Source organism: Saccharopolyspora sp. NPDC002578 (assembly GCF_053592695.1).
The window spans coordinates 56,102-282,409 of record NZ_JBSFWJ010000001.1 but is presented as its reverse complement, the minus strand read 5'-3'; the positions used below and the strand labels follow the sequence as shown (position 1 = coordinate 282,409).

The 226,308-nt window shown below is 72.1% G+C and carries 205 protein-coding genes and 1 tRNA gene (2 of these 206 only partly in view); 120 read left to right on the top strand and 86 right to left on the bottom strand.

Going from position 1 to position 226,308, the window contains the following annotated elements:
• The 3 genes from ACWD38_RS01285 to ACWD38_RS01275 form a co-directional block, all read right to left on the bottom strand.
• Window positions 1-70, bottom strand: partial view of a glycosyltransferase 87 family protein gene (locus ACWD38_RS01285; protein ID WP_450123071.1) — the start only. It extends 1,187 nt beyond the left edge of the window; 70 of the gene's 1,257 nt are visible here — the first part of the coding sequence; the start codon lies at window positions 68-70; its stop codon lies beyond the left edge, outside the window.
• 564 nt (window positions 71-634) lie between these two features.
• On the bottom strand, window positions 635-5,191 hold the full coding sequence (locus ACWD38_RS01280; RefSeq protein ID WP_450123070.1) for an HAD-IC family P-type ATPase: 4,557 nt from the start codon (window positions 5,189-5,191) through the stop codon (window positions 635-637).
• A gap of 148 nt (window positions 5,192-5,339) precedes the next feature.
• A complete protein-coding gene (locus tag ACWD38_RS01275) occupies window positions 5,340-5,582 on the bottom strand; it encodes a hypothetical protein (RefSeq protein ID WP_343071400.1) in 243 nt (80 codons plus the stop codon).
• Here ACWD38_RS01275 and ACWD38_RS01270 point away from each other — a divergent pair.
• Window positions 5,563-6,060: a hypothetical protein gene (locus ACWD38_RS01270; protein WP_184479364.1), complete on the top strand. Its 498-nt coding sequence runs from the start codon at window positions 5,563-5,565 to the stop codon at window positions 6,058-6,060. The two genes, ACWD38_RS01275 and ACWD38_RS01270, sit on opposite strands and share 20 nt — an antisense overlap.
• A gap of 62 nt (window positions 6,061-6,122) precedes the next feature.
• On the opposite strand, the gene ACWD38_RS01265 is transcribed toward ACWD38_RS01270, so the two are convergent.
• Genes ACWD38_RS01265 through ACWD38_RS01235 form a run of 7 tightly spaced genes read right to left on the bottom strand, consistent with a single transcriptional unit; the run spans window position 6,123 to window position 15,757 of the window.
• Window positions 6,123-6,845: a sirohydrochlorin chelatase gene (locus ACWD38_RS01265; RefSeq protein ID WP_450123069.1), complete on the bottom strand. Its 723-nt coding sequence runs from the start codon at window positions 6,843-6,845 to the stop codon at window positions 6,123-6,125.
• Window positions 6,842-7,981, bottom strand: a complete 1,140-nt coding sequence (locus tag ACWD38_RS01260) for a uroporphyrinogen-III synthase (RefSeq protein ID WP_184479362.1) — start codon at window positions 7,979-7,981, stop codon at window positions 6,842-6,844. The genes ACWD38_RS01265 and ACWD38_RS01260 overlap by 4 nt, the downstream gene beginning before the upstream one ends.
• The gene (gene nirD / locus ACWD38_RS01255) at window positions 7,978-8,304 is read right to left on the bottom strand and encodes a nitrite reductase small subunit NirD (protein ID WP_450123068.1); all 327 of its coding nucleotides are present in this window, start codon (window positions 8,302-8,304) and stop codon (window positions 7,978-7,980) included. Before nirD ends, ACWD38_RS01260 begins: the two co-directional genes overlap by 4 nt.
• Window positions 8,301-10,826, bottom strand: a complete 2,526-nt coding sequence (gene nirB / locus ACWD38_RS01250) for a nitrite reductase large subunit NirB (RefSeq protein WP_450123067.1) — start codon at window positions 10,824-10,826, stop codon at window positions 8,301-8,303. The genes nirD and nirB overlap by 4 nt, the downstream gene beginning before the upstream one ends.
• Complete coding sequence (locus tag ACWD38_RS01245; RefSeq protein WP_450123066.1) at window positions 10,823-12,235, bottom strand: FAD-dependent oxidoreductase; 1,413 nt, start codon at window positions 12,233-12,235, stop codon at window positions 10,823-10,825. The genes nirB and ACWD38_RS01245 overlap by 4 nt, the downstream gene beginning before the upstream one ends.
• Window positions 12,232-14,361, bottom strand: coding sequence for a molybdopterin oxidoreductase family protein (locus ACWD38_RS01240; protein ID WP_450123065.1), 2,130 nt, complete (start codon window positions 14,359-14,361; stop codon window positions 12,232-12,234). Before ACWD38_RS01240 ends, ACWD38_RS01245 begins: the two co-directional genes overlap by 4 nt.
• A complete protein-coding gene (locus ACWD38_RS01235; protein ID WP_184479357.1) occupies window positions 14,354-15,757 on the bottom strand; it encodes an MFS transporter in 1,404 nt (467 codons plus the stop codon). The genes ACWD38_RS01240 and ACWD38_RS01235 overlap by 8 nt, the downstream gene beginning before the upstream one ends.
• 154 nt (window positions 15,758-15,911) lie before the next feature.
• Between ACWD38_RS01235 and ACWD38_RS01230 the strand changes: the two genes are divergently transcribed.
• The 8 genes from ACWD38_RS01230 to ACWD38_RS01195 all read left to right on the top strand — a co-directional run bounded on the left by ACWD38_RS01230 (window position 15,912) and on the right by ACWD38_RS01195 (window position 23,829).
• Complete coding sequence (locus ACWD38_RS01230) at window positions 15,912-16,742, top strand: SIR2 family NAD-dependent protein deacylase (protein WP_450123064.1); 831 nt, start codon at window positions 15,912-15,914, stop codon at window positions 16,740-16,742.
• A 234-nt stretch (window positions 16,743-16,976) separates the two neighbouring features.
• Window positions 16,977-18,284 carry an NlpC/P60 family protein gene (locus ACWD38_RS01225; RefSeq protein ID WP_343071397.1) on the top strand — a complete coding sequence of 436 codons (1,308 nt, stop codon included), beginning with the start codon at window positions 16,977-16,979 and terminating at the stop codon, window positions 18,282-18,284.
• A gap of 121 nt (window positions 18,285-18,405) precedes the next feature.
• Window positions 18,406-18,954 carry a molybdenum cofactor guanylyltransferase gene (gene mobA, locus ACWD38_RS01220; RefSeq protein ID WP_450123095.1) on the top strand — a complete coding sequence of 183 codons (549 nt, stop codon included), beginning with the start codon at window positions 18,406-18,408 and terminating at the stop codon, window positions 18,952-18,954.
• 372 nt (window positions 18,955-19,326) lie between these two features.
• A complete protein-coding gene (locus ACWD38_RS01215; RefSeq protein WP_184479355.1) occupies window positions 19,327-20,418 on the top strand; it encodes an AAA family ATPase in 1,092 nt (363 codons plus the stop codon).
• Window positions 20,419-20,469: 51 nt separating this feature from the next.
• Window positions 20,470-21,423 (top strand): DUF58 domain-containing protein, encoded by a 954-nt coding sequence (locus ACWD38_RS01210; protein WP_450123063.1) that lies wholly within the window; start codon window positions 20,470-20,472, stop codon window positions 21,421-21,423.
• A gap of 2 nt (window positions 21,424-21,425) precedes the next feature.
• Entirely contained in the window at window positions 21,426-22,406 is a 981-nt protein-coding gene (locus tag ACWD38_RS01205) for a VWA domain-containing protein (RefSeq protein WP_221316470.1), read from the top strand.
• 30 nt (window positions 22,407-22,436) lie between these two features.
• Window positions 22,437-23,027: a methyltransferase domain-containing protein gene (locus ACWD38_RS01200; RefSeq protein ID WP_184479353.1), complete on the top strand. Its 591-nt coding sequence runs from the start codon at window positions 22,437-22,439 to the stop codon at window positions 23,025-23,027.
• A 79-nt stretch (window positions 23,028-23,106) separates the two neighbouring features.
• A complete protein-coding gene (locus ACWD38_RS01195) occupies window positions 23,107-23,829 on the top strand; it encodes an MgtC/SapB family protein (protein WP_184479352.1) in 723 nt (240 codons plus the stop codon).
• A 3-nt stretch (window positions 23,830-23,832) separates the two neighbouring features.
• Here ACWD38_RS01195 and ACWD38_RS01190 read toward each other — a convergent pair whose 3' ends face one another.
• Together ACWD38_RS01190 and ACWD38_RS01185 are read right to left on the bottom strand one after the other, a co-directional pair.
• The gene (locus ACWD38_RS01190; protein WP_450123062.1) at window positions 23,833-25,011 is read right to left on the bottom strand and encodes an FAD-dependent monooxygenase; all 1,179 of its coding nucleotides are present in this window, start codon (window positions 25,009-25,011) and stop codon (window positions 23,833-23,835) included.
• Complete coding sequence (locus ACWD38_RS01185; protein WP_450123061.1) at window positions 25,008-26,405, bottom strand: MFS transporter; 1,398 nt, start codon at window positions 26,403-26,405, stop codon at window positions 25,008-25,010. The genes ACWD38_RS01190 and ACWD38_RS01185 overlap by 4 nt, the downstream gene beginning before the upstream one ends.
• 172 nt (window positions 26,406-26,577) lie before the next feature.
• Here ACWD38_RS01185 and ACWD38_RS01180 point away from each other — a divergent pair, with 172 nt between their 5' ends.
• Together ACWD38_RS01180 and ACWD38_RS01175 are read left to right on the top strand one after the other, a co-directional pair.
• A complete protein-coding gene (locus ACWD38_RS01180) occupies window positions 26,578-27,210 on the top strand; it encodes a TetR/AcrR family transcriptional regulator (protein WP_450123060.1) in 633 nt (210 codons plus the stop codon).
• Window positions 27,211-27,308: 98 nt separating this feature from the next.
• Entirely contained in the window at window positions 27,309-27,701 is a 393-nt protein-coding gene (locus ACWD38_RS01175) for a VOC family protein (protein WP_184479348.1), read from the top strand.
• 58 nt (window positions 27,702-27,759) lie between these two features.
• Here ACWD38_RS01175 and ACWD38_RS01170 read toward each other — a convergent pair whose 3' ends face one another.
• Window positions 27,760-30,648 carry an FAD-binding and (Fe-S)-binding domain-containing protein gene (locus ACWD38_RS01170; RefSeq protein ID WP_450123059.1) on the bottom strand — a complete coding sequence of 963 codons (2,889 nt, stop codon included), beginning with the start codon at window positions 30,646-30,648 and terminating at the stop codon, window positions 27,760-27,762.
• 273 nt (window positions 30,649-30,921) lie between these two features.
• Here ACWD38_RS01170 and fabG point away from each other — a divergent pair, with 273 nt between their 5' ends.
• From fabG to ACWD38_RS01155, 3 genes are all read left to right on the top strand, one after another.
• Window positions 30,922-31,626 (top strand): 3-oxoacyl-ACP reductase FabG, encoded by a 705-nt coding sequence (gene fabG / locus ACWD38_RS01165; protein ID WP_450123058.1) that lies wholly within the window; start codon window positions 30,922-30,924, stop codon window positions 31,624-31,626.
• Between the two features lie 73 nt (window positions 31,627-31,699).
• Window positions 31,700-32,467, top strand: a complete 768-nt coding sequence (gene fabI / locus ACWD38_RS01160) for an enoyl-ACP reductase FabI (RefSeq protein WP_184479345.1) — start codon at window positions 31,700-31,702, stop codon at window positions 32,465-32,467.
• Window positions 32,468-32,544: 77 nt separating this feature from the next.
• Window positions 32,545-33,573: a ferrochelatase gene (locus ACWD38_RS01155; protein WP_184479344.1), complete on the top strand. Its 1,029-nt coding sequence runs from the start codon at window positions 32,545-32,547 to the stop codon at window positions 33,571-33,573.
• A gap of 85 nt (window positions 33,574-33,658) precedes the next feature.
• On the opposite strand, the gene ACWD38_RS01150 is transcribed toward ACWD38_RS01155, so the two are convergent.
• Both ACWD38_RS01150 and ACWD38_RS01145 read right to left on the bottom strand, forming a co-directional pair.
• Window positions 33,659-34,141 carry a GNAT family N-acetyltransferase gene (locus ACWD38_RS01150; protein ID WP_450123057.1) on the bottom strand — a complete coding sequence of 161 codons (483 nt, stop codon included), beginning with the start codon at window positions 34,139-34,141 and terminating at the stop codon, window positions 33,659-33,661.
• A 229-nt stretch (window positions 34,142-34,370) separates the two neighbouring features.
• Window positions 34,371-34,988 carry a TetR/AcrR family transcriptional regulator gene (locus ACWD38_RS01145; RefSeq protein ID WP_450123056.1) on the bottom strand — a complete coding sequence of 206 codons (618 nt, stop codon included), beginning with the start codon at window positions 34,986-34,988 and terminating at the stop codon, window positions 34,371-34,373.
• 141 nt (window positions 34,989-35,129) lie between these two features.
• On the opposite strand from ACWD38_RS01145, the gene ACWD38_RS01140 reads away from it, so the two are divergent.
• Window positions 35,130-35,954: an oxygenase MpaB family protein gene (locus ACWD38_RS01140; RefSeq protein ID WP_450123055.1), complete on the top strand. Its 825-nt coding sequence runs from the start codon at window positions 35,130-35,132 to the stop codon at window positions 35,952-35,954.
• Between the two features lie 13 nt (window positions 35,955-35,967).
• On the opposite strand, the gene ACWD38_RS01135 is transcribed toward ACWD38_RS01140, so the two are convergent.
• Window positions 35,968-36,741 (bottom strand): hypothetical protein, encoded by a 774-nt coding sequence (locus tag ACWD38_RS01135; RefSeq protein ID WP_450123094.1) that lies wholly within the window; start codon window positions 36,739-36,741, stop codon window positions 35,968-35,970.
• 148 nt (window positions 36,742-36,889) lie between these two features.
• Here ACWD38_RS01135 and ACWD38_RS01130 point away from each other — a divergent pair, with 148 nt between their 5' ends.
• The 3 genes from ACWD38_RS01130 to ACWD38_RS01120 all read left to right on the top strand — a co-directional run bounded on the left by ACWD38_RS01130 (window position 36,890) and on the right by ACWD38_RS01120 (window position 39,476).
• Complete coding sequence (locus tag ACWD38_RS01130) at window positions 36,890-37,696, top strand: DUF3097 domain-containing protein (protein ID WP_450123054.1); 807 nt, start codon at window positions 36,890-36,892, stop codon at window positions 37,694-37,696.
• 117 nt (window positions 37,697-37,813) lie between these two features.
• On the top strand, window positions 37,814-38,242 hold the full coding sequence (locus tag ACWD38_RS01125; protein WP_184479339.1) for an NfeD family protein: 429 nt from the start codon (window positions 37,814-37,816) through the stop codon (window positions 38,240-38,242).
• Window positions 38,243-38,255: 13 nt separating this feature from the next.
• A complete protein-coding gene (locus tag ACWD38_RS01120) occupies window positions 38,256-39,476 on the top strand; it encodes an SPFH domain-containing protein (protein ID WP_450123053.1) in 1,221 nt (406 codons plus the stop codon).
• Window positions 39,477-39,635: 159 nt separating this feature from the next.
• Here ACWD38_RS01120 and ACWD38_RS01115 read toward each other — a convergent pair whose 3' ends face one another.
• A complete protein-coding gene (locus ACWD38_RS01115; protein WP_184479337.1) occupies window positions 39,636-40,349 on the bottom strand; it encodes an FCD domain-containing protein in 714 nt (237 codons plus the stop codon).
• 67 nt (window positions 40,350-40,416) lie between these two features.
• Between ACWD38_RS01115 and ACWD38_RS01110 the strand changes: the two genes are divergently transcribed.
• Together ACWD38_RS01110 and ACWD38_RS01105 are read left to right on the top strand one after the other, a co-directional pair.
• A complete protein-coding gene (locus ACWD38_RS01110; protein ID WP_450123052.1) occupies window positions 40,417-41,679 on the top strand; it encodes an MFS transporter in 1,263 nt (420 codons plus the stop codon).
• 64 nt (window positions 41,680-41,743) lie between these two features.
• Window positions 41,744-43,183 carry an aldehyde dehydrogenase family protein gene (locus ACWD38_RS01105; protein ID WP_184479336.1) on the top strand — a complete coding sequence of 480 codons (1,440 nt, stop codon included), beginning with the start codon at window positions 41,744-41,746 and terminating at the stop codon, window positions 43,181-43,183.
• 10 nt (window positions 43,184-43,193) lie between these two features.
• Here ACWD38_RS01105 and ACWD38_RS01100 read toward each other — a convergent pair whose 3' ends face one another.
• Both ACWD38_RS01100 and ACWD38_RS01095 read right to left on the bottom strand, forming a co-directional pair.
• The gene (locus ACWD38_RS01100; protein ID WP_184479335.1) at window positions 43,194-44,537 is read right to left on the bottom strand and encodes an MFS transporter; all 1,344 of its coding nucleotides are present in this window, start codon (window positions 44,535-44,537) and stop codon (window positions 43,194-43,196) included.
• 132 nt (window positions 44,538-44,669) lie between these two features.
• Window positions 44,670-45,569, bottom strand: a complete 900-nt coding sequence (locus ACWD38_RS01095; RefSeq protein WP_184479334.1) for a LysR family transcriptional regulator — start codon at window positions 45,567-45,569, stop codon at window positions 44,670-44,672.
• 114 nt (window positions 45,570-45,683) lie between these two features.
• Here ACWD38_RS01095 and ACWD38_RS01090 point away from each other — a divergent pair, with 114 nt between their 5' ends.
• Window positions 45,684-46,700, top strand: a complete 1,017-nt coding sequence (locus ACWD38_RS01090; RefSeq protein WP_450123051.1) for a YeiH family protein — start codon at window positions 45,684-45,686, stop codon at window positions 46,698-46,700.
• Window positions 46,701-47,012: 312 nt separating this feature from the next.
• Here ACWD38_RS01090 and ACWD38_RS01085 read toward each other — a convergent pair whose 3' ends face one another.
• Both ACWD38_RS01085 and ACWD38_RS01080 read right to left on the bottom strand, forming a co-directional pair.
• Window positions 47,013-48,449: an amidase gene (locus tag ACWD38_RS01085; protein WP_184479333.1), complete on the bottom strand. Its 1,437-nt coding sequence runs from the start codon at window positions 48,447-48,449 to the stop codon at window positions 47,013-47,015.
• Entirely contained in the window at window positions 48,446-49,429 is a 984-nt protein-coding gene (locus ACWD38_RS01080; protein WP_184479332.1) for a D-2-hydroxyacid dehydrogenase, read from the bottom strand. The genes ACWD38_RS01085 and ACWD38_RS01080 overlap by 4 nt, the downstream gene beginning before the upstream one ends.
• Before the next feature lie 278 nt (window positions 49,430-49,707).
• Between ACWD38_RS01080 and ACWD38_RS01075 the strand changes: the two genes are divergently transcribed.
• From ACWD38_RS01075 to ACWD38_RS01060, 4 genes are all read left to right on the top strand, one after another.
• Window positions 49,708-50,202 (top strand): DUF3830 family protein, encoded by a 495-nt coding sequence (locus ACWD38_RS01075; RefSeq protein ID WP_450123050.1) that lies wholly within the window; start codon window positions 49,708-49,710, stop codon window positions 50,200-50,202.
• 14 nt (window positions 50,203-50,216) lie between these two features.
• Window positions 50,217-50,978 carry a maleate cis-trans isomerase family protein gene (locus ACWD38_RS01070; RefSeq protein ID WP_184485248.1) on the top strand — a complete coding sequence of 254 codons (762 nt, stop codon included), beginning with the start codon at window positions 50,217-50,219 and terminating at the stop codon, window positions 50,976-50,978.
• A gap of 180 nt (window positions 50,979-51,158) precedes the next feature.
• Window positions 51,159-51,917: a maleate cis-trans isomerase family protein gene (locus tag ACWD38_RS01065; RefSeq protein WP_343071394.1), complete on the top strand. Its 759-nt coding sequence runs from the start codon at window positions 51,159-51,161 to the stop codon at window positions 51,915-51,917.
• A 15-nt stretch (window positions 51,918-51,932) separates the two neighbouring features.
• On the top strand, window positions 51,933-52,655 hold the full coding sequence (locus ACWD38_RS01060) for a GntR family transcriptional regulator (protein ID WP_450123049.1): 723 nt from the start codon (window positions 51,933-51,935) through the stop codon (window positions 52,653-52,655).
• 92 nt (window positions 52,656-52,747) lie between these two features.
• On the opposite strand, the gene ACWD38_RS01055 is transcribed toward ACWD38_RS01060, so the two are convergent.
• The 3 genes from ACWD38_RS01055 to ACWD38_RS01045 all read right to left on the bottom strand — a co-directional run bounded on the left by ACWD38_RS01055 (window position 52,748) and on the right by ACWD38_RS01045 (window position 56,512).
• Window positions 52,748-53,896 (bottom strand): glycerol dehydrogenase, encoded by a 1,149-nt coding sequence (locus tag ACWD38_RS01055; protein ID WP_184479328.1) that lies wholly within the window; start codon window positions 53,894-53,896, stop codon window positions 52,748-52,750.
• Between the two features lie 253 nt (window positions 53,897-54,149).
• Window positions 54,150-54,905, bottom strand: coding sequence for a DUF3632 domain-containing protein (locus tag ACWD38_RS01050; protein ID WP_184479327.1), 756 nt, complete (start codon window positions 54,903-54,905; stop codon window positions 54,150-54,152).
• Window positions 54,906-55,018: 113 nt separating this feature from the next.
• Window positions 55,019-56,512 (bottom strand): NAD-dependent succinate-semialdehyde dehydrogenase, encoded by a 1,494-nt coding sequence (locus tag ACWD38_RS01045; protein WP_184479326.1) that lies wholly within the window; start codon window positions 56,510-56,512, stop codon window positions 55,019-55,021.
• A gap of 114 nt (window positions 56,513-56,626) precedes the next feature.
• Here ACWD38_RS01045 and ACWD38_RS01040 point away from each other — a divergent pair, with 114 nt between their 5' ends.
• Window positions 56,627-57,883: an aspartate aminotransferase family protein gene (locus ACWD38_RS01040; RefSeq protein ID WP_184479325.1), complete on the top strand. Its 1,257-nt coding sequence runs from the start codon at window positions 56,627-56,629 to the stop codon at window positions 57,881-57,883.
• A 253-nt stretch (window positions 57,884-58,136) separates the two neighbouring features.
• The gene (locus ACWD38_RS01035; RefSeq protein ID WP_184479324.1) at window positions 58,137-59,252 is read left to right on the top strand and encodes an LCP family protein; all 1,116 of its coding nucleotides are present in this window, start codon (window positions 58,137-58,139) and stop codon (window positions 59,250-59,252) included.
• A 77-nt stretch (window positions 59,253-59,329) separates the two neighbouring features.
• Here the strand turns inward: ACWD38_RS01035 and ACWD38_RS01030 are convergent, their stop codons facing one another.
• Entirely contained in the window at window positions 59,330-60,178 is an 849-nt protein-coding gene (locus ACWD38_RS01030) for a lysozyme (protein WP_343071392.1), read from the bottom strand.
• Between the two features lie 200 nt (window positions 60,179-60,378).
• Here ACWD38_RS01030 and ACWD38_RS01025 point away from each other — a divergent pair, with 200 nt between their 5' ends.
• The 3 genes from ACWD38_RS01025 to ACWD38_RS01015 all read left to right on the top strand — a co-directional run bounded on the left by ACWD38_RS01025 (window position 60,379) and on the right by ACWD38_RS01015 (window position 63,657).
• Window positions 60,379-62,151 (top strand): ABC-ATPase domain-containing protein, encoded by a 1,773-nt coding sequence (locus ACWD38_RS01025; RefSeq protein ID WP_450123048.1) that lies wholly within the window; start codon window positions 60,379-60,381, stop codon window positions 62,149-62,151.
• 79 nt (window positions 62,152-62,230) lie between these two features.
• Window positions 62,231-62,896 (top strand): phosphoribosyltransferase, encoded by a 666-nt coding sequence (locus ACWD38_RS01020; protein WP_450123047.1) that lies wholly within the window; start codon window positions 62,231-62,233, stop codon window positions 62,894-62,896.
• A gap of 368 nt (window positions 62,897-63,264) precedes the next feature.
• The gene (locus ACWD38_RS01015) at window positions 63,265-63,657 is read left to right on the top strand and encodes a hypothetical protein (RefSeq protein ID WP_184479321.1); all 393 of its coding nucleotides are present in this window, start codon (window positions 63,265-63,267) and stop codon (window positions 63,655-63,657) included.
• A 10-nt stretch (window positions 63,658-63,667) separates the two neighbouring features.
• Here ACWD38_RS01015 and ACWD38_RS01010 read toward each other — a convergent pair whose 3' ends face one another.
• Entirely contained in the window at window positions 63,668-63,850 is a 183-nt protein-coding gene (locus ACWD38_RS01010) for a hypothetical protein (protein WP_184479320.1), read from the bottom strand.
• 133 nt (window positions 63,851-63,983) lie between these two features.
• On the opposite strand from ACWD38_RS01010, the gene ACWD38_RS01005 reads away from it, so the two are divergent.
• The 4 genes from ACWD38_RS01005 (at window position 63,984) to ACWD38_RS00990 (ending at window position 70,623) form a co-directional block, all read left to right on the top strand.
• Window positions 63,984-65,408, top strand: coding sequence for an MFS transporter (locus tag ACWD38_RS01005; protein ID WP_450123046.1), 1,425 nt, complete (start codon window positions 63,984-63,986; stop codon window positions 65,406-65,408).
• Between the two features lie 57 nt (window positions 65,409-65,465).
• Window positions 65,466-67,847 (top strand): AAA family ATPase, encoded by a 2,382-nt coding sequence (locus tag ACWD38_RS01000; protein ID WP_184479319.1) that lies wholly within the window; start codon window positions 65,466-65,468, stop codon window positions 67,845-67,847.
• Window positions 67,848-67,943: 96 nt separating this feature from the next.
• Window positions 67,944-69,887, top strand: coding sequence for an aconitate hydratase (locus tag ACWD38_RS00995; RefSeq protein WP_450123045.1), 1,944 nt, complete (start codon window positions 67,944-67,946; stop codon window positions 69,885-69,887).
• 241 nt (window positions 69,888-70,128) lie between these two features.
• Window positions 70,129-70,623 carry an STAS domain-containing protein gene (locus ACWD38_RS00990; protein WP_343071390.1) on the top strand — a complete coding sequence of 165 codons (495 nt, stop codon included), beginning with the start codon at window positions 70,129-70,131 and terminating at the stop codon, window positions 70,621-70,623.
• A gap of 12 nt (window positions 70,624-70,635) precedes the next feature.
• Here ACWD38_RS00990 and ACWD38_RS00985 read toward each other — a convergent pair whose 3' ends face one another.
• Complete coding sequence (locus tag ACWD38_RS00985; protein ID WP_450123044.1) at window positions 70,636-71,136, bottom strand: GNAT family N-acetyltransferase; 501 nt, start codon at window positions 71,134-71,136, stop codon at window positions 70,636-70,638.
• 122 nt (window positions 71,137-71,258) lie between these two features.
• Here ACWD38_RS00985 and ACWD38_RS00980 point away from each other — a divergent pair, with 122 nt between their 5' ends.
• Window positions 71,259-72,017: a GntR family transcriptional regulator gene (locus tag ACWD38_RS00980; protein WP_343071388.1), complete on the top strand. Its 759-nt coding sequence runs from the start codon at window positions 71,259-71,261 to the stop codon at window positions 72,015-72,017.
• Window positions 72,014-72,562 carry a gamma carbonic anhydrase family protein gene (locus ACWD38_RS00975; protein WP_343071387.1) on the top strand — a complete coding sequence of 183 codons (549 nt, stop codon included), beginning with the start codon at window positions 72,014-72,016 and terminating at the stop codon, window positions 72,560-72,562. Before ACWD38_RS00980 ends, ACWD38_RS00975 begins: the two co-directional genes overlap by 4 nt.
• A gap of 603 nt (window positions 72,563-73,165) precedes the next feature.
• Here the strand turns inward: ACWD38_RS00975 and ACWD38_RS00970 are convergent.
• Window positions 73,166-73,426, bottom strand: coding sequence for a Prokaryotic metallothionein (locus ACWD38_RS00970; RefSeq protein WP_246456792.1), 261 nt, complete (start codon window positions 73,424-73,426; stop codon window positions 73,166-73,168).
• 214 nt (window positions 73,427-73,640) lie between these two features.
• On the opposite strand from ACWD38_RS00970, the gene ACWD38_RS00965 reads away from it, so the two are divergent.
• Window positions 73,641-76,640 (top strand): alpha-mannosidase, encoded by a 3,000-nt coding sequence (locus tag ACWD38_RS00965; RefSeq protein ID WP_450123043.1) that lies wholly within the window; start codon window positions 73,641-73,643, stop codon window positions 76,638-76,640.
• Window positions 76,641-77,123: 483 nt separating this feature from the next.
• Here the strand turns inward: ACWD38_RS00965 and ACWD38_RS00960 are convergent, their stop codons facing one another.
• On the bottom strand, window positions 77,124-78,239 hold the full coding sequence (locus tag ACWD38_RS00960) for a peptidoglycan recognition protein family protein (protein ID WP_184479314.1): 1,116 nt from the start codon (window positions 78,237-78,239) through the stop codon (window positions 77,124-77,126).
• 197 nt (window positions 78,240-78,436) lie between these two features.
• On the opposite strand from ACWD38_RS00960, the gene ACWD38_RS00955 reads away from it, so the two are divergent.
• Window positions 78,437-79,252 (top strand): NAD-dependent epimerase/dehydratase family protein, encoded by an 816-nt coding sequence (locus ACWD38_RS00955; protein ID WP_184479313.1) that lies wholly within the window; start codon window positions 78,437-78,439, stop codon window positions 79,250-79,252.
• A gap of 109 nt (window positions 79,253-79,361) precedes the next feature.
• A complete protein-coding gene (locus ACWD38_RS00950; protein WP_184479312.1) occupies window positions 79,362-79,670 on the top strand; it encodes a DUF6221 family protein in 309 nt (102 codons plus the stop codon).
• Between the two features lie 11 nt (window positions 79,671-79,681).
• Here ACWD38_RS00950 and ACWD38_RS00945 read toward each other — a convergent pair whose 3' ends face one another.
• Both ACWD38_RS00945 and ACWD38_RS00940 read right to left on the bottom strand, forming a co-directional pair.
• Window positions 79,682-79,942: a DUF3040 domain-containing protein gene (locus ACWD38_RS00945; protein ID WP_184479311.1), complete on the bottom strand. Its 261-nt coding sequence runs from the start codon at window positions 79,940-79,942 to the stop codon at window positions 79,682-79,684.
• A 951-nt stretch (window positions 79,943-80,893) separates the two neighbouring features.
• A complete protein-coding gene (locus ACWD38_RS00940) occupies window positions 80,894-81,769 on the bottom strand; it encodes an NmrA family NAD(P)-binding protein (RefSeq protein ID WP_450123042.1) in 876 nt (291 codons plus the stop codon).
• Window positions 81,770-81,826: 57 nt separating this feature from the next.
• Between ACWD38_RS00940 and ACWD38_RS00935 the strand changes: the two genes are divergently transcribed.
• The 3 genes from ACWD38_RS00935 (at window position 81,827) to ACWD38_RS00925 (ending at window position 85,599) form a co-directional block, all read left to right on the top strand.
• Window positions 81,827-82,123, top strand: a complete 297-nt coding sequence (locus tag ACWD38_RS00935; protein WP_343071386.1) for an ArsR/SmtB family transcription factor — start codon at window positions 81,827-81,829, stop codon at window positions 82,121-82,123.
• A 213-nt stretch (window positions 82,124-82,336) separates the two neighbouring features.
• Window positions 82,337-83,992, top strand: a complete 1,656-nt coding sequence (locus tag ACWD38_RS00930; RefSeq protein ID WP_221315814.1) for an alpha-amylase family glycosyl hydrolase — start codon at window positions 82,337-82,339, stop codon at window positions 83,990-83,992.
• A gap of 233 nt (window positions 83,993-84,225) precedes the next feature.
• A complete protein-coding gene (locus ACWD38_RS00925; protein WP_450123041.1) occupies window positions 84,226-85,599 on the top strand; it encodes an MFS transporter in 1,374 nt (457 codons plus the stop codon).
• Between the two features lie 118 nt (window positions 85,600-85,717).
• On the opposite strand, the gene ACWD38_RS00920 is transcribed toward ACWD38_RS00925, so the two are convergent.
• A complete protein-coding gene (locus ACWD38_RS00920) occupies window positions 85,718-86,737 on the bottom strand; it encodes a LacI family DNA-binding transcriptional regulator (RefSeq protein WP_184479306.1) in 1,020 nt (339 codons plus the stop codon).
• Window positions 86,738-86,883: 146 nt separating this feature from the next.
• Between ACWD38_RS00920 and ACWD38_RS00915 the strand changes: the two genes are divergently transcribed.
• From ACWD38_RS00915 to ACWD38_RS00895, 5 genes are read left to right on the top strand one after another with little or no spacing between them, the layout of a single operon-like run.
• Complete coding sequence (locus ACWD38_RS00915; protein ID WP_184479305.1) at window positions 86,884-88,023, top strand: cupin domain-containing protein; 1,140 nt, start codon at window positions 86,884-86,886, stop codon at window positions 88,021-88,023.
• The gene (locus ACWD38_RS00910) at window positions 88,016-88,735 is read left to right on the top strand and encodes an alpha/beta fold hydrolase (protein WP_450123040.1); all 720 of its coding nucleotides are present in this window, start codon (window positions 88,016-88,018) and stop codon (window positions 88,733-88,735) included. Before ACWD38_RS00915 ends, ACWD38_RS00910 begins: the two co-directional genes overlap by 8 nt.
• A 20-nt stretch (window positions 88,736-88,755) precedes the next feature.
• Entirely contained in the window at window positions 88,756-90,054 is a 1,299-nt protein-coding gene (gene hisD / locus ACWD38_RS00905; RefSeq protein WP_450123093.1) for a histidinol dehydrogenase, read from the top strand.
• The gene (locus ACWD38_RS00900; RefSeq protein ID WP_184479302.1) at window positions 90,041-90,808 is read left to right on the top strand and encodes an SDR family NAD(P)-dependent oxidoreductase; all 768 of its coding nucleotides are present in this window, start codon (window positions 90,041-90,043) and stop codon (window positions 90,806-90,808) included. The genes hisD (ACWD38_RS00905) and ACWD38_RS00900 overlap by 14 nt, the downstream gene beginning before the upstream one ends.
• Entirely contained in the window at window positions 90,805-91,542 is a 738-nt protein-coding gene (locus ACWD38_RS00895) for an HpcH/HpaI aldolase family protein (RefSeq protein ID WP_450123039.1), read from the top strand. The genes ACWD38_RS00900 and ACWD38_RS00895 overlap by 4 nt, the downstream gene beginning before the upstream one ends.
• Window positions 91,543-91,611: 69 nt before the next feature.
• Here ACWD38_RS00895 and ACWD38_RS00890 read toward each other — a convergent pair whose 3' ends face one another.
• From ACWD38_RS00890 to hisD (ACWD38_RS00880), 3 genes are read right to left on the bottom strand one after another with little or no spacing between them, the layout of a single operon-like run.
• Window positions 91,612-92,406 (bottom strand): nitrilase-related carbon-nitrogen hydrolase, encoded by a 795-nt coding sequence (locus tag ACWD38_RS00890; protein ID WP_450123038.1) that lies wholly within the window; start codon window positions 92,404-92,406, stop codon window positions 91,612-91,614.
• Window positions 92,407-92,428: 22 nt separating this feature from the next.
• Entirely contained in the window at window positions 92,429-93,628 is a 1,200-nt protein-coding gene (locus ACWD38_RS00885) for an ester cyclase (RefSeq protein ID WP_184479299.1), read from the bottom strand.
• Complete coding sequence (gene hisD / locus ACWD38_RS00880) at window positions 93,625-94,959, bottom strand: histidinol dehydrogenase (protein ID WP_184479298.1); 1,335 nt, start codon at window positions 94,957-94,959, stop codon at window positions 93,625-93,627. Before hisD (ACWD38_RS00880) ends, ACWD38_RS00885 begins: the two co-directional genes overlap by 4 nt.
• Before the next feature lie 72 nt (window positions 94,960-95,031).
• Here hisD (ACWD38_RS00880) and ACWD38_RS00875 point away from each other — a divergent pair, with 72 nt between their 5' ends.
• The gene (locus ACWD38_RS00875; protein ID WP_184479297.1) at window positions 95,032-95,937 is read left to right on the top strand and encodes a LysR substrate-binding domain-containing protein; all 906 of its coding nucleotides are present in this window, start codon (window positions 95,032-95,034) and stop codon (window positions 95,935-95,937) included.
• Between the two features lie 69 nt (window positions 95,938-96,006).
• On the opposite strand, the gene ACWD38_RS00870 is transcribed toward ACWD38_RS00875, so the two are convergent.
• The gene (locus ACWD38_RS00870; RefSeq protein ID WP_221315813.1) at window positions 96,007-97,422 is read right to left on the bottom strand and encodes an amino acid permease; all 1,416 of its coding nucleotides are present in this window, start codon (window positions 97,420-97,422) and stop codon (window positions 96,007-96,009) included.
• Window positions 97,423-97,689: 267 nt separating this feature from the next.
• Here ACWD38_RS00870 and ACWD38_RS00865 point away from each other — a divergent pair, with 267 nt between their 5' ends.
• Both ACWD38_RS00865 and ACWD38_RS00860 read left to right on the top strand, forming a co-directional pair.
• Window positions 97,690-98,340 carry a class I SAM-dependent methyltransferase gene (locus ACWD38_RS00865; protein ID WP_450123037.1) on the top strand — a complete coding sequence of 217 codons (651 nt, stop codon included), beginning with the start codon at window positions 97,690-97,692 and terminating at the stop codon, window positions 98,338-98,340.
• A 37-nt stretch (window positions 98,341-98,377) separates the two neighbouring features.
• Window positions 98,378-98,776, top strand: a complete 399-nt coding sequence (locus ACWD38_RS00860; RefSeq protein WP_450123036.1) for a YunG family protein — start codon at window positions 98,378-98,380, stop codon at window positions 98,774-98,776.
• 12 nt (window positions 98,777-98,788) lie between these two features.
• Here ACWD38_RS00860 and ACWD38_RS00855 read toward each other — a convergent pair whose 3' ends face one another.
• The gene (locus ACWD38_RS00855) at window positions 98,789-99,505 is read right to left on the bottom strand and encodes a 3-keto-5-aminohexanoate cleavage protein (RefSeq protein ID WP_450123035.1); all 717 of its coding nucleotides are present in this window, start codon (window positions 99,503-99,505) and stop codon (window positions 98,789-98,791) included.
• Between the two features lie 300 nt (window positions 99,506-99,805).
• Here ACWD38_RS00855 and ACWD38_RS00850 point away from each other — a divergent pair, with 300 nt between their 5' ends.
• The 3 genes from ACWD38_RS00850 to ACWD38_RS00840 all read left to right on the top strand — a co-directional run bounded on the left by ACWD38_RS00850 (window position 99,806) and on the right by ACWD38_RS00840 (window position 102,782).
• The gene (locus tag ACWD38_RS00850) at window positions 99,806-100,087 is read left to right on the top strand and encodes a hypothetical protein (protein WP_450123034.1); all 282 of its coding nucleotides are present in this window, start codon (window positions 99,806-99,808) and stop codon (window positions 100,085-100,087) included.
• 359 nt (window positions 100,088-100,446) lie between these two features.
• Entirely contained in the window at window positions 100,447-101,661 is a 1,215-nt protein-coding gene (locus ACWD38_RS00845; RefSeq protein WP_450123033.1) for an erythromycin esterase family protein, read from the top strand.
• 134 nt (window positions 101,662-101,795) lie between these two features.
• Window positions 101,796-102,782: a malate dehydrogenase gene (locus ACWD38_RS00840; protein WP_450123032.1), complete on the top strand. Its 987-nt coding sequence runs from the start codon at window positions 101,796-101,798 to the stop codon at window positions 102,780-102,782.
• A gap of 189 nt (window positions 102,783-102,971) precedes the next feature.
• Here the strand turns inward: ACWD38_RS00840 and ACWD38_RS00835 are convergent, their stop codons facing one another.
• The gene (locus tag ACWD38_RS00835; RefSeq protein WP_184485234.1) at window positions 102,972-103,544 is read right to left on the bottom strand and encodes a TetR family transcriptional regulator; all 573 of its coding nucleotides are present in this window, start codon (window positions 103,542-103,544) and stop codon (window positions 102,972-102,974) included.
• An 81-nt stretch (window positions 103,545-103,625) separates the two neighbouring features.
• On the opposite strand from ACWD38_RS00835, the gene ACWD38_RS00830 reads away from it, so the two are divergent.
• The gene (locus ACWD38_RS00830; RefSeq protein ID WP_450123031.1) at window positions 103,626-104,576 is read left to right on the top strand and encodes an NADP-dependent oxidoreductase; all 951 of its coding nucleotides are present in this window, start codon (window positions 103,626-103,628) and stop codon (window positions 104,574-104,576) included.
• Between the two features lie 15 nt (window positions 104,577-104,591).
• Here the strand turns inward: ACWD38_RS00830 and ACWD38_RS00825 are convergent, their stop codons facing one another.
• A complete protein-coding gene (locus tag ACWD38_RS00825; RefSeq protein WP_450123030.1) occupies window positions 104,592-105,584 on the bottom strand; it encodes a hypothetical protein in 993 nt (330 codons plus the stop codon).
• 156 nt (window positions 105,585-105,740) lie between these two features.
• Here ACWD38_RS00825 and ACWD38_RS00820 point away from each other — a divergent pair, with 156 nt between their 5' ends.
• The 6 genes from ACWD38_RS00820 (at window position 105,741) to ACWD38_RS00795 (ending at window position 110,210) form a co-directional block, all read left to right on the top strand.
• Window positions 105,741-106,604 (top strand): helix-turn-helix domain-containing protein, encoded by an 864-nt coding sequence (locus ACWD38_RS00820; RefSeq protein ID WP_450123029.1) that lies wholly within the window; start codon window positions 105,741-105,743, stop codon window positions 106,602-106,604.
• Window positions 106,605-106,652: 48 nt separating this feature from the next.
• On the top strand, window positions 106,653-107,543 hold the full coding sequence (locus tag ACWD38_RS00815; protein ID WP_184479287.1) for an NmrA family NAD(P)-binding protein: 891 nt from the start codon (window positions 106,653-106,655) through the stop codon (window positions 107,541-107,543).
• Window positions 107,544-107,642: 99 nt separating this feature from the next.
• Window positions 107,643-108,665 carry an NAD(P)/FAD-dependent oxidoreductase gene (locus ACWD38_RS00810; RefSeq protein WP_450123028.1) on the top strand — a complete coding sequence of 341 codons (1,023 nt, stop codon included), beginning with the start codon at window positions 107,643-107,645 and terminating at the stop codon, window positions 108,663-108,665.
• A 20-nt stretch (window positions 108,666-108,685) separates the two neighbouring features.
• The gene (locus ACWD38_RS00805; protein ID WP_450123027.1) at window positions 108,686-109,315 is read left to right on the top strand and encodes an SAM-dependent methyltransferase; all 630 of its coding nucleotides are present in this window, start codon (window positions 108,686-108,688) and stop codon (window positions 109,313-109,315) included.
• 161 nt (window positions 109,316-109,476) lie between these two features.
• Entirely contained in the window at window positions 109,477-109,935 is a 459-nt protein-coding gene (locus tag ACWD38_RS00800; RefSeq protein ID WP_184479284.1) for a hypothetical protein, read from the top strand.
• Between the two features lie 5 nt (window positions 109,936-109,940).
• Window positions 109,941-110,210: a DUF3817 domain-containing protein gene (locus ACWD38_RS00795; RefSeq protein WP_184485232.1), complete on the top strand. Its 270-nt coding sequence runs from the start codon at window positions 109,941-109,943 to the stop codon at window positions 110,208-110,210.
• Window positions 110,211-110,421: 211 nt separating this feature from the next.
• Here the strand turns inward: ACWD38_RS00795 and ACWD38_RS00790 are convergent, their stop codons facing one another.
• Window positions 110,422-110,631 (bottom strand): DUF397 domain-containing protein, encoded by a 210-nt coding sequence (locus tag ACWD38_RS00790; RefSeq protein WP_184479283.1) that lies wholly within the window; start codon window positions 110,629-110,631, stop codon window positions 110,422-110,424.
• On the bottom strand, window positions 110,613-111,488 hold the full coding sequence (locus tag ACWD38_RS00785) for a helix-turn-helix domain-containing protein (protein ID WP_450123026.1): 876 nt from the start codon (window positions 111,486-111,488) through the stop codon (window positions 110,613-110,615). Before ACWD38_RS00785 ends, ACWD38_RS00790 begins: the two co-directional genes overlap by 19 nt.
• 108 nt (window positions 111,489-111,596) lie before the next feature.
• Between ACWD38_RS00785 and ACWD38_RS00780 the strand changes: the two genes are divergently transcribed.
• The 3 genes from ACWD38_RS00780 (at window position 111,597) to ACWD38_RS00770 (ending at window position 114,160) form a co-directional block, all read left to right on the top strand.
• Window positions 111,597-111,749 carry a hypothetical protein gene (locus tag ACWD38_RS00780; RefSeq protein ID WP_450123025.1) on the top strand — a complete coding sequence of 51 codons (153 nt, stop codon included), beginning with the start codon at window positions 111,597-111,599 and terminating at the stop codon, window positions 111,747-111,749.
• Between the two features lie 40 nt (window positions 111,750-111,789).
• Window positions 111,790-112,344 (top strand): tetratricopeptide repeat protein, encoded by a 555-nt coding sequence (locus tag ACWD38_RS00775; protein ID WP_450123024.1) that lies wholly within the window; start codon window positions 111,790-111,792, stop codon window positions 112,342-112,344.
• A gap of 277 nt (window positions 112,345-112,621) precedes the next feature.
• The gene (locus ACWD38_RS00770) at window positions 112,622-114,160 is read left to right on the top strand and encodes an AMP-binding protein (RefSeq protein ID WP_450123023.1); all 1,539 of its coding nucleotides are present in this window, start codon (window positions 112,622-112,624) and stop codon (window positions 114,158-114,160) included.
• 49 nt (window positions 114,161-114,209) lie between these two features.
• Here ACWD38_RS00770 and ACWD38_RS00765 read toward each other — a convergent pair whose 3' ends face one another.
• Together ACWD38_RS00765 and ACWD38_RS00760 are read right to left on the bottom strand one after the other, a co-directional pair.
• Window positions 114,210-114,392, bottom strand: a complete 183-nt coding sequence (locus ACWD38_RS00765; protein ID WP_184485230.1) for a DUF397 domain-containing protein — start codon at window positions 114,390-114,392, stop codon at window positions 114,210-114,212.
• On the bottom strand, window positions 114,343-115,248 hold the full coding sequence (locus tag ACWD38_RS00760) for a helix-turn-helix domain-containing protein (RefSeq protein WP_450123022.1): 906 nt from the start codon (window positions 115,246-115,248) through the stop codon (window positions 114,343-114,345). The genes ACWD38_RS00765 and ACWD38_RS00760 overlap by 50 nt, the downstream gene beginning before the upstream one ends.
• 474 nt (window positions 115,249-115,722) lie before the next feature.
• Here ACWD38_RS00760 and ACWD38_RS00755 point away from each other — a divergent pair, with 474 nt between their 5' ends.
• On the top strand, window positions 115,723-119,634 hold the full coding sequence (locus tag ACWD38_RS00755; protein ID WP_450123021.1) for an nSTAND1 domain-containing NTPase: 3,912 nt from the start codon (window positions 115,723-115,725) through the stop codon (window positions 119,632-119,634).
• 10 nt (window positions 119,635-119,644) lie between these two features.
• On the opposite strand, the gene ACWD38_RS00750 is transcribed toward ACWD38_RS00755, so the two are convergent.
• Window positions 119,645-120,844, bottom strand: coding sequence for an amidohydrolase family protein (locus tag ACWD38_RS00750; RefSeq protein WP_450123020.1), 1,200 nt, complete (start codon window positions 120,842-120,844; stop codon window positions 119,645-119,647).
• Window positions 120,845-121,100: 256 nt separating this feature from the next.
• On the opposite strand from ACWD38_RS00750, the gene ACWD38_RS00745 reads away from it, so the two are divergent.
• A complete protein-coding gene (locus ACWD38_RS00745; protein WP_450123019.1) occupies window positions 121,101-124,184 on the top strand; it encodes a UvrD-helicase domain-containing protein in 3,084 nt (1,027 codons plus the stop codon).
• Window positions 124,185-124,187: 3 nt separating this feature from the next.
• Here ACWD38_RS00745 and ACWD38_RS00740 read toward each other — a convergent pair whose 3' ends face one another.
• The 4 genes from ACWD38_RS00740 to ACWD38_RS00725 all read right to left on the bottom strand — a co-directional run bounded on the left by ACWD38_RS00740 (window position 124,188) and on the right by ACWD38_RS00725 (window position 128,656).
• A complete protein-coding gene (locus tag ACWD38_RS00740) occupies window positions 124,188-125,864 on the bottom strand; it encodes a hypothetical protein (protein WP_184479275.1) in 1,677 nt (558 codons plus the stop codon).
• Window positions 125,865-125,995: 131 nt separating this feature from the next.
• Window positions 125,996-127,138 (bottom strand): acyl-CoA dehydrogenase family protein, encoded by a 1,143-nt coding sequence (locus ACWD38_RS00735; RefSeq protein ID WP_246458101.1) that lies wholly within the window; start codon window positions 127,136-127,138, stop codon window positions 125,996-125,998.
• Window positions 127,139-127,226: 88 nt separating this feature from the next.
• A complete protein-coding gene (locus ACWD38_RS00730) occupies window positions 127,227-127,556 on the bottom strand; it encodes a hypothetical protein (RefSeq protein ID WP_450123018.1) in 330 nt (109 codons plus the stop codon).
• A gap of 107 nt (window positions 127,557-127,663) precedes the next feature.
• Window positions 127,664-128,656, bottom strand: a complete 993-nt coding sequence (locus ACWD38_RS00725) for a helix-turn-helix transcriptional regulator (protein WP_450123017.1) — start codon at window positions 128,654-128,656, stop codon at window positions 127,664-127,666.
• Between the two features lie 91 nt (window positions 128,657-128,747).
• Here ACWD38_RS00725 and ACWD38_RS00720 point away from each other — a divergent pair, with 91 nt between their 5' ends.
• The gene (locus ACWD38_RS00720; protein WP_450123016.1) at window positions 128,748-129,146 is read left to right on the top strand and encodes a VOC family protein; all 399 of its coding nucleotides are present in this window, start codon (window positions 128,748-128,750) and stop codon (window positions 129,144-129,146) included.
• 12 nt (window positions 129,147-129,158) lie between these two features.
• On the opposite strand, the gene ACWD38_RS00715 is transcribed toward ACWD38_RS00720, so the two are convergent.
• Entirely contained in the window at window positions 129,159-130,202 is a 1,044-nt protein-coding gene (locus tag ACWD38_RS00715) for an alcohol dehydrogenase catalytic domain-containing protein (RefSeq protein ID WP_450123015.1), read from the bottom strand.
• Between the two features lie 326 nt (window positions 130,203-130,528).
• Here ACWD38_RS00715 and ACWD38_RS00710 point away from each other — a divergent pair, with 326 nt between their 5' ends.
• Window positions 130,529-131,107 carry a pyridoxamine 5'-phosphate oxidase family protein gene (locus ACWD38_RS00710; protein ID WP_184479269.1) on the top strand — a complete coding sequence of 193 codons (579 nt, stop codon included), beginning with the start codon at window positions 130,529-130,531 and terminating at the stop codon, window positions 131,105-131,107.
• Between the two features lie 24 nt (window positions 131,108-131,131).
• Here the strand turns inward: ACWD38_RS00710 and rox are convergent, their stop codons facing one another.
• A complete protein-coding gene (rox, locus tag ACWD38_RS00705) occupies window positions 131,132-132,556 on the bottom strand; it encodes a rifampin monooxygenase (RefSeq protein WP_450123014.1) in 1,425 nt (474 codons plus the stop codon).
• Window positions 132,557-132,983: 427 nt separating this feature from the next.
• Between rox and ACWD38_RS00700 the strand changes: the two genes are divergently transcribed.
• Complete coding sequence (locus ACWD38_RS00700) at window positions 132,984-133,748, top strand: sulfite exporter TauE/SafE family protein (protein WP_450123013.1); 765 nt, start codon at window positions 132,984-132,986, stop codon at window positions 133,746-133,748.
• A 55-nt stretch (window positions 133,749-133,803) separates the two neighbouring features.
• Here ACWD38_RS00700 and ACWD38_RS00695 read toward each other — a convergent pair whose 3' ends face one another.
• Both ACWD38_RS00695 and ACWD38_RS00690 read right to left on the bottom strand, forming a co-directional pair.
• Window positions 133,804-134,985, bottom strand: a complete 1,182-nt coding sequence (locus ACWD38_RS00695) for a tyrosine-type recombinase/integrase (protein ID WP_450123012.1) — start codon at window positions 134,983-134,985, stop codon at window positions 133,804-133,806.
• A gap of 47 nt (window positions 134,986-135,032) precedes the next feature.
• Window positions 135,033-135,623 carry a TetR/AcrR family transcriptional regulator gene (locus tag ACWD38_RS00690; RefSeq protein ID WP_184479265.1) on the bottom strand — a complete coding sequence of 197 codons (591 nt, stop codon included), beginning with the start codon at window positions 135,621-135,623 and terminating at the stop codon, window positions 135,033-135,035.
• 144 nt (window positions 135,624-135,767) lie between these two features.
• Between ACWD38_RS00690 and ACWD38_RS00685 the strand changes: the two genes are divergently transcribed.
• From ACWD38_RS00685 to ACWD38_RS00675, 3 genes are all read left to right on the top strand, one after another.
• Window positions 135,768-136,616 (top strand): NmrA family NAD(P)-binding protein, encoded by an 849-nt coding sequence (locus ACWD38_RS00685; protein ID WP_184479264.1) that lies wholly within the window; start codon window positions 135,768-135,770, stop codon window positions 136,614-136,616.
• 39 nt (window positions 136,617-136,655) lie between these two features.
• On the top strand, window positions 136,656-137,912 hold the full coding sequence (locus tag ACWD38_RS00680; RefSeq protein ID WP_450123011.1) for an epoxide hydrolase family protein: 1,257 nt from the start codon (window positions 136,656-136,658) through the stop codon (window positions 137,910-137,912).
• A gap of 446 nt (window positions 137,913-138,358) precedes the next feature.
• Window positions 138,359-139,576, top strand: a complete 1,218-nt coding sequence (locus ACWD38_RS00675; protein WP_450123010.1) for a hypothetical protein — start codon at window positions 138,359-138,361, stop codon at window positions 139,574-139,576.
• 4 nt (window positions 139,577-139,580) lie between these two features.
• On the opposite strand, the gene ACWD38_RS00670 is transcribed toward ACWD38_RS00675, so the two are convergent.
• On the bottom strand, window positions 139,581-140,462 hold the full coding sequence (locus tag ACWD38_RS00670; RefSeq protein ID WP_450123009.1) for a helix-turn-helix transcriptional regulator: 882 nt from the start codon (window positions 140,460-140,462) through the stop codon (window positions 139,581-139,583).
• A 131-nt stretch (window positions 140,463-140,593) separates the two neighbouring features.
• On the opposite strand from ACWD38_RS00670, the gene ACWD38_RS00665 reads away from it, so the two are divergent.
• The 4 genes from ACWD38_RS00665 (at window position 140,594) to ACWD38_RS00650 (ending at window position 146,163) form a co-directional block, all read left to right on the top strand.
• Window positions 140,594-142,063 (top strand): aldehyde dehydrogenase family protein, encoded by a 1,470-nt coding sequence (locus tag ACWD38_RS00665; protein ID WP_450123008.1) that lies wholly within the window; start codon window positions 140,594-140,596, stop codon window positions 142,061-142,063.
• Window positions 142,064-142,295: 232 nt separating this feature from the next.
• Entirely contained in the window at window positions 142,296-143,744 is a 1,449-nt protein-coding gene (locus ACWD38_RS00660) for an amidase (RefSeq protein WP_450123007.1), read from the top strand.
• A 70-nt stretch (window positions 143,745-143,814) separates the two neighbouring features.
• Window positions 143,815-144,789 (top strand): phosphotransferase, encoded by a 975-nt coding sequence (locus ACWD38_RS00655; RefSeq protein WP_450123006.1) that lies wholly within the window; start codon window positions 143,815-143,817, stop codon window positions 144,787-144,789.
• 177 nt (window positions 144,790-144,966) lie between these two features.
• Entirely contained in the window at window positions 144,967-146,163 is a 1,197-nt protein-coding gene (locus ACWD38_RS00650) for an amidohydrolase family protein (RefSeq protein ID WP_450123005.1), read from the top strand.
• 9 nt (window positions 146,164-146,172) lie between these two features.
• Here the strand turns inward: ACWD38_RS00650 and ACWD38_RS00645 are convergent, their stop codons facing one another.
• From ACWD38_RS00645 to ACWD38_RS00635, 3 genes are all read right to left on the bottom strand, one after another.
• Entirely contained in the window at window positions 146,173-146,697 is a 525-nt protein-coding gene (locus tag ACWD38_RS00645) for a DnaJ family domain-containing protein (protein WP_450123004.1), read from the bottom strand.
• Window positions 146,698-146,826: 129 nt separating this feature from the next.
• The gene (locus tag ACWD38_RS00640; RefSeq protein WP_184479256.1) at window positions 146,827-147,579 is read right to left on the bottom strand and encodes an SDR family oxidoreductase; all 753 of its coding nucleotides are present in this window, start codon (window positions 147,577-147,579) and stop codon (window positions 146,827-146,829) included.
• Window positions 147,576-148,001: a VOC family protein gene (locus tag ACWD38_RS00635; RefSeq protein WP_184479255.1), complete on the bottom strand. Its 426-nt coding sequence runs from the start codon at window positions 147,999-148,001 to the stop codon at window positions 147,576-147,578. Before ACWD38_RS00635 ends, ACWD38_RS00640 begins: the two co-directional genes overlap by 4 nt.
• Window positions 148,002-148,066: 65 nt before the next feature.
• Here ACWD38_RS00635 and ACWD38_RS00630 point away from each other — a divergent pair, with 65 nt between their 5' ends.
• On the top strand, window positions 148,067-148,747 hold the full coding sequence (locus ACWD38_RS00630) for a GntR family transcriptional regulator (RefSeq protein ID WP_184479254.1): 681 nt from the start codon (window positions 148,067-148,069) through the stop codon (window positions 148,745-148,747).
• 17 nt (window positions 148,748-148,764) lie between these two features.
• Here ACWD38_RS00630 and ACWD38_RS00625 read toward each other — a convergent pair whose 3' ends face one another.
• Window positions 148,765-149,346 (bottom strand): isochorismatase family protein, encoded by a 582-nt coding sequence (locus tag ACWD38_RS00625; protein ID WP_184479253.1) that lies wholly within the window; start codon window positions 149,344-149,346, stop codon window positions 148,765-148,767.
• A gap of 135 nt (window positions 149,347-149,481) precedes the next feature.
• Entirely contained in the window at window positions 149,482-149,955 is a 474-nt protein-coding gene (locus tag ACWD38_RS00620; RefSeq protein WP_221315811.1) for a GNAT family N-acetyltransferase, read from the bottom strand.
• 134 nt (window positions 149,956-150,089) lie between these two features.
• Here ACWD38_RS00620 and ACWD38_RS00615 point away from each other — a divergent pair, with 134 nt between their 5' ends.
• On the top strand, window positions 150,090-150,413 hold the full coding sequence (locus ACWD38_RS00615; RefSeq protein ID WP_184479252.1) for a GNAT family N-acetyltransferase: 324 nt from the start codon (window positions 150,090-150,092) through the stop codon (window positions 150,411-150,413).
• 7 nt (window positions 150,414-150,420) lie between these two features.
• Here ACWD38_RS00615 and ACWD38_RS00610 read toward each other — a convergent pair whose 3' ends face one another.
• Window positions 150,421-151,248, bottom strand: coding sequence for a helix-turn-helix transcriptional regulator (locus ACWD38_RS00610; RefSeq protein WP_184479251.1), 828 nt, complete (start codon window positions 151,246-151,248; stop codon window positions 150,421-150,423).
• A 132-nt stretch (window positions 151,249-151,380) separates the two neighbouring features.
• On the opposite strand from ACWD38_RS00610, the gene ACWD38_RS00605 reads away from it, so the two are divergent.
• Entirely contained in the window at window positions 151,381-151,644 is a 264-nt protein-coding gene (locus ACWD38_RS00605; protein WP_184479250.1) for an Atu4866 domain-containing protein, read from the top strand.
• On the top strand, window positions 151,641-152,375 hold the full coding sequence (locus tag ACWD38_RS00600; RefSeq protein ID WP_450123003.1) for an SDR family oxidoreductase: 735 nt from the start codon (window positions 151,641-151,643) through the stop codon (window positions 152,373-152,375). Before ACWD38_RS00605 ends, ACWD38_RS00600 begins: the two co-directional genes overlap by 4 nt.
• Before the next feature lie 46 nt (window positions 152,376-152,421).
• On the opposite strand, the gene ACWD38_RS00595 is transcribed toward ACWD38_RS00600, so the two are convergent.
• A complete protein-coding gene (locus ACWD38_RS00595; RefSeq protein WP_184479248.1) occupies window positions 152,422-153,855 on the bottom strand; it encodes a carboxylesterase family protein in 1,434 nt (477 codons plus the stop codon).
• 131 nt (window positions 153,856-153,986) lie between these two features.
• Between ACWD38_RS00595 and ACWD38_RS00590 the strand changes: the two genes are divergently transcribed.
• The 8 genes from ACWD38_RS00590 (at window position 153,987) to ACWD38_RS00555 (ending at window position 161,857) form a co-directional block, all read left to right on the top strand.
• Window positions 153,987-154,769, top strand: a complete 783-nt coding sequence (locus ACWD38_RS00590; protein ID WP_184479247.1) for an exonuclease domain-containing protein — start codon at window positions 153,987-153,989, stop codon at window positions 154,767-154,769.
• Window positions 154,770-154,986: 217 nt separating this feature from the next.
• Entirely contained in the window at window positions 154,987-156,777 is a 1,791-nt protein-coding gene (locus tag ACWD38_RS00585) for a glycosyl hydrolase family 28-related protein (protein WP_221315810.1), read from the top strand.
• Window positions 156,778-157,291: 514 nt separating this feature from the next.
• Window positions 157,292-157,762 (top strand): hypothetical protein, encoded by a 471-nt coding sequence (locus tag ACWD38_RS00580; protein WP_450123002.1) that lies wholly within the window; start codon window positions 157,292-157,294, stop codon window positions 157,760-157,762.
• Window positions 157,763-157,945: 183 nt separating this feature from the next.
• Window positions 157,946-158,734 carry a putative protein N(5)-glutamine methyltransferase gene (locus ACWD38_RS00575; RefSeq protein ID WP_343071380.1) on the top strand — a complete coding sequence of 263 codons (789 nt, stop codon included), beginning with the start codon at window positions 157,946-157,948 and terminating at the stop codon, window positions 158,732-158,734.
• A 118-nt stretch (window positions 158,735-158,852) separates the two neighbouring features.
• Window positions 158,853-159,917 carry a s-methyl-5-thioribose-1-phosphate isomerase gene (locus ACWD38_RS00570; RefSeq protein ID WP_450123001.1) on the top strand — a complete coding sequence of 355 codons (1,065 nt, stop codon included), beginning with the start codon at window positions 158,853-158,855 and terminating at the stop codon, window positions 159,915-159,917.
• Window positions 159,914-160,633 (top strand): acireductone synthase, encoded by a 720-nt coding sequence (mtnC, locus tag ACWD38_RS00565; RefSeq protein ID WP_450123000.1) that lies wholly within the window; start codon window positions 159,914-159,916, stop codon window positions 160,631-160,633. The genes ACWD38_RS00570 and mtnC overlap by 4 nt, the downstream gene beginning before the upstream one ends.
• Complete coding sequence (gene mtnB, locus ACWD38_RS00560; RefSeq protein WP_184479242.1) at window positions 160,630-161,268, top strand: methylthioribulose 1-phosphate dehydratase; 639 nt, start codon at window positions 160,630-160,632, stop codon at window positions 161,266-161,268. Before mtnC ends, mtnB begins: the two co-directional genes overlap by 4 nt.
• Before the next feature lie 13 nt (window positions 161,269-161,281).
• The gene (locus ACWD38_RS00555; protein ID WP_184479241.1) at window positions 161,282-161,857 is read left to right on the top strand and encodes a 1,2-dihydroxy-3-keto-5-methylthiopentene dioxygenase; all 576 of its coding nucleotides are present in this window, start codon (window positions 161,282-161,284) and stop codon (window positions 161,855-161,857) included.
• A 309-nt stretch (window positions 161,858-162,166) separates the two neighbouring features.
• On the opposite strand, the gene ACWD38_RS00550 is transcribed toward ACWD38_RS00555, so the two are convergent.
• Window positions 162,167-163,345 (bottom strand): macrolide family glycosyltransferase, encoded by a 1,179-nt coding sequence (locus ACWD38_RS00550; RefSeq protein WP_184479240.1) that lies wholly within the window; start codon window positions 163,343-163,345, stop codon window positions 162,167-162,169.
• Between the two features lie 226 nt (window positions 163,346-163,571).
• On the opposite strand from ACWD38_RS00550, the gene ACWD38_RS00545 reads away from it, so the two are divergent.
• The 4 genes from ACWD38_RS00545 to ACWD38_RS00530 all read left to right on the top strand — a co-directional run bounded on the left by ACWD38_RS00545 (window position 163,572) and on the right by ACWD38_RS00530 (window position 166,184).
• Window positions 163,572-164,420, top strand: coding sequence for an alpha/beta fold hydrolase (locus ACWD38_RS00545; RefSeq protein ID WP_184479239.1), 849 nt, complete (start codon window positions 163,572-163,574; stop codon window positions 164,418-164,420).
• An 80-nt stretch (window positions 164,421-164,500) separates the two neighbouring features.
• A complete protein-coding gene (locus tag ACWD38_RS00540) occupies window positions 164,501-165,076 on the top strand; it encodes a TetR/AcrR family transcriptional regulator (RefSeq protein WP_184479238.1) in 576 nt (191 codons plus the stop codon).
• The gene (locus tag ACWD38_RS00535; protein WP_184479237.1) at window positions 165,069-165,887 is read left to right on the top strand and encodes a CPBP family glutamic-type intramembrane protease; all 819 of its coding nucleotides are present in this window, start codon (window positions 165,069-165,071) and stop codon (window positions 165,885-165,887) included. Before ACWD38_RS00540 ends, ACWD38_RS00535 begins: the two co-directional genes overlap by 8 nt.
• 39 nt (window positions 165,888-165,926) lie before the next feature.
• Window positions 165,927-166,184 (top strand): helix-turn-helix domain-containing protein, encoded by a 258-nt coding sequence (locus ACWD38_RS00530; protein WP_184479236.1) that lies wholly within the window; start codon window positions 165,927-165,929, stop codon window positions 166,182-166,184.
• Window positions 166,185-166,459: 275 nt separating this feature from the next.
• On the opposite strand, the gene ACWD38_RS00525 is transcribed toward ACWD38_RS00530, so the two are convergent.
• The 4 genes from ACWD38_RS00525 to ACWD38_RS00510 all read right to left on the bottom strand — a co-directional run bounded on the left by ACWD38_RS00525 (window position 166,460) and on the right by ACWD38_RS00510 (window position 169,995).
• Window positions 166,460-167,650, bottom strand: coding sequence for an RtcB family protein (locus ACWD38_RS00525; RefSeq protein ID WP_343071379.1), 1,191 nt, complete (start codon window positions 167,648-167,650; stop codon window positions 166,460-166,462).
• Between the two features lie 238 nt (window positions 167,651-167,888).
• The gene (locus tag ACWD38_RS00520; protein WP_184479235.1) at window positions 167,889-168,332 is read right to left on the bottom strand and encodes a DUF6314 family protein; all 444 of its coding nucleotides are present in this window, start codon (window positions 168,330-168,332) and stop codon (window positions 167,889-167,891) included.
• Window positions 168,329-169,027, bottom strand: a complete 699-nt coding sequence (locus ACWD38_RS00515) for an MSMEG_4193 family putative phosphomutase (RefSeq protein ID WP_184479234.1) — start codon at window positions 169,025-169,027, stop codon at window positions 168,329-168,331. Before ACWD38_RS00515 ends, ACWD38_RS00520 begins: the two co-directional genes overlap by 4 nt.
• Before the next feature lie 122 nt (window positions 169,028-169,149).
• Window positions 169,150-169,995: an undecaprenyl-diphosphate phosphatase gene (locus ACWD38_RS00510; RefSeq protein ID WP_343071378.1), complete on the bottom strand. Its 846-nt coding sequence runs from the start codon at window positions 169,993-169,995 to the stop codon at window positions 169,150-169,152.
• Between the two features lie 356 nt (window positions 169,996-170,351).
• Here ACWD38_RS00510 and ACWD38_RS00505 point away from each other — a divergent pair, with 356 nt between their 5' ends.
• The 6 genes from ACWD38_RS00505 to ACWD38_RS00480 all read left to right on the top strand — a co-directional run bounded on the left by ACWD38_RS00505 (window position 170,352) and on the right by ACWD38_RS00480 (window position 176,134).
• Window positions 170,352-171,320 (top strand): YncE family protein, encoded by a 969-nt coding sequence (locus ACWD38_RS00505; RefSeq protein ID WP_450122999.1) that lies wholly within the window; start codon window positions 170,352-170,354, stop codon window positions 171,318-171,320.
• Entirely contained in the window at window positions 171,317-171,589 is a 273-nt protein-coding gene (locus ACWD38_RS00500; RefSeq protein WP_246456790.1) for a DUF5703 family protein, read from the top strand. Before ACWD38_RS00505 ends, ACWD38_RS00500 begins: the two co-directional genes overlap by 4 nt.
• Before the next feature lie 58 nt (window positions 171,590-171,647).
• Window positions 171,648-173,240, top strand: coding sequence for an N-acyl-D-amino-acid deacylase family protein (locus ACWD38_RS00495; protein WP_343071377.1), 1,593 nt, complete (start codon window positions 171,648-171,650; stop codon window positions 173,238-173,240).
• Window positions 173,241-173,547: 307 nt separating this feature from the next.
• On the top strand, window positions 173,548-174,162 hold the full coding sequence (locus tag ACWD38_RS00490; RefSeq protein WP_450123092.1) for an acyl-CoA-like ligand-binding transcription factor: 615 nt from the start codon (window positions 173,548-173,550) through the stop codon (window positions 174,160-174,162).
• Window positions 174,163-174,231: 69 nt separating this feature from the next.
• On the top strand, window positions 174,232-175,740 hold the full coding sequence (locus ACWD38_RS00485; RefSeq protein ID WP_450122998.1) for an FAD-dependent monooxygenase: 1,509 nt from the start codon (window positions 174,232-174,234) through the stop codon (window positions 175,738-175,740).
• Between the two features lie 232 nt (window positions 175,741-175,972).
• Window positions 175,973-176,134, top strand: coding sequence for a hypothetical protein (locus ACWD38_RS00480; protein ID WP_184479231.1), 162 nt, complete (start codon window positions 175,973-175,975; stop codon window positions 176,132-176,134).
• Between the two features lie 154 nt (window positions 176,135-176,288).
• Here ACWD38_RS00480 and ACWD38_RS00475 read toward each other — a convergent pair whose 3' ends face one another.
• Complete coding sequence (locus ACWD38_RS00475; RefSeq protein WP_184479230.1) at window positions 176,289-177,014, bottom strand: TetR family transcriptional regulator; 726 nt, start codon at window positions 177,012-177,014, stop codon at window positions 176,289-176,291.
• Between the two features lie 146 nt (window positions 177,015-177,160).
• Here ACWD38_RS00475 and ACWD38_RS00470 point away from each other — a divergent pair, with 146 nt between their 5' ends.
• Window positions 177,161-178,318, top strand: coding sequence for an acyl-CoA dehydrogenase family protein (locus tag ACWD38_RS00470; RefSeq protein ID WP_184479229.1), 1,158 nt, complete (start codon window positions 177,161-177,163; stop codon window positions 178,316-178,318).
• A 164-nt stretch (window positions 178,319-178,482) separates the two neighbouring features.
• Complete coding sequence (locus ACWD38_RS00465; RefSeq protein WP_184479228.1) at window positions 178,483-178,917, top strand: DoxX family protein; 435 nt, start codon at window positions 178,483-178,485, stop codon at window positions 178,915-178,917.
• A gap of 7 nt (window positions 178,918-178,924) precedes the next feature.
• On the opposite strand, the gene ACWD38_RS00460 is transcribed toward ACWD38_RS00465, so the two are convergent.
• Window positions 178,925-179,401 carry a YkvA family protein gene (locus ACWD38_RS00460; protein ID WP_184479227.1) on the bottom strand — a complete coding sequence of 159 codons (477 nt, stop codon included), beginning with the start codon at window positions 179,399-179,401 and terminating at the stop codon, window positions 178,925-178,927.
• A gap of 157 nt (window positions 179,402-179,558) precedes the next feature.
• Here ACWD38_RS00460 and murJ point away from each other — a divergent pair, with 157 nt between their 5' ends.
• Window positions 179,559-181,178 (top strand): murein biosynthesis integral membrane protein MurJ, encoded by a 1,620-nt coding sequence (murJ, locus tag ACWD38_RS00455; RefSeq protein ID WP_184479226.1) that lies wholly within the window; start codon window positions 179,559-179,561, stop codon window positions 181,176-181,178.
• Here murJ and ACWD38_RS00450 read toward each other — a convergent pair whose 3' ends face one another.
• The 9 genes from ACWD38_RS00450 to ACWD38_RS00410 all read right to left on the bottom strand — a co-directional run bounded on the left by ACWD38_RS00450 (window position 181,179) and on the right by ACWD38_RS00410 (window position 194,378).
• Window positions 181,179-181,904 (bottom strand): type 1 glutamine amidotransferase, encoded by a 726-nt coding sequence (locus ACWD38_RS00450; RefSeq protein WP_184479225.1) that lies wholly within the window; start codon window positions 181,902-181,904, stop codon window positions 181,179-181,181. It lies immediately after the preceding gene.
• A complete protein-coding gene (locus tag ACWD38_RS00445; protein ID WP_184479224.1) occupies window positions 181,901-183,322 on the bottom strand; it encodes a MurT ligase domain-containing protein in 1,422 nt (473 codons plus the stop codon). The genes ACWD38_RS00450 and ACWD38_RS00445 overlap by 4 nt, the downstream gene beginning before the upstream one ends.
• 56 nt (window positions 183,323-183,378) lie before the next feature.
• Window positions 183,379-183,573, bottom strand: coding sequence for an MYXO-CTERM sorting domain-containing protein (locus ACWD38_RS00440; RefSeq protein WP_184479223.1), 195 nt, complete (start codon window positions 183,571-183,573; stop codon window positions 183,379-183,381).
• A 533-nt stretch (window positions 183,574-184,106) separates the two neighbouring features.
• On the bottom strand, window positions 184,107-186,464 hold the full coding sequence (locus ACWD38_RS00435; protein WP_450122997.1) for an FtsX-like permease family protein: 2,358 nt from the start codon (window positions 186,462-186,464) through the stop codon (window positions 184,107-184,109).
• Window positions 186,461-187,162 (bottom strand): ABC transporter ATP-binding protein, encoded by a 702-nt coding sequence (locus tag ACWD38_RS00430; protein ID WP_184479221.1) that lies wholly within the window; start codon window positions 187,160-187,162, stop codon window positions 186,461-186,463. The genes ACWD38_RS00435 and ACWD38_RS00430 overlap by 4 nt, the downstream gene beginning before the upstream one ends.
• 295 nt (window positions 187,163-187,457) lie before the next feature.
• Window positions 187,458-188,393 carry an NrfD/PsrC family molybdoenzyme membrane anchor subunit gene (gene nrfD, locus ACWD38_RS00425; protein ID WP_450122996.1) on the bottom strand — a complete coding sequence of 312 codons (936 nt, stop codon included), beginning with the start codon at window positions 188,391-188,393 and terminating at the stop codon, window positions 187,458-187,460.
• On the bottom strand, window positions 188,393-189,289 hold the full coding sequence (locus ACWD38_RS00420) for a 4Fe-4S dicluster domain-containing protein (protein WP_343071375.1): 897 nt from the start codon (window positions 189,287-189,289) through the stop codon (window positions 188,393-188,395). The genes nrfD and ACWD38_RS00420 overlap by 1 nt, the downstream gene beginning before the upstream one ends.
• A 14-nt stretch (window positions 189,290-189,303) precedes the next feature.
• Entirely contained in the window at window positions 189,304-192,606 is a 3,303-nt protein-coding gene (gene fdh, locus ACWD38_RS00415) for a formate dehydrogenase (protein ID WP_450122995.1), read from the bottom strand.
• Window positions 192,607-192,701: 95 nt separating this feature from the next.
• Entirely contained in the window at window positions 192,702-194,378 is a 1,677-nt protein-coding gene (locus tag ACWD38_RS00410) for an MFS transporter (protein ID WP_450122994.1), read from the bottom strand.
• A gap of 121 nt (window positions 194,379-194,499) precedes the next feature.
• On the opposite strand from ACWD38_RS00410, the gene ACWD38_RS00405 reads away from it, so the two are divergent.
• Window positions 194,500-195,159, top strand: coding sequence for a TetR family transcriptional regulator (locus tag ACWD38_RS00405; protein WP_184479215.1), 660 nt, complete (start codon window positions 194,500-194,502; stop codon window positions 195,157-195,159).
• A 46-nt stretch (window positions 195,160-195,205) separates the two neighbouring features.
• Here ACWD38_RS00405 and ACWD38_RS00400 read toward each other — a convergent pair whose 3' ends face one another.
• Entirely contained in the window at window positions 195,206-195,616 is a 411-nt protein-coding gene (locus ACWD38_RS00400) for a DUF2000 family protein (protein WP_450122993.1), read from the bottom strand.
• Window positions 195,617-195,699: 83 nt separating this feature from the next.
• Between ACWD38_RS00400 and ACWD38_RS00395 the strand changes: the two genes are divergently transcribed.
• Window positions 195,700-196,548, top strand: a complete 849-nt coding sequence (locus tag ACWD38_RS00395) for an AraC family ligand binding domain-containing protein (protein ID WP_450122992.1) — start codon at window positions 195,700-195,702, stop codon at window positions 196,546-196,548.
• Window positions 196,549-196,561: 13 nt separating this feature from the next.
• Here ACWD38_RS00395 and selD read toward each other — a convergent pair whose 3' ends face one another.
• Both selD and ACWD38_RS00385 read right to left on the bottom strand, forming a co-directional pair.
• On the bottom strand, window positions 196,562-197,584 hold the full coding sequence (gene selD, locus ACWD38_RS00390; RefSeq protein ID WP_184479213.1) for a selenide, water dikinase SelD: 1,023 nt from the start codon (window positions 197,582-197,584) through the stop codon (window positions 196,562-196,564).
• Between the two features lie 67 nt (window positions 197,585-197,651).
• Window positions 197,652-198,833 (bottom strand): acyl-CoA dehydrogenase family protein, encoded by a 1,182-nt coding sequence (locus ACWD38_RS00385; RefSeq protein WP_450122991.1) that lies wholly within the window; start codon window positions 198,831-198,833, stop codon window positions 197,652-197,654.
• Window positions 198,834-198,943: 110 nt separating this feature from the next.
• Here ACWD38_RS00385 and ACWD38_RS00380 point away from each other — a divergent pair, with 110 nt between their 5' ends.
• The 8 genes from ACWD38_RS00380 (at window position 198,944) to ACWD38_RS00345 (ending at window position 208,191) form a co-directional block, all read left to right on the top strand.
• Window positions 198,944-199,579 (top strand): TetR/AcrR family transcriptional regulator, encoded by a 636-nt coding sequence (locus tag ACWD38_RS00380; protein ID WP_450122990.1) that lies wholly within the window; start codon window positions 198,944-198,946, stop codon window positions 199,577-199,579.
• Window positions 199,580-199,642: 63 nt separating this feature from the next.
• Window positions 199,643-199,738, top strand: a tRNA-Sec gene (locus ACWD38_RS00375).
• Window positions 199,739-199,798: 60 nt separating this feature from the next.
• A complete protein-coding gene (locus ACWD38_RS00370) occupies window positions 199,799-200,194 on the top strand; it encodes a DUF5313 family protein (protein ID WP_184479210.1) in 396 nt (131 codons plus the stop codon).
• Window positions 200,195-200,253: 59 nt separating this feature from the next.
• Window positions 200,254-201,540 (top strand): L-seryl-tRNA(Sec) selenium transferase, encoded by a 1,287-nt coding sequence (selA, locus tag ACWD38_RS00365; protein WP_184479209.1) that lies wholly within the window; start codon window positions 200,254-200,256, stop codon window positions 201,538-201,540.
• Entirely contained in the window at window positions 201,540-203,315 is a 1,776-nt protein-coding gene (gene selB / locus ACWD38_RS00360) for a selenocysteine-specific translation elongation factor (RefSeq protein ID WP_450122989.1), read from the top strand. The genes selA and selB overlap by 1 nt, the downstream gene beginning before the upstream one ends.
• 348 nt (window positions 203,316-203,663) lie before the next feature.
• Window positions 203,664-204,602 carry a non-homologous end joining protein Ku gene (gene ku / locus ACWD38_RS00355; protein ID WP_184479207.1) on the top strand — a complete coding sequence of 313 codons (939 nt, stop codon included), beginning with the start codon at window positions 203,664-203,666 and terminating at the stop codon, window positions 204,600-204,602.
• Window positions 204,603-204,612: 10 nt separating this feature from the next.
• Entirely contained in the window at window positions 204,613-205,518 is a 906-nt protein-coding gene (gene ligD / locus ACWD38_RS00350) for a non-homologous end-joining DNA ligase (protein WP_450122988.1), read from the top strand.
• A gap of 150 nt (window positions 205,519-205,668) precedes the next feature.
• On the top strand, window positions 205,669-208,191 hold the full coding sequence (locus tag ACWD38_RS00345) for an ATP-dependent Clp protease ATP-binding subunit (protein WP_184479206.1): 2,523 nt from the start codon (window positions 205,669-205,671) through the stop codon (window positions 208,189-208,191).
• A 368-nt stretch (window positions 208,192-208,559) separates the two neighbouring features.
• Here the strand turns inward: ACWD38_RS00345 and ACWD38_RS00340 are convergent, their stop codons facing one another.
• A complete protein-coding gene (locus ACWD38_RS00340; RefSeq protein ID WP_184485211.1) occupies window positions 208,560-209,024 on the bottom strand; it encodes a PPOX class F420-dependent oxidoreductase in 465 nt (154 codons plus the stop codon).
• A gap of 363 nt (window positions 209,025-209,387) precedes the next feature.
• Here ACWD38_RS00340 and ACWD38_RS00335 point away from each other — a divergent pair, with 363 nt between their 5' ends.
• From ACWD38_RS00335 to ACWD38_RS00305, 7 genes are all read left to right on the top strand, one after another.
• Complete coding sequence (locus ACWD38_RS00335; RefSeq protein ID WP_246456786.1) at window positions 209,388-210,032, top strand: hypothetical protein; 645 nt, start codon at window positions 209,388-209,390, stop codon at window positions 210,030-210,032.
• 109 nt (window positions 210,033-210,141) lie between these two features.
• On the top strand, window positions 210,142-211,758 hold the full coding sequence (locus ACWD38_RS00330; protein WP_184479205.1) for a molybdopterin-dependent oxidoreductase: 1,617 nt from the start codon (window positions 210,142-210,144) through the stop codon (window positions 211,756-211,758).
• 247 nt (window positions 211,759-212,005) lie between these two features.
• The gene (locus ACWD38_RS00325) at window positions 212,006-213,049 is read left to right on the top strand and encodes an NAD-dependent epimerase/dehydratase family protein (RefSeq protein WP_184479204.1); all 1,044 of its coding nucleotides are present in this window, start codon (window positions 212,006-212,008) and stop codon (window positions 213,047-213,049) included.
• 215 nt (window positions 213,050-213,264) lie between these two features.
• Entirely contained in the window at window positions 213,265-213,924 is a 660-nt protein-coding gene (locus ACWD38_RS00320) for a fasciclin domain-containing protein (protein ID WP_184479203.1), read from the top strand.
• Between the two features lie 119 nt (window positions 213,925-214,043).
• The gene (locus ACWD38_RS00315; protein ID WP_343071372.1) at window positions 214,044-215,042 is read left to right on the top strand and encodes a phytoene/squalene synthase family protein; all 999 of its coding nucleotides are present in this window, start codon (window positions 214,044-214,046) and stop codon (window positions 215,040-215,042) included.
• Window positions 215,039-215,743, top strand: coding sequence for a class I SAM-dependent methyltransferase (locus ACWD38_RS00310; protein ID WP_184479202.1), 705 nt, complete (start codon window positions 215,039-215,041; stop codon window positions 215,741-215,743). The genes ACWD38_RS00315 and ACWD38_RS00310 overlap by 4 nt, the downstream gene beginning before the upstream one ends.
• Window positions 215,736-217,253, top strand: a complete 1,518-nt coding sequence (locus ACWD38_RS00305) for an FAD-dependent oxidoreductase (RefSeq protein WP_450122987.1) — start codon at window positions 215,736-215,738, stop codon at window positions 217,251-217,253. Before ACWD38_RS00310 ends, ACWD38_RS00305 begins: the two co-directional genes overlap by 8 nt.
• A 145-nt stretch (window positions 217,254-217,398) precedes the next feature.
• Here ACWD38_RS00305 and ACWD38_RS00300 read toward each other — a convergent pair whose 3' ends face one another.
• Entirely contained in the window at window positions 217,399-218,397 is a 999-nt protein-coding gene (locus ACWD38_RS00300) for a DUF5914 domain-containing protein (RefSeq protein WP_184479200.1), read from the bottom strand.
• Window positions 218,398-218,585: 188 nt separating this feature from the next.
• On the opposite strand from ACWD38_RS00300, the gene ACWD38_RS00295 reads away from it, so the two are divergent.
• A complete protein-coding gene (locus tag ACWD38_RS00295) occupies window positions 218,586-218,918 on the top strand; it encodes a plasmid stabilization protein (protein ID WP_184479199.1) in 333 nt (110 codons plus the stop codon).
• 75 nt (window positions 218,919-218,993) lie between these two features.
• On the opposite strand, the gene ACWD38_RS00290 is transcribed toward ACWD38_RS00295, so the two are convergent.
• Both ACWD38_RS00290 and ACWD38_RS00285 read right to left on the bottom strand, forming a co-directional pair.
• Window positions 218,994-219,434, bottom strand: a complete 441-nt coding sequence (locus ACWD38_RS00290) for a hypothetical protein (RefSeq protein ID WP_450122986.1) — start codon at window positions 219,432-219,434, stop codon at window positions 218,994-218,996.
• Window positions 219,435-219,643: 209 nt separating this feature from the next.
• Window positions 219,644-220,813 carry a S8 family serine peptidase gene (locus ACWD38_RS00285; protein ID WP_184479197.1) on the bottom strand — a complete coding sequence of 390 codons (1,170 nt, stop codon included), beginning with the start codon at window positions 220,811-220,813 and terminating at the stop codon, window positions 219,644-219,646.
• 363 nt (window positions 220,814-221,176) lie between these two features.
• Here ACWD38_RS00285 and ACWD38_RS00280 point away from each other — a divergent pair, with 363 nt between their 5' ends.
• Window positions 221,177-221,602 carry a universal stress protein gene (locus ACWD38_RS00280; RefSeq protein WP_184479196.1) on the top strand — a complete coding sequence of 142 codons (426 nt, stop codon included), beginning with the start codon at window positions 221,177-221,179 and terminating at the stop codon, window positions 221,600-221,602.
• 54 nt (window positions 221,603-221,656) lie between these two features.
• Window positions 221,657-222,649, top strand: coding sequence for an NAD-dependent epimerase/dehydratase family protein (locus ACWD38_RS00275; RefSeq protein ID WP_184479195.1), 993 nt, complete (start codon window positions 221,657-221,659; stop codon window positions 222,647-222,649).
• Between the two features lie 363 nt (window positions 222,650-223,012).
• On the opposite strand, the gene ACWD38_RS00270 is transcribed toward ACWD38_RS00275, so the two are convergent.
• From ACWD38_RS00270 to ACWD38_RS00260, 3 genes are all read right to left on the bottom strand, one after another.
• Window positions 223,013-224,149, bottom strand: a complete 1,137-nt coding sequence (locus ACWD38_RS00270; protein WP_450122985.1) for a threonine synthase — start codon at window positions 224,147-224,149, stop codon at window positions 223,013-223,015.
• 119 nt (window positions 224,150-224,268) lie between these two features.
• The gene (locus ACWD38_RS00265) at window positions 224,269-225,786 is read right to left on the bottom strand and encodes an arylsulfotransferase family protein (protein ID WP_246456784.1); all 1,518 of its coding nucleotides are present in this window, start codon (window positions 225,784-225,786) and stop codon (window positions 224,269-224,271) included.
• Window positions 225,787-226,031: 245 nt separating this feature from the next.
• On the bottom strand, window positions 226,032-226,308 hold the 3' end of the coding sequence (locus ACWD38_RS00260; RefSeq protein WP_184479193.1) for a sulfotransferase family protein. The gene runs 386 nt beyond the window's last position; the window shows 277 of its 663 coding nt (coding positions 387-663); the start codon falls outside the window, past its right edge — the gene reads right to left on this strand; the stop codon is at window positions 226,032-226,034.

Sequence of the window (226,308 nt, the reverse complement as noted above, 5' to 3'; positions counted from 1 at the left end):
GTGCGCGAACTGCTTCGACGCGGTCGTCGACTCGGGTGGAGTCGTGCTCGCGCGACCCGTTCTCGGTCATCGGCGTCCTAGGTGACGACTCGCCTCGATTGCTCGCGGCCGGGCGATTTCCGGCCTTCGAATTGAATAGCGAACAACGATGCGACTGTCAACCGACCCCGCGGAACGCGTCATTCGGATAGGGGTTCGCGGTGTGGAACGTTTTGGAATGAATCGATAGGAATGTTCATTCCGGATATGTTTTCAGTGCGATGAGAATGTGCGCGGGCTCTTATTTGAGATCCCGCGACTCCTCGGTCGCCGCGGGTCGGCTGGGATCGCCGGTGCCCGGCTCCGGCGGGCGTCGGGTCAGGCCGTGCGGAGCATGCGCTGGTAGGCGGTCTTGGCGGCGTGCACGATGAGCCCCTCGAGGAGTGCCACGGCCACGCTGGTCAGCAGGGTCGTCAGGAAGTTCATGGTGGGTGCGCTTTCTGCCGGTCTCGGATCCCGCTCGTACGCCCCGACGGTCCCGGTCCGGAGTGAGGACCGGATGGGCTCCGGGTGACGAGCAGGTGAAGCGGCGGGGAAAATCCGCCGTTTCACCTGGTGGAGGGACCGTGGAGGTGGGGTGAGCTTGCCCGGCCGCTCATCCGGGAGTGGTGACCAGCGGCCGCGAGCCGGCCGGAGCGCGACGTGCGGCGGAACCGTTCCGATGCGCCGCCGGAGCGGGCAGCACCGAGCCCTCCACGACGTCCTCGTTCGAACCCTCCGTGACCTCCGCCGGGGCGGCGACGGCCGGGGCCTCCGTCGTCCCGGCGGGCAGCGCGCGGGCCTCCGCGGGCTGCTTCGTCGCAGGTGGGCGCTGCCACAGCACCACGGCTGTGGTGGATGCGATCGCGGATCCGGCCGCGAGACACCACTGGTGTGGTAGTAGCGGACTGCTGCCGAAGAAGTGGCTGACGCCGGGAACCTGCACGACCCCGAACAGCACCACGAGGGACACCGCGCCGGAGGCCAGCACCAGCGGTGTGCGACCGCGCACCGCGAGCGTCTGGGCGAGCTGCGCGGACACCAGCGCGACCAGTCCGGTGGTGCGGGCCTGGCCGGGCGTGGACACCGGGCGGGCCAGCGCCCAGGCGAGCCCCGCAGCCCCGGCCGTGGCGGCGGCGCGCAGGTACACGTCGTGGGTCAGGGCCGTGCCCAGCGACGCGTCCGGACCTTCGGACAGCAGCCGCTCCGGAGTGGCGTGCGGGGGCGGGCGCACCGCGATGGCGATCGCGGGCAGCACGTCGGTCAGCATGTTCACCACCAGCAGCTGCCGGGCGTTGAGCCCGGCGCCACCGCCGAAGAAGCCCGATCCCACCGCGTACCCGATCTCGCCGAGGTTGCCGCCGAGCAGCATGGACAGCGCGTCGTGCACCGAAGCCCACATCCCGCGGCCCTCGACGATGCCGTCGGTGATGGTCTCGATCCGGTCGTCGGCGACGACGAGGTCTGCGGACTCGCGGGCTGCTGAGGTGGCTCGGGAGCCGAGCGCGATGCCGACGTGGGCGAGCTTGATCGCGGGCACGTCGTTGGCGCCGTCGCCGGTCATCGCCACGGTGCGCCCGTCGGCGCGCAGCAGCCGCACGATGCGCGCCTTCTGCGCCGGGCTGACCCGCGCGAACACGGAGATCGCGGGTAGTTCCGCGGCCAGCTCCTCGTCGTCGAGCTCGTCGAGTTCGGCGCCGTGCATGACCCGCCTGCCGCCTAGCATGCCGAGCTCGGCGGCGATGGCCTCGGCGGTGCTCGGGTGATCGCCGGTGATCATGATGACGTCGACCCCGGCGCGCCGCAGCCGCGAGACGGCCTCCGCCGCCGTGGGGTGCACCGGGTCGGCGAGTCCGAGCAGCCCGACGAAGTCGAGTCCGTCCACATCGGAATCGTCCAGTTCGGATCCGGTTTCGTCCGGTGTGGACTTCTCGGCTACCGCGAGCAGCCGGTAGCCGAGCAGGGCGAGGCGTTCGATCTCCTGCTCCACCTCGGTCCGCGCGGCGGCGTCGAACTTCCGGTGGCCCTCGGCGCCGCGCCACCGGACGCAGCGTTCGAGCACCACCTCCGGTGCTCCCTTGACGTGCAGCGCGACGCCGTCGTCGCCGCGGGTGCGGGTGGCGTGGAAGCTGCGGGAGGGCTCGAACGGCAGGTCCGCGAGGACCTCGCGCCCGTTCGGGTCGATGCCGGCCGCCAGCGCTCCTTCGAGCACGGCGCGGTCGGTGAGGTGTGGCAGCGGCTGGTCGTCGTCGGCCTGCGGGTTGGCCCGCACCGCGGCCTCGATGACGGCGCGTTCGGCGGTGTCCAGCCGATCCGGTGTGCTGCTGTGCCTGCCGTCGGAGACCTGGCCGAGGGTGATCCGGCCTTGGGTGAGGGTCCCGGTCTTGTCGAAGCACAACGCGTCGACGCGGCCCAGCGCTTCGATGGTGGCGGGACTGCGCACCAGCACGCCGCGCCGGGACAGCCTGCGCGCGGCGGCGAGTTCCGCCAGCGTCGCCACGAACGGCAGGCCTTCCGGTACGGCGGCCACGGCCAGTCCGACGGCCCGCCCGACGGTGTGCGCGAGCGGGGTGCCGCGCAGCAGGTCGACGGCCATGAGCACGCCACCGGCGCCGATGGACAGCGGCAGGATCTGCCGGGTCAGTTCCGCGAGCCGTGCTTCGACTCCCCCCGCGCCGCCGGTGGCGCGACCGTCGTCCTGGGTGGTGCGGCCGATCTCGGTGGCGGTACCGGTGGCCACCACGACGGCCGTGGCCGTTCCGGTGGCGACCGTGGTGCCCTGGTAGACCATGCCGGTGCGGTCGCCGAGCGCGGCGGCGGTGGTCGCCTCGGGCGTCTTGACCACGAGGTTCGATTCGCCGGTGAGGCTGGACTCGTCGACTTCCAGGTACTCCGCCTCCAGCACCCGGCAGTCGGCGGGCACGCCGTCTCCGGAGCGCAGTTCGACGACGTCGCCGGGCACCAGCCGGTCGGCGGGCACGGTGATCGTCTCGCCGCCCCGGCGGACCTGCGCGGGCAGTTGCCCGGCGTCGAGCAGCCGGGCGAGTTCGCGATCGGTCGCGACCCGCTGCACCCCGTCGACCAGGGCGCTGATCCCGAGCACGCCGGTGATCAGCACGGCGTCGACCACCGAGCCGAGCCCGGCGGAGACCACGGCGCCCGCGACCAGCACCGGTGTCATCGGGTTGACCAGGCCTTCGAGCGTGGCGCCCGCCACGCCGGATTCCCGGCCGCCCGCCTGCGGCTGGGAGCGCTGCCAGCGCTGCGCGACCGCGCCGGTGAGGCCGTCGACGGAGCTGTCCAGCAGGCCCAGCACGGCTCTGCCCGGCAGCGCGTGCCACGGCGTGCGCTGCCGCGGCGCTGGCGGTGGGCGGTTGCCGGCCTGCATCCCGGCCAAGGTGCCGGTGCCGATCGCGAACAGGCTCGCCGCGTGCCCCGGCATGCTCGCGCGAGCAGGTGCGCCCAGCGAGGGGCCGAGCGCGCCGAACAGGACGCCCAGGCAGGTGCCGCCGACCGACAGCGCGGCGGCGTGCTTGCTGGCGGTGCGCGCTTCGGCGGCGGAGAACAGGACCGCGTACGCCTCGGTCCGGTTCGGGCACAGCAGGTCCGCGCCCCACGGCGTGGGCTTGTCGGCCTCGGTGAGTCCGATGCCGACGTCGGCGGCGGCCAGCGCGGAATGCCCGCGCGGCGAGACCAGCGCGACCACCCGGCCGTCCTCCTGCAACCGCCGCACCGAGCCGGCCAGCCGGGTGCCGCCGTGCACGACGTCGTCCACGGCGAGCCTGCGGTCGAGGCGGCTGCCGACCCCGGCGAGCACCACGGTCCCGGCGGCGCGGGCGGCGTCGACGAGCGCTTCGGCGAGCGGGTCGAGTTCGTCGGCGACGGCCACGACCGCGGTGGGTTCGTCGTGCCTGCGCAGCAGGAGCAGCGTCGCGCCCTGGTCGCGGTGCGCGCGCATCGCCTCGTGCAGGTGCGCGGGCACGTCGGTGCCGTTGCGGTCGAGCGGGGCGCAGGACCACTTGCCGCTGCGCTGGTGCGCCTTGGGGCGTTCGGAGGCGACGAGTTCGGCGGCGTGCGCGAACAACCGGGCGCCGTCCGCGTCGGGGTCCCACGGCAGCACCTCGTCGACGATCCGCCGTCCCGTCAGCAACGCGGGGGCGTCGAGCACGACGGCGTCGACCCGGTCCAGGCGCCGCAGCGACTTCGGTTCGAGCACGACGGTGCCGCGCGCGGACAGCGCGGTGGTCAGCTGCGCGGCGAACGCCTCCCGCCCGCTCTTCGCGGGGCGGGGGATCGCGGCGAGCATGGTCGCCAGCGCCCGCCGCTGGTCGCGGGTGGCGGCGAGGACGGTGCCGTACCCGCCGAGGGCGAACGTGCCGGAGAGGTTCGCGACCTGTTCGACCGGTCCGTCGGGCAGCGCGCTCGGGCGTGGCGGGGCGTCGAACGCGGTGGATTCGTGCGAGCCGGAGTGGGTCGCGCCTTCCCAGCGGGTCCACGCCTGGCGCCGGGCGATGACTTCGCGCGCGGAGCAGAACCGGGACGACAGGTCGGTGAACACGGCCAGCGGGTTCTGCGACAGGCCTTGGGTGACGGCGCCGCCCACGCCGAGCGCGGCGTCGGTGCCGGAGCGCCCGAGGGTGCGTTCGGCTCCGGCGCGCAGCCACGGCACCGAGTCGGCCAGCGAGATCGCGGCGGGCACCAGCGGTGAACCGGGCTGGAACGGGAGCAGCGCGGCGACTGCGGTGTAGCCCAGGCCGAGCACGCTGAGCCCGAACGCTCCGACGTCGCGCAGCAGCGCGTCGGCGTTGCCCGGGTGCGCGGCACCGGCGGGTGCGCGGCCGAGGTCGCGCAGCCCGTGGTCGGTTTCGACGTCGTCGACCACCGCGTCCAGCGCCGCGCGCCCGGTGACGTCGGGATCGTGGTGCACCGTGACCCGCCCCAGCACCGCGTTCACCTCGACCTCGCGGACGCCGTCCACTTCGGACATGCGGGTGCGCAGGTCGCGCACGGCGTCGGCCGACTCGGGCAGGTGCAGGCCGCGCACTTCGAGGTGGGTGCGGCCGTCCCCGGAGTAGGTCCGCCGGGTCAGCGGTGCGGACCCGAAGGTGCGCACGGCGTCGAGGACGGGCACGGCCACCTGCGAGGCTCGCGACAGCACGGTGCCGAGCGGCATGGGTTCCCTCTCTGAGCGCGGGGCGGTGGGGCTTCGGGCGGGCTCGACCGCGGCCGGTGGCCGGGGAGCGCTTCGCGCGAGTCCGCCCCGGCGTCCACGGGCGCCGCGAGGTGCGGGGCCGGTGTGCCGGGGCGGGTGGCGGTGGTGGCTATTCGCCGTGGTCGCCGCGGCCGACGACGGCGGTGCCCACGCCGATGGCCAGGGCGACGGGCCATTCGAGCAGGCTCAGGGCGACCCCGGCGGCGAGGCCGCCGTAGAACAGGGCTTGGCCGGGCTCGGGCAGCTGCGCGCGGACCGTCTCCGCCGCGGAGGTGAACTCCTTCTTGCCCGGAAGGGCGGGCAGGTGAACGTCCGGCCGGTGGAACTGGGCGGTGACGAACGGCAGGTGCACGGTGGCCTGCTGCGCGTTCGACGTGCTCGTCGACTGCCTGGTCGAGGTGCCGGAGCTGCTGGAGCCTCTGCTGCTGCGGGTCGTGCCGCTGCTCTGCCGGGTGGCGCTGGTCTGGCGGGTGCCGGTGCTCTGGCGGGCGGTGCTGCTCTGCCGGGTGCCGGTGCTCTGGCGACTGCCGCTGCCGCGGCCCGAGCTGCTGGTGCTGCGCCCGCTGGTGCTCTGCTTGCCGGTGCTGCGGGTGGAGCCGCCGGTCTGCGCGCTGGTGGTGCGCGTGGAGCCGCTCGTGCTCTGCTTGGCGGTGGTCCTGGAACCGGAGGTGCTGGTGCGGGAACCGGACCGGGAGGAGGAACCGCGCCCTTGGGCGCTGCTGCCGGACGTGCGCCTGCCGGAACCTGATTTCGTTCCGGAACTGGTTGCGCTGGTCATGAGTTCCTCCCCGGTTGCGACGCACGGAAACGTCCACCGTAAGCGACGGTGAACAAGGTATGAATCGAACGAAACCGAAGAACCCACGAACGAGTCAGGACCGCTGATCGGCATTCACCTGGAGTGAGATTTCCTTGCCGCAGCAGCGGAAATCCACGCGGTGGACGAGTCCGCGAGGGCCTGGCGGTAGCGGCGCACGACCAGGTCGACGACCCGCGGGTGCGCTCCGATCGGTTCGGCGACGGCCTCGACGGGGAGCCCGGACAGCTTCCGGTGGAACAGGCCCGGAGCCAGCAGGTACGGCGCGATGATCCGATCCGCCGTCGGCGGGGCCGCGCACACCCGTTCGGTCAGCGGCGTCGCGGTGCTGACGTAGCTCGGCCGCAGCGCTCTCCCGCACCGCCGCCCCAGCAGGCTGGCCGCGGCGCGCACGTCCGCCAGCGCGCGCGGATCCGACGATCCGGCCGCCGCGAACACCACCTCTGTCCCCGGATGCCACCCGGCCGCGGCGAGCCGGTCCAGCATGGCCGCCGCGAGTTCCGGCGCGGGACCGATCGGCGCGGTGGTCGTGACGTCGCCGGTGCGCCCGGCGGCGGCGAGCTGCGCGGGCAGGTCGGTGCGCACGTGGTACCCGGCGGCCAGGAAAGCGGGCACCGCGACCACCGGACCGCCGAGCCCGCGCAGCGCGTCGGCGACGGTGGGGCCGATGACGTCGACGTAGGCGACGCGCACCGCGACGGCGGCCCGGTCGGCGACGGCGGCGGCGATCCGGTCGAGCACGCGCGGGCCCGCGGGATCGCGGGTGCCGTGCGCGACCAGCAGCAGCGGCGCGGTCATTCCGGCACCGGTTCCAGCGGCAGCCGGTAGCCGCGCTTGATCACCGTCTGCACCAGCTCGGGTGCGCCGAGCGCGGAGCGCAGCCGGGCGACGGCCTGTTCCACGGCGTGCTCGTCCACCGCCCGCCCGCAGGTGAGGGCATCGGCGAGTGCCGCGCGGGGCACGACTCGGCCCGGCCGGGCCAGCAGCAGCCGCAGCAGGGATTTCGCGTTCGGCGATAGCGGTCGCAGCTCGCCGTCCACGGCGGCGGCGTGCCCGCGCAGCTGCAGGGTGCGCCCGGCGATGGGCAGCGCCGGGTAGCGGGCGGGCAACGTCTCGCACAGCGCCCGCACCAGCGCGCCGAGCCGGAACCGCTGCGGCAGCACCGCAGGTATCCCGAGTTCGGCCAGCGGTGCCCGGGTCACCGGCCCGACGCAGGCCGACAGCACGGGGCCGCGCAGCGCGGCGATCAGGTCGTCGCGGCGGCCCCGTTCGGTGGCGTGGTCGAGCAGCCCGGCGGCGGCCGGGGCGCTGGTGAACGTGACGGCGTCGATCTCGTGGGCGCACACCGCGTCGACCAGGTGCGCCAACGGCCCGACGTCGGCGGGCGGAACCCACCGGTACACCGGGATCTCGATGACCTCCGCGCCCGCGCGGCGCAACGCCGCCACGAAGTCCGGCAGCGGCTGCCCGTGCAGCTGCACCGCGACCCGGACTCCCTCCAGCGGCGCGGTGAGCAAGTGTTCGAGCAGTTCAGCGGAGGACTCCGAGTCCGGCGACCACGCGTCGGCGAGCCCGGCCGCCCGCACCGCGCCGCGTGCTTTGGGACCGCGCGCCAGCAGCCGGGCGGAGCTCAGCGCGTGGAGCAGCGCCCCGCCGAGACCCCAGCCGTCGGCGGCCTCCACCCAGCCCCGGAAGCCGATGCCGGTGGTCGCGACCACCACCGACGGCGGATCGGCGATGCACTGCTCGGTCGCGGCGTGCAGCCGCGCGTCGTCGGCGACCGCGACGATGCGCAGCGCCGGACCGCGCAGCACCCGGGCGCCGCGTCGTTCCAGCAGCGAGCTCAGCTCGTCGGCGCGGCGGGCGGCGGTGACGCCGACGGTGAATCCGGCCAGCGGGGCGTCCCGCGCGGGAAGGGACGGGTGCGTCGTCACGGAACGGCGATCTCCACCATCTCGTCGTGGCGCCGCACCGGGAACGTCGGCAGCCGGGCGGACGGGTCGTCCAGGCATTCGCCGGTGCGCAGCGAGAAGACCTGCTTGAGCATCGGCGAGGCCACGGTCGGTTCCCCGGCGCGGTCGCCGACGATGCCGCGGCTCATCACGCCCGCCCCGCAGAACGGGTCGACGTTGCCGACGGCGTAGAGCCCGTCGTCGTGGGTGCGGAACAGCGCGACGGGCTCGGCCGCCAGCAGCGCGGGCACGCCGCAAGCGGGTGCCAGCGCCTCCCAAGGGCAGATCGGGTGCCAGGTGGTCATGCGAGTACCTCCTCGGAGTCGGGCCGGATCGACGGCATCGGCAGCACGACGGGGCCGGGCCGGGGCTGGCCCCGTTCGGCGACGAAGCTGATCGTCGGATCGGGCGCGTCGGGCGCGTTGACGAAGGACACGAAGCGGGACAGCTTCACCGGATCGGCCAGCACACCGGCCCACTCGTCGGCGTAACCGGCGACGTGCTCGCGCATCGCGGCCTCCAGTTCGGCGGCGATGCCCAGGGAGTCGTCGACGACGACTTCGCGCACGTGCTCCAGCCCGCCGTCGAGGGATTCGATCCACGCCGCGGTGCGCTGCAACCGGTCGGCGGTGCGCACGTAGAACATCAGGAACCGGTCGACGAGCCGGATGAGCTGCTCGTCGTCGAGGTCGGCCGCGAGCAGCTCGGCGTGGCGCGGGGTGAAGCCACCGTTGCCGCCGACGTAGAGGTTCCAGCCGCGGTCGGTGGCGATGACGCCGAAGTCCTTGGAACGCGCCTCGGCGCACTCCCGCGCGCACCCCGACACTCCGGACTTGAGCTTGTGCGGTGCCCGCAGGCCCCGGTAGCGCAGTTCGAGCCGGATGGCCATCGCCACGGAGTCCTGCACGCCGTAGCGGCACCAGTCGGTGCCCACGCAGGACTTCACGGTGCGCAGCGCTTTGCCGTAGGCGTGCCCGGATTCGAACCCGGCGTCGACCAGCCGCCGCCAGATCAGCGGCAGCTGCTCCACGCGGGCGCCGAACAGGTCGATGCGCTGCCCGCCGGTGATCTTCGTGTAGAGCTCGAAGTCGCGGGCGACCTCACCGAGCACGATGAGCTTGTCCGGGGTGATCTCCCCGCCCGGCACTCGCGGCACCACCGAGTACGTCCCGTTGCGCTGCATGTTGGCCAGGAACCGGTCGTTGGTGTCCTGCAGCCCGGCCTGCTCCCCGTCGAGGATGTGGCCGCGCCCGAGGCTGGCGAGGATCGAGGCGACGGCGGGTTTGCAGAGGTCGCAGCCCAGTCCCCGCCCGTGCTTCCCGATCAGCTCGGAGAAGGTGCCGATCCCCGTCACCCGGATGATCTCGAACAGCTCCGACCGGGACTGCTCGAAGTGCTCGCACAGCGCACGGGAAGGGGCGACGCCGCACTCGCCGAGCAGCGTCTTGAGCATCGGCACGCAGGACCCGCAGCTGGTCCCGGCCCGGGTGCAGGCCTTGACCCCGGCCACGTCGGACAGCGCGGCACCGGTGATCGCACCGGTGATGTCCGCTTTGGACACGTTGTTGCAGGAGCACACGACGGCGTCGGCGGGCAGCGCGCCCGCGTCCGGCCCGGCCCCGGCGGGCAGCAGCAGCCGCTCGGGCGGCGCGGGCAGTTCCCGCCCGACCAGCGGTCGCAGCGTCGCGTACGCGCTCGCGTCGCCGACGAGCACGCCACCGAGCAGCACCCGCGCGTCGTCGCTGAGCACCAGCTTCGCGTAGGTGCCCGCCGCGTTGTTGGCGTGAACGACGTCCAGCGCGCCGTCGGCGGTGCCGTGCGCGTCGCCGAAGCTGGCCACGTCGACCCCGAGCAGCTTCAGCTTGGTCGACATGTCGGGCTCCGGGAAGGCGGCACCGTCGAGGTCCAGCAGTTGCCGCACCACGACCTCGGCCATCGCGTAGCCGGGCGCGACCAGCCCGTAGCAGCGGCCGTCGACCGCGGCGCACTCGCCGACCGCCCAGATGTGCTCGTCGGAGGTGCGGCACCGGTCGTCGACGAGCACGCCACCGCGCTCGGCGCGTGCCAGCCCGGCCGGTTCGGCGAGCTCGTCGCGCGGACGGACCCCGGCGGAGAACACCACCAGCTCCGCCTCGACGGTGCTGCCGTCGCCGAGCTCCACCCCGGCGACCCGCCCGTCCGGCCCGGCGATGATCGAGTTCGTAGCCGTCTCGCAGTGCAGCGCGAGCCCGAGATCACCGACCAGCCCGGCCAGCACCTGACCGCCGCCGTCGTCGACCTGCAACGGCATCAGCCGCGGCGCCATCTCCACCACGTGCGGGCGCATTCCCAGCAGCCGCAAGGCGTTCGCCGCCTCCAACCCGAGCAGCCCGCCGCCGATCACCACGCCGGCGGCACCGTCGACGGCCGCGTCGCGGATGCCGTCGAGGTCGTCGAGCGTGCGGTAGACGTGGCAGCCGTCGAGGTCGTGACCGGGCACCGGCGGCACGAACGGCCGGGAGCCCGTCGCCAGCACCAGCGCGTCGTAACCCAGCTCGGTGCCGTCGGTGGTGAGCACGGTCCGCGCGGCGCGGTCGATGCGCGCGGCGCCGCAGCCCAGCCGCAGCCGCACCAGCGGATCGGCCAGGAAATCCGAGCCCGCCAGCCCGAGGTCCTCGGCGCTCTTGCCGTCCAAGTAGGACGACAAGGCGACGCGGTCGTAGGCGGCGCGGGACTCCTCGGCGAAGATCTCCACCCGCCAGGTGCCCGCGTCGTCGCGGGCGCGCAGCTGCTCGACGAGGCGGTGGCCGACCATGCCGTGGCCGATCACCACAAGGGTGCGGGTCATGCGGCGCCCTCCTGTTCGGTGTCAGTGCCGTCCCCGGTGGTCAACGCGCCGCACAGGCCGCGCACCTCGTCGGCGCAGCCGCCGCAGCCGGTGGTGGCGCGGGTCGCCCGCGCCAGCCCGCCGAGGTCGCGGGCACCGCGGTGCCAGGCGCGCACCAGGGACTTCTTGGTGACGTTGTTGCAGCGGCAGACGACGGCGTCGTCCGGCAGGTCCGCGGGTGCGGCGGCTGCGGGGGAGTGCCCGAGCAGCAGCCCGAGCCGGTCCGCGGGCAGCGGCAGGTTCCGATCGTGCAGCTGGGCGATGGTCGCGGTGGCCTGCGGAAAGCCGATCAGCACGGCACCGCCGACCCGCTCGTCGCGGACCGCGAGCTTCGCGTACCGCCCGCGCGCCGGGTCCGACACCACCACCAGCTCCACGCCGGGTTCGGCGCCGTCGAGCAAGGCAGCCGATCCCATCGCGGACAGCTCGATGCCGCGCGCCTTGAGCCGGGTGACCGTGCCGACGCCCCGGTAGTGCGCGGTGCCGCCGGTGAGCCGCCGGGCCAGCACCTCCGCCTGCTCCCACGCGGGAGCGATCAGCCCCGGAACCCGCCCGTCGTGCTCGGCGCAATCGCCGATCGCGTGGACGTGCGGGTCGGAGGTGGTGAGGTGGTCGTCGACGAGGACGCCCCGCCCGACCGCGAGTCCCGCGTCGGCTGCGAGCCCCGCCTCCGGGGTCACGCCGGTGCACAGCACGAGCACGTCCGCGGCGAGCGCCTCCCCGTCGTCGAGGACGAGCTTGCCCGGCCGGTACCGCGCGGCGCGCCGCCCGAACCTGGTGCGCAGCCCCGCGCCGCGCAGGTGCTCGCCCAGCAGCGCGCCGCCGGCGGCGTCGAGCTGCCGGTCCATCGGGTGCGCCTGCGGATGCACGAGCGCCACGTCCAGGCCGCGGGTGTGCAGCGCGCGCGCCGACTCCACGCCGAGCACCCCGCCCCCGAGCACCACCGCGTCCCGCGCGCCGTCCGGGATGCGGGCGCAGTCGTCGAGCGTGCGCAGCGGCGTGACCCCCGGGGACAGCGCGCCGTCGGCGTCGAGCACGCCGGGAACGCCGGGCGCGGTGGCCCGCGCGCCGGTGGCGAGCACGAGCTCGTCGTAGCGGTGCACCACACCGCCGTCGGTGCGCACCAGCCGCCGGGCGCGGTCGACGGCCGTGGCCGTGACGCCCAGCCGGACTTCGGCCCGCGACTCGGGCAGCGTCACGGCCGCCGCGGACAGCGTGCCGTCGAGCACCGAGGCCAGCAGCACCCGGTTGTAGGCGGGGCGGTCCTCGCCGCCCAGCACGGTGATCGGCCCATCGTGGCCGTGCACCCGGAGCCGTTCCACGAGCCGGTGCGCCGCCGGTCCGTTGCCGATGATCAGCACGTGGCTCATGCGGACACCTCCGCGACGCCGCCCGCGACGCCGCCCGCGACGAGACCCGCGGGGTCCGCCGGGAGCGGCTCGATGCGAGCGGCGGCCACCTTGAACTCCGGCATCCGGCTGCGCGGATCGAGGGCCGGGCTGGTGATCAGGTTCGCGCTGCCGTCGCCGGGGAAGTGGAACGGCAGGAACACGGTGTCGGTGCGCATCGACGGCACCAGCCGCACCCGCGCCACGGTGCCGCCGCGCGCCGAGCTCACCAGGGCCGGTGCACCGTCGGTGAGACCCGCGCGGTGCGCGGTGTCCGGGTGCACCTCGACGAACGCCTCGGGTTCGGCCTCGGCCAGTTCGCGCACCCGGCGGGTCTGCGCGCCCGACTGGTAGTGGGCCAGCACCCGGCCGGTCGTGGCGTGCAGCGGGAACTCCGCGCTCACCGACTCGGCCGGTTGGCGGTGCTCGACCGCCGCGAACCGGGCGCGGCCGTCGGGGTGGGCGAAACCGTCCAGGAACAGCCGCGGCGTGCCCGGGTGGTCGTCGCCGTCCACGGCGGGGCACGGCCAGTGCAGCGCCTCCCCGGCGTCGAGGCGGTCGTAGCCGATGCCCGAGTAGTCGGCTTTGCCGCCCGCCGAAGCGCGCCGCAACTCCTCGAAGACCTCGCGGGGTGAGGTGGGGTAGCGGTGACCGGGTTCGCCGAGGCGCCGCGCCAAGCCGTGCAGCACCTCCAGGTCGCTGCGCGCGTGTCCGGGCGGAATGCGCAACCGGCGGCGGCGCAGCACGCGCCCTTCGAGGTTGGTCATGGTGCCGTCCTCCTCGGCCCACTGCGTCACCGGCAGCACCACGTCCGCCGCCCGCGCGGTCTCCGAGGGCACGAAGTCCGCCACCACCAGCAGGTCCAGCGCGGCCAGCCGCTCGCCGACGTGCCCGGCGTGCGGAGCCGAGACCACCGGGTTCGAACCGAACACCAGCAGCCCGCGCGGACCGCCGGGGGTGCCCAGCGCGTCCAGCAGTTCGTAGGCGCTGCGACCCGGACCGGGCAGGCTCTCCGGCGCGACGCCCCACACCTGCGCGACGTGCTCCCGCGCCGCGTCGTCGGTGATGGACCGGTAGCCCGGCAGCTGATCGGCCTTCTGCCCGTGCTCGCGACCGCCCTGGCCGTTGCCCTGACCGGTCAGGCAGCCGTAGCCGCCGCCGTCGCGACCGGGCAGTCCCAGCGCCAGCGCGAGGTTGATGAACCCCGCGACCGTGTCCACGCCCGTCGAGTGCTGCTCGGCGCCGCGTCCCGTGAGCACGTACGCCCGCTCGGCCCGCGCGAGCATCCGCACCGCCGCCCGCTGCGACCCCGCGGGCACACCGGTGATCCGCTCCACCCGCTCCGGCCACCAGCTCATCGCCCGCTGCCAGGCCGCGTCGAACCCGGCGGTGCGGTCCCGGAGGTAATCGGTGTCGGCCCACCCGTCGACCACCGCGATGTGCAGCAGGCCCAGCACCAGCGCCAGGTCCGTGCCCGGCGCCGGTTGCAGGTGCAGCGCCGCGCGCTCGGCGGTGGCGCTGCGCCGAGGATCGATCACGATCAGGTCCGGCCGGGCGAGGTGCTGCATCAGCGGCGGCATCGTCTCCGCCACGTTCGCGCCCGCCAGCAGCACCACGTCGGCCGTGCCGAGGTCGGTCACCGGGAACGGCAGGCCCCGATCCAGCCCGAAGGCCGCGGTCGCGGCCGCCGCGGCCGAGGACATGCAGAATCGGCCGTTGTAGTCGATCTGGCTCGTGCCGAGCGCGACCCGCGCGAACTTGCCCAGCAGGTAGGCCTTCTCGTTGGTCAGGCCACCGCCGCCGAACACGCCCACCGCGTCCGGGCCGTGCCGGTCCTGGATGCGGCGGACCCCGTCGGCGACGGTGCGCAGCGCGGTGTCCCAGTCCACGGCCACCAGCTCCCCGTCGCGGCGCACCAGCGGAGTCAGCAGCCGGTCGGGGGTGTCCAGGACCGATGGCGCCGTCCAGCCCTTCTGGCACAGCCCGCCCCGGTTCACCGGGAAGTCCGTCGGCGCCACCACCACGCCCGCGCGTTCCCTGGTCAGCCGGGTGCCGCACTGCAGCGCGCAGTAGGGGCAGTGGGTGGCGACGGTGCGCGGCTCAGGCACCGGGCACCCCTTCCGCCACCGCGGGCCGCGGCGCGGCGACGGGCTCCGCGGGCTCCCGGCGCAGGTACACCGCCCAGGTCACGACCACGCACACCAGGTAGCAGGCGAGGAACGTCGCCAGCGCCGCGTCACCGCTGGCGGCCGCGCCGCCGAACGATGCCCGGAACGCGAGGTTGATGAACACCCCGCCCAGCGCGCCGATCGCCCCGGCCACGCCCATCAGCGCCCCGGAGAGCCTGCGGGCCTGCGCGAACGCGCTCACCGCGTCCCGCCCACTGGTGATCTCGCGCTCCGCCTGCTTCGCGAAGATCGCCGGGATCATCTTGTACACCGAGCCGTTGCCGACGCCGGTCAGCACGAACAGGGCGATGAACGCCGCCAGGTACAGCGGGAACGAGTTCATCGCCGAAGCCGCCAGCAGCAGCCCCGTGCCCGCGGCCATGCCGAGGAAGTTCCAGAACGTCACCCGCGCACCGCCCCAGCGGTCCGCCATCCGGCCGCCGATCGGGCGGGCCAGCGACCCCAGCAGCGGCCCGATGAACGTGCAGCTCGCCGCCTGCAGCGGGGTGAAGTCGAACTCGTGCTGCAGCACCAGCCCGAACGCGAACCCGTAGCCGATGAACGAACCGAACGTGCCGATGTAGAGCAGCGAGATCCACCACGCGTGCCTGCTGCGCGCCACTTCCAGCTGCGCGCCGGGAGCGGTGACCACGGCGTCGATGTTGTCCATCCGCAGTGCCGCCAGCAGCGTCGCCACCACGATCAGCGGCAGGTACGCCCCGGCGACCAGGGCGGGTTGGGTCCCGCCGACCGTGGCGATCACCAGCAATCCGACGACCTGCACGACCGCGACACCGATGTTGCCGCCGCCCGCGTTGAGCCCCAGCGCCCAGCCCTGCCTGCGCTGCGGGAAGAAGCTCGTGATGTTGGTCATCGAGGAGGCGAAGTTGCCGCCGCCCAGCCCGGTCAACGCGCCCAGCACCAGGAACACGCCCAGCGGAGTGCCCGGCTGCTGGATGAAGTAGCAGGTCAGCCCGGTCGGGATCAGCAGTACCGACGTCGAGAAGATCGTCCAGTTCCGGCCGCCGAACCGGGTCACCGCGTAGCTGTAGGGCAGTCGCAGCAGCGCCCCGACCAGCGTCGGGACGGTGGTGAGCAGGAACTTGTCGGCCGCGTCGAAGTCCAGGCCGATGGCCGGCGACATGAACAGCACCATGACCGACCAGATGCTCCACACCGAGAACCCGATGTGCTCGGACAGGATCGACAGCCACAGGTTGCGGCGTGCGACGCGTTCGCCGGTGCGTTCCCAGAAGCCCTCGTCTTCCGGGTTCCAGCCGTCGATCCAGCGGCCTGGTCTGGTGTGCGGGGTGGCGGTCACCTCGGCTCCTCTCATCGTGCTGGGCCGAAGCTAGGAGCCGGGTGTTTCACCGCTCGTCCGTGCGCGTTACCGCCGTGCAAAGGTGCCTTCACACGAGCCGTCGCCGCCCTTGTGAGCTGCGGCGACGCCCGGATTCCCGGTGATCTGGGCCACGTGGCACCGTGGTGGGGTGACAGCACCCGGTAGTGATCCCGCCTCCGCGCACGCCCACGCCCGCGAGTTGTTCGCCACCGCCCGGCGGATCACGGCGCTGACCGGGGCCGGGGTCTCGACCGCCTCCGGCATCCCGGACTTCCGCGGCCCGGACGGCGTGTGGACGCGCGATCCGCGGGCGCAGCGGCTCAGCGACATCGACTCCTACGTCGCCGACCCGGAGGTGCGCAGGCTGGCGTGGCAGGCCCGCGCGGAGCACCCGGCCTGGGCGGCGGAGCCGAACGCGGCGCACCGCGCGTTCGCCGACCTCGCCGAGCAGGGCAGGTTGACCTCGTTGCTGACGCAGAACATCGACGGGCTGCACCAGCGCGGCGGGGTCGGCGCCGGCCTGGTGCTGGAACTGCACGGATCGGTGTTCGGCGTGGTCTGCCTGGACTGCGGCGCCACCGGTTCGATGCGGGCGGCGCTGGCCCGCGTCGCCGACGGCGAGGACGATCCGCCGTGCCGGTCCTGCGGCGGCATCCTCAAGTCCAGCACCGTCTCGTTCGGCCAGTCCCTCGACCCCGGCGTGATCCGCGCGTCGCAGCGGGCCGCGCTGGACTGCGACCTGTTCCTGGCCGCCGGGACCTCGCTGACGGTGCATCCCGCGGCGGGCCTGGCGGAGCTCGCGGTGCGCGCGGGAGCGCGGCTGGTCATCTGCAACGCCGAACCCACTCCGTACGACGAGCTCGCCGCCGCGGTGCTGCGCGATCCCCTGGTGGAGATCCTGCCGGAACTCGCCGCGGTCCCCGTGTCGGATTCCGCGGAACCCCTGCGCACCTGGGGTGACCCGAGCACCTGGAGCTGAGCCTCCCGCACACCCACCACGTCGACCCGCGGTCCGGCCGATCATCGGGTTGATCGATCCAGCGTGCCCGGAATAGCCGTTTCCTGTCGCGATGCACGATCTGTGACGCGTGTGGTTCGTGCGACGAATTGCGAGCCGTGTGGCGCGGGTGCACAGTTGTGCCCGTCCTATGCGCTGAATGGCGCAATACCTGCAAGGCCGAACGGCCTAGTTCGGTGGCTGGAGGTGGCGGTCGTGCGGCGACCTCGACGACTCACCGGCGGCCTGGTGCTCGCCTCCGCGATCGCCCTCGCGCTCCCGGTGGCCGCCGGCAGCGCGCCGGAACCGCCGGCGCGACCTGGCGACGGCGAGATCCAAACACAGCGCGACCGGGTCGGCGACCGGGCGGACCGCGTCGGAGAGCTGACCCAGCGCCTGGCCGAGTCCGAGACCCGGCTCACCGAGCTGGGCGCGCAGGTGGAACTCGCCATGGAGGACGCCAACAAGGCGCGCGTCGATCTCGCCCGCGCCGAACGTGCCCGCTCCCGGGCCGAGCAGCTCGCCGCCGGGGCGAACGGCCAAGCGGGGGCCGCCGCGAACGAGGTCGAGCGCCAGCGCGCCCGGCTCGACGAGTTCGCCGCGGGCAGCTACCGCCAGGGCAGCAAGCTCGGTTCGCTCACCGCCTACGTCGGAGCGAGCGGCCCGGACGACCTGCTCGACCGCGCCGAACTGCTCGACACGGTCGGGCGCAGCCAGCTCGACGTGCTCGACGACCTGGAACGCGCGCACATCGACCGGGTCAACAAGGACTCGCTGGCCCGCAAGGCGTTGCGCGACGCCGCGGAGTCGCGCGCCGCGGCGGCAGCGGCCCAGGAGCGCGCCGAAGCCGCCGAGAACGCCGCGGTCGCCGCGAGGGCCGCGCAGGCCGGTCGGGCCGCGGGCATCGAGGCCGAGCGGGACGGGGTGCAGGCCGAGCTCAGCGACGCGCGCGCCGCCGTGCAGGGCCTGGAGTCCCAGCGCGACCGGTACGAGGAGTGGCTCGAAGCCAGCCAGGCCGCGCAAGCCGCGCAGGACCAGGCGGCCGCCTCGGAATCGGTCGGCCAGGGCAGCGTGGTGCCGGACGACGACCCCGGCCCGGTCACGGGATCTACCGAGGCCGTGATCCAGCGGGCGCTGTCCCAGCTGGGCATGCCCTATGCCTGGGGCGGCGGCGACGCCGACGGCCCGACGCGCGGCATCCGCGACGGGGGAGTGGCCGACTCCCACGGCGACTACCGCAAGATCGGCTTCGACTGCTCGGGCCTCATGATCTACGCGTTCGCCGCGGCGGGTGTGGAGCTCGACCACTACAGCGGCTACCAGTACCAATCGGGCACGCAGGTCCCGCTGTCGTCCATGCAGCGCGGCGACATGCTCTTCTGGCGCTCGGGCGGGCGCGTGCACCACGTGGCCCTCTACCTGGGGGGCGGGCAGATGGTGGAGGCGCCGTACTCGGGTTCGCAGGTGCGGGTGGCTCCCGTCCGCTACTCGGGCATCGCGCCCTACGCGGTCCGGGTGCTCTGAGCGGGGTTCGCGCGGAAGGCGGCCGTGCCGGTGGTTCGTCCACCCGGCACGGCCGTCGTTCGTTCGGCGGGGCGGGCCGCTGGCACCGGCTCGCCGGAGATGCGGTAGGCATCGGCGGGTGATGGAGGACTTCGCCGCGGTGGTGCTGGCGGGCGGCCGTGCGCGGCGGCTCGGGGGAGTGGACAAGCTCGCGCTGTCCACCGGCGGCCGCACGTTGCTGGACCACACGCTCGCCGCGGTGCGCGGCGCCGACCCCCTCGTCGTCGTGGGCCCGGAGCGCGCGGTGTCGGTCCCGGTCCGGTGGGCGCGGGAGGATCCGCCCGGTTCCGGTCCGCTCGCCGGGCTGCGCGCGGGGCTGGGGGAGGTTCCGTTCGACCACGGCTCGGTGGCGGTGCTCGCGGCCGACCATCCCGGGCTCGTCCCGGAGACCGTCGCGCGGTTGCGCGCCGCGGTCGAGGGGGCCGGTGCGGTGCTGGTCGACCAGGACGGGATGCCGCAGTGGCTGCTCGGCGTCTGGCGGGTGCAGGCGCTGCGCGCGGCGATGCCCGCCGACGTGCGGGATCGGCCGGTGCGCGCGCTGTTCGAGTCGCTGGCGCCGGTGCGGATCCCCGCGGTGGGGGCGGAGGCCGCCGACGTCGACACCCCGCAGGACCTGCACCGCCTGAACTGAAACCCCGATTTCGATCACCGGAGGAAGCCGCGCGCCCTCATCGGTTCGTACGCTTGAAAACTTCAGTGTCGACTGAAATTAACCCTCCCGGGGTCGGGTCCGCGCGAGTAGGCGTCCCCAAAACCCGCTTCGACACCAGGAGTGCTTCACAAGGGTCATACCGCCGGTGCGGTTGACTTCGAACCTGGCCGGGTGCCCCCTCGCGCAGCCGAGGCGCAGCCGTGCCAAGATCGCCTGCGGACCGCGCTCGACGCGCGAGTGCCCACGTCGGCCGGGGTCCGGCTGAGGCGGGGACCGGCGCGTGATCGAACACGCGGGGCGGCGCGCGACGGACGTCGACGCGACCAGGGAAGCCGAACGAGAGGTGCCGAAGTGACCGAGGCCGGCGAGGGCGGGGCGACGCCCGCGGAGCAGGTGAGCACACCGGCTCGGGACGCGCAGTTGCTCGAACGCACCGTGTTCGAGGTCAAGCGGGTCATCGTCGGGCAGGACCGGCTCGTCGAACGAGTCCTGGTCGGCCTGCTGGCGAAGGGCCACGTGCTGCTCGAAGGCGTCCCCGGCGTGGCCAAGACGCTCGCGGTGGAGACCTTCGCGAAGGTCGTCGGCGGCTCGTTCTCCCGGTTGCAGTTCACCCCCGACCTGGTGCCCGCCGACATCCTCGGCACCCGCATCTACCGGCAGGGCAGCGAGCGCTTCGACGTGGAGCTCGGTCCGGTGCTGGCGAACTTCGTGCTCGCCGACGAGATCAACCGCGCGCCCGCGAAGGTGCAGTCGGCGCTGCTGGAGGTCATGGCCGAGCGCCACGTCTCCATCGGCGGCGAGAGCTTCCCGATGCCGAACCCGTTCCTGGTGCTGGCCACCCAGAACCCCATCGAGAACGAAGGCGTGTACCCGCTGCCGGAAGCGCAGCGGGACCGCTTCCTGTTCAAGCTCCAGGTCGAGTACCCCTCGGCTGAGGAGGAGCGGGAGATCGTCTACCGGATGGGCGTGGCCAGTCCGGAGCCGACGCCGGTGCTCAACGCGGACGAGCTGACCCGGCTGCAGGGGGTCGCCTCGCAGGTGTTCGTGCACCACGCGCTCGTGGACTACGTGGTGCGGCTGGTGCTGGCCACGCGGACGCCGAACGACCACGGGCTGTCCGACATCGCGGGCTGGGTGTCCTACGGCGCTTCGCCGCGGGCGAGCCTGGGAGTCGTGGCGGCCTCGCGGGCGCTCGCGCTGGTGCGCGGCCGGGACTACGTGCTGCCGCAGGACGTCGTGGACGTGGTGCCGGACGTGCTGCGCCACCGCCTGGTGCTGTCCTACGACGCGCTCGCCGACGGCATCCCGGTGGACCACATCGTCAACCGGGTGCTGCAGACGGTGCCGCTGCCGCAGGTCTCGGCGCGTCCGCAGGCGGCCCAGCCGCAGGCGCAGCCCGGCGGGTACGGGCAGGCTCCGGTCGGCCCGGCGCAGCAGTACTGATCAGTGCGCGCGGCGATGATGCCCGACCCGACCCACGAGGAGCGATCAGCCGTGTCGGAGAGTTCCGGCCACGACGGCGCGGACCGCCCGTCCTGGGCCCCGCCGGAGCTGGAGGGGCCGCGGCTGCAGGCCGCACTGCGCTCCTTGGAGCTGACGGTGCGCGGCAGGCTCGACGGGCTGCTGCAGGGCAACCACCTGGGCCTGGTGCCCGGTCCCGGCACCGAGCCGGGGGAGGCGCGGGTCTACCAGCCCGGCGATGACGTGCGGCGGATGGACTGGGCGGTGACCGCGCGCATGTCGGAGCCGCACATCCGCCAGACGGTGGCGGACCGGGAGCTGGAGACGTGGGTGGCGCTCGACCTCTCGCCCAGCCTGGACTTCGGTTCCGCGGCCTGCGACAAGCGGGAGCTGGCGGTGGCCGCGCTGGCGGCGGTGACGCACTTGACCAGCGGTGGTGGCAATCGGATCGGGGCCGTCGTGGACAACGGCACGGGCCCGGTGCGGTTGCCCGCGCGGGGCGGCCTCGGGCATTCGCGCGCGTTGCTGCGCAAGGTCGCGGAGGTCCCGCGGGCCGCGGAGGGCACCCGGGGTGATCTGCCGGGCTTGCTGGAGTCGTTGCGCAGGCCGCCGCGTCGGCGGGGCCTGGCGGTGGTGATCTCCGACTTCCTCGGCGACTTGGATTGGCAGCGCGCGCTGCGCGGTCTCGGCGCCCGGCATTCGCTGCTGGCGGTCGAGGTGCTGGATCCGCGGGATCTGGAGTTGCCGGACGTGGGCACGGTGGTGCTCTCCGATCCGGAGACGGGTGAACAACGGGAAGTGCGCACGACACCGGTGCTGCGCAAGGAGTTCGCGGCGGCGGCTGCCGCGCACCGCGAGGAGGTCTCGGCGGCGCTGCGGCGCGCCGGGTGCGCGCACTTGGTGCTGCGAACGGATTCGGACTGGATCGCCGACGTGGTGCGGTTCGTGGTGGCCCGCAAACGGGGATGGTCCGGGGGAACGGCGTGATGTTGAGTTTGTCGGGTTTCACCACGCCGTGGTGGTTCTTGCTGCTGCTGGTGGTCGCGGCGCTGGTCGCCGGCTACGTGTGGGCGCAGAAGCGGGCGCGCAAGGAGACGTTGCGGTTCAGCAACCTCGCGGTGCTGGATCGGGTGGCGCCGAAGCGCCAGGGCTGGCCGAAGCACGTGCCCGCCGCGTTGCTGGCGGTCGCGATGATCCTGCTGACGGTGGCGTTGTCCGGTCCGACGGCGGAGCAGCGGATTCCGCGCAACCGGGCCACGGTGATGCTCACGGTGGACGTGTCGTTGTCGATGATGGCCAAGGACGTCGAGCCCAGTCGCCTGGAGGCGGCGAAGGTCGCGGCGAAGGAGTTCGCCGACAAGTTGACTCCCGGCATCAACCTGGGGTTGGTGTCGTTCGCGGGCACGGCGACGGTGATGGTGATGCCGACGACCGACCGCGCCGGGGTGAAGCAGGCCATCGACAACCTGTCGCTGTCGGAGGCGACCGCGACCGGGGACGGCATCAACGCCTCGATGTCGGCGATCGACTCGTTCGGCAAGATGGTCGGCGGTCCCGGTGGCGCGCCGCCCGCGCGGATCGTGCTGATGGCCGACGGCGGGCAGACGATCCCGCGTGATCTCAACGCGCCGCGCGGTGCTTATACGAAGGCGGGCGAGGCGAAGAAGGCCGGGATCCCGATCACGACGATCTCGTTCGGCACCGACTACGGCACGATCGACATCGAGGGCCAGTCGCAGCCGGTGGAGGTCGACGACGAGGCGATGGAGGAGATCGCGGGGCTCTCCGGCGGTGAGTTCCACAAGGCGGCGAGCGCGGAGCAGCTGCGCCGGGTCTACGACACGCTGGGCGAGCAGATCGGCTACGAGATCAAGCACACAGACGCCAGCAGGCCGTGGTTGGTGCTGGGTACGCTCGCCGCGATCGTCGCCGCGGTGCTCTCGTTGCTGCTGGGGCGACGTCTGCCCTGAGCAAGTCCCCGCAGAGCACGGGAGTCGGACGTGAGCAGTGCGGCAGGCGCGGTGGAGTTCCTCCGCGAGTTCGTGAAGTCGCCGACGACGACGGCCGCGGTGGGCCCGAGTTCGCGGTACCTGGCGCGGGACATGGTCGCGCCGATCCCGGCGACGGGTGATCCGGTGGTGGTGGAGCTCGGTCCCGGTACGGGGGCGTTCACCGAGGCGATCCAGCGGCGGCTCGGTGGCCGCGGCAGGCATCTGGCGGTGGAGCTCAACCAGCGGTGGGCGGAGTCGCTGAGCGCGCGGTACCCCGAGGTGGAGACGGTGTGCGCGGACGCCCGCGCGTTGCCGCGGTTGCTGGCGGAGCGGGGTGTGCGGGCCGATGTGGTGGTCAGCGGGTTGCCGTGGGCGGCGCACGCGCCGCAGGACGGGGTGCCGCTGATCCGGTTGATCGCGGATTCGCTGACGGAGCAGGGCGCGTTCACGCAGTTCGCGTACACGTGGACGCGGTGGGCGGCGCCGGCTCGGCGTCAGCACGCGGATCTGCGGGCGGTGTTCGAGGAGACGGTGCTCAGCCGCACGGTGTGGCGGAACCTGCCGCCCGCGCTGGTGTACTTGGCGCGTCGGCCGCGCTGATCGCGTTGGGCCGATCCGGTGCCGTCGTTGATCGTTCTCGACGATGTCGGAGCGGGCGGGGCTGGGTTACGTTCGTGCGATGGCGGACGAAGTGGTCGCAGGTCTGGGTGAGCTGCCGCTGCTCGTGGAGCTGGGCAGCGCGTTGCTGCTGTCGAGCCTGGTGGGCTTGGAGCGGGAGGTGCGCGCGAAGAGCGCGGGTCTGCGCACGCACACCTTGGTCGGGGTGGGTGCGGCGTTGTTCATGCTGGTGTCGAAGTACGGCTTCGGCGACATGCTGGAGTTCGACCGGGTGTCGCTGGACCCGTCGCGGGTGGCCGCGCAGGTGGTGTCGGGGATCGGGTTCATCGGCGGTGGGTTGATCTTCGTGCGCCGCGATGTGGTGCGGGGTCTGACGACGGCGGCGACGGTGTGGATGGTCGCGGCGATCGGGATGGCCTGCGGGGGTGGGCTGGTGCTGTTGGCGTCGGCGACGACGCTGGTGCACTTCCTGGTCGCGGTGGGGTATCCGCGGTTGTTGCGGTTGCTGCGCGGGGTGTTGCGGGAGCCGCAGGTGGTGCGCGTCGGGTATCTGGACGGGCACGGGGTGCTGCGGGAGGTGTTGACGTTGTGCACGAGCCGCGGGTTGAAGGTGCTGGACCTGCAGGTGGAGCGCGAGGACACCGATGACGAGCAGCAGCGCACCGCCGTGGTGGCGGTGCGGCTGCAGGGCAAGCGGCCGGTGGGCGATCTGGTGGAGGAGATCAACACGTTCCCGGGGGTGCTGCACGCGGCGGTCGGTGATTCGGCGGAGGCCGGTATTTGAGGGTCATGTCCTGAGGGGCGGCAGGGTGAGGGCCGAGTGTGCGGGCCGTGCGGCCGGGGCGGGGGCGGTGCGGAGCTCGCGCAGCTTGGCGTTGCGCTGGTGCAGGGCGTGCGCGGTGGTGGGGAACAGCGCGCCGTCGCCGAGCTGGTCCTGGTTCGCGGTCACGAAGTCTCGGGTGGTGCGTTCGTAGGCGGCGTAGGCCGCGGTGTGGTCTTGGCCGGTGAGGTGGTCGGCTAGCACGTAGGCGCCGACGAGCGCGAGGCTGGTGCCTTGTCCGGTGCGGAACGAGGGGGCGTGCGCGGCGTCGCCGGCCAGCGCGACCCGGCCGCTGGTCCAGCGGGGCATGCGGATCTGGCCGACGGCGTCGAAGAACAGGTCGTCGGCGTCGCGCATCGCGGCGAGCAGGCGGGGGATCTCCCATCCGGCGTCGGCGAAGGCCGTGGTGACCAGGTGGTGCTGGGCTTCGGGGGTGCGGAACGCGGCGGACGGCGGTCCCGGGTGGGTGAAGTCGAGGAGGGCGTGGACGGTGTCGTCGCCTGCGGCGTAGAGGGCGGCCGCCCTGCCGGGGGAGTTCCACAGCACGGTTTCGCGGGCGAGCCCGAAGGTGTTGGGCAGGGTGAATCCGGCGAAGCAGTGGCCGAGGTAGCGGTGGAACGGTCGTTCGGGGCCGAACACGAGCTCGCGGGTGCGCGAGTGCAGCCCGTCCGCGCCGATCACGAGGTCGAAGGTGCGGGAGTCGCCGCCGCGGAAGGTGACGTCGACGCCGTGGTGGTGCTGGTGGAGGGTGTTGATGGAGTCGTGGAACCGGAACTCGACATCATCGCGGGCCGCCGCGTGCAGTGCCGTGGTGAGGTCGCCGCGCCGCATTTCCAGGTCCTGGTTCGCGCCGCCGGTGAGGGCGTGCGGGTGGAGCGCGGCGATCTCGTCGCCGTGTTCGTCGAGGAAGGTCAATCGGCGCAGGTCGATGTGCGCGTCGCGCAGGCGCGGCAGGATTCCGATTCGCTGGGCGACTTCGAGGGCGGTGCCGCGCACGTCGATGGGGTAGCCGCCGTGGCGTGGCGCGCTCGCCTTCTCGACGAGGGTGATGTCGAATTCGCGGCGGTCGAGCCGGCACGCGAGGGCTAGTCCGGCGACTCCGGCGCCGGAGATCAGGACGGTGCGCTTCGGTTCGGTGCGGGTCATTTCCGGGCTCCTCTGCGGAGGGTGCGGGCGACGAGCAGTGCCGTAGTCGTGACGATGCCGGCCAGGATGAAGCCGGCGATGAAGGCCGATTCGGCGGGGACGTCGGATCCGGGCGGGGTCGCGGCGGTGAGGAGCGCGCCGCTGAGCTGCGCGCCCACGGCGAAGCCGACCACGCGGGTGACCAGGACGAGGCTGGTGGCGATGCCGGTGTCGGCGTGGTCGACGGAGGTGGCGGTGCTGGTGACCATGGCGGTCACGCACAGGCCGTTGGCGAGCGCGATCATCGCTTTGCCGACGACGAGGTGCCACATCTCGGAGTGCGCGACGGCGAGGGAGATCAGGGCGGCGGCCATCAGGACGATTCCGGTGGTGACCACGGCGCGCGAGCCGAACCGCCGTGCTCCGAGTCCGCTGATCGGGCCGGCCAGTGCGGCGGTCACGGCACCGGGCAGCAGGATCAGGCCGATCTCGGTGGCATCGGCCCCGAAACCGTAGGCGTCGGCCGGGGCCGCGAGCAGCTGCGGGACGAGGTAGACCGCCACCGACGTGCCGACGCAGATCACGAACGTCAGCACGCACGACTTCCACACGGCGGGCCGGGCAAGCATTCGCAGGTCGACCATCGGTGTCACCGCGCGTCGTTCGACGGTGACCCAGCCGGCCGTGAAGGCGGCGAGGACCGTGATGAGGGCGCCGAGCACGAGCGGTCGGGTGGCGATGTCGGGTGCCAGTGCGAGCACGAGCATGAGCGTGATCAGCGTGCCGCTCAGCAGGGCGAACCCTGGTAGGTCGATCCCGGTGTCGGGTGACCTGCCTGGCGGGGCGTGCGGGATCAGCCGTGCCACGAGCAGGGTGGAGCCGATCACGGCGATCGTCGGTAGCGCGAACATCCAGTGCCGGGACAGCCCTTCGGCCACGGGGCCGGCCGCCAGCGTGCCGGCCATGCCGCCGCCGACGAACAGGCCGCTGACCACGCCGATGGCCACCTTCGACTCGCCTTCGGGGAGGTGGCGGCGCACCAGGATGAACGACAGGGGTAACGCGCCCACCATCGCGCCTTGCAGCACTTGGCCGAGCAGCAGGACGGGCAGGTTCGGTGCGACGGCGGAGACGAGGCCGCCCGCGCAGACCACCGCCATGAGCCGGATCAGGACGCGTTCGCCGCCGTAGCGGTCGCCCAGTTTGCCGGCGATCGGGGTGATGAGCGCGCCGGTGATCAGCAGCATGACGCTGAGCAGTGCTCCTTCGGCGGGGCTCATGGCGAGTTCGCGTTGCAGCAGCGGGAGCGTCGGTGTCACCACCGATTCCAAGGCGCCGGTGGCGATCGCCAGCAGGCCGAGGGCCGCGACGGCCGGTTTCCCGATGCGGATCGGGGGGTCGAGGGTCGTGGTCATGGAGGTCCTTTCCGTCGTCGCCGGTCCGAGCGGGCGGCGAGCGGAGTGCGGTGTGGGGTTCCGGAGGTGACCGGGGCGGCGCCGGGGCCGGGCTTCACCGGTGCTCGCGTGTCGGTCCCGTTGACCCGAAACTACACTACACCGTGCAGTGTAGTAACGTTAAGCTGTGCCCATGCCGACCACGAAGACACTGCGCGAGGGGTCCGCGCACAAGCGGGCGGCGATCCTCTCGGCGGCCCGGGAACTGTTCCTCGCCGACGGTTTCGACCGGTCCAGCGTCGACGCGGTCGCCGCTCGCGCGGAGGTGTCCAAGCGGACCGTTTACGACTACTTCGGCGACAAGCGGACGCTGCTGCACGCGGTCGTCGACGCCGTCGGCGCCTCGCTGATCACCACGATCCGGCGCACCCTCGACGACACCCTCATCGGGCTCACCGACGCGGCCGAGCTCGAAGACGCCCTGGTCGCGTTCTCGATGCGCATCTCCACCGACATGCTCGGCTCGGCGGAGCACGCGACGCTGCGGCGGCTGGTGCGGGCCGAATCCGGCAACCTGCCGCACCAGGGCTACAACTCCCTGGCCGACACCCCGGACGAGGCCGTCGCCGACCGGTTCGCCGCTCTCGCCGCGGCGGGGCTGCTCGACGTGCCCGACCCGCGGCTCGCGGCCGACCAGTTCATCGCGCTGACCTTCGGCGTCGCGCTGGACCGGCTCGGCTCCGCGAACGCCGCCGAGGACTCCCGCGTGCGGCCGCTCGTCGTCGAGGGCGTGCGGACCTTCCTCCGGGCCTACCGGGCCGGGTAGGGCCGTCGGCGCCGATCCGGCCGCCGTCGGAGGCCGGCCGGACAATGGCCGCGGGGCCGTCCCGTCGGCGGCGCCGACGCGGAGGGAGACGCACCGGCATGAGGATCAACCTGACGAGCGTGCTCGTCGACGACCAGGACACGGCACTGCGGTTCTACACCGACGTGCTGGGATTCGTGCTCAAGCACGACATCCCGATGGGCGGCGGGGCGCGGTGGCTGACCGTGGTGTCGCCGCAGGACCCGGGCGGCACCGAACTGGTCCTCGAACCCAGCGGGCACCCGGCGGCGAAACCCTTCAAGGACGCGCTGGTCGCCGACGGCATCCCGTACACGTCGTTCGCCGTCGACGACGTCGCGGCGGAGTACGAGCGGCTGCGGGCGCTGGGGGTGCGCTTCACCCAGGAACCCGTGGACATGGGGCCGGTGACCACGGCGGTGCTCGACGACACCTGCGGGAACCTGATCCAGATCGCCCACCAGACCGGCTGACCGTGATCACGGGGTGCGTGGTCCCTCCACATCGGAGGGGGCACGCACCCCGTCGGCGTCAGGAGTCGAGGGCGCGGCGCACGAGCGTGGCCAGGTGCACCGGCTCGGTCTCGGTGGCCTGGCGGATCTGCAGCCGGCAGCTGAAGCCGTCGGCGACGACCGCCGTGCCCGGATCGGCGGCGCGCACCGCGGGCAGCAGCGCCTGCTCGCCGCAGGCCATCGACACGTCGTAGTGGCCGCGTTCGAACCCGAAGTTGCCCGCGAGCCCGCAGCAGCCCGCGTCGAGCACGCGCGCATCGGTGCCGGTGGCCGCCAGCGCGGCTTCGTCGGCGTCGAAGCCGAGTTCGGCGTACTGGTGGCAGTGCCGCTGCACCAGGGCCTTCCCGCCGCCGGAGCGCTGCCAGCGCTCGCGAGTGGGTTCCACGTGCTCGGCGAAGGTCCTGGTCGCCGCCGCCAACGCCCGCACGTCCGGGTCGTCCGGAGCGAGCTCCAGCGCGTCGTTGCGCAGGAACGCGGTGCAGCTCGGTTCGAGCCCGATCACCGGCAGCCCCGCGTCGATCCGCGGTCGCAGCAGCCGCGCGGTGCGGCGCACGACGCGGCGCGCGGTGCCCAGCTGCCCCGTCGAGGCCCAGGTGAGCCCGCAGCACACCGGCTCGCGGGGGAGTTCGACGGTGTGCCCGAGGCGTTCCAGCGCGACGACCGCGTCGCGGCCGATGTGCGGGTCGAAGTGGTCGGTGAAGGTGTCCGGGAACAGCAGCGCCCGCTGCTCGCCGGGCGTGGCGGGGTGTTCACGCCGCGCCCACCAGGAACGCAGCGACCTTCCCGCGATCCGCGGCATCTCCCGTTCCGCGGCGATGCCGCCGAGGCGCTTGATCAGCGGCGCCGCCCGGCCGCCGAGCACGGCGTTGGCCAGCGCGGGAGCGAACCGCGCCAGCGCCAGCCACAGCGGCAGGAAACCCATCGAGTAGTGCGAAGCCGGCCGCACCCGGTGGCGGTAGTGGTGGTGCAGGAACTCCGCCTTGTAGGTCGCCATGTCGACACCGACGGGGCAGTCGGTCTTGCAGCCCTTGCAGGACAGGCACAGGTCGAGCGCCTCGCGCACCTCCGGTGAGCGCCAGCCGCCGCGCACGAGAGAACCGTTGAGCATCTCGAACAGCAGGTGCGCGCGGCCGCGGGTGGAGTGCTTCTCCTCCTTCGTGGCCCGGTAGCTGGGGCACATCACCCCACCTGTGGTGTTCAGGCACTTGCCCATGCCGACGCAGCGGCGGCTGGCCGGCGCGAGATCACCGTCGTCGGCGTGCAGCGCGAGCGTGGTGCGGGTCGGGATGCGCGGCGGCGCCACCAGCAGCCGCAGATCGGAGTCGAGCGGGCGCGGGCGCACGATCTGGCCGGGGTTGAGCAGGTCGTCGGGGTCGAAGGCGGCCTTGAACCGTTCGAACTCGCCGATCACCTCCGGCGGGTACATGCGGGCCAGCAGCTCCGAGCGGGCCTGCCCGTCGCCGTGCTCACCGGAGACCGAACCGCCGTGGGCGACGACCAGGTCCGCGGCGGCCTCCATGAACTCGCGGTAGCGGGCCGCGCCGCCCCCGGTGAGCAGGTCGAAGTCGACGCGCACGTGGATGCAGCCGTCGCCGTAGTGGCCGTAGGTGACGCCCTTGCGGCCGAACCGCGCCAGCAGCGCGTCGAACTCGCGCAGGTAGGCGCCGAGCCGCTCGGGGGGCACGGCCGCGTCCTCCCAGCCGGACCAGCGCTCCGAGCCGTCGGCCATCCGCGTCGAGTAACCGGAGCCCTCCTCGCGGATCTTCCACAGCGCGCCCATCCGCGCCGGGTCGGTGTGCACGACGGACTCGGCGCGCGAACCCATCGCCCGGCGGACCCGTTCGGCGGCGTTCTCGGCGTCGCGCACGTCGGTGCCGCCGACCTCCACCAGCAGCCAGCTGCGACCGCCCGGCAACAGCCGCAGCGCGGGCGAAGCGGGGTTGCGGCCGCGCACCACGTCGACCAGTTCGGAACTGAGCCCTTCGATCGCGAGCGCGTCCAGCCCCCGCAACCGGGTCACCTGGTCCGCTGCTGCGTAGCTGTCGTCGAACCCGAGCACGATCATCGCCCGGCACGCGGGCACGTCGACGAGCTCGACGGTGGCGCCCAGCAGCACCGCGCAGCTGCCCTCGGTGCCGGTCAACGCCCGCGCCAGGTGGAAGCCCTGCTCCGGCAGCAGCTGGTCGAGGTTGTAGCCGGAGACCCGCCGGGTGAGGTCGGGGAACGAGTCGCGCACCAGCTGCGCCGAGGAGTCGCGCAGCTCCCGCAGGTTCCGGTACAGCCGCCCGGTGCGGTCCCCGCGGGCGCACAGCGCGTCGAGCTCGGACTCGTGCGTGGCTCCCGCGGTGAGCCGGGTGCCGTCGGAGAGCAGCACGTCCAGCGAACGCACGTTGTCCACGGTCTTGCCCCACGCCACCGAATGCGTGCCGCAGGAGTTGTTGCCGATCATGCCGCCGAGGGTGCAGCGGCTGTGGGTGGAGGGGTCCGGTCCGAACGCGAGCCCGTGCGGTTTCGCCGCGGCCTGCAGCGCGTCGAGCACCACGCCCGGCTCCACTGTGGCCAGTCGGCGCTCGGGGTCCACGTCGAGGATCCGGTTGAAGTGCCGGGAGAAGTCGAGCACCAGGCCGGGACCGCAGGCGTTGCCCGCGATGCTGGTGCCCGCGCCGCGCCCGGTGATCGGCACGCCGTGCTCGCGGGCCACGGCCATCGTCGCGGCCACGTCGTCGGCGTGGCGCGGGAACACCACACCCAGCGGGACCTGCCGGTAGTTGGAGGCGTCGGTGGAGTACAGGGCGCGGGTGCCGGGGTCGAAGCGCGCCAGCCCGTCGAGCACGCCGCGCAGCGCGGCGGCGATCTCGGCGGGTTCGGGCAGGTTCGCGGTGGGCCGGTGGTGGGCGGCGGTCGTCATCGGGGGTGCTCCTGACCAGGATCGGCGCGATCGGTGGGACGGTCCGGGTACGTGCGTGCGGTTCGGATCACCGCTGACTGCACCGTAGGGCCTCGCGGCGCCCGACGGCGGTGTCCACTGTCGGCGCGGCACCACTCTGGAGGTCGTTTTCTGTGCGGAGTGGATGGGAGGGACGCGCGGGTGAACCGATAATGTCGCGGCTGTTCAGGTGAATCGGCTGCGCCGTCGAGGCGCGGGCGTTCACCACGCAGGGCATTCGGGAGGAGATCCACAGTGGGACGGTCCGTACTGGTGACCGGAGGTAACCGCGGCATCGGGCTGGCGATCGCGCGCGCGTTCCAGGCCGCGGGCGACGAGGTGGCGGTCACCCACCGCGGATCCGGCGCCCCGGACGGGCTGCGCGGCGTGCAGTGCGACGTCACCGACGCCGACCAGGTCTCGGCCGCCTTCGACGAGGTGGAGGCCGCGCAGGGCCGGGTCGAGGTGCTGGTGTCCAACGCCGGGATCACCGACGACGGGCTGCTGCTGCGCATGGGGGAGGAGCAGTTCGGCCGCGTCCTGGACGCGAACCTGGCGGGTTCCTACCGGGTCGCCAAGCGCGCGGCGAGCAGCATGCTGCGCCTCAAGCGCGGCCGGATGATCTTCGTGTCCTCGGTGGTGGGCCTGTCCGGCGGGGCCGGGCAGGCGAACTACGCGGCGAGCAAGGCGGGCCTGGTCGGCCTGTCGCGGTCCATCGCCCGCGAGCTCGGTTCGCGCAGCATCACCGCCAACGTGGTCGCGCCCGGGTTCGTCACCACCGACATGACCGACCAGCTCAGCGACGAGCGCAAGAAGGAGATCTTCGGGCAGATCCCGCTGGCGCGCTTCGCCGAGCCCGAGGAGGTCGCGGGCACCGTGGCGTGGCTCGCCTCGGACGCCGCGGCCTACGTGACCGGCGCCGTGATCCCCGTCGACGGCGGCCTCGGCATGGGCCACTGAGCTCCCGGCGCCGATCCAGTTTTCGTCCGGCCCGCCCGGTGGCGGGCCTCAGCAAGCACAGCGGAGGAAGTACGTGAGCGGATTGCTCGAAGGCAAGCGGATCCTGATCACCGGCGTGATCACCGACGCGTCGATCGCGTTCCACGCGGCCAAGATGGCCCAGGAGCAGGGCGCCGAGGTGGTGCTGACCGGGTTCGGCCGGATGAGCCTGGTGGAGCGCATCGCGGGCCGGTTGCCCAAGCCCGCGCCGGTGCTGGAGCTCGACGTGACCAGCGCCGAGCACCGCGACAGCCTCGCGGACCGGGTGCGCGAGCACGTCGACGGCCTCGACGGCGTTCTGCACTCGATCGGGTTCGCCCCGGCGTCCTGCCTGGGTGGGGATTTCCTGGAGGCGCCGTGGGAGGACGTGTCCACGGCGCTGGAGATCTCGGCGTACTCGTTCAAGTCCCTGAGCACCGCGACGCTGCCGCTGCTGTCGGAGGGTGCCTCGATCGTGGGAATGGACTTCGACGCCCGCGTCGCGTGGCCTGCCTACGACTGGATGGGCGTGGCGAAGGCGGCGCTGGAGTCGACCAACCGCTACCTGGCGCGTGAGCTGGGGCCGCGGGGGATCCGGGTCAACCTGGTCTCGGCGGGCCCGGTGCGCACGATGGCCGCGAAGTCCATCCCAGGGTTCTCCGGCCTGGAGGACACCTGGTCCGAGCGTGCGCCGCTGGGCTGGGACGTCAACGACCCGACGCCGGTGGCGAAGTCGATCTGCGGGGTGCTGTCGGACTGGCTGCCCAAGACGACCGGTTCCATGATCATGGTCGACGGCGGTTTCTCCGCGCTCGGCGCGTGAGACCGGTGGGGCGTGCGCCGATCGCGCACGCCCCACCCGCGTGAGCGGCCGATTCCGCTCGGGGCCATCATGGTCAGGTGAGTTTCGATGCGCTGCTGTTCTTGTCGTTCGGTGGACCGGAAGGCCCGGAAGAAGTCCGGCCGTTCCTGGAGAACGTCACCAGAGGCAGAGGCGTGCCACCGGAGCGGCTCGACGAGGTCGCCGAGCACTACCACCACTTCGGCGGGGTGTCGCCGATCAACCGCCTCAACCGCGAGATCATGGCCGGCCTGCAGGAGCAGCTGCGCGCCGAGGGCCGCGACCTGCCGGTGTACTGGGGCAACCGCAACTGGCACCCGATGATCGAGGACACCGTGGCGCGCATGGCCGAGGACGGCGTGCGCCGGGCGCTGGTGTTCCCCACCTCGGCGTGGGGCGGGTACTCGGGCTGCAAGCAGTACCACGAGGACATCGTGCGGGCCCGCGAAGCCGTGGGGGAGCAGGCCCCGGACCTGGTGAAGCTGCGCCAGTTCTTCGACCACCCGCTGTTCGTGTCCGCCAACGCCGACGCGGTGCGCCGCGCCTACGCGGACCTGGGCGACACCGAGGCCCGGCTGGTGTTCACCGCGCACTCCATCCCGCTGCGCGCCGACTCCGCGCAGGGCCCCGACGGTCGGCCCGAGTGGTACTCGCGGCAGATCGCCGAGTCCGCCCGGCTGGTCGCCGAGGAGGCGGGAGTGGAGACCTACGACGTGGTCTGGCAGTCCCGCTCCGGCCCGCCGCACGTGCCGTGGCTGGAACCGGACGTGGTCGACCACATCGAGGAGCTGCACGCCAAGGGCGTCGCCTCGGTCGTGGTGAGCCCGATCGGGTTCGTCTCCGACCACCTGGAAGTGGTGTGGGACCTGGACAACGAGGCCGCGGAGAAGGCCGCCGAGCTCGGCATGGGCTTCGCCCGCGCCGGTACCGCCGGGGACGACCCGCGGTTCGCGAAGATGATCGTTGAGTTGATCTCCGAGCACGTCGACGAGGTTCGCCCCCGCAAGCTGTCGCTGATGCCCGCCGCGGGCTGCGGTCGCAACGGCGAAGCCTGTTCCCCGGGCTGCTGCACCTCCGTCAACGGCTGAGCCCGGCTGGTTCTTCCGGGACGGGCGTTCTGAGCCCCGTCCCGGAAGAGTCCGGTGTCCCGCGCAGTCGCCGGGAGACGGGCGGTCAGAGTCGCCGGTAGTAGGCGGTGACCGGCAGCGGGACGCACCCGAGCCGCTCGTACAGCGACCTGGCCGGGGCATGGAAGGGATCTCCGCCCGTGCCGATCTCGACCACCTCCGCACCCAGCGCGCGCATTGCGTCGAAGGCGTGCTCGCACAGCGCGGTGCCCACGCCCTGCCTGCGGTGTTCGGCGGAGATGGCGAGCAGCGTGACCGTGCCGCTGCGGCGCGCCGGATCGACGCTCCACGCCACGTATCCCGTGACGGCGCCTCCGAGCTCGGCGACGGCGACGTAGGTGTGCCGCTGTGGCGCGTGGAGCTCGGCTACCTGCTTGCGGTAGTCCTCGCGCCAATCGCCGTGCTGGTTGGCGAAGACGACCTCGCCGACCAGCGGGCGGAAGACGTCCTCGTAGAACGGCCGAAACGTGTTGATGGTCAGTTCGGTGAGCGTGGCGAGATCATCGCGGGCGAACGCGCGGATGAGCATGATGGGGTGCCTTTCGAGCTGAGGGCCGATACCCGGTGCTGACGAGGGCATTGGGTGGGTTCGCCCACGGCCGGTGCGGACCGGCGGTGAGCGGCCCCTCAGCGGCGGGTGCGCAGGGCGGCGAAGCACTCCATGCCGCGGATCGTAGCCGGTTCCGCCGCGCGTCCGGATTCGTCGTTCGCGAACGGTCCGCCGGGTCACGGTCCGGGTTCGCCGAGGCCGGTGCGGGTCAGTGCGGGGAGATGTCGCCGACGGCGAGGAAGATGTTCGTGCAGTGCTCGACCAGGGCATCGCGGTCGACGGGCAGGGTGCCGTCGAGCCAGGCGGTGAGCGTCTGGGCGAGGCCGCCGACGGCGAACTGGCTGAGCACGTCGAGATCGGCGCTGTCGGGCAGGCCGTAGAAGTCCTTGGCCTGACCGCCGAGCAGCCCCACGAACAGCAACGTGGAGCGCCGCCTGCGTTCGGCGAGCGCGGCGCCCGCCTGCGCGGAGAACAGCAACCGGCCGCGCCGCGGATCGTCGCCGACGATGCCCACGAGGGTGCTCAGCCCGGCCCGAGCCTTCGCCCGCGCGTCGAACGGCGCCGCGGCGACCGCCTCCAGGGTGCGGTTCGCGAGGTCCTCGATGACGTGGTCGTAGACGGCGGCGGCCAGCGCTTCGCGGTCGGTGAAGCTCTCGTAGAAGTAGCGGGCCGCGAGCCCGGCCTGCTTGCACGCGCCGCGCACGGACAACGTCGCTTCGCCGGACCCCAGCAGGTCGAGGCCCGCTTCCAGGAACTGCGCCCGTCGCTCGGCCCTGCGGTCGTCGCCTTCGACACCGCCGTACACGCGCAGGGGGGACGGCTCCATGCGGCCATCTTGGCATCTCGCGGGGGAGCGCGGTCTTGACAGGTTCCGCGAAGATCGGTTCCATATCTGCTAACGGGCGTGAGCAGAGTTCGCCGGGCGGAGCCGCCCGAGCGAACGCCCGGTAGCGGAGGAGAGGGACCGATGACAGTTCCCACCGAATCGCGAGTGCGCGAAGACGAGCTGATCGTCGGCGCCGGCCTGCTGGCGGGCGGCGCGAACGTGATCATGCAGCTGGCCCGGCCCGGCGTCGGCTACGGAGTCGTCGAGAGCGAGGTCGACACCGGCAACATCTTCAAACACCCCATCAAGCGAACCCGGACCACGCTGACCTACCTCGCGGTCGCGTCGATGGGCACCGACGAGGAACGAGCCCTGTTCCGGCGCGCCACGAACCGCTCCCACGCGCGGGTGCGCTCCACCGAGTCCAGCCCGGTGTCCTACAACGCCTTCGACAAGAACCTGCAGCTGTGGGTCGCCGCGTGCCTCTACCGCGGCGTCGAGGACGTGTACACGATGCTCGTCGGCGGCCTCACCGACGCCGAGATCGACGAGCTCTACCAGCGCTCCGCCCCGCTCGGCACCACGCTGCAGGTCACCGACGACATGTGGCCCGCCGACCGCGCCGAGTTCGAGCGGTACTGGAACGACGCGCTGGAGCAGGTGCACGTCGACGACACGGTGCGCGAATACCTGCACCAGATCGCGGTGCTCGGATTCATGCCGCGCTACGTCAGCGCCCCGCTGGGCGGGTTCAACAAGTTCCTCACCACGGGATTCCTGCCGCAGCGGTTCCGCGACGAGATGCACCTGCCCTGGACCGGACGCGACCAGCGCCGCTTCGACCGGCTGATGCGGGCCATGGGTGCCGTCATCCGGCGGTTGCCGCCGGTGCTGCGCAAGTTCCCGTTCAACTACTACCTGTGGGACGTGCGCCGCCGCATCAAAGCGGGCAGTCCGCTGGTGTGAACCGAGGAGCGCCTCAGTGCTTGCTGGCGCTCTCGGCGAGCACCCGGACCATCTCCGCGATCGAGGCCCGGCGCGCGGCGCGGACCGAGTCGAACAGCGGGCGCAGCGCCTCCGTGCGAGCTCGGGTCGCCGAGGCCGACAGCGCTCCGCCGGGAGCGTCGTCTGTGGCCACCCACAGGATCGCCTCCACCTCGGAGGCGCGCTGCAGGATCCGCAGCGGGCGCTGCGGCACGTCCTCCGGCCACGGCGGCTTCGGGCGATCGGCGACGGTCGAGGCGATCTCGTCGCGCACGCCGGGGCGCCGCTTGGCGATGTCGAGGTCGATCAGCGTGCTGGCGGCCTCGCGCATCGCCGAGGACATGCCGTGCTCGGCCTCGCCGATCGGCAGGTGCTCGGCCGGGGGCAGCTCGCCGACGGGGAACACCGTCCAGCGCAGGATGCCCTCGGCGACCGTCTCCGGGACCAGGCCGAGCCCGGCCTCGGGCAGGATGACCGCCTCACCGCGCCGCAACGCCTGCTTCGAGAACGGACTCGCGGTACCGAGGCCCCGGACGTCGCCGGGGACCGGGAGGGCGAGTTCTCCGTCGGTGGCACCGGATTTGCGCAGCGCCGCCAACAGCAGCGCGGGACCGGCGGGGGTGTCCTGGGGGCCGGGGAGGTCCAGCCGGGCGGCGAGTTCGTCGTCGGCGGCGCGCACTTCCTGCGACTCGCCCCAGATCTGCAGAGCGTCGAGCACGTCGTCCGCGGCGGTCGCACCGTGCAACCAGGCGGACGCCCACACGACCATCGTTGCGCTTGGGCATGGCACGGTAAGGAAGAGTACGTATCCCGCACGCGGATTTCCGCCGGGGGGCGGTGCGGTGTGGGCCGCGTCGCGATCCTCCCCGCGGCGCGCCGCGAACCGCGCGGCTCACCCGGATGAGTAAGGTTCGCGCGTGCGTTCGGTCAACTACGGCAACGACATCCTGTCCTCCGGCCGCAAGCGCCGCGAGATCCCCGAGGTCCCGGCCGAGCCCGGCCTGGTGGTCGAGGATCCGGCGAGCGGCTTCTGCGGCGCGGTGCTGCGCGTGGAGAAGGGCAACGTGGTGCTCGAAGATCGCCACGGCGCGCGGCGGCTGTTCCCGATGCGCCCCGCGGCGTTCCTCTGCGAAGGGCGACCGGTCACCCTCGTGCCCGCGCCCGCCACCGCACCTGCCGCCACCCGCACGTCGGCCTCCGGATCGGTCCACGTCGACGGCCTGCGGGCGCGTGAGGCGCGGGGCAGCCGGATCTGGGTCGAAGGGCTGCACGACGCGGAGCTCGTCGAGCGGGTCTGGGGGCACGACCTGCGGGTCGAGGGCGTCGTGGTGGAACCGCTGCACGGCGTGGACGATCTGCCCGGACTGCTCGCCGAATTCGGCCCCCGCACGGGGCACCGCGTCGGCGTGCTCGTCGATCACCTGGTCGAGGGCAGCAAGGAGTCCCGGCTCGTCGAAGGCATCACCGATCCGCACGTGTGCGTCACCGGCCACCCCTTCGTCGACGTGTGGGAGGCGGTCAAACCCTCCTCGGTCGGCATCGAGGCGTGGCCGCGGGTCCCGCGCGGGCAGGACTGGAAGGAAGGCGCGTGCGCCGCGCTCGGCTGGGGCGAACCGGCCGACGGGTGGCGGCGCGTGCTGGGTTCGGTCAACGGGTTCCGCGACCTGGAGGCCCCGCTGATCGGCGCCGTGGAGCGGTTGATCGACTTCGTGACCGAGGGCTGATCCGGTCCGAGCGCGCCGCGCGGGCGGGCGAGCGGGTCCGTGCCCACCGGATATCCCGGGTTGATCACGTCGAGCGAATTCGCACACAAGGCCGGTGGGCTCTGCCACGATGGACCCATGGCCTCGCTCGTGTGGTTGATCGTCGGATTGCTCCTGGTGGCCGCCGAAGTGCTGTCCGGGGAATTCGTGCTCGTCATGCTGGGCGTCGCGGCGCTGGGAACGGCGGGCGCGGTCGCCCTCGGGGCGCCGGTCTGGTTGAGCGCACTGGTGTTCGCCGGGCTGGCCGGAGGGCTCGTGCTGGGGGCACGTCCCGCGCTGAAGCGTCGCTTCGAGGTCCGCAACGAGCTCAAGACCAATGTGGACGCGCTGCTGGGGAAGCGGGCGACCGTGGTGTCCACCGTGGACCACCGCGGTGGCCGGGTCCGCATCGACGGTGACGTGTGGTCGGCCCGCACGCTCGACGAGGCCGAAGTCTTGGAGACCGACACGACGGTGCTGGTGATGGAGATCTCCGGCGCCACCGCCATCGTGTCGGCGCAACCGTGAACTGGAGGGCGAAGTGGGTCCTGGATTGATCGTGCTGGTGGTCGTAGTACTGCTGGTGATCGTCGTGGTGGCCAAGTCGGTGCTGGTGGTGCCGCAGGCGCAAGCATCGGTGATCGAGCGGCTGGGCCGGTTCCGCACCGTCGCCGCTCCGGGCCTGAACTTCCTGATGCCGTTCCTGGACCGGGTGCGGGCGAAGATCGACCTGCGCGAGCAGGTGGTGTCCTTCCCGCCGCAGCCCGTGATCACCCAGGACAACCTGACGGTGTCCATCGACACCGTCGTGTACTTCCAGGTCACCGATTCGCGGTCGGCGGTCTACGAGATCTCGAACTACATCATCGGCGTGGAGCAGCTGACCACGACGACGCTGCGCAACGTCGTCGGCGGCATGAGCCTGGAGGAGACGCTGACCTCCCGCGACCAGATCAACACGCAGCTGCGCGGCGTGCTCGACCAGGAGACCGGGCGCTGGGGCATCCGGGTCGCGCGGGTCGAGCTCAAGGCCATCGATCCGCCACCGTCCATCAAGGACTCGATGGAGAAGCAGATGCGCGCCGACCGGGAGAAGCGCGCGATGATCCTCAACGCCGAGGGCGCGCGGGAATCGGCCATCAAGACCGCGGAAGGGCAGAAGCAGTCCCAGATCCTCGCCGCGGAGGGCGCCAAGCAGGCGTCGATCCTCGACGCCGAAGGTGAGCGCCAGTCCAGCATCCTGCGCGCCCAGGGCGAGCGGGCCAGCCGCTACCTGCAGGCGCAGGGGCAGGCGAAGGCGATCGAGAAGGTGTTCGCCGCGGTCAAGCGCGGCAAGCCCACCCCGGAGCTGCTGGCGTACCAGTACCTGCAGACCTTGCCGCAGATGGCGCAGGGGGACGCGAACAAGGTGTGGGTGGTGCCCAGCGACTTCAACAAGTCGCTGGAGGGTTTCGCCCGCATGCTCGGCGCGCCGGGGGAGGACGGCACGTTCCGCTACGAGCCGCCGAAGGAGGAGCCGCCCACCGACCGCCCGGAGGACGAGGAGGAGTCGGTGGCCGCGTGGTTCGACACCTCGTCGAACCCGGAGGTCGCCGAAGCGGTCCGGGCCGCGGAGGAGGTGGCGCGCAAGGAGGTCCCGAGCGCCACGTCCGGGCTCTCGGGCGGCCAGGCGCTGTCCGGCGGGCCGCAGGCGCCCCAAGCGATCAGCGGGGAGACGGGAGCTCTCGGGCAGCCGCCGGCGGGCGGCACGTCCCCGGCGTGAGGTAGTTCCGGGCCGAGGCCCGGCCGAGTGGGCGGCGTTCGCGCCGCCCACTCTTTTGCCCGGATGAGTTTATTAGCACGATTATTTCAGTGTCGAGTGAAATTAACGATCTAAAGATCAAGAAAACACCGAGCCGAGACGGTGAGCGCTCGTGAAGGTTCAGGCCGGGTCTTCGAGCATCGGGCCGCCGGCGACGCCGAGCGCGTGCAGCACGCCCAGCAGGTGACCGCGCAGCAGCGTCTTCGCCGTCGCGGCCTCGCCGTCGCGCAGCGCTGCCGCGACCTGGGTGTGCTGGTGGTTGATGTGCGGCTGCCAGTCCTGGGTGCGGGCTCCGGCGGTGATGCGCAGCTGGCGGTCGCGCAGGGCGGTGTAGAGGTCGTCGACGATGGGGTTCGCGGCGGCGGCGACTAGCCGGGCGTGGAAGTCGCGGTCGGTCTCGTGCATCTCCGAGGCGCTCAGGGCGCTGCTGTCGCAGGCGGGGTGCGCGGTGAGTTCCCGGCCCACGGTGGCCATCGCTTCGGGGCCTTCGGTGGCGAGCTTGTCGATCGCGAAGCTCTCCAGGGCGAGGCGGGCTTCGAGCACGGCGCGGGCTTCGGTGGGGGTGACCGGGACGACGAGGGCTCCGCGCTTGGGGTAGAGCCGCAGGAAGCCTTCGGTCTGCAGCCGGAGGAAGGCCTCGCGCACCGGGGTGCGGGACATGTTCAGCGCGGTGGCGACCTCGCCTTCGGACAGCAGGTGGCCGTCGGGGTAGGTGCCGTCGAGCAGTCCCGCTTTGACGTGCTGGTACGCCCGATCGGCGGCTGGCGGCCCGGTGCCCGCCGAGGCGGGTTCGGTGGCTGGTCCGGTCCGGGGTTCCGGTGTTGCGCTCGACACGCGCCCATAGTACTGATCCGCATCTTGTATCTATGGTGGATACAAGTCGAGGAAGGTGGGTGTTCCGGTGTCGGTCGGTGTTGCCGGAGATCGGTCAGCGGCGAGGTCGGTCGCGCCGCCGCGCGGTGCGTGGCTGGTGTGGGGCGTGGGCGCGGCGTGCTACTTCGTGGCGCTGTTCCACCGCGCGAGCCTCGGGGTCGCCGCACCCGACGCGCTGGTGCGGTTCTCCGCGGGCCCGGGGGTGCTGGCGCTGTTCTCGGCGTTGCAGCTGGGCGTCTACCTGGTGCTGCAGGTGCCGTCGGGTCTGCTGGCGGACCGGATGGGGCCGCGCCGGGTCATCACCGGAGGTGTGGTCGCGCTGGCGGTGGGCTCGGCGGTGTTCGCGGTGAGCGGGTCGATCCTGGGCGGGGTCGCCGGCCGGGTGCTCATCGGCATCGGCGACGCGTTCATGTTCACCAACGTGCTGCGGGTCGCGGCGCAGTGGTTCCCGGCGGAGCGCTACGGCCGGGTCGCGGCGTTGACGGGCCTGGTGGGTGGTCTCGGGCAGGTGTTGTCCACGGTCCCGTTGACGTCGGCGCTGCACGGGCTCGGGTGGACGTCGACGTTCCTCGGCGCGGCGGTGCTGACGGCGTTGCTGGCGGTGGTGGCCGGGGGCGTGATCCGGGATCGTCCGGCGGGTGCGGTCGCGGCGGCCACCGGTGACGTGGGGGAGCGGATCGGGCGCACGTTGCGGCTGGTGGTGGCGCAGCGCGGGACGAAGCACGCGTTCTGGGTGCACTTCGTGCTGCTGTCGCAGTTCTTGGCGATCACGACGTTGTGGGGTGCGCCGTGGCTGACGGGCGCGCAGGGCGTGCCCGGTGGTTCGGCGGGTGCGCTGCTGCTGGTGTCGGCGGTCGGGTTCATCGCGGGTTCGCTGGTGGCCAGCCAGTGGATCGCGGGCAGGCCGCGTCGGCGGGAGCGCTACACGTTGGCGATGTCGGTGCTGGTCGTGCTGGCGTGGGTGGTGATCGTGGCGTGGCCGGGTGTGCTGGGCGCGCCGCTGCTGGTGGTGGTGCTGGGCGTGCTCGGTTTCGGTGGTGGCGCGGCGATGCTGGCGTTCGACGGTGCGCGGGAGGCCAACGCGGTGCACCGGTCGGGGGCCGCTTCGGGTGTGGTGAACATGGGCGGGTTCCTGGCGGCCGTGCTGATCCAGGTGTTCGTGGGTGCGGTGCTGGAGGTCGTGTCGGGGTTGCCCGCGATGGCGGCGTACCGGTGGGCGTTCGTGCCGGTGGTGGTGCTGCTGGCGGTGGGTACCGCGGGGCAGTGGTGGTGCCGGTCGCGGCGCGGCTGAGCTGCGGGGCTGTGCGGCGCGGTTAGGGTCGGCGTGATCGGTTTCGTCGGTCGGAGGAGGTCGTGTGTCCACTGCGCTGGAGCTGCGGAACGTCGTGGGCGGGGTTCGTGCGGGGGCGGTGTCGGGGGAGGCGTTGCCGTTGGTCGATCCCAGCAGCGGGGAGGAGTACGGGAGTGCTCCGCTGACGCGGTGGACCGATGTCGATGAGGTGATGGGCGTCGCGGCGTCGGCGTTCGAGCGGTGGTCGGTGGCGACGCCGGGGCAGCGGCAGCGGTCGTTGTTGCGGTGGGCGGACCTGGTGGAGGAGTCCGCGGAGCGGTTCGTGGTGGCGGAGTGCCGGAACACGGGCAAGCCGTGGGCGGTGGTGCGGGAGGCGGAGTTGCCGCGGGCGGTGGATCTGCTGCGGTTCTACGCGGGTGCGGCGCGGTTGCAGGAGGCGGGCGCGGCGGGGGAGTACGAGCAGGGGTGCACGTCGTTCGCGCGTCGGGAGCCGATCGGGGTGTGCGCGCAGGTCGCGTCGTGGACGCATCCGTTGTTGCTGGCGGTGGCGCGGGTGGCGCCTGCGTTGGCGGCGGGCAACGCGGTGGTGTTCAAGCCGGCGGAGACGACTCCGGTCAGTGCGGTGCTGTTGGCGGAGTTGGCGGCGGAGGTGTTGCCGTCGGGGGTGTTGAACGTGGTGTGCGGTGATCGGGACAGCGGTCGGGCCATGGTGGCGCACGAGGTGCCGGGGATGTTCTCGATCACCGGGACGGTGCGGTCGGGCATGGAGGTGGCGGGTTCGGCGGCGGCGGATTTGAAGCGGGCGCATCTGCAGTTGGGTGGGAAGGCGCCTGCGGTGGTGTTCGACGATGCGGATGTGCGGCGGGCGGCGCGGGGGATCGCGGCGTCGGCGTTCGGTGGGGATGCGGGGCAGAGCTGCACGGCGGTGAGCCGGGTGTTGGCGGGTCCTGGGGTTTACGAGGAGTTGGTGGCGGCGTTGGCGGAGCAGGCGGGGGTGTTGCGTCCGGGGCCGCCGCAGGATCCGGATGCGGCGTTCGGTCCGCTCAACAGCGCGGGCCAGTTGGAGTTGGTGGCGGGGTACGTGGAGCGGTTGCCGGAGCATGCGCGGGTGGTGGCCGGTGGTCGTCGTCGGGGTGGGCGTGGGTTCTTCCACGAGGCGACGGTGGTGGCCGATGTGGAGCAGGGTGATGAGTTGGTGCAGCACGAGGTGCTGGGGCCGTTGGTGACGGTGCAGCGGTTCGGTTCGGAGGCCGAGGCGGTGGCGTTGGCCAACGGGGTGCGTTACGGGTTGGTGGCGAGCGTGTGGACGCGTGATCATGCGCGGGCGTTGCGGATGTCGCGGGCATTGCAGGCGGGCACGGTGTGGGTGAACGTGCATCGGCCGTTGGTGGCGGAGATGCCGCATTCGGGGTTCAAGCATTCGGCGTCGGCGCGGGATTTCGGGCGGTTCGGTTTGGAGGAGTACAGCCGGATCAAGCACGTGATGTCGGCGTGGGACGGGTGAGCGGGTGCGCTCAGGTGGTGGCGGCGGTGCGTTGGTCGTCGAGGCGGTCGAGGTCGTGGAGTGAGGTGCCTCGGGTTTCGCGGGCGCAGGCGACGGCGATGAGGGTGATGGCGGCGCCTGCGGCGAGGTAGGTGGAGATCGGGGTGGAGTTGCCGTAGGTGTCGAGCAGGGCGACGGCGATGATGGGGGCGAGGGAGCCGGCGACGATCGAGGTGACCTGGTAGCCGAGGGAGATGCCGGAGTAGCGCATCCGGGTGGGGAACATTTCGGCCATCATCGCGGGCTGTGCGGCGTACATGAGTGCGTGGAAGAGCAGGCCGATGGTGATCGCGGCGAGGATGGTCGGGTCGTGTCCGGTGTCCATCATGGGGAAGGCGAAGAAGCCCCAGGTGGCGGTGAGTGCGGCGCCGAGTGCGCTGACGGGGCGTCGTCCGATGCGGTCGGCGAGTGCGCCGACGAGGGGGATCGCGGCGAAGTGGATGAGGTGGGCGAGCAGCATCAGCCAGAGGATGCCGGTGGTGGTCTTGCCGACGACGACGCTGAGGTAGGTGATCGAGAAGGTCGCCAGCAGGTAGTACATGAGGTTTTCGCCGAAGCGCAGGCCCATGGCGGTGAGGACGCCGCGGGGGTAGCGGCGGAGTGCTTCGAACACGCCGTAGGTGGGGGCGTGGGTGCGGGCGGCTTCGGTTTGTGCGGCGGTGAAGATGGGGGCGTCGGTGATGCGGGTGCGCACGTAGTAGCCGATGAGGACGATGACGGCGGAGAGCCAGAAGGCGATGCGCCAGCCCCAGGCGAGGAAGGCTTGGTCGGTGAGGGTGGTGGTGAGGCCGAGCAGGACGAGGGTGGCGAGCAGGTTGCCCATGGGGACTCCTGCTTGGGGCCAGCTGGCCCAGAAGCCGCGTTTGTCGTCGGGGCTGTGTTCGGCGACGAGCAGGACGGCGCCGCCCCATTCTCCGCCGACGGCGATGCCTTGGATGAAGCGGAGGACGACGAGGGTGGCGGGGGCGAGGTAGCCGATGGTGTCGAAGGACGGGATGCAGCCCATGGCGAAGGTGGCGATGCCGACCATGATGAGGCTGACTTGCAGGAGTGTTTTGCGGCCGTACTTGTCGCCGAAGTGGCCGAACACGAGTCCGCCGAGGGGGCGTGCGGCGAAGCCGACGGCGTAGGTGACGAAGGCGGCGAGGATGGCGTCGAGTTCGTTGCCGCCTGCGGGGAAGAACAGTTTGCTGAACACGAGGGTGGCGGCGGTGCCGTAGAGGAAGAATTCGTACCACTCGACGACGGTGCCTGCCATGGAGGCGGCGACGACTCTTTGGAGCCCGGTTCGTTCGGGCACGGGTTGCGACGTCATGGGGGCTCCTCGGTTCACGGTCGACCCGCGCCGGTCGTTGATCGGCTCAGTCTGCGTGCGCCTCGTTGCAATGACAATGGCCGTTTTGCAACCGGCGCGTGCATCGAGTGGTGACGTGCGAGGGGGGCGGGTTCAGGCGGTGTCGCTGAGGGCGGTGGACAGGAGTGCTGCGGCGGGGCCGGTGAGGCGGTGTCCGGCGCGCCACACGGCGTGCAGGGGGCGGTGCAGGTCGAGTCCGGCGACGGGGATTTCGGTGACCTGCCCGGTGCGCAGGTCGGAGTCGACGGCGAGGGCGCTGAGCACGGCGGGGCCGGCTCCGGCGACGACGCTGTTGCGCACGGCGGTGGTGGAGTGCAGTTCGAGCAGTGGTTCGGCGGGTGCGGTGGTGGTGTTCGCGAGTGCGCGTTCGAGGGTTTCGCGGGTGCCGGAGCCGTGTTCGCGGACGATGAGGGGCGTGGCGGCGAGTTCGGCGGGGCCGAGGGGTGTGCGGCGTCGGGTCCAGGGGTGTGCGGGTGGGACGACGACGGTCATGCGGTCGAGGGTCAGGTAGCGCACGGACAGGCCGTCGGGGACGTCGGGTGTTTCGAGGAAGCCGAGGTCGGCGCGGTCGTGGCGGACGGCTTCGGTGACGGCGGCGGAGTTGGCGCTGTCGAGTTGGATGCGCAGTCCGGTGAAGGCGGTGCGCAGGGTGGTGAGCCAGCGCGGCGCGAGGTAGTCGGCGATGGTCATGCTGGCGGCGACGCGGAGTCGTTGCTGGTGGCGGGCGCGCAGGGCGTGGACGCCCGCGGTGAGGGCGTCGAGTTCGGTGAGGACGTGGCGGGCGTGGTCGAGGACGGTGTCGCCTGCGGGGGTGAGGGTGGCGCCGCGGCGGGTGCGTTCGACGAGGTGCAGGCCGAGTCCGCGTTCGAGGCTGCTGAGGCGTTTGCTGGCGGAGGGTTGGCTCATGCGCAGTTGGGCGGCGGCGGCGCCGATGCTGCCGAGTTCGCTGAGCAGCACTAGTAGCCGCAGGGACGTCGGGTCGGGGTCGGCCATGCAGCGACTGTAGCTCTGTGGCCTGCGGTGGGGGGCTGGTCATGCACTGCGGTTATGAGGACCTGCGTGGTTTCCGGCTACCGCAGTCGGTGGCCGGGCGGCGAGGGTCGGGTCATGCGGATGTCGATGAGCGCCGGGCCGGGTGTCGTGCGGGCCGTGCCGGGGCGGTTGCCCGGGATCGTGGTGACGGTCGGTGCGGTGGTCGTGGCGTCGGCGGTGGCATCGCTGGTGCCGGGTGTGGGGCTGGTGACGGCGGCGGTGGCGCTGGGTGTGGTGGTCGGCAACGTGCCGGGGTGTCCGGGTGCGGCGGCGCCGGGGTTGGCGTGGGTGTCGAGGGTGGTGTTGCGGGCGGGTGTGGTGCTGCTGGGGTTGCAGCTGGCGGTGGGGCAGGTGCTGGAGTTGGGGGCGGCGACGGTGGGCGTGGTGGTGGCCGCGGTGGTGGTGACGTTCGCGGGCACGGTGCTGCTGGGGCGTGCGCTGGGCGTGTCGCGGGGGTTGTCGCTGCTGGTGGCGACGGGGTTTTCGATCTGCGGGGCGTCGGCGATCGCGGCGGTGGAGGGCGTGGTGGACCGCGAGGACGAGGAGGTGGCCACGGGGGTGGCGTTGGTGACGGTGTTCGGGTCGTTGTCGATGGTGCTGCTGCCGCTGCTGGGCGGGATGTGGGGTGTGGGGCCGGAGCTGCTGGGCCGGGTCGCCGGGGGCAGCGTGCACGAGGTGGCGCAGGTGGTGGCGGCGGCGTCCCCGGCGGGTGCGGCGGCGGTGTCGGTGGCGGTGGTGGTCAAGCTCGGCCGGGTGGTGCTGCTGGCGCCGCTGGTCGCGGGCATCGGTCTGCTCCGCCGTCGCCGCGGTGGTGGTGGTGGTGAGGGTCGGCGGGTGCCGTTGTTGCCGTTGTTCGTGGTGGGGTTCTTGGCGGCGATGGCGGTGCGCAGCACCGGGCTGGTGCCGGGTTCGGTGCTGGAGGTGGCCCGGGAGGCCACGACGGTGCTGCTGGCGGCCGCGTTGTTCGCGCTGGGCACCTCGGTGCGGGTGCGCGGCTTGGTGCGAACGGGCCCGAGGGCGTTGTTGCTCGGCGTCGGGTCGACGGTGCTGATCACGTCGGTGACCGTCGCGGGCATGCTGACCGTGGCTTGAAGCGCGGCGGTGAACGCAGGGCTCCCTTCGCAGCGCGCTCCCGGTGCGAGCCGGACACCCGCGATGACCGGGATTCCGCTGCGCTGAGGTGATGTCCGGATCCGCTTGCGTACGGGCGCTCTGGCACCTTCAGGCCGAGCGAGTTCGCCGTCGATGGCGGCGGCAGCTGATGTTCTCGCCGCGTGTCGAGGAGCCCGGTGCCGATGCGGAGTCCGGGCCGGGGTTCTCACGCGACAGCGCCCGTGGCGTGGGGCCACGGGCGCTGTCGCGTTGCGGGAAGAACCAGCGGTTGTCCCACCGGTTCGGTTCGGTTCACCGCCGGGGGCGGCTCCAGGGGTGGGCTTGTTCGTAGGCGCGGGAGGCGCGCAGCACGCGCGCGTCGCTGTGGCGGGGTCCGACGATCTGCAGCCCGATGGGCAGTCCGTCGCTGGTGAATCCGCAGGGCACGCTCGCGGCGGGCTGCTGGGTCATGTTGAACGGGTAGGTGAACGGGGTCCAGCCGGTCCAGCGGGGGGAGGCGGCTGCGGCGGGTGCTTCGGCGCCGGCTTCGAACGGGGCGATGCCGACGGTGGGGGTCAGCAGCAGGTCGTAGGTGTCGTGGAAGGCGCCCATGCGCTGGCCCAGGGCCATGCGGGTGTTGGTGGCCTCGAGGTAGTCCTGGGCGGAGTAGGTGAGGCCTTCGTCGACGATCTCGCGCAGGCCGGGGTCGAGCAGTGCGAGTTGTGCGTCGGTGAGGTGGGCGACGGATTTGGCGGCGCCGGAGAACCACAGGACGTGGAAGTCGGCGACGGGGTCGCTGAATCCGGGGTCGGCGTGTTCGACGGTGGCGCCGAGTTCGGTGAACACTTGGGCGGCTCGGGCGACGGCGTCGGCGACTTCGGGGTCGACGGTGGCGAAGCCGAGGTCGGGGCTCAGGGCGATGCGCAGGCCTTGCACGCCGTCGTCGAGTCCGTCGAGGAAGGAGTGCGCGGGTGGTTCGAGCGCGGACCAGTCGCGGCTGTCGGGGCCGCTGAGCACGTCGAGCATGAGCGCGGTCTCGGTGACGGTGGTGGTCATCGGCCCGGCGTGGGCCATGGTGCCGAAGGGGCTGGCGGGGAAGTGCGGGACGCGGCCGTAGGTGGGTTTGATGGTGTAGATGCCGCAGAAGGCCGCGGGGATGCGCACGGATCCGCCGCCGTCGGTGCCGATGGCCAGGGGTGCCATGCCGAGGGCGACGGCGGCACCGGCGCCGCCGCTGGAGCCGCCGGGGGTGCGCTCGGGGTTCCAGGGGTTGCGGGTGATGCCGGTGAGGGTGTTGTCGGTGACGCCTTTCCAGGCGAGTTCGGGGGTGGTGGTCTTGCCGACGAACACGGCGTTGTGCTCGCGCAGCCGTGCCACGGCGGGGGCGTCGGCGGTCCAGGGTTGCGCGGGGTCGACGGTGCGGGAGCCGCGCAGGGTGGGCCAGTCGCGGGTGAGGAAGATGTCCTTGATGGAGGTGGGGACGCCGTCGAGGCGGCCGTCGGGTTCGCCGCGGGCCCAGCGGGCTTCGGAGGCGCGGGCCTGGTCGAGTGCGCGGTCGGCGTCGACGAGGCAGTAGGCGTTGACGGCGCCGTCGGCCTGGTCGATGCGGCGCAGGGTGGCTTCGGTGGCTTCGACGGGGGAGAGTTCGCCGTGGGCGAAGCCGTGGAGCATCTCGGTGGCGGTGAGGTCGGCCGCCGTGGTTTCGGCGGGCGCGGCCGGTGGGGTGTCGGCATGGGGGGTCGAGGTCATCGCTTGCGCTCCGTTCCGCTGACGTAGCCGCGTTGTTTGTCCACCACGTTGCGCAGTGCGCCGCCTTGGGCGTAGCCGCGCAGGTTGTCCAGGAACAGTTCGACGAGTTCGGTGGTCCAGCCGATGGTGTCGCCGGACATGTGCGCGGAGATCAGGACGTTCGGCATCTCCCACAGGGGGGAGGTTTCGGGGAGGGGTTCGGTGTCGAACACGTCGAGGGCGGCGCCGGCGAGGCGGCCTGCTTCGAGTGCTTCGACGAGGTCGGGTTGGACGACGAGTTCGCCGCGGCCGACGTTGATCAGGCGTGCGGTGGGTTTGAGCGCGGTGAGGGCCTCGGCGTCGATGAGCCCGTGGGTCTGGTCGGTCAGGGGTGCGGCGAGCACGACGTAGTCGTGGTCGCCGAGGACGCCGTGGAGGTCGTCGGAGGCGTGCACGGTGCCGAAGTCGGGGTCGTGGTCGCGGGCGACGCGTCCGGCGCCTTCGACGTGGAGTCCGGCGGCGGTGAGCTGGCCTGCGATGGCGCGTCCGATGGGGCCGGTGCCGACGACGAGGGCGCGTTTGCCCGCGATGCGTTCGGTTTCGCGGTGGCGCCATTGCCGCTGGTCTTGCAGGCGGACGCTGGTGTGGAGGTCTTTGGCGAAGGCGAGCACGGTGGCCAGGACGTATTCGGCCATGGGCCCGTCGAACACGCCGCGGGAGTTGGTGAGGGCGACGTCGGAGTCGAGCAGGGCGGGAAACAGCAGCCGGTCGACTCCGGCGCTGGCGGCGTGGACCCAGCGCAGGTCCTGGGCGTGGTGCCAGGCTTCGGCGACGGCGTCGGAGCGGAAGTCCCACACGAACAGCACGTCGGCGCCGGGCAGTGCGTCGGCGAGTCCGTCTTCGGTGGTGGCGCGGAGTTCGGCGACGCCTGCGATGCGGTCCATGGCGGGGGGCGGTTCGCCCCCGTGGAGGACGACGACGGTGGGGGTGTTGTCGGTCATGACCTGGCCTTCGGAGGTGGGCGGGTAGCGGTTCGCGCGTCGTCGCGGTGTCTCTCCGGGCCGTCGGCGGCCGGGGATTGACACGCTAGGAAGCGCTCGTAGGATTGTCAACAATCCGCAGGTATCTCGCGGTGGGGCCGGAGCCTGTCGGCGTGCCGGCCCGCGAGGCGGGTCTTCGGCCCTGGGCAGGGCACGGCGTGGCCACCGCTGGTGGCCGCGAGCCGAGACCGCGGAGACCGATCCACATCTGCTCGCCCTCTCATGGAACGGATTTCACGATGCCCAGGTACCTGTCGATCACGCTGGAGAAGCGTGGCGTGTCCTGCGTGGCGGAGTTGCTGGACAAGGACGCCCCCCGCACCTGCGAGGCCGTGTGGCAGTCGTTGCCGCAGGCCGGTCCGGTGCATCACGCGAAGTACGCGCGCAACGAGATCTACACCATGGTCCCCCGCTTCGCCGAGCGGGAACCGGGCCAGGAGAACCCGACGGTGACGCCGATCCCCGGTGACCTCGTGTACTTCTCCTTCGACAGCGGGATGCTCGACCGCGAGTTCAAGGAGGAGAAGGACATCGAGGCCCTGCCGGGCGTGATCGACCTGGCGATCTTCTACGGGCGCAACAACCTGCTGCTCAACGGCGACGTGGGCTGGGTGCCGGGCAACGTCTACGGGTCGATCGTGGACAACCTCGGCGCGTTCGCGGAGGCCTGCAACGACGTGTGGCGTTCCGGCAGCGTCGGTGAGCGGTTGCGCTACGAACGCCACTCCGGTTGACCGGGGGCCGTGGCATGGCGCCGGAGGACTTCCTGGGGGCGGTGTCGGGTCCCGCCCCGCAGCGCGGCGTGGGCGTGGTCGCGCCGTTCGACCTGGCGATGGACCGCGAGTTGTGGCGCTGGGCGCCGGAGAACGTGACGTTGTACGTGACGCGCACGGCGTTCGTGCCGGTGCCGATGACGGTGGAGATGGCGTCGTTGATCTCGGACGAGGCCGCGGTGCACAGCGCCACCCGCGACCTGCTGTCACCGGAGCCGGAGGTGGTGGCCTACGCGTGCGCGTCGGGCAGTTTCGTCGACGGCGCGGCCGGGGAGCGCAACCTGACCACGGTGATGCGGGAGGCCGGTGCTCCGGCGGCGGTGACGACCTCGGGTGCGCTGGTGGAGGCGCTGGGGGTGCTCGGGGTGCGGCGGGTGGCGATCGCGACGCCGTACGTGGAGAACGTGACCGAGCGGCTGGTGGGTTTCCTCGGTGAGCACGACGTCGAGGTGGTCACCAGCGTGGGCCTGGGCCTGCTCGGGCGCATCTGGAAGGTCGATTATCGCCAGGTCGTGGACATCGTGCGTTCGGCGGACCGCCCGGATGCGGAGGCGATGTTCATCAGCTGCACGAACCTGCCGACCTACGACATCATCGGCCCGTTGGAGCAGGAACTGGGCAAACCGGTGTTGACGGCGAACCAGGTCACGATGTGGGCGGCGCTGCGCACGATGGGGTTACCGGCGGTGGCCCCGCAGCAGCGCCTGGTGGGGGCGTTCGACGTTCCGGCCGCCTGAGCTGCGCGGTTCACATTCCGTGACCGTGTCGATCGAATTACGAAAGCATGTCCACCACTGCGGGCGGCACCGAACCGTGCGGTAACATTGTCGACAATTGACCGCCGGTCCGGTGTCGTTCGCCCCCGCAACCCCTGGTCCATGGCGGGTCGCGGGAACGAATCAAGGAGGGAGCTGCCGGTGTCGATCACCGCAGGGATTCTCTACCCCGGATACAGCGCCGAAGACGACTACCCGGCCCTGGAACGCCTGCTCGGCGGCGGGATCTCGTTGCCGCTGGTGCACACCTTGATGCGGGAGGACGCGCATCGAGTGGACGCGCTGCTCGACGTCGGTTCCGCCGAGGTCCTCGCCGAAGGGGCCCGTGAACTGCTGACCCGCGGGGTGCAGGCCGTGATCTGGGCGTGCACCAGCGGCAGCTTCGTCTTCGGCTGGGAAGGCGCCCGCGACCAGGTCGAGAAGTTGCAGGCCGTCACCGGTCTGGCCACGTCGAGCACGTCGTTCGCGTTCGTGCACGCCGCGGCGCGCCTCGGGTTGGACCGGGTGGCGGTGGCGGCGACCTATCCGGCCGACGTGGCCGACCGGTTCGCCGATTTCCTGGCACACGGCGGGATCGAGGTGACCAGGTTGTCCAGCCGCGGCATCGTCACCGCCGCGGAGGTCGGCACGTTGACCCGCGAGCAGGTGCTGGAGTTCGCAGCGGCCAACGACGATCCGACCGCGCAGGCACTGCTGATGCCCGACACCGCGCTGCACACCGCGGCGTGGCTCGACGAGCTGGAGCAGCGCCTGGGCAAACCGGTGCTGACCGCCAACCAGGTCAGCGCGTGGGAAGTGCTTCGGCTGGCCGGTGACCCGGGACCCCACGAGGGCCTGGGCACGTTGTTCCGGCAGGCCGGCCCGGACAGGGGTGAGCTCGGGGGAGCCGCTCCGCGCTGAGAACTCGATGAGGAGATGGTGTCGGTGCTCGGAGTCGACGAGCAGAACCAGCACGGCGAGTTAGAGCCGGTGCAGCGGAAATCGACCGCCGCGATCGTGGCCGACCAGCTGCGGTCGGCGATCATGTACGGGTCGCTGCCACCGGGCAGCCAGATGGGCGAGGCCGAACTGGCGTCGCGGCTCGGGGTGAGCCGCGGCCCGCTTCGGGAGGCGATGCAGCGGCTCGTGCAGGAAGGGCTGCTGCACAGCGAACCGCACCGCGGCCTGTTCGTGACGACGCTCGACGCCGACGACGTCACCGACATCTACCTGGCGCGCCTGGCGGTGGAACGCGCCGCGTGCGAACGCATCATCCGCCACCACCGGGTGGAGGCGGTCGCGGAGCTCACCGCCGCCCAGGCCCGCATCGTCTCGGCCGCGGGCCGCGGCGACGCGATCGAGCTCAGCGACGCCGACCAGGAGTTCCACGAAACCCTGGTGCGGGTCTCGGGCAGTCCGCGGCTGCAGCGGATGGCTCAGACGCTGCTGGTGGAGAAGCGGATGTGCCTGACCGCGCTGCAGGACAAGTACACCGCCGACCCGCAGACCCTCGTCGACGAGCACAGCGGCCTCGTCGACGCCATCGAGTCCGGTGACGAGGCGCTGCTGCTGGCCCGGCTGGAAGCGCACATGAACGACGCGCTGGAACGCCTCAACGCGTTCACGCCGCTGCTGTCGGAGGCCGACCCCGTCGCCTGACCCGACCCCGCGGCACCCGGGGCCTGGTGCGCTGTGATCATCGCGGGCCGTCATCGGCCGCGGTGTTCTCCGCGCACCAGGCGCCCGGTGAATCAGTGCGCGGGCGCGACCGGCTCGGGCAGTCCCGCTTCGGCGCGCACCGCGCGGCCGGTGACCTCCACGGCCTTGAGGGCGTCGACGACGTCGTCCACGGTCACCGGGAACGGCAGGTTGTGGATCGTCTCGGCCGGGGCCGTGGCGGCCTCGGCGACGGTGCGCAGCACCGAGTCCTGGACACCGCCCAACCCGGCCTCGGTCAACGTGGTGGGCAGGCCCACGCGGGTCGTGAACTCGATGAAGTCGTGGATCTCGCGCGCCGGGCGGCCCTCCAGGACCAGCTGGGTGATCGACCCGATGTTGACCTTCTGCCCGTGGGCGAGCCCGTGGGTGTGGTCCACGGCGGTGAGCCCGTCGTGCACGGCGTGCGCGGCGGCGAGCCCACCGGATTCGAAACCCAGCCCCGACAGCAGCGTGTTGGCCTCCACGACCGCCTCCACCGCGGGGGTCACGATGCCGTGCTCGACCGCGCGCACCGCGGGGATCGCCGATTCCCACAGGATGTCCCAGGACAGCTTCGCCAACGCCCGCCCCGCGCGGGTCGCCGCGCCCCCGGCCATCGTGGCGGCGTTGGACTGCTCCACCGCGCGGGCCTCGATCCAGGTGGCCAGCGCGTCCCCGACCCCGGCGACGAGGAAACGAGCCGGGGCACTCGCGGCCAGCAAGGTGTCGACCAGGACCAGTTGCGGGTTGCTGCTGTAGAACCGGTACGACTCGAACGCGCCCTGCTCGGTGTAGACCACCGACAGCGCCGAGCACGGCGCGTCGGTGGAGGCCACCGTCGGCACGCTGGCCACGGGCAGCCCGGTGTCGTCGGCGGCGGCTTTCGCGGTGTCGATGGGCGCGCCACCACCGACGCCGACGATGACGTCGCAGTCCCGTTCGCGCAGCACCCCGGCGACCCGGCGGCTCTCGGCGGCCGTGGGCATCCCGTTGAACCGCTCGAACACCACCGGCAGGCCCACGTCCTCGAACGAGCGGGTGATCGCGGATTCGGTCAGCCCGCGCACCACGTCATCGGCCAGCACCAGCGGCCGCCGCCCCAGCTTCACCACGTAGGAACCCAGCGAGTCGAGCGCGCCGCGGCCCTGCACGTAGCGGCCGGGCGAGATCATGGTGCGCAGCGCTGTGGATGTCTCGGTCATCGAACGTCCCTCCTGGCATGCCCTCGCCGCGCGAGGACGCCCGTCGAGTGGCGGGGTGCGGATCAGGCGCACCGCGTCGTGCGCCCCCGCGCCGATTCGATCGCGCGCGACCGTCTGCGGCAATCGCTGCTCCAGATGGTGATAACGCCCGTCCCGAATCGCCGGTGGACTACCCGCCCCGGCTCGCCGACAACCCCGGCTCACCGGCCTGATCGCAACGGTCAGAGGGCGAGGAACCGGTCAGCGGCCACGGTCAGGTGGTGGTCTCCAGCGGGGGCATGTGGCGCAGGGCCGTGCGCGCCTGCTCGGCGACCGCGCCGTCACCGCGGGCCAGTTCGGTGAGCCTGCCGCGCCAGAACGCCCACCGCGTCCGGCTGAACCCTCCTGCGTCGACGCCCGCGGCCCTGCCCAGCGGCCCCACCCGCGCCGGACCCCGGTCCGGTGGCGGGTCCGGTCGCAGGCTCAACTGGGCCAGCGTCGGCCCGCAGTGGCCGAGCCACGCCAGCACCGCGCCCAGATCCGCAGCGGGTGTGGTGTCCTCGAGGTGCTCGCGCAGCGTCCAGATCGCGTAGCGGGAGAAGTCGATGCCGGCCGCGGTCAGCCGCGCGGCGAAGGCGTTGAGGTTCACCTGCTGCTCGGAGCCCGTCTCGTCGAGGTCCCAGGTTTCGCGCAGCTGCGCGCCGAAGCACGGCAGGTCGGTCAACACCACCTGGTCACCCCAGATGACGCACCGGTCGCCGTCGTCGCGGGTCAGGGGTGCGCGGCGCCGGATCGCGTCGAGCAGGTCGAGAAGATCGCGCTGCGCGGCCCGCGAGCGGCGGGCCGCCTGCACCACCGGCCCCCACGCGGCCCACAACATTCCCTCGATCGCGGAGTCCTCGGCGCCCTCGACGACCAGCGCCGTACGGAAGGGCTCGATGAACAGCGACGCGGCCGACTCCGGCGCGGGCGCGCGCAGGTGGTCGTCGATGAGCGCCCGGTAGTGGCGCGAGGCGGTGTCGTGATCCATGGCGACCCGCACCGTAGCCGCGCCCGCACACGCCCGAGACCGGCCGGGGCCCGGACGGCGCAGTGCCCCGCGCTCGCAGGGACGCGCGGGGCACTGCCGGTGGGCTCAGCGGATCACAGGCCGCCGATGGCGATGTACTTGGTCTCCAGGAACTCGTCGATGCCGACCTTGCCGCCCTCCCGGCCCAGGCCGGAGGCCTTCACCCCGCCGAACGGGGCGGCCGGGTTGCTCACGACGCCCTGGTTGAGGCCGATCATGCCGCTCTCCAGCGCCTCGGACACGCGCAGCGCCCGGTGCAGGTCCTGGGTGTAGACGTAGGCCACCAGGCCGTACTCGGTGTTGTTGGCCTCGTCGATGGCGGTCTGCTCGTCGGTGAAGGTGCTGATGGGGGCGACGGGCCCGAAGATCTCCTCGCGGGTCATGCGGGATTCCAGTGGCACGTTCTTGAGGACCGTCGGCGGGTAGAAGTAGCCCTCGCCGCCGTGGACCGAGCCGCCGACGACGACTTCCGCGCCGCGGCCCACGGCGTCGTTGACGAGTTCGTCGACCTTGCCCAGCTGGGTGGCGTCGATCAGCGGCCCGACCTCGACGTCGTCGCGCACGCCGCGGCCGATGCGCAGCGACCCCATGCGGTCGGCGAGCTTGCGGGAGAACTCCTCGGCGACGTCTTCGTGCACGTAGAACCGGTTGGCCGCGGTGCAGGCCTCACCGATGTTGCGCATCTTCGCCTGCATCGCGCCGTCCACGGCCACGTCGAGGTCGGCGTCGGCGAACACCAGGAACGGGGCGTTGCCGCCGAGTTCCATCGACACGTTGAGGACCTGCTCGGCGGACTGCTCGATGAGTTTGCGGCCCACCGACGTGGAACCGGTGAACGACAGCTTGCGGGCCCGCCCGTCGCGGATCATCGGTTCCATCACCGAGCCCGCACCGACCGCGGTGACCACGTTGAGGACCCCGTCGGGCAGGCCCGCTTCCTGCAGGATCTCCGCCAGCGCCAGCATCGACAACGGCGTCTGGTGGGCGGGTTTGATCACCGACGTGCAGCCCGCGGCGATGGCCGGGCCGATCTTGCGGGTGCCCATCGCCATCGGGAAGTTCCACGGCGTGATCAGCAGCGTGGGGCCCACCGGCTGCTGGGTGACCAGGAACCGGCCGGAACCGCTGGGCGCCACGGCGTAGTCGCCGCCGATGCGCACGGCCTCTTCGGCGAACCAGCGGAAGAACTCCGAGGCGTAGGTGACCTCGCCGCGCGCCTCCGGCAGCGGCTTGCCCATCTCCAACGTCATCAGCAGCGCCAGGTCCTCGTGGCGCTGCTGGATCAGCTCGTAGGCGCGGCGCAGGATCTCCCCGCGTTCGCGCGGCGGGTGCTTGGCCCAGGACGCCTGGGCTTCGTGGGCGGCGGCGAGCGCGGCGAGCCCGTCGGAGGGGGTGGCGTCGGCGACCGAGCACAACGCGCGACCGGTGGAGGGGTCTTCGACCTCGTAGGTGCGGTCACCGGTGGCCGGTCGCCACTTGCCGCCGATGAGCAGCTGCTTGGGGGCTGCGTCGACGACGCGGGCCTCTTCGGACTCGGTGCCTGCGGGGGAGCTGCTCGTGGTGCTCATCGGTTCAGCGGGCCTTCCGTGTCGGCGGGTGGACAGGACGCAGTCGTGATGGTTGCATGTCACACGCGATTGTCAACAATCCTACATTCGGGACACGACAGCTTGGAGTCGAACATGGCTGAGCTCTCGCCGGTGTTGCAGCAGGCGACACCTGTGCTGGCCGCCCGCGGACAGGGCGTCTACCTCTACGACGAGGACGAACGCCGCTACCTCGACTTCACCGCCGGCATCGGGGTGACCAGCACCGGACACTGCCACCCGCGCGTGGTGGAAGCCGCGCAGCGCCAGGTGGGGACCCTGATCCACGGCCAGTACACGACAGTCATGCACCGGCCGCTACTCCAGCTCACCGAACGGCTCGGCGACGTCCTGCCCGCGGGCCTGGACCGCATGTTCTACGTCAACTCCGGCAGCGAAGCGGTGGAGGCGTCGGTGCGGCTGGCGCGCCAGGCCACCGGGCGCCAGACCATCGTCGCCTTCCAAGGCGGCTTCCACGGCCGCACCATGGGCGCCGGGGCCCTGACGACCTCGGGTGTGAAGGTGCGCGCCGGGATCGGGCCGATGATGCCGGGCGTGGCGTTCACCCCGTTCCCCGAGACCTACCGCCACGGCTGGTCGGAAGCCGAAGCGGTGCGCTTCGCGCTGGCCGAGCTGGACCAGCTGCTGCTGACGGTCACGTCCCCGAAGGACACCGCCGCGTTCATCGTCGAACCCGTGCTCGGCGAGGGCGGCTACATCCCCGCGCCCGCCGCGTTCCTGGAAGGGCTGCGCGAACGCGCCGACCGCCACGGCATCCTGCTCATCGCCGACGAGGTGCAGACCGGGGTGGGGCGCACCGGGAAGTTCTGGGGACACCAGCACTCCGCCATCACACCCGACATCCTCATCACCGCCAAGGGGCTCGCCAGCGGTTTCCCGATCTCCGGCATCGCCGCCTCCAGCGCGCTGATGAGCAAGGCCTGGCCCGGATCGCAGGGCGGCACCTACGGCGGCAACGCGGTGGCCGCCGCCGCGGCACTGGCCACCCTCGACGTGGTGCGCGACGAGAACCTCGTCGACAACGCCGCCGAGCAGGGCGCGCGGCTGCAGGAAGGGTTGCGCAAGGTCGCCGCCGAACACCCCGTGATCGGTGAAGTGCGCGGCCGGGGCCTCATGGTCGGCAACGAGTTCACCACCCCCGAAGGCACCCCGGACGGCGCGACCGCCGCCCGCGCGCACGCCGCCGCCGCCGAACGCGGCCTGCTGCTGTTGACCTGCGGCCCGGCGGGCAACGTGGTGCGGATGATCCCGCCGCTGATCGTCGACTCCCAGCAGGTCGACGACGCCGTGGGCCTGTGGTCGGAGGCGGTGGCCGCCGCCGTCGCGGGCTAGCGGACCGGCCGCGATCGGAGACCGCGAACGGGGTGCGGCGCACGCGCCGCACCCCGTTTTCGCTGTCCGGGTCCGCCACGTGCGGGATCTCCCTGCCGATGCGCCCCGGGCAGGGGCGGGTGACGGCGCCGGACGGGTGGTTTCCATACCGTTGCGGTAGCGGTGTGCCACCGGCGGGAGACCTTCTGGGATGCTGCACCGCACAGGTCGGCACGGAGCGTGCCGGTGAGTCGACTCCGCAGGTGTGAAGGTCATGAGTGATTGGTCGGCGAATCCGCCGAGGGGCCGACGGCCGCAGCAGGGCGGTTACGACTACTACGCCCGCGGCCGCAACGGCGGCGGCGCACCGCCGCAACCACCGCAGCCACCGCCCACGCGGCGAGCCTCGCCGCCCCCGCCGCCACCCAGGCGCAAGCGCCCGAACTGGGCCAAGCGCATCGGCATCGTGCTGCTGGTGCTGCTGCTGGTCGTCGTCGGCTTCGGCATCTACACCGACAGCCTCCTGCAGCGCACCCCCGCGCTGGAGTACGAGGGCCGCATCGCCGACACGCCCGGCACGAACTGGCTGCTGGTGGGCTCCGACAGCCGCGAAGGCCTCGACGAGTCCCAGCGCGAGGAACTGTCCGCCGGAGACGCCGCCGGGCGCCGCACCGACACCATGATGCTGGTGCACATCCCCACCGGTGGCGGGAAACCGGCGCTGATCAGCCTGCCCCGCGACTCCTACGTGCCGATCCCCGGCCACGGCCGGGACAAGCTCAACTCGGCGTTCGCCATCGGTGGACCGCAACTGCTGGCCGAGACCGTGGAAACGGTCACCGACGTACACATCGACCACTACGCCGAAATCGGCCTCGGCGGCTTCTCCTCGCTGGTCGACGCCGTAGGCGGCGTCGACATCTGCCTCGACGAGCCGATGGACGACGACATGGCCAACGCGCACCTGCCCGCCGGGTGCCAAGAGCTCGACGGGCCCCAGGCGCTGGGCTTCGTGCGCGCCCGCTACTCGGTGGCCGGTGGCGACCTCGGGCGCGCCGAGAACCAGCGCAAGCTGCTCGGGGCCCTGATGGACCGGGCGATGAGCCCGGCGACGCTGTTCAACCCGTTCCGGCTGGTGCCGCTGGCCAACGCGGCGGGCACCACGTTCCTGCTCAACGACTCCGACCACATCTGGCACCTGTTCTGGCTGGCCAAGGCGCTCGGTGACGTCAGCGGCGGCAACGGTGTCACCACCACCGTGCCCTTCGGTGACTTCGGTGAGACCGACAGCGGCCAGTCGGTCATCGTGTGGGACAAGCAGGACGCGGTGCGCATGTTCGACGCCATCGCCAACAGCGAACCCATCCCCGAAGACCTCGTCGGCCCCTGACCACGGGGGAAGGCCGGGAAGACGGCGAGAGGGGCGCGACGAGTACTCGTCGCGCCCCTCTTCTCGTGCGTGCCGGGTTACAGGACGAAACGCTCCAGCTGGGCGGGGTCGCCGTTGAAGGTGTTCTGGTCACCGGGGAACACCCCGGCGTTGGAGAACTGCCAGATCGCCTGGTACGCCCAGCCCGCCGGTAGCGGGCCCATGTCCGGGGCGAACCGCGCCAGCCACAGCGGGTTGTTCACCGCGAAGTCCGGATTCGCGCCGGTGCACTGGTCCCACCAGCGCGTCGTGGTGTAGATCGCGGGGAACCGGCCGGTGCGCGACAGGTAGGTGTTGCTGAAATCGGCGATCCACGCGGAGATCTGCTCCGGGGACTGGCCGTAGCACATCTCGCCGTAGGGGTTGGATTCGATGTCGAGGGCCCCCGGCAACGTGCGCCCGTCCGGGATCCAGCCGCCGCCGTGGTCGACGAAGTAGTGCGCCTGCTCGGCTCCGGTGGAGCTGTCGGGCAACCCGAAGTGGTAGGCGCCGCGGGTCATGCCCACCGCGTGCGAACCCTCGTACTGCTGCAGGAAGCTGTCGCTGGTGAACCCGATGCCCTCGGTGGCCTTGACGTAGGTGAACCGGGCCCCGTCGGCGTAGGCGCGCGGCCAGTCCACCGCCCCCTGGTGTCCGCTGACGTCCATCCCGGCCACCCCGGCGCCCCGCGTCCCGGCGCGGTCGGTGTCAGCGGTCGAGGAGCGCCCCACGCTGTAGCCCGCCCACGCCCCGTCGGGGTCGGCGCGGTCGAGCGAGGGCGGCGCGCCGGGCGAGGCGGCACCCGGCAGCGGGAACCCGGCCAGCAGCGCACCACCCAGCGCGGTCGCCACCGCGCGGCACAGCAGGGATCGGCGCCGGGATCGGAGCGGGGTGCGGGGAACGGTCACGGCGGTTCGCCTCCTAGGTGGGGGACGTCCGGGCGGCAGACGCCCACGCCGATCGATCACCAAGATCACGGAGCGTCGAAGATCGTGCGGGCAGCGACGATAACCGCTTGATCGCGTTCTCGCCGGGTCGCAGTGGCCGAACCGTGATCTGGCCACCCCCGATTGGATAATCACCGGCACGTCCGGTACGTCTCGGTGCCATGGCACAACGATCCAGCGGCCCCGGCGGCCCCCGGCGCGACGGGCACCCCCGCCACGAACACCGCACCACCACCGGCCGCGGCGGCGCCGGCCACACCGGTGCCCGCGACGCCGACGGACTGCGCGCAGCCCTGCGCGACCTGCACGGCGCCGGCTACGGCCGCTACAAATCCCTCACCGGCACCTGGTCGTTCGACGGGTTCGACCTGGAGGTCCAGCGCGTCCAGCCCGACCCGTACGCGCCCGCGAGCCGCTGCGAAGTGCGGGTGCACCCCGACACCGCCGCACTACCACCACAGCTGTGGTCCACGCCGGTGCGGGCGCGCGGGCTGGCCGGGTTCCTGGTGCGCGCCGCCGAGCACCGGCTGCGCGGCAGCGACCTGCGCGTCGACGCCGGGCGCCAGCAGGTCCTCGACCGCAGTTCCTGCCAGCTGCTGCCCGATGGTGGGGTGCGGTTGCGGCTGGGCATCGACCTGCCCGGCCGGGGCCGCAGCATCGACGGGCGCGCCGCCGAACGCGCCCTGTGCGACCGGCTGCCCGACATGGTCGAGGCCGCACTGCGCCACGACACCGCCGAACAGGAGCGGATGCGGGAGTTCGTGGAATCGGTGGAGGACACCGACGCGCTGCGGGAGGAACTGGCCGCCCGCGACCTGGTGGCGTTCGTCGCCGACGGGGCCGTGCTGCCCCGGGCCAGCGGAGTCGACGAACGCCCCCTGCCCGACGCGGTGCCGTTCTCCTCACCGGAGTCGATGCGGGTGCGCGTCACCCTGCCCAACCGGGGCGAGATCACCGGCATGGGCATCGGCGAGGGCATCACCCTCATCGTCGGCGGCGGCTTCCACGGCAAGTCCACGCTGCTGCGGGCCCTGGAGAACGGCGTCTACGACCACGTGCCCGGTGACGGACGCGAACTGGTCGTGGCCCGCGAGGACACCGTGAAGGTCCGCGCCGAGGACGGGCGCCGCGTGCACCGGGTCGACGTGAGCCCGTTCGTGAGCCACCTGCCCACCGGCGCGGACACCGCGGACTTCTCCACCGACAACGCCTCCGGCTCCACCTCGCAGGCCGCTTCCATCGTCGAATCCGTCGAGGCCGGCGCGGGAGTGCTGCTGGTCGACGAGGACACCGCCGCGACGAACCTGATGATCCGCGACGCCCGCATGCAGGCGCTGGTGGCGAAGGAATCCGAACCGCTGACCCCGTTCCTCGACCTGATCCGCCCCCTGTCGCGGTCCCGCGGGGTCTCCACGGTGCTGGTGATGGGCGGATCCGGGGACTACATGGACGTCGCCGACCGGGTGCTGATGATGGACTCCTACCAGGCCAAGGAGGTCACCGAGCGGGCGCGGGCGCTCGCGGCGACCCCCACCGGCCGCAACCGGGAAGCCGACGAGTTCCCCCCGGTGCGCAGGCGGGTGCCGGACCCGCGGTCGATCCCCACCGAACGCCCGAAGGTGCGGGCGCGGGGCACCGACGCGCTGACGCTGGGGGAGTCGACGGTGGAACTGCGCGCCGTTGAGCAGATCGTCGACCCGTCCCAGGTCACCGGGATCGGGTTGGCGCTGGTGACGTGCGCGCGTTCGGGCCTGCTCGACGGCACCCGCACCGTGGCCGAGGTCCTCGACGGCTACGGCGCCGAGGTCGCCGAACGCGGCGTCGCGGCCGTCGACGCCCGCTACGTGGGCGACTTCGCGGTGCCGCGCCGGTTCGAGCTGGCAGCGGCGCTCAACCGGCTGCGGCTGCTGCGGGTCTCGGCGTTCCGCGACTGAGCCACGTTTCCCGCTACGGCCACGGCGGGCACCTTCGGGGGTGGCAGCAGGTCACCTCGGGGTCGGAGGGAGGCGCGTGATGGCGGGCATCGGCGCGGCCGGTCGTTACCGGGACCGCCGCCACGCGGGCCAGGTCCTGGCCCGCCACCTCACCGGCCGCGACTGGCACCGCCCCCTGGTGCTGGGGTTGGCGCGCGGGGGCGTGCCGGTCGCCGCCGAGGTCGCCGCCGCGCTGGGCGCGCCGCTGCGGGTGGCGGTGGCCCGCAAGATCGGCGCCCCCGGCCGGGCGGAGCTCGCGTTGGGCGCGGTCACCGCCCACGGCCCGCCGACCTACGACCAGCGGCTGCTGCGAGCCTTCCACCTCGATGCGGCCGCGCTGGAGCAGGAGTGCGAGCGGGAACGCGCCGAGGCCCGCAGCAGGGAGGCCCGGTTCGGCCGGCCCCACGGCCCGAACCCGGCGGGACGCGACGTGCTGCTGGTCGACGACGGCCTGGCCACCGGTGCCACCGCGCGCGCGGCGATCCGGATGCTGCGCGAGTCCGAGCCGCGCTCGATCGTGCTGGCCGTGCCGGTCGGCGCCCCGGATGCGGTGGCCGCGCTCGAAGGAGAGGCCGACGAGGTGCTGTGCGTGCTGCGGCCGGTGGACTTCAGCGCGGTGGGGCAGTGGTACGGCGGTTTCCGGGAGACCACCGACGAGGAGATCCTGCGGTTGCTCGCGTACTCCGGCACCGGCGGGCAGGACTGACCCCACCCCGCGGTCCGCGCCGGCTGGTGCCTTCATGGGACACCTCGGTCCGCGCAGCTCGTTCTCGATCGGCGGTCTTGGCGGTGGTGAACCCGGTGAGCGGTGACGTCGAGCAGGCCGATCACCGGCTCCTCGACCGCGATCCCGGCGATGTCGTGGGCCGCACGGCAGCCACCGGAAAAGTCGGGTGCCGCGGCACTGGGGAAGCCGCTGCGGTTCCACCATTCGGACCTTCGATCACGACAAAACCACCTCGTGTTGCTCGATGCGCAACAGGCTGGGGAGGTTGTGCGGGAAACGGGTGGATTCGGGATCTTTCGACCCGAAGGTGTGGTCTCGACCGCCCGAGTGGGGTTGGCTGAACCCTTATGACCCTCCCCGGACATTCCCAACACCCGCCGGCCCCGACGCAGCGGCCCGCCGCTCGCCGCGGCGTCACGCGCACCGGGGACGACGACGGCCGCTACACCGCCGAGGTCGCCGCCCAGATCGGCGAAGCCGCCCACGTCCTCGGCGAACGCCTCCAAGACCCCGCGATGCCGCACAGCATCGAGGACCTCGAGCACGTCACCCGCGGATTCGCCACCACCGTCGAAGGCATGTCCGCCGGAGTCGCCGGCATCACCGAATGGCTGCGCGCCGCCGGTCACGCCGGAGCCCTGTCCGGGCACGCCAGCGTCATGTCCGAACGGCTCAGCCACATCAGCCGGGAACTCGCGCGGCTGGCCGACGCCGTCGACGCCGCCGAACACCCGGCCTGAACCGCGGCCCTCAAGCGTTCTCGTCGTCCTCCGGGGCCGGGGATTGCAGCACCGCGGGATCGTCGTCGGCGGGCGGTTCGGCGTCGAGCTCCTCCTGCGCCCGCGTGGGGTGGTTGCCCTGGAGCATGCCGCGCACGTCGGCTTCCAGCGCATCGTCCTGCGCCGGGCCGTGCTTGTCGCTGCCGCGTTGCATCGTGCTCACCGTCCTCGCGTCGGTTCCGCGCCCCGCGTACCCGCCGCGGGCGCGCCACAACCACCCGGCGACGCGGTGATCCGCACCCCGAACCTTTGAAGTTAGGCAAACTAAAGAACTAGGCTGGCGTGACGTGACCGCCCCACCCGCAGACACCCGCGACGGCGGACCGCGCCTGCCCCGGGGATTCGTGGCGACCATCGCCGCGGGCTCCGTGCTCCAAGCGCTCAACGCCTCCACCATGACCGTCGCGCTGATCGACATCCGGGACGCGTTCGACGCGGGCGCCGCCGCGTCCTGGCTGATCTCCGGGCTGTACCTGGCCACCGCCGTCGGCTCACCCACCGCGGGCAGGCTCGCCGACCGAGTCGGAGCCCGCCGCGTGTTCCTGGTGTCGCTGGCGCTGACCGCGCTGAGCTCACTGCTCGCGCCGCTGGCACCGGACCTGGGCTGGCTGATCGCGCTGCGCATCCTGCTCGGCCTGGGCACCTGCGCGGCGTTCCCCGCCGGAGTCGCGATGCTGCGCGCCGAATCAGACCGGCGCGGCATGGCGCTGCCCGCGGGAGCGCTGAGCCTGCTGGCCATCGCGGGGCAGGTCATGGTCGCGTTCGGCCCCGTGCTCGGCGGAGTGCTGGTGACCTGGCAGGGCTGGCAAGCGATCTTCCTCATCAACGTGCCGCTGGCCCTCGCGGTCGCCGCGCTCGCCTGGAAGCACCTGCCCGCCGACCCACCCCGCGAACGCACCTCCACCACCGCGGTGCTGCGCGCCCTCGACCTGCCCGGCGCGGCCCTGTTCACCGCGGCCGCCGCCGTGCTGATGCTGTTCCTGCTGTCGCTGGCGACCACCCCGAACTGGTGGCTCGCCGCCGCACTGGTCGTGCTCGTGGCCGCGTTCGCCGCGTTCGAAGCACGCGTGCCCGACCCGTTCGCCGACGTGCGCATGCTCGCCCGCAACCGGGCGCTCGCCGTCACCTACCTGCGCACCGCGTTGACCTACGTGGCGTTCTACGCCGTGTTCTACGGCTACCCGATGTGGCTGCAGAACGCCCGCGGCCTCAGCCCCGACGCCGCGGGCCTGGTGGTGCTGCCGATCGCGCTGCTGGCGATGGTGGCGGTCGCCGCGGCGGGCCCGGTGATGCGCCGATCCGGCCACCACCCGGTGCTCGTCGCCGGATCCGTGGCGCTGCTGGCCGGCGGACTCGGGCTCACCTGGCTGCACTCGGCCAGCCCCCTGGTGTGGCTGCTGCTGGTGGCCGCGGTGCTCGGCGTGCCCAACGGGTTCAACAACATCGGCAACCAGGCCGCGATGTACCGCCAAGCCGACGCCGCCGACGCCGGGATGGCCTCCGGGCTGTACCGGACCTCGCAGTATGTTGGTGCCAACATCGCGGCGGCCGTGATCGAACTCGGCTTCGCCGGCCCCGCCGCCGATGCCGGGCTGCACCGGCTCGGTACCGTCGTCGCCGTGATCAGCGCGGCACTGCTGGCCGGTGCGCTGCTGGAACAGGTGCTCGGTCACCGCCGCGGCGGACGGCGGTCCCCGACCGCGCACAGTTGATCACTAGGGTGGCGTGCGGCGGGCGCGGACGGCGCCCGCCGATGTGGAGGTGTACCGGTGGATCGGGGCAGTGCAGGCGATGCGTCGGCCGCATTCGATTCGCTGCTCAACAGCCTCGTCGAAGGCGGCGGTGAGCAGCGGCGCGCCGACGCGGGCCCCGGCGGGCTCGGCTTGGCGAACCTGCTCGACCCCGAAGCCCACGACGTGGTGTCCAAAGCGATCCGCGCCACCGTCGACTGGGGCAGCCGCGAACTCGACAGCACCCACCTGCTGTGGGCCGTCACCCAGGTCGAGTCGACCTCCCAGATGCTCTCGGACTCCGGGGTGCGCGTCACCGACCTCGCCGCCGGAGTGCGCACCGTGGCCGGCACCGTCGACGCCGTGTCCGGAGGCGCCCGCCGCGCCCCCGTCCTGTCGTCCTCAGCGCGCCGCGCCCTGCTCGGCGCCCACCAGCAGGCGCTGGGGGAGGGCGCCGAAGTCGTCGGGGCCCGCCACGTGCTGCTGGGCCTGGCCACCGACCCCGAATCCGTCGCCGGCCGCGCCCTGGCGCGCGCCATGGAAGGCGGCGGCGACCGGGCACGCGGCTCCCGCACGTCGAACTCCGCGCTCAGCACCACACCGCGCCTCGACGAGTTCGGCCTGGACATGACCGAACTGGCCCGCGCCGGCCGCCTCGACCCGGTCATCGGGCGCGACGAGGAGATCGACCAGGCCGTGGAGGTGCTGGGGCGGCGCTCCAAGAACAACCCGGTGTTCATCGGCGACCCCGGAGTGGGCAAGACCGCGCTCGTCGAAGGCCTCGCGCAGCGCATCGTCGACCGGGAAGTGCCGTGGCCGCTGGCCGGCAAACGCCTCGTGTCGCTGGACCTGGCGGGCATGGTCGCGGGCGCGAAGTTCCGCGGCGAGTTCGAGCAGCGCTTCCGCGACGTGCTCACCGAACTGCGCTCGCACCGCGACGAGGTCGTCGTGTTCATCGACGAAATGCACGCCATCGTCGGCGCGGGCGCCGGAGAGGGCTCCATGGACGCCGGCACCATGCTCAAACCGGCCCTGGCCCGCGGCGAACTGCACCTCATCGGCGCCACCACCGTCGAGGAGTACCGCAAGCACGTCGAGAAGGACCCGGCGCTGGAACGCCGGTTCCAGCCGATCAACGTGCCCGAACCGTCCGTGCCCGACACGGTGCGCGTGCTCGAAGGCGTCGCCGAGAAGTACCGCACCCACCACCGGGTGCGGATCTCCGCGGAAGCCCTCGACGCCGCCGCGCGCCTGTCCGACCGCTACCTCACCGACCGGTTCCTGCCCGACAAGGCCGTCGACCTGCTCGACCAGGCCTGCTCGCGGGTCCGGATGCGCCGCGGCGGAGCCTCCTGGGGACCCGAACCGCTCGTCGACGCCGCCGACGTCGCCGACGTGGTGGCCCGACGCACCGGCATCCCCGTCGACGAAGTGTCCGCGCAAGACCGGCGGCGACTGCTGGACCTGGAAAAACGACTCACCGAACGGGTCGTGGGCCAGGACGTCGCGGTGCGCTCGGTCGCCGAGGCGGTGCGCCGCGCCCGCGCAGGCCTGGCCGACCCGGAACGCCCCATCGGCAGCTTCCTGTTCCTCGGCCCCACCGGGGTCGGCAAAACCGAACTGGCCCGCGCCCTGTCGCGGGTGCTGTTCGGCGACGCCGAACGCATGGCCCGCTTCGACATGGGCGAATTCCAGGACAAGCACACCGTGTCCCGCCTCATCGGCGCCCCACCCGGCTACGTCGGCTACGGCGAAGCGGGACAGCTCACCGAACGGGTCCGCAGGCAGCCGTACTCGGTGGTGCTGCTCGACGAAGTCGAAAAGGCCCACCCCGACGTGTTCAACACGCTGCTGCAGGTCCTCGACGCCGGGCGGCTGACCGACTCCCAGGGCCGCGCGGTCGACTTCCGCAACACCGTGATCATCATGACCTCCAACATCGGCTCCGACCGCATCCTCGACTCCACCGCGCCCGCCGACGAACTCGCCACCCTGCTGCTGGAGGACCTGCGCGGCTTCTTCCGCCCCGAATTCCTCAACCGCATCGACGAGGTCACCGTCTTCCGCGCCCTCGGCGACCGGGAACTCGGCGAGATCACCGCGCTGCTGCTGGAACGCACCGCCGCGCAACTGCACGACAAAGGGGTGCGCCTGGAGGTGTCCACGGCCGCGGTGGAGTGGCTGACCGAACGCGGCGCCGGCGGCGAATACGGCGCGCGGCCGCTGCGGCGGGTGATCCAGCGGGAACTCGACACCCGCCTGGCGTCGCTGCTGCTCGACGGGTCCCTGACCGACGGCAGCGAAGTCCTCGTCGAAGTCCTCGGCGGCGAACTGTCCCTGCACGTCTCCGCCGCCCGCCACGGCGCCGCCGGAGGCCGCCACGCCGCCCCCGCGCACCGCCGCACCGGCGCCCCCGCCTGAGACCCGCCGAACCCGGTAGATCGTTTCGCCGCGCCACCGAGCGGGTAGTCCGCAGACCGACGGTGATCGACCACGGTCAGGGCAGGGGAGAGGCCGATGCCGCGGACACTGGCGCACAAGCTCATCGACGCGCACCTCGTCGACGGCGAGGCAACGCCCGGCGCGGAGATCGCGCTGCGCGTCGACCAGACCCTCACCCAGGACGCCACCGGCACCCTGGTCATGCAGGAACTGGAAGCGTTCGGCCTGGAACGGGCCCGCACCGAGCTCAGCGCCCAGTACGTCGACCACAACCTGCTGCAGGCCGACGAGAAGAACGCCGAAGACCACACCTACCTGCGCACCGCCTGCGCCCGCTACGGCCTGTGGTACTCCCGCCCCGGCAACGGCGTGTCCCACCCGACCCACATGCAGCGCTTCGGCGCCCCCGGCAAGACCCTCGCCGGATCCGACTCCCACACCTGCGCCGCCGGATCCCTCGGGATGCTCGCGATCGGCGTCGGCGGCCTGGAAGTGGCACTGGCCATCACCGGGCAGCCGCTGCGGCTGCGGATGCCGCGGATCTGGGGCGTGCGGCTCACCGGCGCACCACCACCGTGGGTGTCGGCCAAGGACGTCGTCCTGGAGATGCTGCGCCGCCACGGCGTGTCCGGCGCGACGGGCCGCATCATCGAATACCACGGGCCGGGCCTGGCGTCGCTGTCGGCGATGGACCGCCACGTCATCGCGAACATGGGCGCCGAACTGGGTGCGACGACCAGCGTGTTCCCCGCAGACGACGCCGTGCGGGACTTCCTGCGCGCCGAAGACCGCGACACCGACTTCACCGAGTGGGCCGCCGACGACGACGCCACCTACGACCTCACCGACGACCTCGACCTGTCCCGCCTCGAACCGCTGATCGCCCGCCCCTGCTCACCGGGCGACGTGGTCGCGGTGCGCGAGGTCGCCGGCACCGACGTCGGCCAAGTCGTCATCGGCTCCTCGGCGAACCCCGGACTGCGGGACTTCGCGATCGCCGCGGCCATGGTCCGCGGCCACCGCACCGCCGCCCAGGTCAGCTTCGACGTCAACCCCACCTCGCGGGAGATCCTCACCGACCTCGCCCGCATCGGCGCCGTCGGCGACCTGATCACCGCAGGTGCCCGCATGCACCAAGCGGGCTGCCTGGGCTGCATCGGCATGGGCCAAGCACCCGCGACCGGGCAGAACTCGCTGCGCACCTTCCCCCGCAACTTCCCAGGGCGCTCCGGCACCCCGCAGGACTCGGTGTGGCTGTGCTCCCCGGAGACCGCCACCGCCGCCGCGTTGACCGGCCGCATCACCGACCCCCGCGACCTCGCCGACCGGCTCGGCCTGACCCACGAGGTCGCGCTGCCCGAACGGGCCTCGGTCAACACCGGCATGCTCGTGGCCCCACCACCCCCAGACGAAGCCGTGCAGGTCCGGCCGGTGAAAGGCCCCAACATCTCCGCGCTACCGGAGTTCACCGCGCTGCCCGAGAACATCGAAGCACCGGTGCTGCTGATCACCGGCGACGACGTGTCCACCGACGAGATCTCCCCGGCGGGCGCCCACGCGCTGCCGCTGCGCTCGAACATCCCCGAACTGGCCCGGTTCACCTTCACCCGCCTCGACCCCGACTACCCCGACCGCGCCGAACGCACCGGTGCGCACCTCATCGTCGGCGGCGACAACTACGGGCAGGGCTCGTCGCGGGAACACGCCGCGATCACACCCCGCTACCTCGGCGTGCAGGTGGTGCTGGCGAAGTCGTTCGCCCGCATCCACTGGCAGAACCTGGTCAACTTCGGCATCCTGCCGCTGCGCTTCACCGACCCCGCCGATCACGACCGCATCACCACCGGCGACGTGCTGCGCATCGACGACGCCCGCGACGCCATCACCGGAGGCGGCGACATCACCGTCCGCAACACCACGCAAAGTGACACCTTCACCGCCACTCATCACCTGTCCGAGCGACAAGTGCAGGCGGTCCTCGCGGGCGGCCTCATCCCGCTGTTGGCGGCCTCCCCGTAAGTCTTCACACGATGGTGGCGACCCTTGTTTCGGTTGGACTAGCGCTCCTACGGTGGGAAAACGCGGTTGAGCACCAGGCCACGACAACACCGGCCGCCCTCGATCCGCGGCGTCGCGGGAGACCCCGCACCACCCGGTGTCACTCGGCGTGATCGCCGACGCCTCTCGACGCGCGCCGCGCACCGACGGCGACCGGCCACGGCCTGCGACCGCGAGCACCAGTCGATCAGGGGGAGGCAGTGTGATTCTCGCGAACACCGGCAACAGCGACCGCACGGCGCAACACCGGCGCCACCCGGCCGGCCCGCCACGGCACCGCACGATCGCACCGCCACGCGACGCGGGAGAACCCATCACCGGCACCCCCGCCCACACCAGGTCGCTGCGGCTGTCGGTGCAACGCCCCGACCCGGGCGTCGTCGTGGTCCGCGTCGGCGGCGAAATCGACCTGTCCTCCGCGCCCCGCCTGGCCGAACTCGTACGGCAACGCCTCACCGCCGCCACGCTGCGCGCCGTCGTGCTCGACCTCTCCGAAGTGACCTTCTTCGGCTCCGCCGGGCTCGAACTGCTCCTGCACGCCCAACGACGCGCCGAAGGCCGCCGCACACCCCTCTACGTCGTGTTCGGCACCGGAGCGGTGCACCGGCTGATCCGGCTCACCGGGCTCACCGACCGCTTCACCAGCCGCGACACCGCCACCGAAGCCGTCGCCGCCATCCGCCACCACCACGGCTGAGACACCCCGGCGCTACAGGTCGCGGCGCATCGCCACCCGCGCCGCACCCGCCACCACCTCGGCCTCCGCCTCCAGACGGGCCACGAGCCCCGGCGTGAGCTCAGCGGCCCCGAGTGCGCGGAAACCCAGCCGCGCGTAGTACGGGGCGTTCCACGCCACGTCGCGAAACGTCGTCAACGTCAACGCACCCGCCCCGCGCCCCGCCGCGCACCCCGCGGCGTGCTCCAGCAGCGCCGCCCCGATGCGGCGCCGCGCCCACCCCGGATGCACGCTCAACTGCGCCACGTGCACCGCACCGTCGAGATCCTCGGCGGCCGCGAACGCCACCGGGCCCACCGCCTCCACCGCCACCCACAAGCCCCCGGCGTCGCGGTAACCGTGCAACACCGGCACCGGCAGCGGCGGATCGTCGGCGACGTGATCCATCCCCACCTCGCGGAACCACACCCCCGAGGCGCGCTCGACCTCGGGCAGCAACGCCACCTCACCACCACGGGCATCCCGGATCCGCACGAGCACGAGCCTTCCCGACGCGCGGGAACCACGGCAACCGAATTCGCCGCCGCGGTGTGGCCTTCGTCGGCATGACGATCGAACCCGCACCGCCGAGCGCCTGCGCAGGGCAGACTGACCCCGTGACCGGATCAGTGGAACAGCGGCCCGTCGCGTCCCGAGCCCCCAGCATCACCGACCCGCCGAGCCTGGTGGAGCTCGCGGCCAGCACCGTGCGCCGCATGATCGTCAGCGGTGGCCTGCGCTGCGGGGAACGGATCATCGAAAACCGCCTCACCCAAGAACTCGGCATCAGCCGCCCACCGCTGCGCGAAGCGCTGCGCGTGCTGGAACGCGAAGGCCTGGTGCGCCAACTGCCCCGCAAAGGCGTCATCGTCACCCCGCTGACGCTGCACGACGTCTACGAGATCGTCACGCTGCGCCGCGAACTGGAACGCCTCGCCGTGCGCCTGGGAATGCCGGTCCGCGACCCGGCGCGGCTGCAGCGCTGCCGCACGGCACTCGCACTGCTGACCGAAGCCGCCGAAGACGGCGACGCCGCCCTGTTCGCCGAACGCACCCTGCGGCTGCGCCTGGCCGTGGTCGGACTCGCCGGAAACCGGCGCCTCGAAGACGGCTGCCGCTCCCTGGGACTGCAGCTGATGCTGGCGATGACCCTCAACCACCGCGCACCCGACCGGGCACTGCTGGAAACCGACCTCAGCAGGCAACGACGCCTGGTGGCGGTGATCGAAAGCGGCGATGCGGATACGGTGCTCGCGGAACTGGCCCGCTGCACCGATCCGAGCATGTTCGACGGCCTCGAATCGACCGTCGGCGGCCATTCCGAGGAGGCGGTGCAATGGCTGCGCCGGGAACGCGCGAATCGGGAGGATCAGTGAACGCCCCACACAACACCGCAGGTGAGGTCCGCACCGTCGTCATCGACGACCACCGGCCGAACCTGGACGAGGGAGCATGGGCCGCCCCGGGCGCCACGCTGATCGGCAGAGTGCACCTGCAGGCCGACGCGAACGTCTGGTACGGGTCGGTGCTGCGCGGCGACACCGAGCACATCACCGTCGGGCGCGGCAGCAACGTCCAGGACGGCTGCGTCATCCACGCCGACCCCGGATTCCCCGCGACCGTCGGGGCAGGGGTCACCGTCGGGCACCGGGCGGTGCTGCACGGCTGCACCGTCGGCGACGACAGCCTGATCGGCATGGGCGCGGTCGTGCTCAACGGCGCCGTGATCGGCGCGGGCTCCCTGGTCGCCGCGGGCGCCGTCGTGCTCGAAGGCACCGAGGTCCCACCGGGATCCATGGTCGCAGGCACACCCGGCAAGGTCCGCCGCGAACTGACCGACGACGAGCAGGCCGCGCTGCGCATCTCCGCGCAGACCTACGTCGCCAACGCCGCCCGCCACCGCGACGCCCTCAGCGGCTGACCCGGCAGGGGAGGGGAGACCCACCCCGAGGAGCCCGGAAAGCCCGGAAAAAGCGAAGTGCCGTGGTCCCACCCCTCGTGAGGAGTGGGACCACGGCACCGTTCAGCAAGCCTGCATGGGTCGCCAGGTCTCACTTGATGTGGCGTTGACCGTGCTCGCCGGTGAGACACCGCCGAAGCGGTGGTGACCCGGTCCGCGACCCGGTGTGGGCGCCACGTTCAGCCGTTGTCCCTAGGGCTGACGAACAGAGCGACGACTCAGCTCTGACCGCGACGGGCGGCTGAGCTCAAGGCATGCGAGTGGGGGTGTCGCATCACGGTGCGAGCCCGGCCCATCTCTCGTGCCATGTCACCCAGCCAACGAACCAGACCTGCCATTTCGGCGTCCCTTCACACGTAGTGGTCCAGCCGCCACCGCCCGTTCAGGGTTCGCGGACTGGTGTGCCCCCGGGTGAACGTGCGGTGCCATCCCCGTAGTCGTCACTGGTGAGCGCCGTGTTTCACCCATGAGGTCACGAACGCATAACGACCGATCCGGAAGGTGGGTTTACCCGCCCGAAGACCGGATGAAACGTTTCACCAACCGCACGCAGCACCCACACGATCACACCGGGTGACTGCCCACCGCATCGCGGATCTCCGAGACCATCGACATCCCCGACTCCCGCGCGCAATGCGCACAACAGAAGAACCGGCCACTGACCTCCACACCATGACCCAAGATGCGACACCCGCAGTGCTCGCACTGCGGAGCCAACCGCTGCGCCGCGCACTCGAACGAATCGAAGGTGTGCACGTTCCCGCCGGTCGTGTGCACCTCGAAACTCATCCAGTACTCGTTGCCGCACACTTCACAGGTCGCCATGACACGCCTCCGCACACACAGGGGAAATGACTTTCAACGAAGGCCCCAGCATGCGGCGACCCGCACCCCCCGGCAACCGCACCAGCCACCCATGACCTGCAGCGATACCCCGCCCTGCTCGGTTGGGGGCTGCCCGCCGCCACACCGCTGTGCCACGATGATCGACGCTTCCGAAGTGGTCTGCACCAACCGGTCGGCTTCCAGGGGAGAACACATGCACGACGATCGCGCCGTAGTGGAAAAACGACTCGACCGAGTCCTCACCGAACGCCTGCACCCCGCCGTGCACGCACGGACCCACCCCCTCGACATCGCCGCATGGCACGTCCCCGGAGAACCCGTCCCCGCCACCCACGCCCTCCACGCCACCTACAACCCAGTCCAACCCGGCCAACCCTGGGGACCACCCTGGGGCACCACCTGGTTCCGCATCTCCGGCACCATCCCCCACGACTGGGCAGGACACCCCCTCGAAGCCGTCATCGACCTCGGCTTCGACCTCGACCGCCCCGGATTCCACTGCGAAGGCCTCGTCCACACCGCCGACGGCACCCCCCTCAAAGGCCTCAACCCCCGCAACACCCACATCCCCGTCGACGCCGAACCAGGACAACAACTCCTCTGGTACGTCGAAGCCGCCGCCAACCCCCTGATCCTCGGCGACGACGGCTACCGGCCCACCGCACTCGGCGACCCACCCCCATGGCTCGACGGACGCCCCACCACCGGACAACCCCTCTACCAGCTCACCCGCGCCGACCTCGCCCTGCGCGACCTCCACACCTGGAACCTCGTCCACGACACGGAAGTCCTCGCCCAACTCATGCGCGAACTACCCACCGACTCACCACGCCGCCACGACATCCTCCGCGCCCTCGAACGCATGCTCGACCGACTCGACCTCCACGACGTGCACACCACCGCACCCGCCGCCCGCGCCGAACTCACCACCGCCCTCGCCGCACCCGCCCACACCAGCGCCCACCGCCTCAGCGCCGTCGGCCACGCCCACATCGACTCCGCCTGGCTGTGGCCACTGCGAGAAACCATCCGCAAAGTCGCCCGCACCGTCGCCAACGTCACCGCACTCATGGACGAACACCCCGACTTCCGGTTCGCCATGTCACAAGCCCAACAACTCGCCTGGCTCAAAGAACACCAACCAGAACTGTTCGACCGAGTCCGCCACCACGTCCGCACCGGCCAATTCATCCCCGTCGGCGGCATGTGGGTCGAATCCGACACCAACATGCCCGGCGCCGAAGCCATGGCCCGCCAATTCCTCCACGGCAAACGCTTCTACCTCGACGAATTCGGCATCGACACCCCAGAAGTGTGGCTACCCGACTCCTTCGGCTACAGCGGCGCACTCCCACAACTCGTCCGGCTCTCCGGATCCCGCTGGTTCCTCACCCAGAAGATCTCCTGGAACCAGACCAACAAATTCCCGCACCACACCTTCCAATGGGAAGGCATCGACGGCACCCGCGTGTTCACCCACTTCCCACCCATCGACACCTACAACTCCGAACTGTCCGGAGCCGAACTCGCCCACGCCTCCCGCAACTTCGCCGAACACGGCCACGCCACCCGATCCCTCGTCCCCTTCGGCTACGGCGACGGCGGCGGCGGACCCACCCGCGACATGCTCGCCCGCGCCCGGCGCCTCGCCGACCTCGAAGGATCACCCACCGTCCAGCTCGACTCACCCGCCGAATTCTTCGCCGCCGCCGAAACCGACCACCGCGACCCCGCCGTCTGGTCCGGCGAGCTCTACCTCGAATTCCACCGCGGCACCTACACCTCCCAAGCCCGCACCAAACAAGGCAACCGCCGCAGCGAACACCTCCTGCGCGAAGCCGAACTCTGGAGCACCACCGCCACCGTCGCCCTCGGCCGCGACTACCCCCACGAACAACTCGACGCGCTCTGGAAAACCGTCCTGCTCCACCAATTCCACGACATCCTGCCCGGATCCTCCATCGCCTGGGTCCACCGCGAAGCCGAACAGACCTACCAACGCGTCGCCGCCGAACTCCACGAACTCATCGACCAAGCCCAACGCGCCCTAGCCGGACCCGGCACCGACCCCATCACCTTCAACGCCACACCCCACACCCGCGACGACATCCCCGCCCTCGGCGCCGGCACCCCCACCCCCGCAGCAGCCACCACCGCCACCGAAAACCCCGACGGCACCCTCGTACTCGACAACGGACTCATCCGCGCCACCCTCGACCACCGCGGACTGCTCACCACCATCACCGACCTCACCACCGGCCGCGAAGCACTCCCACCCGGCCACCCCGCCAACCTCCTGCAACTGCACCCCGACCACCCCAACGCCTGGGATGCCTGGGACCTCGACGAGTTCTACCGCCACCACAGCCACGACCTCACCACCACCGACCACCTCACCCTCGACGGCACCACCGCCGTCATCCACCGCACCTTCGGCGACTCCACCATCGAACAACGGATCACCCTCCACGGCCGCAACATCGAATTCCACGCCGACATCGACTGGCACGAAACCGAAAAAATCCTCAAAGTCGCCTTCCCCCTCGACGTCCACGCCGACCGCTCCGCCGCCGAAACCCAATTCGGCCACGTCCACCGCGCCACCCACACCAACACCTCCTGGGACGCCGCCAAGTTCGAGATCTGCGCCCACCGCTGGCTGCACGTCGGCGAACACGGCTACGGCCACGCCCTCGTCAACGACTCCACCTACGGCCACGACGTCACCCGCGACACCCGCCCCGACGGAGCAACCACCACCACCGTCCGCCTCTCCCTGCTGCGCGCACCCCGATTCCCCGACCCCGACACCGACCACGGCCGCCACCACCTGCGCTACGCCCTGGTCGTCGGCGCCGACATCGGCGACGCCGTCCGCGAGGGCTACCGCATCAACCTGCCCCCACGCGAAATCCCCGGCTCCGCCCACATCACACCCCTGGTCACCCTCGACTCCGACGCCGTGATCATCGAATCCGTCAAACTCGCCGAAGACCGCTCCGGCGACGTCATCGTCCGCCTCTACGAATCCCGCGGCGGACGAGCCACCACCACCCTCACCCCCCACTTCGACACCACCGCCGCAACCCGCACCGACCTGCTCGAACGGCCGACGGGGGAGACCTGGCACGAACCCCGGCCACTGCGACTGCGCCCCTTCGAAATCGTCACCATCCGCTTCACCCGAACCTGACCCGAAACAGAGGAGTCCGCATTCGCCGCACCACGCGAATGCGGACTCCCGCATTTCCACCACCCGCACCCGACCCGGCCGACGGTTGCCCCGAACCAGCGAAATCAACCGAACGCCACCCGGAAAAGACCAACCACACCATTCCTCGACCGAACGGACCATTGCCGAAACCGACCCCGCGATGAAAGATTCCCCAGCACCGGAGACACCCGCCACCCACCGGACCAGGACACGACACCACGTCCCCCGGCCCGGTAACACCCCACGGCACAACCCCGCACAGCCGGGTGAAACACCGCCCGCTCCTCTGATCGCCGCCGCGCCCCGCAACACCGAAGTGCGCATGATTGCCGGTGCGCACCCGACCCGCCCCGGCGGGCCGACACCAGCGCACCGGTGCCGCCGGTCCCGCACCGACGGCGCGAAAGAAAAAACGGGGATCGTCCGAGCCGCCACATCGGCTCGGACGATCCCCGCCCCACATCACCCCAACAACCGCAACCACGTCTCGCGATCGCACACCCCGCTCACCCGCAACCCCCGAGACGCCTGGAACTCCCGCACCGACCCCGCAGTGCGCAACCCGAACCGATCCCGCTCACCGGAATGCGCACCCCGCGCCGTCAACAACACCTGCACCGCCCGCACCGCATCACCCGACGCATCCACCCCCAGCACCGGCACCAACCGCGCCCAATCCGACCCGCCGAACACATCCGGCTCAGCCACCCGCGACGCATAGCACGACGGCCCCGCGACACCCCGCTCACGCCGGAACCGCGCCACCGCATCCCCGGTCACCGCATCGAACACCCCGTTGACCACCACCTCACCCGCACCCCGCGCACGCAGCAACAACTGCAACGCCGACACCACCGGACCCGCCGCCCCCGGACGCAGCAACGGCCACACCACGGGCTGCACCACCGCACCGCCCGTCGCCGAACCCACCGCCGACCGCAGATCCGGCAACCGCGCGTAGAGCACATCACCAGGGCACGCCGTCGACATGAAATCCCGATGCCCGTAGATCGCGCCCGCCTCGATGCCGTACTGCGACACCATGTACGAGCACAACTCCACCAACGACTCCCACAACGCGCCCGGAACCGACGCATCCGTGTAGGTGCCCTCGTTCTCGATCCCCAGCGCCACGTCGTTCTGCTCACCCGCATGCGCACCCAGCACGTGCTGCGAACCGCCCTGCAACGCCGCGAGGCTCTTGTGCCTGCCCTCGGTCAGATGCCCGCCCCGGCTGTTGGTGAAGTTCTGCCCCGTGTCGATCCAGCCGTTGGAGTCCATGTGGAAGTCCTGGATCTGCCGGGACAACGCGAACGCGTGCGACTGCGACGTGTCGGAACTGTTCCCCGTCGCCGTGTGATGCACGATGATCTTGCTGGGCTTCGAATCGAGAACATCGATGCTCCCGTTGGCACTGCGGGCGTCCCACGCCCCCGTACCCGAGATCGACGGCGCCGCGAACCCGCGCGCGGAACGCGAACCCGCCGCGACCGCGGGCGCCCCCAGCGCCCCCGCAGCGGTCACGGCGAGCCCGGCGCTCAACAGCGCGCGGCGGGCCAGTTCAGGATGACGCGACATGAATTCCTCCCAGTGCGGTTCTCGATCGTGCTGGTGAACCTAAGAACCGCAGCGTGCCCGCAGCACCCACACGATGTGAATTCCTGGCTAAAACCCGCCATCAACCGTTGCTCACCCACCGTGATGTTGTGGGGTGATCTTCACACCCGCCGATGGGTACCGTCGGACGGTCACCCCAGAACCCGCGGAGGTAACCCGTGTTCGTGGCAGTCACCGGCGCGCAAGGCGTCGTCGGACGCGCGGTCGTCGCAGCCCTGGCCCACGCCGGGCACCGGACCCGCCCCATCGACCGCATCGCCACGACCGACCCCGACGTGGTCATCGCCGACGCCTGCGACTACCCGCGACTACGCGACGCCCTCGACGGCACCGACGCCCTCATCCACCTCGCGGGCATCCCCAACCCGCACGCCGCCGACGCACCCACCGTGCACAACACCAACGTCGTCGCCGGCTACAACGCGCTGCACGCCGCCGTCGAATGCGGCATCACCACCGTCGCGCTCGCATCCAGCATCAACGCCCTCGGCGGAGCCTTCAGCCGACGAGCCCGCTACGACCGATTCCCCGTCGACGAACAGCACCCCACCTACAACGAAGACCCCTACAGCCTCTCGAAGTGGATCGCCGAAGCCCAAGCCGACAGCGTCGCCCGCCGCCACCCCCGCATGACCATCGCCAGCCTGCGCCTGCACGGCGTCACCGAATCCCGCGACACCGCCCGCACCCGGCTCGGCCCCGCCGACTCCACCATGGCCATCAACCACCTGTGGGGATACGTGCGCGCCGACGAGGTCGGCCGCGCCTTCGAAGCCGTCCTGCACGCCACCTGGCAGGGACACGAGGCGATCAACATCGTCGCCCCCGACACCATCAGCGACCAGCCGTCGCTCGACCTCGCCCGGCACCACTGGCCCGACGTCGAACTGCGCGGCGACCTCCCCGGCAACCGCGGCTTCTACGACTGCGCCAAAGCCCGCCGACTGCTCGGATGGGCCCACACCGCAACATGAACGCCCCGCCTCACGTCACGCCGCACCGCCCACCGCGTCCCCCTCGGAGCGGGCCGATACCCGGCCCCGCACGGCGGGCGACGCCGCGCACCAGCGGTGGGGGACAGTGATGAACCGCTTCGCCGAGTTCCTGCGGCGCCAGATCGACATCGACCTGGAACTGCTGCGCTGGGCACGCGAGGACATGGAGGCGGGCACCACCGCCCGCTGCGGCGGCAGCGTGTTCCGCGGGTTCCGCGAATGCGAGCTCAAGACCCGCCTGCTGCGGCTGCACCAGCACTGCGGCGCAGGCAACGGCCCCTGCGACGAGCTCGGCCAGACCTACCCGCCGGAGGACGAGCGCGGCTGCACCACCCGCGCCCTGCTCGGCCTGCCCTACTCCGACCGGCCCGGCTACCGCGCGCGCTGGCGCCCCTGAACGGCGCGGGGTCAGGCGGTCAACAACCGCCAGCCGCCGCCCGCCAGCAGCAGCGTCGCCAGCAGGCCCGTGAGCAGGAACCCGGCGACCTCGCCGAGCAGCATGCACAGCACCGCGACCACCACCGCCACGATGCCCAGCACGACCCGCACGCCCGGCCGGGACCTCTCCGGCAGCTCCGCTTCCCGCAGGCGATGGGCGAAATCAGGGTCCTGCAAGCTCAGGCCCTTCTCGATCTCCGCGATACGGCGACGTTCGTGCCTGGGCAGCATCCCTCGACCTCCCTGCAGTGGACTGGTGAGGGAGTACCCGGAGCCACGAGATCGCTACACCCCCTGCGCGAGGAACGCCAACCCCCGAACAGGGGACACCGGCGAGAGCCGGGCGGAGGTCGGGGAGAGGGGAGCGGAGGCGGCGAAGAGCTGTCAGGGCGACCGTCGGGGCTGGGCAAGGCGGTCTGGGCGGGCGAGGAGTGCTGGCGATGGCGGCCTCGCCGGCTGCCGGAGATCGGGGAGCCCGGCGTGGTCGACCTGGGCGGCGAGCGCGGACACCTCTCAAAGTTGATCAATGCGGATTGGTGGATAACGTTGATTATCCACCAAATGGAGAAGGGGATGAGGGGCTCCCGCCCGGGGGACCTGTTCGCCGCTGCCGGTACTCCATCGCCACGGCGCCCGTTTCGCGCTTCGACGTTCGCGCCTCGGCATCGCGATCACGCCGTGGTGCCGGGCGGCTCACTTGGACGGCTCGTCGGCGCCGCCGGTCCTTGATCCACGACGTCCTTGTGGATCTTCAGCGGCGCCGGAACGCCTTGCCCGCCAGTGCTCCACAGCCCCTGCGAACGTAGAGAAACGTCACTGTGACGGAAACAGGAAGGGCAAGGGGACGCGCAGGTCAAGTGGGGTATCCGGGCCGGAGCGGCACGACGGTGCACTTGGGCGCTCACGGCGACGCTCACAGTCCGGCGCCATGGCGGTCCGGCCCGCACGACGTCCGCCGCGGCGCCCGCCGTCGCGGACGAACGGCACGCCGCAGCCGAGCCGGCGCCGGCGCCTCGACGGTCGCCCGAGCCCTGCCGGACGGCCGTCGTCGGAACGGTCGTCCGGTGCGGCCGACAGGCGGATTTCAGCCCCTCTCGCCCCGATGATCCCAGGTCGACGAAGTGCCGATAATCTACATTATGTCAAGTAATGGAGATCAGGCCGCGCTTCCCCTCCCCGCGCCTACACCTCGAAGTACGACTTCACCGGGGCCAGCAGCTGCTCGCGGTGCTCGGTGAGGAACGCCTCGATCGACCGCGGCGGCTTCCCGGTGAGGTCGGCGACCGCCGTGGTGACCTGAGCGAGCGCGCCGTCGGTGACGAGTCCCGCGAGCTCGACGAAGTGCCGCACGTACGACTCCGGCATCCCCCGGTCGATCATGATCGGCGCGAGCTCGTCGAGTCCGGGATGCACGAGCTCGATCTCGCGGTCCAGGGTCGTCGAGAGCGCGGCGGTCAGTTCCGGCGCGGTCAGCGCCGCGGGGCCGGTGAGGTCGTGCTCCCCTCCCCTGGGCGCCGCGCCGGTGAGCACCGCGAAGGTGCTGTCGGCGACGTCGCGGGCGTCGACGTGGGCGATCTTCCCTCCGAAGGGTTCGAAGAACCGGCCTTCGGGGGTGACGCTGGAGATCCCGCGCACGAGGTTCTGCATGACGGTGTTGGGCCGCAGCACGGTCGCGGCGAGCCCGGAGTTCGCGAGGTGGGCTTCGATCGTGGCGTGGGTGCCGAACGGCATGGGGCCGCCGGTCCGCGTGCCCACGGCGGAGATCTTCACGACGTGCTCGACCCCGGCGGCCGCGGCGGCGTCGATCGCGGCGCGCTGCTGGGCGATGACCGGCTCCTCCTCCGGGTAGGGCCCGGCGGTGTTGAGGAAGAGCTGGTCGACGCCGTCGAACGCCGCGGGCAGGGTCGCGGGGTCGTCGAGGTCGCCGAGGACGACGTCGGCTCCGGGGATGGTGACGCCTTCGCGGCGCACCAGGGCGCGGAACGGCACGTCGTGGTCGGCGAGCAGGCGGGCGAGGGCTCCGCCGATGGTTCCGGTGGCTCCCGTGAGCAAGAGCATCAACGGCCTACTTTCATCGATGAACGTCGAACATAGATGAACGCTACACTTCTCGGCGTGCGCCGACTCGACCACCCGAAACTCGACGACGTCCCGCTGGCCAAGGCCCTGTCCGCGCTGGGCGATCCCGTCCGGCTCGCGATCGTGCGCGGGCTCAGCGACGGCGAGGAGCACCAGGGAGCGCAGTTCGAGGTGCAGGTCTCGCAGTCGACGTTGAGCCACCACTTCACGACGCTGCGCGGCGCCGGCGTGGTGTTCATCCGGCCGGAAGGCACCCGCTGCTGGCATTCGCTGCGCCCGGAGTTCGAGCAGCGCTTCCCCGGGCTGCTGGCCGCCGTTCTCGCCCAGGACTGAGCCGGGCCGTTTCGAGTTCCGGACAAGCCCCTTCCGGGGTGGTCCGCGTGGGGAAGCATGGTCCTGCTCCCCCAGCGGCGTTGCTCCGCGCGGCGGAGCCGGTGCGGATCGGTGGGACGGACTTCGCGCCGCGTGTTCCGCTCCGGCCGCGGAATGCGTACATTGATCCACTCTGCATACGTAGTCAACTGCTGATCGGCGGGAGTGGGTCACATGGTGGTGTCCAGGCGATCGTTCATGCTCGGGACGGGTGCGGCGCTGACGGGGGTGGCGTTCGCGCCCTCCGTGCTCGGCGCGCCGGGAGCGTCCGCGGCCGGGGGCACGCCCTCGTGGCTGGCCGACTCGGTGCTCTACCAGCTCTACCCGCAGAGCTTCGCCGACACCGACGGCAACGGCATCGGCGACCTGCGCGGCATCATCGAGCACCTGGACCACCTGCAGTGGCTTGGTGTCGGCGCGATCTGGGTGAACCCGGTGTTCCCGTCGCCGCTGACCGATGCGGGCTACGACATCTCCGACTACACGGGCGTGCACCCGCGCTACGGCGACGAGCAGGACGTGGCGGAGCTGGTGGAGCAGGCGGGCCGGCGCGGCATGCGGGTGCTGTTCGACCTGGTCGCGGGCCACACCTCCGACCAGCACCCGTGGTTCTTGGATTCGTTGCAGAACGACCAGGACCACAACTACATCTGGGCGACGCCGGAGCAGCTGCCGGAGGACGGTTCGCTGCCGGAGGAGTTCGTGGCCTCCCCCGGTCCGCGCCAGGGCGCGTTCCGCAAGAACTACTACGACACCCAGCCGGCGATCAACTACGGCTACGCGCGGATGGATCCGGCGGAGCCGTGGCGCCAGGGCGTCGACGACGAGGGTCCGCGGCGCAACCGCGAGGCGATCTTCCAGGTGATGGACCACTGGCTGCGGCTGGGCATCTCGGGGTTCCGGTGCGATCTGGCGGCCACGCTGGTCAAGGACGACCCGGGCTGGGTGGAGACGAGCAGGTTGTGGGGCGAGCTGCGCGAGCGGGTCGCGCAGAGCCACCCGGAGGCGGTGCTCATCTCCGAGTGGGGCGACCCGGAGACGTCGGTTCCGGCCGGTTTCGACGCGGACTTCTACCTGCCGGTCAACGGTCCTGGTGATGGGGCGCCGTGGAAGTCGTTGTGGCACGAGAACCCGTTCTTCGGTGCTGAGGGCACCGGGACGGCGAAGATCTTCGTGGACGCCTTCACGACGGCGACGGAGAAGATCGGGCCGGGGCGCATCATGCTGCCGACGGCCAACCACGACAGCGCGAACCGGCTCAACGACGGGGTGCGCACGCCGGAGGAGCTGCCCGTCGCGTTCGCGTTCCTGCTGACCTGGCCGACGGTGCCTTCGCTGTACTACGGCGAGGAGATCGGGATGCGGATGATCGAGGACCTCCCGGAGGTCGAGGGCAGTGCGGGTCGTCAGCGCAACCGCACGCCGATGCAGTGGAACGACGGTCCGAACGCCGGGTTCTCCAGCGCTGCGGCCGAGGACCTCTACATCCCGATCGATCCGTCGGAGGATCGGCCGAACGTGCAGGCGCAGCGGGACGATCCTGGTTCGTTGCTGCACTTCGTGCGGCGGCTGCTGGCGTTGCGCAAGCAGCATCCGGAGCTCGGCACGCAGGCCGGTGTGGAGGTGTTCTCCGACGGTTATCCGCTGACGTACCTGCGCGGGGGTCGTTTCCTGGTCACCGCGAATCCGCGGCGGGAGGAGGCGGCGGTGACGGTGGCCGATGAGCGGCTGGCCGGGGCTCGTCCGGTCGAGGACAGCGGTGTGCGGGTGGAGGGTGAAGTGATCACGGTGCCGGGGTTCGGTTACGCGATCTTGGACTTGCAGGGCTGAGCGGTGCGTGGGCGGCCCGTGTCGCGGGTCGCCCACGGCTTGGTGGGTTTCGGGCCTTGCGCTGGTGCGCACGGTGGACGCAGGCTGCGCTTTTCTGCGTGCTCGGTGTCGTGGCGTGGTGGGTCGGTCGGTGGTCGGTGCTTCTTGACGCCCTTGGTGGCGGAAGCTAGCCTCCGACAACCTTCATACGTATGCATAAGCGTGCACTGGGGCCGCGACCACTGGAGATGCCCATGTCCATCGGAGTACCGGGATCACCCGCTCCTGCCGCTGCGGCGGAACCGGAGCAGACGACGAAGAAGAAGATCCGCCGGGCGGTCTACGCCGGCGGTGTCGGGAACTTCGTCGAGCAGTTCGACTACGGCCTCTACGGCTACATGGCGCCGATGCTGGCTTCGTCGTTCTTCCCGGGCGGCAACAGCGCGGCGGCGGTGATGAGCACGTATGCGGTGCTGGCCGTGGCGTGCGTGTTCCGCCCGTTGGGAGGCACGCTCGTCGGGCGGTGGGGTGACCGGGTGGGGCGCAAGAAGGCCTTGCTGTGGACCATCATCATGATGGGCGTGTCGACGGCCCTGATCGGTGCGCTGCCGACGTACCAGCAGGTCGGGTTCTTGGCTCCGCTGCTGCTCGTGGTGATCCGGACGTTCCAGGGGATGATCTCGGGTGGCGAGTACGTGGGTGCGGTCGCGTTCATCGTGGAGTGGGCGCGGCCGAACCAGCGCGCTTACTACACGTCGTACGCGTCGAACAGCTGCTTCCTGGGCATCTTGTGCGGTGCGGGTGTGGCGGCGTTGACGAGTGCGGTGTTCGACCCGGCGCAGTTGGAGTCGTGGGGTTGGCGGATTCCGTTCTTGGCGGTGCTGCCGCTGTCGGCGGTCGGGTTGTGGCTGCGCAGCCGGATCGAGGAGACCCCGGAGTTCATGCGGGAGACCGAGGGCGGCACGAAGATCGTGAAGGCGCCGGTGCGGGAGGCGCTGCGGGAGCAGTGGCGGCCGATCCTGGTGTTCTGCGGTGCGTCGATCATGTTGGCGATCTTGTCCTACACCTGGGTGACGTACTACCCGGAGTACCTGGTCAGCGAGCTCGGACTGACGAGGTCGCAGGCGTTGTTGTCGAACTTGATCTCGGTGGCGGTGCTGATGCCGCTGTTGCCGTTGGCGGGCAGGCTCTCGGACCGGATCGGGCGCAAGCCGATGCTGATCACCGGTGCCCTCGCGTGCATCGTGCTGGTGCCGGTGGCGTTCGCGATCGGTGAGCAGGGCGGTTTCGCGTCGGCGGTGTGGAGCCAGTTGGTCTACATCATTCCGGAGTTCTTCTTGACCGGGATCGTGACGACGTGTTCGGCGGAGCTGTTCGCGACGCGGACGCGGTTCAGCGCGAGCGCCATCGCGTACAACAGTTCTTTCTCGGTGTTCATGGGGGTGACGCCGTTCGTCGCGGCGTTGCTGGTGAGCACGTTCGGCACGATCTACGCGGTGTGGGCGTACTTGGCGGTGGCGGCGGTGCTGGCGCTGGTGGTGATCACGGTGTTCATGAAGGAGACCTACCGCAGCGATCTCGGTGCGGACAAGTTCGCCAAGGAGGAGCTGGTCGGGTCCGGCCGGTAGGCCGGGTGTGCGTTCGGCGGCTTCCTCGCCGCGGGGTCGTTCTCGGTTGTGGCTGTGCCCCAGGCGGGAGGGCCCTGGCGAGGGGGCCGCCGAGTGCTGTCCGGGGTGGGTGGTGCGGTCAGACCCGCCAGGCTCGGCGCAGGGTGGGTGGTGCGTGGGTGCCGCGGCGCACGAGTTCCGGGGTGAAGGCGACTTGGCGGGCGGATCGGTCGGTCTCGCCGGTGAGCCGCTCGACGAGCAGGCGGGCGGCGGCTCTGGCCATTTCGGGGAGGTCGTAGCGGATCGTGGTGAGCGAGAACGCTTCCCAGGAGGCCATCGGCAGGTCGTCGAAGCCGATCAGGGTGAGGTCGTCGGGGATGCGGAGTCCTTCGCGCAGCGCGGCGTTGTAGGCGCCGATGGCGACGACGTCGTTGCCGCAGAACACGGCGGTGAGGTCGGGGTCGGCGTCGAGGAGTTCGGTGAGTCCTCGGTAGCCGGTGTCGAAGTCGTAGGGTCCGCGGCGGATGCGGGCGGCGGGCAGGGTGATGCCGGCGTCGGCGAGTCCGCTGACGAAGCCGTGTTCGCGGTCGCGTCCGGAGCTGGTGTCGGTGGAGCCGCCTAGCAGGGCGACGGTGCGGTGTCCCAGTTCGGCGAGTTCGGCGGCGACGATGCGGCCGCCGCGTTCGTTGTCGACGACGGCGGAGTCGGCGCCGTCGCGTCCGTCGATGCGGTTGAGGAACACGAAGGGGACTTGTTTGCGCCGCAGGGCGTCGGGCAGTGCGGAGCCGGTGGTGGCGGTGGTGAGCACTGCGCCGTCGATGGAGTGGTCGAGCAGCCGTTCGGTGGCGAGGGCGTCGTCGGAGCGTTCGGTCAGCAGCATCATGCGGTAGCCGCGTTGTTCGAGTTCGTCGTGCAGCGGGCCGACGAGGTAGGGGTAGAACGGGTTGGCCAGGTCGCTGACCAGCACGCCGATTCGGCGCGTGGAGCGGGTGGAGAGGCTGCGGCCTGCTTCGCTGGGCACGTAGTTGAGCGCGTCGGCGGCGTTGCGGACGCGTTGTTGCGTCGCCTCGGACACTCGCGGGTCTCCGCGCAGGGCGCGCGAGACCGTGGCTTGCGATACCCCGGCGAACCTGGCGACATCATGACTCGTGATCGACATTCGACCTCCCGGTATACGGATTCTAGTCGGGTGCGCGCGGGATGATCTGGACGGTTCGGGGAGTGCTTTCACCTGCGGGGCTCATTGACCGGCAAGGGGCCCGATGCTGTAATGCATACGTAGTCATCGAATGCGGAGGTGCACGGATGCAGCAGGGACCGGTACGGGTCAACGAGGACGAGATCGCGCGCAGGACGATCCGGCGCAGCGATTTCGTGTCCTGCGACCAGGCGTTCATCGACTGCCGCACGCCGGGCTCGGAGCGCAAGGAGAACTACGCGATGATCGGGCCGGGGGTGTCGCAGAACTCCAAGCAGGTCATCAACCTCCGCGAGCCGCACGGCTACAACATCGGCGCGGCCGCGATGCCCAACGGTGTGGTGAACAACCTGCACCTGCACTTCACCGCCGAGGTGTTCCTGTGCTTCCGCGGCGAGTTCCTGCTGCGGTGGGGTTCAGACGGCAACGAGGGCGAACTGGTGCTGCGGGAGGGCGACATCGCCTCGATCCCGACGTGGATCTTCCGCGGGTTCACCAACATCGGCCCGGACGACGGGTGGCTGTTCACCTCGCTCGGCCACGACGACACCGGCGGCATCATCTGGGGCCCCACGGTGCTGCGCGACGCCGCCGGGTACGGGCTGCACCTGACCGAGGACGGGCGGCTCATCGACACGGTCGCCGGGGACGAGCCGCCGGAGGACGTGGAGCTGGTGCGCCCGATGGCGGAGCCGGACCTGGCGCGGTTGCGGTCGTTCTCCGCGGAGAAGATGCGGCGGCGCGTGGTGACCCAGGACGACCTGGAGTGGTGCTCGCAGCCGTTCCTGGACTCGGTGGTCACCGGGGGCGGCGCGGAGCTGGCGCTGGTCGTCGGGTTCGGCATGACCGAGGACCTCGACCAGGAGCCGCGGATCTTCAACCCGCACGGGCACAACATCGCGTGGCTGCGCGCCGAGCCGGGCGCGGGGATGCTCGGGCACCGCGTGGAGCAGACGCAGGTGCTCATGGTCAAGGACGGGCGCTGGGAGGTCACGCTCAACGACCACGAGCCGGTCACGGTGGAGCTCGGCGAGTGGGACATGCTCTCGGTGCCGCCGGGCGCGTGGCGCAGCATCCGCAACGTCGGTGAGGGCACCGGCAAGCTCGTGGTGATCAACTCCGGGGACGGGCGGGTGCGCGTCGACTGGGACGAGGAGGTCGTCAAGGCCGCCGCGGACGCCGGGTACTCGATCGATCACAACGGTTACGTGGCGCCGTACGCGCTGGTGCCGCGCGCTCGTGGCTGATCCGACGGTGGTGCTGGTGCCCGGCATGCTCTGCGACGCGGCGCTGTGGGCGCCGGTCGAGGGCGCGCTGGGGTTGCCGGTGGTGCACGCGCGGATCGACGCGCCGAGCATCACCGGCATGGCCGAGCAGGTGCTTGCGGCCGCGGACGGTCCGCTGCTGGTGGCCGGGTTGAGCTTGGGCGCGATCGTCGGGTTCGAGGTCGCGCGGCTGGCTCCGCATCGGGTGGCGGGTTTCGCGGCGTTGGCCACCAACGCCGCCGCTCCCCTGCCGGCGCAGCACCAGGGGTGGTCGCGGATGGCTCGGCGGACGCGGGCGGGTGATTTCGCCGGTGTCGTCGAGGAGGTCCTGCCGAGCATGTACTCGCGGCCGTCGGAGGCGGCGGCGCGGGAGTTCCGCGGGATGGCCGAGCGGATCGGTCCGCGGCGGTTCCTGGACCAGCTGGCCGCGCAGGGCACTCGGGTCGACGCGCGCGGGGCGCTGGGGTCGGTCCGGGTGCCGTCGTTGGTGGTGGGCGGTGTCGAGGACGCGTTGTGCCCGCCGGAGTTCCACCGCGACATCGCGGCGCGGTTGCCCGGTTGCGAGCTGGAGTTGGTGGCGGGTGCGGGGCACCTGCTGCCGTTGGAAGTTCCTGAGGTCATCGCCGGGTTGCTGGCCGGGTGGGTGCGCCGGTGCGCTCCCCCTGCGGCGGCTCGGGGTTCGGCCGCGAATTGAGGAGGACGACGTTGTCCGAAGTGATCAAGGGTGCGGTGGCGAAGCCGACCGCGACGGAGGATTCCGCGTTGCGCGATCGGGTTCGCGGGATCATCGATGACATCCGGGACCGCGGTGACGTGGCGGTGCGGGAGTACTCGGAGCGGTTCGACGGGTGGAGCCCGGAGTCGTTCCGGCTCTCGCCGGAGGAGATCGAGCGGATCGTGGCGACGGTGCCGCAGCAGGTGCTCGACGACATCCGGTTCGTGCAGGAGCAGGTGCGGGGTTTCGCCGCGCACCAGCGGGAGTCGTTGCGCGATGTCGAGGTGGAGACGTTGCCGGGGGTGCGGTTGGGGCATCGGCACGTTCCGGTCGGTGCGGTGGGTGCGTACGTGCCGGGTGGGCGGTATCCGCTGACGGCGTCGGCGCACATGACGATCGTGACGGCGAAGGTCGCGGGTGTGCCGCGGGTGGTGGCGGCGACGCCGCCGATCCGCGGTGAGGTGCCGGCGGCGACGGTGGCGGCGATGCACTTGGCGGGGGCGGATGAGATCCACCTGCTGGGTGGTGTGCAGGCGGTCGCGGCGATGGCGGTGGGCACGGAGTCGGTGGGTTCGGTGGATCTGCTGGCGGGGCCGGGCAACGCGTATGTCGCGGAGGCGAAGCGGCAGTTGTTCGGTGAGGTCGGGATCGACTTGTTCGCGGGTCCGACGGAGATCTTGGTGATCGCCGATGAGCACGCGGATCCGTTCGTGGTGGCGGTGGATCTGCTGTCGCAGGCCGAGCACGGGCCGGACTCCCCTGCGGTGCTGGTGACGACGTCGCGGTCGGTGGCGGAGGCGGTGATCGAGCACGTGGAGAAGTTGCTGCCGGGGATGCCGACGGTGGACTTCGCGGGTCCGGCGTGGCGTGATCACGGTGAGGTGGTGCTGGTGGAGTCGGTCGACGAGGCGTTCGAGGTGGCCGATTCGTACGCGAGTGAGCACGTGCAGGTGCTGACCGAGCAGCCGCGGTTGGCGTTGGAGCGGATGCGCGACTACGGGGCGTTGTTCTTGGGTGAGGGCACGTGCGTGTCCTACGGGGACAAGGTGATCGGGACGAATCACGTGCTGCCGACGAAGGGCGCGGCGCGCTACACCGGCGGGTTGTGGGTCGGGAAGTACTTGAAGACGGTGACGTACCAGGAGGTGACGGATCCGGTGGCGAGCGCACAGCTCGGTGCGGTGTGCGGTCGGGCGGCTCGGGTGGAGTTGTTCGAGGGGCATGCGCGGTCCGGTGATGTGCGGGCGGCGAAGTTCGGTGACGCGGCGTTGGAGTGGGCCGATCATGTCCGCGGCTGAGCTGGCGGGGCGCACGGCGTTGGTGACCGGGGGCGGTAACGGGCTCGGTCGGGCGATGTGCCGGGCGTTGTCGGCCGAGGGTGTGCGGGTGATCGCGGTGGGGCGTACGCGCGGGTCGTTGGAGGAGACGGTCGCGGGGTTGCCTGGTGCGGGGTTGGCGGTGACCTGTGATGTCGCTGATCCGGATTCGGTGGCGGAGTTGGCGGGGCGGTTGGCCGGTGAGGAGGTGTCGGTGTTGGTGAACAACGCCGGTGTCGCCGGGCCGGTGGCTCCGTTGACGGAGGTGGAGCCCGCGGAGTGGGATGCGGTGTTCGCGGCGAACGTGCGCGGCACTTTCCTGATGTGCCGGGCTTTTCTGCCTGCGATGACGGCGCGTGGTGCGGGTGATGTGGTGAACGTGGCGTCGGTGTCGGGTAAGCGGCCGTTGGCGCGTCGCACTCCGTACTGCGCGTCGAAGATGGCGGTGCTGGGGTTGACCACGACGTTGGCGGCGGAGGTGGGGCCGTTGGGGGTTGCGGTGAATTCGTTGTCGCCGGGTCCGGTGGAGGGGCCGCGGATGGAGCGGAATTTCCGGTTGGAGGCGGAGCGGACGGGGACGTCGGTGGCGGATGCGGAGGCGGCGTTCGTGTCGCGTGCGGCGTTGGGCCGGATGGTCACCGAGGACGAGGTGGGTGCGGCGTTGGTGGCGATGTTGCGGATGCCGGGGTTGTGCGCGGCCGATGTGGATCTGTCGGCGGGGATGGTGGCGCGATGAGGTTGAAGGCGAAGTTGCGTTCGGGTGCCCGGTTGCGCGGGGGGATCCTGCGGTTGCCAGCGGAGATGCTGGTGGAGTTGTCCGGGGTCGCGGAGCTGGATTACGTGCTGGTGGATTGCGAGCACGGTCCGGCTGATCTGGTGGTGTTGCAGCAGCACATCGCGTTGGCGCAGGCGCATGGCGTGCCGGTGCTGGTGCGGGTGGGGCGCGGGGATGCCAACCAGGTGCTGCGGGTGCTGGATCTGGGTGCGGAGGGCATCGTGGTGCCGCACGTGGAGTCGGCGTCGGAGGCGCGGGAGGTGGTGCGTTCGGCGCACTATCCGCCGCGTGGTGAGCGGGGTTTCGCGACTTACAGCAGGGCCGGTCGTTTCGGGGCGGTGTCGGCGGCGGAGCACCTGGATGCGGCGCGGGACGTGCTGGTGATCGCGATGGTGGAGACCGCGGCGGGTGTGGAGAACGCGGCGGAGATCGTGGCGGTGGACGGGGTGGATGCGGTGTGGGTCGGTCCGGCCGATCTCGCGGTGTCGCTGGGGGTGCCGCCGGGTGATGCGGCGGTGTCTCGGGCGAAGGAGCAGGTGCACTCGCGGGCGCGGGAGGCGGGTGCGGCGGTGATGAGCATCGTGTCGAGCGCGCGGGCGGGTGCGGTTGAGGACGCGGATTTTGTGGTCTACAACGTGGCGCACATCTTGTTGGACGTGTTCCGGTCGTTGCGGGCGGGTTCTGAGCCGGGTTGAGGTGGCATGGGAAACGGCCCATCGGATCGCGGGGAGCGTTCCGGTGGGCCGTTTTTCGTTGTGTGCGGGTCAGTAGAGCTCGGGCCGTCTGTCGGCGAACAGGTCGGCGTGGGGGGTGAGGCGTTTGTCGCGGGAGGCGTGCAGGTCGAGGTCGGTGCAGGCGGTGTCGGTGGTGTCGGTTTCGGCGCTGACGCGGCCTTGCTGGTCGATGATGGCGGTGCCTTCGGTCCAGTGGGTGCCGCGTTCGGTTCCGGTGCGGTCGCAGCAGGCGATGGCGAGGTGGTTGACGCGGGCGGCGGCCATGGCGATGACGACTTCGGGGGCGCGTTCGCCGGCGGGTCGTGGCAGCAGTGGCCAGTTGGTGGGTACGGCGAGCAGGTCGGCGCCGTGGAGGGCGAGTTTCCGGGTGAGTTCGGGGAATTCGAGGTCGTAGCAGATGAGCACGCCGATGCGGCCGTGTGAGGTCTTCAGCACGGGTGGTGGGGTGTCGCCTGGGGTGAACAGGAGTTTTTCCTCGTCCCACAGGTGGGTTTTGCGGTAGACGGCGATGAGTTCGCCGTGGTCGAGGACGGCGGCGCTGTTGTAGAGGTGTCCGTCGGGTCCGCGTTCGCAGAATCCGCCGACGACCACGGAGTGCGGGGCGGCGCGGCCCCATTCGGTCAGCAGTGGGTCGTCGGTGTCGATGGCGACCGAGCGGGCTTCGGCGGTCGAGTTGAGCCGGTAGCCGGAGGTGACGAGTTCGGGCAGGACGATGACGTCGGCGCCGCGCGCGGCGGCCCCGCGCACGGCCGTTGCCGACAACTCGCGGTTGTGCGGCAGGTCGGCCACGCGCGGGGCCAGTTGGGCGCAGTGCACCCGGGTCATGGTCGCTCCGGGTGTCGTGGGTTCATCCGAGTTGCGCCGGGGGTTCGTCGGCGAGCAGTTGGGCGAGGACGTCGAATTCGTTGAACAGCGACCATTCTTCGACGATGCGTCCGCCGGAGAAGTACAGCTGGGACATGCCCCACAGGTGGGCGCGGCGCCCGGTGGGGGTGCCGTAGAGGCCGTAGCCGCGGTGGGTGCCGGTGCCCGACCAGCGCACCGAGACGCTGTAGCCGTCGGTGTCGTTGCCCATCCAGTACACCTCGTCGACGGCGACGCCGAGGTCGGGGAAGGTGGCGAGCAGGGAGCGGGCCATCCCGCGCACGTCGGAGCGGTTGCGGCCGGTGCGGTTGGTGGTGCCGTGCCAGCGCACCGCGTCGGCGTAGACGCGGTCGAACATGCTCAGGTCGCGGCGGTTGTAGACGTTGTGGAACAGGGCGCGCACGGTCTGCTCCACGTCGAACGCGCCGGTGGGCAGCGGCATCGTTTCGGGTTTGCGGCCGCCGGTGAGGCGCAGTGGTTCGCTGAACTGGCGGGCGGTCAGCGGGGCGATGCCGCCTTCGTTGCCGTAGGTGCGGGCGGCGTCGACGACGTTGACGCCGAGCTGCTGGAGCTTGGCGGCGGTGTTGTAGAGGACCCACTCCTCGTAGATCTCGTTGTCGCGCACGACGCAATTGGCCATGACCCAGGTGTCGAGCTTGCGGCCGGTGGGGGGTCCCCAGCGCCAGGGGCCGGTGTGGTGGCCGATGTTGATGGCGCGGTGAGAGGTGACGAACCCCTGGTCCTGGTCGCCGGCCCAGATGACGTCGTCGGCGTAGTGGCGGCAGTCGGGGAAGGCGTTGATGGACTGCATGGTGCCGTCGACGAGTTGCTCGACGCCGTAGGAGTAGCCGTTGTCGCCGTGCAGGCGGCAGCCGGGGCTGTAGGTGTCGTAGATGTAGCCGACGTCCTGGTCTTCCCAGATGCGGTGGGTGATCCGCACGATGTAGTCGACGATGTCGGTGTAGGTGTCTTCGAAGCCGCGCATGGGTTGCCTGCGCTCCCCCGCCACGCGTGCCGGTTCGTCGGCGCCGTGGCCGGAGTCGACGCGGATGGCGTGGTCGGTGGGCATGGTGCGCGCGGGCGCGTGCATGGTGCCTTCGGGTGCGCCGCGGCCGGTGGCGCGGGGCGCGGCGGCCACCTGGGCGGCGGTGTCGGTGGTGTGCTCGTCGGACTTGCCGCTCATTTCTGGGCTTTTCCCTTCTGGTGGCGTGCGGTGCGGATCGTGGCGGTGGCGCGGTGGGCGGCCATCTGCTCGTAGTCGGAGATGACCTCGACGGCGTCGGCGAGCCGGGGTGTGGCGTGTTCGGCGACGCGCTGGTAGGTCAGCGGTTTGAGGAACCGCGACACCGACAGGCCTGCGCTGTGCTTGGCGCCGCCCGCGGTGGGCAGGACGTGGTTGGTGCCTGCCATGCCCTTGTCGGAGTAGGCGACGGTGGACCAGGGGCCGAGGAAGATGGAGCCGTAGTTGCGCAGCGCCCGGTGGTAGTGCTCGTCGTCGGCGGTGATGACTTCGAGGTGTTCGGGGGCGAGGTCGTCCATCAGGGCGATGGCGGTGTCGGTGTCGGCGGCCCAGGTGACCGAGCCGTGGTCGCGCCAGGCGGGCCCGGCGATCTCGGCGGTGGACAGTGTTTCGAGTTGGCGTTCGACTTCGGTGATCACGGCGTTGCCGAGGGTTTCGGAGGTGGTGATCAGCGCTGCCGGGGAGTTCACGCCGTGTTCGGCCTGGCCGAGCAGGTCGGCGGCGACGAGTTCCGGGTCGGCGGTGTCGTCGGCGAGCACGGCCACTTCGGAGGGCCCGGCGAGCAGGTCGATGCCGACGGTGCCGAACAGTTGGCGCTTGGCTTCGGCGACGAACGCGTTGCCGGCGCCGACGAGGACGTCGACGGGGCGTTCGCCGAGGAGCCCGAACGCCATCGCCGCGAGTGCTTGCACGCCGCCGAGGACGTAGACGTGGTCGGCGCCGGCGAGGTGCGCGGAGTAGAGCACGGCGGGGTCGGGGGTGCCGTCGCGGCCGGGTGGCAGGCAGGCCAGGACGGTGTCGACTCCGGCGACCTTGGGCACGCCGACGGTCATGAACGCGCCGGCGGTCAGGGGGAATCGTCCGGCGGGCAGGTAGGCGCCGACGCGTTGCACGGGCACGTAGCGGTGGCCGGTGATCAGGCCGGGGGCGAGTTCGGTTTCGAAGTCCTGCAGGTGGGCGCGTTGGGCGCGGGCGAAGGCGCTGGTGCGTTGGGCGCCGAGTTCGAGCGCTTCGCGGTGGGCCGGGGTGAGGCGGTCGCCGCTGTGGCGGATGGTGGCGGCGTCGAGTTCGACGGTGGGGTCGGTCCAGCCGTCGAGTTCGCGGGCGTAGCGCAGCACTGCGTCCATGCCGTCGCGTTCGATGGTGGTGAGCATGTCGGAGACCCGTTGCACCACGGCCGGTTCGCGTTGGGCGGCGGGGCCGTCGTGGGCGGGTGCTTTGAGGATGCGGTGGGAGCCGCCGAGTTCGCTGAGCAGGGAGGGGGCGAAGCGCATGGCGCGAACACTACGAACCGCCCTGGCACAGGACAAGATGAGAAGTTCCTGCACGTGCCATAGGGTTTTCCTGTGACGTTGAAGCAGTTGCGGGCGTTCGTGCTCGCCGCGCGGACCGGGTCGTTCACCACGGCCGCGGCCGCGATGGGCATCGCGCAGGCGTCGGTGTCGGAGTTGATCCGCAAGCTCGAGGACGAGCACGCGACCCGGTTGTTCACCCGGGGTGCGCGGCGGCTGGTGCTGACCGCGGCGGGTGAGGCGCTGCTGGGGCACGCGGAGCAGGCCGTGGCCGCCGCCGACGAGGGTGCGCAGGCGCTGCGGTCGGTGCGGTCGCTGCACGGGGGTGTGGCGACGTTCGGGTTGCTGCGCAACGCCGGGTACTACCTGCTGTCGGATCTGGCGCAGCGGTTCCACGACCGCTACCCGGACGTGCGGATCCGGTTGATCGGGTTGAACTCGGTGGAGGTCGCCGCGGCGGTCGCGGCGGGCACGGTGGAGGCGGGGCTGGTGGTGCTGCCCATCGACGACGAGGGGCTGGAGGTCACTCCGCTGCTGCGCGACGAGGTGTACTTCGCCACCGCCGATGCGGCCCGTGCCCGGGAGCCGTTGGGCATCGCGGATCTCGCGGCGAGCCGGTTGATCCTCTACGACGCGCACTACGGCTGGTCTGATCCGACGCGGCGCCAGTTCGCCGACCGCGCGCAGCTCGCCGGGCTCAAGTTGGAGCCGTGGATCGAGGTCGAGCACGTCGAGTCGGCGTTGTCGCTGGCGCAGCGCGGTGTCGGGGACACCGTGGTGGCGCGGGCGGTCGCGCAGAGCGCGGCGTGCCCGCCGAACCTGCACACCGTGGGGTTCCGGGAGCCGGTGCACGACACGATCGCCCTGGTGCGCAGGCAGTCCACGGCGCTCTCGCCCGCGACGCGGGAGTTGGCCCGCCTCGCCGAGCGCATGATCCTGCGCGGTGACGGCGACCGGTGAGTCCCGCCGAGGACGTGGCCGGTCCGAACGTCGCCGGGTCGGCAGCGCGGCACGGTCCCGGGTTCCGGGTCAGGCGGTGCGGTCCGCTGTGATGGCGGCCGGTTGCGGGGTGGGGCGCTGCCCGCGGCGCTGCAGCACCACGCCCCACACGACCAGCACGACCGCCAGGCCGATCGACAACCACAGCTCCAGGCGCTTGCCGGGCAGGATCGCCATCGCCAGCAGGATTCCCGAGATCCCGGCGATGGTGAGCACCGTCAGGTACGGGAACGCCCACATCGGCGATTCGAGGCGCGACTCGATGCCCCGCGCCCGCATCGCCCGTCGTGTCGCGAACTGGGTGACGGCGATGACGAGGTACATCATCAGCACGATGGCGCCGCTGGAGGCCAGCAGGTAGCCGAACAGTTCCGGCACCGCGTAGTTGACGACGACCGCGACCGCGCCGATCACCGTGGAGGCCAGCACCGCCGCGCGCGGGGTGCCGTTGGGTCCGGTGGTGCCCGCGAACCGCGGCGCGTCGCCGCGCCGGGCGAGGGAGAACAGCATGCGGGAACCGGTGTAGACCGCCGAGTTCAGGCAGCTGCACACGGCCACGAGCACGACCACGTCCATGATCAGCGCCGCGCCGGGGATGTTCATCGTCTCCAGCGCGGCCTGGTAGGAGCCGCCCGCTTCCAAGCCGGGCGCGTTCCACGGCACCAGCAGCACCACCACGAACACCGAGCCGATGTAGAACAGCGCCAGCCGCCACACCACGGCGTTGATGGCCTTGCGGATGTTGCGCTCGGGTTCGGCGGATTCGGCGGCGGCGATGGTGACGATTTCACTGCCCTGGAACGCGAACATCGCTGTGAGCAGGCCCGCGAGCACCGCGATGCCCCCGTTGGGCAGGAACCCGCCGTTGGCCCACAGGTTCGCCGGGCCGGAGACCTCCGAGCTCGGCAGCAACCCGAAGATCGCGGTCAGGCCCAGCACGATGAACCCGACGATCGCCAGCACCTTCAGCAGCGCGAACCAGTACTCGATCTCGCCGTAGTTGCGCACCGACATCAGGTTCGTGCCCGCCAGCACGGCGATCACGACGAACGCCGGGATCCACGTCGGGATCGCCAGCGACGCCCCGATGATGTCGCCGGCCGCGATCGCCTCGATCGGGATCACCAGCACGTAGAACCACCAGTACAACCAGCCGATGGAGAACCCCGCCCACCGGCCCAGCGCGCGGTCGGCGTAGGTGGAGAACGAACCGGTGTCGGGGTTGGCGATCGCCATCTCCCCCAGCATCTTCATCACCAGCACCACCAGGGTCGCGGCGATGAGGAAGGACACCAGCACTCCCGGGCCGGCTTCGGCGATCGCCGCCGAGGAGCCGACGAACAGGCCCGCACCGATCACACCTCCGATCGAGAGCATCGTGATCTGGCGGCCCTTGAGGCCGGTGGTGAGCGCACCACCGGTGGCGGGCGAGGTGTCGTGGGACATGCGGGCTCCTGCCGGGAACGCCCTGGTGGGCGTGGGACGTGGTGGCGATCAGGTGCGGGCCGGTGGCGGCGCGTGAGCGGCGGGCAGCCGGTTCGCCGGGTCCCACCGGCGCGGCGAGACGATGCGCATGACGGGGCACGGTAGGCGCAACACCGCCGCGGAACCAGAGGTGTTTCCCCGGACTTTCGCGCCCGCGGGCATCCGGGTGCTCCCGGCAGGCGCCGATCGGCGCAACGCGCGGCGCGGCACGAGCCCTACGATCCTGCGATGGGCAGCGACGACGACGCTCTGCTGGCCGAGCAGCTCGCCTACTACCGGGCCGCAGCCGCCGAATACGACCGCCCCTACCGCGAACGCGGGGACCTGCGCGCGCTGCTGGACGTGCTCGACGACCTCCCGGTCACCGGTGACGTGCTCGAAGCGGCGTGCGGAACGGGCCAGTGGACCGGGCGGCTGGCGGCGCGGGCGCGGTCGGTGACCGCCCTCGACGCGGCACCCGAACCGCTGGCTGTGGCGCGCGCCCGCTGCGCTTCGCCGAACGTGCGGTTCGTGCAGGCCGACCTGTTCGAGTGGTCGCCGCCGCGGCGCTACGACGTGGTCTTCTTCGGGTTCTGGCTCTCCCACGTGCCGCCGGCGCGGCTGGCTGGCTGGTGGGAGCGGGTCGCGTCGATGCTCGCGCCCGGCGGCGCGGCGATCTTCGTCGACGACGGGCCCGCGGAGGCCGCGTCCGAGGACGTCCTCGACGGGGACGTGCCCGTGGTGCGGCGGCGGCTGGCCGACGGCGGTGAGCACCGCGTGGTGAAGGTGTTCCACGACGCTGACGCCCTCACCGGCCTGCTCACCGGCTGGGGCTGGTCGGCTCGGGTGCGGCCGGTGTGCGGGAACTTCACCGCGGGCGTGGCACGACCCCCGCGGTGAGCCGCGCGGTGTCGGGGTGCGCTGCTAGGACGGTCGCATGGTGTGGACCTTGAGCGATGTCGAACGGGCGGTGCGGGCGGGCTGGGGCGCGGACACCTGCGCACCGGAGGACCTGCCGAAGTGGTCGACGCGCAACCCCGCCCGCGGCCAGTGCGGGGTGACCGCGCTGGTACTGCACGACCTGCTCGGCGGTGACCTGCTGCGCGGCGAAGTGCGGGTGGGCGGCGAACAGGTCGACTACCACTGGTGGAACCTGCTGGGCGGCGGCGTCGAAGTGGACCTGACCCGCGAGCAGTTCGCCGCCGACGAGATCGTCGGCGCGGGCGTGGTGATCGTGCGGGGACCGCTGTCGCGGATGCACGAGCAGTACGCGCTGCTGCGCGAAAGGGTGCTGGCCGGGTTGGAGGTTCCGGCCTCGCCGACCGCCGAGCCGTGAGCCGGCCGGGGTTCAGCGCTGCGCGATCAGCGCCAGTGCCGCCGTGACCAGTGCCGCGTTGTCCGGGGTGATGTCACCGTCGGGCAGCTGCAGCGTGTCCTGCAGGCCGATGCGCACTTCGTGGCCCTCCCGCACGGCCAACGCCAGCACCGGCCACGCTCCGGCGGCTTCGCCGTGGAGCAGCACCGGTGTGCTGGTGGGGCCGATCTGGTCGAGGTGCGCCCGCGCGGTCGTGGCGGCGCCGCGCGCGGTGGGGTCGGTGACCTCGGCGAGGATCCGCAGCACCTCCCCGCGCGCCGGGGAGTCCCGGAAGTGCGCGGGACCGTCGGTGCCCGAACGCAGACCCGCCTCCACCGCGATACCGCGTTCCAGCAGGGCGCGGGCGATGTCGTCGGCGCCCTGCTCGTGCCAGTTCACCGAAGCGCGGTCGGGCAGCACCGTCCACCCGCGGATCGCCGCGACCCGATCGCGGGGATCCGGGGCCGTCCACGCGCCGGTGGTGACCCCCACGGCCACGCCCGGCGCGGCCGCGCGCACCGCGAGCAAGGCCGCGGCCAGCACGTGCGGATCGACGCTGTCGGTGCCGTCGGGGTACTTCGGGTGCAGGTGCAGCTCGGTGGCCCCGGCCGCGACGCAGGACGCCGCCGCGGCGGCGAGCTGTTCGGGGTGCACGGGCAGGTGGTGGTGCTCGCGCGGAGATCGGGCGCCGTTGAGGCAGGCCTGCAGCATGCGCCGATTGTGTCGGGTTTCGGCGGGGTGGGGTATTCGGTGCGCTGGGTCGTTGCCGTGCTGGTGGCATGTCGTGATCAGTTCCCGGCGCGACCGGCCCCGCCGGGGCGGAGACCGCTGCCCGACAGCGGTGCGCGGGGGTGCGACCGCAGAGCTCGTCGTTGATCTTGCCGTTCCAGGTGAGCGTGATCGTTGTCCCCTCGCGCGGTTCACCCGCTGACCAGCGACCGGCACCGGGCGTCGAAGTTCCCCCACCCCCGTCGCGTAACCCGCCGGGCGCGCACTCGTTAGCGTGGTGGTGTGGTGATGTTGGGTCCGCGCGAGCGGATGGCGATCGACCGGCGACTGGCCGGCTGGGACGTGTCCTCGGCGCGCGGCCCGTGGACCCGGTGGTTCCTCGAATCGGTGCGCGACCGCCCCGGCGTGCGGGCCGCCGAACTGGCCGCGGAGCTCGACCGCCCGGTGTCCCGGCTGAAAGCGCAGGCGTGGTCGCTGGCGGAACTGGACCTGCTGGTGCGCGACGGACAGGCCTACCGGCTCTCCGAACGCGGCGCCGCCTACCTGGCGGGCCGCGACAAATGAGTTGCACCCCCACCGCCCGGCACGCTTGAGTACCGCCCATGACGACCTGAACGGATCTTCACCTCCGCCCCGGTGCCCGAGTCCCTGCCGGAAAGCCCGCCCAGGCCGCAGGACCCGTCCCCGCACCACCCGCGGAGGTGGCCGCAATTTCGCGAGAAATTGAACGCACCCCAGCACGCCCTCGCCCCCCCCGCGAACACCAGTTCACCTGCACTGATGCAGCCCTGCGGGGATCGGGGCGGCGGTGCGGGTGCCGCAATTTCTCGCGAAATTGCGCGGGGGTGAGCAAGGTTTGAACGGGTTCGTCCAGGGGTGTTCGTGGTCAGGTCGCCGTGCGCGGTGGCAGGAAGCTGGTGGGGATGGGTTCGACGGGTGATCGGTTCGCGTGGGAGTCGCTGGATCCGGCGGCGCCGCTCGACGACCTCGCACCGCTGCTGGACATCGTCGGTGACGCGCGCGTCGTCGCCGTCGGCGAGAGCAACCACGACGTGCGCGAGTTCGGCCTGCTGCGCCACCGCGTGACGCGGCTGCTGGTGGAACGCGCCGGGTTCGACGTGGTCGCGATCGAATCCGGATTCGCCGACGCCCGCGCACTCGACACGTGGGTGCACGGCGGTCCCGGAGCCGTGGCCGACGTCGCCACCCGCGGCCTCGGCTACCGCTTCGGTGAGGCCCGCGAAGTCCAAGACCTGCTGAGCTGGCTGCGTTCCCGCGGCGACGTCACCTTCGCCGGGCTCGACGTCCCCGGATCCGCGGGCAACGCCGACCATGCCTGGGCACTGGCCGAAGACGCCCTGCGGGAACTCGACCCGGACGCACTGGCACTGCTCGACGACGCGCGCCGAACCACGGCGCGCTACACCGCCGTGCACAGCGGCCTGGCCATGGGCCGCTACGCCGCCCTCGAACGCCCCGAACGCGACGCGGCCACCGCCGCCGTCACCGAACTGCTCACCCGAATCGACGACCTCGCCCCGATCCTGCCCGCCGCCGCCCGCTACCGGTACGCGGTGGCCGCCCACGCCGTGCGCGGCGCCTGGCGGCTCGACGCGTTCATGCGCGAACTGCTCGCCGTCGCCGCCGGCCACGGACGACTCGCCTCCCGCGACGCGCACATGGCCGACACGGTGCGGTGGCTGCAGACCCACCACGGCCCCCGCGCGCGGATCGTCGTGCTCGCCCACAACGGCCACATCCAACGCACCCCCGTCACCTTCGACGGCATGACCCACCCCCTGGTGCCGATGGGCGCGCACCTGGCCGCCGAACTCGGCGAGCACTACCGGCCGATCGCGATCACCGGCACCGCGGGCACCACCACCGGCATGACCATCGACGCCGACGCCCCCGGCGGCATGCGCCTGCACGAAGCGCCACTGCCCCCGGCCGCCGACGACAGCATCGAAGCGGCGCTCGCCGACACCGCACCCATCGGAGTCGACCTGCGCGCGACCACCGGCGGCCCGAACCTGATCCGCCACGCCGAGACGTTCGTGGCGACACCCGTGTCCGCCGCGTTCGACGCCCTCCTGCAGGTCCCGGCGACGCGCCCCAGCGACTTCGTGCTCACCTGAGCCGCATTCGCCCGGTGGGCTGAATCGGTTCGGGCTCGCACGCGTTGTGATCCGTTGCGGGCGCGCGTGCGGGCGCGCCGCTGCGGGATAGCATCGCGGTCGGTAACCGTCCGGCGAGCAGGAAAGACACTCCTATGACCAAAGCGCCCGTCACCGTCACCGTCACCGGTGGCGCTGGCCAGATCGGCTACGCGCTGCTGTTCCGGATCGCTTCCGGACAGCTAATCGGGGCCGACACCCCGATCAAGCTCCGCTTGCTGGAGATCCCGCAGGCCGTCAAGGCCGCGCAGGGCACCGCGATGGAGCTCGACGACTGCGCGTTCCCCCTGCTGAGCAGTGTTGACGTGTTCGACGACGCGCGCGCCGCGTTCGACGGCACCAACGTGGCGCTGCTGGTCGGTGCGCGGCCGCGCACGAAGGGCATGGAGCGCGGCGACCTGCTCGAGGCCAACGGCGGCATCTTCAAGCCCCAGGGCGAAGCGATCAACGCCGGTGCGGCCGACGACGTGAAGGTGCTGGTCGTCGGGAACCCGGCGAACACCAACGCGCTGATCGCCCAGTCCCACGCCCCCGACGTTCCCGCGGAGCGGTTCACCGCGATGACCCGCCTGGACCACAACCGGGCGCTGACGCAGCTGGCGCAGAAGCTGGGCGCCACGGTCACCGAGATCAAGAAGCTCACGATCTGGGGCAACCACTCCGCCACCCAGTACCCCGACCTCTTCCACGCCGAGGTCGACGGCAAGATCGCCGCCGAGCAGGTCGAGCGGTCCTGGCTGGCCGACGAGTTCATCCCCACCGTCGCCAAGCGCGGCGCGGCGATCATCGAGGCCCGCGGCGCCTCGTCGGCGGCCTCGGCCGCCAACGCCGCCATCGACCACGTCCACACCTGGGTCAACGGCACCCCCGAAGGGGACTGGACCTCCGCCGGTGTCGTCTCCGACGGCTCCTACGGCGTGCCCGAGGGCATCATCTCCTCGTTCCCGGTCACCGCCAAGGACGGCCGCTTCGAGATCGTCCAGGGCCTCGACATCGACGAGTTCTCCCGGCAGCGCATCGACGCTTCCGTCAACGAGCTCGTCGAAGAGCGCGACGCGGTGCGCGGCCTCGGCCTCGTCTGAGCAGTCGCACACGGCAGGGGCCTTACCGGGGATTCCGGTAGGGCCCCTGCCGTCGTTGCAAGGCCGTGCCCGCCCCCGTACTGGAACGGCGCACCACCCGGCCCGCGGTCATGATCACATTCGCCTAGGTGCCGGCCGCCTGAAACATCACCCGGGCGCGAAGAACCAGCCCCGCAGGCAAAAGCCGACTCAGCGGCCTGGCGGAACCGGCTGTGCGACCGCTTCGCGCAGCTCGGCGGCCGCCTCGTCCATGAGCTGAGCGAGGGTGGTGTCCGGCTCGGCCAGCCAGCGCGGCAGGGCACGCCGGTGGATCGCCAGCGCCACGTCGATGATGAAGCGTGCTCTACCGGGTTCGACGCCGCGGCGCTCGAGCGCCGGTGCCAGCGCGTCGGCGATGTCGGCGAGCTTGATCAGATCGCGCTCGGCCAGCGCCGGATTGGCGGCGATCACCCTTCCCCGGCGCAGCAGGAACTCGCGCGGCCGGAAGATCCCCTCGGCGGTTCCCAGCGCGGTCAGCAGCGCCTCGATCGCAGTGAGCCCCGGGTCGGCCGCCTCGACCTGGGCGACGAGGTGAGCCTCGAGTTCGTCACCGGCGAAGAGAACTTCCCGCTTGTCGGGGAAGTAGCGGTAGAAGGAACGCTCCTTCAGCCCGGCGGCGCCTGCGATCTGCGCGACCGAGGTGCGGTCGAACCCCTGCGTCTCGAACAGCTCCAGCGCCGCGCGTTCGAGCCGGCCCTGTGCGTCGGATTCCCATCGCGGCATGCCCACCAGAGTACGACAACAGAAGCTGTCGTCAGCTGCTACGGTCGATGACAACAGAGGCTGTCATCAGAGGAGAGCGTCGTGAAGGCTCTGCAGTTCGACCGTTTCGGTTCCCCGGACGTGATCGTGCTCCGCGACGTCCCGCAGCCGGAGCCCGGACCCGGCCAGATCCGGATCGCCGTGCGGGCGTGCGGGCTGACACCGGCCGACTGGCACGTCGTCGACGGTCTCCTCGCCGACCATCTGCCGCCGCTGCCGCGCGGACTCGGCCTCGAGGTCGCGGGCACCGTCGACGCGCTCGGCGACGACGTCACCGGCGTCCGGATCGGCGACCGCGTGTTCGGCCCGGCCACCTTCGACGGCCCGACGGCCGGCGCCGCCGAGTACGCGCTGATGCCGGCCTGGGCACGCATCCCCGAGAACGTCACCGCCGAGCAGGCCGCCGCGCTGCCGATGGCGGCCGAAACGGCGTGGCGCGCGCTCGACGACCTCGGCGTCCAACCGGGCGAGCTGCTGCTCGTCCACGGCGCGGGTACCACCGTGGGCGAGGCGGCGGTGCGCTTCGCGCTGCACCGGGGAGTCCGGGTGATCGCCACCGCCGGACCGACCCGGGCCGCCGCCCTGGAAGAGATCGGCGCCCAGGTCACCGCCTACGGCGAGGGCATGGCCGAACGCGTCAGCGCACTGACCCCAGGACCCGTGGACCGCGCCCTGGACACCGCGCCCACCGGGGGCCGGATCGACCGCGCCGACCAGCCCAGCCCCGCAGGCGGCTCACTACCGACCCTGATCGAACTGACCGGCGACCCCGACCGCGTCCTCACCGTCTCGGACTTCGCCGCCGCAGCCGAACTGGGCGTCCGGATCACCACCGACATCCGCTACGACCGGATGGACGAGTTCGCCCGGCTCGCCGGTGACGGCATCCTGGTCGTCCCCGTCGCCCGCACCTACGCGCTCGACCAGATCCAGCAAGCGGCCGAACTCAGCCGATCCCGCAGGCCCGGCGGCAAGCTCATCCTCGTCCTGTGATCACCCGCCGGCGGCTCAGAACTCCGGCAGCGCCGAGGTCTTCGCCGTGTGCAGGTTCGCGATGACGTTGCGGGTGCACGGGTCGGGGGCGCCGCCGCTGCACGCGGTGTCGGCGTACTCGTCGGCACCGGACTCGAACAGCAGGTACGTGGTGCCGTCGTGGTCGGTGATGCCTTCGGCGAGGCTCGGCGCCCGGAAGCACTTCGTCGACGCCTTGTCGATGTCGGTGGCGCCCTCGTCGACGACGTAGACGTTGCTGCGCTTGTCGCGCCCGTAGGAGGTGCTGTAGAAGAAGTGCCCGCCCGCGACCGACAGCCCCTGCGTCTTGGTCGGCACCTCGTACTTCGCACCGGTCGTGAGCGTCCCGTCGGCGGCCACCGCGTAGGCGTACATGCTGTCGCGGCCGGAGTCGTTGAACTTCCCGGAGTACAGGGTGTTGCCGTCGGCGGCGAGGAACGACGCGCCGTAGACCTCGCGGGCCTCGCCGGTCTGGGCGAGGACCTTCCCGTCATCGGCCTTCATCGCCCGCGCGACCTCGGCGGCCTTGTACTTGCGGATGGTGTGCCCGCCGTCGCCGGTCTGACGCCCCGACACGAACACCCAGCCCCGCGCCACCGCGATCCCGCCCACGTGCGATTCGGCGATGTTCACCGCACCGACCCGCTCACCGGTGGCGGGATCAACACCGTAGATCCGCGCGTGCTTCCCGTCCGGGCCGTACTCGGTGATCAGCAGCAGATCCTTGCCGCCGTCCCAGTCGTTCCAAGTGGTGAGCCCTTGCGGCACGTACGAGCCGAGGCCGGGAATGCCGGGGCCCCGCTGGAACTTCCCGTTGTAGACCTCACCGGCCGAAGCGCCGTCGTAGAACCCGGAATCACCGCCCGCACCGGTGTCGCAGCTGATCGCCGCCGGTGCGGCGAGCGCCCACGCAGGGACGAAGACGGTGCCGCTGAGCACGAGAGCGGCGCCGAAGGCGGTGGACAGGGTGGTGCGGACTGCGGACCTCATGACGTCTCCCCTTGACGGATGTCCTGCTCGCTACGCCACTACGACGCGACGGCGGCGCCACCGGTTCCGATCACCTCACAACCCGCCCGCGACCCCTGCCGCGCGTGGGTGCGCCGCTCCTACTCCGGAGTCCGAACAGCGCCCTACGGTGGATTCATGGGCTCACAGGAGACGAAAGCGCTGGAAGGCCCGCTGGGCGGGTTCCTGCGGGCACGGCGACGGCAAGTGCACCCGCACCAGCAGGACCTGGTGCCCGGCGGGCCTCGGCAAGTGGCGGGGCTGCGGCGGGACGAGGTCGCGATGCTGGCCGGGATCAGCACGGACTACTACGTGCGCCTGGAGCAGGGCCGCGAGCGGCACCCGTCGCGCGCCGTCCTGGACGGGCTGTCGACGGCCCTGCTGCTCGACCGCGCCGCGTCCCGATACCTGCGCGAACTCGCCGCGGACGACGGCACCGACGCGGACAACGGTGCCGATCCGGACAGGTTGGCGGCGGTGCGGCCGTTGCTCGCCGCGCTGACCGTCCCCGCGATCCTGGTGGACCGCCGGCTCGACGTGATCGCCGCCAACGCGCTGGGCGACGTGCTCCACGAAGGGCTGGAGCATCGGGACAACTACGCGCGGATGGTGTTCCTGTCACCGGGTGCGACGGAGTTCTTCGTCGACTGGCCCGATCTGGCCCGCTGCATGGTGGCGACGTTGCGCGCCGACGCCACCTCCGAGGCGAATTCGGGCCGATCGACGCGCCTGGTCGGCGAGCTCGCCGTGGCCAGCGACGTCTTCAGCACCGCCTGGGCGGACCACGACGTGTACGAGAAGGCCCTCGACCGCAAGCGGTTCCGGCATCCGCTGGCCGGAACGCTGGTGTTCGACCAGCACGTGCTGGAACTACCCGACAGCGACGGCCACCGGATCTGGGCCTACCACCCCGCCGACGCCGCCACCGACGCCGCGCTGCTGCGACTCGGATCGCTGGCCACCCTCACCGAACCCACCCCTCGCACCGCAGACCACCGCTGACGACGGAGATCACCGCAACCGGACACCACCACGGACACAGGACGAACCATGCACGTCATCACCGGCGCCACCGGCCGCACGAGCCGCGCCGCCGCATCGCACCTGCTCGACCACGGCCACCCCGTGCGCGCGGTCGGCCGCGATTCGCGCAGGCTCGCGCCCCTCGCTGAACGCGGCGCCCAGGTCCACCAGGCCGACCAAGGCGACCCGGCCGCGATGACCACCGCCCTTCGCGGCGCCGATGCCGCCTACTTGGTCATCCAACCCAACTACATTCCCGACCACCCCGACTTCGCCGCCTTCCAGGACCGGGCGGCGGCCGCGCTCACCGACGCCGTCGCACGATCCGGAGTGCCCCGCGTCGTGGCGCTGAGCAGCTGGGGCGCGCAGCATCCCGCCGGAACCGGCCCCGTCGCGGGCCTGCACCGCTTCGAGAACCGGCTCTCGGCCGTGGCCGGAGTGGACGTCACGTGGCTGCGCGCCGGGTACTACATGGAGAACCTCCTCGACCACCTCGATTCCGTGCGCACCGACCGCCGGATCGTCGCGCCGTTCGATCCCGACGCGCCGTTGCCGCTGATCACCACCTCCGATGTCGGCATCGCCGCGGCCGAGGAACTGACCCGGCCGCGAAGCGGCACCCGGATCCGGGAACTGCACGGCCCACGAGACGTCACCATGAACGAGGTCGCATCGGTGATCGCGACGGCCATCGAGCAACCCGTCACCTACGAACGCTGCACCGTGGAGGCGTTCCACGACCGCCTGCGGGAAGCGGGCGTGGCGGCCGGTGTCGCCGCGATGATGGCGGAGGTCCCGCACGCCGTGAACACCGGTCACCTGCGCACGATCCAGCCGCGCAACCCGGACACCACCACCCCCACGTCTCTGGAGACCTTCGTCGAGACCACGTTCGTGCCCGCCCTCACCGCCTCCTGACCCGCCCGCCGCGACGACCCAGAACTTGCCGTTCCGGCAAGAAAACTTGTCACTGTGTTGTGGTGCGCGGAGTATTCGGCGACAGAGGAGGAACCACACATGAGCGAGCAGACAACCAGCCCCGGCCGCTACGACGCGGTGATCATCGGAGGTGGCGCCGCCGGCACCGGCGCGGCCCTCACCCTCGCGCGAGCACGCCGCCGAGTGCTCGTCATCGACTCCGGCGCACCCCGCAACGCCCCCGCCGGGCACGTCCACAACTACCTCGGACGCGAAGGCACCCCGCCCCGCGAACTCGTCGCCGACGGCCGCGCCGAAGCCACCGGCTACGGCGCCGAATTCACCGACGCCACCGCCACCAGCACCACCCGCAGCGCCGACGGGACCATTCAGGTCACCCTCGACGACACCACCACCATCACCACGGCACGGCTGCTGATCACCACCGGCCTCGTCGACGACCTGCCCGACATCGACGGACTCGCCGCGCGGTGGGGCCGCGACGCGCTGCACTGCCCGTACTGCCACGGCTGGGAAGCCCGCGACCAGCGCATCATCGTGCTCGGCACCGGACCGCTCGCCACCCACCAAGCCCTGCTGTGGCGGCAGTGGAGCACCCGGATCACGCTGCTGCACACCACCGAACTCACCGCCGACGACCACGCCCGCCTCACCGCCCGCGGCATCACGGTCCGCCCCGGAACGGCCGAGCGCGTCGTGACCACCGACGACCACCTCAGCGGCATCGTCGTCGACGGCGAGACCCTGGCCTGCGACGCGGTGGTCACCGCCCCCCGCTTCACCGTCCGAGCCGACCCGTTCACCGCCCTCGGACTGAGCACCGAACCCGTCGAACGCGACGGCGTCGTGCTCGGCGACCGCATCCCCACCGACCACACCGGCGCCACCCGCGCGCCCGGCGTGTGGGCGGCGGGCAACGTCACCGACCCCATGGACACCGTCATCGGCTCCGCCGCCGCCGGAGTGCGCGCCGCCATGGCCATCAACGCCGACCTCGTCGAGGCCGACACCCGAACCGCCCTCACCACCGAACCCTTCGGCGCCGCCCAGGAACGCGACGTCAGCCGCCTCGTCCTCGCCGACCGCCGCCACGGCCTCTGACCCCCGAACTGGAGACGACCATGAACGACCGCATCGCCGAAGTGCAGCGCTGGAACGAGATGTACGCGGGCGACGAGCACCGCTGGAGCGGGCAGGCCAACACCGCCCTCGTCAGCGAAACCGCCGACCTGCCCCCGGGCCGAGTGCTCGACCTCGGCAGCGGCGAAGGCGGCGACGCCCTCTGGTTCGCCGCCCACGGCTGGCAGGTCACCGCCGTCGACCTCTCCGCCGTCGCCCTCGGACGCGCCCGGACCCGCAGCGCCGAAGCAGGCCTCGACGACCGCATCCAGTGGCGCGAACTCGACCTCGCAACCGACTTCCCCGACGGCGAGTACGACCTCGTCTCCGCGCAGTTCCTGCACTCCTGGGGCGACCTGCCCCGCGAGGAAGTCCTGCGCAAAGCCGCCGACGCCGTCGCCCCCGGCGGAACGCTGCTCGTCGAAAGCCACTGCGGCGTGCCCGCATGGGAGACCGACCCGCACCCCGACGTGCACTTCCCCACCCCGCAAGAAGTCCTCGACTCCCTGGGACTGCCCGACGGCGAGTGGGACGTGCAGGTGTGCGCCGAACACGAACGCACCCAAACCGGCCCCGACGGCACCGACACCACCCGCATCGACAGCACCGTGAAGGTCCGCCGCCTGCCCTGAGACGGCACCGTGTCGGCCGCGCACCCCGTGCCCGGCCGGCACGGGCACCGCGGCGAACCGCCCCTGGCCGGAATCCGGTGGTTCCTGGCGATCACGCCACTGCCGCGCGGGCACAGCGCTGGCTAGGTTTCTTCCCGTCCCCACCGGAAGAAAGAGCCCCCGTGACGAAGTTCCTGCTCAGCGTGCACGTGATCGCCGCGATCCTCGCCGTCGGCCCCGTCGCCGTCGCCGGCAGCGTGTTCCCCCGCTACCTGCGCCAAGCCACCACCGACCCCGGCGCGATCACCGTGCTGCGCGCCCTGCACCGGCTGTGCCGCGCCTACGCGCTGCTGGGCATCGCCGTGCCCGTGTTCGGCCTGGCGACCGCGCTGCAACTCGGCGCGCTCGGCGACGCGTGGCTGATCACCTCCATCGCGCTGACCGCCGCCGCTGCAGCCGTGCTCGCCGCCTCGATCCTGCCCGCGCAACGCCGCGCCCTCGACCTCACCAGCGACCCGGACCAGCTGGGCACCTCCCGGCTGCCCGCGAAACTGGGCATGAGCACCGGAATCTTCAACCTGCTGTGGGCCACCGTGACCGTACTCATGATCATCCGACCCGGTTCGACGACGGGAGCGTGACCACCATGCGCGGAGACCTCCGCCTGCTGCGCACCGCCGCCTACGTCGAAGCCGCGTCCCTGCTGGTGCTGCTGGCCAACCTCGCCACCGCGCACTGGCCCGCCGTGACCTCGGCGACCGGCCCCCTCCACGGCTGCGCCTACCTGATCACCATCGCCGCCACCTTCGCCGCCGGAGCCCCCACCCGAGCGAAGCTCGCCGCCTTCCTCCCCGCCATCGGCGGCCTGCTCGCCCTGCGCCTCCAGCACAAGCCGAGCACTGATCCAGCCAAGTGAGCCGACGGCGGCCGAACGACGTGAGGATTCCCCGCGACACGCCCTGCCTGCGTTGATCGCAGCGCTGCTCGACCGAACCGGACACGACAGCACCACCCGAGCGCCGCCGGAGCGAGTCAACGGACCGTTCGCCCAACGAGACTGGACGAACGGTCCGTTCACTTCATCCGATGCCCGTGATCGGGAGCGGCGTGCACGCCGCTCCCGGTGATCAGGTGCGGGTGTCCTCGTCGCGGATCCGGAGGTCTTGGAGGAACACCGCGAACGCGTGCGGGGCGAACCGCAACACCGTTCCGGTGGGGTCCTTCGAGTCGCGCACCGCCGCAAAGCTCGGTGTGCGGGCCACTTCGACGCAGTTCTCCTGCGTCCCGCTGTGGCTGCTCTTGTGCCAGGTCAGGTGCGTTAAATCGGTGGGCTCCACGTGCTGTCGGCCTCCGCGTCCATCGCTGTTGCCAGGCTGGCAATCACCTCACTCGATTGTGTCTGAGTGAGGGCCTGGGTCAACAGTTCCCGGACGGCCGTCTCGTACGTCGCGATCTCCACCGCATCCTCGATGAACAAGCTGCACGTCAAGTTCTCCAGGAACACCACGTCCGGCCCTTCCGGCTGCCGCAGCAACGAGAACGAACCGTTCACCCCCGCGTGCGCGCCCGAGTTCGCGACGACGTGGATCCGGATGCGCGGCCACTGCGCCAACTCCAGCAGGTGTTCGAGCTGGCGGCGCTGCACCTCGACCCCGCCGATCACCCGCCGCAGCGCCAACTCGTCGATGATCGCGGTCAGCGCGGGCGCATCGTCGCGGCGCAGCACCCGGTGCCGGTGCAGCCGCGTCACCATCCGCCGCTCCACCTCGTCGGGCGCGACCAAGCTCGATTCCGACATCAACGCGCGGGTGTACTCGCCGGTCTGCAACAGGCCCGGAACGAGCACGCCCTCGAAACCCACGATGCTCGTGGCCCGCGACTCCAAGGAGATCAGCGTGCGCTGGCGTTCCGGGAAATCCGGCCGATCCCGGTGCCACCACCCGTCCCCGCTAGACTCCCGCGCCAACGACACCGCCCTGCTGCGCGGCCCGCCCGTGATGCCGTAGATCGCCAGCAGCGCGGTGACCGTCTCCACCCGAGGCTGGCGGCGCCCGTGCTCGATCCTGCTGAGCTGACCAGGCGAGATGTCGATGCGAGCGGCCACTTCGGCCAGTGCCAGTCCCGCGTCGACGCGGAATTCCCGCAACCACGCGCCCAGTTCCTGCCCCCGCACGGTGATCTCCTGCGATGCCATGGTTCCTGCCTCCTCGATACCGGAAAGCGGCCATGATCAATGCGCAGGACCCGTCGCGCCCGCAACTCCAGCGGTGTCGCCCGCTCGACCACCCCAAAGCCGCAACCCGTGCCGACCCCGCAACGCGAAACCCCGTCATCCGCGGCAGCGGTGTTCGCCAACGAGGAGCCGGAACTCCAAGAGCTCGGCGACTTCCTGTTCGCACGAACCTCGCAGCCAGACTCGCCCGCGTTGCTGATCCGGCCGGAGCCGTTGCGGTGAACCGGACCTCGGCAAAGCGCGGCGGTGCCACACTCCCTTCGTGAACCCAGATGACATGTACGCGGCCGGACGCGAGCTGGAAGCGTCCGGAAGCGCGGGTGACTTACCTGCCGTGGAGCGGTGGTACCGCCAAGCGGCTGCGGGAGGGTCGGTCCCGGCGATGGCACGACTGGGACTTCTGCTGGAGGGCCGCATCCACGCCCAGTTGGACGGCCGGATGCAGTACAGCGGCGACTTCGCCGAGGCCGCCTCCTGGTACGAGAAAGCCGCGGACCGCGGCGACACGTGGGCGGCGTTCGCGCTGGGCCGCTTGTACGCGGACAAGCTCAACGACTGGGACGCCGCGGTGCCGTGGTTCGCCAAGGCGGCTGCCACGCGGCAGCCCGGCCACTGGCAGGCACGGGAACGGCTGCAAGAGGGGCCGTCCGGCGTCGAACGACGGCGGGCCGAAGCTCGTTTCCTGGACCAGTTGGGAGATCAGGTTCCTTCGCGAGCCGGGACCGGTGGCGGAAGCGGCGGGTGCATGGTCGTCGCGGTCCTCCTGCTCCTGCCGGAAATGGTCGCGCTGCTCGCCATGTCGGGGTATTTCGCCTGAAGTTCCCTCGTTCCGGGATGAGCGCCAACTTCCGTGCGAGCCCTTCCCCGCCGGGCTTCCCCTGGGCAACGGACACCACCGGTGCGACGGCACCACCGCGAAGGGCGAGTTCGCACGCCGGCTCTGCAGCGACCGGTGGGCCGTTCACTCGATGCCGCCACGAACCGAACATGGGACGAGAAGAGACAAAACGGTCCCTGCGCTGGGCTGGGGAATTATCGATCGGGGCTCATGATTGCATTCTCCGGTGATTTCTGATGCCACGACGGCCCCAGGTATGTACATCGAGCGGATCCTCTCCCAGTGGGAGCAGGACGAGGAGCGCGACGCGGTGGTGTGCGGGCCGGTGCGGCTCACCCGCGGGCAGGCCCGGCGGCAGCTGTTCCAGCTCGGGCACGCGCTGCGCGAGCAAGGGCTCGAACCGGGCGACGGCGTCGGGTTGTTCCTGCGCAACCGCGCGGAAACGGCGCTGCTGGTGCCGGCGGTGCACATGATCGGGTGCCGGGCGGTGATGCTGCCGCCGGAACCCGGACCTGGCGAGCTCGCCGCGCTCATCGACCAGTCCGGTGCGCGCGTCGTCGTCATCGACCCCGACTACGAGCAGCAGGCCCTGCACACCGTCGAGCGCTGCACCCAGGTCCCGTCGCTGCTGAGCCTGGGCGCCTCCGACGTCGGCGCCGACCTGCTGGCGCTCGCCGCGCGATGCCCGGAGCACCGGCCCGAACCCGCGCCCGAACCCGGCCCGGACGACGCGATCACCGTGTTCTACACCGGCGGCACGCTGGGCAGGCCGAAGCTCGCCGCCCACGGCCGGTTGCCGTACGACCTGATCATCGCCATGGCCGATGCGGGCCTCGCGGCGCAACCGTCGGGCGAGGACCGGGTCCTCGCGGTGACCCTGCTGACCCACACCAGCGGCCACCTGACCATGCTCCACGCCTTCGCCACCGGAACGCTGCTGGTGGTGCTGCCCGAATGGGACGTGGACGCCGCCGTCACCGCCCTGCGCGACGAGAAGATCACCGCCGCGATGCTGGTGCCGCCGATGCTGTACCAGCTGCTGGACCACCCGGACTGCGAGCGCGGCGCACTGCGTCAGATCACCCTCGCCGCGGCACCCGTCGCGCCGGAGCGGCTGCGGCAGGCCGTCGAGAAGTTCGGGCCGATCATCTCCCAGGGCTACGGGCAGACCGAATGCGCGGGCATCACCGTCCTGCCAGGACAGGAACTGCCCGAAGCCGGCGACGCCGACTCCCCGCTGTGGCGCAGCTGCGGACGCCCCTTCCCCGGCACGCAACTGGAGGTCCGCGGCCAGGACGGCGAACCGGTACCGCAAGGGGAGACCGGCGAGGTCTGCGTGCACAGCCCCGCGCGGATGCTGGGCTACTGGCAGGACCCGGAGCGCACCGCCGAAGCGGTCGACCCCGACGGATGGCTGCGCACCGGCGACATCGGCTACCTCGACGCCGACGGCTACCTGTACCTCGTCGACCGCGCCAAGGACGTCATCGTCACCGGCGAAGCCAGCGGCAACGTCTACAGCAAGGTGCTGGAAGACCTGCTGCACACGCTGCCCGGAGTGCGGCACGCGGCGGCCGTCGGCATCCCGGACGAAGCCGTGGGCGAACGAGTGCGGATCTTCCTCGTCGGAGAGGGCATCAACACCGACGCGGTCGCCGACGTGGTCACCGCGGAACTCGGGCCGAACTACGCGCCGAAGGACACGGTGCTGCTGCACTCCCTGCCGACGACCCGGATCGGGAAGGTCGACAAGAAGGCGTTGCGCGACCTCGCGGAACCCGCGCTGCTCGGCTGACGCCCGCTCATTCCCAGTGCCCCGCCGGACTCCGGTGGGGCACTGGGGCTCAGCCGAGGCCGGAGACGAAACGCCGGAACGCGGCGCGGGAAACGACGAGCGCCGGGCCGTGCGGATCTTTCGAGTCCCGCATCGCGACGTGCGCGGGCAAACCCGCGACTTCGACGCATTCCTCTACCGAGCTATGACGGCTCTTGCGCCAGGTGAGCGGTCCGAGATCGTCGGCTGTCATCATTTCCCGCCTCCGAGTGGATGTTCCGGGCGATGTCCTCGATCAAGTGAACCGAATCCTGCTGAGGCAATGCAAGGTCCAGCATCTTGCGCACCGCTTCGCCATAGGTCGCGACGTCCTGCTTGTCTTCGACGAACAAGCTCGACCCCAGGTGTTCGAGGAAGACGACGGTGTGGCCGCAGCGCTGCCGAATCAGCTGGAACGGGCCTGTCGTGCCGGAGTGGAGTCGATCGTTGCGGAGAACCCGGATCGAGACGTGATCACGCGTCGACCAGTAGACCAGCTGCTCCAGCTGCCGAACCAGTACACCCGGCGTGGCGACCCTGCGGTGCAGAACCAGCTCGTCGATGAGCGCGATCAGTGAGCAGTCACGACTCCCGAACACGGCAGCGTGACGCCGCATCCTGGTCGCCATCCGCTGCTCGACGGCGTCCGCCGAGAACATCGATGTCTCTTCCAACGTCGCGCGCATGTATTCGCTCGTCTGCAACAGCCCAGGAACGAGTAAGCCCGCGTAGTTGATGATGCGCTCAGCTTTCGACTCCAAGGACATCAACGTCCGCTGGCGTTCGGGGAAATCCGGTCGATCACGTTGCCACCAGCCGTGTTCGTCGGACTCGCGAGCGAGCGCGAGCGCGGTCCTGCGCCGCTGCCCGGTGACGCCGTAGGTCGCCAGCAGGGCCGTGACGACTTCCGCCGGTGCTCTGCGCTGGCCGTTCTCCAAGCGGCTGAGCTGGCTCGGGGACATGTCGATGCGGCGGGCCGCGGATTGCAGGTTGAACCCGGATTCCGCGCGCAGCACGCGCAGTTGCTCACCGAGCTCCTGGCCTCGGACGGTGAGAGCGTTCGCCGACACGGGCGCACCTCCTCGTTGGGGAAGCGGCCATGATCGACGTCCCCACTCGCCGCGATCCAGCATCAGCGACGGCGTTTCCCGCTCAACCACACCAAAGACCGACGCCGTGCCCCCTGCGCAACAACGGCCCGGTGCCCGCGTACGCCGCGCAACGCGGAGATCGCGGCTGACGATCGTTCTCGACGACGTGAAGAGGTGAACGGACCGTTCACCCAATCTCCTTGGACGAACGGTCCGTTCACTCCACCCGCGTGCGCCTCCCGCGCCGCTGACTCGTCGTTGGCGGAGGACGCGACGGGAGTGAACGGACCGTCTGCCCAATGGGTTTGGACGAACGGTCCGTTCACTCCCGATGGCTCCGAGTGCGGTCCTGACCGGCGTTGCCCCGGCGAAAAGTCCGGAACTCACCCCGGTGCCGCGGAGTTCGGGCTAGCTTTGATCACACCGGCAGGCGCGAGTTCGGGGGTTCGCGAGATGAACGGGTTGGCGGTCGATCCGCTGGACTCCGCGCTCGTCCGGCTGCGCGACGGGCGACGCGTGCTCGGCGCGGGGTTCCTCATCGCCCCCGGCATCGCCGCGACTTGCGCGCACGTGATCGGTGACGCGGCGCCGACCGCGGACTTCCCGTTGCTGGGCAGTCACGGGCACGGCGTCGAAGTGCTGGAACGCGACGACGAACGCGACGTGGCGATCCTGCGAGTCACAGCCCCACCGGCCGGGGCGCTGCCCGTGCCGGCGCGGGTCAGCGGCGAGGTCCGCGACCACCGGTTCCGCACCATCGGCTTCCCCACCGGGCACGACGACGGCATGTGGGTCACCGGACGGCTCGTCGGCGCTCAAGGCGCCGGACGCATCCAGATGGCGCAGGACACCGGACATTGGCACATCGAACCCGGCTTCAGCGGAGCGCCGGTGTGGGACGACGAGCTCGCCGGAGTCGTCGGCATGGTCGTGACGACCACCGCCCGCAACGCCGCCACCGCGCACCTCGTGCCCACCACGGCGCTCGGCGACGCGTGGACCACGCCGAGCCGCAACCCGTACCGGGGGCTGCGGTCGTTCCGGCAGGAAGACGCCGAGCTGTTCCGCGGGCGCGACGACGACATCGAGCGGTTGGCAGGGCTGGTGGCCGAACGGCGGCTCGTCGCGGTCGCCGGGCCCTCCGGCAGCGGCAAATCCTCCCTCGTGCGAGCCGGGCTGGTACCGAAGTTCAAGCAAGCGGGAACGCCCGTCGTCGAACTCGGCCCGCACGACGACCTCCCCGGCACCGACGGGCTGCTGGTCCTCGACCAGTTCGAAGAAGCCGTCGTCGCCGACCCGGCCGCCGCCCGGCAGCGCCTCGCCGACCTCGCGGCGGCACTGCGACGTCGCCCGTCGCTGCGAGCCGTGCTGACCCTGCGCTCCCGATCGCTCGACGAGCTGATCAGCAACGACACCGCCGACGACCTCAACCGCGCGGTGTGGTTCCTCGAACCGATGTCGCGGGACCAGCTGGCCGCCGCCGTCGAAGAACCCGCCGCCGCCATCGGCGGACTCGCCTTCGAAGCCGGACTCGTGCAGCGCATCCTCGACGACGCCGGTGACGGCACCCTGCCGCTGGTGTCGCTCGTGCTGGAACAGCTGTGGGAGCACCGCCACGGAGCCTGGCTCACCCACGACGCCTACGAACACCTCGGCCGCGTCCCCGGTGCACTCAGCCGCCACGCCGACAGCGCCCTGCCCGAACCCGACGAGCACGACACCCCACGCCAAGCCGAGCACAAGCGGCAACGCCGCACCAAGATCCGGCACCTGCTCGTCGGCCTCACCCGCCCCGACGGCGAAGGCGGCCACGCCCGCCGCAGCGGGCAGCTCGCGGAACTGGGCGAGGACCTGCAGGAGATCGCGCGTGAGCTGGCGGCGGAGCGGCTGCTGGTCATCGAGGACACACGCGTCAACCTCGCCCACCAAGCTCTCATCGACCATTGGCCGCAACTGCGCGCCTGGCTGGCCGAAGATGCCGATTTCCTGGTGTGGCAGGCGAAAGTCGACGATCTGGAACGTTCCGGTGTGCTGCTGCGCGGCGCGGCTCTCGACGAAGCGACCCGATGGCTCGGCCGGCGCGAACAGGACCTCTCGCAGCGATCGGCGTCCTTCATCCGGCGCAGCCTCACCGCAGAGAGCCGGAGTCGACGCCGGTGGATCACCATCACCGCGATCTCGACCACGCTCGCGCTGGTGTCGGCGGCGCTGACGGCCGTGGCGATCAGCAACTCCGCCGAACTCGACCGAACGCTGCGGGCCACGAACTCCGCTCTGATCGCGCAGCAAGCGAACCTCGCCACCGACGCCGACGCGGGTACCGCGCTCCAATTGGCGCTCGCCTCGTGGCGGGAGGACCCCGGCAGTTCGGACGCGCGCGGAGCGCTGCTGACCCAGCTGGCCACCTGGCGCGGCGCCGAGCGCGTGCTGCCACCGCAACTGGTCGATGAAGTCGACGGCATCGTGGCCAGCGCCGACGGGAACGTCCTCGCACTCATCAAACCGGGCAAGGGCGTCGTGGTGTGGTGGGGACTGCTCACACCCCACCCGACGAGCCGAACGATCGACGAGGACGTGGCGGGAGCGATCACGATCAGCCCGGACGGCAAATGGCTCGCGGCGGTGGGCGAGGAAGCGGGCTTGCGGGTATGGGACCTCGCCACCCCTGATTTCCGGCCGGTCCTGCTCGACCCCGGAACCGAGTACCGGCCGCCCGCGTTCAGCGCGAACGGTCGCTTCCTGACCGCGCTGCCCCTCTTCCGCGGGGTTCCGGTCAACACGCCGGTGCCGGTCTGGGACCTCATCGCCTCGCGCGAGCTGCGCAGCGGTGTCGTGTTCACCGGCGGTACCGACGGCCTGCACTCGATCACGGAGGCATACCCGTCGTCCGACGGGAAGGAGCTGGTGACCTTCGAGCACCGGGGAGCAGACGGCGACTTCCGCGTCACCCCGGTCGTGCGGAACCGCCAGACCGGCGCCGATGTCACCACGTTCCCACCCGTATCCGGCAACGAGAGCGCGCTGCTCGGCAACGGCACGCACCTCGGAACCTGCACTGCGGGTGAACTGACCGTGCTGGATTTCGCCACCGGTACCCCGCAACGACGGGTTCCGCTGCCGAGGTGCACGCTCGGGGTCGACCAGACCGGCGAGCACGTCGTCTCGCTGGGCGAACCCACTGCCGTGCACTGGCGAACCGGCCGGATCCTGCACTGGCCCGAGCTCGACGGTGATCGTTGGGACGGCCCCGGATCGGTGATCACCACTGCCCCTGACGGCACGGGACGAGTCGTGCGCCTGAAGAACGAATCCGTGCTCACCGCGACCGCGGCGACCGGTCCCGCACCCGCGCAATGGACGGAGTCGACGCAGCTGCACGCGCGAAGCCCCGACGGTCGGCGCTGGATCACCTTCGCCCCGTCGCAGGATGGGAACACCGCGGGCGGCGAACTCGTCCTGTCCGACGAGCACGGGGCACCGCTGGCCCGAGCTCCGTTGACGCCGGGCACCACCGAGCTAGTGTTCACCGGTTCAGGAGATCGCGTCGTCGCGATCGTCGGGGCGACCCTGCGTGCGTGGCGGACCGAGGGACTCGTGCCCGAACCCGGTCTCCCGCTGCCGCTACCCGCAGGACGCGTTGAAGCAGACGCCACGGCGAGCAGGGCCCCGCACCTGATCACCGCGCCAAACGGGCACGTGCTGGCCGGCGAATTCGGGATGGTCTCGACATGGGACATGGATGCCGCGCGGCAGACGGGACCACCGTTGCTGATCGACGATCCTGGGCACCCGACCCAGCCGATACCCTCCGGGCCCGCCATCGCGGTGCGGCCTGAACATCCCGATCAAATCCTGGTGCGCACCCGCGACGCGGTGGCGCTGTGGGACCTGCGCAGCGGTACGCGCGTGCAGCACTTCCCGGTGGAGTCCGCCGATCTCAGCCCGGCGCTGCCAGTGGTGTCCCCGGACGGTTCGCTAGTTGCGGTCGCCGACCAGGACTCAGCCGCCGTGCTGATCGACCTGCGCTCGGGTTCGATCCAGCCGCGGGTCACCGGGAACTTCACCAAGCTCGTCGCGCTCTCCGAGCAGTACCTGTTCGCTGAAGGCGATGACGGAGGCAGGGGCATCGAGATGTGGGATTGGCGCACCCGCCGCCAGATCGGCTCAATTCCCCTCATCACCTCGGCCGAACCCAGGCTCGTCGATGGTGAGCTGGTCGTGCGGGAACCTGGCCGTCGTCAGGCGATCCCGCTCGACCCGAATGCGTGGTTCCGCGAACTGTGCCGAATTTCCGATCGCGAGTTCACCGAGCAGGAAGCGGAGCTGCTGCCTCGCGGAGCGAGCAGGGACCGCCCCTGCTCGTGACCTGGGCGCGTCAGTTCGTTTCGGGAGTGACCGGCTCACCCCGGGCGACCACCAACCGCTGCCGGTGCAGGGCGTGGATGTCCGCGCTCGGGTCGCCGTCCACGACGAGCAGGTCGGCGTCGAAGCCCTCCGCGACGCGGCCGACGCGGCCGAGTCCGAGGGCTGCCGCCGCGCCGGTGGTGGCCATCTCCACGACGCGGCCCGGCTCCCAGCCCACGGCCTCCACGTAGTACGACAGGGCTCCGGCGTAGTTGTCGAACACGGACGTGGGCAGGCCGCCGTCGGTGCCGGGCAGGAACGTCACGCCGTGCTGGTCCATCCAGCGGACCCGGTCCAGCGCGGCCTGGAACCGCTGCTCGCCGACGAATTCGGCGAAGCCGCGCCAGTCCGGCGGGTAGGCGTGGCAGACGGCGATGCCGCGGGCTCCGATCTCGCGCGCGACGTCCTCGCGCAGGTCCGGGCCGGAGTTCTCGGCGCCCAGCCACGAGCAGTGCTCGATGGTGGAGACCCCGGCCGCGACGGCGTCGGCGATGGACTGGGCGCCGTGGGCGTGCGCGGCGACGGGAAGGCCGGCGGCGGTGGCTTCGGCGACCACGACGCGCAGTTCCTCAGCGCTGAACTGCTGCGCCCACGTCGGAGGGGAGTCCGGGGTCGTCTCCCCGCCGGAGGCCATGACCTTGATGACGTCGGCGCCGAGGTCGGCGTTGTGCCGCACCTGCGCGCGGATCGCGTCGATGCCGTCGACTTCGCCGCCGAAGAACCAGCAGTGCCCCTTCGGCGGGGTCAGGGGCGCGGCGGAACCGAGCAGGCGGGGGCCGGTGAGCTCGCCTCGGTTGATCGCGTCCCGCACCCGCAGCACCAGGCCGCGGCGATCTCCCAGGTCGCGCAGCGTCGTGACACCGGCGCGCAACGCCTGCTGGGAGCGGCCGGCGACGCCGAGCAGCAGTTCGGTGTCGTCGGCGTCGAAGTAGTGCTGCAGCATCGCGAAGCTCGCGTCCCACACCAGGTGCGCGTGACCGTTGATCAGGCCGGGCAGGATCGTCGCGCCGGGGAAGTCGCGGTGCTCGGCCCCGGCGGCGCCCGGGTGCCGGTCGATCTCGGCGCGCGGGCCGGTGGCGACGATCGTGGTCCCGTCGACGAGCACGGCGCCGCCGGGGATACGGTCGCCGTCAGGTCCGGTCAGGACGGTCTCGGCGGTCAGCAGCAGCACGGAAGGGCCTCCCAGTGATCGGGTGCGCCGACGCCCGCCGCGAGCACCGATTCGGGGTGGGTGCGCCGGAGCCGTGCAGGACTCCCTGCGGCGGCGCGTCGGGGTTCGAGCGCTCGCCGCCCCAGTGATCCGGCGAGCGCCGCCGAGGCTACTCGGCGCGGGCGGTGGCGCGGGGCGCATCGCCGGAACCCGCCGCGCACTCCGGAAATCCGCGCCCCATCTCCGCGCGGCGCCACCGGACTGGCAAGATCACCCGGTGCGCTTTTACGCCGATCTGCACATCCACTCGAAGTACTCCCGCGCGTGCAGCAAGGACTGCGACATCGAGCACCTCACCTGGTGGGCTCGGCGCAAGGGCATCTCCGTGGTGGGCACCGGGGACCTCACCCACCCCGCGTGGTTCGCGCACCTCACAGAAGTGCTGGAACCCGCCGAGCCGGGGCTGCTGCGGCTGCGGCCCGAGCGGGACCGGGAGATCACCGCGGCGATGCCCGCCAACTGCGGCGGCGACGTGCGGTTCATGCTGTCCTCGGAGATCTCCACGATCTACAAGCGCGGCGACTACACGCGCAAGATCCACCACCTGTGCTACATGCCGGACTTCGCCTCCGCCGAAGAGTTCTCCCGGCGCCTAGGAAAGATCGGCAACCTCGCCTCCGACGGGCGGCCCATCCTCGGCCTGGACTCCCGCGACCTGCTGGAGATCACCTTGGAGTGCGGCGGGTACCTGGTGCCCGCGCACGTGTGGACGCCGTGGTTCGCGGTGCTCGGCTCGAAAGCCGGGTTCAACTCCATCGACGACGCCTACCGGGACCTCGCCGACCACGTCTTCGCGCTGGAAACGGGCCTGTCCAGCGACCCGGAAATGAACTGGCGCGTGTCCGGGCTCGACCGCTACACGCTGGTCAGCCACTCCGACGCGCACTCCCCGCCGATGCTCGGGCGCGAGGCGACGGTGTTCGACACCGACCTCGACTACCACGCGATGAAGAGCGCGCTGGAAACCCGCGACGGATTCGCCGGCACCGTCGAGTTCTTCCCCGAAGAGGGCAAGTACCACCTCGACGGGCACCGCAAGTGCGGCGTGCGGCTGGAACCCGCCGACACCAAAGCACGCGGCGGGCGCTGCCCTGAATGCGCGAAACCGCTGACCGTCGGCGTGCAGCACCGCGTCGACGACCTCGCCGACCGCCCCGGCGGCGTCCGGCCGGACGGGGCCGCCGGGTTCCGCAACCTCATCCCGCTGCCGGAGATCGTCGGGGAGATCCACGGCGTCGGGCCCAAGAGCAAGAAGGTCTTCGGCGCCGTGTCCGATCTCGTGGCCGCCCACGGGCCGGAACTGGGCATCCTCGAGGACGTGCCGCTCGACGAGCTGGGGCGCAGCGACCCGCGCGTCGCCGAAGCCATCGGGCGGTTGCGCGCCGGTGAGGTCGTGCGCGACGCGGGCTTCGACGGGGAGTACGGCACCATCCGCGTGTTCCAGCCCGCCGAACTCGCGCGGCTGCGCAACGGCGACTCCTACAGCCTGTTCGACGACGACCTGTTCGCCCGGGCCGCCGAAGCACCCCGGCAGGCGGTCTCCGAACCGGAACCCCTCGCGGAACCGGCCGAAACCCCCGCCGCAGCACCGGAAACACCGGCGCACGGCGTGCTCGCCGGACTCGATCCCGATCAGCGCGCCGCCGCCGAAGTGCCCGGTGGGCCGCTGCTCATCGTCGCCGGGCCCGGCACCGGCAAGACCCGCACCGTCACCCACCGGCTCGCGCACCTCGTGCTCGAACGCGACGTGCCCGCCGCCGACTGCCTCGCGATCACCTTCACCCGCCGCGCCGCCGAAGAACTCACCGAACGCCTCCACGCGCTCATCGGCCCGGCCGCCGCCGGCATCACCGTCGGCACCTTCCACTCCTTCGGGCTGCAACTGCTGCGCGAACACCACGACGCCCTCGGGCTCAGCGCCGAGTTCACCGTCGCCGACACCGCGCGCAGGCTCGCCGTGCTCACCGAGATCACCGGCGACGACAAGACCGCCCGCCGGCTGCTGCCGAAACTCGCCGACGCCGACCCCGAGGCGGCCGACCGGTACCGGCGGCGGCTGCGGGAACTGGACCTCGTCGACTTCGACGACCTGCTCACCGAACCGGTGCGGCTGCTGGAGAACGACCCCGCGCTCGCCGAGCACTACCGGGATCGCTACCGGTGGATCACCGTCGACGAGTACCAGGACGTCGACGCCACCCAGTACCGGCTGCTGCGCGCCCTGGCGCCGCCGGAGGCGAACCTGACCGCCATCGGCGACCCCGACCAGGCGATCTACTCGTTCCGCGGCGCCGACGTCGGATTCTTCCTGCGCTTCGAGCAGGACTACCCGAGCGCGCCCGTGCACGCGCTGACGCGCAACTACCGCAGCGGACGCCACATCATCGACACCGCCGTGCGCGCCGTCGCCCCCAGCACCCTCGTGCCCGGCCGCGCCCTGCACGCCGCCGCCGACCGCGACCCGCACCGGGTGATCCGCCACGAAGCGCCCGACGAACGAGCCGAAGCCGCCTTCGTCGCCCGCGAGATCGACCGGCTGCTCGGCGGCTCGTCGTTCCACTCGCTCGACAGCGGACGCGTCGACGGCGACGGCCCCGGCGGCATCGGCTTCAACGACATCGCCGTGCTCTACCGCACCGACGCGCAATCCCGGCTGCTGCTCGACGAATTCGCCCGCGCGGGCCTGCCCGTGCAGAAGCGCTCCCACGACCCGCTCTCGGCGCGGCCGGGCGTGGACCTGCTGATCAGCGAACTCGCCCACGTCGCCGACCGCTCCGGCACCGTCCTCGACAAGCTGCGCGCCGCCGCGACGACCGTCGTGTTCACCGTCCCCGACGACGTCCAGCCCGACGTGCACCAGGCGCTGGAACTGCTCACGCCGCTGGCGTCGCGCTGCGGGCACGACCTGGAGCGGTTCCGCCGCGAAGTGCTGCTGGGCGCCGAAGTCGACACCCTCGACCCGCGTGCCGAGGCCGTCTCGCTGCTGACGCTGCACGCGTCGAAGGGCCTCGAATTCCCCGTGGTGTTCCTCGTCGGCTGCGAAGACGGCCTGCTGCCGTTGACCTGGCCCGGCTCCGAGGCCACCGCCGAGGAGATCGCCGAGGAGCGGCGGCTGTTCTTCGTCGGCGTCACCCGCGCCCAAGACCACCTGTGGCTCACCCACGCCACCCGCCGCACCCGCCACGGCCAGGTCCGCGACCGCAGTCCGTCGCCGTTCCTGACCGGCCTCGGCGACGCCGTCACCCGCCCCGACACCCCCGCCCCGCGCAAGGCCCGCGCAACCCAGCTCAGCCTGCTGTGAGGATCATGCTGTTCGCCGGGCCTCCACCGCTTCCCTGTCGTCGCGGGTGACGGTGTCGGTGATCCGCTTCGCCTTCACCTCACTGCACAACGTCGTGTAAAGCTCGAGAGCACTGCCCAAGGCGGTGGCGTAGGCCGGTGCGGCAGCGGCATGCTCGGTCTTCTCGCATTTCGCGAGCTCTGCTCGGAAAGACATGAGAATGTCCCTCAACTGCGCGGCCGTGCGACCGGAGCCGCCCAGCGACCGGGCGAACCGTGACGCGCGATCGTTCTTCATCGCGGCGATCGCGTTCTCGAGCGGATCCACTTGCGCGGCGAGTTTGGCGGTGGTGTAGCGCACCCGCTGCGCCAAGATCGCCGGATACCTCAACGACCCTCGCTGGGGTGCCTTCAAGTTGTAGTCCACCCCGAAATTCATGGCGATGTCGAGAACCTCGTGCAGCGTGTGCGCGGCCAGTCGCACGGTGTGGTCGTAATCGATGCGCCAGAACGCGAAGATGCCGAGCGCAACGGAGTTCCGCTCCTGCTTCGTGGCTCCAGCCAGCTCGCTCAAACTCAGCAACCGGGCGGTGGTGTAGGACTGCCCGGCCACGACCGGAATGCGGTGCTCGCGAGCCATGAGCGTCGAAGGGGCTTTCTCGGCGCGCACCGTGCCCGCGAATGTCCCCTTGTCCTCGCCTCGGCTCGCCGGGGTGCCGTCGGAGTGCATGCTCGTGGTGCTCGCTATGCGGTCTCCCGTGGGTTCGGCCAGCAGGCCGCGGCCCTCGGTGTCCGGTTCGCCACGGCCCTCGGGTGTCTCCCTGAAGTACTCGTAGATGTCGTGCAGGCACACCATCTTGTCCCGAACTGAGAACCGCTCGGGGTTCCGCAGCACGGAGCGGAAGTCGCCGCGGAAGCGCGTGTGATGGCGGGGTTCCTTCGCATCGAAGTGTCGCTGATAGGGACCGAAGTGTTGCTTCTCCCCACCTTGTCCCTCTCCCAACCCGGTGGTGAGCTGATCGAGGATTTTGTCGAGATCCCGCGGTCGCTCCTCGTCCTTCGCGGCAGAGGCGATCCAACCCTCGACCCTGCGCAGCACGCTGTCGACGTCGGCGGAGACTTGGGGATCAGTGACAATGGCGCGGGCGTAGCGCTTCTCCTCGCGGCGCCCCGGTTTCTGCAGGACCCAGCCGACCAGCGCTCGCCCCGCCTCCTCGTAGTCGCGGTAGGTCCGCCACTGGTTCTTCCTGCCGAACTTGTGGTTCTCGTCTGCGCCACCGCCTATCGCGGAGTCCTTCACCCACTTGTCCGCCTGGTCAGCGATCGCGGCTTCGTTCTTGGCGAACTCTTCTTGCAACGTCGAGTCCCCGGACTCTTGAACAGCCGTGCGAACCTCGGCCATCAAGTCCGCTGCGGTCTTCAACGGCAGGTTCCCGAGACGACGAGCGGGGTCATCGCTATGGACGTTGGTGTTCACCTTGACGTAGCGCTGCACGCAGCGGTCTTCCGGACTTCGCGAGGATCCTGCCGACGGCAGGTCGCCGCGGCGGCGCTGCTCCACCCACGAGGCCACGGCGGCGTTGCCGACCCGCCCGTGCCAGGCGAGCATCTGCTGGACGGTGGGACCGGCATCCGCCGCCGGCGCCTTCGCGGTGCGATCGGTCCGCTCTGAGGGGCCGGTCGTTCGGTGTCGTGCGTGCATGAGACCAACCCCTCCTCGAAGAACCGTCACTACCGGTGTATCGGGAGTGACGGGCGAAGTGGAGGTCCGGGAGGGCAGCGTCGAGGGCAGCACACCTACCCACCCGACTCAGCCTGCTGGGACGCGCGACCTCAGAGCAGTCCGGACGGCGCCGCATCCAAGCCGAGCAGCAGGATGCCGAAGTCGTCCTCGACGACGTGCGAGGTGAACTGCACGTGCCGCGACCCGACCGCGAAGTCCCGCCAGTACCGCTGCAACGGGTTCGCGGCGTCCAGCCCGCTGGAACCGTGCAGGTCCAGCAGATCCTCCAGCGCGCTGCGGCACTCGCGCACCGCGGTGATCAGATCCAGCCGCAACCGGGCCCGCTCCTCGGCGGGGAGGGCCTCGCCGGGCGGGGCGGCTTCGAGGGCTTCGGCGATGCCGAGCATCCGCCGGTGCGCGGTGTCGATGCCGTGCGCGGCGACGGCGAGGTTCCTGCGGGCACCGGGCGAATCGGCCATCGTCGCATGACCCGGGTTCGGCGAGGTGCGCTTGGCGACGACCTCGGTCACCACGTCCAGCGCGCCGCGCGCGGCGCCCCACAGCGGGGCGAACAGCCCGACCGCGATCGCCAGGTTCGACAGCGACGCCCCGATCCGGGCCAGATCCAGCAGGTGCGAATCGGGGATCCACACGTCCTCGCCGACCAGCGTGTGGCTGCCGGTGCCGCCCAGCCCCGCCATGTTCCAGTCCCGCTCGACGGTCAGATCGCGGGTGCGGGCGAACACCGCGCCGGGCCGCGCCGGGCGATCTCCCTCCGCCGGGAGCTGCACCGACAGCATCGCCCATTCGGCCAGTTCGCAGCCCGACGCGTACGGCCACCGGCCGGAGACGCGCAGCCCGCCGGGCTCGCGGACGGCGGTGCCGGTGCGGGCCGATGAGCACACCACGGCGTCGACGTCGCGGAACGCGTCCGCGTACGCCTCGTCGGTGGTGCCGATCTGCAGCAGGCTCTTCGCTTCGTAGGTCGTGGCCGCCACCCACGCCGTCGACGGGCAGCCCCGTCCGAGCTCTGCCAGGAACCTGACCCGCGTGGTGAGACCGGCTTCGAGGCCGCCGTCGGATCGGCGCACGCCCAGCGCGAACGCGCCGGCGGCCCGGGCGGCGGCCGCACTCGCCGCCGTGATCCGCCGGTCCCGCTCGGTGGCCGGGGCTTCGGCCGCTGCTCGCTCGGCCGCGGTGCGGGCTGCGTCGAGCAGCGAGGCGACCGAGCCGCCGATGATGTCCGTTGTCATGAGCACGCGAACATTCCAAGATCGACATCTATTCCCGGGATCCGGGAAAGCACGATCCGCGTCACCGCCGCGGACCGGACGGTCCACTTCAACCCGGCAGCTCCCCGCGTTCGACGCGGTACTGCTCGACGAGCACCTCGAACTCCGCCGGATCACCCCGCCGCAGCACCACCTCCCGCCCGGTCAACGCGCGGACCCGGTCGCCGATCCGCTCGGCGACCTCGGCCGACGCGATGATCGCGACGACCAGGCACACGGCGGCGCCCACGTCGCGGACGGTGAACGTCCACGGCACCTCGCACGGCCCCTGGTGCTCCGGTTCGGGGCACAGCAGCAGTGCGATCGGCTCCTGCCACGTCAACGCCTCCCGCGTCGACGCGCAGCCCCGCACCTGGACCTCGTACACGCCCGCCACCATCGGTCTCCTCACGATCTCGGTGCGCCCCACGCTAGGCATCCGCACCGCCGGGACCATCGGGGTTCCCACCGACCCGGCCCCCGGGCGGACCCGCGGGTGGTGCGCCGCTAGTCGTCGAGCTCCGCGTCCGCGCTGCGCGGGCGTCGCCGGGCCGAGCGCGCGAGCCGGTCGGCGAACGCCACGACGAGCTCGCGCAGCTCGTCCGGCCGTTCGACGGCGAACGGCAGGTCCAGCGCCGCGAGCACCCCGGGCACCCAGTCGAGCCGCTGCGCCCGCAGCTCCACGCGGGACCAGCCCGCCGACTCCTCCGCCACGACCGCGAGGCCGGCGGGGAGCCGCGCGCGGACCTGCTCGGCGGTCCCCTGGACCCGCAGCACCACCTCGTACCGGTAGGGGGCGGTGGCGATGCCCGTCAAAACCCGCTGCGCGGGGTCGACCTCCGCGGGCCGCTCGAACGAGCCCGGCAGGGTCCGCGCGTCGGCGATCCGATCCAGCCGGAAAGTCCGCTGCTCGCCGATCTCGGGGTCGGTCCCGGACACGTACCACCGGCCGGAGTGGGCGACCAGCCCGTGGGGATGCAGGGTGCGTTCGCTGCGGCGGCCGTCGGCGGCGGTGTAGCGGATCGCGACCGGCCGGTGGTGGGTGACGGCGTCGGCGATCGGCAGCAGCACCCCGGTCTCCGGGACGGCCCGCGCACCGGCCGCCGCGGTGAACGACAGGGACCCGAGCACGGCGTCGAGCCTGCGGCCGAGCCGTTCCGGCAGCACCCGCCGGATCTTCGCCGCCGCCGTCTCGCTCGCCGCGCCCGCGGCCGTCGTCAACCCGGCGCGGCGTCCCGCGACCAGGCCGAGCAGCACCGCGAGCGCCTCGTCATCGTCGAGCATCAACGGCGGCATCCGGTAACCGGCGGCCAGCCGATATCCGCCGTATCGACCGCGCACCGACTCGACGGGCACGTCGAGGTCGAGCAGGTGCTCGACGTAGCGCCGCACCGTGCGCTCGTCCACGCCGAGCCGGTCGGCGAGTTCGCCCACCGTGCGGGTCCCTCCCGACTGCAGGAGTTCCAGCAGGGCCAGCACGCGGGCGGTGGGGCGGGGCATGCCGGCAATTCTCCCGCGAATACCGGGCGGATCGTGCCCGGTATCGGTCGTAGCGTGCGCTCACCAGCACCGATCCGACAGGGAGCACCCCGTGGACTTCGTCTCGATCCGCATCATCACCGCCGACGTCAACCGGCTCGTCGACTTCTACGAGCGCGCCACCGCCGTGCGCGCGGACCGGGCCGGTGAGGACTTCGCCGAGCTCCGGACCGCCTCGGCCACCCTCGCGATCGCGAGCACCCGCACCGTCGCGCTGTTCGGCCCCGGCTCGGCCGACCCCGCGAGCAACCGCAGCGTCATCGTCGAGTTCCGCGTCGACGACGTCGACGAGGTGCACCGGAACCTGACCGGCGTCGTGGACGAGTTCGTCACCGAACCCACCACGATGCCGTGGGGCAACCGCTCGCTGCTGCTGCGCGACCCCGACGGCAACCTCGTCAACTTCTTCACGCCCGTCACCCCGGCGGCCATCGCGAAGTTCGCCCGCTGAGGCCCGGCCGGATCACGGCTCGACGAGGACCTTGAGGCTCGTGCGGCGGTCCATGTCCCGGTACCCGTCGGGGACGCCGTCGAGGCCGGTGGTGGCGTCGAAGACCTTCCCCGGTTCGATCGTGCCGTCGAGGATGGCGGGCATCAGCTCCTCGACGTAGGCGCGCACCGGGGCGGGGCCACCGGCCAACCGGATGTTGCGGCCGAACAGGCTGGCGAACCCGACGGGCGCTTCCTCGTACTGCGGGACGCCGACGCGGCTGATCACGCCGCCGGGGCGCACGACGCCGAGGGCCTGCTCGTAGGCGGGCATGTGCCCGACGGCTTCGAGCACCACGTGCGAGCCGTGCCCGCCGGTGAGCTCGCGGACCCGCTCGACGCCCTCGTCGCCGCGTTCGGCGACGACGTCGGTGGCGCCGAACTCGCGACCCAGGTCGGTGCGGTCGCGGTGGCGGCCCATGAGCACGATCTGCTCGGCGCCGAGGCGCTGCGCCGAGAGCACCGACAGCAGGCCCACGGCGCCGTCACCGATCACGGTCACCCGGCTGCCCCGGGTCACGCCGCCCATCTTCGCGGCGTGGTAGCCGGTGCCGTACACGTCGGCGAGGGTCAGCAGCGACGGCACGAGCGCCGAATCGGGCGCGACGGGCAGCTTCACCAAGGTGCCGTCGGCCAGCGGCACGCGCACCGCTTCGGACTGGCCGCCCTCCTCGGGCATGCCGTCCCAGAAGTTCGCCTCCGGGTGCGAGCAGGACGTGTGCAGGTTCTCGCGGCAGAACTCGCAGGTGTTGTCGGAGATCGCGAACGGCGCCACGACCAGGTCGCCCCGGGACAGCGTGGTGACCTCCGAGCCGACGTCCGCCACGACGCCGATCAGCTCGTGTCCCATCCGCACGGGACCGTCGGCCGCCTGCATCGAGTGGTACGGGTGCAGGTCGCTGCCGCAGATGCAGGAAGCGGTGACGCGCACCAGCGCGTCGGTCGGGTGCTTGAGCACGGAGTCCGGGACGTTCTCGACCCGGACGTCGCCGGCGCCGTACATGAGCGTTGCGCGCATCAGAAGTTCTCCACGGGTTGATTCGGATGCCCCCGGGCGCGGATGTCGAACGCCCGGTGCAGGTGGGCCGCCTCGGGCCTCACTGTCCTAGGAGGCAGGGGCCGCCGCCCGGTGGTGCCGGACGGCGAGGGCGACCGCGGGAACGAGGGTCGGCGCGGCGCGGGCAGCGGCCACGTTCACGACCGCCCGGAACGCCCCGGCCGCCGGTGTCGTCACGAACCGCGCTACCAGCAGCAGCGCGAAGCTCGCACCGACCGCGGCGCAGCGAGCCGAGAACTCCCCGCGAACGTGAGGAATTCTCTTGTTCCGCCGGTGATAATCGGTGGATGGGAACCACCTACGCGAGCCTCGACCAGCGATTGCGGACGTTCATCGCCGAGCAGCCGGTGTTCTTCGTGGCCACCGCGCCGCTGTCCGGCGACGGCCACGTCAACCTCTCCCCGAAGGGCCGTTCGGGCACGCTGCTGGTCCTCGACGAGCACACCGTGGCCTACCTCGACTTCGGCGGCAGCCACGCCGAGACCATCGCGCACCTGCGGGAGAACTCCCGCATCACGCTCATGTGGTGCGCGTTCACCGGACCGCCGAAGGTGCTGCGCGTGCACGGGCGCGGCACCCCCGTGTTCCGCGACGACCCCCGGTTCACCGAGCTGATCGAGCGGTTCGGCGACGCCGACGCGCCTGCGCTGCGGGCGATCATCGTCGTGGCCGCCGAGCGCATCAGCGACTCCTGCGGATTCGCCGTGCCGTTCATGGACTACCGCGAGGAACGCGACCTGCACGCCCGCCACTTCGCCCGCAAGAGCGACGAGGAGTTCGCGGCCTACTGCGAGAAGAAGGAGCACATCGCGACCAGCATCGACGACCTGCCGGGCCTGCCGCTGCCGTTGCCGCCCCGCGGCTGAACCGCGGCGCGCCGCGGCCTTCGCTCAGGCGGCGTCGCCGAACCACCGCGCGAGCTCACCGCGCAGCGAACCTTGATCGGCACCGGTCCACGCCACGTGCCCGTCGGGGCGCAGCAGCACCGCGGGCACGTCGAGCTCCTCGCTGACGTCGACGACGTGATCGACCCGATCGGCCCAGCCCCGCGCGCTGAGCCGCCCGGTCTGGTCGAGCAGCACTCCGCGCCCGGCGCGCATCAGCTCGTACAGTCGCCCCCGCTTGAGCTCGACGTCCCGCAGCCGCCGCCCGAGCAGTTCGTGGCCGTCGCCGAAGTCGTAGCGGACACCGATCGCGGTGATCTTCTCGATCAGGTACCGGTTGACCTCCTCGAACGTCATCAGTTCCGCCAACAGCCCCCGCACGGCGCGCGCACCCGGCTCGGCCGACAGCAGCTCCATCTGCGCGCGGGTGTTGTCCAGCACCGACGCCGCCACCGGATGCCGCTCCGCGTGGTAGGTGTCGAGCAGGCCCTCCGGTGCCCAGCCCGCGACCTCGGCGGCCAGCTTCCAGCCGAGGTTGAACGCGTCCTGCACCCCGAGGTTCAAGCCCTGCCCACCGGTCGGCGGGTGCACGTGCGCCGCGTCGCCCGCCAGGAACACGCGGCCCGACCGGTAGCGCTCCGCCAACCGGGTCGCGTCGCCGAAGCGCGACAGCGAACGCGGGGAGTGCGCGCCGAAGTCGGTCCCGGCGAACGCCCGCGTCCGCCGCTTGAGCTCGTCGAGCGTCGGCGGCAGCGCGCGGTCCTCGGACACTCCCTCGGCGGGCACGATGAACCGGTACCTGCCGTCCCCGAGCGGCATGGTGCCGAACCGCAGGTGCGTCTTGCGGACCTCGGCGATCACCGCCGCCATCTCCTCCGGCGACGCGGTCACCTCCACCTCGCCCAGCAGCGTCTCGTTCCTGGCGGGCTCGCCGGGGAAGCCGACGCCCAGCAGTCCGCGCACCGTGCTGCGCCCGCCGTCGCACCCCACCAGGAACCGCGACCGCAGCCTGGTGCCGTCGGCCAGTTCGGCGCTGACGCCGTGCTCGTCCTGCTCCAGCGCGACCAGTTCGGCGCCGCGCCGGATCCGCGCGCCGAGGCCGGTGGCGTGCTCGGTCAGCAGGCGTTCGGTGCTGCGCTGCGGGATGGCCAGTACGTAGGAGTGCGCGGTGTCGAGGTGCTGCGGCCACCTCTCGCTGATCCCCGCGAAGAAACCGCCCGCCACCACCTTGTTGCCGACGTCCAGGAACCGCTCCAGCAGACCGCGCTGATCCAGCACCTCGATGCTGCGCACGTGCAGGCCCAGCGCCCGGACCTGCTCGACCGGCGCCGCTTCCCGCTCCAGCACGGCCACGTCCACGCCGTGCAACCGCAACTCACCGGCCAGCATCAGACCGGTGGGCCCACCGCCCACCACGATCACGTCGTGCATGCGTCCCCCATCGACTTGCTCGTGCCACGCACCCGATTTCCGCAGGTGACGGCTTCAGCGGGAGAGTGTGCGGCACGACGGGGGTCTTGCCGCAAGCCCCCGGGTGCGCTATACGTTGAGAGTGGCAGGGAGACGACGAGCTCCTTGCCTTTTCTCATGCCCGCCGCCGTCATCCCTCCGGTGGCGCGGGGCCGCGAAGGGCAGATCAATTCGTCACCGTGACCGAATTCGATCATGGTTCTGCTCCCGCCGCGATCACGCTCAGGTCGTTCGATCCGGCCGCACCGGGCGGCGCTACTCCGGTGTGATCACGACCCGGTAGCTTGGGCCCGCGTTGCCCGAGCAGTGCCGGACCGCCCCGGCCGAGGGAGGAGACAGCCGTGCCGTTGACCCGCGTCGGCGCCATCGACCGAACCGCGACAGCGCCGTGACGGGCCTCGGCGTTCCCGTGCTGGTCCTGCTGGGACTGTTCGGGCTCATCGGAGGAATCGGCATCACCGCCGTCGGACCGGGCGGCGTGCTGCCCACGATCGGCCTGTTCGCGCTGACCGACCTCTCACCCGCGCAAGTCGCGGGCACGGCCATCGTCACCCACGTCGCGACCGGCGCCCTCGGCACGATCGCCTACACCCGGTCCGGTCAGCTGCGCGAACCCGAAACCCGCCGCACCGCGCTGATCCTGGCCGCCACCGCCGTGCTCGGCACGCCGATCGGGGTGCTGCTCAACACCCTCGTGTCGCAGCGCGCCTTCGGCATCGTGCTCGCCGTGCTCGTGACCCTGGTGGCCTGCCTGATGTGGTACCGCGAACGCGGCGAGCCGGAGGAGACGCGGGCGCACCCACCGGGGGCGCGCGTGGTGGTGCTCGGGCTGGCGGTGGCCGTCGTCTCCGGCATCGTCGGCATCGGCGGGCCGATGCTCACCGTGCCGCTGCTGGTGGCGCTGCGCGTGCCGGTGCTCGAAGCTCTCGCCGCCGCCCAAGCGCAGTCGGTCGTCATCGCCGGCGTCGGCACGCTGGGCTACCTCGCGCACGGCGCCATCGACTGGCCGCTGGCCGCGCTCGTCGGCATCCCCGAACTGGCCGGTGTGCTGCTGGGCTGGAAGATCGCCCACGCCCTGCCCACCCGCAGCCTCAAGTTCGCGCTGATCATCACCCTGTTCGCGCTGGCGCCCTACTTGGCGCTGCACGGCTGACCGGGCGCCGAGCCGGAAACGCCTCAGCGCGGCCCCGAACGATCGCCGCTGGAGGTCACCGGGCGGGCAGCCAACCGCGGTGCAGCGCGGGGGACAGCTCGTGGGCCGCCGACTGCTCCAGGCCGTCCGCGTCGTGCAGGTAGCCCTCGGTCGTCGACAGCGCGGCGTGGCCGAGGTCGTGCTGCACCTGGCGCGGTTCGGCGCCGCGGGTGATCGCGTGCGTGGCGTAGGAGTGCCGCGCCGAATGCGGGTGGATCGAGTCGCGCAGCGGACCCAGGTGAGCGGCGATGAGCGCGGCCTGCTCCCCCGCCAGCAGCTCCCGCAGCCACCGGGAACGCGGCGCGGGCGCGTCTGGTGCGGGCGCGAACGTCGCGCACAGCCGCCGCAGCACCGCCTGCACGTGGGAAACGTGCACCCGCCGCCCGGTCCCGGTGATCAGCAGCGGCCGGGGCGCGCGGTGGCCGACCTGGCCCGGCAACGCCGGAACCGCCGTCTCGCCGCGCACCGCCAGGTACGCCTCGACGGCGTCGGCGACGGGCGCGGCCAGCGCGACCCGGCGGTCCTTGGCGCCCTTGCCGTGCACCCGCAGCGCGGCGGAACCACCCGGTGTGGGCCGGTGGTAGTCGTCGAGGTTCACCCCGACCAGTTCCTCCGCGCGCACCCCGGTACCGATCAGCACCTCGACCATGGCGCGGTCGCGCAGCCCGTTGCGGCTCTCCCCGGCCAGCAGGTGCGCGGCCAGCAGCAGCGCCCGGCACGCCTCGAACGACCACATAGCCGTCTGCGACGGCGTCCCGCTCGCCCGGTTGAGGTGCTGGGCGGAGCGATCGACCAGCGCCGCCGGGTTGTGCGCGGCGAGACCTTCGCGCAGCAGGTACTTCTGGTAGAACGCCGAGACCGCCGAGAGCATCCGGGCCCGCGTCGCGTCCCGGTACCCGGCGCGCGCGAGCTCCTCCAGCCACCGCTCGACGTGCTCGACGCGCACGTCGGCGAACGAGGCGAAGTCGTTGCGCACGCACCAGTTGAGCCATTCCAGCCCGGTCGGTTCGGCGCGCCGCGACCGGCCCCGGCGACGTCCCGGTTCCGGCGCCCGGTAGCCGGGGACCCAGTCCAGCGGGATGCCGAGATCGGTGGCGTAGGCGACGCGGGTGTTCAGCGACGCGTAGATCCGCAGGAACTCCGCGAAGCGCTCCCGGCCGGACTTGCCGGCCTCCTCGAGCACCGCCACCTCGGTCATGAACTCCCGCTCCTCGTCTGAACCGCTCCCCGTCGCCGCGCACCCCGTCATCGGCCGGGCCGCCCGCGGATGCCGTCGAGCAGGTACCGGGTGCGGCGGTCGTAGTCGGGGCGGCGCGGCAGGGGCCCGTGCTTGAGGGCGAGCGCGTTGTCGTGGAACAGCGCCTGCAGGTCGTCGGCCGTGAACTCCGGCCGCAGCGCGCCGGAGTCCCGGCCCGCCGCGATCAGCTCGTCGTTGATCTCGCCTGCCGCCCGGCAGATCCCCATGAGGTGCTGCGAGTGCGGGAAGACCTGCAGCATGACGTCGTTGGCGGCGGGCTGGCGGTACTGCAGGTCGCGCAGCGCGGTGAAGTAGTGCTCGATCCGCTGCGCGACGTCGTCGATGCCGCGGGTGCGGTCGATGATCGCGTGCAGCTCGTCGGCGACGACCTCTTCGATGACGGCTTCGACGAGGCCGATCCGGCCGCCGAACCGGTTGAAGATCGTCGCCTTGCTCACGCCCGCGGCTTCGGCGACCTCTTCGAGCCGCACGGTCAGCCCCCGGCCGCGGAAGGCGTCGATCGCGGCGCGGCGGATCTGCTCGGAGTTGCGCCGGGCATCGGCGCGAAGCCGAGGCGGCGTGGGTGCTTCGCCTGCCATGTACCTGCGCCTCTCCTCTCCGCGATCGGCAATTTGACCCGCTGGGTCAGTTTACCTATCGTCACCGGCGGCACAAACCTGACCTGGCTGGTCAACTTGAGCTCCGCCGTGGCGGGTCCGGACACGCGAGAAGAGGTCACGAGCATGATCGTCGTCACCGGCGCCACCGGCACCCTCAACGGAGCGACCGTCGAACACCTCCTGCGGCGGGTCCCGGCCGACCAGATCGGCGTCAGCGCGCGCGACGTCACCAAGGCGCGGCACTTCGCCGACCGCGGCGTGCGCGTGCGACAGGGCTCCTACGACGACCCGGTCGCGCTGCGCGACTCCTTCGCCGGCGCCGAGCAGGTGCTCCTGGTCAGCTCCAGCGACCTGGCGGCCGACGTGGTCGGCCAGCACCGCACCGCGATCGACGCCGCGGTCGCCGCCGGTGCCCGGCGGATCCTCTACACCAGCCAGCGAGGGGCAGTCGGCAGCCCTTACCTGCCTGCCGCCGTCCACGCCGCCACCGAAGCGAGCCTCGCCGAGTCCGGAGTCGCCTGGACCGCGCTGCGCTGCGGCTTCTTCGGCGACTTCGGGGCGCTGCTCGGCCCCTGGCGGCAGACCGGCGTGATCGCCCAACCGGCCGACGGCCCCCTCCCGTGGACCGATCGCGGAGACCTGGGCGAGGCCGCGGCGGCCATCCTGGCGGGCGAGCGCACGTTCGACGGCCCGGTCGCGCTGTCGGCCCCGGCCGTCACCCTCGACGACTTCGCCGGGATCGCCTCCGAACTCACCGGGCGCACCGTCGAACGCGTCGTCGTCGACGACGAGCGGTGGACCGCGGAGCAGATCGCCGACGGCACTCCGGAGTTCGCAGCCCGGATGCAGCTCGCCCTGTTCCAAGCCGCCCGCGAAGGTCATTTCGCGGGAAGCGCTCCAGTGCTCGGCGAGTTGCTCGGTCGCGCGCCACGGACCGCCGCCGAACAACTCGCCGAGCACATCACGATCTGACGGGAACTCAGGGCGGTCGGCCGTGCCGCAGGAGAAGATGTGGAGATCAACTCGTCCTACTCCGCTGAGGACCACGCCATGACGCCGCATGCCACCGCGATCCACGTTCCCGACGACGTCCTCGACGACCTGCGCGCCCGCCTCGGCGCGACCCGGTCACCGCTGGACGAGGGCAACGAGGACTGGTCCTACGGCGTCCCGGCCGGCTACCTGCGGGACCTGGTGGAGTACTGGCGCGACGGCTACGACTGGCGAGCCGCCGAAGCCGCGATCAACGCCTACGAGCACTACGAGGCGACCGTCTCGGGCGTGCCCGTGCACTTCATGCGCAAACTCGGGCGCGGCCCCGCCCCGATCCCGCTGATCCTCACCCACGGCTGGCCGTGGACGTTCTGGCACTGGTCGAAGGTGATCGACCCGCTCGCCGACCCGGCCGCGTCCGGCGGTGACCCCGCCGACGCGTTCGACGTGATCGTGCCCTCGCTGCCCGGGTTCGGTTTCCCCGGCCCGCTGACCGGTTTCCCGGACGTCAACTTCTGGAAGGTCGCCGACCTCTGGCACGTGCTGATGACCGAGACCCTGGGCTACGAGCGCTACGCCGCCGGGGGCTGCGACATCGGCGGGATCATCTCCAGCCAGCTCGGCCACAAGTACGCCGACGAGCTCTACGGCATCCACATCGGTTCCGGGCTGCCGCTGGACTTCTTCACCGGACCCAGGGCCTGGGACTTCGCCCGCAACCGGCCGCTGTCCGACGACCAGCCCGTCGACGTCCGCGCCCGCCTCGTCGAACTGGACCGCCGGTCGGCGTCGCACCTGGCCGTGCACATGCTCGACGGCGCCACCCTCGCCCACGGACTCAGCGACTCCCCCGCCGGATTGCTCGCATGGCTGCTGGAGCGCTGGAACTCCTGGAGCGACAACGGCGGCGACGTCGAGTCCGTGTTCAGCAAGGACGACCTGCTCACCCACGCCACGATCTACTGGGTGAACAACTCCATCGCCACCTCGATGCGCTACTACGCCAACGCCAACCGCCACCCCTGGGCTCCCGCGCACGACCGCAGCCCGGTCGTGCAGGCACCGGTCGGCCTCACCTTCGTCACCTACGAGAACCCGCCCGGCATCCGCACCGCGGCCGAGCGGGTCCGGGCGTTCGAGAACAGCCCGCAGGCCGCCTGGTTCAACCACGTCAACGCCACCGCCCACGAGCGCGGCGGTCACTTCATCCCCTGGGAGAACCCCGAGGCCTGGGTGGAAGACCTGCGCCGCACCTTCCGCAGCCGCAGGCCTTGAGCGGTCTCGCAGCCTGATTCTTTTCGTCACCGTGACTTAAGTGTCCGGTGGGCATGATCGTTTCGCTGACGTGCCCAAGTTCGCCCGATGGCGCTCTCGGCGCCCGTACCCCTGCGGCTACCCGCTGCCTCTGGCTTGATCGCCATGTCGCGGCCGGGTGCCACGCCGGGGCGATTCACTTGCGCACCCCGATAGCCCCCGCTGCCCTTCCGCTCTCCGGATCAGCCGGGCGGCTGTCCGTTTTGCACTATTGCAAGCCCTCGACTCGACGGCTCGACCCTAAGATCCCACTATATCCATAATCCTGGTTATCCATATGGTGTCGATCGGAATCCCCAGGAGTTTGGTTTAGGTTTTAAAACTCTAACCTGGTGTTATGATTCGCAACTGAAGATCATGGTTTTGATGCTTTCCGCAGGTGAATCGGATGAGAGGGGCGCGCAAAGATGGAGCAGTCGCCGGACGTGGCGGAGGGAACCGGCGAGGGCGAGGAGGACCGCCCGGAAGCGCCGGTGCGGCGGGGAACGCGGGCGCAGCGGCGGGAGCGGACGCTGCGCGCGATGGCCGAAGGGCTCGACGCCCACTGCGCCTACTGCGGAGAACCGCTGCCCCCGGTGCCGTCCAAGGGCGGGCGGCCCACGCCCTACTGCCCCGCCGACTCCGACCGCTACGGCAACTGGGGCGCGAAGACGATCACGTGCGCGATGCTCGACGAGCAGCGCGAGATCTGGATGCAGGTCTACGGCCCGGACCAGCCGATGACGAAGGTCGACCTCGGTGGCCTCCGGGACCGGCTGGCCGACCTCAAGGGTGCGCTCGCGCCGGTGCACGACGAGATCGCCGGTCTCGAACAGCTCGCCACCGCCGAGCTGGCCCGAGCGCTCGACGCACGCCAGGAAGCCGAGACCGCGCGCACCGACGCGCAGGACACCGCTCGCGCGGCCGTCGCCGAACGCGACGAAGCGCTCTCGGCCGCGCAGCAGGCCGACGCGCGGGCCGAAGCGGCCACCGCCGAACGGGACGAGGCCGTGGAGCGCGCGACGCACGCCGGCCAGGAACGCGATCAGGCACTCGCGGATCGCGACGCCGCGCGCGACGAGACCACCCGCGCCGGGGCGGACCGGCAGGCCGCGCTGGAGCAGGCCACCACCGCCCAGCAGCACATCACCGAACTGCACAACGCCCTCGCCGGCGAGCGCGCCACGGCGCTCGACCGCGTCGACGTGCTGCGCCGGGAGCACGAGCAGGCCCAGCAGGAGTTGCGCCGGGAACTCGACGAGCACCACCAGCAGCGGCTGCGCGCGCAGGCCGACGAGTTCACCCAGCGGATGCAGGCGGACCGTTCGGCGGCCGAGGGACGCGTCGGGGAACTCACCGACCGGCTCACCGAGGCGACCCGCTCCTACGCCGACGCTCTAGCCCCGCTGCACGAGCAGATCCGAGTGCTCACCCACGACCTCGCAGACCAGCGCGCCACCGCTGCCGCGGCCCACGAGCGGTTCGGGCGGCTGCACGGCGAACTGGCCGATGTCCTCGTGTCCGACGCCGAGGACGTGGCCGACCGCGCCCGCTCCGTGCTGGAGCGCTACGCCCCGCAGCAGCCCACACCGGAAACCGGGCGTGCGCAGGAGACCCCGGCGGCTCCGCCTGGCGAGGAGCGGTGACCGCTCAGAGCCGCGTGCCCACCTGGCGGGCCGAGGCCGGTGCGGGTTCGGTGCTGAGCAGGCTGGCCAGCGCGCGGAGCCGCTCGTCATCGGCGGAACCGGGGACCGCGGTGTAGGCGATCAGCGTGGGGCCGGGACGGCCGGGCAGCGGGTAGGCGTCCCAGTCGAGAGTCATGGCCCCGGCCTGGGGGTGGTGGAAGACCTTGCGGCCGCGGGTCTTCTCCCGCACGTCGTGGCGGGCCCACAACTTCGGGAACCGCGGGCCGCGCACGCTCAGCTCACCGACCAGTTCCTGCAGGCGCGGGTGATCGGGGTCGGTGGCCGCGGCGGCGCGCAGCATCCCGATGTACTCGATCGCGCTGGCCTCCCAGTCGGGGCACACCTGCGGGGCGTCGGGGTTGAGGAAGATCGCGCGCAGCACGTTGCGTTCAGCGGCGGGCACCGCGTCCAAACCGCCGAAGAGGCTGCCTGCCAGCGCGTTCCACGCCAGCACGTCGAGGTGGCTGCTCAGCACGAGCGCCGGTCCGGTCATGGTGTGCAGCAATCGGCGGGTCGTGTCCGGGACGTGTTCGCGCGTGCGGCGTCGCGCCGCGGCGGGGCGCCGCACCGCTCGGCCGAGCATGTGCAGGTGCCGGGTCTCGTCCTCGGTCAGATCCAGGGCGCGGGCGAGCGCGTCGAGCACGTGATCGGACGGCCGGACGTCCCTGCCCTGCTCGATGCGCTGGTAGTAATCCGTGCTGACCCCGGCCAGCATCGCCAGTTCCTCGCGGCGCAGGCCGGTGACCTTGCGTCCGCTGCCGGGCTCCAAGCCGAGGTCCGCCGGGCGCACCCGGCCGCGGCGGGTGCGCAGGAACTCGGCGAGCTGATGTGCCCGTGTGCCGACCATGTCCCCATCTGCCGCAGCCGCGCCGGGCCGGGTGGGACTGCGATTCCCAGGGACTCGCGCAACGCCCCGGTTCCGGCCGGTCGCGGTGAAGCTCGAACCGACCAGAGATCGGCACCATCCTGGAGGTTCCCATGTCCACGTCCGCCACCCGCCCTCGTCCCGCGCTGCTCGACGAGGACCCGCTCGGTTTCCTCATCGACGGGCGTCGGCAGCGGCCCCGTTCACCGGAGACGTTCCCGACCGTGGACCCGGCCACCGAGCAGGTCCTCACCCGGCTCGGCGTCGCGGGCCCCGACGAAGTCGACGAGGCGGTGCGGTCGGGCCGCCGGGCGTTCGAGACCTGGTCGGCGGTGTCCCCGCAGCACCGGGCGGCGGTGCTGTCGCGCATCGCCGACGTGGTCGAGGCCCACCGCGAGGAGCTCGCGGTGCTGGATTCCCTGGACATGGGTGCGCCGCTGGCGCTCTCGCGCGGCATGGTCGAGCACGCGGTGGAGGTCTACCGGCACTACGCGGGCTGGCCGACGAAGCTGATCGGGCACACCACCCCGGCCGGTCCCGGCAGGCTGCACTACACGCTGCGCCAGCCGATCGGGGTGGTCGCGGCGATCATCGCTTGGAACGGCCCGGCGCTGCAGACGTCGTGGAAGCTGGCTCCGGCGCTGGCAGCGGGCAACACCGTGGTGCTCAAGCCCTCCGAGCACGGTTCGCTCTCGGCGCTGCGGCTGGCGCAGCTGCTCACCGACGTCGACCTGCCCGCCGGAGTGGTCAACGTGATCACCGGGCTCGGCGCGAGCACCGGGCAGGCGCTGATCGGCCACCCGGGCGTGGACAAGGTCTCGTTCACCGGTTCCGGCCCGGTGGGCAAGCAGGTGCTGCGCACCTCGGCCGACACGCTCAAGCGGGTCGGCCTGGAACTGGGCGGGAAGTCCCCGTTCATCGTGTTCCCGGACGCCGATCTGGACGCCGCCGCCACCGCGGCCGCAGCCGCGTTCTGCATGGGTACCGGCCAGGGGTGCGTGGCCGGCACCCGCATCCTCGTGCACCAGGACGTGCGCGCACGGTTCGGGGAGCTGCTGCGCGCGGCGATGGAGCGGTTCGTGCCGGGCGACCCGTTCGACCCGGCCACGACGCTGGGGCCGCTGGCCTTCCGCGCGCATTGGGAGCGGGTCACCGGCTACGTCGACCTCGCCCGCGCCGAGGGCGCCACCATCAGCACCGGCGGGCACCGCCTGCCGCGGCCGGGTCTGTTCGTCGCGCCGACGCTGCTGGAGGACGTGCGCACCGACATGCGCGTCGCGCAGGAGGAGATCTTCGGCCCGGTCGCGGCGCTGCTGAGCTTCACCGACACCGCGCAGGCCGTGCGGCTGGCCGACGACACCCGCTACGGGCTGGCCGCGTCGGTGTGGACGCGGGACGTGTCGCTCGCGCACCGGGTCAGCGCCGAGCTGCGCGCGGGCACGGTCTGGGTGAACACCTGGGGTGCGATGGCGCCCGGCACGGCCCCGTTCGGCGGTTTCAAGGAGTCCGGGATCGGCCGCGAACACGGTCCGGACGCGCTGCTGGCCTACACCGAGACCAAGACCGTCATGCTCGAACTCTGAGCGGAGCTGGGCGGGTCGGTGCCTTCAGCGGCGTCTCCGCCGGGGGCACCGGGTAGCGCGGGGAGACGCCGCGCCAGCGCGAATCCTCCTGGCCGGACACCGTCATCTGCACGAGGCGAGGCTCAGCCGAACACCTGCCCGCCCTGGTGGCACGCCTGCCTCCCGACCTGCGTTTTTCCTTGTGCAACGCGGGATTTCGTGCCCTTCGCGCAAGGCCGCTAGCTTCGGATCCGTGGAGTGGAACCAGCAGTCGGCCGAAGCGGTCCTGGCCGCGTTGCGCGCCGGTGAAGTGAGCTCGGCGGAGCTGACCGAGGAGGCCATCTCCCGCATCGAGCGGGACGACGAGGTGATCAACGCGATCTGCGTGCCGGACTTCGACGGGGCGCGCGCCGCCGCGCACCGGGCCGACCGGGCGCGCGCCCGCGGCGAGGACCGGCCCCTGCTCGGTGTTCCGATGACGGTCAAGGAGTCCTACGACGTCGCCGGAATGCCCACGACCTGGGGAATGCCGCCACACCGGGACCACGTGCCGGCCGAGGACGCGGTGCAGGTGTCGCGGATCAAGGCCGCCGGAGCGGTGGTGCTCGGCAAGACCAACGTGCCCCTGGGACTGCAGGACATCCAGACCTTCAACGAGATCTACGGCACCACTCGCAATCCGTGGGACCACGCCCGCACCCCGGGTGGGTCCTCCGGCGGATCGGCGGCGGCCTTGGCGTCGGGATTCGGCGCGCTGTCCCTCGGTTCCGACCTCGCCGGTTCGTTGCGCACCCCCGCGCACTTCTGCGGCGTCTACGCGCACAAGCCGACCGTCGGGCTGGCGGCGACCCGCGGCATGGTCGCGCCGACGGCACCGCCCTTGCCGGTCGACCTCGACCTGGCCGTCGTCGGCCCGATGGCGCGCACCGCCCGCGACCTGGAACTGCTGCTCGACGTCATGGCCGGGCCGGACCCGCTGACGCTCGGCAAGGCGCACCACGTGCGGCTGCCGCCCGCGCGCCACGAGCAGCTCGGCGACTTCCGGGTCCTCGTCCTCGACGAGCACCCGTTCATGCCGACCGGGGCGGCGGTGCGAGCGGGCGTGGAGCGGGTGGCCGACGCGCTGGCCGACGGTGGCTGCCGCGTCGAACGGCGCAGCGAGCTGCTTCCCGATCCGGCCGAAGCCGCGATCCTCTACACGCAGCTGCAGTTCTCGGGGTCCGTCGCGCACTTCCCCGTCGACGACTACGAGCGGCTGCGGTCCCGTGCCGCCGGGCTCAGCGCGGACGATCAGAACCTGGAGGCGGCTCGGCTGCGCGGGATGGTGCTGAGCCACCGCGACTGGCTCCAGGTCAACGACCGCCGCGAGCTGCACCGCCTCGGCTGGCGGCGGCTGTTCTGCGAGTTCGACGCCGTGGTGTGCCCGATCACGCCGACTCCCGCGTTCCCGCACGACCACGCCCCGGATGCGCTGGCGCGCCGCATCGACGTCGACGGCGTCGAGCACCCGTACTTCGACCAGCTCGTCTGGGCGGGGGTGGCCACGATGCCCGGCCTGCCCGCCACGGCCGTGCCGGCGGGCCGGTCTCCCGAGGGGCTGCCGGTGGGCGTGCAGCTGATCGGTCCGATGTTCGAGGACCGCACCCCGCTGCGGCTGGCCGACCTGCTGGAGCAGGTGATCGGCGGTTTCCAGGTGCCGTAGGGCTCGGCCGTCGACGATCGAGGTGAAAATGCGTCGCGGTGCGGGAGCCGCGGGTGCCACCATCACCGGCATGTCCGCTTTCATGACCTCCGATCGGCTCGCCGAGCGCACGGCACGGGCTCGCGCCGCCGCAGTGGCAGCGGGGCGCGACCTGGGATGGGACGTGAGTGCGGCGACCGTGCTGCACGACGTGTTCTCCGTGGTCGTGCACCTCGCGCCGTCCCCGGTGGTCGTGCGGGTCCCCACCGTGCTGCCGCGCCACGTGGACGCCGAGCAGCAGTCCGCGCAGCAGCGGGTCGAGCTGGACGTGGCGGCGTGGCTGGCCGAGCAGGGCGTCCCGGTGATCCCGCCGAGTCCACTGGTGGCGCGGGAACCGGTGCTGCGCGACGGGTTCTCGATGACGTTCTGGGAGTTCGTCGAGGTCGATCACGACGCCGAGCCCGATTACGCGCGCCGGTGCGGCTCGACCGCCGAGCTGCACGCGGCGTTGCGCGACTATCCGGGTGAGCTGCCGTTCCTGTCGGCGGCGGATCCGAGGATGGTCACCGACGCGCTGGCCGACCTCGCCGCCTACCCGGAGTTGATCACGGCGGTGGATCTCGACCGCGCTCGCCGCGAGTGGGAGGTCCTGGGGCCGGTGGTCGGCTCGCGGGCGGAGTTCGAGGCGGCGTTCCCCGGCGTGGAGTTGCAGGTGATCCACGGGGACGCTCCGGCGGTCAACATCGTGCCCACGTCGGGCGGTGAGCTGTTCTCCGATTTCGAACTGGCCACGCTCGGCCCGGTCGAGTGGGATCTGGCGTCGTTCGGCCCGGAGGGCGAAGCCGTCTACGAGAAGGAGGCGCGGCGACGTGGGTTGCGCGGGCTGGACGAGCGGGTGCTGCGGTTCGTCAACGCGGTGGGCATGCTGCGGGCCGTGTCGTGCCTGGCGCTCGCGCCGCAGTTGCCGATGCTCGCGGACGCGGTGGGTCCGGCCGTCGAGCACTGGCGCGCGACGCCCTTCGCCGGTGGCCTCGACGAGCTGCTGACCGGTTCACCCCGCGGTTGAGCGGTTCTCCGGTGTGAACGAATCCGGCCGGGCGAGCCACCCGTGATCGGTAAGGTCCGGTGATCAGCGGCCGATCGAATTGCGTCACCGCGATGTTCCTCTTCGCGGGCGCCCGGTGGATCTTGCCGGTGCCGGGGTGCTTCGCGGATCGGCCGCGACGGTGCTGGGAGGCGGAGCGTGCTGCGACTGATCACGGCGGACCGGGTGTTGCCCGGCCCCGAAGGCGAGTGCGTCGAGGACGGTGCGGTGCTCGTCGACGGCACCCGTGTCGTGGCGGTCGGGCCGTGCCGGGAAGTGCTGGCGCTGGCCCCGGAAGGGACGGGACGGCAGCACTTCGACGGCGCGACCGTGCTACCGGGGCTGGTCAACGCGCACGTGCACCTCGCGTTCGACGAGACCTCGGCCGATGCGGCGGCGCTGGTGGAAACCGTGCGCACGGCGTCGGACGAGTCGTTGCGCCACGCGATGGGGCGGCGCGCGCTGGCGGCCCTGCGCTCGGGCGTGACGACGCTGCGGGACTGCGGTGATCGCGGTGGGCTGGCCGCGCGGGTGCGCGACGACATCACCGCCGGTGCCGCGCGCGGCCCGCGCATCGTGGCGACCGGGCCGCCGCTGACGGTTCCCGGTGGGCACTGCTGGTTCCTCGGCGCGGCCGCCGGCTCCGACCGCGGCATCCGCGATCAGGTGCGGCGCAACGCGGAACTCGGCGTCGACATGATCAAGGTGATGGCCTCCGGCGGGCAGATCACGCCGCACTCCCCGCCGAGCTGGACCTCCCAATTCGACCGCGATCAGCTGCGGGTCCTGGTGGCGGAGGCGGAGCGGCTGGGGTTGCCGGTCGCCGCGCACGCCCACGGCACCGAGGCGATCCGGGACGCCGTGGCCGCGGGTGCGCGCACCATCGAGCACTGCTCCTGGATGACGGGTCAGCGCAGCGTGCGGCGTGATCCCGCGACCGCCGCCGAGATGGCCGCCCGGGGTGTGCGCGCGTGCGCGGCGTCGTCGCGGAACTGGCGCACGATCATCGAGAAGTTGCCGCCTGAGGTGGCCGAGCAGGTCTACGGGCGGCTCCCGTGGATGGCCGAGCGGGGCGTCGACCTCATCACCGGCACCGACGCGGGACTTCCCGGCAGCCCGTTCGACGACCTGGCCGGGGCTCTGGAGCTCTACGCGCACCTCGGGTTCGCGCCGGGTCGCATCCTGGAGATGGCGACGGTCTCCAGTGCCGCCGCGCTCGGCCTCGGCGAGGTCACGGGGCGGCTGGCGGCGGGCCGGGACGCCGATGTGCTGGTCGTGCACGGCGATCCGCGTGCCGATCTCGGCGCGCTCGCCGACGTGCGCCTGGTGCTGGCGCGAGGAGCCGTCGTCGACTGACCAGGGCGCTCAGGGGCGGGTGCGAGCCGGGAAGCGGGTGGTGCCGCGCAGGTAGCGGGTGAACCGCCGCCACCGCCCGTCGCGCTCGACCGGCCGGTTCTGGACGGGCGGGGTGGGCGTTCGGCCGGTGGCGGCGCGGTCGTCGCGCCAGCGGGCGACGAGGTCGTCGACGCGCACGGTCGCGATGGGCACTTGCGGCCCGGACGGGGTGCGCAGCCAGGCGACGATGCGGCGGTTGAGGTCGTCGGCGACGTCGCGGACGGCCTGTTCGGTGGGTAGTTCGCGCGCGGTCTCCGGCAGCCGCTCGATCTCCTTGCGCAGTTGCAGCGGAGTCGGTAGCAGCGCTTCGCGGGAGAGGCCTTCGCGTTCGACGTAGCCCTTGACCCACCACAGCTCGTCGTGCGGTTGCCCGGCGCCGGGCAGCGGTTTCCCGGTGCCTTCGAGGTCGTTGAAGTCGCCGCGTTCCTGCGCCACCCGGATCTGGCGGTCGATCCACGACTCGAAGGTCATGCCGAGCGGTTTGCGTTCGGTCATGGCTGGCTCCTGCCGACGCTGCGGGATTCCGTCGCGCTCGCCGCCCCGGCCGGGTTCGGCGGCCACGGCCGAGGATACCGGGCGCGCGGCCCGCGCCACGGCGCCGCGAGGCACCACGGCCGTGGTGAATCAGGTGCGCAGGTAGGACGCTCCGTTGACGTCGAGCACGGCGCCGGAGGACCAGGTCGCCTCCGGGGACGCGAGGTAGACCACGGCGGAGGCGACCTCCTCGGGTGCGGCGACGCGGCGGAACGGGCTCTGGGCGCGGATGTCCTCGCCTTGCCGCCCGGCGAGCCGGTCGGTGACGCGCTCGGTGTCGACGAACCCCGGTGCGACGGAAGCGACGCCGATACCGTGCGGGCCCAATGCGACCGCCAGGGATTGGCCGAGCGCGTGCAGGGCGGCCTTGCTCGCGGCGTAGGCCGGGTGGTCGGGTTCGCCGCGGAAGGCGCCGCGCGAGCCGACGTTGACGATGCGGCCTTCGGCGCCCCGCCCGATGAGGTGCGCGGCGACCTGGTGGCTCAGGTTCGCCGCGCCCAGCAGGTTCACCTCGACGGTGGAGCGCCACGCGTCCTGCCAGTCGGCGTAGGAGGTGGTGGCCGGCGGGTGCGGGGTCATCACGGCCGCGTTGTTGACCAGGACGTCGAGCGCGCCGAGCCCGGTGACGGCGTCGGCGACGAGCCGTTGGACCTGGCCGGGGTCGGCGATGTCGGCGCGCAGCAGCACGTGCCCGGTCCCGGGCAGCTCCCGCACGGTGCGGGCGGCGTCGTCGGGGCGGGAGGAGCAGTGCACGGCGACGCGGTCGCCTGCGGTGGCGAACGCGGTGGCGATGGCGCGGCCGATGCCGCGGGAGGCCCCGGTGACCAGGACGCCGCGGCTCACCGGGCGAACACCTGCGCTTCGTCGCGGAACGCCTTGAACTCCAGCGCGTTGCCCGCGGGGTCGAGCAGGAACATCGTCCACTGCTCGCCCGGTTGCCCGGCGAAGCGCAGGTAGGGCTCGATGACGAACTCGGTGCCCGCGGCGCGCAGCCGGTCGGCGAGCACGTGGAAGTCCTCGGTGGCCAGCAGCAGCCCGAAGTGCGGCACCGGTACGTCGTGGCCGTCGACGGGGTTGTGCCCGGTGGCGCCGCGGTGGCCGTCGACGACGTGGGTGACGAGCTGGTGCCCGTGGAAGTTCCAATCCACCCACGCGTCCGCGCTGCGTCCTCGGTCGAGGCCGAGGACGTCGCCGTAGAAGGCGCGGGCGCGGTCGAGGTCGTCGACCGGGATGGCGAGGTGGAAGGCGGGGCGGGTCGAGGTCATGGCGACTCCGTTCGCTGGACTCCCGCCACCTTGACCCGACCATGTCCTGATGTCAACATTCGAACATGGAATCGTCGTTGGGTTCGATCCGCACCGCGCAGCGCCGCGGCCTGGCCGACGAGGCCGCCGACCGCGTCCGGGAGGCGATCTTCGCCGGAGTGGTCGCGCCGGGCGACCCGCTGCGCGAGGTGGAGCTGGCGTCATCGCTGGACATCAGCCGGGGCGCGGTGCGCGAAGGGCTCGCGGTGCTGGCCCGGGAAGGGCTGGTGCGCAGCGGCTGGCACCGCGGCACCAAGGTCATCGAGGTCACCGCGGCCGACGCCGAGGAGGTCTACGCGTTGCGGGCCGCGCTGGAACGGCTCGCGGTGCGCTCGGCCTCGGGCCGCGCCACCGCCGACGACTGCGCCGAACTCGACGCCCAGGTCGACGTCATCGCCGCCGAACTCACCGCGGGCGCCGAGGTGGGACGCCTGCTGGCGCTGGACATCGACTTCCACGACCGGATCTACCGCTTGGCGGGCAATCAGCGGTTGCTGGCGGCGTGGCAGGCGATCCGGTCGCAGATCTACCTGTTCCAGCTCACCCGCGTGCGGCTCGGCGACGAGCAGTACCGCGAGATCGTCGTCGCCGAGCACCGCGAGCTGGTGCGGTTGCTGCGCGCCGGGCACGACTCGTTGGAGCAGGCCGCCGAGGACCACGTGCGCGACGCGGGCCGCAGCCTCATCGCCGCCCTCGCGCAGCGGTGATCCCCTACCCCGGCGCGTCAGCGGGTGTCGGCGAGCACGTCCAGGATCTGCGCGGTGGTGCCGCTCTCGCCGAGGCGCGGGAAGATCCGCTCGATGCTGTTGCGGTGCGCGTCGGCGTCGAGGTCGGTCATGGCGTCGGTGGCGAGGGTGACGTGGTAGCCGTGCTCGTGGGCGGCGCGGGCGGTGGATTCCACGCCGAGGCTGGTGGCGATGCCGCCGAGCACGACCTGGGTGATGCCGCGCCGCCGTAGCTGCACGTCGAGGTCGGTGCCGTGGAACGCGCCCCAGTTGCGCTTGGTCACGACGACGTCCTCGGGGTGCCCGGCGAGTTCGTCGACGATCACGTCCCACCCTTCGGGCGGCGTCCCGGAGCGTCCGGGGGCGTCGGTGCGGCCCGGTGCGGCGTCGGCACCGTCGGCGGCGAAGCTGACCCGCACGAGCACGACCAGGAGGCCGTGGCCGCGGAACGCCTCGGCCAGTTCCGCCGAGCGGGTCACGACCTCATCGGTGGAGCGGGGCGTGCCGGGCGCGCCGGTGATGCCGCTCTGCAGGTCGACGAGCACCAGCGCCGCGCGCGGATCGATCGTGCTGACGGGCATGGGGTTCCTCCAGGGATGTGATCGTCGTGCACCGGCCCGAACCTCGAGCACCCGCCGCGGTCGGCCGGTGGATCATCGGCGAGGCGCCGGCCGACCGCCAGCGGACTTCGCCATCGGAGACCGTATTCGTCGCGTTCAACCCCACCGCCCGCGGATGGCGTTCGACGCTTCGTTTCGCGGATGAACGTGCGCGGTGAGCTCGACGACGCCGTGCGCGCCCAGCCACTCCACCATCGCTCGCGCGCCCTCACGCCCGTAGCCGTCACCCTGGTGATCATGTCCGACGACCCGGGCGAGCTCCGCGGTGATCCCTCGGGGCGGCCGGGACAGGGTGGCCTGGACGGTGCCGAGCAGCCGCCCGTCCGATCGTCGCCGCAGCATCCGGTTCAACCAGCCCCGCGTGCCGTCCGAGGACGAGCCGACCGCTTGCCGCCGGTACCGGGCCGCCAGCTCGGCGGGCGTGCACGGCGTGCCCCCGATCCACTCGTGCGGCCGCACGTCGTCGAAGACCGGCGCGGCTTCGCGCGCGTGCTCCACCCGCAGCAGTTCGAGCCGGAGCCGCGCCGTCATGATCGACGTGGCGAGGAGCCACTCCGCTGCTCCGGGCACGGGCGGGTCGTAGCGCCGGGCGCCCCTACCCAGATCGTTGCGGCGCGCCTCGCTCCCGGCGAGAACTCCGGGCCTCGCCGTTCACCGGAGGCGGAGATCTTCCGGTGCGGGGCGGGTGCTGGTAGAAGGGCGGGATGAGCGATCAGTCCGCAGCGCGGGTCACCGACCGGCCCGACCGCAGCCGCTTCGAGATCACCGTCGACGGCGTGCTCGCCGGATTCGCCGAGTACCGGCGGAGCCCGGGGCGGGTGGTGATCACCCACACCGAGGTCGACGACGCCCACCAGGGCCAGGGCTGGGCGGGGCGGCTCACCGCCGGGGCGCTCGACGCGGTGCGCGCCGAGGGGGCGCTGGTCACGCCGCTGTGCGAGTACACCGCCGCCTACATCGGCAAGCACCCGCAGTACCAGGACCTCGTCGACGACGGCGACCGGCTCGTCCCGCCGAGGTCCTCCTGACCCGAGCTCACCGGTGCGGCTCGCGGGTCGGCGCGTGGAGGCTGGTGAGCAGCGCCAACGCCTGCGCGCTGGGGGTGCCGGGTTCCGCGTGGTAGAGGATCAGCTGCTGGCCGGGGGCGCTGCGCACGTCGAACGCCTGGTAGGTCAGCGTGAGCGGGCCGACGTCGGGGTGGTGCAGGTGCTTGGGGTCCCCGGTTTTGCCGCGCACCGAATGCGACCCCCACAGGGCGCGGAACCGTTCGCTGGCGGCGCTGAGCTCGGCGACCAGGTCCGGTAGCGCCGGGTCCGCGTAGCCCTCCGCGATCCGCAGGTTGGCCACGACGACTTGCGCGGTCCAGTCCCACCGCGCGTAGAAGCGGCGCCCGGCGGGATCGAGGAAGGTCATCCGCGCGAGGTTGTCGACGCGCTCGAACGGGGAGAACAGGGCATCGGCGAGCGCGTTGGTGGCCAGCACGTCCAGCGTCCGGTCCAGCACGAGCGCCGGGGTGTGCGGGGAGGCGTCCATGAGTTGCCGCAGCTGCGGGCTCACGGTCGTCGGTGCCGGGTCGGGAGTGCCCGCCGGGGCGGTTCCGGCGAGCCGGTGCAGGTGGTCGCGGGCGTCGGCGTCGAGGTCCAGCGCGCGGCACAGCGCGTCGCAGACCTGGGCCGACGGGTGGGTTTCGCGGCCCTGCTCCAGCCGCGCGTAGTAGTCGGCGTTGACCCCGGCGAGCACCGCGACCTCTTCGCGGCGCAGGCCGGTGACCTTGCGCCGCCCGGCGTGCAGCACGCCCGCGTCATCAGGGGACCGCTGTGCGCGGCGGGCCCGCAGGAAAGCGCCCAGCTCACCACTGCTCATGTCCCTCAGCCTAGGTCGGCGCCGCCAGCGCAGGGTGGGTGCGGCGCACCCCGTCACAGCGAGTCCTGCCGGGTGCGGCGCCGGTCGCCGAAGCTCGAACTCGACGCAGTCACAGCGATCGAGGACGAAACGATGAGCACAACGGCAGATCAGCCGAACGCCGACGTGGTGGGCACCTGGGTCACCGCCGACGGCCACATCCGGCAGGAATTGCGCGCCGACGGGCGTTACGACGAGGCGCGCGGGGCGCGGCGCAGCGCCTACACCGGCCGCTACACCGTGACCGGGAACCACCTCGACTACGTCGACGACACCGGGTTCACCGCCACCGGCGACCTCCGCGACGGCGTGCTCCACCACGAGCACCTCGTGCTGCACCGGGAGGAGCGGGCATGACGGGGGAACCGAAGGTCGTCGCGGTCACCGGCGCGAGCAGCGGCATCGGCGAGGCCACCGCGCGGCGCCTCGCCGCCGACGGGCACCACGTGTTCCTCGGGGCGCGGCGCACCGGCCGGCTCGAAGCGCTGACCGCGCAGATCACCGCTTCCGGCGGCACGGCGACGTTCCGGCGGCTCGACGTCACCGACGCCGCCGACGTGCGGGACTTCGCGGCCGCGGCGCGGGATCGCTACGGCAGGGTGGACGTGGTGGTCAACAACGCGGGAGTGATGCCGCTGTCGCCGTTGCACGAGCTCCGCGTCGACGAATGGGATCGGATGATCGACGTCAACCTGCGCGGCGTGCTGCACGGCATCGCCGCCGCGCTGCCGATCATGCGCGAGCAGGGCGGCGGGCAGTTCGTCAACGTCGCCTCGGTCGGCGCCTACGAGGTGGTGCCGACCTCCGCGGTCTACAGCGCCACGAAGTTCGCCGTGCGCGCGGTGTCCGAGGGGCTGCGCCAGGAGTCGTCCGGTGACATCAGGGTCACCGTCGTCTCCCCCGGTGTCACCGAATCCGAGCTCGCCGAGTCCCTCTCCGATCCGCGCGCCCGCGAGGACATGAAGGCCTACCGGGCGGTGGCGATCCCGGCGGAGGCGATCGCCGACGCCATCGCGTTCGCCGTGACCCGGCCCGCGGAGGTCGACGTCAACGAGATCGTGGTGCGCCCCGCGGCCAGCGCCCAGTAGCGGCTCCGCCCCTGGTGCCGGCCTCCGGCACCAGGGGCGAGCGCGCTCAGGCGGGTCCGGCGAGGAACACGTGGTCGTCGTGGTGATCCGGCCAGCCGGGATCGCCGGTGGCCGCGAACGACACCCACGCCCGGTGCAGCACGTCGGCGAGCTCCACGTCCGGCGCCTCGCCGAGCAGGCCGCGCGGGCCGGTGGCGACGTCGAGGTTGTGGAACACGAACGGCAGTTCCAGCCCGTGGCACGCGCCGAGGCGGCCGTCGAACCGGAGCGAGCGCCACGTGAACTCCGCGACGTGGGTGCGCCCACCCGCATCGCGGTGGCTCGCCGCGAATTCCCGCGCGGGCAGCCGGAACACCAGGTCGGTGAGCGCTTCGGTGAGGACCGTGCCCGCGGGCCGCTCCCCCAGCCCGTAAGGCTTGAGGGCCTCGGCCGGGTCCGGGTGGGACGCGGCGAGCGTGGCCACGGCCTGCTCGTCGGTGAGGGCGTCGACGGCGCCCGTCGGGGCCAGGTACAGCGACATCTCGTCGCGGCAGGTGCTCACCAGCAGGTCCACCCCGCTCGCACCGCCCGCGGCGATCGCCTCGCCGGGCGGGACCGGCAGCACGTCGTCGCCGTGCACGGGCAGGAAGGCGCTGAGCCCGAAGCTCGGGTCGTGGCCGTGCTCATCGCGCAGGTCGGGGCCTTGGCCGGGTGCCGACAGCGCCGTCTGGGCGGCCAGCAGCCGCTCGGGGGCGACGCCGCGGAACGCGTCGACGGTGGCGGGGATCGACAGCGCGGTCGCGAGCGCGTCGGTCAGGCGCCGGCCCGCCGCGGGGACGCGGGTCATGCCGGTGTGCCCGCTCTGCACGATCGCCCGGTCCACCAGGCCCGCCGACAGCGGGGACCCGAGCAGGTCGGCGATGCTCATCGCCCCGGAGGACTGGCCGAAGACGGTGACGTTGCCGGGGTCGCCGCCGAACGCGGCGGCGTTGTCCCGCACCCAGCGCAGCGCGGCGAGCTGGTCGCGCAGGCCCGCGTTGGTCACCCCGATGGGCGCGAACCCTTCCGCGCCGAGCCGGTAGTTGACGGTCACCAGCACCGCCCCGGAACGCGCGAAGGAGGTGCCGTCGTAGAGGGGCGCCGACCCGGTGCCGCTGACGAACGCGCCGCCGTGCACGAACACCAGCACCGGCAGCCCTCCACCGCCGGGGTCGGGGGTGCTGACGTCGACGGTCAGGTAGTCCTGCCCGCCGTCCCAGTCCGGTCCGCGCAGTACTGCGGTGTCGAGGTCGGGCAGGTCGGCACCGACCGCTTGCGGCGCGATCGGCCCCGGATTCGTGGCGTCGCGCACCCCGTCCCAGGCAGGTGCCGGGCGCGGTGCGGCGAAGCGCAGGTCCCCGACGGGCGCGGCCGCGTAGGGCACGGCGTCGAACCGCGCGATCCCGCCGCGGTGACGACCGCGGACCCGTCCGGACGTGGTGGTGGCGAGCGGGTCGGTCACGATGCGTATCTCCTTCGCGGTGCGCCGGGTGCACGATCGACTCTAGCCACGAGCGGCCCGGGAACCGCACCGATCGGGCGCCGCCTGGCGCGGCGGGTGGACGCGTCGGTGGATCTCGATACGGTTCGATCATGAGCAACTCCGCGTCGTCCTGGGCCGATGGGCCGCTGCTGGCCTTCGACCTGGAAACCACCGGCACCGACACCGAGACCGACCGCATCGTCACCGGCACCTTGATCTCGATCCAGCCGGGTGCGGCGCCGCAGGTGCGCACGTGGCTGGCCGATCCCGGAGTGGAGATCCCCGCCGAGGCCGCCGAGGTCCACGGGATCAGCACCGAGCACGCCCGCGAGCACGGCCGCGACGCCGCGGAGGTGACCGCCGAGATCACCGAGGCGCTCACCTCGGCGTGGAACGCGTCGGCCCCGCTGTGCGTGTTCAACGCGCCGTTCGACCTGTCGCTGCTGACCAGCGAGCTGCGGCGCCACCACGGCCGCGAACTGGCGCTGACCGGGCCGGTGGTGGATCCGCGGTGCCTGGACAAGCGCCTGGACCGCTACCGCAAGGGCAAGCGCACCTTGGGCGCGTTGTGCGAGCACTACCGGGTGCGCCTCGACGCCGCGCACGACTCGGCCGCCGACGCGCTGGCGTGCGCGCGGCTGGCGTGGCGGTTGGCCAAGACCTACCCGGCCGAGGTCGGCACCCGTCCGCTGGCGCTGCTGCACGAGGACCAGACGGGCTGGCACCGCGATCAGCAGCACGACTTCGCCGGATTCCTGGAACGCCAGGCCGGGCGCGCCGCCGACGACGCCGAGGCCGACGGGCTGCGGTCGCGGGCGGCGGAGGTGCGGTCGCGCGCCGAGCACTGGCCGGTTGCGATGGGCGCCGACGTCGTGCACCACGCGCCGGCGTGACCGTGCCGCCGAGTGGGTGCGGGCGGGTCGGCGGCACCTGCGGCGGACGGCGGCGGGCCGTGCGGGGGGTACTGCTGCGCGTGGAGCAGCCCGGCCTGTCGTGATCTTGCCATCGGGGTGGCGCGGGGCCGGTCCGGCCCTACCGTGTGAGCGCTTTCAGGCTGGTGAGCGGCATTTCGCCGCCCGGCCCCGCCCGCTCCGACGTGAAGGAAGTGCTGTGCGAAGCCCCGACTTGCCCTCCCCCGCTCGCGATCCGTTGTGGTGCCGCTGCACCGCGGTGGCCGCGGCGACGATCGTCGTCGCCGGCACCGTCGCGTTCACCGTTCCCGCGAAACCGTCCGCCGCGCCGCGACCGGCGCCGACCACCCCGGCCGCGGCGGCGCCGCGCGCGGGCGCGCAGACGCCGTTCGTGTCGATGGAGGCCGAGGACGCCGCCACCAACGGCACCGCGATCGGCCCCGACCTCACCCAGGGCAGCCTCGCCTCGGAGGCGTCGGGGCGGCGCGCGGTGACCTTGCACGGGCCCGGTCAATACGTGGAGTTCACCGTCGGCGCGGACGCGAACGCGGTCACGGTGTCGGGCAACGTGCCCGACGGGACGAGCGGTTCGGTGGCGGTGTCGGTCAACGGGCAGCGGCTGGAGCACGCGCTGGAGGTCACCAGCGAGTACTCCTACCTCGACACCCCCGGCATCGTCGGCTCCGAGACCCACCACCTGTTCGACCACGCGAGGCTGCTGCTGGGCCGGGACGTGCACGCCGGGGACGTGGTGCGGCTGGAACCGGAGTCGGTGTCGTCGTACACCGTCGACGTCGCCGACTTCGAGCAGGTCGCGCCCGCCCCGCCGGCACCGGAGGGCGCGGTGTCGGTGCTCGACGCCGGCGCCGATCCCACGGGTGCCGCGGATTCGGCGCAGGCGTTCACCGCCGCCATCGAGCAGGCCAAGGCCGCGGGCGGCGAGGTGTGGGTGCCGGAGGGCCGGTTCCGCGTCGACTCGCCGCTGCCGGTGGACCAGGTCGCGATCACCGGTGCCGGGCCGTGGCGGTCGGTGCTGCTGAGCTCGCACCTGATCGACCAGACCGAGGCGGTCGGCGGCGTCCGGCTGCGGGACTTCGCGGTGATCGGCGAGGTCACCGACCGCGTCGACGACGCGCCGGACAACTTCGTCACCGGCAGCCTCGGCGCCGGGTCGGAGGTCAGCGGGTTGTGGTTGCAGCACTTGAAGGTCGGGTTGTGGCTGACCGGCGTCAACGACGACCTGCTGGTCGAGGGCAACCGGATCCTGGACACCACCGCCGACGGGCTCAACCTCAACGGGTCGGCGAACCGGGTGCGGGTGCGCGGCAACTTCCTGCGCAACACCGGTGACGACGCGCTGGCGATGTGGTCGCTCAACGCGCCCAACAGCGGCAGCGAGTTCACCGGGAACACGGTGGTGGCGCCGAACCTGGCCAACGGCATCGCGCTCTACGGCGGCACCGACCTCGTGGTGCGCGAGAACCTGGTGGCCGACACCAACGCGCTGGGCAGCGGGATCGCGATCTCGAACCAGGCGTTCGGGGAACCGTTCTTCCCGCTGCGGGGCACGATCACCGTCGAGGGCAACGAGCTGGTGCGCACGGGTGCGATGAACCCGAACTGGCAGCACCCGATGGGGGCGTTGCGGGTGGACGCGTTCGACTCGCCGATCGACGCCGACGTGCGGATCACCGCCACCACGGCCGTCGACAGCCCGTACGGGGTGTTCGAGTTCGTCTCCGGCGGCGGACAGGGCCACGAGGTCCGCGGCGTCACCGTGGACGGCGCGCAGCTGCGCGGAGTGGGAACCGTGGTCGTGCAGGCCGAGACGGCGGGTTCGGCGGAGTTGCGCGACGTCGTCGCGGAGTCGGTGGGCGCGGCCGGTGTGTACAACTGCCCGGAGGCGGGCGCGTTCGACGTTCGCCTCGGCGCCGGCAACAGCGGCTGGGACGGCACCTGGCCGTGCGGCACGTGGCCGCCTCCCCGCTAGGTCCCGCTCCGGTTCGACACCGGTGGTCGCTCGGCGACCTCGCTCCCGGCGGGTCCGCGACGACGGGAGCGGTTGCTGTGCGTTGCGCGGGCGGGCTGCGGACCGGGGATGTGGGCGCGCACCGACACTGACCGTGAGCACGGATGCGCCGGAACCGCCCCCGGCGGCCCGTGTTCGTGCTCACGGTCGGCGACGAGCGGCGGGGTGTGGCGGGGAACGCATCCCGCCTTCGGCCCTAGCGGTCGGGTTGATCGTCGCAGTTGAGCGCGATGCCGCGCACTGGCGGTGACGGTGCGCGGTGACTCACCCACATTTCGCGCCCACTCGGGTGGTGCTTTACCGGTCCGTTACCGGTAGGGTCTGATCCGCTGGTGGGTCACCCACTGGTGGTACTGGCCGTTTGCTCCCCGCAGAGTCGATACGGATGACTGTTCAAGACGATCTAGTTCGCCCCTGGTTCCAGCCGGCGGTCTCGCCCGAGCAGCAGGACCGTTCGCGGCCTGACGCCGGGCCCGTGACCACTCGCTTCGTCGGAGAATTGCCCCTCGATGCGGCACCGGCACCGCCCGCTACCCCGCAAGGCCCCACGGCCCGGCCGGAGGACTTCCTGCCGCGTTCGGAGCCGTCGGTGCCGCGGCCGGATCGAGTCGAGGTGACCCAGCCCTACATCCCGGCGATCCGGGATGAGCGGCCGGAGTTCGCCAAGCGGCTCAACCCGGACCCGCCCACCGCGCGTGCCGCGACCCCCGAACCGGCGGCGCGGAGATCCCCGCAAGGAACGGCCGCCGACTTGACGCCGGTGGCCCAGCCCGCTGCACCGGCCGAGCCGGTGGTGCCGATCCCGGACGCGGCTCCCGCTCCGGCGGCGCCGCAGGCGCGGCCCGCGCAGCAGCCGGTGCGGCGGCGCAGCCTCGCCCGCCGCGTGGTGCGCCGCATCATCGGTCCGGATCTGCTGCGCAAGGATCCGCCGAAGAAGCGCCGCTGACGCTTCTGCCACGACGCGGCGGCCGAGTTCGTATCACGAGCTCGGCCGCCGCGTCGTCGCATGTCCGGCCCCTTTCGGGTGCCCTCCGACGGCGGGTGTGGCGGGCCGCGTCCGGTACGGTGTCGCCGCCCAGGTCGGGCCCGCCCGCGTGCGGTGTCCGCGGGCGGAGACGGGAAGGGTTCGGTGCCGTTGTCGCAGGTCGCCTCGTTCGATCAGGTCGTGGCCCGGTTGCGGGCCGCCGGGTGCGTGTTCGCCGAGGACGAGGCGCGGCTGCTGCTGGAGGCCGCCGCCACGGCCGGGGAACTGGCGGAGTCGGTGGCGCGCCGGGCCTCTGGGCTGCCGTTGGAGCAGGTGCTGGGCTGGGCGGAGTTCCGGGGTCTGCGCATCGCGGTGGAACCGGGGGTGTTCGTGCCGCGGCGGCGCACCGAGTTCTTGGCGCGGCGCGCGGTGATCGCGGCGCACGCGGCGGGTCCTGCGCCGGTCGTGGTCGATCTGTGCTGCGGCAGCGGCGCGGTGGGCGCGGCGGTGGCCGCGGACGTTCCGGGCGCGGTGGTGCACGCGGCCGACGTCGACGCGGCGGCGGTGCGGTGCGCGCGGCGGAACCTGCCCCCTGATCGGGTGTACGAGGGCGATCTCGATGCGGCGTTGCCGGAGTCGGTGCGCGGCCGGGTGGACGTCCTGGCCGTCAACGCCCCGTACGTGCCGACGGAGCGGATCGCGATGATGCCGCCGGAGGCCCGCGACCACGAGCCGCGGGTGGCGCTCGACGGTGGCGCCGACGGGCTGGCGGTGCACCGCCGCGTCGCGGCGGCCGCGCCGGGCCTGCTGGCGGCCGGGGGCGTGGTGTTGATCGAGACGAGCACCGAGCAGGCGCCGAGCACGGCCGCCGCGCTCGCCGAGCAGGGCTTGGACGCGCGGACCGTCACCGACCCGGACGTGGCGGCGACCGTGGTGATCGGCACCGCCGGGTGACGCCGCGGGAACACATGCGCATGTCCGAGTCCCGGAATCTGGAAGGCGTTGCGCCGCAGCGGGATCGGCTCAGTATCCTGGTCCGTCGCCCGTCCCTGAAAATCCACAAAGGACACTGATGGTGTTGATCACCGAACCCGCCGGTTCGCCGGTGCTGGCCGACAGCGTGCGGCTCTGCGACGACGGGGTGCACCTGCTGGACCGCAGGGTGTTCCCGTTCGAGCGGACCTGGGTGCACGCGCGCACGGTCGACGAGGTCGCCCGCGCCATCGAGGACATGGTCACCCAGTCCTGCGGCCCGTACTTCGCGGCGCTGTGGGGGATGGTGCTGGCCGCGCGCCAGGCCGCCGCCGACGAACCCCGGCAGGTGCGCGCGCGGCTGGCCGAGGCCGCCGAACGGCTCATCGCCACCCGCCCCACCAACGACCACCAGCGGATCGCGGTGTCCTGGGTGCTCGACGCGGTCGAAGCCGCGCGGGAACGCGGCGAGGACTCCCCCGAGCAGCTGGCCGCCGCCGCGCTGGCCGGGGCGCGCGCCGGGGACGCCGACTACCGGGGCCGCAGCAGGTCGATGGGCGTGGCCGCCGCGGCGCTGCTGCCCGACGAGGGCCGCGTCCTGACCCACTGCTGGGGCGACCTGTACCTGACCGAGACGGTCGCGGCCGCGTTGCGCGCGGGCAAGCGGCTGTCGTTCTTCTGCACCGAGACCCGCCCCTACCTGCAGGGCGCCCGGTTGACCGCGGAGACCCTCGCCGAGATGGGGGTGCCCACCACGCTGGTCACCGACGGCATGGGCGCCTCGCTGTTCAGCGGCGGCGAGGTCGATGCCCTTCTCACCGCCAGCGACCGGGTCACCCTCGACGGGCACGTGATCAACAAGGTGGGCACGTTGCAGCTGGCGGTGGCAGCGCATGCGTTCGGGGTGCCGTTCCACGCGTTGTGCCACGGCCCCGACCCGAAGGCGCCGACCGCGGCCGACGTGCCCATCGAGTACCGCGACGGCGACGACGTGCTGCACACGCTGGGGCGGCGCACCGCGAGCGAGCGGGTGCGCGGGCACTACCCGGCGTTCGACGTGACACCGCCGCGGTTCGTGACCACCGTGGTCACCGACCGCGGCCCGTTCGCCCCGGACGACCTGGCCGGGTACGCCACGGCCCAGCAGTGGGAGGAGAGCTCGTGACCGCACCGACACCGGCCCGCTGGGTCGTGATCGACATCGAGGGGACGGTGACCCCGACCAGCCAGGTCCACCGCGTCCTCTACGACTACGCCCGGCCGCGCCTGGGCCCATGGATCGACGCGCACCCCGACGACCCGCAGGTCGGCGCGGCCGTCGAAGCGGTGCGCGCGGAAGCCGGGCTGGACGCCGAAGCGGACACGGCCGCGATCGTCGCGGTCCTACACGGGTGGATGGACGCCGACCGCAAAGCCACCCCGCTGAAGACCTTGCAGGGCTTGATCTGGCAGCAGGGCTACGCCGACCGGGAACTGCGCACCGACCTGTTCGCCGACGTCGTGGGCGCGCTGCTGCAGTTCCGCGAGCAGGGCGCGGGCCTGGCGGTGTTCTCCTCGGGTTCGGTGGCCGCGCAGATCGCCTCGTTCTCGCACACCGCCGACGGGGACCTGCGCCACCTGTTCACCCACCACTTCGACACGGTCAACGCGGGCCCGAAGCGGGAAGCGGACTCCTACCGGGCGATGACCGAGGTCCTCGCCACCGCGCCGGGCGAGGTGCTGTTCGCCTCCGACGTGCCCGCCGAACTCGACGCCGCCGCCGAAGCGGGCTGGCGCACCGTGGGCCTGGCGCGGCCCGGTGAACCGTTCGCCGACGCCGATTTCGGCGCGCACCGCACGGTGAAGACCTTCGACGACATCAGCATCGAGGTCCCCGCATGAGCGAGACGATCACCGGGGCCGAGCTGGAGCGGGCCGGGGCGGCGCTGGCCGCGGAGTCGGCGCGGTTCGCGGGGCTGGGCTGGATGCGCGGCACCTCCGGCAACCTGTCGGTGGCGCTGCGGTCGGACCCGCTGCGGCTGGCGGTGACCGCCAGCGGACGCGACAAGGGCCTGCTGCGGGCCGAGGACGTGGTGGTCGTCGACGCCGACGGCGCCGCCGTCCCCGACCAGCCGCGGCCGGATCAGCGGCCCTCCGCGGAGGCCGGGTTGCACGCCCGCATCGCCCGCGTGGCCGGGGCGGGCGCGGTGGTGCACGTGCACGTGCTGGCCCCGGTGCTGGCCGCCGAGCGCTGGCCCGGCGGGGTGGTGCTGCGCGACCTGGAAATGCTCAAGGGCCTCGGCCGCGGCGCCCACGACGACGTGGTGACGGTGCCGGTCGTGGCCAACTCGCAGGACATGACGTGGCTGGGCGACCGCTTCGAGGACGGCTTCGACCCGGCGACACCGGCGTTGATCGTCGCCCGCCACGGCGTGTACGTGTGGGGCGACGACCTCGAACAGGCCCGGCACCGCGCCGAGTGCCTGGAGTGGCTGGTGTCGTTCACCCTCGCCGCGAACCAGGCCGGACACATCTGAACAGGAGAGGCACATGACGCTGCTGACCGTGTGGGACGACACCGATCCCGCCACCGCCACGGTGCGCACCGAGGACCCCGCCGAGATCGGCGACGTCCTCAAGGAGTTCGGGGTGCGCTTCGAACGCTGGGAACTGCGGGACCTGCCCGCGGAGCCGACCTCCGACCAGGTCCTCGACGCCTACCGGGCGGAGGTGGACCGGGTCATCGACAGCGAGGGCTACATCAAGGTCGACGCGATCGCGATGAGCCCGTCCGACGACCCGGAGTGGCCGGCGAAGGCGAAGGCCGCGCGGGAGAAGTTCCTGTCCGAGCACACCCACGACGACGACGAGGACCGGTTCTTCGCCCGCGGCGCCGGGGTGTTCTACCTGCACCTCGACGGCAAGGTTTACGCGGTGCTGTGCGAGGCGGGCGACCTGCTGAGCGTGCCCGCGAACACCACGCACTGGTTCGACATGGGCACCAGCCCCGACTTCGTGTCGATCCGCTTCTTCCACGACGACGACGGCTGGATCGGCGAGTTCCTCAACACCGACACCGCGGAGCGCTTCCCCGGTTTCGACGAGCTGATCGCCTCCCGCGGCTGATCCGCGACCGGCACCGCACGCCCTGCACCGACCGACGGTGCGGGGCGTCGCCGTGTCCGGGGGCTGGTGGCGCGTGCTCACTGCCTGCCCGTGATCTTGGCTTCTCGGATGAGCGGCGTTTGCTGTCGTTGTCTTGTCAGCGGCGAAGCGCTGAGCAGTGACCGGCTTGAGCAAGATGACCACCGGCGGGTTCTCAGCGGGTTCCTCGCGAGGACGGCTTTTTTCCTCGTGGCGGAGCCACTTGGAAAAAAGATCCCGCAGCGAGGAAACCGCTGAGGTTCCACGCAAGCCGAGATCAAAGACAAGCAGTCAGCGGCAGGCGCCTTCGATCGCGTCGGCCCCAGCGGCCGCGCCTCCGGAGGCGTCCACTTCGGCGCGCATCGCGGCGAGGTTCGCGCGGATCCGCTCGTCGGCGGCGACCGCGTCGACGGCGGCGCGCACCCCGTCCGCGGTGAGCTCGTCGTCGGGCAGGCGGCGGCCGAGACCGAGCGCTGCGACGTGGTCGGCGTTGACGGCCTGTTCGAGCATCTGCGGCACCCCGACCATCGGCACCCCGTAGGCCAGGGCCTCCGTGGTGGAGCCCATGCCGTTGTGGGTGACGAACGCCGAGGCGCGCCGCAGCACGCCGGGCTGCGGGAAACCTGCCCGCACGTCGAAGTTCGCGGGGATCTCGCCGAGGTCGGCGACATCGACGCTGCCGCCGATGGCCATCGCCACCTGCCATGCGCCGTCGCCGAACGCGTCGAGGAACGTGCGGTAGAGGTCGGGGCGGTTGTTGAACGCGGTGCCCAGGGAGATGAACAGCAGCGGCGCCCGCTCGTCGGCGGGGGTGTAGTCCTGCTCGGCGCGGCTGCCCAGGCAGGGGCCGATGAAGTGGAACCGGTCGTCGAAGGTCTCCGCGCCGATCTGGAAGGCCTTCGGCAGGAACACGACGCTGGTCGCGCCCGCGACCGGGCGCATCGGGAACTGGTCGCCGGGCAGCGCGAAGTCCTCGGCGATCTCCTCGAACAGGGCCGCGGCCTTCACCAGCACGGGGTCCTGCGGGTCGAAGCCCGCGGGCATCATCCGCTGCTGCAGGGACATGTCCTCGTTCGAGGCGAAGCTGGGCATCAGCGACACGAGGGGAACGCCGAGCTTGTCGGCGAGCATCCGCCCGGCGGGGGTGAGCATGTCGAAGCACACCACGTCGGGCCGGTCCTGCTCGAAGTGCTCCAACAGCACCGGCAGCGCGGCGCGGCATTCGCCGTGCAGGTATTCGAGCATCCCGGCCATCGTCTCGACGGTCATCTCCATGCCGGGGGTGACCGTCGGCATCGACATGGGCAGCTCGACGCCGCGGGCACCGGCCTGCTCGACGGTGCCGAGCATGCGTTCGCCGGTGGCGTAGCTGACCCGGTGCCCGCGCCGCGTCAGCTCTTCGACCAGCGGCAGCGTCGGATTGATGTGGCCGTGGCCCGGCGCGGTGACCACGGCGATGTGCTTGTTCACGGTTCCCCTTGCGATCGGCACTGGCCTTCTCGGCCCCTACCGGTCGAGTCTGCCCGCGCCCGCCGGACCGTGGTGGAGCGGGCCCGTGCGGTGATCCTCACACCGTGTGCTCCCACCACGGCGCGCACGGTAATCACCCGCGGGGCAGGTGGGGGCGAAAGCCTCCGGCCGAGCCCGGTCCCGCCCGGGAACCTGGGGGTGACACCGCGACGGGAAGGACGCACCGATGCCGACGTTGATCACCCACGATGGCACCGAGATCTTCTACAAGGACTGGGGCGCGGGCACGCCGGTGGTGTTCAGCCACGGCTGGCCGCTGCACGCCGACGTGTGGGACGAGCAGCTGATGCTCGTCGCCTCGCACGGGTTCCGCGGCATCGCCCACGACCGCCGGGGGCACGGCCGTTCCGCCCAGACCTGGGGCGGCAACGACATGAACACCTACGCCGAGGACCTCGCCGCGCTGCTCGACGCCCTGGACCTGCGCGACGCGATCCTGGTGGGGCATTCCACCGGTGGCGGCGAGGTGACCCGCTACCTCGGCAGGCACGGCACGGGACGGGTCGCCAAGGCGGTGCTGCTGAGCGCGGTGCCCCCGCTGATGCTGCGCACCTCCGCGAACCCGGACGGGCAGCCGATCGAGGTGTTCGACGAGATCCGCGCCGGGGTGGCCACCGACCGCTCCCAGTTCTACCGGGACCTCTCCGCGCCGTTCTACGGCGCGAACCGGGCGGGGGCGGCGGTCTCCGACGGGCTGCGCGACGCGTTCTGGCTGATGAGCATGCAGGCCGGGCTCAAGGCCGCGTTGGACTGCGTGGCGGCGTTCTCCGAGACCGACTTCACCGAGGACCTGCGCCGCATCGACGTGCCGACGTTGATCGTGCACGGCGACGACGATCAGATCGTGCCGATCGGTGCCGCCGCGATGCACTCGGCGCACCTGGTCCCGGACGCGACGCTCAAAGTGCACTCGGGCGCGCCGCACGGCCTGGTGGGCGCGCACCGCGACGAGTTCCACACCGACCTGCTGGAGTTCCTCACCACCCCCGCCGCCGAACGCATCGGAGCGCGGTAGCGGCGTCGCCCATGCTCCGAACGGGTTCCGGTACGCCTGGTTTCGCAACCTGAAGTATCGAAACTCGCTACGGTGCGGCCATGCCGCGAACCGCCGCGAAACCGCCCGGCCGTCCCCGCGACGGGGTCGAGCCCGTCGTGCGCACCGCGACCCTGCGCACGGTCCACGAACTCGGCTACGCCCGCGCCACCGTCGAACGCATCGCTCAGGCGGCGGGCATCGCGAAGACCACGATCTACCGCCGCTGGCCGACCAAGGGCGCACTGATCGTCGACTGCCTCGTCGACGCCTTCGGCCCGGCGCCGCTGACCGGCGACGACCGGCGCGGCGACATCTCCGCCGCCGTGCACTGGATCGCAGCCAAGATCAACGAACCGGGGGTGGGCGCGGCATTCGCGGGCGTGTTCACCGACGGCGTCAGCGATCCCGCCCTGCGCGAAGTCCTCGCCACCCGCCTGCAGGACCCCTACCGGCTGGCGCTGCAGGACGCGCTGGGAGAGCCGGAGCACCGGGTCCTGTTCCTCATCGACGTCGTCGTCGGCACGCTGCTGCACCGGATGGGCATGACCGGAGCCCCCATGGTCGACGCCGACGTCACCGCGCTCGTCGAAATGGTGTGCGCTCACTTCACCGACCACGCCCCGGCCGATGGCTGAGCACGACCGGACCGGCCGGGAGCGCCGCGGACCGAACGCGTTCTACGGTCTGGTGCTGCTCCTGTCACTGCCGCACTGGGCGCTGGGAGCCGTCATCGGAAGTCCCGGCGACCTGCCCCTCGGGCTTCCGGCCAGCGCGTCGATGTTCGTGACCCCCGCCCTGGCCGCGCTGCTGCTCGCCCGACGAGAACACCCCGGCGGTGCGCGCCGGCTGCTGGCCCGGTTGCGTCCGCGCCGGGCCGATCTCGGCTGGTACGCCTTCGCCGTCCTGCTGATCCCGCTGGTCATGCTCGCCGCGCACACCTCGGCCGGTGGCCGCCTCGCCGACCTCGCCGTGCCGTGGCGAGCGCTGCCCGTGCTGGTGGCGCTGTTCCTCATCGCCGCGATCTGCGAGGAACTGGGCTGGACGGGACATGCCTACGCCCGTTCGCGCCGGGGCGGCGGTCTCCGGGTCGCACTGCTGCTCGGCGCGTTCTGGGCGGGCTGGCACGTCATCCCGCTGATCCAGGCGGGTAGGGGCGCGACCTGGATCGCCGCCTGGGGTGTCGGCACCATCGCGCTGCGCGTGCTGCTGTGCTGGACCTACGACGCCGCCTCAGCCAGCGTGCCCACCGCCGTGCTCGGGCACGCGGCGCTCAACCTCGCCAGCACGGTGCTGCCGGAGTACGGCTCGCCGATCGTCGCGGCGACGATGTCGACCGGCTTTGTCGTGGCCGCCGCCGCGACGGCGCTGCCGGGGTGGCGCCGAGGCACCCCGGCGCTGTCGCACCAGGGCACCGGCCGGTTCGGCCGGACACGCTGGATGCGATAACTATACCGGGATAGTTGTACCGGACGTATGATCCCGGGCATGGTGCGCGTACCGCTGAGCCCGGACGAACGAACCCGCGGTGAGAACCTCGGCCGACTCCTGCGCTCCGCACGCGGCGACCGCAGCATCATCGACGTCGCCACCGGCGCCGGAATCTCCGCCGAAACCCTCCGCAAGATCGAAACCGGACGCATCCCCACCCCCGCGTTCTTCACCGTCGCCGCCGTCGCCGCCGAAGTCGGCCTCTCCCTCGACGTGCTGCACACCGAAACCACCCCCGCAGCCCGCACCGCCTGAAGCCCCGGAGCGATCGGCCGATCTGCCCTTGATCTTGCCCCTCCGCGTGAGCGGCGTTCCTCGTCCTTTCCTTGTCAGCGGCGAAGCCGCTGAGCAGTGACCGGCTTGAGCAGGCCGACCACCGGCGGGTTCTCAGGTGTCTTCTCGCGAGGACGGCTTTTCCCTCGTGGCGGAGAGCCACTCGGGAAAAAGATCCCGCAGTGAGAAGACACCTGAGGTTCCGCTGAGCGGACCCGTGCGCAGGCCGACACCGAAGCCAGGTGCACACCACCCCGCTAGCCCTTCACGCACACCACCTGCTTGAGGTGCGCGACGACCTCCACGAGGTCCGTCTGCGCCCGCATGACCTCGTTGATGTCCTTGTACGCGGCCGGAATCTCGTCCACCACGCCCGCGTCCTTGCGGCACTCCACGCCCTCGGTCTGCGCCACCAGGTCCGCCGCCGTGAACTCCCGGCGCGCCCTCGTGCGCGACATCGCCCGGCCGGCACCGTGTGACGCCGAGGCGAACGACTCCGGGTTCCCCAATCCCCGCACGATGAACGAACCCGTGCCCATGCTGCCCGGGATGATTCCCAGGTCCCCGCTGCCGGCACGGATCGCTCCCTTGCGCGTCACCAGCAGCTCCACCCCGTCGTAGGACTCCTGCGCGACGTAGTTGTGGTGGCAGGAGATCGGCTCGTCGAACCGGGTGCCGGGCACCGTGGCCGCCAGCGCCCGCTGCACCAGCGACACCATCACCGCCCGATTCCGCCGCGCGTACTCCTGCGCCCAGAACAGGTCCCGCCGGTAGGACTCCATCTGCGGTGTGCCCGCCACGAACACGGCCAGGTCCCGATCAGGCAGATCCGCGTTGTGCGGCAACGACCGCGCGACCTCGATGTGGCGCTGCGCCAGCTCCTTGCCGATGTTGCGCGACCCCGAGTGCAGCATCAACCACACCCGCCCCGCGTCCGCGCCGCCCTGCTCCAAGCACACCTCGATGAAGTGGTTGCCACCGCCGAGGCTGCCCAACTGCCGCAACGCCCTGCTCCGGCGGTCGCGCACCCCTTCGTGCAGCTCGCCGAACCGGCCCCAGAACCCGTCCCACCCGGACTCACCGCCCACCGGCGACACGTCCACCGGCTCGTCGTGCATCGAGAACCCCACCGGCACCGCCGACTCGATCCGCCGCCGCAACCGCCCCAGGTCATCCGGCAGGTCCGCGGCCCGCAACGACGTGCGCACCGCGCTCATCCCGCACCCGATGTCGACCCCCACCGCCGCCGGCGACACCGCATCACGCATCGCGATCACGCTGCCCACCGTCGCGCCCTTGCCCAAGTGCACGTCCGGCATCACCGCCAGGCCGTGCACCCACGGCAGGTTCGCGATGTTGCGCAGCTGCTCCATCGCCGCGGTCTCCACCCGCGCCGGATCCGCCCACATCCGGATCGGCACCGAAGCACCGCCGACCACACCGGCCACCACTACCTCCCCAGAACCACCGGGAGGCCACGCCTCCCGGGACAAGACAACGAAAAAGGCCCGAGCCACCCGACCCGGACCTCACCACCGCACCTGCGGCAGCGTCAGAACACGCCCCCTCGCGCGGGCGACCCGGACCACGAACGCGACGACCGCCGCACCGGACCACCTCCCTCGACTCCGACCGCACCGATCATGACGGTCCGCGGAACCCGCCCGCAAACGAATTTCCGCACCGCTACCCGGCGACGCGCACGAAATCCGTCGTCAACGTGTGCGCCTTCGCCGGACCCGCCACCCGCCACTGCTGCCACCACGCGTCCGGGCCCGACACCACGAACTCGCCCCGGTACAGGTCGGCCCGGCACGGGTGCTCCACCTGCCACCGGCCCGACCGCAGATCCAGATCGTGGAAGAAGTCCCCGTAGTCGAAGAACACCGACGCCCGACCGGGACCCGTCACCCGGTAGCGCAAGGTGCGCTGCGCGGAACCCCGATGCGCCCCCAGCACCAGCTCACCGCGCTCCCGGTACACCAACGACCCGTCGGGCTCGGCCGCGAACACCGCCTCGCCCTCGAAGCCACCCAGCCGGTCACCCGCGTCATCGACGATCCCGCGCGCCACGCCCCACGTGCCGGTGAAGAACGCCGCCACGTCCTCGACCGCGAAGCCGCCGGTCACGACGCCGCGCCCGACGATCCCGTCGAACCACCCACCACCGCGTCCGAGGAGGACGCCTCCTTCGGGGGCAGCAACGCCGACACGTCCGCACCTGTGTCGTTCACCTTCACCACGAACGGCCGCGTCTCCGTGTACCGCACGACGCTCAACGAGCACGGATCCACCACGATCCGCTGAAAACCATCCAGGTGCAGACCCAGCGCATCCGCCAACACGGACTTGATCACATCGCCGTGCGAGCAGGCCAGCCACACCGCGTTCGGGCCGAACTCCGCCGAGACCCGCGCGTCGTGCTCCCGGATCGCGGCCACCGCGCGCGCCTGCACCTGGGCCAAACCCTCACCGCCGGGGAACACCGCCGCCGACGGGTGCTGCTGCACCACCGACCACAACGACTCCCCCGTCAGCTCCGAGACCTTCCGCCCCGTCCACTGCCCGTAGTCCACCTCGGACAACCGCTCGTCCACCACCGGTTCCAGCCCGCGCGACGCCGCGAACTCCCGCACCGTCTCCGCACACCGCTGCAACGGCGAGACCACCACCGACGACACCGGAACCTCACCCAACCGCGCCCCCAGGCCGGCCACCTGCGACGTGCCCGTCGCATCCAGCCCCACCCCGGGGCTGCGCCCGGCGAGGACCCCCGAACCGTTCGCCGCCGACCGTGCGTGCCTGAGCAAGATGAGAGTCGCCACGACCGCCGAGGGTAACGACAACGCACCACCCGGGTCTCGCGGCGGGGTCCGATCGCACACCCCGAAAAGCACAGCGGCCCGGCGCCACCGGGCACCGGGCCGCCGCGCGGGCGAACCGCAGATCAGGGCTGCATCACACCGAAGCCCAACAACGCGAACACCAGCAGACCGAGCCCGATCCGGTACCAGACGAACAAGTACACGCTGTGGCGCTCCACGAACCGCAACAACCACGCGATGCAGGCGAAACCGACCACACCCGCGACGACCGTCGCCACGATCATCTGCACCCCCGAAGGCTGCAGACCCGGACCGCCCTCGAACACGTGCGGGATCTCCGAGAGCCCCGCCGCGAACACCGCCGGAATCGCCAGCAGGAACGAGAACCGCACCGCCGTCGGCCGCGTCAACCCCAGCGACAGGCCCGCGGTGATCGTACCCCCGGAACGGGACACGCCCGGAATCAACGCCAACGACTGCGCCAAGCCCATCAGCACGCCATCGCGCATCGTGAGCTCGTCCTGCGCCCGCACCTGCCTGCCGAACCGCTCAGCGAGTCCCAGCAGCACGCCGAACACGATCAGCATCGCCCCGGTCACCCACAGGCTCCGCAACGCGCCCCGGATCATGTCCTGGAACAACAACCCCAGAACCGCGATCGGAATGCTGCCCACGATCACGAACCACGCCAACCGGTAGTCCTGCGTCCGCCGCACCTCGGCATTCACCAGACCCCGGAACCACGTTCCGACCAACCGCACGATGTCCTTCGCGAAGAAGATCACCACGGCCAGTTCCGTCCCGATCTGCGTCACCGCGGTGAACGACGCACCCGCGTCCACACCGAAGAACAACTCCGAGACGATCCGCAAATGCCCTGACGACGAAATCGGCAGGAACTCGGTCAGACCCTGGACCACGGCGAGCACCATGGCCTGCAACCACGACAACTGAACCCACTCCAGCACATTTCGAGAGATGAACAAGGCGCGCACCGGCCACGCACCCGGGGCGAACGCCTCCCCCTCGATCGCAAATCTTGCAACACCGCCCGCACCCTCCCGTGACCACCCCGGCCCCACCACCCACCAGCGACGACCACGCCCCCACCACTGCGCACCCGCCCCACCGGCCGACACGAACACTCGGCGAACCCGCCGTGAACGCCACGCCACCCCCGAACCCCTGGCCCACCCCCACCCGCCGATGCCATGCTGGACGTTTACCCCCGCACACCGGGGGTGGGCGGACGACCACCACACCAAATCAGGAATCCTGGAGCGGCCACCGCCCGAACCACGGGCGCACGCACATGGAGGACCCCTTGCGCCGACTGGTCGCCGCCTGCATCACCGCCACCGTGCTCACCGGCTGCGGCAGCGTCGGCGCCGACGACCCGCTGCAAGTCACCGACACCCTCACGGCCGCCGAACCCGCCCACGCGCCCCGCGCGGCCACCACGCCCGCGGGCAACGTCCGGCCCGCACCGCCCACCACCCTCACCACCCACCTGCCGGGCATCCTCGCCACCGTGCACGAGCGCACCGTGTCCCTCTACGACACCCGCGACCTCAACCGCCCGCCCCGCACCCTCGAGCTGCCCGGCACCCCCGCCACGCTGCGCGCCACGCCCGACGGCCACCTGCTCGCGCCCCAACCCGACGCCGACCTCGTCGCGCGCATCGACCCGGCCACCGCCACCGCCGAACAACTCCGCTACCCCGGCGGCCCCCTCGACGCCACCCCCGTGCCCGGCGGACTCGCCGTCGCCCTGCGCGCGGACAACACCATCGCCCTGCCCGGCGGCGCCCGAGCGACCGGCTTCCAACGCCCCGCCGAACTGCTCACCCTCAACGGCGAAGTCCACGTCCTCGACACCCTCACCACCTCGCTGACGCCCATCGACATCACCACCGGCGACAAGCAACCCGCCCTGCGCGCGGGCACCGGCGCCACCCGCACCACCGCCGACCGCTACGGCCGCGTCCTGGCCGTCGACACCCGCGGCGAGGAACTCCTCGCGTTCGACACCAAGCCGCTGATCATGAAACAGCGCTACCCCGTCCCCGGCGCCCCCTACGGCCTCGCCTACGACCCCGCCCGCGACCTCGCCTGGATCACCCTCACCGCGACCAACGAACTCGTCGGCTACGACATCGCAGGCGGCGAGCCCCGCGAAGTGCACCGCATGCCCACCGTCGAGCAACCCGACTCCGTGACCGTCGACCCCGACACCGGGCGCGTCTACGTCGCCTCGGCCACCGGGGCAGGACTACAGGTGGTGACGCCATGAGCGATGAACAGGACCCCGAAACCTCTTCCCTGCCCGCCCCCGCCACCGGCGGGGTGCGGGACGTCGGCTGGACCGACGACAAGTGGGAATACCGCCCGCTGCGGCTGCCTCCCGGCATCACGCGGCCCAGCGCCGCCACCCAGCTGAGCATCCACGCCGAGTTCTCCGGCTGGGAGCTGTCGCGAGTGCTGCTCTACGCCGACGGCACCCGCAAGGTCTGGCTGCGCCGCAGGCGCAGCACCCCCGGCATCCCCGAACTGCTCACCTGACGACCGGCCCCGGTGGTCACCGGCACACTGGGACGACCCGACGCCCCAGGAGACCCGCGTGACCGCACCCGAGCCGCCCGCGCTCCTGACCCCCGTCCTCCTGCCCCCCGTTCTCCTGACCGGAGCGCGACTCGTCGACGGCACCGGCACCGCCCCGCGCGAAGCCGACGTCCTGATCACCGGCAGCACCATCACCGCCGTCGAACCGCCCGGCATCCTCCCCGCGCACGGCGCCGTCGAGGACCTCACCGGGCTCACCCTCGCGCCCGGCTTCATCGACGCCCACTCCCACGCCGACAACGCACCGCTGCTCACCGAGGACGACACCACCAAGATCCTGCAAGGCGTCACCACCGAGGTCGTCGGCAACTGCGGGTTCAGCCTCGCCCCGCGCAGCACCGCACACGCCGGCACCCTCGGCGACTTCCTGCGCCGCCTGTTCCCGCCGACCGAGTTCACCTGGTCGAACTTCCAGGACCTGTTCGCCCGCACCGACGCCGCCGGGTACGTCACCAACCACTGCCCCCTGGTGGGGCACGGCAGCCTGCGCATCGCCGCCACCGGCACCTCCGACCGCCCTGCCGACGACACGGCGCTGCACGCCATGCGCGCCGCACTGGAGGAAGGCATGTCGGCGGGCGCCTTCGGCCTCTCCAGCGGACTCGGCTACCCGCCGGCGATGTTCGCGAGCACCCGCGAACTCGCCGCCGTGGCCGAAGTCCTCGGCGGCGACGGGCTCTACGCCACCCACCTGCGCGACGAAGGCGCCCACCTGCAGGACTCCATCGACGAAGCGCTGCGCATCGGCCAGGTCGCGGGGCGCACCCAGCTGTCCCACCTCAAGGCCGCCGGGCGCGACAACTGGGGTGCGATGGCGGCCGCGCTGACCCGGATCGCCCGCGCCCGGCACACCGGAGCCGAAGTCCTGCAAGACGTCTACCCCTACACCGCCTCCTCGACGATGCTCACCGCACTGCTGCCCGCCGACTTCCTCGGCACCGATCCCGACACCCTCATCGCCCGGCTGTCCGGCAAGGCGGGGCGGGCCGAGCTGCGCGCGGAACTCGGCGGGCGCGACGACTGGGACGACATCCTCGTCGCCACCACCGCCGGTCACCAGGACGAAGGCCGCACGCTCGCCGAACTCGCGGCCGAGCGGGCGACCGGGCCGGTCGACGTGCTCGCCGACCTGCTCGTGCGGGAACGGCTCCGGGTGGCGATGATCCACTTCTCGATGCAGGACACCGATCTGCGCCAGGCGCTGGCCGACGAGCACACCATGATCGGATCGGACGGCCTGCCGCCCGGCAACGGCGGCAAGCCGCACCCGCGGTTGCACGGGACCTTCCCGCGCGTGCTCGGGCGCTACTGCCGCGACCTCGGCCTGCTCTCGCTGCCGGAGGCCGTGCGCAAGATGACCTCGTTGCCCGCGCGGGCGTTCCGCATCCCGAACCGGGGTCTCGTCGCTCCCGGTCAGGTTGCCGACCTCGTCGCCTTCGACTCCGCGACCGTGCGCGACGTCGGCGGCTACCGCGACCCCGTCCACCCGCCGGCCGGAATCCGGCGGGTGTGGCTGGGCGGTCGTCTCGTGGTCGACCGCGGCCGCTACCTGGGCGGCAGGAACGGCCGACGGCTCACCCCGAGCCACTGACTCGTCGTCCTGGCCTTGTGTTGTGAGGTGTTGCGCTTGGAGCGTTGATTTCATCTGACACTGATCTTGTTGCGAGTATTGCATGAGCATGTTGCATCGCCGCTGTCGGAACTCAGCGGCGCCAGGGATCGCCCGTCTGCGGCGATGCTGTTCAGGGCGGGGATGCGCGGACGGAGAGCTCACCTGCGATGGCCCCGCAGGTGCGGACCCGTCGCCGCTCGCGCTGCAGTGATGAAGCGCAGTGCATCACCAAACTTTCCACGATGGAAACTTTGCAATTATGGAAAGTTCGGCTAGCGTGAGCGTCATGGTGATGGAGGACGGCGGGCTGCGCGAGCGCAAGAAGCGCGAGACCCGCCTCGCGTTGAGCCAGGCCACCATCCGGCTCGCCCTGGAGCGCGGGTTCGACGACGTTTCGGTGGACGACATCGCCGCCGCGGCGAACGTCTCCGCGCGCACCTTCCGCAACTACTTCACGAGCAAGGCCGAAGCCGTCGTCGCAGCGCACGTCGAGCGCGGGCACCGCATCGTCGAGGTGCTGCGGGAACGCCCGGCTGACGAACCGCTCTGGGACGCGGTCACCCACGCGGTCCTCGCGCAGTTCGAGCCGCCGGAAGGCAGAACCGCCTCCCCGGCCGAGCAGCGGTACACCTCGGCGCTCCAGAGGCTGCTGGCCGAGCCCGCGATCCGGCACGAGGTGCAGCGCGCGCAGCTCACATCGCAGGACGAACTGGTCGCCGCCATCGCCGACCGCACCGGCGCCGACACCACCGACCTGTACCCGCAGGTCGTCGCCGCGGTGACCGGCACCGGCCTCGCCACGGCGATGGCGCACTGGACGCGTGACCCGACCCGGTCGCTGGTGTCCCTGCTGCGCGAGGTCTTCGCCCAGATCCGAACCGGGCTGCCCGAACCCCTATAGCGCCCGACCCGCCGACAAGAGCCCGCTCGACGGGCTCTCCAGCATGCCCGGAACGAGGGAGTGACGATCATGGACGTGGTCATCGTCGGTGGCGGACCCAACGGCATGATGCTCGCGTGCGAGCTCGCGCTCGGCGGTGTCCGCCCGATCGTGCTCGAACGCTCGACCGAGCCCAGTGAGGAACCCCGGTCCAACGGTCTCGTCGGGCAGGTCGTGCGGATGGTCGACCGCCGCGGGCTTTTCGAGCGGCTCAGCGACCGGCCCGGCCCGCCGCAGCCCAACAGCGGCTACTTCATGTTCGCCGCGATGCCGCTCGATCTCGGGCTGCTCGACGACAGCCCCCTCTACAACCTCCCGGTACCGGAGTCGACGCTCGTGCGGGTCTTGGCGGAACGCGCCGCGGCACTCGGTGCCGAGATCCGCCGCGGCCACGAGCTCACCGGTCTCGCCCAGGCCGACGACGGGGTCGCGCTCACCGTCCGCGGCCCCGCCGGGCGGGACTACGAGCTGCGCACGCGCTACGTCGTCGGCGCGGACGGCGCGCACAGCCCCGTCCGCAAGGCCGCGGGCATCGGCTTCCCCGGTGTCACCTACGACCGCACGACGAGCCGCACCGCGCACGCCGTCGTGCCGCACGATCGGCTCGACCCGACCACGGGCGCGCTGGAGGTGCCCGGTCACGGGCCGGTGCTGCCGTTCCTGCCGGTCCGCACCGCACGGGGCGGGTTCTCCTACGCGCCGCTGCCCGGCCTCCCGCCACTGGTCGCCACCGTCGAGTGGGACCAGCCCGCCTCCGGCGAGCCCCTGACCTTCGACGAGATGCGGGACAGCATCACCCGGGTGCTCGGCGTCGAGGTGCCGATCGAACCGCCGCCCGGCGAGGGTCCGCACGTGCTGCGGCGGATCAACGGCGGCAGCACCCGGGTCGCCGACCGGTACCGGGACGGCCGGGTCTTCCTCGTCGGCGACGCGGCGCACGTGTTCGCCGCCGGTGGCACCGGCCTCAACCTCGGCTTGCAGGACGCGATCAACCTGGGCTGGAAGCTCGCGGCCGCGATCAGGGGCGGCGCCGACGTCCTCGACACCTACGCTGCCGAGCGGCGCCCGATCGCCGACCGCGCCATCACGTACTCCCAGGCCCAGGCCGCGCTGCTCTCCCCCGGCGACGACATCACCGGCCTGCGTCGGCTGTTCGGCGAGCTGCTCACCCGATCGGACGTCGTGCGGGTCCTCGCCGACCTCGTCGCCGGCGCGGACGTGCGCTACCCGGTCGGTGACGGCGCCCATCCGCTCGCCGGCTGGCCCGCTCCCGATCTGACCCTTCGCACCGCCGGCGGGGCGGTCCGCCTGGCCGAGCTGGTCCGTGGCGGGACGCCTCTGCTGATCGACCTCTCCGAGCGCGGCGACCTGCGCGCCGACGGCATCGAGGTCGTGCGCGCCACGGCGGACACCGACGTCAGCGCGCTGCTGCTCCGCCCGGACTCCTACGTCGTGTGGGCGTCATCGGAGGCTCGCCCCGACCAGGAGGAGCTGCGCATCGCCGTCGAGCGGTGGTTCGGCGTCCCGGCCGACGCCTAGAACGGGCCCTCTCCGGGCTCCGCGAAGGCGACGTCGGCCGTGGCGGGCGACGAACCGGGACGGTCCCGGCCAGCGCTGCGGGCGCTCCAGCTCCTCGTCCACGGACATCCGAGCCATCGAGGTCCATTCCGGTGCACTGAAGGTATCGACGGCGTGGCGGGAGTGCGATCTACACCACTCCCCAGGACCATCGGCCGTACCCTCCCGAGACCCGAAGGACTAGGAGCAGACAGTGGAACCCGCCGAGCGAGACCGGGCCGACGCCCTCGACTCCCCCAGTGGGAGCGTGCACACCCTCATGCCGGAAGCCGCCATCCCAGCACAGCACCGGCAGCCGTGGCCCTACGACCTCGAAGAAACCGACGAGAGCCACCTGATCCGCGGCTACGACTGAACGTCGGCGCCGCACCGGCCGCACGCATCGGTTCACGACCGCCGAGCCCGCACCGCTCGGCGGTCCGTTCTCCTCAGCACTGCGTCACGCGGTTCCGCTCCAGCGATTCCAGCGGTGTGCCGAAGCGCGCGGCGAGCGTTGACACCAAGTGCCGTTACCGGCCGGCCTCGGGCAGACCCCGGAGCGCTTCCTCCAGCTGTTTGAGCACCGCCGCGGCGGGTGCCCCGGTGCGCACGACACCGACGACGACGTCCTCACCGGCGCCCTCCCAGGCCGAGGCCAGGCCGGTGCGCACGACCGCCAGAGCTCCGCGCAGCCGGGTGCGCGCGTCGAGCTCCGCGCCGCTCTTGAGCCATTCCCGCAGCACCTGGTTGTGCGCGGCCACGATCGCCGCCGCGGCCACCGCCGCCCGCAGCGCCCCGTCCTGCTCGTGGGCGTAGCGGCCCCGCAGGTAGCGGGCGAACGCCCGCTGGTAGCCGTCGGTGCTGGCGATCTCCTTGTCCCGCAACGACGACACCTGCCGGGTCAGCGCGAAGCGCTGCAGCGACACCTCGGGTTCGGCGAGGTAGGTGTCCAGCACCTCCTCGGCGGCCCGGCTCACCACCAGCAGCGGCTCCTCGGCACCGGTGGCGCCCTCCAGGAACTCCGCGACGTCGGCGAGCCGCTCCTCGTGATCACCGAACACGGCGTCCTCCTTGGACCGGAAGTACCGGAAGAAGGTGCGCCTGCCGACGCCCGCCGCCTCGGCGATCTGGTCCACCGTGGTCGCCTCGAACCCGTTGGCCGCGAACAGGTCCAGCGCCGCCAGCGACACCGTGCCGCGGATCCGGCGACGTCCCTGCGGAGTGCGACCGGCTCGCGGTCGGGGCTGCTCGGGCATGGCCGAAATATACCCACCCTGATTGTAGGTGGCACTGCGTGCCGTTAGGATTCCGGCGAACGAGGATGCGGCGCGGCAGCAGCCCGCGCACCCGGATCCGGCGATCACCACGACCCCAGCGGCACGCTGGAGACGGGAGGCAAGCGGTGAACCCGAACTTCGAGACCTACCGGCTGGCCGACGAGCACGACGCCCTGCGCGAAGCGGTGCGCGCACTCGCCGAGAAGGAGATCGCGCCGCACGCCGCCGACGTCGACGAGCAGGAGCGCTACCCCCAGGAAGCGCTCGACGCCCTGGTCAAGGCCGGTTTCGCCGCCGTGCACGTGCCCGAGGTCTACGGCGGCGAAGGCGCCGACTCCATCGCCACCTGCATCGTCATCGAGGAAGTCGCCCGCGTCTGCGCCTCGTCCTCGCTGATCCCCGCGGTGAACAAGCTCGGCACCATGCCGATCATCCTGTCCGGCTCCGAGGACCTCAAGAAGAAGGTCCTCGGCGACCTCGCCGCGGGCAACGCCACCGCCTCCTACGCGCTGTCGGAGCGCGAAGCCGGTTCCGACGCGGGCTCCATGAAGACCCGCGCCCACCGCGACGGCGACAACTGGGTGCTCAACGGCAGCAAGTGCTGGATCACCAACGGCGGCGTGTCCAGCTGGTACACCGTCATGGCCGTGACCGACCCCGACAAGGGCGCCAACGGCATCAGCGCGTTCGTCGTGCACAAGGACGACCCGGGCTTCGTCGTCGGCCCGAAGGAGAAGAAGCTCGGCATCAAGGGCTCGCCCACCGTGGAGCTCTACTTCGAGGACTGCACCATCCCCGGCGACCGCATCATCGGCGAGCCCGGCACCGGCTTCAAGACCGCGCTGCGCACCCTCGACCACACCCGCCCCACCATCGGCGCCCAGGCCATCGGCATCGCCCAGGGCGCACTGGACGCGGCGATCGACTACGTCAAGGAGCGCAAGCAGTTCGGCAAGTCCATCAGCGACTTCCAGGGCGTGCAGTTCATGCTCGCCGACATGGCGATGAAGATCGAGGCCGCCCGGCACATGGTCTACATCTCCGCGGCCCGCGCCGAGCGCGGTGAGGGCAATCTCGGGTTCATCTCCGCCGCCGCGAAGTGCTTCGCCTCCGACGTGGCCATGGAGGTCACCACCGACGCCGTGCAGCTTTTCGGCGGCGCCGGCTACACCCGCGACTTCCCGGTCGAACGGATGATGCGCGACGCCAAGATCACCCAGATCTACGAGGGCACCAACCAGATCCAGCGCATGGTGATGGCCCGGGCGCTGCTCAAGGGCTGACCCCGCGAGACGATCCGAGCACTCCCGAACCTGTGGCCCCCGGCATTGCCGGGGGCCACAGGCGTGTCCCGACCTGGAATGCCCGCCGCCGAACCCGCCCGCACACTGGAGCCCCCAGACACCTCTCCGACGCCGCACCAGCGCCGCGACATCCGGGAGAGCTCATGGACATCGCGCGAGACCTGTTCGCCTTCATCGCCCGGCTCGCCATCGGCATCGTGCTCATCGCCCACGGCCTGCAGAAGTTCCTCGGGCTCGGCATGCCGATGATCAGCGACGCCTTCGGGCGGCTGGGCATCCCGCTGCCCGCGATCGCCGCCTGGTTCACCGTGCTCGTCGAGATCGTCGGCGGCGCGCTGCTCATCCTCGGCCTGCTGCTGCCGATCGTCGGAGTGCTCATCGCACTGCTCATGGCCGGCGCGGCCTGGTTCGTGCACCTGCCCTACGGGCTGTTCAGCCCCAACGGCTACGAACTCGTGCTGGTCATCGGAGTCGCCGCGCTCGCCCTCGGGTTCAACGGCGGGCGCTGGTCGATCGACCACGGGCTGCTCAGCCGCTTCGCCCGCCGCGAACCGAGCCCGGCGGGCGACCGACGCTGACCAGGAGTCAGTCCTGCTCCGCGGCACCGATCGCGCGCTGCCGGGCGATCTGGTTGCCCGCCTCCGCGTAGAGGCTCGTGACCAGCCAGGCACCGACCCCGATGTCATCGGTGATCCCCACCAGCGGCAACAGGTCCGGGATCACGTCGAGCGGCCAGATCAAGTACAGCACCCCCGCCAGCCACAGCACCGTCTGGTACCGCGGCACCGCCGCCTCCCCACCGCGCCACGGCGCCGCGATCATCGACGGGATCGCGCGCAGCCGCTGCACCGGCCCACCCGTGCCGGGAGCCGACGACGCGACCCGGCGAGCCGCCCGCAGCGGGGCGAGCCTGCGGCGCACCCGCGCCACCACCCCGGCCACCAGCACCCCGATCCCGGCCGCGATCAGGCCACCGGGCAGCAACCACCACTGCCCGCTCCAGTCCCCGACCACGAGCGTGATCAAGCCCGCCAGCACGAGCACTCCACCCACGGCGATCATGGCGCACACCTCTCCGCCGCACCGACGATCGTGCGGACGGCCACCAGCCTGTCACGAACCGCCACCGGCCTCACCCGCCCGGTGAACCGGGACGCGGGCCTGCCTGATCCGTGCCACAGTCGCCGAGGGCACGGATCAGGGGACGGTTGGGGGCACCGTGGTCGAACAGGCCGAATCAGCACGCCGGCCGCCGTCGCTGGCACGGGCGGGCGGCACGATGGCCATCGCCACCATCGTCAGCCGCATCACCGGCCTGGCCGCGAAGGTCGTGCTGGTCGCCGTCCTCGGACTCGGCATGGTCAACGACTCCTACACGGTCGCCAACACCCTGCCGACCGTCGTCAACGAACTCCTGCTCGGCGGTGTGCTCACCAGCGTCGCCGTCCCGCTGCTCGTGCGGGCGCAGCAACGCGGGGAACGCGACGGCGAGTCCTACGCGCAATGGCTGATCACCACAGGCGGGGTGCTGATGGCGGGCGCCACCGTCCTGGCCGTGGCCACCGCTCCCCTGCTCACCGCCCTCTACCTCGGCGCCGACACCCGCGCGAACACCGCGCTGACCACCGCGTTCGCCTACCTGCTGCTGCCCGCGATCCTCTTTTACGGCCTGTCCGCGCTGCTCTCAGCGGTGCTCAACGCGCGGCACGTGTTCGGACCGCCCGCCTGGGCACCGGTGCTCAACAACGTCGTCGTGCTCGCCACCGCCGGAGTGTTCGTGCTGCTGCCCGGCACCATCTCGCTCGACCCGGTGCGCATGGGCGAACCGAAGCTGCTGGTCCTCGGCATCGGCACCGCGCTCGGCATCGTCGCGCAGAGCCTCGTGGTCGCCATCGCGCTGCGCCGCACCGGGTTCCGATACCGCTGGCGGTGGGGCTGGGACCACCGGCTCGGCGAGTTCGCCTCGCTCGCCGGCTGGGTCGTGCTCTACACCCTGATCAGCCAGCTCGGCATGATCGTCACCACCCGGGTCGGCGCGCAGGGCACCGAAGGCAGCGTCGCCACCTTCACCTACGCCTGGCTGCTGTCCCAAGTGCCCTACGGAGTGCTCGGCGTGTCCCTGCTGACGGCGCTCATGCCGCGCATCAGCCGCTCCGCGACCGACCCGGACTCCCGCGAGTTCGTCGCCGACCTCTCCCTGGGAACCAGGATGAGCGCGGTGCTGCTGCTGCCGATCAGCGCGCTGATGCTGGTCGCGGGCGGCTCCCTCGGCATCGCGTTCTTCTCGCTCGGCAACAACGGCATCGCCGCCGCCGACCGGCTCGGCGCGACCATCGGCGTGTGCGCGCTGGGCATCGTGCCGTTCGCGATCACCATGCTGCAGCTGCGCGCCTTCTACGCGATGAAGGACGCCCGCACCCCGACCGTCATCAACCTGATCATGGTCGGCTTCCGCGCGGCGCTGTGCTACCTGTTCCTCGCCACCACCGATCCGCAGGACCTCGTGGTGGGCGTCGCGCTGGCCATGTCGCTGAGCTTCGTCGTCGGCGCCCTCGTCGGGCAGCTCTGGCTCAGCGCCCGGGTCGGCGGCATCCGCACCCGCCGCACCGGGCTCAGCATCCTGCGCGCGCTCGCCGTCACCGCCGTGGCATGCTGCTGCGCCGTCGCCGCCGACGCCGCCCTCAGCGCCGCGCTCGGCACCACCGGAGTGATCGCCGGTGCCTGGCTCACGCTCGTCGTCGACGGCGTCGTCGTGCTCGCCGTCAGCTTCGGCGGCCTGCTGCTGGTCAAAGCCCCGGAGATGGAACCAGTCCGGGCCGCCCTGCAGCGCCGCCGCTGATCACTTCGGGTTGCGCGCGCGCATCCTGCTGCGCTCCACGCGCAGCGCGGCGAGCTCCTCCGGTTCGGCGATCGGCTGCAGCGGAGCCCCCACCGCCCAGCCCAGCAGCAGATCCGCCAGCGCCGGATTGCGCGCCAGGATCGGCCCGTGCAGGTAGGTGCACACCACGTGCCCGCGCACCACGCCCTCCGCGCGGTCGGGGCCGTTGCCGATCCCGCGGGTGACCCGCCCCAACGGCATCGACCCCGAACCCAGACGGGTCCGGCCCAGGTGGTTCTCGAAACCCGTGAGCATGCCGACCCCGGCGAGCAGGCAGTCCGTGGTCACCTCGCCGATCGCCCGCTCCCCCGCGGGTTCGGTGACCGCGTCGACCAGCCCGAGCCCCTCGTGGCGCACCCCGTCACCGGTCGTGAACTCGGTGCCCAGCACTTGGAGGCCACCGCAGATCCCCAGCACCGGAGCACCGCGCGCCGCGGCGCGCTGCAGGCCCGGCGATCGGGACAGCACCCGCATCGCCGCGGTCTGCGCCACGTCCTCACCACCGCCGAGCAGGTACACGTCGCAGGAGTCGGGCACCGACGCGGAGGAGGACAGCACGGTGACCGTCTCCGACGGGATGCCCCGCCAGTGCAGCCGCCGCTCCAGCACCAGCATGTTCCCGCGATCCCCGTAGGTTCCCAGCAGGTCCGGCAGCACCAGCGCGATCCGCACGCCCTCGCCGCTCATCGGGCCACGCTCCGGGCCAGCAGGTCGCGGAACGCGGTGTAGTTCGCGACCACGTCCGGTTCCGGCCCGCTGCGGACCAGCGCGTCCTGCGCGGTGGCGGTCACCTCGCAGGACACCCCCGCGTACCGCAGCCGCACCGCCAGGTCCAATCCCCGGTCCCCGGTCACCAGCACCGACCTCCCCCGCAGCGCCTCGAAGTCCACGTCCCACAGCCACGACACGTCGTAGCCGTCGGCTTCCCTGCTGTTGACCGCCAGGATCAGCGGGCGGTCGTGCCCGGAGACGAGGTCGAGCATCTCCAGCCAGCTCGCCGGGTTCTTCGCCAGCAGCAACCGCACGACCCGGTCGTCGAGCAGCACCGTCGAGTAGCGCCCGCTGGCCTGGCGCAGGTCCGCGACGCGGCGCAGCACTTCGGCGGGGTCGCAGCCGAGCTCGGCGGCCGCCGCCACGGCGAACGTCGCGTTGATCCGGTTCACGTGGCCGGGAAGCGCCAGGTCCAGCGGGTGTTCCACGCCGTCCGGGCCGATCACGCCGGTCTCGGTGACCGTCCAGTCGGCGTCCGGGCGCGAGAGCCCGCATTCGCAGTGCCAGGGCCCGTCGAGGTCGGTGAGGAACGCTCCGCAGCGCGGGCAGTTCAGCGCGTCGTGCGTCCACCGCGCGCCACCGGACACCCAGGTCACCGACGGGTGCCCGGCGCCGATGGAGACGATGTTCGGGTCGTCGCGGTTGGCCACCACCCGGGTCTGCGGTGCCCGTTCCAGGGCGGTGCGCAGGCTGCGCTGCACGGTGCGGATCTCGCCGACCCGGTCCATCTGGTCCCGGCTGAGGTTGAGCAGCAGGATCACCGAGGGGGCGAACTCCGCGGTGACCTGCGCGAGGTGCAGCTCGTCGACCTCCAGCGCGGCGAACGGCGCGGACAGGTCGGTCATCAGCGCCGCCACGTGCCCGTCGAGCATGTTGGCCCCGGTGACGTTGCTGGTGGCCGCGCCTCGGCTGCGCAGCGCTTCAGCGACGAGCGCGGTCGTGGTGGTCTTGCCGTTGGTCCCGGTGATCATGACGATCCGGCGGCCCGCGGCGAGCTTGGCGAGCAGTCCGGGTTGCAGGCTCAGCGCGAGCCTGCCGCCGATCATGCCGCCGCTGCCCAAGCGCAGCCGGCGCGACATGCTCGCCACGACCCGTCCGGCGCCGAGCGCCAGCGACGTGCGCAGCGGGCCGCCCGGTGCCGGTGGCGCCGGGCGCGGCGGGGCGATCACCCGCCACGGCGAGATCGGCTCGGTCGGCGCGGACGGGTCGGGTGACGTCGGCGGGCCTTCGGCTTCACGAGGCCGCGGCGTCGTCGCTCCGCCCGCCGCGGCCCGATCCCCGTCGGCCTCGCCCTGCTCCGTCGCCCGTTCGCCGTCCCTTCTGGTTCCGGTCATTCGTCACTCCCCCTTGACGAACAGCGGTGGTGCGGTGGCCGGTCGCCGGCGTCACCTCACTGCCGCGGGACCAGGGGGTCGGCCAGGTCCGACCTGCTCACCACCCTCGCCCGCCGCTTCGACAGTGTGGCCCGCCGTCGGCGATACAGCGCGACGAATCCGAGCAGGCCACCGGCGGTCAAGGTCATCGCGCCGACTTCGCCGTGCGTGCTCATCGCCTCGGCCAACACCACCTGGTGCGCGGGGGACATGACTGCGAAGCACCTCCATCCCCGGGCCGGTCGAGTTCGTTGCCCGGCGACCCACCATCGTCCGAGTCCGGCGGTCACGGACCGGGGCGGACATGCCGGGGCGTCACCCGGCCGGGCTGCCCGATCCGGTCGTCCGTGGTGATCGCGGACGGGTGCGCTCGTCCGGCGATCAGGAGGCAAACCTCACTAGGCTCGGAGCCGCGTCAGGTGCCGAGACCACCGGACGCGGTGCCCGCGGCGCGGCTGCGACCGAGTCCGCCGGCGCTCTCTCCGAGGCCTTTCCGGGAGTTCTGCGATGGCCCAGTACCTGCTGCTGTTGTTGTTGGGCGCGGTGGCGCTGGCCGGCGTCTGGTGGACGGTGTGGGACGTCCGTTCCGACCTGCGCCGCAGGCGCCTGAAGTAGCGCGTGCTTTTCTGCTCTGTTGCCGGTTGTGTGGTTGTTGCTGTCGAGCGTTAATTTCACTCGACACTGAATGAATCGTGACTGTAGAGAATTTGCGGCGCGCTCGGCAGAGGGAGGGACTGCGTGCGAATTACTCGGTGTGGAGGCCTTCCGAGCTCATGGCGCGGGACAGCGCGGGAGCGGTCAGCGCGGTCACGACCAGGACCGACACGGCGGCGAAGCTGAGCACCACGCCCATCCCCGCCAGGTCGAACACCGGGTAGATCCGGAACAGCGTCACGATCAGCAACGTCCCCAGCCCCAGCCCGATCGGCACCGCGAGCACCGCAGTGAGCAGCATCGGCACCGCGTTCTGCAGGAACGCCGACCACACGAGCGTGCTGCGCCGGGCGCCGACGGCCCCGAGCACCGCCATCGGCCGGGTCCGCTCCTGGATCTGCTCGATCGCGGTGACCAGCAGGCTGCACCCGATGAGGGAGAACGTCACCAGCGCTCCGAGCAGCAGCGCGTGCTTGACCGCGCGGATCTGCTCTACGGTCTCGGTCAGGTTTTGGTCGCTGTAGGAGGTGTTGACCGATCCGCCGGTCAGGTTCGCGGCCACCACGTTGCGCACCGACTCCAGCAGTTCCGGCGCGACCGGGCCATCGGTCTCGATGTCCAGCCAGACCGAGCGCATGTCCATCGGGATGCCGACGGCCGCGGCGGGTGTGAGCACGAGGTCCGCGGACTTCAGGTCGTCGGTCGGCTCCTCGATGTCCTGGTGCGGCGGCACCTGCCAGGCCACCGTGCCCGGCCCCGTGGCCAGGGAACCGCGACCGAAGATCTCGAACAGCTCGCCCTCCCGCAGCGGTCGATCAGCCCCATCTCCCTGGACGTTCTCACCACGTCCGGTCGCGGTGCGGTACGCCGCTCCGTCCGCGCACTCCTCGGGCTCGAGCTCGGTGTCGCGGGCGATGGTGGCGCAGTCCGCGATCGCCACCGAGCGATGCGGCGACTCGTCGCCGGACGTCAGGCTCGCGGAGTGCCCGCCGACCACGGCGTGGACGCCGGGCAGCGAGCTGATCTCGGTGAGCGCGGACGCGAGCCCGTCACGGCCCTGCAGGTCCTCCTGGGCCGACACCGTGATCCCCGGAGTCGGCAGCGGCACCGCCCGGTCCTCCCCCACCGTCGCCTCCACGGAAGCGATCAGGGTCTGGAGGCCGATCACGCCGGTGACCACCACTGCGATGGCGCTGACCGAACGAGCGGCGGTACCGCTGGTGAAGTGCAGCCTGCGCACCGCGAGCTGCCAGGCCACCGGGCCCCCGCTCGACGAGCGGGCCAGCGCGTCCACGGTCCACGGCAGCAGCAGCGGCACCGACACGAGGATCAACGTGACCGCGCTGACCAGCATGTACACGAAGAGCCCGTCGTTGGTCCAGCGCATCGCGGCGGTCAGGCCGATCAACGCGACGCCGGCGACCAGCGGCACGCAACGCACCCACAGCCGCCGACGCACCGGCATGCCCTGCCGGACCCAGCGCAGCGGGTCGTCGACCGCGCCGCGCAGCGACGCCAGCGACAGGACCACCGTCATCGCGGGCACCCCGATGCTGATCAGGACGGCGAGCCACCACACCGGGGACAGGTCCTGGGTGGAGACGGAGTTGGTGGCCACCTCCACGTTCCCCGCCACCGCGCGAACGCCCAGGAACATCGCCCAGCCCGCGACGACCCCGGCGAGCGCTCCGACGAGGCTTTCCCCGGAGGCGATGCGGCGCACCTGCCAGGCACCCGCGCCGACCAGCCGGAGGGCGGCGAGCCGCCGCTGCCGGGCGGCTTCGGCGAGCCGGGCCGTGCTCACCACGAACACGATCACCGGTACGAGCAGCACGCAGATGCCCGTCATCCACAGCAGCCAGGCGTCCTGCGACATGCCGTCGTTGTCGCGGCGCTCACCGAAGTGGTCGTCGACGCGGTAGGTCGCGTTCCACTCGGTCAGGCCGGTGGTGCCCGCGTAGTAGTACAGCTCGCCGGGAGCGAGCAGGCCCGCGTCGCCGATGTGGCCGACGACGTGCCCGGCCAGTCGTTGCCGCAGCAGTTCGGACTCGGGCTGGGCGAGCAGTTCCCCGAGGGCCGGGGACACCACCAGCTCGCCCGGACCGGGCACGCGGTCCAAGCCCGGGGGCACGGGCGCGTCCGGGCGTTGTGCTTGCAGCAGCCTGCCCTGGATCGACTGTTCGTGGAACGAGGTCGATCCGTTCATGCCGAGCACCGCGGCGGGGGTCTCGGCGGTCACGCTGGAGGTGGCCGGCATGGCGCGCTCGGCCAAGCGCTGGTCCCTGTTGTCGAGCCACGTCGGCAGCCCCGCGCTGGCCAGCAGGACCGTGACGCCGATGCCCACGCCGACGGTCATCAGCGCGAGGCGCCCCCACGGGGTGTGGCGATCGCCGATGGCGAGCCGGACGCCGAGGACGAGGTCGGCGGCCCAGGTGCGCAGCCTGCTCATCGTGCGGTCTCCTCCAGCAGCGTCCGGCCGTCGCGGATCACGACCTCCCGGTCGGCGTAGGAGGCGACGCTGGCCTCGTGGGTCACCAGGACCACGGCGCTTCCCGATTCGGCGGCGGTCTCCGCGAGCAGCCGCATCACCTGTTCGCCGCCGACGGAGTCGAGCGCGCCGGTCGGCTCGTCGGCGAAGATCACCGCGGGGTCGGCCACCAAGGCGCGGGCCAGCGCGGCGCGCTGTCCCTGCCCGCCGGAGATCTCGCCGGGGCGCTTGTCGGACTGCCCCGCCACCTCCAGCTTCTCCGCCCAGTCGCGGGCGCGGGCTTCCGCCTTGCGGCGGGCGACGCCGTTGAGCCGCAGCGGCAGCGCGATGTTCTCCAGCACGCTGAGCTCGGGGACGAGCTGGCCGAACTGGAACACGAAGCCGAATTCGCTGCGCCGCAGGGCGCTGCGCTCGTCGTCGGTCATGGCGGTGACGTCGCGGCCGCGGAAGCGGACCGTGCCCGATTCGGGGGGGACCACGCCGGCCAGGCAGTGCAGCAACGTCGACTTCCCGGAGCCGGACGCGCCGACGACGGCGACGACCTCACCGGCGTCGACCGCGAGCTCGGCCCCGCGCAGCGCTGGGGTGGGTCCGAAAGAGCAGACCAGGTCGGTGCCGGTGAGCATCGATTCGGTCCCGGACCTCGACGCGGCGGTCATGGTGATTCTCCTCGTGCGAACTGACGTGTCGGGCCTGCCGCCGGTCGAAGACGGTCACGTCCCGCGCGCGGCCGGGCGTGCGGGACGCCCCACGCTACGACGGCGTCCACGGCTCCACGGCCGGTTCGGGACACCGGTAGGGATTCCCCTTGTGCGAAAGCGATCGGCCGCTACCGCGCGGATCGGCCCGAGGGCACGTCGTGAGCACCGGCGTGGCCGGTCGACGGGCTCCGGCCGATCAAGCATGGACGAACCCTACACGGCGCTGCGGTGCGGTCCGGGCGGTTTCGCGAGATCACTCGGATTCGATGCGGGCGAGCCGTTCCCGCTGCGGGACGACCGTGTACTTCGGGTCGCGCGCCGAGACGCGGCCGGCTTCGAAGATGCCGTAGCGGGTGGCGGCACCGGCGACTCCCAGGCACAGCCCCGCGACCGCCGCGACCCGCCGGTCCCGGCCCGCCACCGCGGTCGCGACCGCTGCCACGCAGGTCAGCGCCTTCGCCGCGCGCAGCACCGCGCCCGGTGTGCCCGTGCGGTAGGCCTCGGCGACGAGCCCGGCGTCGCGGAGCATGAGTTCCTCCGCGCCCAGCTCCAGCACCGCGCCCGCGACCGCCATGCGCCGCGCGGGGCCCGCTTCGCCGACGGGAACGCTCAGCAGCGCGAGACCGCCCGCGGTGGACACGGCGCTGCCCGCGAACACGAACGGCAGTTCCCGGTGCACCTCGTGCCAGCCGGGCACGGCGGTGTCGGCGAGCAGCACCGCCGTGTAGGTCGTCATCGCGGGCGCCACCAGCCCGGAGACGAGTCCGCTGAGCCTGCCGAGTCCGGGTAGCAGCCCGGTGACCTCGCTGGCGGCGGCTGCGGCGGCGACCCCGGAGAACGGCGCGAGGATCCAGGAGCCGACGCTCAGCGGCGAGGTCGGTTTGAACACCCGCAGCATGTGCAGGAACCGGGCGGGCCTGCCCAGGTCGTGGATGAGCGCGATGACGCTGGCGCCCGCTCCGGCGGCCGCGGCCAGCCGCCCGGCTCCGCGCAGTCGAGGCCGTCCCGTCAGGTCCGCCAGCGCCGCCATGGTGGCGGAGGCTCCGGCGAGGCCGCCGAGGAACAGGTAGGCCGGGACGTCGGGCACCTTCCACGTAGGGGTCTTGATGATCTGGCGGCCGTAGTAGGAGCGGAACTCCGCGTCCGGCACGATCGATTCGCCGCGGCCCTTGCCCCTGCGCCCGCCCATCACCGGCGCCTTCCGACGAAGCAGGCCGCGATGACGGCCGCCGCCGCACCGGCTGCGGCCCCGGCGTGGCGCCACATCGACGGCAGGTCCCGGGTGGTCACCACCGGGTCCGGTGGCAGTCCGTACACCTCGGGTTCGTCGAGCAGCAGGAAGAAGGCGCCGTCTCCCCCGACGCCGTCGTCGGGTTCGTGGCCGTAGAGCCGCGCACCGGTCTCGCCGCGCCCGTGCAGCTCGTCGACGCGCAGCGCGGCGCGTTCGCGCAGTTCGTCGAGCGGCCCGAACTGGATGGACTCGGTGGGGCACGCCGTGGCGCAGGCCGGGGCGAGCCCGGCGCCGAGCCGGTCCTGGCACATCGTGCACTTGAACGCGCCGCCGTCGCCGGGCCGGATGTCGATCACCCCGTAGGGGCAGGCGGGCACGCAGTAGCCGCAGCCGTTGCAGATGTCGTCCTGGACGAACACGGTGCCGTGCTCGGTGCGGATCAGCGCACCGGTCGGGCACACGTCGAGGCAGGCGGCGTGGGTGCAGTGCTTGCACACGTCGGAGGACATCAGCCACCGCACGCCGCCCGCTTCGTGGGCGGCGTCCTCGCCGGGTGGTGCCATGCCGGGCAAGCCGAGGTCGGTGGTGGTGACCTCCTGTTCGACGAACGCGACGTGCCGCCAGGTGCTCGCGCCGAGGTCCCCGGTGTTGTCGTAGGACATGCCGGTGAGCTCCAGGCCGTCCTCGGGCAGCAGGTTCCACTCCTTGCACGCGACCTCGCAGGCCTTGCAGCCGATGCACACGCTGGTGTCGGTGAAGAACCCGACGCGCTCGGGGTGTTCGGTGTACCCGGCGTCGGCGGCGGGGTCGGCCAGCGGGCCGCTGAGGCGGTGCTGCTCGGTCCGGTCGGCCACGCGTCGCTCCCTTCTCATCGCCCGCTTTCGCGGGGGTCGTCGGCGTGTTCGGTTCCGGTGCGTTCGGTGATGCCCGCGCGCCTGCGGTATGCGGCGACGTAGGCGGCGAGCGCCGGTCCGCGCGGGCGGCGGCCGGGCCGGATGTCGCAGGTGCCCGCCTTGGTCTCCATGATGTGCACGTTGGGGTCCAGGGACACGCCGATCAGCTCGTTCGCGGCGTCGCCGGTGGTGATCCCGTTCGGTCCCCAGTGCCAGGGCAGACCGATCTGGTGCAGGGTGCGGTCGCCGAAGCGCAGCGGCCTGATCCGGCGGGTCACCAGCACCCGGCCTTCGATGGCGCTGCGGGCGGTGACGACGGTGGCCCAGCCGAGGTGGTCGAGCCCGCGTTCGGCGGCGAGTTCCGGGGAGACCTCCAGGAACATGGCGGGGGCGAGTTCGCAGAGGTGGCGCAGCCAGCGGCTCATGCCGCCCGCGGTGTGGTGCTCGGTGAGCCGGAACGTGGTGAACACGTACGGGTAGACCTCGGCGCCGGGTTCGGATCCGCTGGGCTGGTAGCGGTTCTCGGGGCGCTGGTAGGTCTGGCGGGCGGGGTTGCGCTGCTGGTGGTCGTGCAGCGGGTTGGCCAGCGGTGATTCCTGCGGTTCGTAGTGCGCGGGCAGCGGCCCGTCGACGAGTCCGGCGGGGACGTAGAGCCAGCCGCGGCCGTCGCTCTGCATGATGAACGGGTCGGTGCCCGCGATGCCTGCGGGTCCGGTGGCGTCGTCGGCGGGCCGGTAGCCGGGGTGCTTGGCCTTGTCGAAGTCGGGTACGTCGTGCCCGGTCCACTCCCCCGCGCCGGCGTCCCACCAGACGTAGGCCTTGCGCTCGCTCCACGGCCTGCCCTGCGGGTCGGCGGAGGCGCGGTTGTAGAGGGTGCGCCGGTTCGCGGGCCACGCCCAGCCCCATTCGGGCGCGACCCAGCTCTGCTCGCGCCCGGGTCTGCGGCGGGCGGACTGGTTGGTCTCGTCGGCGAACACGCCGCTGTAGATCCAGCAGCCGCAGGAGGTGGAGCCGTCCGCTTCCAGCGCGGTGTAGCCGGGCAGCGCGGCGCCGGTGGCGTCGGTGCCGTTGATCTCGCGCAGCACCGCCGCGGCACTCGGTTCGTCGAGCGGACCGTGCGTCGGGTAGTCCCAGGTGAGGTCGAGCAGCGCGCGGTCGTCGGCGCGCTGCTCGGCGTTGCGCTGCGGTTGCCGTTGGGTGAGCTTGTCCCGGAGCCTGCGGCCGAGGTGGTAGTAGAACCAGAGGTCGCTGCGCTGGTCGTCGCGCGGTTCGACGGCCTTGTGGTGCCATTGCAGCAGCCGCTGGGTGTTGGTGAAGGTGCCGTCCTTCTCGGTGTGGGCGGCGGCGGGCAGGAAGAACACCTCGGTTCCGATGTCCGCTGTGGACAGTTCGCCGCTGTCGATCTCCGGGCCGTCGCGCCAGAACGTGGCGGTCTCGATCATGTTGAGGTCGCGGATCACCAGCCAGTCCAGGTTTGCCAGCCCCAGCCGCTGCTGGCGGGAGTTCGCGGTGCCCACCGCGGGGTTCTCGCCGATGACGAAGTAGCCCTTGACCTTGCCGTCGATCTGGTCGGCGACGGTCTGGAAGCTGCCGTGATCGCCGGTGAGCCGCGGCAGGTCGCCGAAGCGGAAGTCGTTGTCCGCGGTCGCCGTCTCACCCCACCACGCCTTGAGCAGGCTCACCACGTAGGAGCGCATGTTGCCCCAGTAGCCGCGCGCGCTCTCGTCCTGGGCGACGAACGCGTCGAGGTCGTGGTCGGTGTGCGCGTGCGGCATCGGGATGTAGCCGGGCAGCAGGTTGAACAGGGTGGGGATGTCGGTGGAGCCCTGGATGCTGGCGTGTCCGCGCAGCGCGAGGATTCCGGCGCCGGGCCGGCCGACGTTGCCCAGCAGCAGCTGCAGGATCGACGCGGCCCGGATGTACTGCACGCCCACCGTGTGGTGGGTCCAGCCGACGGCGTAGGCGATGGTGCTGGTGCGCTCCCGCCCCGAGTTCGCGGTCAGCGCCTCGGCGACGTGCCGGAAGTCCGCCGCGGGCACGCCGCAGACCTGCTCGACCATCTCCGGGGTGTAGCGGGCGAAGTGCTTGCGCAGCAGCTGGAACACGCAGCGCGGGTGCCGCAGCGTGGGGTCCGTCTCGGGGCGGCCGTGGTAGACGGGTCCGCCGGAGCCGGCGCGCTCGGGTCCGCTGCTGGCCCGTTCGCGGCCGTGCGCGGTGGAGTCACCGGGTGCGGTCTCCGGGCCGTGCCCGGAGACCGCGGGCACGGCGTCGGTGCCCTCGTACTGCCAGCTCGCCGGGTCGTAGGCGCCTTCGGTGGCGTCGAACCCGGAGAACAGGCCGTCGAGGTCTTCGGTGTCCTCGAAGTCCTCGCCGACGATCATCGCCGCGTTGGTGTAGTTCACGACGTAGTCGTGGAAGTAGGCGTCGTGCTCCAGCACGTGGTGGATCAGCCCGCCGAGGAAAGCGATGTCGCTGCCCGCGCGCAGCGGCACGTGCTTGTCGGCGACGGCCGAGGTGCGGGTGAACCGCGGATCCACGTGGATCACGTGCGCGCCGCGGCGCTTGGCCTCCATCACCCACTGGAATCCGACGGGGTGCGCTTCGGCCATGTTGGAGCCCTGGATGAGGATGCAGTCGGCGTTGGCCAGGTCCTGCAGGAAGGTCGTGGCCCCTCCGCGCCCGAACGAGGTCCCCAGACCGGGAACCGTGGAGGAGTGTCAAATGCGCGCCTGGTTCTCCACCTGGATCGCGCCCAGGGCGGTGTAGAGCTTCTTCATGAGGTAGTTCTCCTCGTTGTCGAGGGTCGCTCCTCCGAGGCTCGCGATGCCCATGGTGCGGTGCAGCGTCCGGCCTTGATCGTCGGTTCGCTGCCAGGTGGCGTCGCGCGTGGCGAGCACGCGGTCGGCGATCATGTCCAGCGCGGTGTCGAGGTCCAGGTCCTCCCAGTCGGTGCCGTGCGGGCGCCGGTAGCGGATTTTGGTCTGCCTGCCGGGCGAGGTGACCAGTTCGCGGCTCGCGGAGCCCTTCGGGCACAGCCTGCCGCGGCTGATGGGTGAGTCCGGGTCGCCTTCGATCTGGGTGATCTCGCCGTCGCGCACGAACACCTGCTGGCCGCAGCCCACCGCGCAGTACGGGCACACCGAGCGCACGACCTCGTCGGCCTGCTCGGTGCGGGCGCGGAGGTCCTCGGTGCGGCGGGAGCGGGCGGCGGTGCCGCGTCCGAGCGGGTCGGAGCCGGTGAGCTGGCGGACCAGCGGCCAGTTCAGCCACTGCGGCATCGGCGACCTCCTCCCGCGACGACGACGGCGGGTGCCCGGTGGTCTCCCATCGGACACCCGCCGCGTGATCAACGCAAGCCGGTGGTGTTCGCCGGTCAGCCGCCGACGTTCTCGGCGGGCCGGTCGTCGCCGTGTTCGGCGGCGGAGTCGACCGGGGCGTCGGTGTGGGCGGCCTTGCGGGGCATCCAGATCCAGGCGACCAGCGCGGCGGCCAGGATCAGCCCGGCACCGGCGAGGTTCGCGAACCGCATGCCGCCCATCCAGGACATCATGACGTCCTGGGCGAGGGCCGCGCCCTGCTGCCCGAGGGAGGCGGCGACCTGCAGGCCGCCGGGCAGCGATTCCTTCGCCATCGCCTGGGCCTCCGGCGCGAGACCGGCGACGGCCGGCCCCAGCTGCGTCGAGTAGACGCTGCCGAGGACGCTGCCGAGCACGGCGACGCCCAGCGAGGCGCCGACCTCGCGGGTCACGTCGTTGGTGGCCGAGCCCATGCCCGCCCGCGCCCGCGGCACGTTCGCCATCAGCTGGTCGGTGGCCGGGGCCATCGCCAGCGACATGCCGCCCGAGGTCAGCGCCAGCGGCAGCAGCAGGTTCAGGTAGCCCGAGTCCACGGTCAGCGTGCTGAGCCCGGCCATGCCGCAGGCGGCGAGCACCAGGCCGGTGGTGATGGTGGCGCGCGGCCCGAAGCGGGCGACGATGCCCGCGACCTGCGGGGCGACCAGCACCATCATCACCGACATCGGCAGCATGGCCACCGAGGAGCCCAGCGGCGAGTAGCCGAACACGAGGATCAGCGTCTGGCTCAGCGAGAAGAACACGCCGATCATCGCGAAGAACACCAGCGTCAGCGCCACCGCCGAGGAGGAGAACCCGGCGTTGCGGAACAGGTTCACGTCCAGCATCGGGTCCGTGGCGCGGCGCTCCCACAGCACGAACAGCCCGACCAGCACGAGGCCGGCCGCGACCATGATCAGGGTGCGCGGGGCGGTCCAGCCGACGTGCTGGGCGTCGATGAGGCCGTAGACGACGACGGTGATGCCCGCGGTGGACAGGATCGCGCCGCCGATGTCGATGCCGCCGTGACCGCCTTCGACGGGTGCGGCGCTGCCAGCGTTCTTCGGCACGTACCGAATCCCGGCGAGCACGGCGACGACCACGACGGGGATGTTGATCGCGAACACGGCGTGCCAGGTGGTGAATTCCAGCAGCAGCCCGGCGATCACCGGGCCGAGTGCGGTTCCCGCACCGGAGACCGCGGCCCACACCCCGACCGCCTTGGTGCGCTCGGAGCTGGGGAACACGCTGGTCAGGATGGACAGCGTCACCGGCATGATCATCGAGGCGCCGAGGCCCAGCAGGCCGCGCGCGGCGATCAGCTCGGCGCTGGAGGCCACGAACAGCCACACGTACAGCGAGACGGCCCCGAACAGGATCAGGCCTGCCTGCAGCATCACCTTGCGCCCGTAGCGGTCGGCGAGCGTGGAGGTGGTGAACAGCAGTCCCGCGAACACCAGCGCGTAGGCGTTGCTGAACCACTGCTGGTCAGACAGCGACGAGCCGAGGTCCTGGGACAGGAACGGCAGCGCGACGCCGAGGGAGGTGTTGGCCAGCATCGTGGTCGACAGCGCCAGGCACAGCACCAGCAAGGTGGCCCAGCGGCTGCGGTACACCCGCAGGTCGATGCCGTCGGCGATGGCGCGGCGCTCGCCTTCGGTGACCGGGCCGTCGGCGGCGGGATGCGCACCGCCCGACTCGGGGTGGGAACCGGACACGACGTTCTCCTTGTTCACAGGCGTAGGGCTTGCCGGTCCACGTTATGTCACGACTGCCATTTGTCACTCATGACATCAGTCACCGTTGACGCCGCCCGAACTCCGGGTGAACCTGGGTCGCATGACCGCCGCCCCCGTGTCCCCCGCCGAGCCCGCCGACCGCAGGCGGCGCCGGACCGCGCGCACCCGCGCGGGCATCGAGGAGGCGGCGCTGCGGCTGTTCACCGAGCAGGGCTTCGACGCGACCACCGTGGAGCAGATCGCCGAGGCCGCCGACATCGCGCCGCGCACCTTCTTCCGCCACTTCCCCAGCAAGGACGCCGTCCTGTTCGGCGATTCACTGCGCGAGCAGGAGCGGCTGCGCGAGGTGCTGCTGTCCCGGCCGGCCGGGGAGCACCCGATGCGCAAGCTCGCCGCGGCCATGTTCGACACGGCCCGCCGCATCCAGGCCGACCGCCAGCAGCACCTGATGCGCGCGCAACTGCTGGATTCGCTGGAGGCCACCGGGGACTACGAGTCGCACCTGATGCACCGGCGCTGGGTGCACGAGGTGGCCGCCGCGCTCGCCGAGCACTGCGGCGACGGCGCCTGCCCGCAGCCCCGGCTCTACACGTGGGCGATGCTGATGATGACGTGCTTCGGCTCCGCGATGCGGGAATGGCTGGTGTGCACCGACGGCACCGAGCTGCCCGACATCCTCGCGGCGCTGCTCGACGAGACGACCGCGGGGATGCGGATGATCTCCGAAGGCGACGGCGCCGGGTTCACGAGCGGGGCCTGAGGGGCCTGCCCATCTGCCAGAACGCCTCACCTGATCTGCGTCGCGCTCACGGATGCAGGCTGAGGCCCTTGCACACCTTGTCCACCGCGTTGCGCCCCGCGTGCAGGGCGACGCCCACCAGGTCCAGGTCCGCGGTGGACACGGCGCGCACCGCCGCCCGGTTGTCCTCGTCGTTGCCGGTGCGGAACATGTCCGCGGTGTAGACGGCGAGCCGCAGCTCCCGGTCCAGCGCCTTGCGGTGCACCTGCTTGAGCTCCTCGGTGGTGGCCGCGTAGACCAGCACCGGTTCGCCCAGTAGCGGAAGGTAGCCGACGTCGTCGGCGTCGGCGTACGGCTCACCGACGAGGCCGGGATTCGCGGCGGTGATACCGCTGGTCAGGAAAGCGGTCACGTTCAGCCGTTGCCAGGCGGCGAGGTCCTCGCGGACCACGACGGCGATCTTGGTCTGTGCTGCCATGAGCGCATCCTGCGGCGGTCGCGGCGCCGCGGTCTTGAACGCTGGTGCGCGGGCTCGATGCGGGCCGGGGGCAGACTGGCGGGGTGCGAGACGAGCTCGAATGGATCCACTACCGGCGCCGGCCGGACACGTCGCTGGAGGCGATGCACGCGTTCTTCCGCGACCACACCTACGAACGCCACAGCCACGACGCGTACTCGTTCGGCGTGACCGAGACCGGGGCGCAGACGTTCCGCTGCCGGGGCGCGGCGCGGATCAGCGCGGCGGGCATGGTGATGGCGTTCAACCCGGACGAGACCCACGACGGGCACTCCGCCATCGCGGAGGGCTTCACCTACCGCATCGTCCACATCGGACCGGAGGTCGTCGCGGAGGTGCTGGCCGACGCGGCCGGGCACGCCGCGGGCGCGCTGCCGCTGTTCGCCGAGCCGGTGCTGCACGATCCGCTGCTGGCGCGGGCCGTGAGCGACCTCAACCGGACGCTGCTGGACGAGGAGAGCGCCCTCACCCGCGACGAGGCGTTGCGCCGCACGGTGTACGCGATGGTGCGGCGCGGTTCGCTGCGCGCGCCGCCGATCGACTGGGAACCGGCGGTGCGCCCGATTCCGGCGGGGGTGCGGGCGGCGCGGGACTACCTGCACGCGCACGTCGCCGAGGACTTCTCCGCGCAGCGCCTCGCGGAGGTCGCCGGGTGCAGCCGGTTCGCGCTCAGCCGCGCGTTCACCGCCGCGCACGGTCTCGCACCGGGCGCCTACCAGCGGCAACTGCGGTTGCGGGAGGCGCGGCGGCTGCTGGGGGCCGGCGCCGGTGCGGCCGAGGCCGCGGCGCGCTGCGGGTTCGCCGACCAGGCGCACCTGACGCGTTGGTTCCGCCGCTGCTACGGCATCACCCCGGGCGCGTTCCGCGCCGGGCGGCTCAGCGCCCGGCGGTGACGCGCGATCGGGTTCAGCGCACCGCGATGAGGTGTTCGCCGCGCGGGACGAGTTCGCCGATGACGGGTGCCCCGGGGATCTCGCCTGCGATCAGCAGGCCGCCGGAGGTCTGCGCGTCGGCCAGCAGCAGCGCGGTGTCCTCGTCGATCCCGTCGAGGTCGCAGTGCGGGCGCACCCAGTCGAGGTTGCGCCGGGTGCCGCCGCTGACGTGGCCGTCGCGCAGCGCCTCCCGCGCCCCGTCGAGGTAGGGCACCGCCGCGGGGTCGAGCACCGCGGAGACGTCGCTGGCCCTGGTCAGCTTCAGCAGGTGCCCGAGCAGTCCGAAGCCGGTGACGTCGGTGGCGCACCGCGCGCCCGCCTTCAGCGCGGCGGTGGAGGCGGCGGCGTTGAGCTCGGTCATCGCCGCGACCGCCTGCGGGAAGACTTCGCCGGTGGCCTTGTGCCGGGTGTTGAGCACCCCGATGCCCAGTGGTTTCGTCAGCGTCAGCGGCGTGCCGGGACGCCCGGAGTCGTTGCGCAGCAACGCTTCCGGGTCGCCGATGCCGGTGACGGCCATGCCGTACTTGGGTTCCGGGTCGTCGACGCTGTGCCCGCCCGCGACGGGGCACCCGGCGAGGACGCCGACGTCGAGGCCGCCGCGCAGCACCTCGCGGGCGAGCTCCATCGGGAGCAGGTCGCGCGGCCAGCACAGCAGGTTCACCGCGAGGATCGGGCGGGCGCCCATCGCGTACACGTCGGACAGCGCGTTGGCGGCGGCGATGCGGCCCCAGTCGTAGGCGTCGTCGACGACCGGGGTGAAGAAGTCCGCGGTGCTCACCACGGCCTGCCCGCCGGTGGTGGTTTCGGGTGCGGAGCCGATGCGGACGGCCGCGGCGTCGTCGCCGTGGTCCAGTCCGACGAGCAGCGTCGGGTCGGGCACTCCCCGCAGGTCGGCGACCATCGTCTCCAGTTCGCCGGGCGGGATCTTGCACGCGCAGCCCCCTCCGTGCGCGTACTGGGTGAGCCGGTACCGGGCTGGCGCGTCGAGTTCGGTCATCTCACCGACCGTAGTGCGGGTGATCGCGGAGAGCATCCACCGCCGCCGTGGTTCCCTCGTCCGGAACCTAGCGGCGGATGATCGTGGACAGGGGCGGGAGGTGGCCGGTGAGCTCGTAGCCGCCGATGTAGACGTTCTTCGCGTCGGTCGGGTCGTGCGAGGCGAAGGTGCGGGCGTTGCGCCAGAAGCGGTCGTAGCGGTGGGTGTGGGAGGTGCTGCGGGCGCCGGTGATCTCGTGGATCTCGGTGGTGGCGGCGAGGGAGGCTTCGACGGCGGCGACCTTGGCGCGGAAGCAGTCGGCGGTGACGTCGTCGCCGCCTGCGCCGTCCTGCAGCGCGTCGGCCGCGCTGTGCAGCAGCGCGCGGGAAGCGGCGAGCGCGCTGGAGAGCGCGCCGACGCGGCGCAGCACCAGCGGGTCCTCGGCCGGGGTGGCGAAGCGGGGCAGCGAGCCGCGGTGCATGGTGCGCGCGTGCCCCACCAGGGCGTCGAGCGCGCCGTCGCCGATGCCCTGCATCAACGCCGCGTGCAGCAGCATCACGGCCGCGAGGAAGACCGGCGACGGGGTTTCCTCCGCCGGGCGGTGCCACCCGTCGGGCACGAACACGTCCCGGTAGGTGAGGGTCTGGCTGCGGGTGCCGCGCTGACCCATGTTGTCCCAGTCGTCGTGCGACTCGACCTGGTCGTGGTTCAAGTCCACCAGCACCTGGTGGGCGGATCGCGGCCCTTCCAGCAGGCAGGAGACCCGGGCCATGCCCCGGCCACCGCTGTTGGAGTTGAAGGTCTTGGTGCCGCTGAGCACCACGCCGCCCTCGACGGGCCGGGCCGTCACGCGGCCGGGTCCGCCCGTTTCGGCCACGGAGGACACGAAGCGCAGCCCGTCGTCGAGCATCCGGCGAGCGAGCGCGGCCCGGGTCGCTTCCGGGAAGCCGCCTGCGGGGCCGAACAGTTCGCGGGCCACCAGGGCGGTGGTGAGCCAGTTCTGCCCGGTGGGGCCGTCGCCGGCGCTGATCTCCCGCACCGCGCGGATCAGCGCGCCCCACCCGCCGCGTTCCGCGCCGTCCCACAGCCCGCCGAACTCGGCGGGAACGGCGAGGCGGGCCGCGCCCGACTCGGCCAGCAGCGCCATGTTGGCGGCGGGGTCGGCGTTGTCGCGGTCGGCGGCGAAACCGCCCTCGGCCAGCTCGCTCCGGCGTTCGCGGATCGCGGCCAGCAGGGCGTGGACCTCCGCGTCGTGCTCCCGTGTCGACATGCACCCCTCCGGTAAAATGCGAATGCGAATTCTCGTTCTCAAACGATAGCGGTGGCCCGGCCTCCGTTGTCAAGGACGGTCACCGCGCGAGCCGCCGATACGATGCGGGCATGACCGACGAGCAGGATCGCCAGGCGCACTACCGGGAACCTCGCCAGGCCCGCAGCGCCGCGACCCTCGCCCGCGTGCTGCGGGCGGCGGAGGAACTGGTCTCCGCGGTCGGCCTGGAGGAGATGACGATCGGTGAGGTCGCCGAACGCGCGGGCACCTCCGTCGGCGCGATCTACCGCCGCTTCGCCGGTAAGGAACAGCTGATCGCCGCCCTGACCGAGCGGATGCTGCAGCGGCGCGAGGCCGACCTCGCCGAGCGGTTGCGCGCCGCCGAACCGTCGCTGTCCGGGGTGCTCGACGCCTACGCGCACGCGCTGCTGCAGTCGTTCACCGACACCAGCAGCGTGTTCCCCGACCTGCTGCGCGCCCGCGAGGTCGACGTGATGGACCGCGGCGCCCGCACCATCACCAAGGTCCACCGCCTCCTGCTGGCCGCGGCCGCCCCCTACACCGCCGAGATCCGGCGCAACGACCCGCAGCGGGCGCTGGACACCGCGGCGCGCGCCCTGCTCGGAGCCTGCTTCCACAACTCCGTTCGCCCCGACCGTCCCGCCGACGACGAAGCCCGGAGCCGCTACGCCGACGAGCTCAGCGACATGGCGCTCGCCTACCTGCGCACCCCGGACCGGCGCTGATCGCCGCGCGGTGGCCGAGCAGGCGGTGCCGGGCGTAGGTTGGCGGCGCCCGGAGCGGGTGAGGGAGGCGTCAGGGCGCCTGGTGGCCCCCGCGGTCTTCAAAACCGACGTGGCCGAGCACCTCGGTCAGGCGGGTTCGATTCCCGTCCGCCTCCGCCACTCCCCCGCCGCCGCGGCGGCTCTGCGGGAGTCCGCGCGGCCGGGGCTTACCATGCGGTCGTGGGGATCAAGCGGCCCAATCCGGCGTGGTGGCTGTACTACCAGTTCGGCGGCACCCTTCCCGAGGCCTACCGCGAGTGGGTGCTGCGGGACGCGACGTGCTCGACGTGGGTGCTGCGCGTCTGCGTGCGCGGGATGCTGCACATCCTGCCGCTGGTCGCGTTGCTGTTCGGGGTCCTGTACTGGGCGGGCGGGTCCTGGCCGATCGCGTTGGGCTCGGTGCTGCTCGGGGTGCTGGTGGTGCTGCGGATCGTGCTGACCAGCTCGGTGGAGAGCGTCGACGCGCGGCTGAGCAGGCACGGCTTCCCACCCGGTCACGCGTCGGCGGTGCGCAACCGGATGGACGCCGAGGCCGCCGCGCGCTACCGCGCCGTGTGGCGCGGTGAGCAGCGGTGAGACCCGCGCCGGGATCGCCTCGATAGCGGATCTTCACGGCGGCTCCTAAGCTGCGCCGCATGGACGCGCGGCGCCGGATTCCCGCCACCGACCGGGTGCTCGACGATCCGGTGCTGGCGGGCGCGGTCGAACGGCTCGGACGGGACGTGGTGCGCGCCGTCGTCCACGACGCCCAGCGCAGGGCCCGGCACGGGCAGCTCGACCCGGAACGGGTGATCGCCGCCGCGCGGGAGGCGCTGCCCGCATCGGCGGGCGGCATGCGGCGGGTCGTCAACGCGTGCGGAGTGCTGCTGCACACCAACCTCGGCCGCGCTCCCCTCTCCGACGCCGCCGTGGAGGCGGTGCGCGCGGCGGCGGGCACCACCGACGTGGAGCTCGACCTCACCACCGGTCGCCGGGGCCCGCGCGGACGCGGGGTGCGCGCGGCGCTGACCGAGGCGGTACCGGCGGCCGAGGCCGCGCACGTCGTCAACAACGGCGCCGCCGCGCTGTCCCTGGTGGCCACCGCGCTGGCGGCGGGCCGGGAGATCGTGCTGGCCCGCGGTGAGCTGGTGGAGATCGGCGACGGCTTCCGCATCCCCGACCTGCTCACCTCCACCGGCGCGCGGCTGCGGGAGGTCGGCACCACCAACCGGGTGCGGTTCGAGGATTACCGGGACGCGATCGGGCCGGACACCGGGTTCGTGCTCAAGGTTCACCCGTCGAACTTCCGCATCACCGGGTTCACCTCGCAGGTCCCGGTCGCGGCGCTGCGGGAGCTGCCGGTGCCGGTGATCGCCGACATCGGGTCCGGGCTGCTGCGGGCGCATCCCGCGCTGCCGGACGAACCCGACGCGCAGCGCACCCTGGCGGCCGGGGCCGACCTGGTGACCGCCAGCGGGGACAAGCTGCTCGGCGGTCCGCAGGCCGGGTTGCTGCTCGGGTCGGCGGAGCTGGTGCGGCGGCTCGAACGGCATCCGCTGGCGCGAGCGCTGCGGGTCGACAAGCTCACCCTCGCCGCGTTGGAGGCGACCGTGCGCGGCCCGGCCACACCGACCGCGCAGGCGTTGGACCGCGGCGAAGCCGACCTGCTCGACCGCGCCCGCAGGCTCGCGGCGAGCCTGCGGGAACGCGGCATCGACGCCGACGCCCGCACGAGCACGGCCACCGTCGGCGGCGGTGGGGCACCGGGAGTCGAGCTGCCCAGCGCCGCGGTGACGCTGCCGTCCCGGTACGCGGCGGCGCTGCGCACCGGGCGGACTCCGGTGCTGGCCAGGGTCGAGCACGGGCAGTGCCTGCTGGACCTGTGCGCCGTGGCGCCCGCCGACGACGCGGTGCTGCTCGACGCCGTCACGGCGGTGGGCTGATGCACGTGCTCGCCACCGCCGGGCACGTCGACCACGGCAAGTCGACGCTGCTGCGGCTGCTCACCGGGATGGAACCGGACCGCTGGGCGCAGGAACGCGAACGCGGCATGACGATCGACCTCGGCTTCGCGTGGACCACGATCGGTGAGCAGGTGCTGGCGTTCGTCGACGTGCCCGGCCACGAGCGGTTCGTGCCGAACATGCTCGCGGGCGTCGGCCCGGTACCGGCGGTGCTGTTCGTGGTCGCCGCCGACGAGGGCTGGCAGCCGCAGTCGACCGAGCACCTGGACGCGCTGCACGCGCTGGGGGTGCGCCACGGGCTGCTCGTGGTGACCCGCTGCGACCTGGCCGACCCCACCGCCGCGACCGAGCAGGCCCGGCGGCGGCTGCGGGACTCGGCGCTGGGCGAGCTGCCCGCGGTGCACGTCAGCGGGTGCACCGGCGCCGGCCTGGGGCGGCTGCGCGCCGCGCTGTGCGCGCTCGCCGGACGGTTGCCCGCGCCGGATTCCGCGGCGGCGGTGCGGTTGTGGATCGATCGGGCGTTCACGATCCGCGGCGCGGGCACCGTGGTCACCGGGACGCTGGCCGCGGGTTCGCTGCGCACCGGGGACCGGTTGCGGCTGCACCCCGGCGGGCAGGACGTGGCGGTGCGGGCGCTGCATTCGCTCGGTGAGCCGGTGGAGCGCACGTCGGCGGTGGCGAGGGTGGCGGTGAACCTGCGCGGCGTGCCGCTGGAGCAGGTGCGGCGCGGGCACGCGCTGCTCACCCCCGGCACGTGGCTCGGCAGCGACCTGTTCGACGTGCGGTTGTGCGACCGCCTCGCCGCCGACCTGCCGCGGCAGCTGGTGCTGCACCTCGGATCGGCCGCCGTCGCGGTGCGCGTCCGGCCGTTGGGGGCGGACACCGCGCGGTTGTCGCTGCGGGAACCGCTGCCGGTGCGCATCGGCGATCGGGTGCTGCTGCGCGATCCCGGCGCCCACGATGTCGCCGGGGGCGCCGTGCTGCTGGACGTGCGTCCGCGCCCGCTGCGGCGGCGGGGCGCGGCGCGGGAGCGGGCGCGGGAACTCGCGGGCATGGACGGCGTCGCCGATGGTGCGGGGGAACTGCGGCGCCGCCGGATGGTGCGCGGCGAGCAGCTGCGCGCGATGGGCGCGCAGGTGCCCGCGGGCGCGCCGGAGGCGGCCGGGTGGGTGCTGGATCCGGGGCACCGCGACGAGCTGGCCGAGCGGCTGGTGCGGCTGCTCGACGAACACCGCGAGCGGGAACCGCTGGCCGACGGCCTGCCCGCCGAAGCGGCCCGGCGCGCGCTCGCGCTGCCGGATGCGGCGCTGCTGGAGGTGCTGCTGCGCGCCGGTCCCGCCCGCGAGATCCGCACCGGAGGGGGGCGGCTGCGGGTGGGTACCGCGCCCTGGCCGCCGGAGATCGCCGCCGCGCTGGAGCGCCTGCGCGGGCGGCTCGCCGATGCCCCGTTCGCGGCTCCCACCGCCGCGGAGCTCGCCGAGCTGGGTTTGGGTTCGGAGCCGCTGGCCGCCGCGGTCCGCGCCGGGGAACTGCTGCGGCTCGCGCCGGGTGTCGTGCTGCTGCCGGGGGCCGAGCGGCGGGCGCTCGAGGTGCTGCGGGGCCTGCCCGAGCCGTTCACCCTCTCCGCGGCCCGCCAGGCGCTGGGCACCTCCCGTCGCGTGGCCGTGCCGCTCCTGGAGCTGCTCGCCCGCGAGGGCCGCACCGAACTCCTCCCCGACGGCACCCACCGCGCCCTCCCATCGACGCACGACTGACCCCACGCGACCGGTCCCGGCACCATTCCTCCCTTCAGCGCGCTGAACGGGCCCTGTGAACGAATCGGTCCTGTGGACGACGTCGGAGATTTCGCGAGAAATTGCGCGACCCGACCTCCGAAGACGCCTCGAAAAACACCCCCCTACCAGGCTTCATAACCGTTGATCCTGTTTCGGGGGTGTTTCACGTTCTCGCGAAATCGCGCGGAGTTGAACACGGTGTGGCGTGATCGTCGTTCGAGGTGAGGGGGTGCGGGTGGGTGCCGGTGCTCCCCTGCGATCAGGGCGGGGGCGGCGCATCGTTGGGTGGTGGCGGGCCGGGTTGCCCGGCGGTGAGGGAGGCACGTCATGGCGCGCAAGATCTGGACGGGCTCGATCAACTTCGGCCTGGTCACCATCCCCGTCGGCCTGTACGCGGCCACCGAGGACCACAGCCCGTCGTTCCACCAGTACCAGCGCGGCACCACCGACCGGGTCCGCTACAAGCGCGTCAACGAGCGCACCGGCGACGAGGTCGACTACGGCGAGATCGTGAAGGGCCGCGAGGTCGAAGGCGTGCTCGTCACCGTCGACCAGCAGGAGCTCGACGAGATCGCACCCGGCCGCTCCCGCACCATCGACATCACCTCGTTCGTCGACCTCGACGAGATCGACCCGGTGTACTTCCAGCGCACCTACTGGCTCGCGCCGAACGCGAAGGAGAACCACCGCCCCTACGACCTGCTGCGCCGCGCCATGGAGCAGACCAACCAGGTGGGCATCGCGCGGTTCGTGCTGCGCGGCAAGGAATACCTCACCGCGGTGCGCGCCGACGAGACCGCGCTGGCGCTGAACACCTTGTTCTTCGACGACGAGATCCGCGAACCCGGCGAGATCATCGGCGACGCGGGCGGTACCGCGCCCTCCGACAAGGAGATCCAGATGGCCGAGACGGTCATCGAGTCGATGACCGGCGAGTGGCGCCCGCAGGAGTACGAGGACACCTACACCGAACGCGTCGAACAGCTGCTGGCCGACAAGGCGCACGGCGTGAGCCCCGAGGCGGCGGAGGAACCGTCGCAGGCCACCGACGTCATCGACCTCACCGACGCGTTGCGCCGCAGCGTCGAACAGGCCCGCGGCAAGCGCGGCGGCAGGACCGGGGGCGACGACCTCGGCGAGTTGAACAAGGGCGAGCTGGACAAGCGGGCCAAGGAGCTCGGGGTGCGCGGCCGGTCGAAGATGAACCGCTCCGATCTCGAAGCGGCGGTGCGCGACGCCGCTTCCGGTTCCCGAGCGGCCTCGTGAGGCGGCGGCCGTGTCCACGCGGGTGAGCGTCCGCGTCGAGGACCGCGAACTGACGCTGTCCAACTTGGACAAGGTGCTCTACCCGGCCGCCGGGTTCCGCAAGCGCGACGTCATCGACTACTACCGGCAGGTCGCCCCGGTGCTGCTGCCGCACCTGCGGGGCCGCGCGGTGACGCTGATCCGGTTCCCGGACGGCGTGGATTCGGGTTCGTTCTTCGAGAAGAACGTCTCCCGCCACTCCCCGGACTGGGTGCCCACGGCACGGCTGGTCAGCGGCGCCGACGGATCCGGCACGGCCGTCAACCACCACGTGCTCATCCGCGACCTGCCGACGCTGGTGTGGACGGCGAACCTCGCCGCGCTGGAACTGCACGTTCCGCAGTGGACCGTCGGCGAGCACGACTCCCGCAACACCCCGGACCTGCTGGTGTTCGACCTCGATCCCGGCCCGCCCGCCACGATCGTCGAGTGCTGCCGGGCCGCCGAGCTGCTCCACGAGCGGCTGCGCGCGGACGGCCTGCGGGCGTACCCGAAGACCAGCGGCGCCAAGGGAATGCAGCTCTACTGCCCGGTGCGCACCGAGGAATCCGACCGCACCTCGGCCTACGCGAAGGAACTCGCGCTGCGGCTGGCCGCCGAGCACCCCGGCGCGCTGCTGGCGAAGATGAGCCGCGCCGCCCGCACCGGCAAGGTCTTCCTGGACTGGAGCCAGAACAACACCGCGAAGACGACCGTCGCGCCGTACTCGCTGCGCGCCCGCGAACAGCCCACCGTCTCCACCCCGATCACCTGGGACGAGGTGCGTTCCTGCCGCACCCCTGACGACCTGCGGTTCACCGCGGAGGACGTGCTGGAGCGGGTCGAACGCGACGGCGACCTGCTGGCCGAGCTGCACACCGATCCGCACCCGCTGTGATCCGGGGCGACGCGCATTCCCGTCCGCGCCGATCTGTGGGATGGCGCATACGCCACGCCCGCAGCGGAATGCCGTTGCGGACGCTGCGTGTTTGAGGCGGTGATACCCGCGGGAAGACAACGAGGAGTTTCTCGGACTAGAGAGGTGACCATGACCGGCTTCTTCGGTTCCGGAGGGTTCGGTTCGAGCCCGTTCGACGACTTCCTGGCCCGCTACCTCTCCGGCGGGGACGGCCCGCAGCAACCGCAGCGCGTCGACCTGACCCGGTTGATGAGCGGGCACGCGCAGGACATGGTGGCCGCCGCCGCGCGCTGCACCGTCGAACACGGTGGCCGCGACCTCGACACCCACCACCTGCTGTGGGCCGCGACCCGCGCGGAGACGACCAGGGCCATGCTGGAGCGCGCCGGGGCCGATCCGGACGCGCTCGGCAGGCAGATCGAGCAGCAGCTGCCCGAGGGCGAGGCCATCGACGTGCCACCGGCGCTGACCCCGGCCGCCAAGCGCACCCTGCTGGAGTCGCACCAGATCGCCCGCGCGGTCGGCGCCTCCTACATCGGCCCGGACCACCTGCTGCTGGCGCTGGCCGCGAACCCCGACTCCCGCGCCGGACGGCTGCTGGCCGCCGCGCACGTCACGCTGGAATCGCTGCAGGCGGCCCCGGCCGACGCCCAATCCCGCCAGCACGAATCCGCCGAGGCGTCGAGCACGCCCACGCTGGAGCAGTTCGGCCAGGACCTCACCGCCCGCGCCCGAGACGGCGGGCTGGACCCGGTGATCGGCCGCGACGAGGAGATCGAGCAGACCGTCGAAGTGCTCTCGCGGCGCACCAAGAACAATCCGGTGCTCATCGGCGAGGCCGGCGTCGGCAAGACCGCCGTCGTCGAAGGTCTCGCCGCCCGCATCGTCGACGGCCAGGTGCCTGACACGCTCAAGGACAAGCGGGTCGTGCAGCTGGACCTCTCCGGCGTCGTGGCGGGCACCCGCTACCGCGGCGACTTCGAGGAGCGGATGACCAAGCTGCTCGACGAGATCAGCCAGCACCGCGACCAGCTGGTGATCTTCATCGACGAGCTGCACACCGTGGTCGGCGCCGGCGGCTCCGACGGGGCGGTCGACGCGGGCAACATGCTCAAGCCGAAGCTGGCGCGCGGCGAACTGCACGTCGTGGGCGCCACCACCCTCGACGAGTACCGCAAGAACATCGAGAAGGACGCCGCGCTGGAACGCCGCTTCCAGCCGATCACGGTCGACGAGCCCAGCGTCGCCGACACCGAACGCATCATCTGCGGGCTGCGGGACCGCTACGAGGCCCACCACCAGGTGCGGTTCAGCGACGACGCGATCCGCGCCGCCGCCGAGCTCGCCGACCGCTACATCACCGACCGTTTCCTGCCGGACAAGGCGATCGACCTGATCGACCAGGCCGGGGCCCGCAAGCGGTTGCGCACCGGCACCCCGAACACCGACCTGCGCGAACTGGAGCAGCGCTACGACGAGCTGGCCAGGGACAAGGCGCAGGCCATCGCCGAGGAGGACTACGAGCGCGCCGCCGGGCTGCGCGACGAGCTCATCGGGGTGCGCGACCACATCCGCTCGCAGCGGCAGGGCAACGGCGGCATCGCGGTGGTCGGGCGCGACGAGATCGCCGACGTCGTCTCCCGCGCCACCGGCATCCCCGCCACCCAGCTCACCGAGGAGGAGAAGAGCCGCCTCATGAAGCTGGAGGACCAGCTGCACAAGCGGGTCGTCGGCCAGGACGAGGCGGTGCACGCCATCTCGCGGGCGGTGCGGCGCTCCCGCACCGGCATGGGCGACCCGAACCGCCCCGTCGGCACGTTCCTGTTCCTCGGGCCCACGGGCGTCGGCAAGACGGAGCTGGCGCGGGCGCTGGCCGAGTCGCTGTTCGGCGACCAGGACCGGATGGTGCGCCTGGACATGAGCGAGTTCCAGGAAGCCCACACCGCCAGCAGGCTGGTGGGTTCACCACCGGGCTACGTCGGCTACGGCGAAGCGGGTCAGCTCACCGAGCAGGTGCGGCGCCGCCCGTACTCGGTGATCCTGCTCGACGAGATCGAGAAGGCCCACCCGGACGTGTTCAACACGCTGCTGCAGGTGCTCGACGACGGCCGGCTCACCGACGGCCAAGGCCGCACGGTGGACTTCACCAACACCGTGATGATCATGACGAGCAACCTGGGGTCGGACATCATCTCGCAGCGCTCCGGGGTGCTGGGCTTCTCCAGCCGCGACCAGGAGCAGGCCGACGAACCGGCCCGCGAGCGGTTGATGGCGCGGCTGCGGGAATCGTTCCGGCCCGAGTTCCTCAACCGGATCGACGAGGTCGTGGTGTTCCGCAAGCTGGAGACCGACCAGCTGCACCGGATCACCGAGCTGCTGCTCGGCGACACCCGGCAGCGGCTGCACACCCAGGACATCGAAGTCGACTTCAGCAACTCGGCGGTGGACTGGATCACCGAGCACGGCCACCAGCCCGACTACGGGGCACGGCCGCTGCGGCGCACGATCCAGCGCGAGGTCGACGACTCGATCTCGGAGCTGCTGCTGGAGGGCAGGCTCGGCGAGGGCCAGCGGGTCGAGGTGGACACCTCGGGCGACCGGTTGACCTTCGAGATCCGGCCCGCTCTGGAGGCGGGCGCCGGGACGTCCTGATCGGCCAAGACCGCTCCGCTCCCGCACTTCCCGGTGCGGGAGCGGACGCGCGTGCGGGGCGGAACCGGCCGCACCCAGCGAGACCGCGTGAGACCGTCGCGCCCGTTGCGGTGATGGTCGCGGTCGTCCGGCGACCCGCACACCTCCCATCGGCACGGAGGGTGACTATTCCGGGCCGATGGGTTACTCTGTGGTGACCGTCGCACTTCCCCCTCGTGCGGCGAGGGACGCCCAGGGCTTGAACCCCCAGCAAGCCCTGGGCGTCATCCCCTCCCCCAGCAGCACGGCACCCGCGCGGCCGAGTCGACGCACCGGATTCCGCGCGCCGCAGCCGGATTACCCCGCCGGGACCTCACCGAACGAACCCGTCACTCCACCAGGCGCGCCGGGAAACCGCCGGTGGCGATCGGACCCCAGTCGTCGATGGTGACGCGGATCAGCGACTTGCCCTGCTTGCGCATCGCCTCCCGGTACTCGTCCCAATCCGGGTGCTCACCGGAGATGCTGCGGAAGTAGTCCACCAACGGCTCCACGCTGTCGGGCTGATCGATCACCTCCGCGCGCCCGTCGACCTGCACCCAAGCACCGTTGAACTCGTCGGAGAGCACGCACACCGACACCTGCTCGGTGCGCCGCGCGTTGACGGTCTTCGCCCGGTCCGGATAGGTCGAGATCACGATGCGGCCCTCAGCGTCGACGCCGCACGTCACCGGCGAGATCTGCGGACGTCCGCTGCCGCGTTCGGTGACCAGCAGGGCGTGGTGACGCGGGCGGAGGAACTCCAGCAGCTCCGGCCGCTCGACGCGCTTGTTGGTGGCGATGGTGGGAGCCAAGGCGGTCCTTCCCATGACGATCGTGATTTCCTGGCTTTTCGGCGGCGAACCTACCCCAGCACCCCGACCGGCCGTCCCGCGAGCCGAGTCACCGATGTGACGTAATGGCCCGCACTCGTCGACATCCCACGAAGAATTCCCCCTTCCTCACGCGCCATGTGAGTGACGAAAGACCCTGCGATCTGCGCGCCCACGCCCGTAACCTGACTGCGGCGGCACGGCTCGGACGACGTCCGGGCCGAACGGTGCGGGGGCACCGGACGCCGCAGGACTGGGGAGCGGTGACGGCCATTCGGGCCGTCCCGCGCAAGCATCACCGCACTCGCGCGGCGGCCATCACCTGCCGGACCGCGGAACCGGGAGATGACGTTGCCGAGGATCGACGCGGTCGCACGGGAATTCCTGCGCTACCTCTACGCCGAAGACCACTTCCGGCCGGAGGTCGCCGCATTCCTGGACAGCGCGCAAGCAGGCGCGCTCGCACCGGCACCCGACCGCGCCGAACTCGGCGCGGTCGTCGAATCGCTGCGCGACGACGAACTCGTGGCCACCGGCGCGGAACACGACGACGGACTGCCGCTGCGCGCCGGACTCACCGGCTCCGGACTGATCTGCGTGAGCGAACACGACGGGGACACCCGCGCCTGGCGGAACGCGGACCCAGGGACAGTGCTGACCGCACGCGCCCCCGAAGTCGTCGCACCGCGCGAATCGGCCGAGCCGACGACCGTGCCCCCCGACTCGCTCGACGGGATCGCCCGCGTCGCCAAGGTGTGCCTGCTGGCGCTGCCCACCGTGCACGCCCGCTACGGCGAGGACGAACTCGTGCAGCGCACCGCCCAACGCCTGTGGGACGCGGCGCGCAGCACCCGGCCGGACCCGCGGCGGGTGCGGACGCTCGCGTCGAAGCTGCGCGGGGAACTCGCGACCGGGTCGATGGCGAACACGCTCGGCGTGGTGCTGCTGGACAGCCTCGACGAAGCCGTCCGGGAAGCACAGCTGCCCTGACACCGGGACGCGGGCACCGGGACGCGGGCACCGGGACGCGACCGCAGTTCTTACGGAACGAGAACCGACACCCGCCGCAACGACCGATCCAGGCGCGCGACGGCTACGAATGGACGGTGTGAACACGAAGTCCCTGCACCGTCTGCGCCTCCCGGTGGCGGCGTGGTGCGGAGTCCTGGCGGCCGCGGTCGCGCTGGGCACCGGTCACCTGCTCGCCGCCCTGCTCGAACCCCGCGCGTCCCCGTTCCTCGCGGTGGGCAACTCGGCGATCGACCTCACCCCGGAACCGGTGAAGCAGTTCGCCATCCGCACCTTCGGACAAGCCGACAAGATCGCCCTGCTGGGCGGGATGGCGATCGTCATCGCGCTGCTGGCCGCCGCGGCCGGACTGCTCTCCCGCCGCGACGCCCGCCCCGGAGTCGCACTCATCGGCGCGTTCGGGCTGCTCGGCGTGGCCGCCGTGCTGTCCCGGCCCGACGTCGGCGCACTCGGCGTGCTCGCACCGCTGATCGCCGCGCTCGCCGGCATCGCCGCGTTCCGGCTGCTGCACCGCACCGCCCTCGCCGCCACCGACCTCCCCGCGCCGCCGCGCACCGAGCACGACCCGCACGACACGCTGGAAGAGCCCTACGACCCCGAACTGCTCCCCGAGACCACAACCCCGGACCGGCGCCGGTTCCTGGTGTCCTCGGTCGCGGTGGCCGCCACCGCCGGGGTCACCGGCGCCGCCGGCTCCCTGCTCACCGGCGGCCGGGACGCCGAAGCATCCCGGCGCACCGTCGCGCAAGCCCTCGCCGCCTCCCCCGCCCAGACCGTGCCCGCCGGGGCCGACTTCGCCGCCGCGGGCACCCCGTCGTTCCTCACCGCCAACCGCGACTTCTACCGCATCGACACCGCGCTGAGCATCCCGCGCGTCGAGCTCGCCGACTGGCGGCTGCGGGTGCACGGCATGGTGGAGCGCGAACTCGACCTGGGCTTCACCGAACTGCGCCGATTCCCCCAGGTCACCCGGACGATCACCATGACCTGCGTGTCCAACGACGTCGGCGGGCCCTACATCTCCACCGCCGAGTTCACCGGCGTCTTCCTCCGCGACGTGCTGCTGGCCGCCGGGGTCCGCCCCGGATCCGAACAGGTCTTCAGCACCAGCGCCGACGGATTCACCGCGGGCACACCGGTGGAGGCACTGCTCGACCCGGAACGCGGCGCGCTGCTGGCCTACGGGATGAACGGCGAACCGCTGCCCGCCGAACACGGCTTCCCCGTCCGCATGGTCACCCCCGGCCTCTACGGCTACGTGTCGGCGACGAAATGGCTCACCGACCTCGAACTGACCACCTTCGACAAACCCGCCTACTGGATCGAACGCGGCTGGGGACGCTTCGGCCCGATCAAGGTCCAGTCCCGCATCGACCGCCCCGGCGGCTTCGGCCGCATCCCCGCCGGACGCACCACCGTCGCCGGCATCGCCTGGGCGCAGCCCATCGGCATCGAACGTGTCGAAGTCCGCGTCGACCGCGGACCGTGGCAGCAAGCGCAACTGTCCACCGAGGTCAACCGGCAGACCTGGCGGATGTGGCGCACCGACGTCGACCTCGCACCGGGCGGGCACACCATCGAATGCCGCGCCACCGACCACAACGGCACCACCCAAACACCGCAACGCGCCCCCGTCCTCCCCGACGGCGCCACCGGCTGGCACTCGGTCTTCTGCACAGCCCGCTGACCAGAACCCGAGAGTTCGAGAGCAAGGGCAACGCCCTTGATCCGTATCTTGTCAGCGGCGAAGCCGCTGAGCAGCGACCACCAGAGCAACCGGCACCGCAGCGGGTTCTCAGCGTTCTTCCCGCGAGGACGGCTTTTTCCCTCGTGGCGGAGCCACTCGGGAAAAAGATCCCGCAACGAGAAGACGACTGAGGTTCCACCACCCGACCACCCAAGCAAAACGACCACCGCCCATCCCGGAGGCAATCATGCAAGTACTGGTCACTGGTGGTGCGGGGTTCATCGGGTCGCACATCGCCGACCTGCTGGCCGCACGAGGACATTCCGTGCGACTGCTCGACGTGCTGCTGCCCGCCGCGCACGGCCCGGGCGGCGCCCCCGACTACCTCGGCGACCACGAACTCGTCATCGGCGACGTCCGCGACCCGGACGTGCTGCGCCCCGCGCTGTCCGATGTGGACGTGGTCTGCCACCAAGCCGCCATGGTCGGACTCGAAGCCGGGATGACCGACATGCCGGACTACGTCGCGCACAACGACCTCGGCACCGCGCACCTGCTCACCGCCATGACCGAAGCGGGCATCGGACGGCTCGTGCTCGCCGGGTCGATGGTCGTCTACGGCGAAGGCCGCTACCTGTGCCCCGCCCACGGCGTCGTACGACCCGGCCCGCGCACCACCGACGACCTCGAACGCGGCGTCTTCGAACCCCGCTGCCCCACCTGCGACGGCCTGCTCGAACCCGGCACCGTTCCCGAAGACGCCCCCGTCGACCCCCGCAACACCTACGCCACCACCAAGCTCACTCAGGAACACCTCGCCGCCGTGTGGGCCCGCAACACCGGCGGCTCCGCCGTGAGCCTGCGCTACCACAACGTCTACGGCCCGCGAATGCCACGCAACACCCCCTACGCCGGAGTCGCCTCCCTGTTCCGCTCCGCCCTGGCCCGCGGCGAAGCACCACGGATCTTCGAAGACGGCGCCCAGCGCCGCGACTTCGTCCACGTCCGCGACATCGCCGCCGCCAACCTCGCCGCGATGCGACGCGACCAACCCGGATTCGCCGCCTACAACATCTGCTCCGGACAACCCCGCACCATCGGCGACATGGCCACCGCCCTCGCCGACGCGGCAAACGGCCCGGCACCGATCACCACCGGCGACTACCGGCTCGGCGACGTCCGCCACATCGTGGCCGACCCCAGCCGCGCGGCCGACGAGCTCGGATTCCGCGCCGAGATCGGTTTCGCCGAAGGCATGCGGGAATTCGGCACCGCCGCATTGCGCGCCTAACGCTTCGGGAGAGCATGCGCGCCACCGCTCGGCCACTCCCGCACTGATCAAACGAGAATCACCACCACCGATCGCAGCCAGAACACCGACGATTCCCGAGAAACTCCGAAAAAAAGTCGACCACCCACCAATCCCCCACCGCAGGAGCACCGAATACCTGGTGAGGCCAAGGGATCCGCGCCCCGCGAGATCCCTGACATCCAGGAGGACACAGCATGAGGATCCGCCGACGCACCGCCGCGATCACCGGCACCGCCGCCGCACTCGCACTCGCACTCTCCGCGTGCGGGCAGGGCGAGCAGGACGCGGAACCGGCCGCGCAGCAGCCGGCGCCCGCCCCCGCCGAGGCGCAGCCCGCGGCCGAGGGCGTCACCACCGCCGACGACGTGTTCGGACCCGGCTGCGCCCAGGTCCCCACCGACCCCAACGACCCCGGCTCCGTGCAGGGCATGGTCGACGACCCGGTGGGCACCGCCGCCAGCAACAACCCGCTGCTGACCAAGCTCACCGCCGCCGTCCAAGCCGCCGGACTCGGCGACACCCTGAACAAGGCCGACACGCCCTACACCGTGTTCGCACCCGCCGACCCCGCGTTCGACGCCCTCCCCAAGGAGACGCTCGACGCGCTGCTCACCGACCCCGCGAAGAAGCAGCAGCTCACCGACATCCTCACCTACCACGTGGTCCCCCAGCGGCTGGACGCCGACGGCCTCGCGCAGGCCAAGACCGTCCCGACCGCGCAAGGCGGACAGCTCACCATCGAAGGATCCGGCGAGAACCTGAAGGTCAACGGCGCCTCCGTGCTGTGCGGCAACGTCCCCACCGCCAACGCCACCGTCTTCGTCGTCGACAAGGTCCTGATGCCCGGCCAGTGACCCACCCGGCTCGCCACGGCGCGCACGCGCCACCCGAGCCAGTCCACCGGGGTGGCCCGGCACACGTGCGGGCAGCGCTGCCGAGCGCTGCCCGCACGACGTGTGTTTCGATCTCCTCTGTGGACGTTGCGAACAGGATTTTCCGGCGCCCCGGACGAGATCCATCGCCGACGGCACGGCGCGAGCTGGACGCCGCCGGCGTCCAGGACCCCGCCCTGCGCGCCGCCTACCACCGCTGCCGCGAACTCCACGCCGAACACGGCCGCACCTACTTCCTCGCCACCCGCCTGCTCCCACCGCAACGCAGGCCCGCCGTCCACGCGCTCTACGGCTTCGCCCGCTGGGTCGACGACATCGTCGACACCCCCGGCACCCCCGACGGCGACCGCGACGCCGAACTCGCCCGGATCGACACCTCCCTGCACCGCGCCCTCACCGGCGGAACCGCCGACCGACCCGTGCTCGCCGCCGTCGCCGACACCGCCCACCGGTACCGGCTCCCCGCAGCGCTGTTCACCGACTTCATGCACTCCATGCGCATGGACCTGCACGTCACCGGCTACCCCGACCGCGCCGCGCTCGACGAATACGTCCACGGCTCCGCCGGAGTCATCGGACTGCAAGTGCTCCCCGTGCTCGGCACCACCGCCCGGGACGCCGCCGCACCCCACGCCGCCACCCTCGGCCACGCCTTCCAGCTCACCAACTTCCTGCGCGACGTCGGCGAAGACCTCGACCGCGGCCGCGTGTACCTGCCCGCCGACGAACTCGCCGCCTTCGGCGTCGACGCCGACCGGCTGCACTGGTGCCACCGCACCGGACGCCCCGACGGCCCCGTCCGCCGCGCCCTCGCCGACCAGGTCGCCCGCACCCGCGCGCTGTACCGGCAGGCCGAAGCCGGAATCCCGATGCTCGACCCGGTGGCACGCCCCTGCGTGGCCACCGCGCACGTGCTCTACGGCGAGATCCTGGACCGCGTGGTGGAGTCCGGATACCGGGTGTTCGGCGAGCGCCTCGCCGTCCCCACCGGCAGGCGCCTCGCGGTCGCGACCCCGGCACTGCTGGCCGCGGGCGCCGCCCGAGCCCGCACCACCACGCACGGGAGGAACCGGCGATGAACACCGAAGTCACCGCACTGTTCGACCGAGGCGGACGCGACTACGACGCACTGGTCTCCGCCAACCCCGGCTACCACCGCGACCTCGCCCGCTCCGCGCGACGGCTCGCACTCCCCGACGGCGGCCGGGGCCTGCGGCTGCTCGACGTCGGCTGCGGCACCGGCGCCTCCACCCGCGCGCTGCACGAAGCGTTCCCCGACGCGTCCATCACCGCCGTCGACGGATCAGCGCGCATGCTGGCCCGAGCGCGCGAGAAGACCTGGCCGAGCGCGGTGCGCTTCGTGCACGCCGACGCGCGCCGCCTGCCCGAAGCCGGAGTGCACGGCCCGTTCGATGGAATCCTTGCCGCCTACCTCGTGCGCAACCTGCCCGAACCCGACGCCGGACTGCGACTGCTGCACGACCTGCTCCGCCCCGGCGCCCCGCTGGCCGTGCACGACTACTCCCTGCCGCGCCGCACGCCGGACCGGCTGCTGTGGCACGCCGTCTGCTGGACGGTGATCATCCCCGCCGGTCGCCTCGTCACCGGCGACGCCGCGCTGTACCGGTACCTGTGGCGCAGCGTGCTCGACTTCGACTCCCCACCGCGGATCGAGGCACGGTTGCGGCAGGCGGGGTTCGACCGGGTGCGCCGCGAACCGATGTCCGGGTGGCAGCGCACGCTCACCCACACCTTCCTCGGAGTCCGACCCGATGCGTGACCCCCGAGCCGTGCGCCACCCCGGCCACCCCGGCGCGGACCGCCCCGCCACCACCACGCCCCGCGTCGTCGTGATCGGCGGCGGCATCGCCGGACTCTCCGCCGCCGCCTGCCTGCGTGACCGGGCCGTGGACGTGGTGCTGCTGGAACGCGAGCACCACCTCGGCGGACGCGTCGGCGGCTGGAGCACGACGCTGCGGGACGGCTCCGAGGTGCCGATGAACCGGGGCTTCCACGCGTTCTTCCGCCAGTACTACAACCTGCGCGGCCTGCTGCGCCGCGCGGATCCGGAACTCACCGGGCTCGTCGCGCTGCCCGAATACCCGCTGCTGAGCGCGGACGGCCGCACCGACACCTTCGCCGGACTGCCGCAGTCACCGCCGTGGAACGCGCTGGGATTCGTCGCCCGCAGCCCCACCTTCCGCTGGCGCGACGTCTCCCGGATGAACCTGCGGGAGGCCGCGACGCTGGCCGACGTGCGGATCCCCGGCGGCTACGGACGGCTCGACGAGATCGACGCCGCCGAGTACCTGCGCCGCATCGGGTTCCCCGAAGCCGCGCGGCACCTGGCGTTCGAAGTGTTCTCCCGCAGCTTCTTCGCCCCGCCCACCGACCTGTCGGCGGCCGAGCTGGCACTGATGTTCCACCTGTACTTCCTAGGCTCCAGCGAGGGCCTGCTGTTCGACGTGGCCGCGGACTCCTTCCCCACCGCCCTGTGGGACCCGCTGCGCGACCACCTCGACGAGCGCGGCGTGCGGTTCCGCCTCGGCACCACCGTGGAGTCGGTGTCGCACGAGGGGCCGCGCGAGTTCGCGGTGCACCTCGACGACGGCGAGGCGATCGGCGCGGACGCCGTGGTGCTCGCGGCGGACCTCGGCTCGGCGCAGCGGATCGTGCGGCGCTCTCCGGCGCTCGGCCACCGCGACTGGCGGGAGCGGATCGGGTCCGCGCGCACCGCGCCGCCGTTCCTCGTCTCGCGGTTCTGGCTGGACCGCCCGGTGGCCGGGCACCGGCACGCGTTCCTCGGCACCAGCGGGTTCGGGCCGGTGGACAACATCAGCGTGCTGGAGCGCTACGAGCGCAGCGCGGCGCGCTGGGCCGGCGAGCACGGCGGCTCGGTGGTGGAAGTGCACTGCTACGCGCTGCCCGCCGACACCACCGCGGACGGGATGCGGGGGCAGGCCCTCGAACAGCTGCACCGGGTGTACCCGGAGACCGCCGCGGCCCAGGTCGTCGACGAACGCCACGAACTGCGCGCGGACTGCCCCCTGTTCCCGCCCGGCGGTTTCGGGCTGCGACCGTCGATCAGCACCCCGGAACCGGCGCTGGTGCTCGCCGGGGACCACGTGCGGGTCGATCTGCCGGTGGCGCTGATGGAGCGCGCCGCGACCAGCGGCATGCTCGCCGCGGACCGGCTGCTGGACTCGTGGGGGCTGCGCGGGCACGACGTGTGGAGCGTGCCCGTGCGCGGTCGTTCCCCGCTGCTGCGGGCAGCCGCGCGCTGGGCCTGAGCGGTCCGTTCGCCACGTTGCCCCTTCCCTGGTCCGAGCGGTTGTCGGCTTTGCTTTCAGAGCATTGATTTCACTCCGCACTGAAGCCCTAGTATTCAGGAACATATTCGGGCGCGCACCGGCGCTGCTCGGGCCGTGCCGTGGATCAGGGCTGAGGGCGGGTGCGCAGCCGGTAGCGGCGCTCGGCGTAGGCGAGGTCGTCGCGCCACAACCGCAGCGCCGCCCACCGCATCAGCGGGCGGACCGCGCCCGCGACCGGGAGCGCCGCCCGGAACCCGGGTCGTGCCGAGTGCGCGGCGATCGCTTCGACCACCGCCGTCGTCGGGCGCCCCGCCGAGTTCCGGCCCAGCGGCGTCGCGTGAGTCTCCACGACGCTGCCCACGCCCTCCCCCGCCACGATCCGCATCACGATCGTGCGCGGTTCCGGGACGCTGAACGTGGCCCGCACCGGTACCCCGATGCCCCGCGCCAGGCGGAACGACACCGCCACCTCGAAGTCGTCGTCCGCATCCGGGTCCGGCGTGCGCAGCACGGTGAGGTTCGCGAACGAGTACGGGTGGAACCACGAGCCGTGCCACGGGTCGAGCCGGTTCGCCACGACGTCCTGCGCCTCGCACTGCCCGATCGCCGTGGCCACCGCGTGGATGCTCCGCTCCGGCGCGGGGCGCGTCGGCAGCACCGGTGCGGGCAGCGGCGGCTCACCGCCGACGGCGTCGAGCCGCACCCAGGCGAGCACCCCGTCGTCATGCGCGGGCAGCGTCGGCCACCGCGGGGAGTTCTCGCCCAGGCACATCCCGTGCCAGCGGCACACCAGCCGGCCCCGGTGCACCCGCGCCTCGCTCAACGGCGCGCCCAGGTGCGGGCAGGCTCCCGGTCCGATGTGGAGCGTTCCGCGCCCGTCCCGCCACGCCACCAGTTCCACGCCCGCCACGGTGCGCCCGAACGGGCGGTCACCGGTGATCTCCCGGCTCGCGGCGAGCACGAACCAGTTGCCCGACGGCCGTTCCAGCGCTCGCCGCAGCGCGGCGTCGATGAGCTCCGGACGAGCCTGCCGCCAGGTCCCCTCCTGCTCGGCCCACCGCGGCGCCCTGATCCGGCGCAGCGGCAAGCGCTCGCGGAACGCCCGTCGGTCCTGAGCGGTCATGACGCTCCCCCTTCGTCCAGCGGTGCAGGGTAGCCGCGAACGACCGCCGCGAGCCCGCTCCCGATCCGCCCGCGCGCCGCGATTCCACCGATCGCGCAACGGAACCCCGCCGGATCACGACGAACGAGTGTGCCGGTGCCCGCAACCGGGTAACGCGGAACCGGAACGACCCCGTCGGAGGAGGCCTCATGCCTGCAGGCGCGAACCGCAAGCAGGAGCGGCAGTACGAGCACATCAAGTCCAACGCCGAGCAGCACGGCAGCAGCAAGGCCCGGGCGAAGGAGATCGCGGCCCGGACCGTGAACAAGGAGCGGGCCCAGCAGGGCCAGGCGAAGCGGCGCAGCAGGACCTCGGTCCACGACCTCTCCCCGGAACGCCGCGGCGGGCTGCGCTCCGGCAACCGCACCGGTCCCCTCGGGCGGACGAAGGCCCAGCTGTACCAGGACGCGCGCCGGGCCGGGATCGACGGCCGCTCGAAGATGAACAAGGCCGAACTGGAACGCGCGCTGTCGCGAAGCTGAACGCCTCCAGCGGGCCTCGGCCGGTTCTTCGGCGGGACTCGTCCTCCTCGCGAGGAACCGGCGGGCCGTGGCGGATCAGTCGCGGTGGTCGGCCTGCTCCGCGATGGCGGCCGCGGCCGCTTTCGCGCAGTTGCCCAGGTCTTCGGCCGCCGCCGCGGCCTGGTCCAGCGCCACGTGGGCGTCGTTGGGCCGGGCGGTGCCCGGAGTGGCGTAGCGGTGCGCGAGGCCGTCGAGCACCAGCGCGAGGCGGTGGCCGCGGACCGCGACGTCGAGCAGCGCGTCCCGCGCGGAGAGGTCCGCGGCCTCGACGGCGGGTTCGGCGCGGGCGCCCGGGATGGCGGTCTCCCCGGTGCGCTGCGCGTCGTCGAGCGCGCCGCCGATCTCCTCCCGAGCCCGGACGGCCTCGTCGACCGCCGCCGCGGTCGATCTCGGACGCCGCGCCGGGCCCGGTTCACCTCTGCCGAGTCGTCCGGAGTTCCGGTCCCCTTCTCCCCCGGTGGCGTTGCCTGTGCTCATCTGTGCCGTCCCCCCGAGCGATCGCGTGCGACCGTCGCCAGCGATCACCCCATCGTGCTTGACCGGTTCAGCGCACCTGACCGGCTGCGCGAGGATTACCCGGATCGGGGGAACGACACACGTGCCGCCGTGAGCACGACGATGCGGCGAGCACGCCCGGAGCGCACTCGCCGCACCTACCGGATCACGCGCTCAGCGCGGGGAGCGGATCAAGGAGCCTGCACGAGGCCCGCGCCGATGTCGGTCGACGGGAGCGGGAGCCGCCGCGCGCTCTGCGCGAGGCGGGCCCACAGGCCCCAGGCCCGCTCCGGGTGCTGCTGCGCCAGCAGTGCGGCGACACCCGCGACGTGCGGGGTCGCCATGCTGGTGCCGCTGATCTTGCGGTAGCGCTCCTGGCCCGGCCAGCTGGAGTACACGTCGACGCCGGGTCCGACGACGTCGACCTGCCCGATCTGGTCGACCGTCCCGGAGGAGAAGTCAGCGATGGCGCCCTGCTCGTCCACGGCCCCGACGGCGAGGATCGACGGGCAGTTCGCCGGGTGGCCCACGGGCGCGATGCTGCCTGCGGAGCGCTGGCTCTCGTTGCCGGCCGCGGCGACGATCAGGGTGCCGCGCTGGATCGCTCGTTGCGCGACCCGCTCGAACGCGTCCGAGAACGGCTGGCCCGGCTGGGTCGCCGCGCCCAGTGACATCGACACGACCGAACAGCCGTTGGAGATGGCCCACTGGATGCCGGAGAGGATTCCGCTGTCCCCGCCGGAACCGTCGTCGCCGAGCACCTTGCCCGCGTAGATCGAGGCCTCGGAGGCGATGCCGTAGCCCGGACCGGCCTGGGTGCTGCGCGGTCCGCACGCGGTGCCGATGCAGTGCGTGCCGTGGCCGTGGCCGTCCTGGACGTCCTGGCCGTCCACGAAGGACGCGGTGACGATGTCGCGGCCCGCGAAGTCCGGGTGCGCCTGGTCGAAACCGGTGTCGAGCACGGCCACCCGGATGCCGGCTCCGGTGGGGGCGCTGCGGTCGGCGCGGACGGCCCGCAGGCCCCAGGTGACCTCGCCGTCGGCCGGTGGCTGCGGTGAGCCGATGGCGAACACCTCGCGCTCGGCCTCGATGGCCACCAGCGGTGTGCCGCGTTCGCGCACCGAGTTCTGCAGCGCGGCGATCTGGTCCTCGGCGGCGTCGATGAGGGCGACGCCGAGTTCGTGCAGGACGACGCCTCCCGCGCCGCTGAAGAGTTCGCCGGGCCCGGCTCCGGCCGCGTCGGCGGTGCTGGCGGTGCGGATCCCGGCGAGCCGGGTGAGTTCCCGGGCGCCGAGCACGGTCGCGTCGTCCTCCAGCAGGACCAGGTAGCGCCCCGTGGTTCCGTTCGCGGCTGTCGTCATGATCGCCCCCTTGCTCTCGGTGAAACGTGCCCCATGAGGTAACCCCCGCCACACCCGTCACGGCAAGACGCCGGTCGTGTGTGGATCAGCGGCCGGATTTCCCTTTATCGAGCGGAAAAACGCGCCACCCCACCGTGCCGAGTGACCCCTGATCGGAGCCTCGGACACGGAGAGTTCCGTTCCTGCTCGATCACGTTCCGTTCGCCGTGCACCGTCCGGCTCGCGGCGCTGCGCCGCCGGACGGGTGAACCGGGGGTTCCGGCCGGCGCGGCGTTCATCGCACACTGGAGGAACCGGGGCACCGGAGTGCGAAGCCGTCCTTCCGCCGCCGAGCGCGGCGGACCACACCAGTCGAGGTGGCGCATGGGCAGCACGACCGAGAACGCGATCATCGTGGGAGTCGACGGTTCCGAACCGTCCCGCGCGGCGCTGCGCTGGGCGCTGCGGCAGGCCGAGCTCACCGGCGCCACCGTGCGCGCCGTCGTCGCCTGGGAGTACCCGGCGTTCTACAGCTGGGAGGGCGGCCCGATGCCGCCGGACGACTTCCAGGCCGCCGCGCAGCGCAACATGAACGACGCCGTGGAAGTGGTGACCGGCGGCGGCGCCGAAGTGGAACGCGTGGTCGTGCACGGGCATTCGGCGCAGGCACTGCTGGAAGCCGCCGAGGGCGCCCAGTTGCTGGTGGTCGGCAGCCGCGGGCACGGCGGCTTCTACCGCACCCTGCTCGGTTCGGTGAGCCAGCGGTGCGCGGTGCACGCCAAGTGCCCGGTGGTCATCGTCCGCGAATGAGCGCGCCGCGAATTCGATTTCGCCGACGGAGCACGACGACTAGCGTCGTGGCCCGTGAACGATGAGAAGATCTTGGTCACCGGTAGCGCCGGGCACCTCGGCGAGGCGCTGGTCCGGAGCATCCGCGCGGAGGGCCGCGACGCGGTCGGGCTCGACGTCCTGGACTCGCGGTTCACCACCGCCACCGGGTCGATCACCGACCGGGAGGTGCTGCGCCGCTGCCTGGACGGCGTGACGGGCGTGCTGCACGCCGCGACGCTGCACAAGCCGCACGTGAGCTCGCACGACCGGCAGGCGTTCGTGGACACCAACGTCTCCGGAACCCTGGCGCTGCTGGAGGAATCGGCCGCGGCCGGGGTGCGGAGCTTCGTGTTCACCAGCAGCACCAGCGCGTTCGGCCGTGCGCTGACGCCCGCCGCGGACGAACCCGCCGCCTGGATCACCGAGGACGTGGTTCCGGTGCCGCGCAACATCTACGGCGTCACCAAGATCGCCGCCGAGCAGGTCTGCGAGCTGCTCCACCACGAGCTCGGGCTGCCGGTGGTGGTGCTGCGGACCTCGCGGTTCTTCCCGGAGGACGACGACCGGGACGAGGTGCGCGCCGCCTACGACGGGCTCAACACGAAGGTGAACGAGTTCCTGTACCGGCGCGTCGAGCTGCAGGACGCGGTGGACGCGCACCGCCTCGCGTTGGCGCGGGCGCCGCAGCTCGGGTTCGGGCGCTACATCGTCAGCGCCACTCCCCCGTTCGCACCGGAGGACCTGGCTCAGCTGCGGTCCGACGCGCCCGCGGTGGTGCGGCGGCTGTTCCCGGACCACGTGGCGGAGTTCGCCCGCCGCGGCTGGCGCATGTTCCCCGGCCTGGACCGGGTGTACGTCAACGACCGCGCCCGCGCCGACCTCGGCTGGACCCCCCGGTTCGACTTCCGCCACGTGCTCGACCTGGTCCGCGCCGACGAGGACATCCGCAGCCCGCTGGCCCGCGCCGTCGGAGCCAAGGGCTACCACCAGCACCCCCACGGCGTGTACACGACCCGTTCCCGGTGAGGTGTGATCACGCGCAACCGGCATCACGGCGGGTTCTCGGCGGCCTCCGCGCGAGAACAGCGAATTCGCTGCGCGTCGAACACGCACGAACAATCGATCCCGCAACGAAAACGCCGCTGACCACCTGCCTTTGCTCTCGCCCTTCGACGTGAGCAGCGTTCGTGGTCGTTGTTCTGTCAGCGGCGAAGCCGCTGAGCAGCGACCAGCTTGAGCAAGAAGACCACCCGCGGGTTCTCAGCTGCTTCCTCGCTAGGACAGCCTTTTTCCTCGTGGCGGAGCCACTTGGAAAAATGATCCCGCAGCGAGGAAGCAGCTGAGGTTCCGCCACCCGACCCCTACCCGGGCCAGAACAAAGAAGGATTCTCAGAGGCCCTTGAAGGGATGAGCCGTGGCGAGCAGGACCGCGGTCTCGCCGGGGGCGATGCGGTCGTGCAGCGAGTGCAGTGCGGGCAGCACGATCGCGCTGGCGCCTTCGAGCAGGATGCCGTTGCGGGCCAAGCCGATCCGGGCCTGCTCGACGCCGGTGTCGACGACGACGGGGACGCCCCCGGTGTCCTCCAGGACCCGCAGCGCCTGCAGCGTCGTGGAGTCGCCGCCGATGGACGGGGTCGCGGCGGCGTCGCCCGCGAAGGAGTTGCGCACGTCCGCCCCGGCGCGCACCGCGCGCAGGCGCGGGAACGGTTCGACCAGGTGGATGCGCGGGCAGGGCCGGTCGTGGCGCCGCGCGCTCTCGCGCAGGCCGAGGTAGGCCCCGTAGGCGAGATCGCCGCGTGCGGTGGGCAGCAGCACGTGGTCCGGGACCCGTCCCAGCTCGTCGACGATCTCCCACCCGATGGGCCGCATGGCGTCAACGCCGTAGGGGCTGCTGCCCACGACGGGGCGCGCGTAGTTCGTCACCGGCAGCCGCGCCGGGTCGGCTCCGTGGTCGCGCACGAAGTCCCAGCGCTGCTCGGCGCTGTCGAACACGTGCAGCCGGGCGCCGGTGTCCCGCACCGCAGCGCTGATCGCGGCGGGCACCTCTCGGGTGACCGCGAGGTCGCAGCCGAGTCCGTAGGCCGCGGCGTAGGCGGCCAGCGACACGGCCGCGTTGCCGGAGGAGGCCGCCACCACCGACTCGTACCCGGCCGCGGCGGCACGGCCCACCGCTCCCCAGCTGAAGCGGTCCTTGTGCGAACCGGTGGGGTTGGCGGACTCGTTCTTCACCCACACCTCGACGCCGTCCGGGGCGAGCCCGGCGGGCAGCGGGAACAGCGGCGTGGCGCCTTCGCCGAGGGTCCGCGCCCCGGTCAGCGCGAGTTGCCCGACGGGGTCGCCGTCGTAGCGGCAGCGCAGGTTCGCCGGGAAGCCCTGCTCCAGGCAGCGCGGGCAGCCCGCGGTGTGGTCGGCCACCGGGTAGGCCCGTTCGCAGCGCAGGCACACGAGGTCGGTGAGGCGGTCGTTCATGACGACCTCGGAGGCGGGAGTCCCCGCGGGGGCTGCATGGGGCATGCGCGTGCTCACGATCGGTAGGGCGGGTCGACGGGCTCCCGCACACCTTATGAGCCGCGTCGTCGGCGCGTTCCCGCCTGCCGTCCGGTCCGCGACCCGGCCGCACCCCGGCCGGGTCGCGGACCGCCGCGTCAGCTGACCGCGACCGCGGGGGAGGTGCCGAGCACCGCGCCGTCGCGGTCGAGCGCCTGCACGCCGACGAACGCGGCGCCGCCGGGGACGTCCACCTTGGTCTCGAACCCGGCGCGCTCGGCGTCCTGCACCGGGGTCAGGTTCGCCTCGTCCGGGCCGGTCAGCACCCGCCAGCCGGCGACCTCGGTCGCGCCGTTCCAGCTGGCGTACACGCTGGTCACGCCGTCGCCTGCCTGCCCGGCCACGGCGGGCGCGTCGAGCGGCCTGCCGACCCACGCCGACCGGAACGAGCGGTAGGAGGTGATGGAATCGACGAACTTGCCGTGGAACAGCGCGGTCCCGTTCTCGTCGAACTCGGTGAAGTACGGCTCGCCGCCCCATCCGACGAAGAGGTGACCGTTGGCGAGGACCTGCGTGTTGCCCTGGTTCGGCGCGAGCAGCCCTTCGGGGCTCTCGTTGCTGCGCACCACTTCCGCGGTGCGCGCCGTCTCGTCCACGGCGAGGGTGAGCGCGCGGGACTTCCCGCGGCCGGGTGCGGCGGCGGCGTTGTCGAACAGGCTGATGACGCCGTCGGCCTGCCGCCGGCAGTCGTGCTGCCAGGCGAAGGGCGCGTCGGTCCCCATCACGAAGTCGCTCTTCTTGCCGTTGAGCCGCCAGTTGACCTCGCCGGTGGCGCGGTCGATCCGGTACACGGCGTGCGTGCAGCGGGCCGAGACGAGCAGCGCGTCACCGTCCTCGCAGACCGCGTTGAGGTGGATGTAGTCGAACCACTCCTCCGGGTCCTTCGGCACGGGGTAGAAGGATTCGTCCAGCGTCACGTGCTCCAGGCTGCGCCACTCGAACACGAGGTCGCCGGTGGCGATGTCGATCTCCTGGATGACGCCTTCGAGGACCTTCGAGTCCGGCGCCCCGCCGACGGGGGTGGTGTCGGCGCGCACCTCGGAGTAGACGATCACCAGCGCGGTGCCGCGCGGGGTGATCACGAACTCGTGCATGTCGCCCTGCAGGCCGTTGGCCGGGCTGACCTCGGCGATGCGCTCGTAGTTCTCGTCGAGCACCACGAACCGGCCCTCTCCGAAGCCGGGTGGGATGTGGATCGCGCCCTCCCAGAAGGTCAGCACCGGTTTCTCCTGGTACTGCTGGACCTTCATGTCGGCGATGACGCCCTCGGCGGGCCGGGAGAACCACACCGGCTGACCGAGGTCGTCCATGATCAGCGCGCCGGGCTGGAAGTCGGCTCGCGGGGCGGGGGCCGCCGCGTTGAGCTTGTTGGCCCCGGCCGGGGTGAGCAGCACGTAGCCGGGTTCGACGCCGGCGGCGGGGGTGCTGATCTCCACCTGCGGCGGGTTCAGGTCGGGGCGGCTCACGAAGGTGTGGCCCGCGAGGGTCCCGGCGCGCGGCGCGGCGGCGGCGACCGCGGCGGTGCCGGTGCTCACGAGCGCGGGCACGGCGGCTGCAGCGGCCATCATGCGCAGCACGCTGCGCCGCCCCACTGCGGGGTCGGGGGTGGTCGTCATCGGTCGGCTCCTCGGAATTTCGGTGACGTGCTTGAAAACCGGCCGCGCGGGAAGGGTGCACGCGGGTGCCGTCGTCGCAGCGGAGGGGCCGCCGCGCGGTGACGAGCACTGGCGGGTTCTCGGCCGCCTCCTCGCGTGGGCGGCGATTCCTCGTGCGGCGGCGCCGCTCGTGAAATCGCTCCGCCGCGAGGAGGCGGCCGACGTGCGCTACCCGTTGCCCTGCGCGACCAGGTTTCGAAGCCTTCTCAGGCGGTCGTGAACGGTGAGGGGAACCTGCCCTGGGACTGCACCTGCTCCGCGAGGTCGCGGATCGAGGCGCTGTCGTTGATGTGCGGGAAGTCCTCGGCGGGCACGTCGACGCCGAAGAAGTCGCACAGCGGCTCCCAGCCCTGGCCGACCTGGTACTCCAGCAGCCGGTCGGCGGGCACGGCGGCGCGGACCTCGGCGTTGTGCCGTTCGAAGACCTCGATGGCGTGGGCGCGGTCCTCGAACCGGCCGTCGAAGGTGCCGTTCCAGATCATC

Excerpts from the sequence above, each read along its gene's own strand:
- ACWD38_RS00325 (WP_184479204.1), top strand. The coding sequence starts at position 212,006 with ATGCAAGTACTGGTCACTGGTGGTGCGGGGTTCATCGGGTCGCACATC.
- ACWD38_RS01235 (WP_184479357.1), bottom strand. The coding sequence starts at position 15,757 with ATGAGAGGAGCCGAGGTGACCGCCACCCCGCACACCAGACCAGGCCGC.
- ACWD38_RS00665 (WP_450123008.1), top strand. The coding sequence starts at position 140,594 with ATGTCCACGTCCGCCACCCGCCCTCGTCCCGCGCTGCTCGACGAGGAC.
- ACWD38_RS00330 (WP_184479205.1), top strand. The coding sequence starts at position 210,142 with ATGGACGGTGTGAACACGAAGTCCCTGCACCGTCTGCGCCTCCCGGTG.
- ACWD38_RS00305 (WP_450122987.1), top strand. The coding sequence starts at position 215,736 with ATGCGTGACCCCCGAGCCGTGCGCCACCCCGGCCACCCCGGCGCGGAC.
- nrfD (WP_450122996.1), bottom strand. The coding sequence starts at position 188,393 with ATGGGCGGGCGCAGGGGCAAGGGCCGCGGCGAATCGATCGTGCCGGAC.
- ACWD38_RS00405 (WP_184479215.1), top strand. The coding sequence starts at position 194,500 with ATGACCGCCGCCCCCGTGTCCCCCGCCGAGCCCGCCGACCGCAGGCGG.
- ACWD38_RS00645 (WP_450123004.1), bottom strand. The coding sequence starts at position 146,697 with ATGACCGAACGCAAACCGCTCGGCATGACCTTCGAGTCGTGGATCGAC.
- ACWD38_RS00540 (WP_184479238.1), top strand. The coding sequence starts at position 164,501 with ATGCCGCGAACCGCCGCGAAACCGCCCGGCCGTCCCCGCGACGGGGTC.
- mtnB (WP_184479242.1), top strand. The coding sequence starts at position 160,630 with ATGAGCGAGACGATCACCGGGGCCGAGCTGGAGCGGGCCGGGGCGGCG.
- ACWD38_RS01070 (WP_184485248.1), top strand. The coding sequence starts at position 50,217 with ATGGCGCCGGAGGACTTCCTGGGGGCGGTGTCGGGTCCCGCCCCGCAG.
- ACWD38_RS00900 (WP_184479302.1), top strand. The coding sequence starts at position 90,041 with ATGTCCGCGGCTGAGCTGGCGGGGCGCACGGCGTTGGTGACCGGGGGC.
- ACWD38_RS00735 (WP_246458101.1), bottom strand. The coding sequence starts at position 127,138 with ATGACAACGGACATCATCGGCGGCTCGGTCGCCTCGCTGCTCGACGCA.
- ACWD38_RS00755 (WP_450123021.1), top strand. The coding sequence starts at position 115,723 with ATGAACGGGTTGGCGGTCGATCCGCTGGACTCCGCGCTCGTCCGGCTG.
- ACWD38_RS00890 (WP_450123038.1), bottom strand. The coding sequence starts at position 92,406 with ATGACCCGGGTGCACTGCGCCCAACTGGCCCCGCGCGTGGCCGACCTG.
- ACWD38_RS00870 (WP_221315813.1), bottom strand. The coding sequence starts at position 97,422 with ATGTCCCACGACACCTCGCCCGCCACCGGTGGTGCGCTCACCACCGGC.
- ACWD38_RS00400 (WP_450122993.1), bottom strand. The coding sequence starts at position 195,616 with ATGGCAGCACAGACCAAGATCGCCGTCGTGGTCCGCGAGGACCTCGCC.
- ACWD38_RS01125 (WP_184479339.1), top strand. The coding sequence starts at position 37,814 with ATGGCCTCGCTCGTGTGGTTGATCGTCGGATTGCTCCTGGTGGCCGCC.
- ACWD38_RS01280 (WP_450123070.1), bottom strand. The coding sequence starts at position 5,191 with ATGCCGCTCGGCACCGTGCTGTCGCGAGCCTCGCAGGTGGCCGTGCCC.
- ACWD38_RS01090 (WP_450123051.1), top strand. The coding sequence starts at position 45,684 with ATGCGGATGTCGATGAGCGCCGGGCCGGGTGTCGTGCGGGCCGTGCCG.
- ACWD38_RS00320 (WP_184479203.1), top strand. The coding sequence starts at position 213,265 with ATGAGGATCCGCCGACGCACCGCCGCGATCACCGGCACCGCCGCCGCA.
- ACWD38_RS00530 (WP_184479236.1), top strand. The coding sequence starts at position 165,927 with ATGGTGCGCGTACCGCTGAGCCCGGACGAACGAACCCGCGGTGAGAAC.
- ACWD38_RS00490 (WP_450123092.1), top strand. The coding sequence starts at position 173,548 with ATGGTGATGGAGGACGGCGGGCTGCGCGAGCGCAAGAAGCGCGAGACC.
- ACWD38_RS00635 (WP_184479255.1), bottom strand. The coding sequence starts at position 148,001 with ATGACCTCGACCCGCCCCGCCTTCCACCTCGCCATCCCGGTCGACGAC.
- ACWD38_RS01135 (WP_450123094.1), bottom strand. The coding sequence starts at position 36,741 with ATGGTCGTGTGGGCGTCCGCCTGGTTGCACGGTGCGACCGCCGCGGAC.
- selA (WP_184479209.1), top strand. The coding sequence starts at position 200,254 with ATGGACGCGCGGCGCCGGATTCCCGCCACCGACCGGGTGCTCGACGAT.
- ACWD38_RS00300 (WP_184479200.1), bottom strand. The coding sequence starts at position 218,397 with ATGACCGCTCAGGACCGACGGGCGTTCCGCGAGCGCTTGCCGCTGCGC.
- ACWD38_RS01145 (WP_450123056.1), bottom strand. The coding sequence starts at position 34,988 with ATGGAGCCGTCCCCCCTGCGCGTGTACGGCGGTGTCGAAGGCGACGAC.
- ACWD38_RS00345 (WP_184479206.1), top strand. The coding sequence starts at position 205,669 with ATGACCGGCTTCTTCGGTTCCGGAGGGTTCGGTTCGAGCCCGTTCGAC.
- selD (WP_184479213.1), bottom strand. The coding sequence starts at position 197,584 with ATGACCGAACTCGACGCGCCAGCCCGGTACCGGCTCACCCAGTACGCG.
- ACWD38_RS01245 (WP_450123066.1), bottom strand. The coding sequence starts at position 12,235 with ATGAGCCACGTGCTGATCATCGGCAACGGACCGGCGGCGCACCGGCTC.
- ACWD38_RS01190 (WP_450123062.1), bottom strand. The coding sequence starts at position 25,011 with ATGACCCGCACCGAACCGAAGCGCACCGTCCTGATCTCCGGCGCCGGA.
- ACWD38_RS00600 (WP_450123003.1), top strand. The coding sequence starts at position 151,641 with ATGACGGGGGAACCGAAGGTCGTCGCGGTCACCGGCGCGAGCAGCGGC.
- ACWD38_RS01010 (WP_184479320.1), bottom strand. The coding sequence starts at position 63,850 with ATGCAACGCGGCAGCGACAAGCACGGCCCGGCGCAGGACGATGCGCTG.
- ACWD38_RS00995 (WP_450123045.1), top strand. The coding sequence starts at position 67,944 with ATGCCGCGGACACTGGCGCACAAGCTCATCGACGCGCACCTCGTCGAC.
- ACWD38_RS00805 (WP_450123027.1), top strand. The coding sequence starts at position 108,686 with ATGAACGACCGCATCGCCGAAGTGCAGCGCTGGAACGAGATGTACGCG.
- ACWD38_RS00450 (WP_184479225.1), bottom strand. The coding sequence starts at position 181,904 with ATGAGCGGCGAGGGCGTGCGGATCGCGCTGGTGCTGCCGGACCTGCTG.
- ACWD38_RS00465 (WP_184479228.1), top strand. The coding sequence starts at position 178,483 with ATGGACATCGCGCGAGACCTGTTCGCCTTCATCGCCCGGCTCGCCATC.
- ACWD38_RS00570 (WP_450123001.1), top strand. The coding sequence starts at position 158,853 with ATGGTGTTGATCACCGAACCCGCCGGTTCGCCGGTGCTGGCCGACAGC.
- ACWD38_RS00865 (WP_450123037.1), top strand. The coding sequence starts at position 97,690 with ATGGGCAGCGACGACGACGCTCTGCTGGCCGAGCAGCTCGCCTACTAC.
- ACWD38_RS00860 (WP_450123036.1), top strand. The coding sequence starts at position 98,378 with ATGGTGTGGACCTTGAGCGATGTCGAACGGGCGGTGCGGGCGGGCTGG.
- ACWD38_RS01050 (WP_184479327.1), bottom strand. The coding sequence starts at position 54,905 with ATGGATCACGACACCGCCTCGCGCCACTACCGGGCGCTCATCGACGAC.
- ACWD38_RS00940 (WP_450123042.1), bottom strand. The coding sequence starts at position 81,769 with ATGCTCTTGCTCACGGGAGCCACCGGAACCATCGGCGGAGCCCTCGCC.
- ACWD38_RS01015 (WP_184479321.1), top strand. The coding sequence starts at position 63,265 with ATGACCCTCCCCGGACATTCCCAACACCCGCCGGCCCCGACGCAGCGG.
- ACWD38_RS00610 (WP_184479251.1), bottom strand. The coding sequence starts at position 151,248 with ATGAGCAGTGGTGAGCTGGGCGCTTTCCTGCGGGCCCGCCGCGCACAG.
- ACWD38_RS00930 (WP_221315814.1), top strand. The coding sequence starts at position 82,337 with ATGGTGGTGTCCAGGCGATCGTTCATGCTCGGGACGGGTGCGGCGCTG.
- ACWD38_RS00810 (WP_450123028.1), top strand. The coding sequence starts at position 107,643 with ATGAGCGAGCAGACAACCAGCCCCGGCCGCTACGACGCGGTGATCATC.
- ACWD38_RS00730 (WP_450123018.1), bottom strand. The coding sequence starts at position 127,556 with ATGGTGGCGGGCGTGTACGAGGTCCAGGTGCGGGGCTGCGCGTCGACG.
- ACWD38_RS00950 (WP_184479312.1), top strand. The coding sequence starts at position 79,362 with ATGAACCGCTTCGCCGAGTTCCTGCGGCGCCAGATCGACATCGACCTG.
- ACWD38_RS00670 (WP_450123009.1), bottom strand. The coding sequence starts at position 140,462 with ATGGTCGGCACACGGGCACATCAGCTCGCCGAGTTCCTGCGCACCCGC.
- ACWD38_RS00605 (WP_184479250.1), top strand. The coding sequence starts at position 151,381 with ATGAGCACAACGGCAGATCAGCCGAACGCCGACGTGGTGGGCACCTGG.
- ACWD38_RS00485 (WP_450122998.1), top strand. The coding sequence starts at position 174,232 with ATGGACGTGGTCATCGTCGGTGGCGGACCCAACGGCATGATGCTCGCG.
- ACWD38_RS01195 (WP_184479352.1), top strand. The coding sequence starts at position 23,107 with ATGGCGGACGAAGTGGTCGCAGGTCTGGGTGAGCTGCCGCTGCTCGTG.
- ACWD38_RS01100 (WP_184479335.1), bottom strand. The coding sequence starts at position 44,537 with ATGACGTCGCAACCCGTGCCCGAACGAACCGGGCTCCAAAGAGTCGTC.
- ACWD38_RS00295 (WP_184479199.1), top strand. The coding sequence starts at position 218,586 with ATGCCTGCAGGCGCGAACCGCAAGCAGGAGCGGCAGTACGAGCACATC.
- ACWD38_RS00285 (WP_184479197.1), bottom strand. The coding sequence starts at position 220,813 with ATGACGACAGCCGCGAACGGAACCACGGGGCGCTACCTGGTCCTGCTG.
- ACWD38_RS01025 (WP_450123048.1), top strand. The coding sequence starts at position 60,379 with ATGGCACAACGATCCAGCGGCCCCGGCGGCCCCCGGCGCGACGGGCAC.
- ACWD38_RS01020 (WP_450123047.1), top strand. The coding sequence starts at position 62,231 with ATGGCGGGCATCGGCGCGGCCGGTCGTTACCGGGACCGCCGCCACGCG.
- ACWD38_RS00380 (WP_450122990.1), top strand. The coding sequence starts at position 198,944 with ATGACCGACGAGCAGGATCGCCAGGCGCACTACCGGGAACCTCGCCAG.
- ACWD38_RS01170 (WP_450123059.1), bottom strand. The coding sequence starts at position 30,648 with ATGACGACCGCCGCCCACCACCGGCCCACCGCGAACCTGCCCGAACCC.
- ACWD38_RS00725 (WP_450123017.1), bottom strand. The coding sequence starts at position 128,656 with ATGCCCCGCCCCACCGCCCGCGTGCTGGCCCTGCTGGAACTCCTGCAG.
- ACWD38_RS00655 (WP_450123006.1), top strand. The coding sequence starts at position 143,815 with ATGTCCGCTTTCATGACCTCCGATCGGCTCGCCGAGCGCACGGCACGG.
- ACWD38_RS00845 (WP_450123033.1), top strand. The coding sequence starts at position 100,447 with ATGGGTTCGACGGGTGATCGGTTCGCGTGGGAGTCGCTGGATCCGGCG.
- ACWD38_RS00265 (WP_246456784.1), bottom strand. The coding sequence starts at position 225,786 with ATGACGACCACCCCCGACCCCGCAGTGGGGCGGCGCAGCGTGCTGCGC.
- ACWD38_RS00715 (WP_450123015.1), bottom strand. The coding sequence starts at position 130,202 with ATGCGCGCAACGCTCATGTACGGCGCCGGCGACGTCCGGGTCGAGAAC.
- ACWD38_RS00785 (WP_450123026.1), bottom strand. The coding sequence starts at position 111,488 with ATGGCATCGCAGGAGATCACCGTGCGGGGGCAGGAACTGGGCGCGTGG.
- ACWD38_RS00840 (WP_450123032.1), top strand. The coding sequence starts at position 101,796 with ATGACCAAAGCGCCCGTCACCGTCACCGTCACCGGTGGCGCTGGCCAG.
- ACWD38_RS00310 (WP_184479202.1), top strand. The coding sequence starts at position 215,039 with ATGAACACCGAAGTCACCGCACTGTTCGACCGAGGCGGACGCGACTAC.
- nirD (WP_450123068.1), bottom strand. The coding sequence starts at position 8,304 with ATGACCACCTGGCACCCGATCTGCCCTTGGGAGGCGCTGGCACCCGCT.
- ACWD38_RS01175 (WP_184479348.1), top strand. The coding sequence starts at position 27,309 with ATGAGGATCAACCTGACGAGCGTGCTCGTCGACGACCAGGACACGGCA.
- ACWD38_RS00445 (WP_184479224.1), bottom strand. The coding sequence starts at position 183,322 with ATGACCGGAACCAGAAGGGACGGCGAACGGGCGACGGAGCAGGGCGAG.
- ACWD38_RS00385 (WP_450122991.1), bottom strand. The coding sequence starts at position 198,833 with ATGTCGACACGGGAGCACGACGCGGAGGTCCACGCCCTGCTGGCCGCG.
- ACWD38_RS00815 (WP_184479287.1), top strand. The coding sequence starts at position 106,653 with ATGCACGTCATCACCGGCGCCACCGGCCGCACGAGCCGCGCCGCCGCA.
- ACWD38_RS00740 (WP_184479275.1), bottom strand. The coding sequence starts at position 125,864 with ATGCACGCACGACACCGAACGACCGGCCCCTCAGAGCGGACCGATCGC.
- ACWD38_RS00820 (WP_450123029.1), top strand. The coding sequence starts at position 105,741 with ATGGGCTCACAGGAGACGAAAGCGCTGGAAGGCCCGCTGGGCGGGTTC.
- ACWD38_RS00770 (WP_450123023.1), top strand. The coding sequence starts at position 112,622 with ATGTACATCGAGCGGATCCTCTCCCAGTGGGAGCAGGACGAGGAGCGC.
- ACWD38_RS01085 (WP_184479333.1), bottom strand. The coding sequence starts at position 48,449 with ATGACCTCGACCCCCCATGCCGACACCCCACCGGCCGCGCCCGCCGAA.
- ACWD38_RS00535 (WP_184479237.1), top strand. The coding sequence starts at position 165,069 with ATGGCTGAGCACGACCGGACCGGCCGGGAGCGCCGCGGACCGAACGCG.
- mobA (WP_450123095.1), top strand. The coding sequence starts at position 18,406 with ATGGAGGACTTCGCCGCGGTGGTGCTGGCGGGCGGCCGTGCGCGGCGG.
- ACWD38_RS00440 (WP_184479223.1), bottom strand. The coding sequence starts at position 183,573 with ATGTCCCCCGCGCACCAGGTGGTGTTGGCCGAGGCGATGAGCACGCAC.
- ACWD38_RS00885 (WP_184479299.1), bottom strand. The coding sequence starts at position 93,628 with ATGAGCGGCAAGTCCGACGAGCACACCACCGACACCGCCGCCCAGGTG.
- ACWD38_RS00280 (WP_184479196.1), top strand. The coding sequence starts at position 221,177 with ATGGGCAGCACGACCGAGAACGCGATCATCGTGGGAGTCGACGGTTCC.
- ACWD38_RS00965 (WP_450123043.1), top strand. The coding sequence starts at position 73,641 with ATGCACGACGATCGCGCCGTAGTGGAAAAACGACTCGACCGAGTCCTC.
- ACWD38_RS01045 (WP_184479326.1), bottom strand. The coding sequence starts at position 56,512 with ATGAGCACCACGAGCAGCTCCCCCGCAGGCACCGAGTCCGAAGAGGCC.
- ACWD38_RS00925 (WP_450123041.1), top strand. The coding sequence starts at position 84,226 with ATGTCCATCGGAGTACCGGGATCACCCGCTCCTGCCGCTGCGGCGGAA.
- hisD (WP_184479298.1), bottom strand. The coding sequence starts at position 94,959 with ATGCGCTTCGCCCCCTCCCTGCTCAGCGAACTCGGCGGCTCCCACCGC.
- ACWD38_RS00710 (WP_184479269.1), top strand. The coding sequence starts at position 130,529 with ATGGGAACCACCTACGCGAGCCTCGACCAGCGATTGCGGACGTTCATC.
- ACWD38_RS01180 (WP_450123060.1), top strand. The coding sequence starts at position 26,578 with ATGCCGACCACGAAGACACTGCGCGAGGGGTCCGCGCACAAGCGGGCG.
- ACWD38_RS00835 (WP_184485234.1), bottom strand. The coding sequence starts at position 103,544 with ATGCCGCGATGGGAATCCGACGCACAGGGCCGGCTCGAACGCGCGGCG.
- ACWD38_RS00460 (WP_184479227.1), bottom strand. The coding sequence starts at position 179,401 with ATGATCGCCGTGGGTGGAGTGCTCGTGCTGGCGGGCTTGATCACGCTC.
- ACWD38_RS01150 (WP_450123057.1), bottom strand. The coding sequence starts at position 34,141 with ATGCTCATCCGCGCGTTCGCCCGCGATGATCTCGCCACGCTCACCGAA.
- ACWD38_RS01095 (WP_184479334.1), bottom strand. The coding sequence starts at position 45,569 with ATGGCCGACCCCGACCCGACGTCCCTGCGGCTACTAGTGCTGCTCAGC.
- ACWD38_RS00555 (WP_184479241.1), top strand. The coding sequence starts at position 161,282 with ATGACGCTGCTGACCGTGTGGGACGACACCGATCCCGCCACCGCCACG.
- ACWD38_RS00615 (WP_184479252.1), top strand. The coding sequence starts at position 150,090 with ATGAGCGATCAGTCCGCAGCGCGGGTCACCGACCGGCCCGACCGCAGC.
- ACWD38_RS01040 (WP_184479325.1), top strand. The coding sequence starts at position 56,627 with ATGGCTGAGCTCTCGCCGGTGTTGCAGCAGGCGACACCTGTGCTGGCC.
- ACWD38_RS00430 (WP_184479221.1), bottom strand. The coding sequence starts at position 187,162 with ATGACCGCCGCGTCGAGGTCCGGGACCGAATCGATGCTCACCGGCACC.
- rox (WP_450123014.1), bottom strand. The coding sequence starts at position 132,556 with ATGCACGACGTGATCGTGGTGGGCGGTGGGCCCACCGGTCTGATGCTG.
- ACWD38_RS01080 (WP_184479332.1), bottom strand. The coding sequence starts at position 49,429 with ATGACCGACAACACCCCCACCGTCGTCGTCCTCCACGGGGGCGAACCG.
- ACWD38_RS00825 (WP_450123030.1), bottom strand. The coding sequence starts at position 105,584 with ATGAGGTCCGCAGTCCGCACCACCCTGTCCACCGCCTTCGGCGCCGCT.
- ACWD38_RS00475 (WP_184479230.1), bottom strand. The coding sequence starts at position 177,014 with ATGCCCGAGCAGCCCCGACCGCGAGCCGGTCGCACTCCGCAGGGACGT.
- ACWD38_RS01035 (WP_184479324.1), top strand. The coding sequence starts at position 58,137 with ATGAGTGATTGGTCGGCGAATCCGCCGAGGGGCCGACGGCCGCAGCAG.
- ACWD38_RS00920 (WP_184479306.1), bottom strand. The coding sequence starts at position 86,737 with ATGTCGATCACGAGTCATGATGTCGCCAGGTTCGCCGGGGTATCGCAA.
- ACWD38_RS01185 (WP_450123061.1), bottom strand. The coding sequence starts at position 26,405 with ATGACCACGACCCTCGACCCCCCGATCCGCATCGGGAAACCGGCCGTC.
- ACWD38_RS00695 (WP_450123012.1), bottom strand. The coding sequence starts at position 134,985 with ATGACCGAGGTGGCGGTGCTCGAGGAGGCCGGCAAGTCCGGCCGGGAG.
- ACWD38_RS00435 (WP_450122997.1), bottom strand. The coding sequence starts at position 186,464 with ATGAGCAGGCTGCGCACCTGGGCCGCCGACCTCGTCCTCGGCGTCCGG.
- ACWD38_RS00765 (WP_184485230.1), bottom strand. The coding sequence starts at position 114,392 with ATGACAGCCGACGATCTCGGACCGCTCACCTGGCGCAAGAGCCGTCAT.
- ACWD38_RS01075 (WP_450123050.1), top strand. The coding sequence starts at position 49,708 with ATGCCCAGGTACCTGTCGATCACGCTGGAGAAGCGTGGCGTGTCCTGC.
- ACWD38_RS01060 (WP_450123049.1), top strand. The coding sequence starts at position 51,933 with ATGGTGTCGGTGCTCGGAGTCGACGAGCAGAACCAGCACGGCGAGTTA.
- ACWD38_RS00915 (WP_184479305.1), top strand. The coding sequence starts at position 86,884 with ATGCAGCAGGGACCGGTACGGGTCAACGAGGACGAGATCGCGCGCAGG.
- selB (WP_450122989.1), top strand. The coding sequence starts at position 201,540 with ATGCACGTGCTCGCCACCGCCGGGCACGTCGACCACGGCAAGTCGACG.
- ACWD38_RS00945 (WP_184479311.1), bottom strand. The coding sequence starts at position 79,942 with ATGCTGCCCAGGCACGAACGTCGCCGTATCGCGGAGATCGAGAAGGGC.
- ACWD38_RS00590 (WP_184479247.1), top strand. The coding sequence starts at position 153,987 with ATGAGCAACTCCGCGTCGTCCTGGGCCGATGGGCCGCTGCTGGCCTTC.
- ACWD38_RS00500 (WP_246456790.1), top strand. The coding sequence starts at position 171,317 with ATGAGCGATGAACAGGACCCCGAAACCTCTTCCCTGCCCGCCCCCGCC.
- ACWD38_RS00290 (WP_450122986.1), bottom strand. The coding sequence starts at position 219,434 with ATGAGCACAGGCAACGCCACCGGGGGAGAAGGGGACCGGAACTCCGGA.
- ACWD38_RS00685 (WP_184479264.1), top strand. The coding sequence starts at position 135,768 with ATGATCGTCGTCACCGGCGCCACCGGCACCCTCAACGGAGCGACCGTC.
- ACWD38_RS01140 (WP_450123055.1), top strand. The coding sequence starts at position 35,130 with ATGACAGTTCCCACCGAATCGCGAGTGCGCGAAGACGAGCTGATCGTC.
- ACWD38_RS01265 (WP_450123069.1), bottom strand. The coding sequence starts at position 6,845 with ATGACCGCGCCGCTGCTGCTGGTCGCGCACGGCACCCGCGATCCCGCG.
- ACWD38_RS00545 (WP_184479239.1), top strand. The coding sequence starts at position 163,572 with ATGCCGACGTTGATCACCCACGATGGCACCGAGATCTTCTACAAGGAC.
- ACWD38_RS01055 (WP_184479328.1), bottom strand. The coding sequence starts at position 53,896 with ATGACCGAGACATCCACAGCGCTGCGCACCATGATCTCGCCCGGCCGC.
- ACWD38_RS00970 (WP_246456792.1), bottom strand. The coding sequence starts at position 73,426 with ATGGCGACCTGTGAAGTGTGCGGCAACGAGTACTGGATGAGTTTCGAG.
- ACWD38_RS00675 (WP_450123010.1), top strand. The coding sequence starts at position 138,359 with ATGGAGCAGTCGCCGGACGTGGCGGAGGGAACCGGCGAGGGCGAGGAG.
- ACWD38_RS00630 (WP_184479254.1), top strand. The coding sequence starts at position 148,067 with ATGGAATCGTCGTTGGGTTCGATCCGCACCGCGCAGCGCCGCGGCCTG.
- ACWD38_RS00690 (WP_184479265.1), bottom strand. The coding sequence starts at position 135,623 with ATGGCAGGCGAAGCACCCACGCCGCCTCGGCTTCGCGCCGATGCCCGG.
- ku (WP_184479207.1), top strand. The coding sequence starts at position 203,664 with ATGGCGCGCAAGATCTGGACGGGCTCGATCAACTTCGGCCTGGTCACC.
- ACWD38_RS00895 (WP_450123039.1), top strand. The coding sequence starts at position 90,805 with ATGAGGTTGAAGGCGAAGTTGCGTTCGGGTGCCCGGTTGCGCGGGGGG.
- ACWD38_RS00855 (WP_450123035.1), bottom strand. The coding sequence starts at position 99,505 with ATGCTGCAGGCCTGCCTCAACGGCGCCCGATCTCCGCGCGAGCACCAC.
- ACWD38_RS00795 (WP_184485232.1), top strand. The coding sequence starts at position 109,941 with ATGCGCGGAGACCTCCGCCTGCTGCGCACCGCCGCCTACGTCGAAGCC.
- nirB (WP_450123067.1), bottom strand. The coding sequence starts at position 10,826 with ATGACCCGCACCCTTGTGGTGATCGGCCACGGCATGGTCGGCCACCGC.
- ACWD38_RS00960 (WP_184479314.1), bottom strand. The coding sequence starts at position 78,239 with ATGTCGCGTCATCCTGAACTGGCCCGCCGCGCGCTGTTGAGCGCCGGG.
- ACWD38_RS00335 (WP_246456786.1), top strand. The coding sequence starts at position 209,388 with ATGACGTTGCCGAGGATCGACGCGGTCGCACGGGAATTCCTGCGCTAC.
- ACWD38_RS00625 (WP_184479253.1), bottom strand. The coding sequence starts at position 149,346 with ATGCCCGTCAGCACGATCGATCCGCGCGCGGCGCTGGTGCTCGTCGAC.